The 228549-nt window shown below is 68.0% G+C and carries 212 protein-coding genes, 2 tRNA genes and 2 pseudogenes (2 of these 216 cut by a window edge); 139 read left to right on the forward strand and 77 right to left on the reverse strand.

Translation table 11 applies throughout. The annotated features are described in order from the left end of the window. Positions 1-320, forward strand: the end of a protein-coding gene (locus tag ACIG5A_RS11420) for an ABC transporter permease (protein WP_397240596.1). 403 nt of this gene lie to the left of the window's left edge; 320 of the gene's 723 nt are visible here — the last part of the coding sequence; its start codon lies beyond the left edge, outside the window; it ends in the stop codon at positions 318-320. Between the two features lie 20 nt (positions 321-340). Here ACIG5A_RS11420 and ACIG5A_RS11425 read toward each other — a convergent pair whose 3' ends face one another. The 7 genes from ACIG5A_RS11425 to ligD form a co-directional block, all read right to left on the reverse strand. Next, a complete protein-coding gene (locus ACIG5A_RS11425) occupies positions 341-1105 on the reverse strand; it encodes a MerR family transcriptional regulator (RefSeq protein WP_397240069.1) in 765 nt (254 codons plus the stop codon). Between the two features lie 117 nt (positions 1106-1222). Continuing rightward, positions 1223-2728 (reverse strand): flavin-containing monooxygenase, encoded by a 1506-nt coding sequence (locus ACIG5A_RS11430; protein WP_397240070.1) that lies wholly within the window; start codon positions 2726-2728, stop codon positions 1223-1225. Between the two features lie 5 nt (positions 2729-2733). Further along, the gene (locus tag ACIG5A_RS11435; RefSeq protein WP_397240597.1) at positions 2734-3654 is read right to left on the reverse strand and encodes a ferritin-like domain-containing protein; all 921 of its coding nucleotides are present in this window, start codon (positions 3652-3654) and stop codon (positions 2734-2736) included. A 7-nt stretch (positions 3655-3661) separates the two neighbouring features. After that, the gene (locus ACIG5A_RS11440; RefSeq protein ID WP_397240072.1) at positions 3662-4567 is read right to left on the reverse strand and encodes an SDR family NAD(P)-dependent oxidoreductase; all 906 of its coding nucleotides are present in this window, start codon (positions 4565-4567) and stop codon (positions 3662-3664) included. Position 4568: 1 nt separating this feature from the next. Then, on the reverse strand, positions 4569-5555 hold the full coding sequence (locus tag ACIG5A_RS11445; protein ID WP_397240073.1) for an alpha/beta hydrolase: 987 nt from the start codon (positions 5553-5555) through the stop codon (positions 4569-4571). Positions 5556-5766: 211 nt separating this feature from the next. Further along, the gene (locus ACIG5A_RS11450; RefSeq protein WP_397240074.1) at positions 5767-6723 is read right to left on the reverse strand and encodes a D-isomer specific 2-hydroxyacid dehydrogenase family protein; all 957 of its coding nucleotides are present in this window, start codon (positions 6721-6723) and stop codon (positions 5767-5769) included. Positions 6724-6977: 254 nt separating this feature from the next. Beyond that, a complete protein-coding gene (ligD, locus tag ACIG5A_RS11455; protein ID WP_397240075.1) occupies positions 6978-7937 on the reverse strand; it encodes a non-homologous end-joining DNA ligase in 960 nt (319 codons plus the stop codon). A gap of 111 nt (positions 7938-8048) precedes the next feature. Here ligD and ACIG5A_RS11460 point away from each other — a divergent pair, with 111 nt between their 5' ends. From ACIG5A_RS11460 to ACIG5A_RS11470, 3 genes are read left to right on the forward strand one after another with little or no spacing between them, the layout of a single operon-like run. Further along, positions 8049-8486, forward strand: a complete 438-nt coding sequence (locus tag ACIG5A_RS11460) for a MarR family winged helix-turn-helix transcriptional regulator (RefSeq protein WP_397240076.1) — start codon at positions 8049-8051, stop codon at positions 8484-8486. A gap of 15 nt (positions 8487-8501) precedes the next feature. Then, positions 8502-9080, forward strand: a complete 579-nt coding sequence (locus ACIG5A_RS11465) for a hydrolase (RefSeq protein WP_397240077.1) — start codon at positions 8502-8504, stop codon at positions 9078-9080. A gap of 58 nt (positions 9081-9138) precedes the next feature. Continuing rightward, positions 9139-9348, forward strand: coding sequence for a hypothetical protein (locus ACIG5A_RS11470; protein ID WP_397240078.1), 210 nt, complete (start codon positions 9139-9141; stop codon positions 9346-9348). Position 9349: 1 nt separating this feature from the next. On the opposite strand, the gene ACIG5A_RS11475 is transcribed toward ACIG5A_RS11470, so the two are convergent. Both ACIG5A_RS11475 and ACIG5A_RS11480 read right to left on the reverse strand, forming a co-directional pair. Continuing rightward, on the reverse strand, positions 9350-9790 hold the full coding sequence (locus ACIG5A_RS11475; RefSeq protein WP_397240079.1) for a nuclear transport factor 2 family protein: 441 nt from the start codon (positions 9788-9790) through the stop codon (positions 9350-9352). A gap of 327 nt (positions 9791-10117) precedes the next feature. Continuing rightward, a complete protein-coding gene (locus ACIG5A_RS11480) occupies positions 10118-12247 on the reverse strand; it encodes a RecQ family ATP-dependent DNA helicase (RefSeq protein WP_397240598.1) in 2130 nt (709 codons plus the stop codon). Between the two features lie 337 nt (positions 12248-12584). Here ACIG5A_RS11480 and ACIG5A_RS11485 point away from each other — a divergent pair, with 337 nt between their 5' ends. After that, positions 12585-13067, forward strand: a complete 483-nt coding sequence (locus tag ACIG5A_RS11485) for a hypothetical protein (RefSeq protein ID WP_397240080.1) — start codon at positions 12585-12587, stop codon at positions 13065-13067. Positions 13068-13152: 85 nt separating this feature from the next. On the opposite strand, the gene ACIG5A_RS11490 is transcribed toward ACIG5A_RS11485, so the two are convergent. The 3 genes from ACIG5A_RS11490 to ACIG5A_RS11500 form a co-directional block, all read right to left on the reverse strand. Then, on the reverse strand, positions 13153-14376 hold the full coding sequence (locus tag ACIG5A_RS11490) for an RtcB family protein (protein WP_397240081.1): 1224 nt from the start codon (positions 14374-14376) through the stop codon (positions 13153-13155). Between the two features lie 146 nt (positions 14377-14522). Continuing rightward, positions 14523-15605 carry an amidohydrolase family protein gene (locus tag ACIG5A_RS11495; protein WP_397240082.1) on the reverse strand — a complete coding sequence of 361 codons (1083 nt, stop codon included), beginning with the start codon at positions 15603-15605 and terminating at the stop codon, positions 14523-14525. Between the two features lies 1 nt (position 15606). After that, positions 15607-16989 carry a glutamine synthetase gene (locus ACIG5A_RS11500; protein WP_397240083.1) on the reverse strand — a complete coding sequence of 461 codons (1383 nt, stop codon included), beginning with the start codon at positions 16987-16989 and terminating at the stop codon, positions 15607-15609. A gap of 126 nt (positions 16990-17115) precedes the next feature. On the opposite strand from ACIG5A_RS11500, the gene ACIG5A_RS11505 reads away from it, so the two are divergent. The 15 genes from ACIG5A_RS11505 (at position 17116) to ACIG5A_RS11575 (ending at position 34582) form a co-directional block, all read left to right on the forward strand. Then, a complete protein-coding gene (locus tag ACIG5A_RS11505; RefSeq protein WP_397240084.1) occupies positions 17116-18405 on the forward strand; it encodes a glutamate-5-semialdehyde dehydrogenase in 1290 nt (429 codons plus the stop codon). 31 nt (positions 18406-18436) lie between these two features. Beyond that, complete coding sequence (locus tag ACIG5A_RS11510; RefSeq protein ID WP_397240085.1) at positions 18437-19315, forward strand: AAA family ATPase; 879 nt, start codon at positions 18437-18439, stop codon at positions 19313-19315. 3 nt (positions 19316-19318) lie between these two features. After that, positions 19319-20740 carry a VWA domain-containing protein gene (locus ACIG5A_RS11515; protein ID WP_397240086.1) on the forward strand — a complete coding sequence of 474 codons (1422 nt, stop codon included), beginning with the start codon at positions 19319-19321 and terminating at the stop codon, positions 20738-20740. A gap of 10 nt (positions 20741-20750) precedes the next feature. Then, entirely contained in the window at positions 20751-21092 is a 342-nt protein-coding gene (locus ACIG5A_RS11520; RefSeq protein ID WP_397240087.1) for an MmcQ/YjbR family DNA-binding protein, read from the forward strand. A 75-nt stretch (positions 21093-21167) separates the two neighbouring features. Then, the gene (locus ACIG5A_RS11525; protein WP_397240088.1) at positions 21168-23018 is read left to right on the forward strand and encodes an HSP90 family protein; all 1851 of its coding nucleotides are present in this window, start codon (positions 21168-21170) and stop codon (positions 23016-23018) included. Positions 23019-23021: 3 nt separating this feature from the next. After that, on the forward strand, positions 23022-24977 hold the full coding sequence (locus ACIG5A_RS11530; protein WP_397240089.1) for a hypothetical protein: 1956 nt from the start codon (positions 23022-23024) through the stop codon (positions 24975-24977). Between the two features lie 80 nt (positions 24978-25057). Then, complete coding sequence (nadD, locus tag ACIG5A_RS11535) at positions 25058-25702, forward strand: nicotinate-nucleotide adenylyltransferase (RefSeq protein WP_397240090.1); 645 nt, start codon at positions 25058-25060, stop codon at positions 25700-25702. After that, positions 25699-26103 carry a ribosome silencing factor gene (rsfS, locus tag ACIG5A_RS11540; protein ID WP_397240091.1) on the forward strand — a complete coding sequence of 135 codons (405 nt, stop codon included), beginning with the start codon at positions 25699-25701 and terminating at the stop codon, positions 26101-26103. The genes nadD and rsfS overlap by 4 nt, the downstream gene beginning before the upstream one ends. Then, positions 26100-26759, forward strand: a complete 660-nt coding sequence (locus tag ACIG5A_RS11545) for a histidine phosphatase family protein (protein WP_397240092.1) — start codon at positions 26100-26102, stop codon at positions 26757-26759. The genes rsfS and ACIG5A_RS11545 overlap by 4 nt, the downstream gene beginning before the upstream one ends. A gap of 703 nt (positions 26760-27462) precedes the next feature. Then, positions 27463-28185 (forward strand): diglucosylglycerate octanoyltransferase, encoded by a 723-nt coding sequence (gene octT, locus ACIG5A_RS11550; RefSeq protein WP_397240599.1) that lies wholly within the window; start codon positions 27463-27465, stop codon positions 28183-28185. Between the two features lie 3 nt (positions 28186-28188). Continuing rightward, positions 28189-29031, forward strand: coding sequence for a DegV family protein (locus ACIG5A_RS11555; protein ID WP_397240093.1), 843 nt, complete (start codon positions 28189-28191; stop codon positions 29029-29031). Between the two features lie 781 nt (positions 29032-29812). After that, positions 29813-30865 (forward strand): helix-hairpin-helix domain-containing protein, encoded by a 1053-nt coding sequence (locus ACIG5A_RS11560; RefSeq protein ID WP_397240094.1) that lies wholly within the window; start codon positions 29813-29815, stop codon positions 30863-30865. Further along, entirely contained in the window at positions 30862-33387 is a 2526-nt protein-coding gene (locus ACIG5A_RS11565) for a ComEC/Rec2 family competence protein (RefSeq protein WP_397240095.1), read from the forward strand. Before ACIG5A_RS11560 ends, ACIG5A_RS11565 begins: the two co-directional genes overlap by 4 nt. A gap of 178 nt (positions 33388-33565) precedes the next feature. Further along, the gene (locus tag ACIG5A_RS11570; RefSeq protein WP_397240096.1) at positions 33566-34069 is read left to right on the forward strand and encodes a DinB family protein; all 504 of its coding nucleotides are present in this window, start codon (positions 33566-33568) and stop codon (positions 34067-34069) included. Positions 34070-34150: 81 nt separating this feature from the next. After that, positions 34151-34582, forward strand: a complete 432-nt coding sequence (locus tag ACIG5A_RS11575; RefSeq protein ID WP_397240600.1) for a MarR family winged helix-turn-helix transcriptional regulator — start codon at positions 34151-34153, stop codon at positions 34580-34582. 179 nt (positions 34583-34761) lie between these two features. Here ACIG5A_RS11575 and ACIG5A_RS11580 read toward each other — a convergent pair whose 3' ends face one another. Further along, positions 34762-35457, reverse strand: a complete 696-nt coding sequence (locus tag ACIG5A_RS11580) for an SDR family NAD(P)-dependent oxidoreductase (RefSeq protein ID WP_397240097.1) — start codon at positions 35455-35457, stop codon at positions 34762-34764. Positions 35458-35572: 115 nt separating this feature from the next. On the opposite strand from ACIG5A_RS11580, the gene ACIG5A_RS11585 reads away from it, so the two are divergent. From ACIG5A_RS11585 to ACIG5A_RS11595, 3 genes are all read left to right on the forward strand, one after another. Further along, the gene (locus tag ACIG5A_RS11585; RefSeq protein WP_397240098.1) at positions 35573-36181 is read left to right on the forward strand and encodes a TetR/AcrR family transcriptional regulator; all 609 of its coding nucleotides are present in this window, start codon (positions 35573-35575) and stop codon (positions 36179-36181) included. Positions 36182-36221: 40 nt separating this feature from the next. Continuing rightward, positions 36222-37193 (forward strand): DNA polymerase III subunit delta, encoded by a 972-nt coding sequence (gene holA, locus ACIG5A_RS11590; RefSeq protein ID WP_397240099.1) that lies wholly within the window; start codon positions 36222-36224, stop codon positions 37191-37193. Positions 37194-37258: 65 nt separating this feature from the next. Continuing rightward, positions 37259-38551 carry an LCP family protein gene (locus tag ACIG5A_RS11595; RefSeq protein ID WP_397240100.1) on the forward strand — a complete coding sequence of 431 codons (1293 nt, stop codon included), beginning with the start codon at positions 37259-37261 and terminating at the stop codon, positions 38549-38551. A 106-nt stretch (positions 38552-38657) separates the two neighbouring features. On the opposite strand, the gene ACIG5A_RS11600 is transcribed toward ACIG5A_RS11595, so the two are convergent. Both ACIG5A_RS11600 and ACIG5A_RS11605 read right to left on the reverse strand, forming a co-directional pair. After that, positions 38658-38915, reverse strand: coding sequence for an aldo/keto reductase (locus ACIG5A_RS11600; RefSeq protein ID WP_397240601.1), 258 nt, complete (start codon positions 38913-38915; stop codon positions 38658-38660). Between the two features lie 59 nt (positions 38916-38974). Next, positions 38975-39019: pseudogene (locus ACIG5A_RS11605) on the reverse strand (IS200/IS605 family transposase); the annotation flags it as partial. A 39-nt stretch (positions 39020-39058) separates the two neighbouring features. On the opposite strand from ACIG5A_RS11605, the gene ACIG5A_RS11610 reads away from it, so the two are divergent. Together ACIG5A_RS11610 and ACIG5A_RS11615 are read left to right on the forward strand one after the other, a co-directional pair. Continuing rightward, positions 39059-40207, forward strand: a complete 1149-nt coding sequence (locus ACIG5A_RS11610) for an RNA-guided endonuclease InsQ/TnpB family protein (RefSeq protein ID WP_397240101.1) — start codon at positions 39059-39061, stop codon at positions 40205-40207. A gap of 76 nt (positions 40208-40283) precedes the next feature. Next, positions 40284-40748 (forward strand): annotated as a pseudogene (locus tag ACIG5A_RS11615) (transcriptional regulator); the annotation flags it as partial. 17 nt (positions 40749-40765) lie between these two features. On the opposite strand, the gene ACIG5A_RS11620 reads toward ACIG5A_RS11615, so the two are convergent. Both ACIG5A_RS11620 and rpsT read right to left on the reverse strand, forming a co-directional pair. Continuing rightward, positions 40766-41029 carry a hypothetical protein gene (locus tag ACIG5A_RS11620; protein WP_397240102.1) on the reverse strand — a complete coding sequence of 88 codons (264 nt, stop codon included), beginning with the start codon at positions 41027-41029 and terminating at the stop codon, positions 40766-40768. 161 nt (positions 41030-41190) lie between these two features. After that, complete coding sequence (gene rpsT, locus ACIG5A_RS11625) at positions 41191-41451, reverse strand: 30S ribosomal protein S20 (protein WP_397240103.1); 261 nt, start codon at positions 41449-41451, stop codon at positions 41191-41193. Positions 41452-41873: 422 nt separating this feature from the next. Here rpsT and ACIG5A_RS11630 point away from each other — a divergent pair, with 422 nt between their 5' ends. The 4 genes from ACIG5A_RS11630 (at position 41874) to ACIG5A_RS11645 (ending at position 46305) form a co-directional block, all read left to right on the forward strand. Next, the gene (locus ACIG5A_RS11630) at positions 41874-43445 is read left to right on the forward strand and encodes a circularly permuted type 2 ATP-grasp protein (RefSeq protein WP_397240602.1); all 1572 of its coding nucleotides are present in this window, start codon (positions 41874-41876) and stop codon (positions 43443-43445) included. Then, entirely contained in the window at positions 43445-44419 is a 975-nt protein-coding gene (locus ACIG5A_RS11635) for an alpha-E domain-containing protein (RefSeq protein ID WP_397240104.1), read from the forward strand. The genes ACIG5A_RS11630 and ACIG5A_RS11635 overlap by 1 nt, the downstream gene beginning before the upstream one ends. Further along, positions 44416-45258 carry a transglutaminase domain-containing protein gene (locus ACIG5A_RS11640; RefSeq protein ID WP_397240105.1) on the forward strand — a complete coding sequence of 281 codons (843 nt, stop codon included), beginning with the start codon at positions 44416-44418 and terminating at the stop codon, positions 45256-45258. The genes ACIG5A_RS11635 and ACIG5A_RS11640 overlap by 4 nt, the downstream gene beginning before the upstream one ends. A gap of 258 nt (positions 45259-45516) precedes the next feature. Further along, positions 45517-46305: an aquaporin gene (locus ACIG5A_RS11645; protein ID WP_397240106.1), complete on the forward strand. Its 789-nt coding sequence runs from the start codon at positions 45517-45519 to the stop codon at positions 46303-46305. An 18-nt stretch (positions 46306-46323) separates the two neighbouring features. Here ACIG5A_RS11645 and ACIG5A_RS11650 read toward each other — a convergent pair whose 3' ends face one another. Further along, positions 46324-46875, reverse strand: a complete 552-nt coding sequence (locus tag ACIG5A_RS11650) for a type II toxin-antitoxin system PemK/MazF family toxin (protein WP_397240107.1) — start codon at positions 46873-46875, stop codon at positions 46324-46326. A gap of 174 nt (positions 46876-47049) precedes the next feature. Between ACIG5A_RS11650 and ACIG5A_RS11655 the strand changes: the two genes are divergently transcribed. Next, positions 47050-47730, forward strand: coding sequence for an MspA family porin (locus ACIG5A_RS11655; protein ID WP_397240108.1), 681 nt, complete (start codon positions 47050-47052; stop codon positions 47728-47730). 66 nt (positions 47731-47796) lie between these two features. Here the strand turns inward: ACIG5A_RS11655 and ACIG5A_RS11660 are convergent, their stop codons facing one another. From ACIG5A_RS11660 to ACIG5A_RS11715, 12 genes are all read right to left on the reverse strand, one after another. Continuing rightward, positions 47797-48666, reverse strand: a complete 870-nt coding sequence (locus ACIG5A_RS11660; RefSeq protein ID WP_397240109.1) for an alpha/beta hydrolase — start codon at positions 48664-48666, stop codon at positions 47797-47799. 2 nt (positions 48667-48668) lie between these two features. Further along, positions 48669-49631, reverse strand: a complete 963-nt coding sequence (locus ACIG5A_RS11665; RefSeq protein ID WP_397240110.1) for an aromatase/cyclase — start codon at positions 49629-49631, stop codon at positions 48669-48671. 24 nt (positions 49632-49655) lie between these two features. Continuing rightward, complete coding sequence (gene fabG / locus ACIG5A_RS11670) at positions 49656-50441, reverse strand: 3-oxoacyl-ACP reductase FabG (protein ID WP_397240111.1); 786 nt, start codon at positions 50439-50441, stop codon at positions 49656-49658. Continuing rightward, positions 50438-50701, reverse strand: a complete 264-nt coding sequence (locus ACIG5A_RS11675; RefSeq protein WP_397240112.1) for an acyl carrier protein — start codon at positions 50699-50701, stop codon at positions 50438-50440. The genes fabG and ACIG5A_RS11675 overlap by 4 nt, the downstream gene beginning before the upstream one ends. A gap of 104 nt (positions 50702-50805) precedes the next feature. After that, positions 50806-51258, reverse strand: coding sequence for a hypothetical protein (locus ACIG5A_RS11680; protein ID WP_397240113.1), 453 nt, complete (start codon positions 51256-51258; stop codon positions 50806-50808). Positions 51259-51354: 96 nt separating this feature from the next. Continuing rightward, on the reverse strand, positions 51355-52065 hold the full coding sequence (locus ACIG5A_RS11685; RefSeq protein ID WP_397240114.1) for a class I SAM-dependent methyltransferase: 711 nt from the start codon (positions 52063-52065) through the stop codon (positions 51355-51357). A 100-nt stretch (positions 52066-52165) separates the two neighbouring features. Then, positions 52166-52939: a class I SAM-dependent methyltransferase gene (locus tag ACIG5A_RS11690; protein ID WP_397240115.1), complete on the reverse strand. Its 774-nt coding sequence runs from the start codon at positions 52937-52939 to the stop codon at positions 52166-52168. A 72-nt stretch (positions 52940-53011) separates the two neighbouring features. Further along, complete coding sequence (locus tag ACIG5A_RS11695) at positions 53012-54040, reverse strand: aldo/keto reductase (protein WP_397240116.1); 1029 nt, start codon at positions 54038-54040, stop codon at positions 53012-53014. A gap of 4 nt (positions 54041-54044) precedes the next feature. Beyond that, on the reverse strand, positions 54045-54296 hold the full coding sequence (locus tag ACIG5A_RS11700) for a hypothetical protein (RefSeq protein ID WP_397240117.1): 252 nt from the start codon (positions 54294-54296) through the stop codon (positions 54045-54047). A gap of 101 nt (positions 54297-54397) precedes the next feature. Then, on the reverse strand, positions 54398-54976 hold the full coding sequence (locus ACIG5A_RS11705) for a dTDP-4-dehydrorhamnose 3,5-epimerase family protein (protein WP_397240118.1): 579 nt from the start codon (positions 54974-54976) through the stop codon (positions 54398-54400). A gap of 2 nt (positions 54977-54978) precedes the next feature. Continuing rightward, the gene (gene rfbA, locus ACIG5A_RS11710) at positions 54979-55851 is read right to left on the reverse strand and encodes a glucose-1-phosphate thymidylyltransferase RfbA (protein ID WP_397240119.1); all 873 of its coding nucleotides are present in this window, start codon (positions 55849-55851) and stop codon (positions 54979-54981) included. 14 nt (positions 55852-55865) lie between these two features. Continuing rightward, complete coding sequence (locus ACIG5A_RS11715) at positions 55866-57071, reverse strand: nucleotide disphospho-sugar-binding domain-containing protein (RefSeq protein ID WP_397240120.1); 1206 nt, start codon at positions 57069-57071, stop codon at positions 55866-55868. A gap of 193 nt (positions 57072-57264) precedes the next feature. Here ACIG5A_RS11715 and ACIG5A_RS11720 point away from each other — a divergent pair, with 193 nt between their 5' ends. Next, complete coding sequence (locus ACIG5A_RS11720; RefSeq protein WP_397240121.1) at positions 57265-58200, forward strand: NAD-dependent epimerase/dehydratase family protein; 936 nt, start codon at positions 57265-57267, stop codon at positions 58198-58200. On the opposite strand, the gene ACIG5A_RS11725 is transcribed toward ACIG5A_RS11720, so the two are convergent. Then, on the reverse strand, positions 58193-59125 hold the full coding sequence (locus tag ACIG5A_RS11725) for an NAD-dependent epimerase/dehydratase family protein (protein ID WP_397240123.1): 933 nt from the start codon (positions 59123-59125) through the stop codon (positions 58193-58195). The two genes, ACIG5A_RS11720 and ACIG5A_RS11725, sit on opposite strands and share 8 nt — an antisense overlap. Before the next feature lie 307 nt (positions 59126-59432). Here ACIG5A_RS11725 and ACIG5A_RS11730 point away from each other — a divergent pair, with 307 nt between their 5' ends. The 3 genes from ACIG5A_RS11730 to ACIG5A_RS11740 all read left to right on the forward strand — a co-directional run bounded on the left by ACIG5A_RS11730 (position 59433) and on the right by ACIG5A_RS11740 (position 62295). After that, entirely contained in the window at positions 59433-60212 is a 780-nt protein-coding gene (locus ACIG5A_RS11730) for a cyclase family protein (RefSeq protein WP_397240124.1), read from the forward strand. Continuing rightward, on the forward strand, positions 60209-61348 hold the full coding sequence (locus tag ACIG5A_RS11735; protein WP_397240125.1) for an acyltransferase family protein: 1140 nt from the start codon (positions 60209-60211) through the stop codon (positions 61346-61348). Before ACIG5A_RS11730 ends, ACIG5A_RS11735 begins: the two co-directional genes overlap by 4 nt. A 131-nt stretch (positions 61349-61479) precedes the next feature. After that, positions 61480-62295: an NAD(P)H-binding protein gene (locus tag ACIG5A_RS11740; protein WP_397240126.1), complete on the forward strand. Its 816-nt coding sequence runs from the start codon at positions 61480-61482 to the stop codon at positions 62293-62295. 76 nt (positions 62296-62371) lie between these two features. On the opposite strand, the gene ACIG5A_RS11745 is transcribed toward ACIG5A_RS11740, so the two are convergent. Then, entirely contained in the window at positions 62372-63202 is an 831-nt protein-coding gene (locus ACIG5A_RS11745) for a BTAD domain-containing putative transcriptional regulator (protein WP_397240127.1), read from the reverse strand. A 563-nt stretch (positions 63203-63765) separates the two neighbouring features. On the opposite strand from ACIG5A_RS11745, the gene ACIG5A_RS11750 reads away from it, so the two are divergent. From ACIG5A_RS11750 to ACIG5A_RS11815, 14 genes are all read left to right on the forward strand, one after another. Then, a complete protein-coding gene (locus ACIG5A_RS11750) occupies positions 63766-64566 on the forward strand; it encodes an NAD(P)H-binding protein (RefSeq protein ID WP_397240603.1) in 801 nt (266 codons plus the stop codon). A gap of 172 nt (positions 64567-64738) precedes the next feature. Continuing rightward, entirely contained in the window at positions 64739-65638 is a 900-nt protein-coding gene (locus ACIG5A_RS11755; protein ID WP_397240128.1) for an alpha/beta fold hydrolase, read from the forward strand. Between the two features lie 147 nt (positions 65639-65785). Then, a complete protein-coding gene (locus ACIG5A_RS11760; protein ID WP_397240129.1) occupies positions 65786-66229 on the forward strand; it encodes a nuclear transport factor 2 family protein in 444 nt (147 codons plus the stop codon). Positions 66230-66305: 76 nt separating this feature from the next. Beyond that, entirely contained in the window at positions 66306-67034 is a 729-nt protein-coding gene (locus ACIG5A_RS11765) for an SDR family NAD(P)-dependent oxidoreductase (RefSeq protein ID WP_397240130.1), read from the forward strand. A gap of 75 nt (positions 67035-67109) precedes the next feature. Further along, positions 67110-67463, forward strand: coding sequence for an antibiotic biosynthesis monooxygenase family protein (locus tag ACIG5A_RS11770; RefSeq protein ID WP_397240131.1), 354 nt, complete (start codon positions 67110-67112; stop codon positions 67461-67463). Between the two features lie 33 nt (positions 67464-67496). Then, a complete protein-coding gene (locus ACIG5A_RS11775) occupies positions 67497-68753 on the forward strand; it encodes a beta-ketoacyl-[acyl-carrier-protein] synthase family protein (RefSeq protein WP_397240132.1) in 1257 nt (418 codons plus the stop codon). Then, complete coding sequence (locus tag ACIG5A_RS11780) at positions 68750-70000, forward strand: ketosynthase chain-length factor (protein ID WP_397240133.1); 1251 nt, start codon at positions 68750-68752, stop codon at positions 69998-70000. The genes ACIG5A_RS11775 and ACIG5A_RS11780 overlap by 4 nt, the downstream gene beginning before the upstream one ends. Before the next feature lie 52 nt (positions 70001-70052). Next, positions 70053-71060: a hypothetical protein gene (locus ACIG5A_RS11785; RefSeq protein ID WP_397240134.1), complete on the forward strand. Its 1008-nt coding sequence runs from the start codon at positions 70053-70055 to the stop codon at positions 71058-71060. Between the two features lie 16 nt (positions 71061-71076). Continuing rightward, the gene (locus ACIG5A_RS11790) at positions 71077-72339 is read left to right on the forward strand and encodes an activator-dependent family glycosyltransferase (RefSeq protein ID WP_397240135.1); all 1263 of its coding nucleotides are present in this window, start codon (positions 71077-71079) and stop codon (positions 72337-72339) included. Positions 72340-72389: 50 nt separating this feature from the next. Then, entirely contained in the window at positions 72390-72707 is a 318-nt protein-coding gene (locus ACIG5A_RS11795) for a muconolactone Delta-isomerase family protein (protein ID WP_397240136.1), read from the forward strand. Continuing rightward, positions 72704-73864, forward strand: a complete 1161-nt coding sequence (locus ACIG5A_RS11800) for a class I SAM-dependent methyltransferase (RefSeq protein WP_397240137.1) — start codon at positions 72704-72706, stop codon at positions 73862-73864. Before ACIG5A_RS11795 ends, ACIG5A_RS11800 begins: the two co-directional genes overlap by 4 nt. A 17-nt stretch (positions 73865-73881) precedes the next feature. After that, positions 73882-75042 carry an aromatic ring-hydroxylating dioxygenase subunit alpha gene (locus ACIG5A_RS11805; RefSeq protein WP_397240138.1) on the forward strand — a complete coding sequence of 387 codons (1161 nt, stop codon included), beginning with the start codon at positions 73882-73884 and terminating at the stop codon, positions 75040-75042. Positions 75043-75045: 3 nt separating this feature from the next. Continuing rightward, positions 75046-76239, forward strand: coding sequence for a cytochrome P450 (locus tag ACIG5A_RS11810; protein WP_397240139.1), 1194 nt, complete (start codon positions 75046-75048; stop codon positions 76237-76239). After that, positions 76236-77732, forward strand: a complete 1497-nt coding sequence (locus ACIG5A_RS11815) for an FAD-binding oxidoreductase (RefSeq protein WP_397240140.1) — start codon at positions 76236-76238, stop codon at positions 77730-77732. The genes ACIG5A_RS11810 and ACIG5A_RS11815 overlap by 4 nt, the downstream gene beginning before the upstream one ends. 45 nt (positions 77733-77777) lie before the next feature. On the opposite strand, the gene ACIG5A_RS11820 is transcribed toward ACIG5A_RS11815, so the two are convergent. Further along, a complete protein-coding gene (locus ACIG5A_RS11820; protein WP_397240141.1) occupies positions 77778-78335 on the reverse strand; it encodes an SWIM zinc finger family protein in 558 nt (185 codons plus the stop codon). After that, positions 78335-80218: a DEAD/DEAH box helicase gene (locus tag ACIG5A_RS11825; RefSeq protein WP_397240142.1), complete on the reverse strand. Its 1884-nt coding sequence runs from the start codon at positions 80216-80218 to the stop codon at positions 78335-78337. The genes ACIG5A_RS11820 and ACIG5A_RS11825 overlap by 1 nt, the downstream gene beginning before the upstream one ends. Positions 80219-80369: 151 nt before the next feature. Here ACIG5A_RS11825 and ACIG5A_RS11830 point away from each other — a divergent pair, with 151 nt between their 5' ends. After that, positions 80370-80840 carry a MarR family winged helix-turn-helix transcriptional regulator gene (locus tag ACIG5A_RS11830; protein WP_397240143.1) on the forward strand — a complete coding sequence of 157 codons (471 nt, stop codon included), beginning with the start codon at positions 80370-80372 and terminating at the stop codon, positions 80838-80840. Positions 80841-80847: 7 nt separating this feature from the next. Here the strand turns inward: ACIG5A_RS11830 and ACIG5A_RS11835 are convergent, their stop codons facing one another. Next, entirely contained in the window at positions 80848-83556 is a 2709-nt protein-coding gene (locus tag ACIG5A_RS11835) for a family 78 glycoside hydrolase catalytic domain (RefSeq protein ID WP_397240144.1), read from the reverse strand. A gap of 152 nt (positions 83557-83708) precedes the next feature. Here ACIG5A_RS11835 and ACIG5A_RS11840 point away from each other — a divergent pair, with 152 nt between their 5' ends. Beyond that, the gene (locus ACIG5A_RS11840; RefSeq protein ID WP_397240145.1) at positions 83709-84929 is read left to right on the forward strand and encodes a methyltransferase domain-containing protein; all 1221 of its coding nucleotides are present in this window, start codon (positions 83709-83711) and stop codon (positions 84927-84929) included. Between the two features lie 37 nt (positions 84930-84966). Here the strand turns inward: ACIG5A_RS11840 and ACIG5A_RS11845 are convergent, their stop codons facing one another. Continuing rightward, the gene (locus ACIG5A_RS11845) at positions 84967-85893 is read right to left on the reverse strand and encodes an NAD-dependent epimerase/dehydratase family protein (RefSeq protein ID WP_397240146.1); all 927 of its coding nucleotides are present in this window, start codon (positions 85891-85893) and stop codon (positions 84967-84969) included. A gap of 145 nt (positions 85894-86038) precedes the next feature. On the opposite strand from ACIG5A_RS11845, the gene ACIG5A_RS11850 reads away from it, so the two are divergent. Beyond that, complete coding sequence (locus tag ACIG5A_RS11850) at positions 86039-87148, forward strand: DegT/DnrJ/EryC1/StrS family aminotransferase (protein ID WP_397240147.1); 1110 nt, start codon at positions 86039-86041, stop codon at positions 87146-87148. A 55-nt stretch (positions 87149-87203) separates the two neighbouring features. Here ACIG5A_RS11850 and ACIG5A_RS11855 read toward each other — a convergent pair whose 3' ends face one another. Continuing rightward, a complete protein-coding gene (locus tag ACIG5A_RS11855) occupies positions 87204-88688 on the reverse strand; it encodes an MFS transporter (protein WP_397240148.1) in 1485 nt (494 codons plus the stop codon). Between the two features lie 360 nt (positions 88689-89048). On the opposite strand from ACIG5A_RS11855, the gene ACIG5A_RS11860 reads away from it, so the two are divergent. The 3 genes from ACIG5A_RS11860 to ACIG5A_RS11870 are packed head-to-tail and all read left to right on the forward strand — an operon-like array spanning position 89049 to position 92018. Further along, complete coding sequence (locus ACIG5A_RS11860; protein ID WP_397240149.1) at positions 89049-89975, forward strand: hypothetical protein; 927 nt, start codon at positions 89049-89051, stop codon at positions 89973-89975. A gap of 38 nt (positions 89976-90013) precedes the next feature. Beyond that, the gene (locus ACIG5A_RS11865; RefSeq protein WP_397240150.1) at positions 90014-91300 is read left to right on the forward strand and encodes an activator-dependent family glycosyltransferase; all 1287 of its coding nucleotides are present in this window, start codon (positions 90014-90016) and stop codon (positions 91298-91300) included. Position 91301: 1 nt separating this feature from the next. Further along, the gene (locus ACIG5A_RS11870) at positions 91302-92018 is read left to right on the forward strand and encodes a class I SAM-dependent methyltransferase (protein ID WP_397240151.1); all 717 of its coding nucleotides are present in this window, start codon (positions 91302-91304) and stop codon (positions 92016-92018) included. Positions 92019-92066: 48 nt separating this feature from the next. On the opposite strand, the gene ACIG5A_RS11875 is transcribed toward ACIG5A_RS11870, so the two are convergent. After that, complete coding sequence (locus ACIG5A_RS11875; RefSeq protein WP_397240152.1) at positions 92067-92660, reverse strand: dTDP-4-dehydrorhamnose 3,5-epimerase family protein; 594 nt, start codon at positions 92658-92660, stop codon at positions 92067-92069. Continuing rightward, complete coding sequence (locus ACIG5A_RS11880; RefSeq protein ID WP_397240153.1) at positions 92657-94135, reverse strand: NDP-hexose 2,3-dehydratase family protein; 1479 nt, start codon at positions 94133-94135, stop codon at positions 92657-92659. Before ACIG5A_RS11880 ends, ACIG5A_RS11875 begins: the two co-directional genes overlap by 4 nt. A 237-nt stretch (positions 94136-94372) precedes the next feature. On the opposite strand from ACIG5A_RS11880, the gene lepA reads away from it, so the two are divergent. Together lepA and ACIG5A_RS11890 are read left to right on the forward strand one after the other, a co-directional pair. Then, positions 94373-96220 carry a translation elongation factor 4 gene (lepA, locus tag ACIG5A_RS11885; protein ID WP_397240154.1) on the forward strand — a complete coding sequence of 616 codons (1848 nt, stop codon included), beginning with the start codon at positions 94373-94375 and terminating at the stop codon, positions 96218-96220. 105 nt (positions 96221-96325) lie between these two features. Beyond that, positions 96326-96892: a Uma2 family endonuclease gene (locus ACIG5A_RS11890; protein WP_397240155.1), complete on the forward strand. Its 567-nt coding sequence runs from the start codon at positions 96326-96328 to the stop codon at positions 96890-96892. A gap of 75 nt (positions 96893-96967) precedes the next feature. On the opposite strand, the gene ACIG5A_RS11895 is transcribed toward ACIG5A_RS11890, so the two are convergent. The 3 genes from ACIG5A_RS11895 to ACIG5A_RS11905 form a co-directional block, all read right to left on the reverse strand. Then, complete coding sequence (locus ACIG5A_RS11895) at positions 96968-97285, reverse strand: hypothetical protein (protein ID WP_397240156.1); 318 nt, start codon at positions 97283-97285, stop codon at positions 96968-96970. Between the two features lie 128 nt (positions 97286-97413). Next, positions 97414-98703, reverse strand: coding sequence for a sensor histidine kinase (locus ACIG5A_RS11900; protein ID WP_397240157.1), 1290 nt, complete (start codon positions 98701-98703; stop codon positions 97414-97416). Beyond that, positions 98700-99392: a response regulator transcription factor gene (locus ACIG5A_RS11905; protein ID WP_397240158.1), complete on the reverse strand. Its 693-nt coding sequence runs from the start codon at positions 99390-99392 to the stop codon at positions 98700-98702. The genes ACIG5A_RS11900 and ACIG5A_RS11905 overlap by 4 nt, the downstream gene beginning before the upstream one ends. 361 nt (positions 99393-99753) lie before the next feature. On the opposite strand from ACIG5A_RS11905, the gene ACIG5A_RS11910 reads away from it, so the two are divergent. Further along, on the forward strand, positions 99754-102006 hold the full coding sequence (locus ACIG5A_RS11910; protein WP_397240159.1) for a hypothetical protein: 2253 nt from the start codon (positions 99754-99756) through the stop codon (positions 102004-102006). Between the two features lie 69 nt (positions 102007-102075). Continuing rightward, positions 102076-103881 (forward strand): dynamin family protein, encoded by a 1806-nt coding sequence (locus tag ACIG5A_RS11915; RefSeq protein ID WP_397240160.1) that lies wholly within the window; start codon positions 102076-102078, stop codon positions 103879-103881. A 7-nt stretch (positions 103882-103888) separates the two neighbouring features. Here the strand turns inward: ACIG5A_RS11915 and ACIG5A_RS11920 are convergent, their stop codons facing one another. After that, a complete protein-coding gene (locus tag ACIG5A_RS11920) occupies positions 103889-105892 on the reverse strand; it encodes a glycoside hydrolase family 15 protein (protein WP_397240161.1) in 2004 nt (667 codons plus the stop codon). 82 nt (positions 105893-105974) lie between these two features. On the opposite strand from ACIG5A_RS11920, the gene ACIG5A_RS11925 reads away from it, so the two are divergent. Continuing rightward, positions 105975-106232 (forward strand): hypothetical protein, encoded by a 258-nt coding sequence (locus ACIG5A_RS11925; protein ID WP_397240162.1) that lies wholly within the window; start codon positions 105975-105977, stop codon positions 106230-106232. A 77-nt stretch (positions 106233-106309) separates the two neighbouring features. Here ACIG5A_RS11925 and ACIG5A_RS11930 read toward each other — a convergent pair whose 3' ends face one another. Next, on the reverse strand, positions 106310-107377 hold the full coding sequence (locus tag ACIG5A_RS11930) for a M48 family metallopeptidase (RefSeq protein ID WP_397240163.1): 1068 nt from the start codon (positions 107375-107377) through the stop codon (positions 106310-106312). 106 nt (positions 107378-107483) lie between these two features. On the opposite strand from ACIG5A_RS11930, the gene ACIG5A_RS11935 reads away from it, so the two are divergent. From ACIG5A_RS11935 to ACIG5A_RS11975, 9 genes are all read left to right on the forward strand, one after another. Continuing rightward, positions 107484-107573: an Ms4533A family Cys-rich leader peptide gene (locus ACIG5A_RS11935; protein ID WP_309546086.1), complete on the forward strand. Its 90-nt coding sequence runs from the start codon at positions 107484-107486 to the stop codon at positions 107571-107573. A gap of 203 nt (positions 107574-107776) precedes the next feature. Beyond that, entirely contained in the window at positions 107777-108823 is a 1047-nt protein-coding gene (locus tag ACIG5A_RS11940) for a sulfate ABC transporter substrate-binding protein (protein ID WP_397240164.1), read from the forward strand. 81 nt (positions 108824-108904) lie between these two features. Continuing rightward, positions 108905-109705: a sulfate ABC transporter permease subunit CysT gene (gene cysT, locus ACIG5A_RS11945; RefSeq protein ID WP_397240604.1), complete on the forward strand. Its 801-nt coding sequence runs from the start codon at positions 108905-108907 to the stop codon at positions 109703-109705. Beyond that, positions 109702-110508, forward strand: a complete 807-nt coding sequence (gene cysW / locus ACIG5A_RS11950; RefSeq protein WP_397240165.1) for a sulfate ABC transporter permease subunit CysW — start codon at positions 109702-109704, stop codon at positions 110506-110508. Before cysT ends, cysW begins: the two co-directional genes overlap by 4 nt. Continuing rightward, entirely contained in the window at positions 110505-111500 is a 996-nt protein-coding gene (locus tag ACIG5A_RS11955; RefSeq protein ID WP_397240166.1) for a sulfate/molybdate ABC transporter ATP-binding protein, read from the forward strand. Before cysW ends, ACIG5A_RS11955 begins: the two co-directional genes overlap by 4 nt. 419 nt (positions 111501-111919) lie before the next feature. After that, positions 111920-112543 (forward strand): hypothetical protein, encoded by a 624-nt coding sequence (locus ACIG5A_RS11960; RefSeq protein ID WP_397240167.1) that lies wholly within the window; start codon positions 111920-111922, stop codon positions 112541-112543. Between the two features lie 462 nt (positions 112544-113005). Further along, positions 113006-114175, forward strand: a complete 1170-nt coding sequence (locus ACIG5A_RS11965) for an Hsp70 family protein (RefSeq protein ID WP_397240168.1) — start codon at positions 113006-113008, stop codon at positions 114173-114175. 150 nt (positions 114176-114325) lie between these two features. Then, positions 114326-115330, forward strand: coding sequence for a diiron oxygenase (locus ACIG5A_RS11970; protein ID WP_397240605.1), 1005 nt, complete (start codon positions 114326-114328; stop codon positions 115328-115330). 5 nt (positions 115331-115335) lie between these two features. Continuing rightward, positions 115336-116919, forward strand: coding sequence for an FAD-dependent oxidoreductase (locus ACIG5A_RS11975; protein ID WP_397240169.1), 1584 nt, complete (start codon positions 115336-115338; stop codon positions 116917-116919). Between the two features lie 355 nt (positions 116920-117274). Here ACIG5A_RS11975 and ACIG5A_RS11980 read toward each other — a convergent pair whose 3' ends face one another. After that, positions 117275-118036 carry an SDR family NAD(P)-dependent oxidoreductase gene (locus tag ACIG5A_RS11980; RefSeq protein WP_397240170.1) on the reverse strand — a complete coding sequence of 254 codons (762 nt, stop codon included), beginning with the start codon at positions 118034-118036 and terminating at the stop codon, positions 117275-117277. A 556-nt stretch (positions 118037-118592) separates the two neighbouring features. On the opposite strand from ACIG5A_RS11980, the gene ACIG5A_RS11985 reads away from it, so the two are divergent. Continuing rightward, positions 118593-120662 (forward strand): Hsp70 family protein, encoded by a 2070-nt coding sequence (locus tag ACIG5A_RS11985; RefSeq protein ID WP_397240171.1) that lies wholly within the window; start codon positions 118593-118595, stop codon positions 120660-120662. A 459-nt stretch (positions 120663-121121) separates the two neighbouring features. On the opposite strand, the gene ACIG5A_RS11990 is transcribed toward ACIG5A_RS11985, so the two are convergent. Further along, a complete protein-coding gene (locus tag ACIG5A_RS11990; RefSeq protein ID WP_397240172.1) occupies positions 121122-122063 on the reverse strand; it encodes a threonine/serine dehydratase in 942 nt (313 codons plus the stop codon). Between the two features lie 486 nt (positions 122064-122549). Between ACIG5A_RS11990 and ACIG5A_RS11995 the strand changes: the two genes are divergently transcribed. The 3 genes from ACIG5A_RS11995 (at position 122550) to ACIG5A_RS12005 (ending at position 125247) form a co-directional block, all read left to right on the forward strand. Then, positions 122550-123227, forward strand: coding sequence for a TetR/AcrR family transcriptional regulator (locus ACIG5A_RS11995; protein WP_397240173.1), 678 nt, complete (start codon positions 122550-122552; stop codon positions 123225-123227). Positions 123228-123281: 54 nt separating this feature from the next. Next, positions 123282-124079 (forward strand): HAD hydrolase family protein, encoded by a 798-nt coding sequence (locus tag ACIG5A_RS12000; protein ID WP_397240174.1) that lies wholly within the window; start codon positions 123282-123284, stop codon positions 124077-124079. A gap of 295 nt (positions 124080-124374) precedes the next feature. After that, positions 124375-125247 (forward strand): cyclopropane mycolic acid synthase family methyltransferase, encoded by an 873-nt coding sequence (locus ACIG5A_RS12005; protein WP_397240175.1) that lies wholly within the window; start codon positions 124375-124377, stop codon positions 125245-125247. 1 nt (position 125248) lies between these two features. Here the strand turns inward: ACIG5A_RS12005 and ACIG5A_RS12010 are convergent, their stop codons facing one another. From ACIG5A_RS12010 to ACIG5A_RS12020, 3 genes are all read right to left on the reverse strand, one after another. Beyond that, positions 125249-126049 (reverse strand): anti-sigma factor domain-containing protein, encoded by an 801-nt coding sequence (locus ACIG5A_RS12010; RefSeq protein ID WP_397240176.1) that lies wholly within the window; start codon positions 126047-126049, stop codon positions 125249-125251. After that, positions 126046-126636: an ECF RNA polymerase sigma factor SigK gene (gene sigK / locus ACIG5A_RS12015; RefSeq protein WP_397240177.1), complete on the reverse strand. Its 591-nt coding sequence runs from the start codon at positions 126634-126636 to the stop codon at positions 126046-126048. The genes ACIG5A_RS12010 and sigK overlap by 4 nt, the downstream gene beginning before the upstream one ends. A 295-nt stretch (positions 126637-126931) precedes the next feature. Continuing rightward, positions 126932-127342 (reverse strand): VOC family protein, encoded by a 411-nt coding sequence (locus ACIG5A_RS12020; RefSeq protein ID WP_397240178.1) that lies wholly within the window; start codon positions 127340-127342, stop codon positions 126932-126934. A 94-nt stretch (positions 127343-127436) separates the two neighbouring features. Here ACIG5A_RS12020 and ACIG5A_RS12025 point away from each other — a divergent pair, with 94 nt between their 5' ends. Next, positions 127437-128381 carry a helix-turn-helix transcriptional regulator gene (locus tag ACIG5A_RS12025; protein WP_397240179.1) on the forward strand — a complete coding sequence of 315 codons (945 nt, stop codon included), beginning with the start codon at positions 127437-127439 and terminating at the stop codon, positions 128379-128381. A 41-nt stretch (positions 128382-128422) separates the two neighbouring features. Here ACIG5A_RS12025 and ACIG5A_RS12030 read toward each other — a convergent pair whose 3' ends face one another. Together ACIG5A_RS12030 and ACIG5A_RS12035 are read right to left on the reverse strand one after the other, a co-directional pair. After that, positions 128423-129109, reverse strand: a complete 687-nt coding sequence (locus tag ACIG5A_RS12030; protein WP_397240180.1) for an SGNH/GDSL hydrolase family protein — start codon at positions 129107-129109, stop codon at positions 128423-128425. A 70-nt stretch (positions 129110-129179) separates the two neighbouring features. Then, positions 129180-130598, reverse strand: a complete 1419-nt coding sequence (locus ACIG5A_RS12035; protein ID WP_397240181.1) for an MFS transporter — start codon at positions 130596-130598, stop codon at positions 129180-129182. A gap of 108 nt (positions 130599-130706) precedes the next feature. Here ACIG5A_RS12035 and ACIG5A_RS12040 point away from each other — a divergent pair, with 108 nt between their 5' ends. Next, the gene (locus ACIG5A_RS12040; protein ID WP_397240182.1) at positions 130707-131330 is read left to right on the forward strand and encodes a TetR/AcrR family transcriptional regulator; all 624 of its coding nucleotides are present in this window, start codon (positions 130707-130709) and stop codon (positions 131328-131330) included. 111 nt (positions 131331-131441) lie between these two features. On the opposite strand, the gene ACIG5A_RS12045 is transcribed toward ACIG5A_RS12040, so the two are convergent. Together ACIG5A_RS12045 and ACIG5A_RS12050 are read right to left on the reverse strand one after the other, a co-directional pair. Beyond that, positions 131442-132452 (reverse strand): hypothetical protein, encoded by a 1011-nt coding sequence (locus ACIG5A_RS12045; protein ID WP_397240183.1) that lies wholly within the window; start codon positions 132450-132452, stop codon positions 131442-131444. Between the two features lie 318 nt (positions 132453-132770). After that, positions 132771-133652, reverse strand: a complete 882-nt coding sequence (locus tag ACIG5A_RS12050; RefSeq protein WP_397240184.1) for a LysR family transcriptional regulator — start codon at positions 133650-133652, stop codon at positions 132771-132773. A 70-nt stretch (positions 133653-133722) separates the two neighbouring features. Between ACIG5A_RS12050 and dapA the strand changes: the two genes are divergently transcribed. Then, positions 133723-134652, forward strand: coding sequence for a 4-hydroxy-tetrahydrodipicolinate synthase (dapA, locus tag ACIG5A_RS12055; RefSeq protein WP_397240185.1), 930 nt, complete (start codon positions 133723-133725; stop codon positions 134650-134652). 534 nt (positions 134653-135186) lie between these two features. Here dapA and ACIG5A_RS12060 read toward each other — a convergent pair. The 6 genes from ACIG5A_RS12060 to ACIG5A_RS12085 form a co-directional block, all read right to left on the reverse strand. Then, positions 135187-136035: a sirohydrochlorin chelatase gene (locus ACIG5A_RS12060; protein ID WP_397240606.1), complete on the reverse strand. Its 849-nt coding sequence runs from the start codon at positions 136033-136035 to the stop codon at positions 135187-135189. Between the two features lie 58 nt (positions 136036-136093). Beyond that, the gene (locus tag ACIG5A_RS12065) at positions 136094-137410 is read right to left on the reverse strand and encodes a sulfate adenylyltransferase subunit 1 (protein ID WP_397240186.1); all 1317 of its coding nucleotides are present in this window, start codon (positions 137408-137410) and stop codon (positions 136094-136096) included. Position 137411: 1 nt separating this feature from the next. Continuing rightward, the gene (cysD, locus tag ACIG5A_RS12070) at positions 137412-138392 is read right to left on the reverse strand and encodes a sulfate adenylyltransferase subunit CysD (protein ID WP_397240187.1); all 981 of its coding nucleotides are present in this window, start codon (positions 138390-138392) and stop codon (positions 137412-137414) included. Continuing rightward, positions 138371-139090 carry a phosphoadenylyl-sulfate reductase gene (locus ACIG5A_RS12075; RefSeq protein ID WP_397240188.1) on the reverse strand — a complete coding sequence of 240 codons (720 nt, stop codon included), beginning with the start codon at positions 139088-139090 and terminating at the stop codon, positions 138371-138373. Before ACIG5A_RS12075 ends, cysD begins: the two co-directional genes overlap by 22 nt. 28 nt (positions 139091-139118) lie before the next feature. Continuing rightward, positions 139119-140924: a nitrite/sulfite reductase gene (locus tag ACIG5A_RS12080; RefSeq protein ID WP_397240189.1), complete on the reverse strand. Its 1806-nt coding sequence runs from the start codon at positions 140922-140924 to the stop codon at positions 139119-139121. A 138-nt stretch (positions 140925-141062) separates the two neighbouring features. After that, entirely contained in the window at positions 141063-141164 is a 102-nt protein-coding gene (locus ACIG5A_RS12085) for an Ms4527A family Cys-rich leader peptide (protein WP_397240190.1), read from the reverse strand. Between the two features lie 203 nt (positions 141165-141367). Between ACIG5A_RS12085 and ACIG5A_RS12090 the strand changes: the two genes are divergently transcribed. The 3 genes from ACIG5A_RS12090 to ACIG5A_RS12100 all read left to right on the forward strand — a co-directional run bounded on the left by ACIG5A_RS12090 (position 141368) and on the right by ACIG5A_RS12100 (position 143539). Then, a complete protein-coding gene (locus ACIG5A_RS12090) occupies positions 141368-141784 on the forward strand; it encodes an SgcJ/EcaC family oxidoreductase (protein ID WP_397240191.1) in 417 nt (138 codons plus the stop codon). Between the two features lie 123 nt (positions 141785-141907). Beyond that, positions 141908-143092 (forward strand): radical SAM family heme chaperone HemW, encoded by a 1185-nt coding sequence (hemW, locus tag ACIG5A_RS12095; RefSeq protein WP_397240607.1) that lies wholly within the window; start codon positions 141908-141910, stop codon positions 143090-143092. A 111-nt stretch (positions 143093-143203) separates the two neighbouring features. Beyond that, positions 143204-143539: a hypothetical protein gene (locus tag ACIG5A_RS12100; protein WP_397240192.1), complete on the forward strand. Its 336-nt coding sequence runs from the start codon at positions 143204-143206 to the stop codon at positions 143537-143539. On the opposite strand, the gene ACIG5A_RS12105 is transcribed toward ACIG5A_RS12100, so the two are convergent. Further along, the gene (locus ACIG5A_RS12105) at positions 143536-144498 is read right to left on the reverse strand and encodes a helix-turn-helix domain-containing protein (RefSeq protein ID WP_397240193.1); all 963 of its coding nucleotides are present in this window, start codon (positions 144496-144498) and stop codon (positions 143536-143538) included. The two genes, ACIG5A_RS12100 and ACIG5A_RS12105, sit on opposite strands and share 4 nt — an antisense overlap. A gap of 171 nt (positions 144499-144669) precedes the next feature. On the opposite strand from ACIG5A_RS12105, the gene ACIG5A_RS12110 reads away from it, so the two are divergent. The 8 genes from ACIG5A_RS12110 to ACIG5A_RS12145 all read left to right on the forward strand — a co-directional run bounded on the left by ACIG5A_RS12110 (position 144670) and on the right by ACIG5A_RS12145 (position 152699). Beyond that, on the forward strand, positions 144670-145488 hold the full coding sequence (locus ACIG5A_RS12110) for an alpha/beta hydrolase (protein WP_397240194.1): 819 nt from the start codon (positions 144670-144672) through the stop codon (positions 145486-145488). Between the two features lie 17 nt (positions 145489-145505). After that, the gene (locus ACIG5A_RS12115) at positions 145506-146327 is read left to right on the forward strand and encodes an alpha/beta fold hydrolase (RefSeq protein WP_397240195.1); all 822 of its coding nucleotides are present in this window, start codon (positions 145506-145508) and stop codon (positions 146325-146327) included. Between the two features lie 137 nt (positions 146328-146464). Next, complete coding sequence (locus ACIG5A_RS12120) at positions 146465-147766, forward strand: MFS transporter (RefSeq protein ID WP_397240196.1); 1302 nt, start codon at positions 146465-146467, stop codon at positions 147764-147766. 86 nt (positions 147767-147852) lie between these two features. Continuing rightward, complete coding sequence (locus ACIG5A_RS12125; RefSeq protein ID WP_397240197.1) at positions 147853-148698, forward strand: helix-turn-helix transcriptional regulator; 846 nt, start codon at positions 147853-147855, stop codon at positions 148696-148698. A 69-nt stretch (positions 148699-148767) separates the two neighbouring features. Further along, positions 148768-149526, forward strand: coding sequence for a glucose 1-dehydrogenase (locus ACIG5A_RS12130; protein WP_397240198.1), 759 nt, complete (start codon positions 148768-148770; stop codon positions 149524-149526). Between the two features lie 107 nt (positions 149527-149633). Further along, on the forward strand, positions 149634-150665 hold the full coding sequence (gene hrcA, locus ACIG5A_RS12135; RefSeq protein WP_397240199.1) for a heat-inducible transcriptional repressor HrcA: 1032 nt from the start codon (positions 149634-149636) through the stop codon (positions 150663-150665). Positions 150666-150793: 128 nt separating this feature from the next. Beyond that, positions 150794-151951, forward strand: a complete 1158-nt coding sequence (gene dnaJ, locus ACIG5A_RS12140) for a molecular chaperone DnaJ (protein ID WP_397240200.1) — start codon at positions 150794-150796, stop codon at positions 151949-151951. A gap of 4 nt (positions 151952-151955) precedes the next feature. Beyond that, a complete protein-coding gene (locus ACIG5A_RS12145) occupies positions 151956-152699 on the forward strand; it encodes a 16S rRNA (uracil(1498)-N(3))-methyltransferase (protein ID WP_397240201.1) in 744 nt (247 codons plus the stop codon). 1 nt (position 152700) lies between these two features. Here ACIG5A_RS12145 and ACIG5A_RS12150 read toward each other — a convergent pair whose 3' ends face one another. Both ACIG5A_RS12150 and ACIG5A_RS12155 read right to left on the reverse strand, forming a co-directional pair. Continuing rightward, positions 152701-153042 carry a hypothetical protein gene (locus tag ACIG5A_RS12150; RefSeq protein WP_397240202.1) on the reverse strand — a complete coding sequence of 114 codons (342 nt, stop codon included), beginning with the start codon at positions 153040-153042 and terminating at the stop codon, positions 152701-152703. A 76-nt stretch (positions 153043-153118) separates the two neighbouring features. Beyond that, positions 153119-154342 (reverse strand): MFS transporter, encoded by a 1224-nt coding sequence (locus tag ACIG5A_RS12155; RefSeq protein ID WP_397240203.1) that lies wholly within the window; start codon positions 154340-154342, stop codon positions 153119-153121. 116 nt (positions 154343-154458) lie between these two features. Between ACIG5A_RS12155 and ACIG5A_RS12160 the strand changes: the two genes are divergently transcribed. The 14 genes from ACIG5A_RS12160 (at position 154459) to ACIG5A_RS12225 (ending at position 172798) form a co-directional block, all read left to right on the forward strand. Continuing rightward, positions 154459-155361, forward strand: coding sequence for a LysR family transcriptional regulator (locus ACIG5A_RS12160; protein WP_397240204.1), 903 nt, complete (start codon positions 154459-154461; stop codon positions 155359-155361). 236 nt (positions 155362-155597) lie between these two features. Continuing rightward, positions 155598-156656, forward strand: a complete 1059-nt coding sequence (locus ACIG5A_RS12165; protein WP_397240608.1) for a PhoH family protein — start codon at positions 155598-155600, stop codon at positions 156654-156656. A 31-nt stretch (positions 156657-156687) separates the two neighbouring features. Beyond that, positions 156688-157236 (forward strand): rRNA maturation RNase YbeY, encoded by a 549-nt coding sequence (ybeY, locus tag ACIG5A_RS12170; RefSeq protein ID WP_397240205.1) that lies wholly within the window; start codon positions 156688-156690, stop codon positions 157234-157236. Further along, complete coding sequence (locus ACIG5A_RS12175; protein ID WP_397240206.1) at positions 157233-158597, forward strand: hemolysin family protein; 1365 nt, start codon at positions 157233-157235, stop codon at positions 158595-158597. Before ybeY ends, ACIG5A_RS12175 begins: the two co-directional genes overlap by 4 nt. Continuing rightward, positions 158590-158943 carry a cytidine deaminase gene (locus ACIG5A_RS12180; protein ID WP_397240207.1) on the forward strand — a complete coding sequence of 118 codons (354 nt, stop codon included), beginning with the start codon at positions 158590-158592 and terminating at the stop codon, positions 158941-158943. The genes ACIG5A_RS12175 and ACIG5A_RS12180 overlap by 8 nt, the downstream gene beginning before the upstream one ends. Then, positions 158936-159835 carry a GTPase Era gene (gene era, locus ACIG5A_RS12185; RefSeq protein ID WP_397240208.1) on the forward strand — a complete coding sequence of 300 codons (900 nt, stop codon included), beginning with the start codon at positions 158936-158938 and terminating at the stop codon, positions 159833-159835. The genes ACIG5A_RS12180 and era overlap by 8 nt, the downstream gene beginning before the upstream one ends. 181 nt (positions 159836-160016) lie before the next feature. Continuing rightward, on the forward strand, positions 160017-161498 hold the full coding sequence (locus tag ACIG5A_RS12190) for a serine/threonine-protein kinase (RefSeq protein ID WP_397240209.1): 1482 nt from the start codon (positions 160017-160019) through the stop codon (positions 161496-161498). A 16-nt stretch (positions 161499-161514) separates the two neighbouring features. Beyond that, on the forward strand, positions 161515-162774 hold the full coding sequence (locus ACIG5A_RS12195; protein ID WP_397240210.1) for a hypothetical protein: 1260 nt from the start codon (positions 161515-161517) through the stop codon (positions 162772-162774). After that, positions 162771-164294: a serine/threonine-protein kinase gene (locus tag ACIG5A_RS12200; RefSeq protein ID WP_397240211.1), complete on the forward strand. Its 1524-nt coding sequence runs from the start codon at positions 162771-162773 to the stop codon at positions 164292-164294. The genes ACIG5A_RS12195 and ACIG5A_RS12200 overlap by 4 nt, the downstream gene beginning before the upstream one ends. Before the next feature lie 26 nt (positions 164295-164320). Further along, a complete protein-coding gene (locus ACIG5A_RS12205) occupies positions 164321-165796 on the forward strand; it encodes a serine/threonine-protein kinase (protein WP_397240212.1) in 1476 nt (491 codons plus the stop codon). Beyond that, positions 165783-167042 (forward strand): hypothetical protein, encoded by a 1260-nt coding sequence (locus tag ACIG5A_RS12210; protein WP_397240213.1) that lies wholly within the window; start codon positions 165783-165785, stop codon positions 167040-167042. The genes ACIG5A_RS12205 and ACIG5A_RS12210 overlap by 14 nt, the downstream gene beginning before the upstream one ends. Beyond that, entirely contained in the window at positions 167039-168277 is a 1239-nt protein-coding gene (locus ACIG5A_RS12215; RefSeq protein WP_397240214.1) for a hypothetical protein, read from the forward strand. The genes ACIG5A_RS12210 and ACIG5A_RS12215 overlap by 4 nt, the downstream gene beginning before the upstream one ends. A 5-nt stretch (positions 168278-168282) precedes the next feature. Then, on the forward strand, positions 168283-169824 hold the full coding sequence (locus tag ACIG5A_RS12220) for a serine/threonine-protein kinase (RefSeq protein ID WP_397240215.1): 1542 nt from the start codon (positions 168283-168285) through the stop codon (positions 169822-169824). 106 nt (positions 169825-169930) lie between these two features. Continuing rightward, entirely contained in the window at positions 169931-172798 is a 2868-nt protein-coding gene (locus ACIG5A_RS12225) for an ABC transporter substrate-binding protein (protein ID WP_397240216.1), read from the forward strand. Here the strand turns inward: ACIG5A_RS12225 and ACIG5A_RS12230 are convergent, their stop codons facing one another. After that, positions 172799-174208: an amidase gene (locus ACIG5A_RS12230; RefSeq protein WP_397240217.1), complete on the reverse strand. Its 1410-nt coding sequence runs from the start codon at positions 174206-174208 to the stop codon at positions 172799-172801. It abuts the gene before it with no gap. A 175-nt stretch (positions 174209-174383) separates the two neighbouring features. Between ACIG5A_RS12230 and ACIG5A_RS12235 the strand changes: the two genes are divergently transcribed. The 19 genes from ACIG5A_RS12235 (at position 174384) to ACIG5A_RS12325 (ending at position 195912) form a co-directional block, all read left to right on the forward strand. Then, positions 174384-175250 (forward strand): alpha/beta fold hydrolase, encoded by an 867-nt coding sequence (locus ACIG5A_RS12235; RefSeq protein ID WP_397240218.1) that lies wholly within the window; start codon positions 174384-174386, stop codon positions 175248-175250. Beyond that, positions 175237-175845: a TetR/AcrR family transcriptional regulator gene (locus tag ACIG5A_RS12240; protein WP_397240219.1), complete on the forward strand. Its 609-nt coding sequence runs from the start codon at positions 175237-175239 to the stop codon at positions 175843-175845. Before ACIG5A_RS12235 ends, ACIG5A_RS12240 begins: the two co-directional genes overlap by 14 nt. A gap of 441 nt (positions 175846-176286) precedes the next feature. After that, positions 176287-178443 carry an AMP-binding protein gene (locus ACIG5A_RS12245; protein WP_397240609.1) on the forward strand — a complete coding sequence of 719 codons (2157 nt, stop codon included), beginning with the start codon at positions 176287-176289 and terminating at the stop codon, positions 178441-178443. 4 nt (positions 178444-178447) lie between these two features. After that, positions 178448-179491, forward strand: a complete 1044-nt coding sequence (locus ACIG5A_RS12250) for a 3-oxoacyl-[acyl-carrier-protein] synthase III C-terminal domain-containing protein (protein ID WP_397240220.1) — start codon at positions 178448-178450, stop codon at positions 179489-179491. Between the two features lie 11 nt (positions 179492-179502). Continuing rightward, positions 179503-182124 carry an aminotransferase class III-fold pyridoxal phosphate-dependent enzyme gene (locus tag ACIG5A_RS12255; RefSeq protein WP_397240221.1) on the forward strand — a complete coding sequence of 874 codons (2622 nt, stop codon included), beginning with the start codon at positions 179503-179505 and terminating at the stop codon, positions 182122-182124. A 58-nt stretch (positions 182125-182182) separates the two neighbouring features. Beyond that, positions 182183-183283, forward strand: a complete 1101-nt coding sequence (locus tag ACIG5A_RS12260) for an acyl-CoA dehydrogenase (protein WP_397240222.1) — start codon at positions 182183-182185, stop codon at positions 183281-183283. A 33-nt stretch (positions 183284-183316) separates the two neighbouring features. Beyond that, positions 183317-184795, forward strand: coding sequence for an FAD/NAD(P)-binding protein (locus ACIG5A_RS12265; protein WP_397240223.1), 1479 nt, complete (start codon positions 183317-183319; stop codon positions 184793-184795). Then, a complete protein-coding gene (locus ACIG5A_RS12270) occupies positions 184792-186357 on the forward strand; it encodes a DHA2 family efflux MFS transporter permease subunit (protein ID WP_397240224.1) in 1566 nt (521 codons plus the stop codon). Before ACIG5A_RS12265 ends, ACIG5A_RS12270 begins: the two co-directional genes overlap by 4 nt. 30 nt (positions 186358-186387) lie before the next feature. Then, positions 186388-187482 carry a DUF3419 family protein gene (locus ACIG5A_RS12275; RefSeq protein WP_397240225.1) on the forward strand — a complete coding sequence of 365 codons (1095 nt, stop codon included), beginning with the start codon at positions 186388-186390 and terminating at the stop codon, positions 187480-187482. A gap of 29 nt (positions 187483-187511) precedes the next feature. Continuing rightward, positions 187512-187868 (forward strand): hypothetical protein, encoded by a 357-nt coding sequence (locus ACIG5A_RS12280; protein ID WP_397240226.1) that lies wholly within the window; start codon positions 187512-187514, stop codon positions 187866-187868. 19 nt (positions 187869-187887) lie between these two features. Further along, entirely contained in the window at positions 187888-188817 is a 930-nt protein-coding gene (locus ACIG5A_RS12285; RefSeq protein ID WP_397240227.1) for an SGNH/GDSL hydrolase family protein, read from the forward strand. Between the two features lie 3 nt (positions 188818-188820). After that, positions 188821-190068 carry an acyltransferase family protein gene (locus ACIG5A_RS12290; protein WP_397240228.1) on the forward strand — a complete coding sequence of 416 codons (1248 nt, stop codon included), beginning with the start codon at positions 188821-188823 and terminating at the stop codon, positions 190066-190068. Between the two features lie 44 nt (positions 190069-190112). Further along, entirely contained in the window at positions 190113-190979 is an 867-nt protein-coding gene (locus ACIG5A_RS12295) for an alpha/beta fold hydrolase (RefSeq protein WP_397240229.1), read from the forward strand. Then, entirely contained in the window at positions 190966-191595 is a 630-nt protein-coding gene (locus ACIG5A_RS12300; protein WP_397240230.1) for a TetR/AcrR family transcriptional regulator, read from the forward strand. Before ACIG5A_RS12295 ends, ACIG5A_RS12300 begins: the two co-directional genes overlap by 14 nt. A 42-nt stretch (positions 191596-191637) precedes the next feature. After that, the gene (recO, locus tag ACIG5A_RS12305; protein ID WP_397240231.1) at positions 191638-192402 is read left to right on the forward strand and encodes a DNA repair protein RecO; all 765 of its coding nucleotides are present in this window, start codon (positions 191638-191640) and stop codon (positions 192400-192402) included. 90 nt (positions 192403-192492) lie between these two features. Beyond that, positions 192493-193320 carry an isoprenyl transferase gene (locus ACIG5A_RS12310; protein ID WP_397240232.1) on the forward strand — a complete coding sequence of 276 codons (828 nt, stop codon included), beginning with the start codon at positions 192493-192495 and terminating at the stop codon, positions 193318-193320. Further along, positions 193317-193748 (forward strand): YbjN domain-containing protein, encoded by a 432-nt coding sequence (locus ACIG5A_RS12315; RefSeq protein WP_397240233.1) that lies wholly within the window; start codon positions 193317-193319, stop codon positions 193746-193748. The genes ACIG5A_RS12310 and ACIG5A_RS12315 overlap by 4 nt, the downstream gene beginning before the upstream one ends. Positions 193749-194112: 364 nt before the next feature. After that, positions 194113-195294, forward strand: coding sequence for a sensor histidine kinase (locus ACIG5A_RS12320; RefSeq protein ID WP_397240234.1), 1182 nt, complete (start codon positions 194113-194115; stop codon positions 195292-195294). A 12-nt stretch (positions 195295-195306) separates the two neighbouring features. Continuing rightward, a complete protein-coding gene (locus ACIG5A_RS12325) occupies positions 195307-195912 on the forward strand; it encodes a response regulator (RefSeq protein WP_397240235.1) in 606 nt (201 codons plus the stop codon). Between the two features lie 58 nt (positions 195913-195970). Here the strand turns inward: ACIG5A_RS12325 and ACIG5A_RS12330 are convergent, their stop codons facing one another. Next, complete coding sequence (locus ACIG5A_RS12330) at positions 195971-196585, reverse strand: TetR/AcrR family transcriptional regulator (RefSeq protein WP_397240236.1); 615 nt, start codon at positions 196583-196585, stop codon at positions 195971-195973. Between the two features lie 101 nt (positions 196586-196686). On the opposite strand from ACIG5A_RS12330, the gene ACIG5A_RS12335 reads away from it, so the two are divergent. Then, positions 196687-197664 (forward strand): hypothetical protein, encoded by a 978-nt coding sequence (locus tag ACIG5A_RS12335; RefSeq protein WP_397240237.1) that lies wholly within the window; start codon positions 196687-196689, stop codon positions 197662-197664. A gap of 79 nt (positions 197665-197743) precedes the next feature. Here ACIG5A_RS12335 and ACIG5A_RS12340 read toward each other — a convergent pair whose 3' ends face one another. The 4 genes from ACIG5A_RS12340 to ACIG5A_RS12355 form a co-directional block, all read right to left on the reverse strand. Beyond that, positions 197744-198676, reverse strand: a complete 933-nt coding sequence (locus tag ACIG5A_RS12340) for a hypothetical protein (protein ID WP_397240238.1) — start codon at positions 198674-198676, stop codon at positions 197744-197746. 88 nt (positions 198677-198764) lie between these two features. Beyond that, the gene (locus tag ACIG5A_RS12345; RefSeq protein WP_397240239.1) at positions 198765-199214 is read right to left on the reverse strand and encodes a Fur family transcriptional regulator; all 450 of its coding nucleotides are present in this window, start codon (positions 199212-199214) and stop codon (positions 198765-198767) included. Between the two features lie 3 nt (positions 199215-199217). Continuing rightward, positions 199218-199565 carry an ArsR/SmtB family transcription factor gene (locus ACIG5A_RS12350; RefSeq protein WP_397240240.1) on the reverse strand — a complete coding sequence of 116 codons (348 nt, stop codon included), beginning with the start codon at positions 199563-199565 and terminating at the stop codon, positions 199218-199220. Between the two features lie 79 nt (positions 199566-199644). Continuing rightward, positions 199645-200601, reverse strand: a complete 957-nt coding sequence (locus tag ACIG5A_RS12355; RefSeq protein WP_397240241.1) for a hypothetical protein — start codon at positions 200599-200601, stop codon at positions 199645-199647. Between the two features lie 289 nt (positions 200602-200890). On the opposite strand from ACIG5A_RS12355, the gene ACIG5A_RS12360 reads away from it, so the two are divergent. Then, positions 200891-202282 carry a glycine--tRNA ligase gene (locus ACIG5A_RS12360; RefSeq protein ID WP_397240242.1) on the forward strand — a complete coding sequence of 464 codons (1392 nt, stop codon included), beginning with the start codon at positions 200891-200893 and terminating at the stop codon, positions 202280-202282. Positions 202283-202331: 49 nt separating this feature from the next. Here ACIG5A_RS12360 and ACIG5A_RS12365 read toward each other — a convergent pair whose 3' ends face one another. Continuing rightward, the gene (locus ACIG5A_RS12365) at positions 202332-202736 is read right to left on the reverse strand and encodes a DUF1707 domain-containing protein (protein WP_397240243.1); all 405 of its coding nucleotides are present in this window, start codon (positions 202734-202736) and stop codon (positions 202332-202334) included. A gap of 103 nt (positions 202737-202839) precedes the next feature. On the opposite strand from ACIG5A_RS12365, the gene ACIG5A_RS12370 reads away from it, so the two are divergent. Next, positions 202840-203760: an NADP-dependent oxidoreductase gene (locus tag ACIG5A_RS12370; protein WP_397240244.1), complete on the forward strand. Its 921-nt coding sequence runs from the start codon at positions 202840-202842 to the stop codon at positions 203758-203760. A gap of 80 nt (positions 203761-203840) precedes the next feature. Here ACIG5A_RS12370 and ACIG5A_RS12375 read toward each other — a convergent pair whose 3' ends face one another. Further along, positions 203841-204458, reverse strand: coding sequence for a TenA family protein (locus tag ACIG5A_RS12375; protein ID WP_397240245.1), 618 nt, complete (start codon positions 204456-204458; stop codon positions 203841-203843). Between the two features lie 167 nt (positions 204459-204625). Between ACIG5A_RS12375 and ACIG5A_RS12380 the strand changes: the two genes are divergently transcribed. Then, positions 204626-205909 (forward strand): acyltransferase, encoded by a 1284-nt coding sequence (locus ACIG5A_RS12380; protein WP_397240246.1) that lies wholly within the window; start codon positions 204626-204628, stop codon positions 205907-205909. A gap of 87 nt (positions 205910-205996) precedes the next feature. Further along, positions 205997-207448, forward strand: a complete 1452-nt coding sequence (locus ACIG5A_RS12385) for a molybdopterin-dependent oxidoreductase (protein WP_397240247.1) — start codon at positions 205997-205999, stop codon at positions 207446-207448. Positions 207449-207486: 38 nt separating this feature from the next. On the opposite strand, the gene ACIG5A_RS12390 is transcribed toward ACIG5A_RS12385, so the two are convergent. Further along, positions 207487-208302: a MerR family transcriptional regulator gene (locus ACIG5A_RS12390; protein ID WP_397240248.1), complete on the reverse strand. Its 816-nt coding sequence runs from the start codon at positions 208300-208302 to the stop codon at positions 207487-207489. Between the two features lie 48 nt (positions 208303-208350). Then, positions 208351-210333 (reverse strand): TPM domain-containing protein, encoded by a 1983-nt coding sequence (locus ACIG5A_RS12395; protein ID WP_397240249.1) that lies wholly within the window; start codon positions 210331-210333, stop codon positions 208351-208353. Here ACIG5A_RS12395 and ACIG5A_RS12400 point away from each other — a divergent pair. Beyond that, the gene (locus tag ACIG5A_RS12400; protein WP_397240250.1) at positions 210316-211041 is read left to right on the forward strand and encodes an MBL fold metallo-hydrolase; all 726 of its coding nucleotides are present in this window, start codon (positions 210316-210318) and stop codon (positions 211039-211041) included. The two genes, ACIG5A_RS12395 and ACIG5A_RS12400, sit on opposite strands and share 18 nt — an antisense overlap. A gap of 58 nt (positions 211042-211099) precedes the next feature. On the opposite strand, the gene ACIG5A_RS12405 is transcribed toward ACIG5A_RS12400, so the two are convergent. Continuing rightward, positions 211100-211978, reverse strand: coding sequence for an NAD(P)-dependent oxidoreductase (locus ACIG5A_RS12405; protein WP_397240251.1), 879 nt, complete (start codon positions 211976-211978; stop codon positions 211100-211102). 218 nt (positions 211979-212196) lie between these two features. Between ACIG5A_RS12405 and ACIG5A_RS12410 the strand changes: the two genes are divergently transcribed. From ACIG5A_RS12410 to dnaG, 5 genes are all read left to right on the forward strand, one after another. Further along, entirely contained in the window at positions 212197-212883 is a 687-nt protein-coding gene (locus tag ACIG5A_RS12410) for a YdcF family protein (RefSeq protein ID WP_397240252.1), read from the forward strand. Between the two features lie 6 nt (positions 212884-212889). After that, positions 212890-214155 (forward strand): deoxyguanosinetriphosphate triphosphohydrolase, encoded by a 1266-nt coding sequence (locus ACIG5A_RS12415; protein ID WP_397240253.1) that lies wholly within the window; start codon positions 212890-212892, stop codon positions 214153-214155. A 988-nt stretch (positions 214156-215143) separates the two neighbouring features. Then, positions 215144-215986 (forward strand): ParA family protein, encoded by an 843-nt coding sequence (locus ACIG5A_RS12420; protein WP_397240610.1) that lies wholly within the window; start codon positions 215144-215146, stop codon positions 215984-215986. Continuing rightward, positions 215974-216402 carry a hypothetical protein gene (locus tag ACIG5A_RS12425; protein WP_397240254.1) on the forward strand — a complete coding sequence of 143 codons (429 nt, stop codon included), beginning with the start codon at positions 215974-215976 and terminating at the stop codon, positions 216400-216402. The genes ACIG5A_RS12420 and ACIG5A_RS12425 overlap by 13 nt, the downstream gene beginning before the upstream one ends. Before the next feature lie 54 nt (positions 216403-216456). Continuing rightward, on the forward strand, positions 216457-218376 hold the full coding sequence (gene dnaG, locus ACIG5A_RS12430; protein ID WP_397240255.1) for a DNA primase: 1920 nt from the start codon (positions 216457-216459) through the stop codon (positions 218374-218376). A gap of 27 nt (positions 218377-218403) precedes the next feature. Here the strand turns inward: dnaG and ACIG5A_RS12435 are convergent, their stop codons facing one another. Next, positions 218404-218649: a hypothetical protein gene (locus ACIG5A_RS12435; RefSeq protein WP_397240256.1), complete on the reverse strand. Its 246-nt coding sequence runs from the start codon at positions 218647-218649 to the stop codon at positions 218404-218406. A gap of 100 nt (positions 218650-218749) precedes the next feature. On the opposite strand from ACIG5A_RS12435, the gene ACIG5A_RS12440 reads away from it, so the two are divergent. From ACIG5A_RS12440 to ACIG5A_RS12450, 3 genes are all read left to right on the forward strand, one after another. Next, a tRNA-Asn gene (locus ACIG5A_RS12440) sits at positions 218750-218818 on the forward strand. A 187-nt stretch (positions 218819-219005) separates the two neighbouring features. After that, a tRNA-Asn gene (locus ACIG5A_RS12445) sits at positions 219006-219078 on the forward strand. Positions 219079-219546: 468 nt separating this feature from the next. Further along, the gene (locus tag ACIG5A_RS12450) at positions 219547-221034 is read left to right on the forward strand and encodes an ATP-binding protein (protein ID WP_397240257.1); all 1488 of its coding nucleotides are present in this window, start codon (positions 219547-219549) and stop codon (positions 221032-221034) included. Between the two features lie 5 nt (positions 221035-221039). Here ACIG5A_RS12450 and ACIG5A_RS12455 read toward each other — a convergent pair whose 3' ends face one another. Next, positions 221040-221180, reverse strand: coding sequence for a hypothetical protein (locus ACIG5A_RS12455; RefSeq protein WP_397240258.1), 141 nt, complete (start codon positions 221178-221180; stop codon positions 221040-221042). Between the two features lie 946 nt (positions 221181-222126). Here ACIG5A_RS12455 and ACIG5A_RS12460 point away from each other — a divergent pair. Beyond that, positions 222127-222465, forward strand: coding sequence for a hypothetical protein (locus tag ACIG5A_RS12460; RefSeq protein WP_397240259.1), 339 nt, complete (start codon positions 222127-222129; stop codon positions 222463-222465). Positions 222466-222497: 32 nt separating this feature from the next. Here the strand turns inward: ACIG5A_RS12460 and ACIG5A_RS12465 are convergent, their stop codons facing one another. Then, entirely contained in the window at positions 222498-223712 is a 1215-nt protein-coding gene (locus ACIG5A_RS12465; protein WP_397240260.1) for a cation:proton antiporter, read from the reverse strand. Positions 223713-223994: 282 nt separating this feature from the next. On the opposite strand from ACIG5A_RS12465, the gene ACIG5A_RS12470 reads away from it, so the two are divergent. From ACIG5A_RS12470 to ACIG5A_RS12490, 5 genes are all read left to right on the forward strand, one after another. After that, positions 223995-224324 carry a hypothetical protein gene (locus ACIG5A_RS12470; RefSeq protein ID WP_397240261.1) on the forward strand — a complete coding sequence of 110 codons (330 nt, stop codon included), beginning with the start codon at positions 223995-223997 and terminating at the stop codon, positions 224322-224324. Then, positions 224321-225160, forward strand: coding sequence for a hypothetical protein (locus ACIG5A_RS12475; protein ID WP_397240262.1), 840 nt, complete (start codon positions 224321-224323; stop codon positions 225158-225160). The genes ACIG5A_RS12470 and ACIG5A_RS12475 overlap by 4 nt, the downstream gene beginning before the upstream one ends. Further along, positions 225160-225876: a hypothetical protein gene (locus tag ACIG5A_RS12480; RefSeq protein WP_397240263.1), complete on the forward strand. Its 717-nt coding sequence runs from the start codon at positions 225160-225162 to the stop codon at positions 225874-225876. The genes ACIG5A_RS12475 and ACIG5A_RS12480 overlap by 1 nt, the downstream gene beginning before the upstream one ends. A gap of 322 nt (positions 225877-226198) precedes the next feature. Then, positions 226199-226768 (forward strand): hypothetical protein, encoded by a 570-nt coding sequence (locus tag ACIG5A_RS12485; RefSeq protein WP_397240264.1) that lies wholly within the window; start codon positions 226199-226201, stop codon positions 226766-226768. Then, complete coding sequence (locus ACIG5A_RS12490) at positions 226765-227934, forward strand: JmjC domain-containing protein (protein ID WP_397240265.1); 1170 nt, start codon at positions 226765-226767, stop codon at positions 227932-227934. The genes ACIG5A_RS12485 and ACIG5A_RS12490 overlap by 4 nt, the downstream gene beginning before the upstream one ends. Positions 227935-227997: 63 nt before the next feature. Here the strand turns inward: ACIG5A_RS12490 and ACIG5A_RS12495 are convergent, their stop codons facing one another. Next, a protein-coding gene (locus tag ACIG5A_RS12495; protein WP_397240266.1) for a cellulase family glycosylhydrolase crosses the window boundary here: on the reverse strand, positions 227998-228549 show its 3' portion. Its footprint extends 954 nt past the window's final position; only the last 552 of its 1506 coding nucleotides appear in the window; its start codon lies off the right edge, out of view — the gene reads right to left on this strand; the stop codon is at positions 227998-228000.

The following is a 228549-nucleotide window of genomic DNA, read 5'->3' on the forward strand; positions in this document are numbered from 1 at the left end:
TGATGTTCGTACACGCGATCATCTGGATTGCCGTCGCGCTCGGGCTGTTGGCCCGAAACCCCGAGGCGGCAGGAGGATTCACCTACGCCATCATGTTCATCCCCTACATCAGCAGCGCTTTCGTGCCCACGGCCACCATGCCGTCATGGCTGCGCGGATTCGCCGAGCATCAGCCTGCGACACCCGTGGTCGAGACGATCAGGGGATTGCTCACCGGCGGCGGAGCCGGGGAGCCTGGTGTCGCGGTGCTGTGGTGCCTCGGTCTCACGGTCGCCGGGTACGGCTGTGCCGCAGTACTTTTCGAGCGCTATCGGCGCTGAGGTGGTCGGCGGGAGAACGCTTACTCGGGCGACGTCCGGGACCGGTTGCGTTCGCGCTCGGCGGCGGTGGCGAGATAGTCGCCGAGTTCGCGTTGCAGGGTGAGGTCGAGTGAGCGGGCGAGCGTGGCATGCACCGAGGCCACGGCGAGTTCGCGCATTTTGTTGAGCATCGTTGTGGTGTCGGCGATTTCGCCGTTGGTCTCGGGGAGCCAGCCCGGCCCGTGCTCCTCGACGATGTGCTGTTTGGCGGCGGTGATCATGATGTGGGTGATGTCATCGATCCGGTCCGCCACCTTGGCGTAGATCTCGATGAGCGTGCGCAGTTCGAGGCCGTACTCGTGCAGCTCGGCGAACGAGGTGAGCAGCGCGGTATCGGTGAACACCACCGTATCGCCCTCGACGCGGACCAGTTTCATGTCCTGCAGGCGGTCGACCAGCTCGTCGGCCTCGGTGCCGAGAATGGTGCCGATCAGCTCGCGCGGCACCTCGAAGGTTTCGTCCTTGGCCCAGGCCGCGGTCACCGCGTGCTGCAGGCCGAGCACCTCGGTGAGGTCCTTGCCGGTCTCCCAGCTGGTGATGAAGTCGCCGATATGCGCGGTGGTGAAGCCGCGCTGCAGCAGCGCGTCGATCAGTCGCAGCCGTTCCAGGTGCGCGTCGTCGTAGATGCTCGCACGACCGTCCTTGCCGATGGGCGGCGGCAGGAGCCCGCGCTCCTGATAGGCGCGGACGTTGCGGGTGGTGGTGCCCGCGGCGCGCGCGAGGTCGTCGATGCGATATTCCGGCATCGTCACCTCCCTCGCCCTGCACGGAACCGGTCGGCCGACGGCCGAACACCACGGTCGTTCGAACGACCGAGTCTAACGTTCGGGCCGCCGGCCGCCGTCATCTCAGCACCGCGCCATCTACGACACCGCCGCGATCCGCGGTTTCGGCGCGCCCGCCGCCACCGGGACGGCCGTGTAGTCGTCCAGGTTCACCGTGCGCAGCTGATGCACGTACTGCGTGGCGAAGCCGGGGTACATGGTCGCGTTGAAGCCGTCCTCGGTGAGATACCAGCTGCGGCAGCCCGAGTTCCAGGTGGTGCCGGTGAGCCTGCGCTGCATCGTCGCGTTGTAGCTGTCCTGCCGGTCGCGGCGCACGTCGAGCATGCGCAGGTCGCGGTCGAGGATGGTGCCGATGGCCCGCGTCAGATAGTCGATCTGGGCTTCCATGTACACCAGCGCCGAATTGTGCCCCGGTCCGGAATTCGGTCCGAATGTCAGGAACAGATTCGGATACCCGGACACCGCGACGCTCTTGTAGGCGAATGCCCCGCGCGCCCATTCCTCCGCGAGCACCCGGCCGTCGCGGCCGATGACCGGAATCGGCGTGCCGGTCTTGGATACGTCGAACCCGGTCGCGAACACGATGCAATCCGCTTGGTGCTCAACACCTTCCGCCGTTCGGATGCCCTGTGGGGCGATCCGGGCGATGGGCCAGGTGATCAGCTTGCAGTTCTCGCGCTGCAGCGCGGGGTAGTAGTCGTCGGTCATCAGCAGCCGCTTGCAGCCCGCACGGAACTCCGGGGTGAGCTGGCGGCGCAGCCACGGATCCTTCACCTGACGGCGCAGCTGCGCCCGCCCGACGAGTTCGACGACCCTGGTCAGCGGCGTATTCCAGACGACGCCGAGCGCCACCGACTCGTGCCCGTAGAACCAGGCGCGCCTGGCCAGCGATTCGGCCGCGGGCACCCGGCGATACAGCTCCTTGGTCAGCGGGCTGGTGCGCCGATTGACCCGGGGCAGTACCCATCCCGGCGTGCGCTGGAACACCTTGACCGAGGCCGCCCTGTCGACGAGTTCCGGAATGATCTGCACCGCGCTGGCTCCGGTGCCGACGACCGCGACCCGCTTGCCGGTGAAGTCGTAGTCGTGATCCCAACGGGCACTGTGGATCTTGTGTCCCTCGAAGGTTTCGATACCGCGGATGTCGGGGAAGCCGGCATTGGCCAGCGGCCCGGAGGCGAGGACAACGGTGCGGGCCCGCAGACGGTCCGCACGGCCATCGATGGCGATCTCCCATTCGCCCGCCGGTTCGTCGAACTCCAGGCCGGTCACGGTGTGCCCGAACCGGAAATGCGGTCCGAGCCCGAACTCCGCGGTCATCGCTTCGATGTAGCCGAGGATCTCGTTGCTGCCCGAATAGGTGTGCGACCAGTCCGGATTCGGCGCGAAGCTGTAGGAGTACAGCCGCGACGGAATATCGCACGCCGCGCCGGGATAGGTGTTGTCGCGCCAGGTGCCGCCGATCGCGGTCCCGCGCTCTAGGATCACGAAATCGCGAATCCCCTTCTGCTTCAATCTGATCGCGGCGCCGATGCCCGCGAATCCGCCGCCGATGATGGCGACGGCGAGTGTCTTGTCGGTCATATCGTTCACGCCGCCGGCTCGTAGGTGACTTCCTTGACCCAGGTCGGGTCCTTGCGCAGCAGACCCTGCGGCACCCTCGCGGTGATCTTCACCAGCGCGTCGGCGAGCAGATGGTAGGGGTGGCCGCGGTTGATCACCCAGCCGCCGTGCATCTTCACGATCTGATACATCGGCAGCCTGCGCGCGAATTCGCTGCGCTCACCGACATTCGCGTAGCGCTTGAGCGCGGTGTACAGCTTCTCCTCGTCGACGCCCATCGCCACGATGTTGTCGCGCATCTTGTTCAGCAGCGGCACATAGCTCAGCACGCCGATGAGGAACGACGGCTTCACCCAACCGCCGACCAGATCGGTGGCCAGCTTGCGCAGCTGTGCGTGACCGAGCACATCCATCACCGCGAAATCCACGGCCAGATGCCGGGATTCGTCGGCGTTGATCCGCTTGAACGCCTCCTGGCAGACCGGATCCTCGATCTCGTCGACGATGAACTTGATCAGCGCGCCGTCCAGCGCCACCTCCAGCATCGGAATCACCGTGCCGAGGAACGACATCGACATGTCGTCGGAGTACTTGTCGAGGAAGTCGATGACCAGTTTGACGTTCACATTGGGCTGCGGGATCTCGTCACCGTCGAGCATGCCCCAGCGGCGCATCAGCGCCAGTTCGGCATTGGCGTGCTTCTGCTCCTCGGCATGGAAATAGCGGTAGATCTCACGCAGGGTCTCGGTGGGCGCCTTCTTCGCCATGGCGGCGAAACCGCGCGCGCCCACGTTCTCGATCCACATCAGATCGGCCATGAACGGCTTGAGCTTGGCGTGCAGTTCGGGCGTGATCGTCTCCGCACCCGGTGCGTCCCAATCGATATCGGCCAGCGCCCACTGCCGGTCCTTGATCTTGCGGAGCATATCGTCGAAATCCATCTGGATGGCCATGTCAGACCCCTGTCTTGTCGGTGACCGATGAGCGGTCGGAGCTGGTCGAATCCTCTTGGGGCAGTAGCCGATCCAAAAGTCCGAGGGCGTAGGTGTACTGGGCAGGGAAGTAGCGCTTGAGCCGCCAGACGATATGCGCGTCCAGCTGCGGCAGCACATACAGCTGGCCGCGATCGTGGGCGTCGAGCGTGGTCGCGGCGACGCGGTCGGGGGAGAAGCCGGTCAACCGCATCAGCGTGTCGGCGAGCCTCATCGACTGCTGGGTGATGCGGCCGTCGCGGGCCACATTGGTCTTGACGAAGGTGGGGCACAGCACCGTCACCGCGACGCCGGTACCGCTCATCTCCGCGGCCATGGTCTCCGACAGCGACATCACCGCGGCCTTGGACACGTTGTAGGCGGCCATCGATGGCGCCGCCGCGAAACCGGCGGCCGACGCGACATTGATGATGCCGCCCTGCCGTGCGGCCCGCAGCTGCGGTGCGAAGATCTCGCAGCCGTGCACCACGCCCCACAGGTTGATGCCGAGTGCCCAGTCCCAGTCGTCGAAACCGATCTCGCCCACGTGTTTTCCGCCAATGCCGACGCCCGCGTTGTTGACCACCAGGGTCACCGGGCGGTCGAAGATCGAATCGGCGAAGCGGGCAAGGATTTCCACGTCCTCGCGGCGCGCGACATCGCAGCGGAACGCGTGCGCGGCGCCCGGATGCCGGCGTTCGATGAGCGCGACGGTCGCGTCGGCGCGTGCCTCGCTGATATCGGCGCAGATCACCTCCCCGCCGCGCGCGGCGATCTCCAGTGCGAACGCACGCCCGATGCCGCTGCCCGCACCGGTCACCACCGCTCGCGCGCCGTGCGAGCGTCGTGGTCGAATGCCAAGTGGCAGTAGCTTTTCCAGTCCGAACATGTCAGCTCACCTTCTCCGTGACCCTGGTGGAAGCCAGCGCGGCGCGCAGGAATTCGGCCGTGCGATCGAGTGCCATGCCGGCCTCGGGGACCACCATGGGCAGCGCCTGGAAGACGTGCATCTGGCCGGGCCAGACCTCCAGTTCGCAGCGGCCACCCGCGGCGCGCACCATGGCGTGCAGGTGCCTGGCGTCCGCGCTCAGCATCTCGGCGCCGCCGACCTGCACCAGGATCGGCGGGAGGTCCGTGCCCTGCGGGATCGAAAGACGCAGGCGCGGCGCGTCTTCGGGGAGGCCGCGGGTGTACTGCCGCGGCAGCCGGGCGGCGGCCCGCGCGGAGATGACCGGATCCGGCCTGCGCCGTTCCCGTTCGGCGGCGAGGCCGAGGGTGAGGTCGAGCAGCGGGGAGAACATGGTGACGGCGGCGGGCTGTGGGTATCCGCGGCGGCTGTTCTGGATCAGCAGGTCGAGCGCGAGGTGTCCGCCCGCCGAATCGCAGCCGATCACCAGATCGTCTGCGGCGTATCCGTTGTCGAGCAGCCACTGATACCCCGCCTCGACATCGTCGGCGGCGGCGGGGAATCGGTGCTCCGGCGCGAGCCGGTAGTCGGTGAGGAAGACCGGCAGTCCGGTCTTGCGCGACAGCTGCGTGGCGAGCCCGCGATGGGTGCGTGCCGAGCAGAGCACGTAACCGCTGCCGTGGATGTAGTAGATCGCCTGCTTACCGAATTCGACGCCGGGCGCCCGCACCCATTCCCCGCGCACGGCGCCGGAACGAACCCGGCTGACGGTGCTGCCCCGCACGGGCGGCCCGCCCGCCGCCATGATCGTCGCGATGAGCCTGCGGGAGAACCACACGCCCGGCCCGTTCATCGGAATCGCGCAGTTCAACGGCCGCAGGCCGAGCCGAGTCGCCGTCGAGGCGAGCTGAGCCCGCACCGAAGGCGCGGTGGGAACGCCGGGGACCGAGGTCCTCGTTGACCTTGTCATGTCCCCAGAATCATCGACGAATGTGCCATTTGTCAATGGCACATTTATTGCAGGCTGGTTGCGCTCCGAGCCGTGAACGCCGAACGCGGCCCGCGGCGTGGGTGCCGGGGCCGCGTGGTCGGGTCGGAGTTCGTCGAACGCAGTCGAATGGCCGTGCGACACGCCGTGGCCAGGGGCCTTTCGACTGCGCTCGACGGTACGTATGCCGGTGTCAGTAGCCGCGGTCGAGGTCGATGGGGGCGATCAGGTCGCGGCCCTGGACGAAGCGGGTGACGTTCTCGCTGACGTGGTCGGCGAACGCCGCGAGACGCAGCTGCGGCGGGTTCGAATCATGCGGCGTGACAATGGCATTCGGCAGCACCCAGAGCGGGTGACCGTCGGGGAGCGGCTCGGGATCGGTGACGTCGAGCCCGGCGCCACCGATGGCGCCGGAGGCCAGCGCGGCGACCAGGGCATCGGTATCGATGAGGCTGCCGCGGGCGATGTTGATCACCCAGGAGGTCGGCTTGAGCCTGGACAGTTCGTCCGCGCCGATGAGGTGGCGGGTGGCCGGGGTGGCGGGCGCGGCGACGATGACGTGATCGGTGTGCGCCCACACCTTGCCGAGCTGATCGGCGGCGATGGTTTCGATGGTTTCGGGGATGCCGGGGCCGGTGACCGGGCGCCCGGTGCGATTGACCGCGATGACGTGCGCGCCGAGCGGAACGAGCATGGGAATCAGCGCGCGCCCGATACCGCCCGCGCCGACGATGGTGACCGTCTTGCCGCGCAGGGTGCTGACGTGCGGGTAGAAGTCCCGCTGTCGCCAGCTGCCCGCGCGCAGATGTTCCGGCAGGTAGCGCACACCCGCGAGCAGCAGCATCAATGCGTGCTCGGCCACATTGGCCGCGAAAGCGCCTGCGGCGGAGGTGAATCGAACATTCGGATGACGCGCGAAGATTCCGGCGGTGAACCAGTCCTCGACACCGGCGGCGTGCAGTTGCACCCACTCGATCGAGTCGGGCAGCTCCATCGGGAACTCACCGGGCGCGCCCGCCCAGATCAGCGCCCTGGCATCGGCCAGATCGGCCACCGTCGCACCACCTTCGACGACCGCCTTCTCCAGCAGCGCGGGCGGCGGCGTGGCCGGGCCGATCGCCACCGGGACGGCAACCTCGGGTCGGCTCATGGAAAGGACCTCCTTCGGGCGGTGCAACCGGTGGTGTTCGCGACAACAGGGCGAGGCGACCGTCCGCAGTGAAGGTGCCCAGATCGACGCTAGCATCGCCCGCCGATGTGAGTTGCGGCTCCACCGCCCGCCCTATCCGGCATCGCCGGTCGCCGATCGACCGTCCGCGACAGAGACGCGCGTCATGACCAGCGGCATCTCCGCCGCCGCGTACCGAAATCGCCTGCGGTTCAGGGCAATCCCCTCCCGAACCGCTAGTCGTCGTCCTCCGGTAGGTCCTCGATGCGATCGCGCTCCGCCCATGCGATCAGCGGTTCGAGCGAGAACACCGCGGTGTCGATATCCGCATGCAGGTCACCGAGGGCGGCGTAGCGCGCGGGCACGGTGGACATGGTGAAGTCGCGCGGATCGATATCGGGGATCTCGTCCCAGCCGATGGGGGTGGACACGGTGGCCGCGGGAACGCCGCGCACGGAGTAGGCGGCCGCGATGGTGTGGTCGCGCGCGTTCTGGTTGTAGTCGACGAAGAGCAGTTTCGGATCGCGGTCCTTGCGCCACCAGGTGGTGGTGACATCGTCGGGCGCGCGGCGCTGCACCTCGTTGGCGAAGGCGAGTGCGGCGCGGCGCACATCGGTGAAACCCCATTCGGGGGCGATGCGCACATAAATGTGAATTCCCTTGCCGCCGGACGTTTTCGGCCACCCGACGGCGCCGAGATCGTCGAGCGCCTCACGCACGACGCCCGCCACCCGCTGCACCCGCGACCACGGGCAGTCCGGCATCGGGTCGAGGTCGATGCGCCATTCGTCGGGGCGCTCGGTGTCGGCGGCGCGCGAGTTCCACGGATGGAACTCCACCGTCGACATCTGCACCGCCCAGATCACGTCGGCGAGTTCGCCGACGCACAGCTCGTCCGCGTGCCTGCCGTAGCGCGGGAAGAACACGCGCACCGTGGGAATCCAGTCGGGCGCACCCGCGGGTAGTCGTTTCTGATGGACCTTGTCGCCCGCGAGTCCCTTCGGGAAGCGGTGCAGCATGCACGGCCGGTCGCGCAGCGCGTTGACGATCCCGTCGCCGACGCTGAGGTAGTACTGCACCAGGTCGAGCTTGGTCGCGCCGGTTGCCGGAAAGTAGATCCGGTCCGGATTGGAGATGCGGACGGTGCGGTCGCCGACGTCGAGTTCGATCGCGGGCGACGCGGACTTGCTGGCCACCCGTCCGACGATAACGGGTCGTCCGGTCTGTCGCCGGGATCTCGAGAGTATTCAGCTCAAACTGTGCAGTTAAAACTGGACAGTTGAGACTGAAGGATTTATCGTTGTTCCATGGCCGAGATCTCCGAATCCGCGGTTCGCGCCGCGAACGAGGTGCGGGTGGTCTTCAGCAGGCTGCGGCGCAGACTGCGGGAGCTGGACGCCGATGACGACATCACCCCCTCGCAGGCGGCGGTGCTGAGCCGCCTCGACAAGGATGGGCCCGCCTCGACCAGCGATCTCGCTGCCGCGGAACGGGTACGGCCGCAATCGATGGCGGTGACCGTCGCGGCATTGGAGCGCGCCGAATTCGTCCAGCGCAGGCCCGATCCCACCGACGGGCGCAGACAGTTGATCTCGCTCACCGCGACGGGACATCACCGCGTACTGGGGGATCGAGCGGCACGTCAGGAATGGCTGGCGCGCACGCTGCAGGATCGCTGCACGGAAGCGCAGCGCCGCACCATCATCGAGGCGCTCACGCTGCTGGACGACATCACGCAAGACTGAGAGTAAGGACCCTCCATGACCGTGACCACCCTCGACGAGCGCACCGCGCTCGTCGTCATCGACCTGCAGCACGGCATCGTCGCCGCGCCGCGGGTACCCCATTCCGCCGCGGCCGTTGTCGCGAACTCCGCCGCCCTGGCGCACGCCTTCCGTGCGCACGGTCTGCCGGTCATCCTGGTGCGGGTCTCGTTCGCCATCGATGGTGCCGACCAGGCCAAGGGGCGCAACGAATTTCCGTCGCTGCCCGGCACGCCGCCCGAGGGCTGGGATCGGATCATCGATGATCTGCTCGGCCACCCGGAGGACATCCACGTCACCAAACGCAACTGGGGCGCCTTCTACGGCACCGACCTCGATCTGCAACTGCGCCGCCGTGCCGTCACCCAGATCGTGCTCACCGGTATCGCCACCAGTATCGGCGTCGAATCCACCGCTCGCGCCGCCCACGAACACGGCTACCACGTCACCCTGGCCACCGACGCGATGACCGACGCCGACGCCGCCTCGCATGAGCACAGCGTCGCCAAGATCTTTCCCCGCCTCGGCGAGACCGGAACCACCGCCGAGATACTCGAACTGCTCGCGACGAGATAGTTCTTCGCTGCTCGCGAACGCAGGCGACGCCGGGGCGGTAGGCGCGCACACTGGCGCTATGAAGCGAAATCCGTTCCGCGCCCTGCTGCGGCGGCTGCGCCCGAAGGTCGCCGCAGGTAACAGCGGGCGCTCACCCGGCCCGGACGCCGGTGGCGCCGCGGGCGTCCGCGAGCCGCGCCGCCCGCTGCCCCCGGACAACCTGCTGCACGCGGCGGAGGAAATTCCGCCGGACCCGCGGAAAGTCGACCTGCCCGACGCCCGTCAGTGACTCAGGAGGTCGCCGGCCCGGCGAAGGCCTGCGCCACCGCGAGGCTGTCCTCGTAGACGTGATGCCGGGTGATGAGGCCGTTCTCGACGGTGAGGTGCAGGGCGAATCGAGATCGGTACGCTCGGCCGGTGGACCGGGCCGTCTGCCGGATCTCGCCGAGTACGACAGCGTGCGGCCCATCCACCAGGATGGACTCGATGACCGTCCCGACTTCCTCCGGGACATGGTGGCGCGCGAGCTGGTCGAAGTGGGCGGCCGCGTCGGCGCGGGTGACCCGGTGCCGAATCCAAGGCGTCTCGGCGCGCCCGTGCTCGTCCTCGGGCCAGTTCAGCTTCCAATCGCCTTGTTCGGCATACATTTCCGCGATCAGCCCGGGGTCCCCCTTCGCGATCCGCCCCAAGAGTTCTTCCACTACGGCACGAGTCGTTGTCGGTGTGGTCATGGATCCCATCCTCTGATCATCGAGCGCCGAACGCCATTACCCCTCAGGTAAAGGCGCTGCCTGCGGTTCGAAGGCGCATGCGCGAGTAGGTGATTCGGACCGCATCGCCGTCATACCGGCGACCTGCGGTGATGCGGCAGTGCCGGATGGAGGTTGGGTGTCCTGCGTTCGAGAACCATGACGGCGGTGCGATATTCGTCACCGGCGATCCCCACGGCCGACAGCCCGCGGACAGTGCCGACCCGATCGCCGACGGTAGTCAGGCTTCGTGCCACTCGGTGGTGCGGGTGAGCTGGTTCGGGCGAGCACCGAGGACTATCGGCGGGATCAGGTGACGGAGGCGAGGGCGAAGGGGAGTACCGCGTCGGCGCCCGCGGTGCGCAGGGCGTTGGCGGCCAGCGTCAAGGTCCAGCCGGTGTCGGTGAGGGTGTCCACCAGCAGGATCGGGCCGTCGACGGCGGTGAGGTCGGGGAGTTTCCAGGAGTCGAAGAGGCCTGCCACGCGGTGTGCGGAGTTGGCGGCGGAGACCGGCGGGCGATCCGGGCGGGTGTGCAGGGTGCCGAGGTTGTCCAGACGGCCGATTTGGGCGAGGCGGGCGGCCAGGCTCGCGGTGAGCTGGGGGTAGCGCGGCGATTCGAGGGCGAGGACCGAGGTCGGGCGAGCGGCCCAATCCCAGTCGCGCAGTACGGCGATGCAGGCATCGAAGACCGCGTCGGGGACCGGGATATCGGGGCCGTCGAGCAGGCCGCGCAGGCGCTGCCCCCAGCCGAGGTCGGTCAGGCGGCCGAGCACGCGACCGGTCTCGGGGCCGCCGGTGATCTTGCCGGACAGCGGAACTCCGAGCTTCGCCATGCCGGTCGGCCACTGTTTGCGCGGCGCGAGGTCGAGGCCGGGCCGGTCGAGGCGGGCGCGCGTCGCGGCGACGGCGGCGACGTCCACCGTGACATCGGGACGGGTGCCGGTGCAATTGTCGCAGCGACCGCAGCCTGGCGAATCCGCCTCGGCGCCGGGCAAACCGGGATCGTCGAGCTGGCGGCGCAGGAACTCCATCCGGCAGGCGGTGGTGGACTGGTAGTCGATCATGGCCTGCTGCTCGACCTCACGAGCGGCCGACAGGCGCTCGTAGCGTTCGGCGTCGTAGGTCCACGGTTCACCGGTGGACAGCCAGCCGCCGCGCACCCGGCGCACCGCGCCGTCGACGTCGAGCACCTTCAGCACCATCTCCAGCCGGGAGCGGTTCAGTTCGACCAGCGGCTCCAGCGCCGCGGTCGACAGCGCGCGGTCGGTATCGAGCGCGTCGAGGACCGCGCGCACGATGTGCTCGCGTGGAAAGGCAACGGAGGCAAAGTAACTCCAGATCCGCTGATCCTCCGGACCCGGCAGCAGCACCACCTCGGCACGCTCGGTGCCGCGGCCGGCACGGCCGACCTGCTGGTAGTAGGCGATGGGCGAGGACGGCGCGCCGACGTGCACCACGAAACCGAGATCCGCCTTGTCGAATCCCATACCGAGCGCCGAGGTCGCGATCAGCGCCTTCACCTCGTTGTTCAGCAGCGCCGATTCCAGGGCCTCGCGCTCGGCCGGATCGGATTGGCCGGTGTAGGCGGCGACGGTGTGGCCGTGCGAATTCAGCACATCGGCCAGATCGTTGGCGGCGGCGACGGTGAGCGTGTAGACGATGCCGGAACCGGGCAGCCGGTGCAGCTGACCGCTGAGCCACGCGGTGCGTTCCACCGCGTCGTCGAAGCGCACCACCGACAGGTGCAGCGATTCACGATCCAGCGTGCCGCGCAGCACGAGCGTATCGGTGCCGATCTGGGTGGCGACATCGGTGACCACCCGGTCGTTGGCCGTCGCGGTGGTGGCGAGCACCGGCACGCCGGATCCGAGATCGGCGATGAGGGTGCGGATGCGGCGGTAGTCCGGCCGGAAGTCGTGGCCCCAGTCGGAGACGCAGTGCGCCTCATCGATGACCACCAGGCCCGCGTCCGCGGCGAGCTTCGGCAGCACCTGATCGCGGAAGTCGGGATTGTTCAACCGTTCCGGGCTGACCAGCAGCACGTCGATATCGCCCGCAGCCACCCCGGCGTGGATATCGTCCCACTCGGTCATATTGCCCGAATTGATGGTTGCCGCGACGACACCGGCTCGCTGTGCGGCCGCGACCTGGTTGCGCATCAGCGCGAGCAGCGGCGAGACGATCACCGTCGGGCCGCGGCCCTCGGCGCGCAGCAACTTGGCCGCGATGAAGTAGACCGCCGACTTACCCCAGCCGGTGCGCTGCACCACCAGCGCCCGGCGGCGGTGTACGACCAGTGCCTCGATCGCGGTCCACTGATCTTCGCGCAGCCTCGCCTGTGGTCCGGCGAGCTCACGCAGTAGCTGCTCGGCGCGTTCGCGCAGCTCGTGCGTTGCCGGTTCGAGGGTGGTGCCGCTGGCTGTCGTCACCCGGACCATAGTGCCCGACGCCACCGACAACGCGTGCCGCAGCTCATCGATCCTGGTGCCATCCGCCGCCGACATGCCTGGCTGCCGTGATCGATCACCGGGTGCGTCGACGATCGCCGCATCGTGAAGGTCTCACCGCATGCCCGCGCCGCGGTACACGCGATCAGTCGCACCGCGACGCCGCCCGACACACCGGGGTGTGGTTTCTGATAGCTAGGCGTGTCGGTGATCGGGGCATGGATTCGGTGCCTGCTCGAGTCATGCCATTCACCGCGAATTGCCATTGCGCGACGGACAATAGGGCGAGCAAGATCCCCGCACCCGGGATCGCTCAGGGAGGACGACCATGTCGAGCAACTATCAGCCGCCCGCGGAGTGGTCACCGCCCGGTGCCCAGTTCCGCAGCGGCAGCACCGTGGGGCGCACCCTGTCCAGCACCGTGTTCGCGCTGGTGGTGGCGCCGATCGGAATCGGGCTCGCCGCCAACGGCGCCGCGGACACCAGGGAGTGGATCGTCCTCGGTGACGAGACGGCGCGCTGGGGTTCGACGTTCCAGATCATCGGCGGCGCCGTGCTGTTGTTCCTGGTGGCGACGCTGGCCGCGCATTCACCCGTCAGCACCGTCATCGCCGGACTGGTCTGGGGTCTGCTCCCCGGGCTCGCGCAGGTGTTCTTCCCCGACGACATCTGGCGGACCATCCAGAACACGCCCGCGCTGTCGAACGGGCTCAAGCTCGCACTGCACGCCTGGGTGAACAACGGTTTCGCGCTGATCACCGGCATGCTGCTGCTCGGCGCCGGTATCGCCGCCGGGCTGCGGCGCCGCTGAATCATCCGGCGCGGCGCGGCTTCGGTACAGGCCTGCGCCGGTCGTTCCGGCAGGGAATGCGCCTACCTGCCGGAACGACGCCGGCTCAGCCCTTGACGCAGAGCACCTGACGCAGCGTCGCGACGATATCGACCAGATCGGCCTGCGCCGCGATCACCTGGTCGATGTCCTTGTACGCGGCCGGGATCTCGTCGACCACACCCGCGTCCTTGCGTGATTCGACGCCCTCGGTCTGCGCGATGAGATCCGCGACGGTGAACTGCTTCTTGGCCGCGGTACGGCTCATCCGGCGGCCCGCGCCGTGCGAGGCCGACTGGTACGACTCCGGATTTCCCTTGCCGCGCACCACATACGAGCGGGTGCCCATCGAGCCCGGAATCAACCCGAGATCGCCCTCGCCCGCGCGGATGGCGCCCTTGCGGGTCACCAGCATCGGCATGCCGTCGATCACCTCTTCCGCCACATAGTTGTGGTGGCAGGAGATCGGCTTGTCGAAACGCACCGGGCGCTCGGCGAATTCGTCACGCACGGCGCGGCAGACCAGCGCGAGCATCACCGCGCGGTTGCGCGCCGCGTATTCCTGCGCCCAGGTGAGATCGCGGCGGTAGGCATCCATTTCCGGTGTGCCGGAGAGGAATACGGCCAGATTGCGATCGACCAGGGCGCCGTTGTGCGACAGCGCCCGCGCGACCTTCATGTGGCGCTCGGCGAGTTCCTTGCCGATATTGCGGCTGCCGGAATGCAGCAGGATCCAGACGGCGTCGTGCTCGTCGAGGCATACCTCGATGAAGTGGTTGCCGCCGCCGAGCGAGCCCATCTGCTTGTGCGCCTTGCCTTCCAGCGCCTGCACCTCGGGGGTCAGCGAGGTGAACGAGTCCCAGAAGCGGTCCCAGCCACGATTGTGCAGCGCGGCCTCGCCGTGCGAGGCCGCGAATTCGGCGCCGAGCTTGCCGACGTCGACCGCGTCCTTGTGCGCTTGGAAGCCGACGGGCACCGCCGCCTCGATGCGCGAACGTAGCGAGTGCAGGTTGTCCGGCAGGTCGGCGGCGGTCAGGTCGGTCTTGACGCTCTCCATGCCGCAGCCGATATCCACGCCGACCGCGGCGGGAGCGACGGCATCCTTCATCGCGATCACCGAGCCGACCGTGGCGCCGATACCGAGGTGCACGTCCGGCATGACGCGCACGCCGTGGACCCATTCGAGCCGGGCGATATTGCGCAGTTGCTGCAGCACAGCCGCGTCCATCTCGTGCTCGTGGGCCCACATCAACGTCCGCGCACGGGTGCCGTGCAACTCGACGGGAAACATCGGAGTCGTCCTTACATATCGGTGATCAGGTCTCTCCACGGTAGGTATCGGCGCGCCGGTGCGCACTCGAATAAATACGGGTAACCGCAGCGCCGGGCACCGGCTGTTGATCTACGCGCTGTGTCGGGCACGCGGAAGTGCGGAGCTCAGATCTGGTAGGCGCGCTCCGCGTTGCCGTTGGCGAGGGCGGTGATCAACTGCTCGGCGTCGGCGCCGGTGATCACGTCCTCGGCGATCCATTCGTCGAGCAGCTTCCCGAGCCCGTTGCGCCACAGCCTGGCGCCGAGGTAGTGCAGTTCCGGCAGGCCATAGCCGTCGGAGGAGTACAGCAGCGACCGGAACGGCACCAGCTCAAGCGTTTCGGCGAGCACCGCCGAAGTGCGGTGTCCCACATAGGGAATGGTCAGCCCGAGATCCATCCGCACATGTGGGAAGGCATGGGTGAGATAGGCGGCCTTGCGGTGAAAAGGCCAGCAGTGCAACAACATCACCGTGAGACCCGTCTGCGCTGTCGCGCGCAGGAAGTCGGTGAGCAGCAGCGGATCCGCGCGCTGCAGCCGCAGGTCGGCATCGCCGAAGCCGGTGTGGACCTGCAGCGGCAGTCCGAGTTCGGCGCCGATGCGCGCACCGACCCCGACCAGCCAGCCGAGTAGGTGCTTATCGGTGAGGCGCCGGCTCGGCAGCACCGCGGCGGGCGGCGCGTCGACGAGCGGGAAGTCGAGGCCGCACCGGTAGGCGACGATCGTCTTCAGGCCGACCGCGTACCGCGCGCGATCGCGCAGTGCCGCCTCGATCTGGTCGAACACCGTGGTGAGCGCGTCGATATCGTCGAAAAGCGTGGCGGGCGTTCCGCTCTCGGCGATGACCCGCTCCGCGACGTGTTCCAGCCGCACGATCTCCCGCACCGTGCCGCCGGTCAGCTCGGCGAGATTGTCGGTGCCGTACCCGGAATCCACGAACCAGCGCGTCGTCCCGGTCGCGCGCAGCAGCCGGGCGGAGACCTCCCGCCAGCCGAGTTCGGCTCGGCGGGTGAGGTATTCGTCGGGGGCGACGTGCGGCGGCAGGTCGAGTATCGGTGCGCACCAGCGCCGCACCGCCAGGCCGACCGACGAGTCGAAGCTGCCGCGCGGCCCTTCGCCGAGCAGTTCCTCGAAGCCGGGACGGTCCAGATCCGCGGCGACGACGCCGTGGCAGTGGTGATCGGTCAGCGGCACACCGTCGGTGAGCACCTCAGAACCGCCACCGGGTCAGCTCGATGAGCTCGCTCGGCGTTGCCTCCCGGTATCTTTCGGCCTCGGCGCGGCGCACGGTGAGCAGCGCGTCGTGCATCTCCTGCCCCATCGCCTCGGCGAGCACCGCCGACTTCTCGAACTGCTCGGCCGCCTCCGACGGCGAGGTCGGCAGCCTGCGCACCCCGGACAGCATCAGCTGCTCGGCGTCGAAGTGGCTCGGATCGCCGCTGATACCGGCGGGCAGCCGCAAATCCTCTGCGACACCGGCCAATCCGGCCGCGATCACCGAGCCGACGATCAGATAGGGGTTCCCGGTCGCGTCGAAGCATTTGACCTCGGCGTTGGCCGCCCACGGCTCGGTGCCGTGCACGCCGGTGACGAAACGCAGTGCCGCCTCCCTGGCTTCGTGGCCCCAGCACTGCCAGACGCCCGCCCAGCGCGACGGTTCCAAGCGCAGGAAGCTCGCGGGATTGCCCGCGCCGACCGCGATCAGCGCGGGCAGTTCGCGGAGCACCCCGGCCAGGAACGCCTCGCCCGGTCGGCGCATGCCGTGCGGTCCGTCCCCGCCCGCGAAGAGCGGCCCGTCGTCGTCGTGCACCGACAGGTGAAGGTGCCCACCGGATCCCGCGCCGTCGGGCTCGATACTCGGCGCGAGCGTGGCGCGCCAGCCGTAGCGGCTGCTCATCTGGCGAATGGTGTGCCGGACCAGTACCGCGTCGTCGGCGGCCGCGACCGGATCGTTCGGCGCGACGGACACCTCGAGCTGCGATGTCGCGTATTCGGGGTGGAACTGGTGTACCTCGATGTGCTGACGGGTCAGCGTCTCGACGAGATCCCTTGCGTAGTCGGCGATCTGGCCGAGCCGGATGATGCCGTAGCCGGGGCCGTGCACCACCGGGACGAAATCGGGTTCGTCGGCGCCGAGCGCCCATTCGTGCTCGAACGCCATCGACAGCCGCAGCCCCTGCCGCGCCGCCGCCTCGGCCTGCCGCGCCGCGAACGCACGCTGGCAGGCGACGAAACGCGCGCCGTCCTGGGTGTACTTGTCCGCAGGCGCCCACGCCCAGCCGGGCTGGCAGGACAGTTCGGTCAGCCGGGACAGATCGGGCACCAGCCGCAGATCGCCGTCCGGACCGCCGAGATAGCGCCCGACGGCGACGAGGTCGTCGAAGGTGAAGGTCTCGAAACACGGCGAAACCCCGACGCCGAAGCGCGCCGCATCGGCCAGCCTGGCCGCGGGCACCGTCTTCACCCTGGTGATTCCGGCGTTGTCCACGAAAGACAACGCCACCATCTGCGCATCCATCCGTTGCTGTGCGGTCAATCGACCGAGCGCGCCGATGCCCGCGTCGGCAGGTATCCGATCCGGCGTACTGGACATGATCACCACGATAGAGGCACACACCCGTCGCGGTGCCCTGTTACGAGTTTCACTGTGCCGCTGCGCTTCGCCGTGCCCGGGCGGCGCGGTCGAACCGGTTGCAGAACGGGTCAGTACGCTAGACCCATGACGGTAGGAACCACGTCTGAGTCGGATGCGCGCAAGGCCGCTGGCCTGGATATTCGTGAAGCGGTGCACGACGCGGCGCGCAAGGCCAGGGTCGCCTCGCGCACGCTCGCCCAGCTGACGACGGCGCAGAAGAACGACGCGCTGCACGCGGCCGCCGACGCGCTGCTCGCCGCGGCCGGGGACGTGCTCGCCGCGAACGCGCAGGACATCGCGAACGCGCAGGCCGCTGGCACCGAGGAGTCGCTGCTCGACCGGCTGCGGCTGACCGAGGCGCGCATCGACGGCATCGCCTCCGGGCTGCGCCAGGTCGCCGGTCTGCCGGATCCGGTCGGTGTGGTCGACCGCGGTTCGACGCTGCCCAACGGCCTGGAGATCCGTCAGGTCCGCGTGCCGCTCGGCGTGGTCGGCATGGTGTACGAAGCGCGGCCGAACGTCACCGTCGACGCGTTCGGCCTCGCGCTCAAGTCGGGCAATGCCGCGCTGCTCCGCGGGTCGTCGTCGGCCGCCCACTCCAATGCCGCGCTGGTCGCCGTGCTGCGGGAAGCGCTTGCCGCGCAGGGCATTCCGGCCGACGCGGTCCAGCTGCTGCCCAGCGAGGACCGGTCGAGCGTGACCCACCTGATCCAGGCGCGCGGCCTGGTCGACGTGGTGATCCCGCGTGGCGGCGCAGGCCTGATCAACGCCGTGGTCCGCGACGCCCAGGTGCCGACCATCGAGACCGGCACCGGCAACTGCCATGTCTACGTGCACGCCGCCGCCGATCTGGACATGGCCGAGCAGATCCTGATCAACGCCAAGACCAGGCGCCCGAGCGTGTGCAACGCCGCCGAGACGGTGCTGATCGATGACGCGATCGCCACCACCGCGGTGCCGCGGCTGATCGAGGCGCTGGAGCGGCACGGCGTCACCGTGCACGGCGACCTGCCCGGGCTCGTGCCCGCCGACGACAAGGACTGGGGCGAGGAGTACCTCACCCTGGATATCGCGCTGAAGGTCGTCGCCGATCTGGACGCGGCCGTCGAGCACATCAACACCTGGGGCACCGGGCACACCGAGGCCATCGTCACCGGCGAACTCGCCGCGGCGCGCGAGTTCACCAGCCGGGTCGACGCGGCCGCGGTAATGGTCAACGCCTCGACCGCGTTCACCGACGGCGAGCAGTTCGGCTTCGGCGCCGAAATCGGCATCTCCACCCAGAAGCTGCACGCCCGCGGCCCGATGGCGCTGCCGGAGCTGACCTCGACCAAGTGGATCGTCTGGGGCGACGGTCAGATCCGTCCGGTCTGATCCGGATTGCTGGAAGGAAGAAGGACACCACGTGGCTGAGAACGCAGTGCAGGAGCCGATCTTCACCTCGGTCGACGATGTGATCGACCGGCTGGCCACCACCGGCTACCTGGCCGACAAGGCCACGGCCACCTCGGTGTTCCTGGCCGACCGGCTCGGCAAGCCACTGCTGATCGAGGGCCCGGCCGGTGTCGGCAAGACCGAACTGGCCCGCGCGGTGGCCCAGACCGCGGGCGCCGAGCTGGTGCGGTTGCAGTGCTATGAGGGTGTCGACGAGGCGCGCGCACTCTACGAGTGGAATCACGCCAAGCAGATCCTGCGCATCCAGGCGTCGAGCGAAAACGATTGGGAAGAAACCAAAGCCGACGTTTTCACCGAGGAGTTCCTGCTCTCGCGCCCGCTGCTGACCGCGATCCGGCGCACCGATCCGACCGTGCTGCTGATCGACGAGACCGACAAGGCCGACGTCGAGATCGAGGGGCTGCTGCTCGAGGTGCTGAGCGATTTCGCGGTCACGGTGCCCGAACTGGGCACCATCACCGCGAGCCGCAAGCCGTTCGTCGTACTCACCTCGAACGCGACCCGCGAGCTGTCCGAGGCGCTCAAGCGCCGCTGCCTCTACCTGCATCTCGACTTCCCGGACGAGGAACTCGAGCGCCGTATCCTGGCCAGCCGGGTGCCCGAGCTATCCGCCGCGGTCGCGGCGCAGCTGGTGCGGATCGTGCACGTGCTGCGCGGGATGCAGCTGAAGAAGCTGCCCTCGGTAGCCGAATCCATCGACTGGGGCCGCACACTGCTCGCCCTCGGCCTGCACGACCTGGACGAGACCACGGTGCGCGCCACCCTCGGGGTGGTGCTCAAACATCAGAGCGATCACCAGCGCGCGCTGGCCGAGCTGAAGCTGGCCTGAGCCATGGCGGGATCGGCGTCGACGGAAACGGAATTCGAGGCGCCGCAAGGGATTCCGGGACATCTCGTCGGCTTCGTCGAAGCGCTGCGCGCACGCGGCATCCCGGTGGGGCCGTCGGAAACGGTGGACGCGGGCCGCGTGCTGACCGTCTTGGACCTGATGGACCGCGAGGTGGTGCGCGAGGGTCTGGCGTGCGCGCTGCTGCGCCGCACCACCCATCGCACCACCTTCGACAACCTGTTCGACCTGTGGTTCCCCGCGGCGCTCGGCCAGCGCAGCGGTGCGTTCGACGAGGTGGAGATCCCGCGCAAACCCTCCGGCGAGGTCGATATCCAGGCGTTGCGCGAACTGCTCGCCGAGCTGCTGGCACAAGAAGATTCGGCGCAGCGGCTGGAGATGCTCGTCGCGCAGATGGTGGAACAGCTCGGCCAGTACCAATCCTCGCGCGGCCCTTCGTTTTCGGCGTACCAAGCGCTGAAAGATGTACAGCCGCAAACACTGCTGGCCAAGATACTGGCCGGACTGGCCGCCGGGCCCGACACCGGCGGGTTCGACACCGAGATCGCGCGCCGCACCGCCCGGGGACGGATCGATCGGTTCCGCGCGAGCATCGAGGCGGAGACGCGCAGGCGGGTCGCCGAGAAGATCGGCCGCGAGCGGGTCGCGAGCTATGCCGTCGCGCGGCAGGCGGAGGAGGTCGACTTCCTGCGCGCCTCGGAATCGGAGCTGGCCGAGATGCGGCGCGGCACCCAGCGGCTGGCCCGTATTCTCGCGTCACGACTGGCGGTGCGGCGCAAGCATTCCCGGCGCGGTGAGATCGATCTGCGGCGCACGCTGCGCAAGTCCATGTCCACCGGTGGTGTCCCGATCGACCTGGTGAACCGCAAGCCGCGGCCCGGTCGTCCGGAACTCGTCCTGCTGTGCGATATCTCGGGTTCGGTCGCTGGTTTCAGCAACTTCACCCTGCTGCTGGTCAACGCGTTGCGCGAACAGTTCTCCCGCGTCCGCATTTTCGCGTTCGTCGACCGGGTGGACGAGGTCACCCGATTCTTCGATCCGAACACCCAGCTGGACAAATCGATGAACCGGATCTTCACCGAGGCGAATGTGGTTGGCGCCGACGGGCATTCCGACTACGGCAGCGCGCTGGCCGGATTCGTCAGGGACTTTCCCGACGCTGTCACCAGCCGCAGCTCGCTGCTGATCCTCGGTGACGCGCGCACCAACTACCGCGACCCGCAACTGAACGCGCTGCGCGCACTGGTGCGCACCGCCAAGCACGCGCACTGGCTCAACCCGGAGATGCAACGGAACTGGGGTACCGGCGATTCCGCCGCCGACAAGTACCAGCAGGTGATCGAGATGCACGAATGCCGATCGGCCAAACAGCTGACCACCGTGGTGTCCCGGCTGCTGCCGGTGTGAGGAGGCGACGATGGATTTCCCGCAGTTGCTGACGTATTGCCTGGCGAAACCCGGTGCCTGGCAGGATGAACCGTGGGAGGGCGATATCGTCGCCAAGGTCGGCGACAAGATCTTCGCATTCCTCGGTGGCACCTCGATCGGTCTCAAATGCGGCCGGACTCGCGAGGAGGCAGACGAACTCGTGCGGGTTCATCCCGGCGAGGTGACCGCATCGGCCTACATCGGCCGGTACGGCTGGAACTCCATCGAACTCGGCGGCAAGATCACCGTCGACGAGCTGTGCGAGCTCATCGACCAGTCCTACGACGCCGTGGTGAGCAAGCTGCCGAAGTCGAAGCGCCCGACGGGCTGATCGTTAACATCCGGCGGGTTCCCGCGATCAGCTTTCGTTAAGCGAACGATAGGGACGAGCGGGGACCATCCCTGCATGGTGAACACGAGGTCGCACGGTGCCGGGTCCATAGGGGAGAGCTATTCGTTTCAGGTCGATCTGCGTGGCATCGTCGATCTGCTGTCGCACCACCTGTATTCGAGTCCGCGCGTCTATGTTCGCGAACTGCTGCAGAACGCCGTGGATGCCGTCACCGCGCGCGGGCAGCTCGATGCGCAGGCGCCCACCGCGATTCGCATCGATATCGACGCCGGCGGGCTCCGAATAGCCGACCCCGGCATCGGGCTCACCGAGGCCGACGTGCACCGCTTCCTCGCCACCATCGGCCGCTCGTCCAAGCGCGACGATATCGAGGGCGCCCGGCGAGAGTTCCTCGGGCAGTTCGGCATCGGGCTGCTCGCCTGTTTCACCGTGGCCGAGACCATCCGGGTGGTCACCCGGTCGGCCATCGATCCGGCGGCCGCCCCGGTGGAATGGCTCGCCGCCGCCGACGGCACCTACACGCTGCGCGTGGTCGACCACGAGACTCATCCCGAGCCGGGCACCACGGTGTGGCTCACGCCGCGGATCGGCGCGGAATCGTGGTTCGCGCCGGAGCGGGTGCGCGAACTCGTGCGTGACTTCGGTTCGCTGCTGCCGTACGAGGTGACGGTGCGCGCCGACGGCGAAAGCTACTGTGCCACCGACGGTGTCCCGATCTGGCGCCGCGCGTACGCCGCGCCGGTCGAGCGCAGGGCCGCGCTGCTCGCATACGGCGAGCGGGTACTCGGTTTCGCACCGCTCGATGTCATCGAGCTCGACGCCGAACTCGCGGGCGTCAACGGTGTCGCGTATGTGCTGTCGCAGCCGGGCAATCCCGCCGAGAGCAGCGCGCACCGGGTCTATCTCAAGGGCATGCTGCTCGGCGACGCCGTCCGCGGACTGCTGCCGGACTGGGCGTTTTTCGTGCGCTGCGTGATCGACACCGATACGCTGCGCCCGACCGCGTCGCGCGAGGGACTGTACGAGGACGAGCGCCTCGCCATCGTCCGCGATGTACTCGGTGAGCGGGTGCGCCACTGGCTCACCGAGATCGCCGCCGAACAGCCGGACCGGCTGGCCGCGTTCCTGTCCGTGCACTCGCTCGGTGTGAAGGCGATGGCCAGGCATTCGCTCGAGATGTTACGCATCATGCTGCCGCATCTGCTGTTCGAGACCACCGACGGCCGGGTACCGCTCACCGAGTTCGCCCGCACCCATCGGACCGTGCGGGTCACCGCGACGGTGGAGGAGTTCCGGCAGGTCGCCGCGACCGCCGCGGCACAGGGCATCGGCGTGGTCAACGGCGGCTACACCTATGACCGCGAGCTGGTCGGGTTGCTGCCGCAGGTGCTGCCCGGTGTGGTGGTGCAGGACATGGACGCGGACACGATCGCCGCGGCGCTCGACATCGTCGACCCGGCGGACGAACTCGCGCTCGCCCCGGTGCTCGCGATCGCGCGCGCGGCACTCGATCCGCTGGCCTGCGATGTGATTCTGCGTGCGTTCCACCCGGTTTCGGTGCCCGCGCTGTACCTGGACGGCCGCGCCGCCCGCAACGAGCGCACCAGGGCGGAGACCGCCGCGGAGGCGGACGAACTGTGGACCGAGATACTCGGCGCGCTGGCGGCCGTGACACCGCGCGCGCAACTCGTCCTCAACTACCACAGTCCGGTGGTGCGCAGGCTGCGGGCGATCGACGATCCGGCCTTCCTGAAGACGGCCATGGAATCGCTGTACGGCCAGGCGCTGCTGATGACCCACCGCCCGCTGCGGCCTGCCGATACCGCCCTGCTCAACCGCGCCTTCGGCGAATTCCTCAGCTGGGCAACGCAACGCGCCGCGAATGACGGCGAAGGAGCCGAATAACTCATGGACACCACGCAGATTCACGCCGCGCTGTGGGAGAGCCGCGCGCTGCCGCGCGGCCGGATGCAGGTCGAGCGGCTCGAGATACTGGCCGCCGCCGCGAAATCCGCATCGGATCGGGCACTGGAGGGGGAAGTGCTGTTGCAGCTGGCGCAGGCGTACACCTATGCGGGCGAGCGCGATCTGGCGCCGGTCACCTACGGCAGGCTGCTGCGGATCTACGACGAATTCCCCAGTGAGCTCGGCCCGTTCACCCATTCGATCCACTGGTACCTGAAGTGGATGACCTGGGGGCTGATCGACAATCCCGCCGTCGCGTTGCCGACCGTGTACCGCTGGCTCGACGAACTGGAAAACCGGTACCGCCAGCGCGGTTACAGTCCGCGCCCGGTGCTCACCTTGCGCGCCGAACTGGCGCGCAAGCTCGACGATCAGGCCACCTCCTCGGCCCTGCTCGCGGCGGCGATGGCGGCGCCGCGCGACAGCATGTCCGACTGCGATGCCTGCGAGCGCAACGAATGGGGTTCGAGCAGCGCCTATTTCGGTGAGGACGAGGCCGCGCTGGCGCATTGGCGGCCGGTCATCGACGGTGAGCGCAGCTGCGCGGAGGAGCCGCACCGGGTACTGGCGCAGGCGTTGCTGCCGCTGGTGCGCACCGGCCGCCTCGCCGAGGCGCGCAGCGCGCATCTCACCGGCTACTCGCTGGTCAGGCATATGCCGGACCTGCGGCACTCGGTCGGCATGCACATCGAGTTCTGCGCGCTGACCGGCAACGAGGCGCGCGGGCTGGAGATACTCGCCGAACACGCGTCCTGGCTCACCGAGCCCGGTGCGGACGCGTCGAGCAGATTGTCGTTCGTCACCGGCGTCTGCGTGCTGCTGCGCAGGTTGGTGACCCTCGAGCTCGGTACCGTCGGCGTCGGTACCGGAACCGTGGATTCGACACTGGCGGAATTGGATTCGGAGATCGCCGAGCTGTCCGCCCGCTATGACGCGCGCAACGGCAACACCGCCGTCAGCTCCAGGGTGGCCCGCAGGCTGACGCAGCGGCCGCTGCTCGACCGGTTGCCGCTCGGCATGCGCGGGAAGCTGCCGCGGTCCGCGCGCATTCCGGTCGCCGCGGCGCACGTCGCCGTCGAGGACGCCGCCGACTTCGCGGCCGAGGCACGCAGGCTCGCCGAACTGGCGACCGCGCGGCTGTCCGACGATCCCGGCGTCGCCGAGGCCCAGCTGCGGGAGGCGCTGCAGTTCGGCGCGGGCGTGCTGCCCGCCGAACATGTCGCGCGGTTGAGTTCCCAGCTGGTCACCGCCGTCGCCGGTCAGCCGGGACGCGATCTCGAACTGGCCGACGCCGCGCTCAACGCCGCCGCTCGCTGGGAAGGCATCTCCGAACCCGATGTGGTGCACCACACCGTGGTGGCGGCTCGTGCGCTGCACCGTGCCGGACGGCACGGCGAGGCCGCGGTGCTGTTCGAACAGGCGCTGGCGGACAACGTGATTCCGTATCCGAGGGCCGAACTCGCGCTGGTACGCGGGCAATTCGGCGATTCGCTGCAGCGGCTCGGCCGGAATCAGGACGCCGCGAAGCAATTCGCCGAGGCCGCCCGCCTGGTGCAGCACGATGCCGACCGCAGGGAACTGCACGCCGAGCTCGCCTGGTCGGCGGCGGGCGCGCTGGAGGGCTGCGGCCAGGAGGAGCAGGCGCTGGCCGCCTATCTGCGGGCGGCCGAGCTGTGGGACCTGCTCGGCATGATCCGGCCGCGGGCCAAATGCCTGCGCTCCGCGGCGTGGCTGCAGTTGTGGAACGGCGGTCCCGCGCTCGACACCATGCGCGAGTTGCTCGCGGAGCTGCGCGCATTGGCGCTGACCGCGCCCTCGCTCGATATCAGCAACGAGATCGCGAACACCCGCGACCAGATGGTGCAGATGCTGGCGGAGGACGTCGGCGACGCGGAGTAAGGCCGTTTACGTACTGGACGGTGTGCTGAAGCGGGGTGTGCGGGCGGTCGTCGGCAGTTGACCAACTAAGCTCGGCAGTCATGCACGAGTCAGGTCGGCGTCGACGCAAACTGGGGGTGATGGGTGGCACATTCGACCCCATCCATCACGGTCACCTGGTCGCCGCCAGCGAGGTCGCCAACCGGTTCGAGCTGGACGAGGTGATCTTCGTCCCGACCGGACTGCCCTGGCAGAAGGCGGACAAACAGGTCAGCCCCGCCGAGGATCGCTACCTGATGACGGTGATCGCGACCGCCTCCAACCCGCGGTTCTCGGTCAGCCGGGTGGATATCGACCGGGGCGGGGACACCCACACCGTCGACACCCTGCGCGAGATGCGGATCCAGTATCCGGACGCCGAACTGTACTTCATCACCGGAGCGGATGCGCTGGCCAACATCCTGACATGGCAGGATTGGGCCGAACTGTTCGAACTGGCGAAGTTCGTCGGAGTGAGCCGTCCGGGGTACGAGCTGAACACCGATCATCTCGAGGAACATCTGCGTGGACTTCCCGCCGATGCGGTGACCATGGTCGAGATCCCGGCGCTGGCCATCTCGTCGAGCGAATGCCGTCGACGCGCCGCCGAGAATCGGCCGGTGTGGTACCTCGTCCCGGATGGCGTGGTGCAGTACATATCGAAGCGGCACCTATACGTGACCGCGGATCGGAAGGTTACTGAATGAGCGCGTCGGTCGAGTCGGTCGAGATTGCGCAGGTCGCGGCGCGGGCTGCCGACGAGAAACTGGCCTCGGACGTGGTGGTGCTCGATGTGTCCGAGCAACTGGTCATCACCGACTGCTTCGTCATCGCCTCCGCCCCCAACGAGCGCCAGGTCAACGCCATCGTCGACAACGTCGAGGAGAAGCTACGCGAGGCCGGGCACAAGCCGGTGCGGCGCGAGGGGACCCGCGAGGGCCGATGGGCGCTGCTCGACTACGTCGACGTGGTGGTGCACATCCAGCACAACGACGAGCGCAACTTCTACGCGCTGGAGCGGCTGTGGAAGGACTGCCCGGTGGTGCCCGTCGACGGCATCGGTGACCCGCGCCAGCTGACCGGCACGGTGCAGGACGACGCCGAGTGAGAAAGCACGCCGGTGTGCGCACGCTGATTCTGTTGCGGCACGGGCAGACCGAATGGAACGCGGTCGATCGGATGCAGGGCCAGATCGACACCGATCTCACCGAACTCGGCAGGCGGCAGGCGAAAGAAGCCGCGCGGGAACTGGTTTCGCGCAATGCCATCGCCATCGTCTCCTCGGATCTGCGCCGCGCCTACGACACCGCGGTCGCACTGTCCGACCACACCTCCCTACCCGTGGTGCGCGATCCCCGGCTGCGGGAAACCAACCTCGGCGATTGGGAGGGGTTGACCCATGTGGACGTCGACGCCGACTATCCGGGCGCGCGGGTGGCCTGGCGGCTGGACGCGGAATACACCCCGCCCGGCGGCGAGAGCAAACTCGAGGTCGGCGCGCGGTCGCTGCCGGTCGTCCAAGAGTTGTACGCCGACCGGCAGGATTGGCCTGGCCGGACTATCATCCTGGTGGCGCACGGCGGGCTGATCGCCGCCCTCACGGCCGCGCTACTGGATCTGCCGCCACGCAACTGGCCTGTCCTCGGTGGACTGGCCAACACCAGCTGGGTGCAGCTCAGCAGCCACGGCCCGAGCATCGATCATCCCGGCTGGCGCCTGGACGTATGGAATGCAGCGGCGAAGGTGGCCCCGGATGTCCTCTGAAGAGCCGATTCGGCAGGTGCCCGACGAGTTGTTCCGTCAGGTCACCGCGAAGCCGGAACGCTCTATCCCCGACGCGCTATTCGGCCCGGCGCCCGCGCCGGACCCCGTAGCGGAAACGGCCGCGCCGACCGGCGAGCCGGACGCTGTCGCGCCGGGCGGCGCGGGATTCGGCGCGGTGACCGGTGGATCCGAATCCGCCGCCGGCGAATCGACTACTGCGATAGCTGGACTCGCTGAGCGCACCGGGAACCCCGCGGCCGATGGTGAGGGTTCGGATGTGGACGTGGCGGGAGCTGATCCGGGCGCCGCATCCACCGACCCCGGCGGGGGCGCCGGGGTCGTGTCCACGCCCGGATATGCGCGGTCCGCCGAAACGGCAGCCGATGATGCTGCTGCGGCGACGAATGAGCCGGGTACTGCTGCTGAAGGATTCGCGGGATCGGCCGGTGCCACGGTGCCCGGCGACGCTGGATTCGCGCCTGCGCCCGGGCAATCGGGTGAAGCGGCGTCGATTGGTTCTGCGGGAGTACCGAATACCGGTGCTTCGGAATCCGCGGCCGAATTCGGCGCCGTGGTCGGCGGTTCCGCGACTTCGGCGGAATCGGGTGATGCGGTCGGCGGCATCGTCGAGCGGACCGATGAGGCTGCCGCGCCTGCCCCCGGCGGTGGCTCGGGTGTGGTTGCCGAGGCGGCCGATACGGTGGTGGACGAGGCGAAGCCCGCGCGACCGGTGCTGCTGGTGATCGCCGATTCGCTGTCTTATTTCGGGCCCAAAGGTGGTCTGCCCGCTGATGATCCGCGGATCTGGCCGAATCTGGTCGGGGCGGAACTCGATTGGGAGGTGGAGCTGGTCGGCCGGATCGGCTGGACCTGCCGCGATGCCTACTGGGCGCTGATCGGCGACCCGCGCGTGTGGGCGGCCGTGCCGCGCGCCGGTGCGGTGGTGTTCGCCGTCGGCGGGATGGACACGCTGCCCTCGCCGCTGCCGACCGCGCTGCGCGAGCTGATCCGGTACGTGCGGCCGCCGGTGCTGCGCAGGGGCGTGCGCGCCACCTACAACTGGCTGCAGCCGAAACTGTCGAAACTCGGCCGCCCCGTTGCGCTTCCGCCGAAGGTGAGCATCGATTACCTGGAACAGTCGCGTGACGCGCTCGCCCAGCTGCGCCCCGATCTGCCGGTGGTCGCGGTGCTGCCGTCCGTGCACGACTGCGCCGCCTACGGCCGGGTGCATTCCGGTCGGCCGCGCGCGGTCGAGGCGTTGCGGGCGTGGTCGGCGCGGACCTCGGTCCCACTGGTCGACCTCGGAGAAGCGGTGCGCGACAATATCTTCTCCGGTGAGGCCAACCCGGACGGCATCCACTGGGGCTGGGCCGGGCATGCCGCGGTGGCCAATGCGATGGTGAAGACGTTGCAGGAGGTTCGGTAGTCCGTGGCCGTAGTGGTCGTCACCGATTCGTCCGCGAGCGTCCCCACCGCACTGGTCGACGAACTGGGCATTTCCGTTGTGCCGCTGCATGTCCTGGTGGGTGACCGGGCGATCCGCGAGGGCATCGACCCGATCGACATCGACTACGCCGCCGACACCGTGACCACCTCGGCCGCCTCGCCCGGTGAACTGCGTGCCGCCTACGAATCGGCGCTGGCGCGCAGCGCGGGCGATGGCGTTGTGGCCGTGCATCTCTCGCGTCAGCTGTCCGGCACCTGGGAGGCGGGCAGGCAGGCGGTGCGCGATATGGACGCCGCCGACCGGGTGCGGCTCGTCGATTCGCTCGGCGCGGGTCTGGCCACCGGATTGCCGACGCTCGCCGCCGCTCGCCGGGCCAGGGATGGCTCGCCACTGGACATCGTCTACGACACCGCCGTCGCCGCCTCGAGCCGGGCTCGCACTTTTATCCTGGTCAACCGCACCGAGCAGCTGCGCCGCGGTGGCCGTTTGAGCAGTGCCGCAGCCTTTTTCGGCAGTGAGCTCGTCACCAAACCGCTGCTGCAGATCGTCGAGGGCCGTCTCGAACTGCGCGAGAAGGTCCGCACCCGCTCCAAGGCGTACGCCAAACTCGTTGCCGCCGCGGTCGATGCGGCGGGCGAGGACGGCGCCGCGGTGGCCGTCCAGCATCTCGGCGCGGAGGAAGTGGCCAATACCGTTGCCACCCAACTCCGCAACCTGATTCCCGGCATCCGGGAACTCATCGTCACCGAATTCGGGCCCACCCTCGGTATTCACCTCGGAGTCGGTGCCGTCGGCGTGCTCGTCGTGCCGGGCGGTTGTTGCTGACCTGGCTCTTCGGTGAGCTGTCGGCCCGACCGCCTGCCTGCACACCACCGACCTCCCGCCTCGGCGCAACACCACTTCTACGTCTCCCGCGGCTTCATGTCCGTCCGCGTCACCACCACCAACGGCCAGCGAACCCGCCAACTACTTGTCCACAGGCCTCCGCTTATCCACAGACTTTCTGAATCCCCTGCTCGGCCCCGATCTTCGCCGCCGGATGCCCACTACCGTCGCCGCCATGTCACGACACGACGAGCGCGAGCGAACCCGCAGACGCCTTGGCGCCCTCAACGCCCGAGTCGCCGCAACCAGAACCCGGCAAACCGAACTCCGCACCGGCCTGCGCCCGGCTGAGCCGGTACGGCCAACGCGCGAGCTACCCAGCCGGACTCGCGCATCGAAGGTCGCCCGAGCCGTCGGCCTCAGCCGTCCACACCCTCTGCTCCGCTCACCAGAACCGGCACAGCGACATTTGTGGCGGCAGGCAAAGGAACAGAAGTTCGACAGAAGCGACAAGGCGGAAGACTCGGAGGCGGCGGGTAAGGGGGCCGCGCCCGCGACATCGTCGAGCGCACGGCCACTGCTCGACGGTGCACCCCCGGTGCGGCAGGCACGCACGGGTGCATTGTGGCGGAGCCGGCGCGATGGCGTGCGGGGCGATGAGGAGCCGGACGATGCCGCGGCAGTCTCGAGTGGGCAAGCGTGGCTGGACGGCAAACCGCCTGTGCGGCGGGCGCATTCGGGGGCGCTGTGGTCGAGCCGGCGCGGCAATGCGGAGGGTTCCATGGTGTCGGGCGAGCAGGTCGGCGCCGTGAATCCGGCGGGTGAAAGGAAGGGTGCCGTGGCCGCGTCGAGTGGGCAGATTTGCCTCGACGACGGACCCGAGGCGTCGCGGGTGAGCACGGAGAATGCCGGAGAGCCGGGGGCGGTGGGGCGGGCGGGGCAGTGGGATCTCGATGAACTTTCGGCGGATCCGGGGGATGCCGACGGGGCCATCGGTGCGGCGGAGGGGAGCGACACCGAGAGCGCTGTGCGCGAGGACAGCGGTGGGATCGGCGGGGTGCGGGCGCCGAGTTGGCTCGAGGAGCCGGGCGGTAGGCGGGGGCGGTGGGTGGATCGGGTTGTGCCGGAACGGTTTCTGGGGGCTCGGCTCGATCCTGGGCGGCGGGGTGTGCTGACGTTGGCGGTGGCCGGTCTGGTGGCGGTGGTCGCGACGGCGGGTGTGGTGCTGTGGGAGCGGCCGGTCGCGCGGTCCGTGCCGGTGCCCGCGGTGCGCACGGCGACGGCGGTCAGTGCCCGGCCCTCGGGGGCCGGTTCCGCGCCGAGTGCGGCGCCCGGTGCGGTGCCTGGCACACCGGAGAGCGCGAGTACCGAATTGGTGGTCAGCGTGGTGGGTTTGGTGTGGCGGGTCGGGCTGGTCCGCCTGCCGTCCGGGTCGCGGGTGGCGGATGCGATCACCGCGGCCGGCGGCGTGCAGGACGGTGCGGATCTGTCCGGACTGAATATGGCGCAGCGCCTGCAGGACGGTGACCAAGTGCTGGTCGGCCCGCACGGTCCGAACGCGGGCCCACCACAGCTGGGCAGTACGACGATCAACGCCGGCGGGCATCCATCGCCGAATTCCGCTCCGGCGCAACGCCCCGGCGCCCGTATCAACCTCAACACCGCGACGGAGGCCGAACTCGACACGCTCCCCGGCGTCGGCCCGGTCACCGCCCGCGCCATCATCACCTGGCGCACCACCAACGGCCGCTTCACCGACATCACCCAGCTGGGCGACATCGACGGCATCGGCCCGGCCCGCCTCGCCCGCCTCCGCGACCTGGTGACCGTATGACCGCGGTGGATGGGGTGGGGGATGTGGATCGGCGGGCCTCGGCGGAGGAGCAGCCAGGGGTGCTGGATGCGCGGTTGCTGCCCGCGATGCTGTGTTGTTGGGGCGCGACGATTGCCGCGGTGACGGCTGGGTGGGTGGCGGGGGTGGTGCTGGCGGCCGGGCTGGTCGTGCTCGCCATCGGGTTGTGGGTGTTGTTGCTGTGGTCGATGGCGCATCGGCGGGAGCGGTGGCGCGGGGTGGCGGTGGTGGCATTGGCCGCGGTGTTGCTGGGGGCGGGGTTCGCGGTGGCGGCGGCCTGGCGAGAGTATCGGGTGCAGACTCATCCACTGCGGTCGACGGCCGGTGCGACGTCGGTGATGGTGGTCGCGACGCCGGTGAGCGATCCGAAACCGGTGCGGTCCAGTGGATTCGGCGATCAGCGGTGGGTGGTGCGCGGAAACCTGCGGGAGTATCGCCGGGGCGCGAGCGTGGTGCGTACCGGTGGTGCGGTGGTGATCCTGGCGTCGGGGGAGGGGTGGGCGCGGCTGTCGCCGGGGCAGGCGGTGGAGTTTCGGGCACGGGCGGAACAACCGCCGCACCGGGATCTGACGGTGGTGATGCTGCGGGCGCAGGGTCCGCCGGTCGTGGTCGGCTCGTTGCCGTGGTGGCAACGGGTCGCCGGAACTGTGCGCACCGCCCTGGCAGGGGCGAGTTCGCGCGCGCTGTCGGCGGATTCGGCGGGGCTGCTGCCCGCGCTAGTCGTCGGCGACACCTTCGCGCTGCCCGAGCATGTGCGCGAGGATTTCGAAATCGCTGGGCTGGAACACCTTTGCGTGGTGAGCGGCGCCAACTTCACCATTCTGCTGACGGCCGTGCTCTTCGTGGTGCGGCTGCTGACCCTCGGCCCGCGCGCCGCGGCAGCTGTCGCGGCCGCCGCTTTGCTGATGTTCGTGATCGTGGCCCGCCCGGATCCCAGTGTGCTTCGCGCCGCGGCGATGGGCGCGATCACCTTGCTGGCCTTGGTCACCGGACGCCGCAAGCAGGCACTGCCCGCGCTGTGCGCGGCGATCATCGCACTGCTCGCGCTGTGGCCGGAGCTGGCGGTGCGCGCCGGATTCGCGCTGTCGGCCATCGCGACCGGCGGATTGATCCTGCTGGCGCCGAGTTGGGCGGACTGGCTGCGCGCCCGCGGCTGGCGGCGCGTCCCGGCCGAGATCGTCGCGGTCTCCGCCGCGGCGTTCGTGGTGACCACGCCGCTGATGATCGCCCTCACCGGTCGCGTCAGCATGGTCGCGATCCTCGCGAACTGCTTGGTGGAGCCGGTGATCGCGCCCATCACGGTCCTCGGCGCCACCGGTGCGGTGCTGTCCTGCCTGTGGCCACCGCTCGCCGACGTGGTGCTGCGTTGTGCGGCGCCGCCACTGTGGTGGCTACTGTCGGTCGCCGAACATGCCGCGGCCGTACCGGGTGCGGAGCTGACGGTGCCCGGCGGCGCCCTCAGCGGCATCACCGCGTGCGCCGTGTTCGTCGCGATCATCCTCGCCCTGCGCTGCCGCCTGGTGCGCAGAGTGGCCGTGGTCGTCGCCGTCGCGGTGGCGGCGGTACTGATTCCGATCCGGATCTGGCACCCCGGCTGGCCACCCGGCGACTGGGTCCTGGCCGCCTGCGCTGTCGGCCAGGGCGATGCCCTCGCACTCTCCCTGGGCAACGGCGCCGCCGTGGTCATCGATGTCGGCCCACACCCCCGCCCCATCGACACCTGCCTGACCCGCCTCGGCATCACCACCATCCCCCTCCTGATCCTGACCCACCCCCACGCCGACCACATCGGCGGTCTGCCCGGAGCCCTTCAGAACCGCCACGTCTCCGCACTCGCCGTCGCCCCCAACGAATTGGACGGCCTCTCCGCTCAGCCCCGGCTCGCCACAGGAGTTCAGGGGGAGTCGGTCGAGAGCAGGGGACGGGTAGCCGACGAGCGTGGGGAGGCGCCTAGAGGAGGGCGTGAACCTGTTGATGGCATCGAGCAGGTGGTGGAAGTCGCTGCCGCGGAGAAGGTTCCGCTGATCGAGTTGTCGGAGGGGCAGGTGCTTGCCTTCGCCGCGGTCGAATTGACGGTGCTGGCGCCCGCGGCACGCTCCGCTCGCCTGACGCGTCCGCCGGGGACCGATGGTGCGAACGACCGGTCGATCGTCATCGCGGCCACCACCTCGGCGGGCCGGATCCTGCTCACCGGCGATATCGAGGCCCCGGCTCAGCAATCCCTGCTGCGTTCGGGCGCCGAGCTCCGAGCCGACATCCTCAAGGTCCCGCACCACGGATCCCGAACCACCACAAAGGAATTCCTCACCGCGGTCCGCCCCCGCCTGGCCCTCGTCACGGTCGGCGCCGACAACACCTTCGGCCACCCCCACCCCGCCCTCCTCGCCGAACTCTCCGCCCTCGGCGCCACCGTAGCCCGTACCGACGAACAAGGCGACATACTCGTGATGGGCGCAGGCCCGACCCTGCGCACCCTGCACGCACGGCCCCCGAACTCCAGCTAGCACAACAGCTCGCCCGGTCCGCTCGCCCAATGTGCAACTACGGCAGCGACTATCGAGTAGCGCCGACCTGACTGCGCACTCGCCGACCGATCGGGACGGACACCGGCCGTCAACCGAGCTGAGTCGTGGCGATCACCATGCGGGTCACCGCGAGCGTGTGGTCCACTACCGTGGCCCTGTGACTCCTTGTGCGGAATGCGGTTTCGACTACGACGAGGCCCTCGTCCCGACCGCGACGTCGACCATCCGCGACTATGCCGCGCAGTACGCGGCACTGCTCACCACCGCCGACCCGGCCGCTCTGCGTACCCGGACCGCGCCGGATATCTGGTCCGGCCTCGAGTACGCCTGCCATATGCGCGATGTTCTGCTGGTGCAGCGGGAACGGCTGCTCGCCGCCCGCCGCGCCGAGATCCCGCCGACGGCCGAGCCGATGGGCCGTGACGAACGGGTGGAGCACGACGGCTACGCCGCACAGCACCCCGATGATGTCGCCCGCCAGCTCACCGACGCGGCAATGCTTTTCACCCACGCTTTCGACCGTCTCGGCCCGGATGACCAGCGCCGCGAGCTCGTCTACAGCTATCCCGAGCCCGCCCATCGGTCGTTGCGCTGGCTGGCATTGCACACCGTGCACGAGTTGCGTCACCACCTGCTCGACATACGCGGCCAGGGCTTCTGACCTGTGGTCGATCCTGGCTGGTCCAGGCGAGGTCAAATTGGTTGGCTGCGCCAACCATGTAGGGTGGCTGTCGTGGAGGAGATGCCCGCACGCCTGACCACGAAGCCGAGTTGGCTGCTCACTCAGCTGGCGGTACACGCCCATCGGCTGGCGTCCGATGGCTTCGGTGCGGTGGGCGCGCGCGGGTACCACTACCGGATACTGGCCGCGCTGGACGAATTCGGGGTGGCCAGCCAGGCCGAACTCGGCCGCCGCACCAATATGGACCGCAGCGATGTGGTGGCCGCGATCAATCAACTCGCCGAGCAGGGCTATGTCGAGCGAACCCCCGACCCGGGCGACCGCCGGCGCAACATGGTGAGCCTCACCGAGGCGGGGAATCGGCAACTGCGACAGCTGGATCGAACACTCGACAAGGTGCAGGACGACCTACTCGAACCCCTTTCCGCCGAGGACCGGCAAACCCTGACCCGCCTCCTCGCCCAACTGCTCGTCCATCACCACCGAGGATGAGGAGACCGCGCGCAAGCCTCGGCCGCACCCGGATTCGCGAGGATTGATCCCGCGGCTCACCCGATTGCGGCGCGGCCGTACCCATTTCGCCCTGCGATGCCGATGGTCGGCCCGGTGAGCGTGCGCTCAGGTAGGCGCTTCTCGACAGTTGCCGCCATAGTTGCGCATTGAGCGGGCGTTCACCAGGGCACGGTCTTGCCGTGGCGGTCCAGGAATTGCAGTCCGGGCGCGCCCGCTTGTGCTTCGAGGACATCGACGACGGCCGGGATGCTCTCTTCGGGTAGGAGGGGTGCGTCGGGGCCGCCGAGCCGGGTCTGGTTGTGGCCGGGGTCGATGAGGAGTTTGGTGTGGCCGTCGGCGGCGTAGCGGGTGGCGTAGCTGCGCATCAACTGGTTGAGGGCGGCCTTGCTCGCCTTGTACAGCTCGAAGCCGTCCTCGGTGTTCCGCGAGATGCTGCCCTGTTCGGAGGACATGATCGCGACGGTGCCGCCGGGAGCGACGAGATCGCGCAGCGCCTCGACGGTGCGCAGCGGGCTCGCGGCGTTGGTGATCATCACCTCGGTGAACATGTCGGTCGGGACCGCGGCGATCGGCAGGTTGCCGCGATCGATCGCGGCGTTGACGAAGAGCAGGTCGAGCCGGCGGCCGTCCAGGCGTTCGCGTAGCGCGGCCAACTGTTCGGAGCTCGTCATCTCCAGTGATTCGATCTCCAGTCGCCCTTGGGACGCATCGGCATGCGCCTGCAGTTCCCCGCCGCTCCGGCGCGTGGTGGCGATGACGTGCCAGCCGCGTCGTATGAGCTCGCTGGCGAGTACGAGGCCGAGCCCTCGGGAGGCTCCGATGACGAGGGCTCGGCGGTGGGGTGTGGCGGACACGGTCACTCCTTCGCGGTGCGGAAGATCCAGGCCCTCAATCTAGACTGGACGTTGCGTATAGACAAGACGTCGCGTCTACACAAATCCGTGACCGCGCTGACGTATCGTGTCCCGCATGCCCGCCGCGAGCCCTCGACCCCCACGGACGCACTCCGGCAACCGGCGCGACGAGGCCGCGCGCCTCGCCGTACTGCACGCCGCGGACGACCTGCTTGCCGAGCACGGCTTCGGCGCGCTGACCGTCGAGGCGATCGCGCGCCGGGCGGGCGTCGCCAAGCAGACGATCTACCGCTGGTGGCCGTCGAAGGTCGAGATCCTGCTCGACACGCTCATCGAGGACAGCGAAAAGCGGCTACCCATTCCGGCGGAGCAGCCGACGGCGGAAAGTATCCGCGGCTACCTGCGCGCCTTCGCCCGATTCCTCACCCGCGATCCGGCGGGCAAGGTCATGCTGGCGCTCATCGCCCAAGCCCAACATGATCCCGCCACGGCCGAGAGCTTCCAGCAGCGCTACCTCGGCCCGCGCCGCGACAGAGAACGCGACATGCTCACCCGCGCGATCGACGCGGGCGAGATCGCACCGCGGCTCGGCCCCGACGCCACGATGGACGCCCTCGTCGGCCCGCTCGTCTACTGCGCCCTGACCGGGTCGGCAATTCCCCGCGGACTTATCGGCGCCCTTGTCGACGACCTACTCAGGCCGCGCTCGATCGCGTCGGCGTGAGGGCGCGGGGCTGTCGGTGGGGGGACGTAGGATCGGGCGGGTGACGGAGCGGATCGCGGCGGTGCACCTCGTGCTGGGGGAAGAAGAGCTGTTGATCGAACGGGCGATCGCGGGGATCGTCGGGGAGGTCAGGGCCGTGGCGCCGGATCCGGAGGCCGTGCCGGTGGATCGGCTGCGGGCGGGTGATGCCAGTACCGCGGAGCTCGCCGAGCTGTTGAGCCCGTCGCTGTTCGCCGAGGATCGGGTGATCGTGCTCGAATCCGCCGCGGAGGCGGGGAAGGACGCGGTGTCGGTGATCACCGAGGCCGCCACGGATCCGCCCGAGGGTGTGGTGCTCGTCGTGCTGCATTCCGGCGGCGGCCGGGCCAAGGCGCTGGCCCCGGCATTGCAGAAGGCGGGCGCGCAGGTGCACAACTGCGCCAAGCTCACCAAGGCGACCGAGCGGGTCGAGTTCGTGCGCGGTGAATTCCGCACCGCCGGGGTGCGGGTGGCGGGCGAGGTCGTGCAGGTGCTGCTGGAAACGATCGGCTCGGATCTGCGCGAGCTGGCCGCGGCCGCCTCGCAGCTGGCCTCGGACACCGGCGGCAAGATCGATGTGGCGGCCGTGCGCCGCTACTACTCCGGTAAGGCGGAGGTCTCCGGCTTCGACGTCGCGGAACTGGCCGTCGCGGGCGACCGCCCCGGCGCGATGGAGGCGCTGCGCTGGGCGAACGATCGCGGCGTGCCGCACGTGCTGCTGGCCGACGCGCTCGCCGACTCGGTGCACACTATCGCCAGGGTCGGCTCGGCCGGGCGCGGTGACCCGTTCAAACTGGCCTCCGATCTGGGCATGCCGCCGTGGAAGGTGAAGAAGGCCCAGGCCCAGGCGCGCGGCTGGACGCCTGCCACCATCGGGTCCGCTCTGCAGGTGGTCGCGGCGCTCAACGCCGACGTCAAGGGCGGCGCCGCGGATGCGAGCTACGCGCTGGAGTACGCGCTGACGCGCATCCTCGACCTGCACGCAGCGGGCTGACCAGGAGATATCCATCACTCGGGCCGCCATGAGCCCTGTTCGTCCAGGCAAACTGGACGTTAGTTATGGACGAGCAAACCGTGCCGGGCTTCCGGGTCGAGGATCTCCAGCGTGCCCGCAGGCGGCACGCTCGTCGGGCGCGCGGTGCGCATCGCCGCCGCGCACAGCGTCGCGTGGGGCGCATCGCCGCGAAGGTGGTGGCCGCGGGCTTGTCCCTCGCGGTGCTCGCCGGCACCGCCATCGGCTGGGCGACGGCGGGCAGTTTCGACAGCGGCTTCGGCAGGTCGGGCGCGCTCGGCGACGACGCGCCGCATTCGCTCGACGGCGATATGAACATCCTGCTGATCGGCCTGGACACCCGGCGCGATCAGGACGGCAACGAGCTGCCGCAGGAGGTGCTGTCCCAGCTGCACGCGGGCGATGGCGACAACGGCGGCTACAACGCCAACACGCTGATCCTGGTGCATATCCCGAAGGATATGAAAAAGATTGTCGCGGTATCGATTCCGCGCGACGACTACGTCAAGGTATCCGGCATCCCCGGCTACACCGACGCCAAGATCAAGGAAGCCTACGGCCTGAAGAAGGCCGCGGTGCAGGACCAGCTGATCAACAAGGGTGTCACCGATCGGAAGACGCTCGAGCGCGAGGGCCGCGAGGCTGGCCGCGCCTCCGTCATCCAGGCCGTGCGCGACCTGACGGGCGTGCCGATCGACCGCTTCGCCGAGATCACCCTCGGCGGTTTCTACGACCTGTCCAAAGCACTCGGCGGCGTCGAGGTGTGCCTGAAGCATCCGGTGCAGGATCTCGAATACTCCGGCGCGGACTTCCCGGCGGGCCGCCAGCGGCTCGACCCGGCCCAGTCGCTCGCCTTCGTGCGGCAGCGGCACGGCCTGGAGAACGGCGATCTCGATCGCACCCATCGCCAGCAGGCGTTCCTCACCTCGGTGGCCAACGATCTGAAGAGTTCGGGCACGCTCACCGATATGGGCAAGCTGTCCGCGCTGATGACGGTCGCGCACCGCAATATCGTGCTGTCCAACGGCTGGAACGCCACCGACTTCCTGCGCACCCTCGGTTCGGCCGACAGCCCCACCGTCGAATTCCGCACGCTGCCGGTACTGCGCTACGACGTCGTCGACGGCCAGGACGTGAACATCGTCGACCCGGCCGCGATCAAGCGCGAGGTCCGCGCCGCCTTCGGCACCCCGAGCCCCTCCGATATCCCGCTGCCGCCTGCCGATACCCAGGTGCGCGACCAGATTTCGGCGGCGGACGGAACCACCACTCCCGCACCGGATTCCGGAAAGCCGGTGGACACCACCATCAACGGCGACACCATCCCCTGCGTGAACTGACACGCGAGGGGTGACCTCCAGCCCCTCTTCTCCGTCCGCTGGAGGTCACCCGCGGCCGTCGCGGGCCGAGACTGAAATAGTATGCGCGACAGCCGATTACGGCGACTCAGCGCCTGCCTTCGATCTTCAGGTCACCGAAGGTGACGCTCTGGGTCATCGCCCTGCCGAGGAATTCGTGCGGGAACCCGAGATCGATGCTGCTCGCCTGCGCCAGCCGCGCGAGGTGCTGATCGTCGAACTCGACCTCCAGTGCGCCGAGATTGTCCTCGAGCTGAGCGGGCGTGCGCGCGCCGATGATCGGCGAGGTGATGCCGCGCTGCCGCAGCGCCCATGCCAGCGCCACCTGCGAGGGCGTCCTACCCAGTTGTGCGGGACGTTCACCAGCAGGTGCACGTGGTTGGCCTCGTCATTGAGTTCGATCAGTTCACAGTCGAAGTCCTGACACACCGCCCGCATGATCTCCTCCATGCGGGTCAGGTGTCGGTCGGCGAAAGTACGCTGTGAATTGTGCAGCTCCGGTACAACTTCCGCGTCTACCCGACGCCGGGCCAGCAGGTTGGGCTGGCTCGTGCGTTCGGGTGTGCGCGGGTGGTGTTCAACGACGGGTTGGCCGCACGCAAGACGGCGTTCGAGCAGGGCTTGCCGCCTATCCCGGACGCGGAGTTGTCGAAACGGTTGACGTTGGTGAAGAAGACCCCGGAACGCGCCTGGCTCAGCGAGGTGTCGTCAGTGGTGTTGCAGCAAGCGTTAGCCGACCTGAACACTGCCTACCGCAACTTCTTTCAATCGGTCACTGGAAAGCGTCGAGGTGCTCGGATCGCGCTGCCGCGGTTGCGGTCCCGTAAGGACTCCCGACAGTCGATTCGGTTCACCCGCAACGCGCGCTTCGCGGTAACAACCGGCCGGAAGCTGCGGTTGCCGAAGATCGGGGAGTTGAAGATTGCCTGGTCGCGGGAGTTGCCGAGCGCACCGTCGTCAGTGACGATCACCAAAGATTCGGCGGGCCGGTATTTCGCGTCGTTCGTGGTCGTGACCAGCGATCAGGCGTTGCCGCCAACCGATGCCGAGGTGGGTATCGACTTGGGGTTGGCGACGTTCGCGGTCTTGTCCGATGGCAAGACGATCGCCTCGCCGAGGTTCCTGCGCCAGGCCGAACGGAAGCTCCGCAAGGCGCAGAAAGCGTTGTCTCGCAAGGACAAGGGCGGCAAGAACCGGGCCAAAGCCCGCGTGCGTGTCGCGAAGGCGCATGCGAAAGTAGCCGACACACGCCGCGACTGGGCGCACAAGCAGTCCACGACGATCATCCGCGACAACCAAGCGGTATACGTCGAGGACCTGTGCGTCAAGGGTTTGGCGCGTACCCGGTTGGCGAAATCGGTCCACGACGCCGGGTGGGGCATGTTCACGCGGATGCTGGAGGAGAAAGCCGCCCGGTACGGGCGATACTTCGCCAGGGTCGACCGCTGGTTCCCCTCCACCCGGCTGTGCTCGGTGTGCGGGGCGATCAGCGACGAGAAACCGCTGCATGTGCGGGAGTGGACCTGTACCTGCGGGGCTGTCTGCGACCGTGATCTGAACGCGGCAGTCAACATCCTCGCGGCCGGACGGGCCGAGAGGTTAAACGCCTGCGGAGGGGCTGTCAGCCTTCCCGCTTAATGGGGAAGCGAGCCCCTGTGAAACAGGAACCCACCAAGAGCACCCGTGAGGGCGCTGGCAGGAATCTCCGCCCTTTGGGCGGAGAGGACGTCAAGACATCCTCGCCTGGAATCGGGAGATGGCCAGGTTGATTCTCGACTTCGGCGAATTGCCCGCGCGGCAGCGCAACACCATGTGGCTGTGCCTGATGCATCCGGCGCTGCGCGATTTCTACGGTGACCGCGAGCGGATCATCCGGGAGGGCATCGCCGATCTGCGCGCGGCGTGGGCGGCGCATCCGGACGATCAGGAGCTCGCGGAGATGGTCGACGACTACTGCGCGCGTAGCCGCGAGTTCGCCGGTGCGTGGGCGCAGCACGACGTGAAGGTGCACGGTCGCGGCCGCAAACCGCTCCGGCATCCCGTGGTGGGGCCGCTGGCGGTGAACTACGAGGTGCTGATGCCGATGCAGGATCCCGATCAGCGGCTGATCATCTATCGGGCCGCGGACCCGGATTCCCAGGCGGCGCTGGACCGCCTGGCCGACTCCGACGAGTCGTGATCCGGACCGCGGGCGTCTTACTCCCCGGCTAGGACCGCGCGCAGCACGGCGTCCTCATCGTCGTCCTCGTCGGACTCCTCGTAGCGGCCGTCCCATTCCTCGTAGACCGGGACCTCTTCGTCGCGGGTGACGATCCACTCGAGGGAGTACCCACCGTCATCGTCGATGGGGACCATGACGTTTTCGATCTTCAAGCCGAAGCCGAGGATTTCGGCGGCGCGGATGACGTCCGGCAGATCCTCGGATCGCACCACGGTCTGATTGGCGTACACGGTAACCATGCGCCGCATCGTAACTGGCTCCCATGACAAGTGGGGCGGCGATCCGAAATCCCCCTTACGCTCGAGTAATAGCCAACGCGTACGACAAAAGCCGCCGTGGTCTTCGAGGCCACGGCGGCTGCGTCTAGACGTTGTCGAGGTAGCGGGGGCTACCTAACTATTCAGAGCTTGTTGAGAGCCAGCGACAGCGCCGACTTCTTGTTGGCGGCCTGGTTGGCGTGGATGACGCCCTTCGAGGCGGCCTTGTCCAGCTTGCGGCTGGCGGACTGCAGGAAGGCGGCGGCCTTGTCCTTGTCGCCGGCCGAGAGCGCCTCGCGAACCTTGCGGATCTCGGTGCGCAGCGCGGACTTGACCGACTGGTTGCGCACGCGCGCCGCCTCGTTGGTACGGATCCGCTTCATCTGGGACTTGATGTTGGCCACGCCTATATCCTCTGATTCCTGTTCGCTGAGTGGTCTGTGCTGACGAAAAGTTCGTGAGCATGCGTCGCACCCGGAAATAGGGGTAACGCGATGCCGAAGATCGAGGTTACCAGCACGCGCCCGTCACATGAAATCGGCGCCCGTCCAGCGGCCTTCACCGGCTCGCGATCCAGGTCACAACCGACCGGGCAGTGTGGCGCGCGACCGGAGTGATGCGAGAAATTTACCTGTGACTCACGCGACATCACCGCTGCGTGTTGCACGATTTCTGCATGACTTCCGCGTCGCCGCCGCGCCCGGCCTCCCCGACAGCGCAGGAACGGGCGCGGGCGAACGGGCATCCGCTCAGCAACAGTAAATCGGCCCAGGAGGGACTGTTCGACGGCTATCGGCCCGGCCGGTACGCGCAGGCGTTCGACGAGATGTTCGACGGCACGGACAAGGTCAGGCAGCCGTATAAAGGCATCTACTCCGCGCTGGCCCCGATCGATGTCGCGGACCTGACGGCGCGCTCGGACGCGCTCGACCGCGCGTTCATCGATCAGGGCATCACCTTCTCGCTGTCGGGTAAGGAGCGCCCCTTCCCGCTCGATCTGGTGCCGCGGGTGATCGCGGCGGCGGAGTGGGGCAAGCTCGAGCGCGGTATCAAGCAGCGGATGATTGCGCTGGAACTGTTCCTCGCCGATGTCTACGGCGAGCAGAACATCCTGCGTGAGGAGGTGATTCCGAAGCGGCTGGTCACCTCGTGTGAGCATTTCCACCGGGAGGCCGCTGGGCTGGTGCCGCCGAACGGGGTGCGTATCCACGTCGCGGGCATCGACCTCATCCGCGACGAACGCGGGGATTTCCGGGTGCTGGAAGACAATCTGCGCTCCCCGTCCGGCGTCTCCTATGTAATGGAGAACCGCCGCACGATGGCGCGGGTGTTCCCGGATCTGTTCTCCTCGCACCGGGTACGCGCGGTCGGCGACTACCCGAGTCATCTGTCGGCGGCGCTGCGTGCGTCCGCCGCGCCCAATGCGGCGGACCCGACGGTGGTTGTGCTCACCCCCGGCGTCTACAACTCGGCATACTTCGAGCATTCGCTGCTGGCCAGGCAGATGGGCGTGGAGCTGGTCGAGGGCCGCGATCTGTTCTGCCGCGACAATGTCGTCTACATGCGAACGACGGCGGGCGAACGCCAGGTCGACGTGATCTACCGCCGCATCGACGACACCTTCCTCGATCCGATGCATTTCCGGCCGAATTCGGTGCTCGGCGTCGCCGGACTGCTCAACGCGGCCCGCGCGGGCAATGTGGTGATCTCCAGCGCGGTGGGCAACGGCGTCGGCGACGACAAGCTGATCTACACCTACGTGCCGGCGATCATCGAGTACTACCTCAACGAGAAACCGGTGCTGCCCAACGTCGACACCTACCGCTGCTGGCTCGACGACGAGCGCGAAGAGGTGCTCGACCGGGTCGGCGAGCTGGTGATCAAGCCGGTGGAGGGGTCAGGGGGCTACGGCATCGTCATCGGGCCGGACGCGAGTCCGCGTGAGCTGGAGGTTATTCGGCGCAAGGTGCGGGCGGATCCGCGCGGCTGGGTCGCGCAGCCGGTGGTGCAGTTGTCCACGGTGCCGACGAAGATCGGCGACGAACTGGTGCCGCGCCACGTCGATCTGCGGCCGTTCGCGGTGAACAACGGCGACGACATCTGGGTGCTGCCCGGCGGATTGACCAGGGTGGCACTGCCGGAAGGCTCGCTGGTGGTGAATTCCAGCCAGGGCGGCGGCAGCAAGGACACCTGGGTACTGGCCGGGCGTGCCTCGCCGGCCGAGCGCGAACTGGCGGGCGCGGAGCTGGTGAGCGATCCGCCGCAGGCGCGGTCGCGGGAGGTGGGGCGGGAATTGACCGCGAGCCAGGCGAATCAGCAACAGCAGCAACAGCAGCAAGAGCAGCGGCAAGGTCAGCAGCAACAACAACAGCAGCAACAGGGCCGGGTGATGCGCTGATGCTGGCCCGCAACGCCGAATCGCTGTACTGGATCGGGCGCTACGTGGAGCGGGCCGACGCCACCGCGCGCATCCTGGATGTCGCTGTGCACCAACTGCTCGAGGATGCGACCGTCGACCCCGACCGCACCTCCCGGGTGCTGCTGCGGGTGCTCGGTATCGAACCGCCCGAGGGCGAGCTGGACGTCTGGTCCGTGACCGATCTGGTGGCCTTCAGCCACGAACACGGCGGCTCGATCATCGACTCCATCGCCAAGGCGCGCGAAAATGCCAGGGGCGCACGCGAAGTCACCTCCAGCGAGATGTGGGAGTGCCTCAACGCCACCTACAACGGGCTGGCCGCCGCGGAGCGGGCCGCGCGCGCACTCGGCCCGCACGAGTTCTTCCACTACATCAAGGACCGGGCGGCGATGTTCGCCGGACTGTCGGATTCCACGCTCAGCCGCGACGACGGCTACCGCTTCCTGCTGCTCGGACGCGCCATCGAACGCGTGGACATGACGGTGCGCCTGCTGCTTTCGCGCGCGGGGGATCGCACGTCGTCGCCCGCCTGGGTGACCGTGCTGCGCTCGGCGGGTGCGCACGACACCTATCTGCGCACCCATCGCGGTGCGCTCGACGCCAACCTGGTCGCCGAATTCATCCTGCTCGACCGGCTTTTCCCGCGCTCGGTCTTCCATTCGGTGCGGGTTGCCGAGACCTGCCTCGCCGAATTGGATCAGCAGCCGAGCAGCAGGGTCGGCGCGCGGACCGAGGCGCAGCGGCTGCTCGGCCGGGCCCGTAGCGAACTCGAATTCCTCGCGCCGGGAGCGCTTTTGGAGGACCTGCAGAATCGGTTGCTCTCGTTGCAGCAGACCTGCCGTGAGGTCAGCGAGGCGGTCGCGCTGCAGTATTTCCATGCGGCGCCGTGGGTGGCGTGGACCGATCTGCACAGCGGTAACGGCACCATCGCGCAGGTCGAGGGGGAGGTATGAGCTGGCGGATTCGGGTGGTGCACACCACCGGATATGTCTACGACGCACCGGTCACCCGCTCGTTCAACGAGGCCAGGCTCACCCCGCGCGCCGACAGCAGGCAGAACGTCATCCTCAACCGGGTCGAGACGGTGCCGTCGACCCGTTCCTACCGCTACACCGACTACTGGGGCACCGCGGTCACCGCCTTCGATCTGCATGCGCCGCATACCGAATTGGAGGTCACCGGCTCGTCGGTGGTGGAGACCGAGCCGTTCGCCGGGCCGGGCGAGGCATGCGACTGGGACGAGTTACGCGGTGCGCAGACCGCGGACCGCTTCGACGAAATGCTCGCGCCCACCGCGTATGTGCCGCCGGATCGCAAGCTCGCCGCGATTGCGCGGCAGCAGGCGAAGGGGATGTCGCCCGCGCAAGCCGTTGTCGCGGTATCGCAATGGGTGCACGACGAGATGGACTACCTGGCGGGCACCACCTCCGTGCACACCTCGGCGGTACAGGCCTTCGCCGAACATCAAGGGGTGTGCCAGGACTACGCGCACCTGACGCTGGTGCTGTTGCGCAGCATGGGAATTCCCAGCCGGTACGTCTCGGGCTATCTGCACCCGAATCCGTCGGCCGAGATCGGGGCCACCGTGGCGGGCCAGTCGCACGCCTGGATCGAGGCGTGGACCGGGCTGTGGTGGGGCTACGACCCGACCAACAACATCGCCATCAACGAACAGCACGTATCGGTCGGCGTCGGGCGCGATTACGCCGACGTCCCGCCGCTGAAGGGCATCTTCTCCGGCGGCGGCTCGACCGATCTCGAGGTTGTCGTAGAGATCACCCGCCTGGCGTAGACACACCGCCGAAATCGTTGTGGGAGCCATGCCGGTCGCGTAGCGTTCGCGATGGTCAGCACGTGGTGCGATTGGCCTGTTGCGGACTCGTCGCTAGTACACCTGGATCACCTTTTGTCACCGGGACAACTGATTTCGTAAGCACATGGGTAACTCATCGGGGACGCCCAAAACTCGGCCAGGTACCCCACCGCCGGTCGCCAGCGCGACGATCGCGGCACCGAGTCTGGCCTGAATACTCGGAGAGGCGGGGCAGCTATGTCTCCCACGGCTCAGGAAGTTGTCGAGGAAGCGGGCGAGTTCGCACCCATCCCCGACGGGAAGAAATGGGCGGCCGAGGCGTTCGGCACGTTCGTTCTGGTGATCGGCGGCGTCGGCACCGCGGTGCTGGCCGGTCAGCGGGTCGGCGGGCTCGGCGTGGCGCTGGCGTTCGGGCTCACGCTGATGTTCCTGGTCTACTCGATCGGGCCGATCTCCGGCTGCCACGTCAACCCCGCGGTCACCGTCGGGCAGCTGCTGCTCGGCCGGATCTCGGCGATCACCGCGGCGGGCTATGTCATCGCCCAGCTGATCGGCGGCTTCCTGGCCGGTCTCGTGCTGTTCGCGATCGCGAAGAACCTGCCCTCCTACGATCGCGCGGTCAACGGGCTCGCCGCCAACGGCTGGGGTGCGCACAGCCCGGCGGCCGAGACCGGCCCGCTCGGTCAGGTGGTGATCCAGGACGGGTACGGCCTGGCGGCCACGATCATCGTCGAGATCATGCTGACCGCGCTGCTGGTTTTCGTGGTGCTCGCCTCCACCGATCAGATCTCCGATGTCCCGCTGGCCGGTCTGTCGATCGGCGCTACCCTCGCCGTCATCTACCTGGTCGCGATCCCGGTGGACAACGCCTCGGTCAACCCGGCCCGCAGCCTCGCCGTCGCGCCCTATCAGGACGGCGCGATGGCCCAGGTCTGGGCGTTCGTGGTGTTCCCGCTGGTCGGCGGCGTGCTCGGATCCCTGGTCTACGGGCTGCTTTTCGGGCGCTCCCGCAACATGCTCTCCTGACTTCGGCGCAGGGCGGGCTCAGTGCCAGGCGTATTCGGCGCATAGCCGATGCGCGACGAGGTCGAAGGTCTTGCGCGCCAGGATCGCGCCCTCGCGGCGGATGCCCGCCTCCGGGACGTCGAGCACGCGGTCCAGCCGGACCCAGCTCGGCCTGCCGTCGTGGTCCCACGGGCCGCTGCCGATGCCGATCCAGTCGCGGTCATGGGCGCGTTCGGGATTCGACGAGAGCATCAGGCCGAGCAGTGTCCTGCGGTCGCGCCCGACCACGAGCACCGGGCGGTCTTTGCCGTTGGACGGATCCTCCTCGTAGGGCACCCACGTCCAGACGATCTCGCCGGGATCGGCGCGGCCGTCCAGTTGCGGGGCGTAGACGATCTGCCTGGCCCGCTCGCCGGTCGGGACCGGTGTCGACGCGGTCGGGCGCACCGCGACCCCGGCCGCTTTGCGCTGCGTCAACGTCCCCACCAGCTTCTCGACCAGCCGAGGTCCCTGCTGCCGGACGATCTTGGGACCCTGTTCCTTGGCAATGAGACCTAGCTGCTTGCCGAGTGAGTTCCAGCTTCTCGCCATCTTCGGAGCTTAACCGCGCGAGCCCGCCTTCTCATCTCGCCGCCATCGCGCAGCCGTGCGCGGTGCTGTTCGAAGGTGCGATCGCGCTATGTGCCGCCGGGCGGCGAAATGGCTAGGCTTTTCGGCAAATGCTCTTGCCGCTCAAAGGTTTTCAATTCTCAAGGAGTCATATCCATGTCTCTGTCGATGGATGCCGTGAAGGCAGCCGCTCTCGGCATCGCCGTTACCGGGGCACTCGGCTTGTGCTCGGCCACCACCGCACACGCGGATACCTATGTGCCACTGCCCGGTGGCCAGGTTATCCGGGCGTTATCCGACGGCACTGTCGTAACTGTGCGGCTCGTCGATGAATCCGCCACGATAAGCCCGTCGATGGGCGCCACACCCCTTCATCGAAACGCCTGGGTATCCGGGCGCGTGCTAGTCGAGACCTCGGGTCCGGGCGCGGAATCGGGTGGATTCATTTATCCCGGATACACCGTTGGTTGCCAGGTGAACATCGCGGGCGGCGGTGCGAAAGGCAGTGCCGAGGGCGGCCTCGACTGGAGTGACGGTCAGAACACCAGGCCCACGGCCGGGGCCGCCACGGGCGCGAACCTGTCGCTCGGGCCGGGGCAGTCCCAGTCGTTCTTCATTCTCGACCAGGAGTCTCCCGACCTCTTCGGCAACGAACATCATTACAAGTCCAACCCGTTCCAGGGGAACAGTGGCTCGGTGACCTGGAGCGACTCGACGATCGGTCTCAGCGGCTGCGGCGGCTACGCCCAGGCGCGCACCTTCGCCGCCGTCGAGGTGTTCACCCCGAATGTCACCGCCTGGGTCGTTATCTGGGGCCAACCGTTCAGCATCGGCTGACAGCTGTGGCCGGCATCCCCGGTGGGGATGCCGGCCACAGGAAACCATCGAGCCGGCACCGTGCGGTCAGTTCATATTTCGCCGTGCCAGGCATTCTTCGAAGAAGCCGAGCGACCGCAGGTGATATGACCGCGCGGCCCAGCCGAGGCTGATGTTGTGCCCAGCATCGGGCTGGCGATCGACGAGAACGGCTGGTGCACTTCGAAAAGCGCTACGCAGTTCGCGCACCGACTCGGCGTCGTGCCGCCATATTGCCTCATATTCGGCAAATGTGACGCGAATGGGGACGGCAATTCTCGATGCGACGGCAGCGAATGTCGTTGTCCAGTCGAATGCTTCGGCACGCTCGCCGGGCGGTTCCGGGCCGAGCATGGCCGCGCCGGAGCGAAATGTGCCCGGCGGGTACAGCCGCAACGCGCCCCAGTGCATACGCACTGTATCCGGTTTCGGGGTGCTGGCGAAATGCGCGGCCCACCCCGAGATATCGAGGCCGAGCACCTCGGAGCCTGCTGGATCGGCGGCCATGGTCATCGCCACCGCGCTACCGAAGGAGTGTCCGAGCAGGAAGATCCCCTGTCCCATCTCATGATCCGCGCGGAAGTTCCGCAGTGCGATGGCAATGGTGTGCGCTTGCCGCGAAATCGACTGTCCGCCGGGGAACTCCGGTGTGGATCCGTGGTACCCCGGACGGTCGATCGCCAGCATCGTGTATCCCAGCCGCGCACCGAGAGCCAGTAAAGACACATCGGGGTGCGCGCGGCCGTCGAAGTAGTGCGCACCGGTGCCCGCGCCGTGCAGTGCCACGACCACCGCGCGCGGATTCTCCGCCGCGCACAGCAGTGCCGAGAGAGTGAGTTCGCCTGCGGCCAAATCGATCCGGCGGACTTCGGGGACCGCACCGACGGCGACATCGCTGCCGAAACCGTGGGTAGCCATGATCACTCGGCAGCGTGTGCGCTTGCCCGATCTTCGGCGTACGCCTTGGCGAGCTCGAGGGTGGCACTGCTGTTGGTGCTCAGGGCATTTCGCACATAGTCTCGCGCATCGGCCGTGGTCGCGGTGTCGCCGAGGATCGAGGCGATATTGTCGGTGTTCAACACCACGGTATGTTGCGACGTCGCGCGAACCCCGCCATCGATCGCGGTGAAGGTCCACTCGCCCGTGTGCAGCGCAAGTAATTTCGGCAGGGTGACCTGCTTGTACACGATCCGCTCCCCGGGAAACACCACCCGATACGACATCGTGCGATGGGTCGACCCATCCTTGGCCCTGGTATCCATTTCGAGGGTCTGCACCCCCTGCTCGGTGTGCTCGAATCGGACCGATGCTACGTGGGGGAGCCGTTCGACCCATCGATCCGCTTCGTTCACGAAGTCGTACACATCATCGGCACGTCCACGCACCAGGACCGAATCCTCGAAGGAGAAGGTCGATTCCGTTGCGGCGACGACCGATTCGATATTCGCGCGCAACGCGGCCAGTTCCACCCGGGAATTGCGGTCGACCGCGGCATCGATCCACGCCAAGCTGTCCGGATCATCGTCGACAGCGCGATAGCCGTGCAGCAATCGCACCCTGGACGTGTCCGCCGACTCCGGCTCGATGATCCACTCCCCGCGCATCGCGGCCACCGGAGGCGCCGAAACCTCCTGCTGGAAGCGGATCCGAAACAGGTCGGGGTCCAAGGTGCGCCGCGACACCCAGCTCTTCGGCTCGCCGTTCGCGGTGGCCCAGATCCGGATGCGTTCCTCCCGATCGCCGGTGCTGACCTGGTCGACGTGGATGGTCGGCGGGAATATACGCGGCCAGTTCTCGACCTCCGCGATCAACCGGTAGACGACGGCGGCGGGCGCCGCGATCGTGATCTCATGCTCACATTCGCGCTGATCGGCAGTGGACATGATCACCTCCTTGGTGGATGGATATCAGAAGTTGCCGAGGCCGCCGCAGACATTGAGCGCCTGGGAAGTGATGGAGGCGGCCACATCGGAGACCAGATAGCCGACCAGCCCCGCGACCTCGTCGGGTGTCGAATACCTGCCGAGCGGAATCTTCGACTGGAACCGGGTCAGAATTTCTTCCTCGGTGGTGTCGTACGCGGCGGCGTAGCCCTGCCGAACTCGTTGTGCCATCGGTGTTTCCACATAGCCGGGGCAGACGGCGTTGACCGTGATGCCGGTCGGAGCCAGCTCGTTGCCGAGCGCCTTGGTGAAGCCGACCACTCCGTGTTTCGAGGCCGAATACGGCGCGCCGAGGACGACGCCCTGTTTGCCCGCCGTTGACGCGATATTGACGATCCGCCCCCATGGTTTGTCCCGCATACCGCCGGTGGTCAGCACCTCCCTGGTCATCCGGAATACGCTGTGCAGGTTGGTATCCATGACGTCGAACCACAGTTCATCGGTCACGTCGGCGGTGACACCGCCGCCGCTACGGCCGGCATTGTTCACCAGAATGTCGACAGCGCCGAAGCGGGTAACCGCGGCGGTGACGAATTCGCGCACCGAGGCACTGGATCGGACATCGAGTTCGGTGCCGTCGGCGGGCAGATCCCGTTCCCGCATGGCTTTCACCGTCTGTGTGACGGACTCCGCGGTGCGCGCCCCGATGAACACCCGATGTCCTTGGCGCGCAAGCTGATCCGCAACCGCGAGGCCGATGCCGCTGGTCGCCCCGGTGATGAGTGCGACACGTTCGTTCGTCGTGCTCATGCCGCCCTCCCCGCCGCGATGAGGTTGTTGACGGCGTCGACGAAAGACTGCGGTGTCGTCGAGCCGGTCAGCACCGAATCATCCAGGGAAATCCCGAATTCGCGTTCGATACGACCGCCCGCCTCCAACAGCGCGAGCGAGTCGTAGCCGAGATCCTCGAACTCCCGGCCACTATCGGAGACGAAATCGGCACCGTCGCCGCCGACGGCGGCGAGCATGATGCCTTGGAAGTCCTCCAATGTGAGATGTGTGTCGGCCATGGACGATACCTTTCCTGGAGAACTTGCTCGGACAGCGAATTCCGTTGTCCCGGTGGGCGATGTTGCGTGTGGTTGTGGTTTGCTCACGACGTCGTCACATCCGTTCACTCACAGGCCGGATGGGTCTGACCGGTCCTGGTCGCGATGACCGAGGACTGCACCGTCTTCACCGGTTTGCCATCGGGATCGGTGACGTCGGTGCGGCCGAAGCTGGTGAACCTGTCCCGGTGTTGGCTGGCCGTGTGGTGCACGGTCACGTAGGCGACCAACGTGCCGTCCGGCAGATTCACGTCGTGGGTGAGCGCGTAGGTGAACTGGTTCGGCCCGGCTCGATGCCAGGTACCGGTACCACTCCCGCTGGCCTCGCCGGGGCGGCCGAAGGTCAGGCAGACCTTGCCCGCCCCGGTGAACTGGAAGGTGGCCTCGTGCGGCGGGTCCTGGCCCGCCGTCACTTGGCCCTGCCATGTGCCGATCGGCAAGAACTCGATGGGTGCCGCCTGCGCGGGCACCGCGGTGGCGGCCAGCACCCCGAGGAGCAGCATCAGTGTTCTGGTCATGCCGCTGATCCTGGGCGCACCCGCTCGTGTCGTACTAGAGATCCTCTGAAGACCGTCTGAACTCCACGAGTTGTGGCTCTCGGACCGGCTTATCGGTCAGACGCGATCGGCTTCCAGCACCCAGATCGGCAGTTGCATGCACCGCTCGTCGTCGAGTTCCGGCCGGAAGCCGCTCTCCGCGAAGGATGCCAGCATGGGCTCGGACGCCACGGCCGCCAGGCTACCGAGGCGCAGGGTGTTGATCGACCACGTCGGCGCGGCAAACGTGCTGCGCAACGTGTTCTCGTCGATCGCATACGGTGCAAAGGCCCCGCTGAATTCGCCTTTGGCGAAGGTGAATTGGATGAGGCGCGCCCCTGGCCGTGTCGCTCGTAACAACGCGGCGACATGCTGCTGCCGCTGCTCCGGTGCGAGGCAGTGGAACAGCGCGCTGCTGACGATCGTGTCGAACCGGTCTTCATATCCGGCGAGTTCGGTGGCGTCGGCGACAGCGAACGACACCGCGACTCGCTCGGCCACCGCTCGCGCGCTGGCCTTCTCGATGACCGTCGGCGAGAGGTCCAGCCCGGTCACCCGATATCCGCGGGTCGCCAGAAATATGGCGGAATCGCCTGGCCCGCAACCGATGTCGAGCACCTCGCCCCGAATGCGACCGGCACTCTCGGACCTGACCAGTTCGGGTTGTGGCCGGCCGATCTCCCAGGGCAGCCGTTCCATCGCGGCGGCGCCCGGCATGAGCGTGTGCTCCTGATAGCTCTGTTCGAAATCGACCATCGATGGATAGATCTCTGGAACTGCGTCAGTCATTTTGATCTCCCCTATCGCAGCGCGTGGGTATTTCTAGGCCACTCAGCCTACCGGCAAGCGGAGGGGGAGGCTCCGCTCTGCGATTGTCTTCCCGAAATCCTCAGTCGCCCCACTGCAGGTAGATGACGGGCTGCTCACGGTGCGGGAGCTGCCGCAGCACCATCCGGTCGAGGCCGAAAGTCTCACGGAGAGCGGCGGTTACGCCAGGCCACCTGGGATGCCCGAGTTCGTCGAAGGCGATAATGCTGCCCCTGGCGAGGTGCGGACGGATCGCTTGGAGCAGTTCGCGAGTCGGCTCGTAGAGGTCGAGATCGAAGAAGGCCATCCCGATGACCGTCTCCGGGTTCTCCGCCAGATACCGCGGGACCGTTTCCCGGACGTCCCCCTGAATCACGAAGGTGCGCTGGACATGTGACACCGAGTCGCCTGACTCGTGCGCGGCCAGCACTTCGCGCAGATGGTCTACTTCGTGGTCGGGGACGGCGAATCTGCCGACGGCCGCGCTCGGGCTCACCTGGTCGATGTCGGCGAGGTCAGGAAATCCGGTGAAGGTGTCGAAACCGATGATCCGGCGGAAGGAGTTGTACGGTTCGTACAGGCTGCGCAGTGCGGAAAGAATGGCGAGATGGCGCCCGTGCAGGACGCCGAATTCCATGATCACGCCGGGGATCTCGGTGAGCATGCGGTACAGCGCGTCCATGGTCAGCAGATCGGCGAGCTGATGGCGCCGCAGATACACCGGTAGATTGTCGATCAGATACTGGGGTGGCATGGGCGTCTCTTGCAGCAGCTTGGTGAGCCGCTCACGCACCTCCTTTTCCAGTGGCGACTCGTGCGGCAGATGCCGCGGATTCTTGTACTGGGCCTCGGTCATTCGGGTTCCCTTTTCTCGGTGTACAGCCCGCACCCTGGACAGGGCGGGCGCGCGATGCGGCAGCGATGCGGATCAGGAAATCCATGCTTCGGGAGCGGGTCCGCCCCGGCCCATGGGCGGGAACAAGGCGTCGAGACCGGCGAGCTCCGACACGGACAGGGATACCTCCAGCGCTTCGATCGCGCCGTCGACATGTGCTGTTGTTCGAGGCCCGATGACCGCGGCGGTGACCTCGGAGTGGGAAAGCACCCACGCGAGCCCGACCTGTGCAGGGTCACGGCCGATCTCGTCGCAGAACCGCTCGTACTCCACGATGCTGTCGCGCCGGTCGTTCAATGCGGCGAGTGCACGGCCCTGCGCCGACTTGACCGCGGTCCCCTCGGCCAGCTTGCGGACCGCGCCGCCGAGCAGCCCGCCATGCAGCGGCGACCAGGCGAGCACAGCGATGCCATAGGCCCGCGCCGCGGGGAGTATCTCCGTTTCGGCGAACCGCGTCGTCAGGTTGTATATGCACTGCTCGGAAACCAGTCCTAGGAAGTGACGGTTCCGGGCGGACTCCTGTGCCGCCGCGAGGTTCCAGCCTGCGAAGTTGGAGGAGCCGACGTAACGGACCTTGCCCTGGCTGACCAGCTGTTCCATGGCCTGCCACACCTCTTCCCAGCCGACTGTGCGGTCTATTCGGTGCATTTGGTACAGGTCGATCCAGTCGGTACGCATCCGCCGTAGCGACGCCTCGCACGCGGTGATGATGTGCCGGGCGGACAGGCCCCGGTCGTTGAGCCCCGATCCCATCTCGTTGCCGACTTTGGTGGCCAGCACGACCTCGTCCCGTCGCGCGGGTTTCGCCAGCAGCCAACGCCCGATGACTTCCTCGGTGTAACCCTTGTGTACGCGCCAGCCGTACTGGTTCGCGGTGTCGAAGAGGTTGATGCCGTTGGCCAGTGCGTAGTCCATGAGCCGGTGGGCCTCCGGCTCGTCCACTCGCCCACCGAAGTTCACCGTGCCGAGGGCGAGGCGGCTGACCTTCAGACCGGTACGCCCTAGCTGCGTGTAGAACCGGTCGTGGTCCACCCGCGGTGACCGATCGGCTCGACCTGACATTCGACTACCCCGCGCTTCTGAGTGATTTCTCCAGTGCCCGCCAGGTCCTGCGTTCGGACGCGGACAAACAGCGGCCATTGCGCTGAATTGCCTGGCCGGCGATCTCGCGACGCCGGTGGTTCACCTCGACCATCGACGCATCGATGTGATAACCCCAGCCTATTGCGTAGATACCGGGAGTCAGATGAATCGCGAGCCTGAGGAATGTCCGCAAGGCGCGGCGAAGACCTTCTGATCGCTCAGGGCGGTTGGTCATGATCCCGAATTGTGGAGGTCGAGCCTTGAATCTCAGTTGAGCCGCACTCCAGCGAAATGCCCGGTGCCGCACACGCGACAGGTGTGCGGCACGGTGTCCGGTCATCCGATATCACGACGGGGAGCGTCCAAGTCTCGCAGACGGGGCGCCGCGACGTCCTTGGGTGAACGGAGGAGGTGCAAAGGCTGTCCGTCGCGACCGGTGGCAGGCCACACGATACCGATGTCCGGGTCGAAAGCGTCGACCTCATGGTCGAATTCGGGACTGTATTCCAGTGAGCACAGATAGATGACCGTCGAGTTGTCCGCAAGCGACAGCAACGCATGGCCGAGCCCCTCGGAGAGGAAGACCCAGCGCCGATCCACATCGTCGATGATCACGCTGTCCCACGCGCCGAAGGTCGGCGACCCTGGCCGCAGATCCACGACCACGTCGACGAACGCGCCGCTCGCGCAGGTCACGTATTTTGCCTGCCCGGGCGGATTCTCGGTGTAATGGATGCCGCGCAGCACGCCCGCGGCCGAGGTCGAGCTGTTGATCTGCAGCAAGTCGAGCGGCCGCCCGACCGCCTTCTCGAACTCCGAGGCCTTGAACATCTCGGCGAAGGTGCCGCGCTCGTCGCCGCGCATGGCCGGGGTGAATTCCCACGCCCCCGGTACCGCCAGCTCCCGAATCCGCATATTCACCAATCCCGTCCGCGTTCCAGTAGTTCCAGCAGGTACTGGCCGTATCCCGAGCGCACCAGCGGTTCGGCCAGCCGGCACAGCTGCTCGTCGTCGATGAAGCCCATCCGCCAGGCGACCTCCTCGGGCACGCTGATCTTCAGGCCCTGCCGCTCCTCTATGGTGCGGACATAGTTGGCCGCGTCCAGCAACGAGTCGAAGGTGCCGGTGTCCAGCCATGCGGTGCCGCGAGCGAGCACATCCACCTGTAGCCGGCGCTGTTCCAGATAGGTCCGGTTGATGTCGGTGATCTCGTATTCACCGCGGGCCGAGGGCCGCAGGCCACGCGCGATCTCGACCACGTCGTTGTCGTAGAAGTACAGACCTGGGATGGCGTAGTTGGAGCGGGGCAGCTTGGGCTTCTCCTCGATGGATACGGCCCGGCCGTCGGCGAATTCGATCACGCCGTACGCGGTCGGATCCGACACCCAGTACGCGAACACCGCAGCTCCGTCCAGACTGTGGAATCGGCGCAGCCGGGTACCCAGCTCCGGACCGTGAAAGATGTTGTCGCCCAGCACCAACGCGGTCGAATCGGCACCGATGTGATCGGCGCCGAGAACGAACGCTCGGGCCAACCCGTCCGGCTCCCGCTGGACCTCGTAACCGATGTTCAATCCGTACTGCGAACCGTCACCCAGCAACCGCCGGAACGCTCCGGCATCGTCCGGCGTCGTGATCACCAGAATTTCCCGGATGCCTGCCAACATCAATGTCGACAGCGGGTAGTACACCATCGGCTTGTCGTACACCGGGACGAGCTGCTTGCTCACCCCGCGTGTGATCGGATGCAGCCGCGAACCGGCTCCACCCGCCAGGATTATGCCTTTCACTGCCAGCCTCTCCGTCAGCTCGGGTGCCCGGCGTGCACCCGCGCGCCGACCAGTCGTTCCAGTTGCTCGACCACCTCGAACGGTGTCGGCCGCGCCAGTATGTCGGCACGCAGTTCGCTTGCGGCAGTGCGGAATTCGGTCTCGAACAGCCGCTGCACGGCAGCGTCGATATCGCTGTCGGTGATGTCGGCGCCCGGGAGATTCAGCCCCGCTCCGCTGTCGCGCACCCGGTGGCCGTGGAAGACCTCATCCGGCATATGGGAGATGACCAGTTGCGGCACGCCGTTGACGAGCGCGGTCAGCACACTGCCCGCACCGCCCCCGTCGACGAGCACCGAGCAGGTCGATGCGAGCGCGTGCAGCGGAACCGGGCCGAGGTGGACCACATTGTCCGGTACCTTGTCGAACAGCTTGCGCTGATCATCGGTGACGGCGACGGCGAGTTCGACATCTCGGTGGGCGAGGGCGGCGACCACCCGTGGCGCGAGCACCATGTGGTCGAAGCCGAGGGCGGTCTTCGATGTGCCCCAGGTGATTCCGATCCGAGGCCGCCGCGGTGGCGCCAGCAGCCATGGCTGTAGCACGGTCGGGCCGTTGTAGGGGATGAATCGGATCGGGCTGCGGGTCCGGCCGTCGGCAATCTGCAACCGTGCGGGTGCGGGATCGAGGGTGACCGTGCCATTTACTCCGATTCGCGTCACGCCATAGGGCGCCGCGAGCTCGCCGACGATCTCTTGTTCGAACTCCTCGATGGGCGCGGTGAAGTCGATACTCCACAGGTGCCGGACGGCGGGTATGTCGAGCAACGTGCCGATCAATGGGCCGACCAGTCCGGTAGGTTCGAATACGACCAGATCGGGGCGCCAACGCTCGGCGAAAGCGACCGCGTCGGCGGCCTGCGCTCGGGCTGCGGCCGCCGCGAGCCCGAATCCGATGATCTGCCGCTGCTTGGCCTGCTCGGCGGCGACCGCCGGATCGGCGCTCGGCACCTGTGGTTCGGGTTTCCAAGCGCGCCGGGCGAATTCGGTGCGCAGCACCTCGAAGGAGTCGAAGTCCGGGCCCGCGCCCAGCGCGGGAAGTCCGGCACCGACGATGGCCGGCACCATGTTCGGGTTGCTCACCACCACGACGTCGTGGCCGCGAGCGCGCAACGCCCAGCCCAGCGGCACCATCGGGCGCAGATGGCCGGGGATGTCCCACGTTGCGATCAGGACGCGCATCTTCGTCTCCATCCACAGATTCGCCGCCGGGTTTCGCCGGCCGACGAGAGTCGTGTGCACAGCGTCCAGCGGCGCGCTCGAATATCGCTCCAGCAGCGGTCGGCGAATACGGCAGGGCACATCGAGGGACGCTGGATTCGCGCTCCGGTCGTTCTCGACCCGCGACGGCGAGCATCGTTGTACAGCAACCAGAGTGGAGGATGACTTGTCGCGGACGGCGGTGCTGATCGGCGGCAGCGGATATCTCGGTGGCGGGATCGGCCGGACGCTGGCCGCGCAGGGTTTCGCTGTGGTGCCGGTCGGCCGGGCCGAGTTCGACATCCTGGCCAGGCCGGTCGCGAAACTGACCGAGCTGCTCGCGGGCGCCGATCTCGTGGTCAACGCGGCCGGTGCGTGGTGGCAGGTCGGTGACCAGGAGATGGTGGCGGCGAATGTCGTTCTGGTTCAACGTCTCGTGGACGCGATCGATGCGCTGGTGCGGCAGGTGCCGCTGGTGCACATCGGCTCCGCGTACGAGTACGGGGTCGCACAGGTCGACGGGAGTCACAGCGTGGACGAGTCAACCCCGCCGCAACCGGAATCCGCCTATGGCCGCGCCAAACTCGCCGCCACCGAATGCCTGACCAGGTGGGGCGGTCGAGGCGTGGTGTTGCGCTGCTCGACGGTAGTGGGGGCAGGGGCGCCCCGCACAAGCCTGTTCGGCTCGGTGGCACATCGGCTCGCCGATCTCGCCGCACGCCCGGCCACCGCACCCGTTCTCGAACTGCCGACGCTGCGTGGCACCGTCGATGTGCTCGACCTGCGTGATCTCGCGGCGGCGGTGCTCGCGGCCGATCGCTGGCTGTCGAGCGAGCGCGCGCCCGGCGTCGACATCGTCAACATCGCCTCGGGTAATCCGGTCCGAGTCGACCGTGCCGTGCACCGGTTGATCGAGCTCAGCGCGCTCCCGGTGCGAGTAGTCACCACCGAGGGGACGGAGTCGTCGCGGGCGTCCACCGCCGGAGCGCCGGGGATCCGCATCGAGAAGGCGGCCCGGCGGCTCGGCTGGTCACCGCGTTTCGACCTCGATGACGCGCTGTATGCGCTCTGGCGCTACACAAGTGAAGCCCGAAGCCGGCCGGCTAGATAGGTGATACGAGTGTGCTCCAGTAGTCGCGCAATGCTTGGTCTACGTCGCGGGTGACCCGCCAACCGAGTGCCTGCTCGGCGGTATCGGTGGCCACTTCCAGCCAGCTCGCGTTGGCCCCCAGTGCGCTGGGGGCGGTCGCCGATTCGACGACATCGGCGGGCACCGCGCTGATCGTGACCAGCCGGTCGACCAACTGCCGCACTGAAACCGCTTGCCCGCGACCGATATTCACCACGGTGTGCAGGGGCCGCGACTGCGCCGCGGCGAGTACCGCGTCGCCGAGGTCGCGTACGTCGATGAAATCGCGGTAGGCGGCAAGCGACGACAGTTCGATACGCGCTCGGCCTGCGCGGTGACCTGCGAGTATCGAGCCGACCCTGCCGATCAGGGTGCCGGGGTGCACGCCGGGGCCGATGCTGTTGGTCACGCGTAGTACGACGCCGTCCACCGCGCCATGCGCTATGGCCGCCTGAACCACCATGGTGGCCGCCAATTTCATTCGACCATAAAGAGATTCGGGCTGGGTCGGCGCCGATTCGTCGACCTGACCGGAGGTGGGCAGTGGGCCGTACTCCAGCACGCTGCCCAGGTGCACGTAACGTGTGCGCAGATCGGGGTGGGCTGCCAGCGCGGCGAGCGTGGTTTCGGTGAGGGTGACGAGCGAGTGATACATGCGGCGTTCATCCAGGCCCCAGTACGAACCTGCCGCGTTCACCACCACGGCGGGCCGGTATCGCCGCAGCAGATCGGTCAGCGGTCGAGGGTCGTCGGTGCCGAGGTCGAGCGAGACGTGTTCGGCGCCATTCGGACTCATTGCGCGCGACACCGATATGGTCCGATAGCCGCTGTTTCGCAACGACGCGACAATATGCGTGCCGACGAAACCCGTGCCGCCGAGCACCAGGGCGGTGTCTCGTTCAATCATCGCGACCCTTGAAAAGCCTTCCGCTGTACCGGAATTTCGACCTGTGCCGCTTTCCCCATGAGCACAGTGTCGGACCAGGTATTCGAGAACCACTAGGACGCGGATAGAAGCGGAGGGACGGTGCGACCGCTGACCGAGCAAGCTACCGAACTACGCGCGCGCCCAGTCGGTTCTCCCGAACCTCCAGCGAAGTTCTAGGGCCCCGGACCACCCTCAGTGATGGATCACCGTCCAGGGAGGAAATCTGCACCGTGCCTACGCGGGGCGCGCGGACCTTGCGACGGACCCGAACCGTCTAGGAGCGCGGATGCACATCATCGACCTGTCCATGCCGGTGGACAGCGAACAGTACGAACCCGACCCGGTGGAGCACACCGTGCTCACCCCGGCGGAGGGCGCTCGGCACATGAGCGAGGAAATGGCCGAGCACTTCGGGCTCGGCTTCGACGTGGACGACCTGCCCGACGGCGAGTTCCTTTCGCTGGACCGACTGAGCCTGACCACCCACACAGGCACGCACGTGGACGCCCCGTCGCACTACGGGACGCGGGCGTCCTACCGGGACGGCGGTCCCCGGCACATCGATGAGATGCCGCTGGACTGGTTCCACCGTCCCGGCATCGTGCTCGACCTGACCGACGCGCCGACCGGCGCCGTCGGCAAGGAGGTGCTGGAGCGGGAGTTCGCACGGATCGGCAGGCTGCCCGAGCCGATGGATATCGTGCTGCTGCATACCGGCGCGCAGCGACACCAAGGCACACCGAAGTATTTCACCGACTTCGCCGGGCTGGACGGGGCAGCAACGAACCACCTGTTGGACCTGGGGGTGAAGGTGATCGGTACGGACGCGTTCAGCCTCGACGCACCGTTCACCGACATCATCGCGCGGTACCGGCAGACCAGGGACCGGTCGGTGCTGTGGCCCGCACACTTCGCCGGTCGCGACCGGGAGTACTGCCAGGTGGAGCGGATGGCGAACCTGGAACTCCTGCCGTCGCACGGGTTCACCGTCGTGTGCTTCCCGATCAAAGTGGCGCGGGCCGGGGCGGGTTGGGCCAGAGCCGTTGCGCTGGTGGACGAGCCGTGAACCGGGCCGAGATTCCGGTGCGGCGGATGACACGGCTGCCGTCGTTGACCGGCCTGCGCTGGATCGCCGCGCTGCTGGTGTTCACCACGCACGCTGCGTATCAACCCGGTCTGTTGCCTCCTGGCGGCGCCTCCGAGGTGTTCATGCGCCTGGTGAAGATGGGCGGCTATATCGGAGTCGGCTTCTTCTTCGTGCTCAGCGGATTCGTGCTCACCTGGTCGGCGCGCGAGGACGACAGCGCGAGACGGTTCTGGCGGCGGCGGTTCTTCAAGATCTACCCGAACCATTTCACCGCGTTCCTGCTCGCGGTCGTACTGATGCTGCTGACCGGACGGGAGATCGTCGGCTGGGTGCAGCAACTCCTGTTGGTGCACGCCTGGTGGCCGGACCTCGACGTGGCCTTCGGCGTCAACGACGTCAGCTGGTCGCTGGCGGTGGAGGCGCTGTTCTATCTGTCGTTTCCCGTGCTGATCGTGCTGGTACGCAAGATCAGGCCGGGCTGGCTGTGGTGGTGGGCGGGCGGGATCATGGCCGCGGTCTTGCTGATGCCCGTGATAGCCAAGTTGTTGCCATCGGAGCCGCAGGTGTGGTGGGAACCTGTGCCACAGTACGAGTACTGGTTCGTGTACGTGTTCCCGCCGGTCCGCGCGTTGGACTTCGTGCTCGGCATGGTGATGGCGCGGATTGTCATGGTGGGCAGGTGGCCGAGGGTGCGGGCGCTGTGGGCGGGACTGGCATTCGTCGCCGGGTACGTGGCGGCGTCGTTCCTGCCGACCACGTTCGCGATCGTGGCGGCCACCATCGTGCCGTTGGCGTTCCTCATCCCCGCGGCGGCCACCGCCGACGTCGAGGGCAGGCCCTCGTGGCTCGCCAGCCGCCCGATGGTCTGGTTGGGTGACATCTCGTTCGCGTTCTATCTGTTGCACGAGCTGCTCCTGTACAACATGTACCGGGTCTACGGCACCGAATTTCAACCGACCCTCCCGCAATCGATCGGGCTGTGGGCGCTGGGTCTCGGCGGGACGGTCCTCTTGGCGTGGGGGATGCACAGGCTCGTGGAGCTCCCGATGCAGCGCCGGTTCTCCAGTCCGCGCAAGCGGATCACGCCACGGGAGCCGAGGCCGGCGCCGTCCTGATCGGCTCCTGAAAGTTTCTATGTGCGAACGGCTCCCGAGCTTGGTTAGAGTGTCCGAGAGAGCTGGCAAGGAGTTAATCGGAGACGTATTCGCTTTCGTATCAAGGACATTGGAGAACTGTGAGGATTCTCGTGACAGGTGCCACCGGTACGGTCGGCCGCAACGTTGTCGAGCTGCTGATGATCAGCGGGGTCGAGGTCCGGGCGCTGACCCGGCGCCCGGAGAGCACTGATCTACCCGCGGCGACGGAGGTTGTCGTCGGCGATCTGGCGAAGCCCGAGGGCCTGACCGGTGTGTTCGACGGCGTCGACCGGCTTTACTTGATCGCGGCGGGTGAGCGGCCCGAGCAGGTCGTCGACGCCGCCAAGCAGGCAGGCGTGCGGCGGGTGGTCACCCTCTCCTGTTCCGGCGCGGGCCTCGAGAACAATCCGGGCGGCGAGGCCGACCGTGCGTCAGAGTTGGTAGTGGAGAGGTCCGGCCTGGAGTGGACCCACGTGCGTCCGGGTATGTTCGCGAGCAATCTGCTGGAGTGGGCCGCGTGCATCAAGGACACGGGCATCGTGCGCCTGCCGTACGACAATGCCCGGCAGTCTCCCGTGGATGAGCTGGACGTGGCCGCCGTCGCCGTGGCCGCCTTGCTGGACGACGCACATGTGAACAAGGTCTACCCGCTGTCCGGCCCGGAGGCGCTGACCAAGAGCGAGCAGTTCGCCGCGATCGCCAAGGCCATCGGCAGGGATGTGCGCGTCGAGGAGATCACCCCGGAGCAGTGGCGCGAGGAAGGCAGCGAGCAATTCCCCGGGTCCGTGATGGACCGGTTGCTGGCCTGCTGGGAGAGCGCGCTCGTCAACCCCGAGCCCGTCCTTCCCGGCGTTGAGCAGGTCCTCGGCCGGCCGGCGCGCTCGCTGGCGGAGTGGGCGGACCTGCACTCCGATGACTTCTGTTGAGCCCGAGTGGGGTTGTGGGCGGGGCTGTCCACAACCCCACTCGGACAACAATCCGGCAGGGAGTGACCGACGTGGTTCACCGCACCTTGGCCGCTGCGCCGGCCAGCATGGCGGGGCGGGTGGTGAGGGTGAGGATATGAGCGTCGTCGTCGACACCGAGGATCGCCGAGTGGAGTTCCTGCAGGCCGCGTTCCGGGTCGAGCCCCAGTTCGTTGACCAGGGTGATACGCAAGCGGTGGAACACCTCCAACGCCTGTGCGCGCCGCCCGCTCAGATACAGCGCGCGCATATATTGCGCGTGCAGCCGTTCGTTGAGGGGGTGTTCCGCGCACAGCGCGGCGAGCCGGGACAGGACTTCCCGATAGCGACCCAGGCGAAGTTCGCCGTCGAGCATGTACTCGATCGTGACAAGCCTGGACTCGGACAGTTGGAGTGCCTTGGATTCCAGCACCCGCCCTGCGGCGATGTCGACCATTGCGGGCCCGCGCCACGTGCGCAGAGCGGCGTCCAGGTCGGCGATGCCCTGTTGGTCGTTTCCGTTGGCCAGCGCGGCCAGTCCGGAATCGACCAGAGCCTCGTAGCGATGCATATCGAGCGCATCCGGTTCAATGTGCAGCAAGTACCCGCCGGGACGGGTGATCAGGATGTTCTTGGCGACCTCCGTTGCGGACAGGCCGGTTATCCCTACGAAATACTTGCGCAAGTTGAGCACGTAGGTCTGTAGCGTTGTGAGCCCGCTCGCCGGCGGCATTTCATCCCACAGGTCGGTGATCAGTGAAGACACCGGTACCACCTGATCTGAGTGAACTAGGAGCATCGCCAATACGGTCCGTAGTTTAGGAGCACTTGGGACGTTCGATTTCCCTTGATGCTCCACCGTAAGTGGGCCGAGCACGCCAAATTCCATAATTCCCCCTACGCGGCGGTACCCTTTGGCGGCACCTAGCCTTGAGAGTTGGGGACGGGTGATCCCCATGGATCTTCGAGTTCCCTGGACCAAAGTTCCGGCCGGTACTTTCTGACGCTATACCGATTTGCCTGGATTCGTCAACGGATCACGTTGATGTCGAGCTGGCTTGTGCCCGTGGATATCTGGGTCTTGACTGGCCGAAAAATTCTGATCATAGTTGGGTCCGTCGAGACAGGTTGCGGTACAGGCAAATAGGCTCAACGAGTGGTGGCGGTTGCACCGAAAGCGTTGGGCGCCAGCGAATTCCAGACACCGTACAACGGCGCCGATCGTGCGGGCGCCCGCATTGTGATCGGTTGCGGCTCAGTAGATTTGGGTGTAGAGGCCGACTTCGCCGAACGCGGGGCCGGATCCATTCGAGTCGCCTCCGCGACGCCGCGCTGCCGCCCATGGCGCACCGCGTTGCCGATTCGGCGGTCGAGCGCTGTAGGGCAGTGCCGAACACCGCACTCCGGGTTTCTATGTGCGCGACCACCCATTGGCGGGATAGCTTGGGGGGTATGAAGATTCTCGTAACCGGTGCCACCGGAAATATCGGCCGCATGGTCGTGAACCACCTTGTGGATCTGGGGGCCGATAATGTTCGCGCCCTGTCGAACCACCCGGAACGCACCGCGTTCCCGCCCGAGGTCGAGGTAGTCAAGGGTTACCTGAAGCGGCCGTCCTCGCTGCCCGCCGCCTTCGAGGGCATCGACCGGATGTATCTCGCACCGTCTCTCGAAACCGTCACCGAGGTCGTCGATTTGGCGCGCCAGGCGGGGATCGAGCACATTGTCGATCTTTCCGGCGACGAAAACACCAACTGGCATCCCATCGCGCAGGCGGTCGACAAATCGGGTGTCGGCTGGACTCACCTGTGGACGGGCGAATTCATGGAGAATGCCACCGACTGGGCGGAGGAGATTCGCGCGACAGGTGAAGTGCGAGAACCATACCCGAGCTCCGGGAACGCCCCCATCGCCATGGACGATATCGCTCGTGTCGCCGCGACGGTTCTGCTCGGCAGCGGACACCTCGGCATGACCTACAACCTCACCGGCCCCGAAACCATCACCAGGGCGGAGCGCCTCCAGCACCTGGCCAAGGCGATCGGCCGCGATCTGACATTCGTGACCGTCCCACCCGAGGAGCTCATCGCGCTGCTCGAGCCGGCGATGGGCGACTACGCGGGGTATTTCGTCAACGGCCTCGCCGCAAGGGTCGATAGTCCGCAGGTCGCGACCAGCACCGTGGCCGACCTCACCGGCCATGCCACCACATTCGCCACCTGGGCCGCCGCGAACGCCGACCTGTTCCGCTGATCGATCAGTCGGCGCGCGGTGCCGCGAGGATCGGTTCGATGGCCTCGCGGATCGGAACAGGCGATCGGGGGGCCCTTCGAACCGACCCTGTGGCCGGGTGCGGCAACGGGGATCAGGGACACATGACGACTTCAGCTGAATCGAGTCTCCTCGGAAAGGAAGCGTGAATTCCATGTCAGAACATGTTGTCTCCACCGCTGATCTCCAGCTGTGGACCGAAGATTTCGGCGATCCCGGCGATCCCCCGCTCCTGCTGCTCGGCGCGCACAGCTCGCGGGGCTGGCCCGACGAGTTCGTGGAGGGTCTCGCGGCGAGGGGCCTGCACGTCATCCGGTACGACCACCGGGATACCGGGCGGACGGTTTCCCTGGATGCCGATCAGGACCAGTACACCTTCTATGAACTTGCCGCCGATGCGATAGCGGTGTTGGACGGTTGGGGCATCGAACGGGTCCACCTGGTCTGTTTCGCGCTGGGCGCTGCGACCGGGCAGCTCATCGCCGTCGACTATCCCGACCGGCTCCGCAGCCTGACCATGACCGGCGCGGCCGCGCTGAGCGTGGACTTCTTCAACAGCTGCGACTGTGCCTACAGTGGAAAGCCGACCCCGAGCGGGTTGCCCGCGCCGCGCCGCGAGGTTCTCGACCTGATCATGACACCGCCGATACTCGACGACGTCGACGCCGAACTGGACCGACGGGTCGCCTTGGCGCGGGCGCTGTCCGGCTCCGTGTCGCGGTTCGACCCGGCCGAGTTCCGGCGCTGGGAGGAGCGGGAGATCGCGCACTCCGGCATAGCGGGACTGAACCAGCCGAAGATCACCGAAAGCGCCGACCTCACCAGCCGCGGCGGCGAACTGGCGAACATCGACACACCAACGCTGGTGATCCAGGGACCGCTGGACCCGGTCCACCAGCCGCCGCACAGCGCGTACCTCGCCGAGTCGATCCCGGGAGCTCGGCTCCTCGAAATCCCTGGCCTCGGCCACACCTTCCCGACTGCCGTGCATCCCGCACTGGTCGACGCGATCGCCGGGCACGTCCGGCGCGCTGAAATGGTCGCCAGCGTCTGATCGCACATCGAAAGGACCCGCGTCCCGGACTGGGGCGCGGGTCCTTTTCGGCGTGGGGGGCACACACCGGCACGAGGGCTTCTCCAGTGGACTTCGACCGGATGCCGCCAGGTTGGAGGGGATAGTCCAGTCGAGAGGCGGTAGGTCGTGAGTGCAGTGGTACGGGAGAAGACATATGAGGAGATCTGCGCCGAGGTGGGGAGCTTCTACGCCCGGCACGTCCAATTGATGGACGAGGGGCATGCCGAGGAGGCCGCTGCCACCTTCACCGAGGAGGGCACCATGGTCTCCCCGCCCAAGATCGCGACACCGATCGTCGGGCGGGCGGCGCTGGCGGCCGGCCTGCGGGCCAATGCCGACCAGTTGGCCGCCGACGGCATTCGGTACCGGCGGTGCTACAGCACGATTCTGGTCGAGGTGCGAGAAGACGGATCGGTATTCGCCCGGTCCTACGTGCAGGTCATCAAGACCGAGCGAGGCAAGGGGTCGCACCTGCACGCCATGTGCGTGTGCGAGGACGTGCTCGTACGCACGGGTGGCGAATTGAAGGTTGCCGAACGGGTGGTCACGCGGGACGACGAATCTATCTGACCGCCATTCGATCTCGACCGCGTTGCGAGCGGGCGTGCCTAACTTCGGGGCTATGACCTCGAGGCAAAGACGCGGTGTGATCATCACCGGCGGTGGGACCGGAATCGGACGGGCGCTTGCCCGTAGCTACGCCGAGGAGCACGAAGTGCTCGTCGTGGGGCGGACGGAGTCCGCCCTGCACGAAACAGCCGCAGGGCACGACAACATCCACGTGCTCGCGGCGGATATCACCGATCACGGTTCCGCCGAACTCGTTGTCAAGACCGCACAGCGTGCGCTCGGCCGGGTCGATGTCCTGGTCAACAACGCGGCGACGGCGGTTCCCGCCCCGCTCGCAGACGTCGAAGCGGCCTCTGCCGAGAGTCAGGTAGCGGTCAATCTCCTGGCGCCTATCTTTCTCACCCAGGCAGCGCTCGACGCGCTCGCCGAAACCCGGGGCGCCGTACTGAACATCAGCAGCTCCGGGGCGTCCGGCGGGCGCGCATGGCCGGGGTTCTCCGTTTACGGGGCCACGAAGGTCGCCCTGGAGTTTCTCACCAGGACCTGGTCCGTCGAACTGGCGCCGAGAGGGATTCGGGTCGTGGCGATCGCGGCCGGTGTCGTGGAGTCCGGAATGGGCGTCCGCATGGGGTCCACGCCGGAGGAATACCGCGCATTCCTTGCCGATATCGCGACCCGAACGCCTGCCGGTCGCGTGGGGCAGCCTGAAGAGCTCGCCTGGTGGGCGCGGCAGTTGACCGCGCCCGCGGCAGAGTTCGCCACCGGCTCGGTCGTCGTCGTTGACGGGGGTTTGAGCCTGTTGTGAGTCGAGATTTTAGCCGGGTGCGAGGCGCTCGGCGCACCGTTGGTGGCACATGGAAACGATCTTAGGAGCAGCACGATGACAGCTTCGGCCCAGGACGCCAAGGACCGCTACGACGCCACCGACAAGGGTGTCGTGACGTTCGTCAACACCTTCACCGTGACCGGCGACCCGCAGGATTTCGAGCGGGTGTTCGCCGACATCTCGGAGTTCATGGCCGCACAGCCGGGTTTCCTCCAGTTCACCTTGTCGAAGCACGTGGACTCCTCGCGTGCCGACGAGTACGTGAACATCGCGTTGTGGACCGACGTCCAGTCATGGAAGGACGCCATCGCCGCACCCGGTTTCGCCGACCATGCCAAGGAGATCCGGGCGCGAGCGACCAACGTCGCCAATCTTTACGAGCCGAGGCTGGAGTTCGTCAAGGCATAAGGCAGGCCCGCAACCGTTAAGGATGTCTGAAAGATGAAACGTCGTGTCGTCATGACCGGCATCGGGGTCGTCGCGCCCGGTGGCACCGGTGCCAAGCCGTTCTGGGATCTGTTGTCGTCCGGCCGCACCGCGACGCGGCGGATCACGTCCTTCGACGCGGGGCGGTTCCGATCGCAGGTGGCTGCCGAGTGCGATTTCGATCCGGTGGCCGAAGGTCTTACCCCGCAACAGATCCGGCGGATGGATCGGGCCGCGCAGCTGGCCGTGGTCAGCGCGCGTGAGTGCCTGACCGACAGCGGTGTCGACCAAGCCACGCTCGACCCGGCCCGCACCGGTGTGGTGGTCGGCAGCGCCGTCGGCTGCACGATGGGTCTGGAACAGGAGTACGTGGTGGTGTCCGACGGTGGGCAGCACTGGAACGTCGATGAGGCCTACGCGGTCGGGCACCTGTACAACCACTTCGTGCCCAGTTCCCTGGCGACCGAGGTGGCCTGGGAACTTGGCGCGGAGGGCCCGGTGTCCACGGTGTCCACGGGCTGCACCTCCGGGCTGGACTCGGTGGGGCACGCGGTCGAGCTGATCGCCGAGGGCTCGGCCGACGTGGTGGTAGGCGGCGCCACCGACGCGCCGATCTCGCCGATCACCCTGGCCTGCTTCGACGCGATAAAGGCCACCACGCCACGCAATGACGACCCGGAGCACGCGTCCCGGCCGTTCGACCGCACCCGCAACGGATTCGTACTCGGCGAAGGCTCGGCGATGTTCGTGTTCGAGGAGTACGAACACGCCCGCCGCCGTGGTGCGCAGATCTATGCCGAAGTCGCCGGGTACGCCTCGCGCTGCAACGCGTACCACATGACCGGACTGCGGCCCGACGGTGCGGAGATGGCCGAGGCGATCCGGGCGGCCATGGGCCAGGCCATGGTGAACGCCGAGGATGTGGACTACATCAACGCGCACGGCTCCGGCACGGTGCAGAACGATCGGCATGAAACGGCCGCGTTCAAGCGCAGCCTCGGGGAGCATGCGTACCGTGTGCCGGTCAGCTCCATCAAATCGATGGTCGGTCACTCGCTGGGCGCCATCGGCTCGCTGGAGATCGCCGCGTGTGCGCTGGCGATCCGCGACGGCCTGGTGCCGCCCACGGCGAACCTGCACGAGCCGGACCCGGACTGCGATCTGGACTATGTGCCGCTGACCGCCCGTGAAGTGCCGATCGACACGGTGCTGACCGTAGGCAGCGGCTTCGGCGGCTTTCAGAGCGCCATGATCTTGAGAAAAGTCGGATGAGGACGGTCATCACCGGCATGGGCGTGATCGCCCCGACCGGTATGGACGCTGCACAGCATTGGGCGAATACCCTTGCGGGGCAGCGAAAGATCGGGCGGATCACGGCGTTCGACCCCTCCGGCTACTCGGCCACCCTGGCCGGGGAGGTCACCGGATTCACTGCCGCGGACCATCTGCCCGGCCGACTGCTGCCGCAGACCGATCGGATGACGCAGCTGTCGCTGGTCGCCGCCGATCACGCGCTGGCCGACTCGGCGGTGGAGGGCTCGGTCCGCACCGGATTCGATATCGGCGTGGTGACGGCGAGCTCGGCCGGCGGCTTCGAATTCGGTCACCGCGAGCTGGACAAGCTCTGGCGCAAGGGTCCGCAGCACGTCAGCGCCTACCAGTCGTTCGCCTGGTTCTATGCGGTGAACACCGGCCAGATATCCATCCGGCACGGTATGCGCGGTCCCGGCGGCGTGCTGGTTACCGGGCAAGCGGGCGGGCTGGACGCGCTGGCCCTGGCTCGGCGGCGGGTGCGTGCGGGGCAGCCGGCCATGGTGTGCGGGGCCGTGGACGGGTCACCCTCTCCCTGGGGCTGGGTTGCCCAGCTCACCAATGGCCGGATCAGTACCTCTGCCGACCCGGCGCGCGCCTACCTGCCGTTCGACGTCGCTGCCTCCGGCTACGTGCCAGGAGACGGCGGGGCATTGTTCGTCATGGAGTCGGCGGACGCCGCGAAAGAGCGCGGCGTGGAGTCCTGGTACGGCGAGGTGGCGGGCTACGCGGCCACTTTCGATCCGCCACCGGGCTCGGGGCGGCGATCCACGCTGCGCCGCGCTATCGAGGGCGCACTGGCGGACGCCGGGCTCGAACCCGCCGAAGTGGACGTCGTGTTCGCCGATGCGGCGGGCACGCCGGAACTGGACCGGGTAGAGGCCGACGCGCTGCGCGCGGTCTTCGGTCCGTACGGGGTTCCGGTCACCGCGCCCAAGACCATGACCGGCCGGCTCAGCAGCGGCGGCGCGGCGCTCGATGTCGCCACCGCGCTGCTGGCGATGCGCCACGGCCATATCCCTGCCACTGCTGGTGTCACCGATCCGGTCCCCGAGTACGAACTGGACCTGGTGACCGAGACCAGGACGCTGCCGTTGTCGGTGGCGCTGGTCGTGGCGCGCGGCCACGGCGGTTTCAATGCGGCGATGGTCCTGACCGAGCAGGGCCACAGCGGTATCCGACAAACCACTGAGAAGGAGGCGGCATGAAGCAGATGCCGATCGCCCTGGTCAACGGCACGCTGATCACTCTGGCCTCGACATGACCCGGACGGACACGGATCTGGGCAGGCGGTTGCTGACCGAGCGCGGGATGCAGTTCCTGTTCGCGCACGGAGGTGACCCGTACGCCGTGATGCTGCGCGCCGAGGATGAGGACACCCCGGCGCTGACCGACAGGATCAAGGAACGGGGGCCGGTCTACCGCAGCCGACCCGGTGCCTGGGTTGTCAGCGATCCGGAACTCGCCGAGCGAGTTCTCACCGATCCGCGCCTCGGCACCGAGCTGCCGCCCGAGCATGTGCTGGCGGGTGTGGACCCTTTCCCCGCGACCGGCTGGACCGTGTCGGCCCCCACCGGGGGCGTGGTGCTCGACGGGCTCGGCTCCCGGTTCGACCTGGTGCACGGCGTACTGCGTCCGGCGGTGGCAGGGCTGGCCGCGGAGGTGCTGACGGTGCCGGGCTCGGACCTGGCCGCGTACACCGGGTACGCCGTTGCGGCTGGCCCGGCGGTGGACGCGGTGCTCTGCGCGCCCCGACTGGCAGATGCCCGTGCGGTCATCGCCGCCTGTGCCGGCTTGCGGACACTCGTACCGGACAGCGCGCTACCGCTGTCCGTCCTCGGCGTGGAACTCACGGCAACGCTCGCCGCCGAGGCGGCGCACGTGCTGTTGGCCGATCCCGCACGCTGGCAGGCACTGTCCGCCGATCCGGTGGCGGCCGGCGCAATTCTGGACGGCGTGCTCGCCGCGCACCCGCCGATGCGGCTCGACCGCAGGGTGGCCCGCGAGGACCTGCGGCTGGGTGCGGAACGGATCGCGGCGGGCGAAGAGGTCGTTGTGCACATCGGCGCGGCCGGGATCGGCCTGCGCGGCGTGCCACGGATCGCGGCGTTCATCCGTGGCGCGGCGGCAACAGTGCTGGCCGCCGCGGCGGTCCGCTTTCCCCGGCTGCGCCTCGACGGCGAGGCGGTGCGCCGGCTGCGTGCGCCGGTGACGGGGGCGTTGGTCCGCCTGCCTGTCGCCGACTCGAATTCCATGACCACCCACTGACGAGGAGCTGCTCGCAATGCGTGTACTCATGACGTCCCTGGCGGTAGAAGCGCACTTCAACGGGACCGTGCCGCTGGCGTGGGCGCTGCGCGCGGCCGGGCACGAGGTGCGCTTCGCCAGCCAGCCCGCGCTCACCAGGGCGATCACCCAGGCCGGGCTGACCGCCGTCCCGGTCGGCGCCGACCACACCCACCATGCGATCGTGCGCGACCTGGGGGACGAGCTCACCGGCTTCTACCGCGATATCGACTTCACCGGCGAGCTCGGCGGCCCGCGCGATCGCAAGGCCGCCAACTCCCTGCTCACCGCCACGTTCTATGCCCAAGCCAACAACGACTCCATGGTGGACGACCTGGTCGCCTACGCCCGCTGGTGGCAGCCGGACCTGGTGATCTGGGAGCCGTTCTCCTTCGCAGGCGGGGTCGCCGCCCGCGCGTGCGGCACCGTAGGCGCCCGGTTGCTGTGGGGGCCGGACCTTTTCGGCCGGATGCGAGATGGGTTCCGTGCGGACATCGCCGCGTTGCCGCCGGAGCGGCGCGACGACGCCCTCGAGGAGTGGCTGACCTGGACCCTGGCTCGACACGGCCTCGACTACGACGAGCGGGTCGTCACCGGGCACTTCACCATCGACCAGATGCCCGAGGGCGTGCGGCTGCCCAGCCGGCACGAGTCCGTGCCGATGCGCTACGTGCCTTACAACGGCTTGTCCGAGGTGCCGGGTTGGCTGCGGGAAACCCCTGCTCGGCCCCGAATCTGCCTGACACTGGGCATTACCTCGCGGGATATGGCCTACCCGAACCTGATTTCGCCGGCCGAACTCTTCGACGCGGTCGCGGACTTGGACGTGGAGATCGTGGCCACGCTCAACGAAGCCCAGGTGGCCGAGATCGGCAAGGTACCCGACAACACTCGGGTGGTGGATTTCGTGCCGCTGCACGCCTTGATGCCCACCTGCGCGGCGATCATCCATCACGGCGGCGCGGGGACCTGGTCCACCGCGGCCGTGTACGGCGTTCCGCAGCTGGTGGTCGCGGGCATGTGGGACAACGTCTACCGCGCCGAACGGCTCAGCGATCTGGGCGCGGGCCTGTACTTGCCGCCGCACGAGCTGACCGGAAGCCGGCTGCGGGACGGTGTGGTGCGGCTACTCGGCGAGCACGCGTTCCGCGCCGGGGCGCAGGCCCTGCGGGACCGGATGCTCGCCGAGCCGAGCCCCGGCGAGGTGGTGGGAACCCTGGTCGACGCCGCCGCTCGCCGCCGCGCCGAGCTGACGCGTTAGCCGCCTTCCGAAACCCGAAACCTCAGTACACAGAACCGAAGGAGCGATTCATGGCGTTGTTCGCCGTCCTGGCCACGCAGGCCCCGGCCCCAGGGGAGGCGAAGGAGTTCCGAGAGCGTCTCGGCGAGGGCTTCGCCTACACGCGGGCCTTGGTGGAGAAGGGAATCATCCTGCACAGCTGGATCCGCGTCGGTGCGTCCGGTGGGCTCAACATCTACGACGTGGCCTCCCACGAGGAGTTGCTGCGGGTGCTGTACGACAACCCGGTCAGCCCGCACCTGAAGTTCGAGGTGATCCCGCTTGCCCGTCCCGACGCCTTCGGTGAGCTGGCGATCTGGAACAAGCAGACGGCGAAGGAGCAGTCGTGAGCGCGCTGCTGGATCGTCTGCTGCGCGCGGGCACGGCGTCGGACGCGGACATCTCCTTACTGGTCAAGGAGGAGGGCGTGGACGCGGTGCTCGCCGCCCTGGTCGACGAGGTGCTGTTCCGTGCCTCGGTGCCGACCAACCCGGAGCAGGTGGACATCGCACTGGATGTCACGGACGACACCGAGACTCGCCGCGTCGTATTCCATTGCGTCGGTGGCCAGCGCATCACGAGGCTGGACGGCGAAGCGCCGGTGGAGATCTGCCGCGAGCTGGGCATGTCGCTGACACACTTGGTCCGCCGCGTCTACGGCAGGCCTGACCAGCGCCGCACCGGGGATTTCAGCGACGTCTTCCTGCCGGCCCGGCCCGAGGATCTATCTCGATTGCCCGGCTTGGTCCGCTCGACCAGCCTGGCTTCCGGCGCACTGATGACCGGCCTGACCATCCCTCGCGACGAGCTGGGCGCATTGTGCTCGTCGTCCGGTTCGGACAAGTGGGCCAGCTTCCACTGGTACACCGGGCACTACGAACGGGAGTTCGCCCCGTACCGCGACGAGCCGGTCCGCATCCTGGAGATCGGTATCGGCGGTTTCGACGGCGACCTGGGTGGCGGCTCGCTGCGGATGTGGAAGCGGTACTTCCCTCGGGGCCAGGTGTTCGGCATCGACCTGTTCGACAAGTCCGCGCTGAACGAGCCGCGGCAGACCGCACTGGTCTGCGACCAGAGCGACCCGGAGGCACTGACCGCGCTGGCGCGGGAGTACGGACCGTTCGACATCGTCATCGACGACGGCAGCCACGAGAACCGGCATGTGCGTATCTCTTTCGACGCCCTGTTCCCCCATGTGAAGCCGGGCGGGCTCTACGTCATCGAAGACATGCAGACCGCCTACATCCCCCGCATGGGCGGCACCGAGGGCCCGTCGGCGGGCCCCGGCACTTCCATCGGCCTGATCAAGCGGCTGGTGGACGACCTGCACTACCACGAACACACCCCCGGCGGCGCACCGACGGTGACCCAGCGGGACGTGGTCGGCGTGCGGGCGTACCGCAACATCGCCTTCGTGGAGAAGGGCACCAACGGCGAGGTCGGTATCCCGCCGTGGATGGACGACGCGGCGTGGGCGGCGCTCGGCGCAATCCCACCCACCGAGTGACCCGCAAGGAGACCGCAATGACCACCACAACCACCACCCGAACCGGCCCGACGCCCGACCAGTCGGCAGCCGAACTGCTGGCCGCCGTCCGCGCCTACGCCGCGCCCAACCCGCCCGCGATGAGCCTGCCGCCGCAGATGTTCACCTCGCCGGAGGTGTATGAGCTGGAGCGGGCGCAGATCTTCCATCGCTCCTGGATCATGGTCGCGCACACCGCGCAGTTGGCCGCGCCCGGCGACTACGTGGCGCTGTCCATCGCCGGCGAACCGGTGGCGATCACGCGAGGCGAGGACGGGCAGCTGCACGGCATGTCACCGGTGTGCCGCCACCGCGCGATGCCGCTGGTGGCGCCGGGCGAGGGCACGGTCAAGGACTTCACCTGCTCCTACCACCTCTGGCGCTACAACCTGGACGGTTCGCTGCGCGCGGCCACCCATATGCGCGACAACCCCGACTTCGACCCGGCCACCTGCCGCCTGCCCGGTTTCGCGGTGCGTGAGTGGCACGGCCTGGTGTTCGTCAACCTCGACGCCGATGCCCGCTCGTTCGAACCGGATCTGGCCGTCGCCGACACCGAGATGACCAATTACCGGCTCGACGACATGGTCCAGGTGAACTACTGGACCGAGGAGTGGGCCTGTAACTGGAAGGTCGCGGTCGAGAACGGGTACGAGAACTACCACGCCATCGGCTTCCACCCGGAGACGGTGCGCCCGCTGATGACCGGCGGCATCGACATGACCGTGTACCAGGACTCCGAGTGGGTGACTCGGCTGCTCAGCGGTGCGGGCACCCCGTTCGAGGCGCAGCACCTGCCGCTCACCGAGGCCGAGCGTTCCATCATGTACAGCTTCCGGATCTTCCCCGGCGGCGCGGTGGCGACCTTCGGCGAGACCATCGCCTGGATCAGCATCATCCCGCTGTCGCTGGACCGCACCCAGGTCCGGGGCGGCACGCTGGTGCCGCGCCAGGTGCTCGAGTTCGTGGACATCGAGGTGATGCGCAAGGAGGTCGAATCGATCACCAGCGTCATCAACGCCGAGGACCGGACCGGCCTGGAGGCGGTGCAGCGCACGCTCGGCTCCCGCTTTCTGCAGCAGGGCCATCTGAGTCCCAAAGAGCCTGGCGTGCTGGCGTTCTACCGCAAGCTCGCGCTCGCACTCACCAAGGAGGCCTGACCCATGGGCGGTCCGCACATTCCCCCGAAGCTGCGCGCGATGATGGACGACTACGCGCACCGCCGCGTGCACGAGCCGGTCCGGTTCGAGGAGTCGACCGGCCGCTGGGAGGTGCTTCGCTACGCCGACGGGCTGCGGGTGATCTCCGACTCGGAGATCTTCTCCAGCGACCTCAGCGAGTTCATTCCGGATACCGAGGAACTGCGTGCCTTCCGGAAAGGCAACTTCCAGGCGATGGACGAGCCTCGGCACCGGGAGCTGCGCGGACTGGTCAGCCAGGGGTTCACGCCCAAATTCGTCCAGAGTCTGGTGCCGAGGGTCGAGAAGGTCGCGGCCGAACTGCTCGACGCGGTGACCGAGGGCGGCAGGGAGCGGGTCGACATCGTGGCCGAGGTGGCGGCCCCGCTGCCGGTGATCGTCATCGCCGAGGTGGTCGGCCTGCCGGTGTCCGATCGGCACCTGTTCCGCAAGTGGGCGGACGCACTGCTCGTCGACAACGGCGCGGATGGGCTGTTCAGCGAGGAGAGCGTGGCCGCGATGAGCCCGTTCATCCGGGAGATGAACGAGTATCTGCTCAGCCACGTCGATACCTACCGCCGCTCCGCTAAGGAGGGGCTGATCCGCGATCTGCTCGATGCGGAGCTGGACGGTCGCAAGCTGGACGATATCGAGATCATCGGGTTCCTCGCGCTGCTGCTGATCGCCGGGCACCTCACGACGAGCACCGTGCTCACGAACGCGCTGCTGTGCCTGGACGAGAATCCGGGTCTGATCAAGCAGTTGCGGGCCGAGCCCGCGCTGCTCGGCCCGGCGATCGAGGAGGTCATGCGCTACCGGTCACCGCTGGTGTGGGTGGACCGTCGCACACTCGATGACGTCGAGCTGGGCGGCCTGCGGATTCCGAAGGGCTCGATGGTCAGCGCGTCGCTGGTTTCGACGATGCGCGACGAGGCCGAATTCGCCGAACCGGACCTGTTCGACATCCATCGCAAGCAGGCTCGGCATCTGGCATTCGGCAAGGGCATCCACTTCTGTCTCGGCGCGCCGCTGGCCCGTCAGGAGGTGCGGATCGCGCTGACCGGCATGCTCGAGCGGTTCGAGGACTTCCGGGTGGCCGAGGACGAGGAGATCGTGTTCCACGACCCCAAAGACTTCAATGGCACCAAGAAGCTCCCGATGGACCTGGTGCGCCGATGACCGGCATGCTCGATCGCACCGCCATCACCCCCGAGGACCCCCGGTACGCCGAGGTGACGACGGCGGCCAACGGCCGCTTCCGCTGCACGCCGCGCATCGTCCACGTGCCCGCGACGCCCGGGGACGTGGTGGCGGCGGTGCAGGCGGCGGCCGACGCCGGCGCGCGATTGGCGATCCGCAGCGGAGGGCACTGCCTGGAGGACTTCGTCGACTCGGCGGAAACCGAAGTGCTGCTGGACCTTTCGCGGCTGAACCGGGTGGATTACGACGCCCGGATGCGGGCGTTCGCCATCGAGCCGGGCGCGCTGCTCGGTGAGGTCTACCGCGGTTTGCTCAAGGGCTGGGGCGTCACTATCCCGGCCGGGCTGGAGTACTCGGTCGGCGCGGGCGGGCATATCCTCGGCGGCGGCTACGGCCCGTTGACCCGCGCACACGGGTGCGTCGTCGATCACCTGTACGCGGTCGAGGTCGTCACCGTGAATGCGGCGGGAACGGCCGGTCTCGTCGTCGCCACCCGCGACCCGGCCGACCCGCACCACGACCTCTGGTGGGCGCACACCGGTTGCGGCGGTGGGAATTTCGGTGTGGTCACCAAGTACTGGATGCGTGCCCCGGACGCCGCGGGCGACGATCCGGCGGTGCTGCTGCCACGACCGCCCGCCGAGGTACTGGACGCCCTGACGTACTGGTCGTGGTCGGATCTGACACCGGAGTCCTTTCGTCGCCTGGTGGCCAACCATGGCCGATGGCACGAGCGGCACAGTGCGCCGGGCATTCCGGAGAATGCGCTGTTCTCCATCCTCACGATGCTGCGCGCCCAGACGAATACCATCGCTCTGCTCACCCAGGTGGATGCGACCTCCGACGGCGCCGAGGAGATGCTGTCGGACTATCTCGACGCGCTCAATGAAGGTGTTGGTATCCACTACCGCCACGACGTGCAGAAGCGACCGTGGCTGCGGTCGATGCTGTGGCCACGGATGCGCGGCGACGTCTATGGACAGCGGGCGAAGTGCAAGGCGGCCTACCTGCGGCGACGGTACACCGACGAGCAGATCGACGTCATCTACCGCTACCTGACGGACGACGCGTACGACAACCCGACCGCCGGGGTCATCCTCGCCGCGTACGGTGGGCAAGCGTCGGCGGTGGCACCCGATGCCACCGCCACCGCGCAGCGTGACTCGGTACTGAAGGCTTTCTATCTGAACAATTGGACCGACCCGACCGGGGAAGACAAGCACATCGCCTGGATCCGGTCGTTTTATCGCGATCTGTACGCGGACAGCGGCGGTGTCCCGGACCTGAACGGGCAGGCGGACGGGTCGTATATCAACTACCCGGACACCGACCTGGCCGATCCGAGCTGGAACAAGTCGGGATCGGCCTGGTACGACCTGTACTACAAGGACAACTACCCACGCCTGCAACGGGTCAAGGCCGCATACGACCCGACCGGTTTCTTCAGGCACGGGCTCGGCATCACGGCGTGACGCCAGGCCCGGCCGCCCCGGCACGGGGCGGCCGGGCCTGCTCGATCAGCCGTAGAAGGTCCCAGGATCCAGATCGGTCAGCGGAATCCAATCCGGGTCGGCGCATTCGGCCGCCGCGGCGCTGTCCATCCGCAACTCCACCGCCAGCCGCGGTCGCTCGTCCACCCGCATCGACAGCGCGTACAGGGTGGCCAGGATATGCGCGCACGGCCGCTTGCGGGTGCGGCAGTCGCAGGTCGCGACCTGCTCGCCCACCGGAACGGTGAAGGCGATGCCCGCGGCGGTGAAGTCGGCCTCCAGGCCGTCCGGCAGGTCGCCGACGGCCAGCCCCGGGTTGACCGCCAGTGATTTGGCGATCAGCCGTTCGGCGTCCTTCTTGGTCTCCTCCGACCACGGTGGCAGCTCGATCCGGACACTGAACTGGTCGCTCGACGCGACGACCTTCGCGGTGACCACACCGACCTCGGTGGTCAGCGTGGCGCAGTGATTGCGGGCGAGGCTACGCGCCTTGGGCAACAGCGGGTTGGGGCCGGAGGCAGCGGTGGTCTCGACGGTGCGGGTCCAGGAACGCCCCCAGGGGGTGGCGCCGAATTCGGGTGGCATCAGGAAATCGCTCCCAGGTCGAGATCGAGGACGGCGTGCAGTTCCTCATCGGACATCTTGGCGAGTGCGGCCTCGGTGTCGCCGCCGACGACGACATCGGCGAAACCACGCTTGGTGTCGTGCATCTGCGCGATGTGGTCCTCGATCGTGCCGCCGGAGACCATCGTGTACACGTTGAGCGTGCGCTGCTGGCCGATGCGGTGGGCACGGTCGGTGGCCTGCTCCTCGACGGCCGGATTCCACCAGCGGTCGTAGTGCATCACATGCGCGGCGCGGGTCAGATTGAGTCCGAACCCGGCCGCGCGCAGACTCAGCAGCAGTACCGGAGGTGAGTCGTCATCCTCTTGGAACGCGCGGACCATCTCGTCGCGCTTGTCGCCGGAGAGCCCGCCGTGCAGGAACGGCACCGGGCCGGTGCCCAGCGTTTCGCCGAGTGAAGCCGACAGCAGTTCGCCCATGGTGCGGTACTGGGTGAACACCAGGGCGCGGTCACCGTCGTCGACGATTTCGGACAGCATTTCGGTGGCGCGGTCGAATTTGCCGGATCGGGAGGGGCCCGCCGGGCCGTCGCCGAGGTATTGCGCAGGATGATTGCAGATCTGTTTGAGCGCGGTCAGCAGCGCCAGCACCCGGCCGCTGCGGCCGATGCCACCGCCGAGGCCCTCGTTGAACGCCCGGTCGACGGCCTCGCGGTACAACCGCACCTGCTCGTCGGTGAGGGTGCAGATCATCGAGGTGTACTGCTTGGGCGGCAGCTCGGCGGCGACCAGTGCCTTGGTGCGGCGCAACATGTGCGGGCGCACCAGGGCATTGAGCGAGGCGGCGGCGGGTGCGGAGCGGCGCTGTTCGATCGGCGCGACGAACCGCTGCCGGAACCGTGCCCGCGTGCCGAGCAGTCCCGGGTTGGTCACGTGGAAGAGCGACCATAGCTCGTCGAGCCGGTTCTCCACCGGGGTGCCGGTCATCGCGATCCGCACGGTCGCGTTCAGCCGTGCGGCGGCGCGGCTGACCTGCGCGTCCGGATTCTTGATCTGCTGGGCCTCGTCCAGCACGACGATGTCCCAGTCGGTGTCGATCAGCGGCTTGTCGCTACGCAGCACCGGGTAGCTGGTGATGACGACGGTGCCGGGCTCCCACTGCTCGGGCAGGCCGCGGTTGCTGCCGTGGTAGCGCAGCACCGGGGTGGTAGGGGCGAAGCGCGTGAGTTCGCGCCGCCAGTTGCCGATCAGCGAGGTCGGGCAGATCACCAGGTGCGGGCGTTCGGATCGTCGGATGGCCAGCAGGCAGATGGCCTGGAGTGTCTTGCCGAGGCCCATCTCGTCGGCCAGGACGCCGCCGGTGCCGAGTTCGGGGCGGGAGTTGAGCCAGGCCACGCCGTGCACCTGGTAGGGGCGCAGTTGAGCGTCCACTGCCGTGCCGGCCAGGGTGGCGGTGGTGTTCGCCGCCCGGCGGAACTGGGTCAGCAGCGCTGCCGGGGCGGCTACCCCCGTACCCTCCTGATTCGTCACGGCGTGTGCGGCAGCGGGCATCCGGGCGGCGAGATCAGCGAAGTCGGCGTCCTTGGCCTCGCTGTCGCCGTCCAGCAGCCGGGCGGCCTCCTGCCAGTTCTTGATCGACTTGCCGACCTCGGCCCGCCGGTCCAGTGCGATCAGGGCGGCCACCGCCTCGTTCAGGTCGATGAGCCGGACGTCCCGTTCGGCGGCGACGACCGACCCGCCCTCGGGTGCTGCCAGCGAACAGGTCGCCGTCCGACCGATGGGCAGGCCGTGTTCGCGCACGGTCTCGTCCAGGTCGTCGGGCCCCCACCAGGCAAAGGCATTCTCGGCGGGAATGAATGTGGCCTGCAGGCGGGAAACTTGCGTTCGTCCAGACAGTAGGACCAACTCCTTGGTTATCCTGCGGTCGCAAATGACCTTGCGTGGGTAACTGCCACTCGCTGTGTTATTGCGTAACGGTGATATTGTGTAATGGAAACACTGCACATCGTGAAAGTTGTGCGACGCAAGGATACTTCAACGGATCGGGTCGTGTCACATGACTATGGGCCAGCAGGTCAAACCGCAGGTCGGCGCCTTGCTCGAGCTGCTGCCGGACTGGATTCAGCAGTTGATTCGGATCAACAGCCTGATCGCGGCCCAGATGGGCGTGGTCATGACCGACTTCCACTGTCTGCACGTACTCCAGCAGGGTGGGCCGACCACACCCGGTGCGCTGGCCGCCCGCGTCGGCCTCACGGCGGGTTCGGCCACGCGCATGGTCGACCGGCTGGAGGCGGCGGGCTGCGTCACCCGCGCGCCCGATCCCAAGGACCGGCGCAAGGTTGTCGTCGTGCCAACCCCCGAAGGTCTGGAACGAGCCAATTCCTACTACGCGAGCCTGACCACCCGGACCCACCAGGACCTGGCCGATTTCACGGAGGAGGAATTGCGGGTGCTGATCCGGTTCGTCGAGCGGAGCCTGGCCAGTGCTGTCGAGGAGGCCGACCGGTTGAACGCGGGTTCGTGACGAGCGTTCATTTCTGCGCGAATGTCCATGCCCCGGATCCTGTTCTGTAGGTGGCGGACTTTTCGTCCCGGTCGATCAGTCGCGTTTCATCGGAAGCGGTGATTTCCGCATCCTCTTGCAGGAGGGGCACAACGACGGTGGCGGTGCTGTTCGCGGGAACGACGACTTCCAGCGTCACCGCGGTGCCGTCGCGGTGCCAGCGGCTGACGATCTCTCCGCGTACGGTCCGTACGGTCGCGTTCACCGTCGTGAGCGAACCGACGATGGCGGGGGCGATGCGGATCTTGTCGAAGGCGACCGCGTCGAGGTCCTGGTGAATTCCCCCGAGGCCATGGATGAACCACGAGGTCAAGCCGCCGAGGATATTCAGATCCGCCACGCCTTCGCGGCCGTTCCAATCCCAGCTCTCCGGTAGTGCGGTGGCACCGCGCTCGAGCCAGTATCCGTAGCTGGGGTAGCTGGTTTGGAGGGCGACGTCGTGGAGAACGTCGTGACGGCCCGCGTCGATGAGGACGCGGACGATCGCGGGTAGTCCGATCATCCCGGTGTTGAGGTGGTTTCCGGATTCCCTGATGCTCTCGACGAGAGTGGCGAGCACCTGGGTACGCAATTCCGGTGGCGGCGCGCCTATTTCGAGGGCGAGGGCGGTGGCCGTCTGCGCTCCCCGTAGATACGTGGTGGTCGCCGGGTCGAAGAATCGCCGGTGGTACGTGGTGGCGATCGCCTCGGCCTTGCCGCGGTACTCGAGCGCGTCGTCGAGGTGGCCCAGGGCCCGCGCGATACCGGCCATGGCGGTGGCGATCTTCCAATACCCCCATGCCACAGTTATTTCGGGCGGAGTGAAGTGGGCGTTGTCCGGGTCGAACGGATGTTGCCAGTGCTGGCCCGGGTACATCCAATCGCCGAAGTAACCTTCCGTGATGTCACCACCTGGGTACAGCCCGTCCTGCTCACGCGATCGCAGCAGCCGGAAGTACTGCCGCATACCCGGATAGTGGCGTCGTAGCGACGCGGTGTCACCGTAGCGGCGGTAGTTCTCCTCGGCTTGGACGATCGGTGCTCCGCTCCAATTGATATCGCCGACATACCAGAAATCGGTGGGATCGGGGACGATGCCGGACAGGTTGCCGTCCGCGCGTTGCGCATCGAAGACGTCACGCAGCAGCGCTTGGTTGTAGGCGGCGAAGTCGTAGCGGTGGACACCGCTGAGCGCCATACCGCGGTCGGCCTGCCATCCGGCCTTCTCACGGTTGGGATCGGTGGGCATTGTCGGCGCGATCATGGCGCTTCGCATACTGCGATCGGCGATTCGGTCCATGGCGTTCAGAAGTGGGTTGGAGCAGTCGAATTCGGCGGTGGTACCGGCCGCGGCGCGCACCGCGATTCCGGTCACGCTCGACAGGTGCGGCGGGGTGGGCAGTCCGCGAATTTCGAGGTACCGAAATCCGTGGTAGCTGAAGCGCGGATGCCACGACTCGACCCCGCCACCCGCCAGCGTGTAGTGATCGGCGACAACGACATTCGGCACCCATCCGACCATGCCGTTCTGGCTGACCCGGCCGTTGTCGAGATACCAGCCCGGAAACAGCGCGATACGCGTCCCGGCGGGTCCTTCGACTTCGATCTGCGGCCATCCGACGAAGGACGTGCCGAAATCGAAAACGTACGTCCCAGGTTCGGGTTCGGTCATCTCGACCGCGGGTAGCCGTTCGGCCTCGACGACGGCGGGTTCGAATTGCGCGCTGAGCACCGCGGGGAAGTCGGCGGCGACGACGGCGGATCGCCACTCCGAGTGGTCACCATCGGGCCCGTCCCAGCCGGATTGCCAGCGGCGGGCGTCGTAATCCTCGCCGCCGTAATAGCCCGAGAAGTCGAGGGGCCCATCGTCGACCCGCCAGGTGGTGTCGCTGCACACCTGCTGGACCGTCCCGTTGTCGTAGCGAATCTCCAACTGGGCGACCACCTTCGGCTCGCCGGACAGCCGGATCGTCTCCCCGCCGCCGGCGAAACCGTTCTTCCAGGTCACCGACTCCCAGTAGCGGCCTTCCCGTTCGGGCACATCGAAGAAGCCGCTACCGACCAAAAGCCCTACGACGTTGTCTCCGGTCCGCAGGTGTTCGGCGACATCGTAGGTCTTGTACAGTGCGCGTTTTCGATAGTCCGTGACGCTCGGTACGAGAACGTCCGCGCCGACCTTGCGGCCGTTGAGCCGCGGTTCGTACAGGCCGAGCCCCGATACGTACAGTCGCGCCTGCTCGATCCGCGATTCCGGCGGCACGGTGAAGCGCCGGGCGAATATCGGCAGCGGCCCGCCGTTCAGTGGCGCGGCGCCGGTGATCCATTCCGCCGTCCAATCGGACGGCTCGAGCAGGCCCATCTCCCAGCGGGCGACCGGACTCCATGCCGACGCGTTGTCACCGCCGGTCCACACCCGGACCTGCCAGAACACCTGCTCACGGGAGGACAGCGGCCGACCGCCGTAGCCGACGTCCACCTGCCGACCCGACGCGATCGTGCCGGAATCCCACAGGTCCGGCGTGTCCAGCGCGAGGAGTTGCGGTGTCGAGGCGGCCCTGACCTGGTATGCCGATTGCACGACGGCCCGGCCGGCCGAGCGCAGTCGCCAACCCAGCGCAGGTGTCCGGTCGTCTATCCCGCGCGGCTCCGCGAGATAGTTCACAGTCAGGCCCATGACCACGACTTCGGAGCTTTCCATACAGGCTTTTCCCCCAGATCGGAACTGGCCGCGTAACGGGCCGGGAAAACGAATTCGGACAACTGCTACGTTAATGCACGAGATTGTTTCGCGTTGAGGTGCTCTAGCGAGATTCGAGCGTTCTTCGCCCGCGCGTGGATACGGTTCGAAACATGGTCGAATGTCGAATCTGTGGCGAAGTGGTCAACGAGTTCATTGACTTCGGGCGACAGCCGCTGTCCGATGCTTTCAGGGCTCCGGACCAGGGTGGGGAGGAGTTCTTCTATCGTCTTGCGGTCGGCCGATGCGAGTCGTGCGCTATGGTCCAATTGCTCGAGGAGGTGCCGAGGACGAAGATGTTCCACACCGATTATCCGTATTTCTCCTCGGGTTCGTCGGTGATGCGTGAACATTTCGAGAATGCCGCTGATCGATTCCTGGAAAATGAGCTGACCGGAGCTGATCCGTTCATTGTGGAAATCGGCAGCAACGACGGAATCATGCTTCGCACGATCGCGAAGGCGGGTGTGCGGCATCTCGGTGTCGAGCCCTCGGGCCGGGTCGCGGACCACGCCCGAGCGCAGGGCGTCAACGTGCTCACCGAATTCTTCGAGGCGAGCACCGCGGCCTCGGTGCGCGCTGAATACGGCCCGGCCGACGTCGTCTACGCGGCCAACACGTTCTGCCACATCCCGTACGTCGACTCGATCTTCGCGGGGCTGGACGCGCTGCTCACCCCTGGCGGAGTATTCGTGTTCGAGGACCCGTACCTCGGCGAGATCGTCGAGCGCACCTCGTTCGACCAGATCTACGACGAGCACTTCTACTTCTTCAGCGCTACCTCCGTGCACGCCATGGCCCAGCGGTTCGGCTTCGACCTGGTGGATGTCGAACGGCTGATGGTGCACGGCGGCGAAGTTCGCTACACCCTGGCTCGCGCCGGCGCCCGCGTGCCGACCCCGGCAGTCGCCGACCTGCTGGCCGAGGAGTCGGCGCGTGGCTTGCACAACCCTGCCGTCCTCGACGCGTTCGCCGCCGCGGTCGGAGTCGTCCGCACCGATCTGATCGCGTTGCTGCACAAGCTGAAGGCCGAGGGCGCTACCGTCGTCGGGTACGGTGCCACAGCCAAGAGCGCCACCGTCACCAACTACTGCGGCATCACCCCGGACCTGGTGAGCTACGTCTGCGATACCACCCCCGCCAAGCAGCACAAGGTGACCCCCGGTGCGCACCTGCCGGTGCGGCCCGCCGAAGCATTCGCGGAGTCCTACCCGGACTACGCATTGCTGTTCGCGTGGAATCACGCGCAGGAGATCATGGCCAAGGAAGCCGGCTTCAGTGCCGCAGGCGGCAAGTGGATCCTTTACACCCCGAATGTCCGCATTGTCGGCTGACGGCGAGTCCGCCGGTCACGGTCGAGTGGGCGGTCCGCTACCGGGCCGCCCACATATCCCGCAGGGACTCCTGCAGTGACCACCGGGGTTTCCAGTCGAGCACTTCGGCGGCCTTGCGTATATCGGCCTGCAACCACGACCCACCGTAGCTGTGGACCCCGCCGGCGGTGTCTTCCACCACCGACAGCGGGGACCCGGCTTCTCGAACGAAGGTCTCCACGAATTCGCGCATCGGCACCGCCCGGCCGCTGCCGATATTGACCACTCCCGTCACGCCTGGCCGCTGTGCGGCGGCCACCGCGGCGCGCGCCAGGTCTCGTACATCCAGCCAATCTCGATGCGCATCGGCGATCGGCAGCCGCACCGTGCCTGCCGCGAGTAGTGCCATCAGCTTCCCCGGCAGGCTCGCACGCGACGGGTCCGGCCCGCACACGTTCACCGCGCGCAGCACCATGCCGTCCACCGCGCCGGTTCGCGCGGCGTCGAGCACAGCCCGTGAACCGGCGAGTTTCGTACGCGCATAAGCGGATTCGGGCGCGCACGGCATGCTCTCGCCGACCGGCGTGCCGAAGGCGACGGGTGCGTACTCGTGCATCGTGCCGATGTGCACCAACCGCACCGGCCGCGGCTGCGTCCGTATCGCTTGCAGTACCTGTTCGACCAGAGAAACGTTGGCCCGCACCAGTTCCGTCTCGGTGCGGTCCCACCCGTCGGTCGCGTTCGCGGCGTCGGTCGCGTTGACCACGAGGTCGGCCGACTCCTCGTGCAACAGCGCCGCTGTTGTGGCGGCGGGCGCAGTGGCCAGGTCGAGCGAGGCGAACCGATCGCAACGCAGTCCCTCGGTGCGGTTGCGGGCCACCGCCACCACGCGCATACCGTGCTCGGCCAGCGCCGCGCACAGGCGCTTGCCGACCCAGCCCGTGCCGCCCAGCACCACCGCTGTCCTGATCTCGTTGTGTGCCAACGGTTTTCTCCTCCCGCCGATCTCAGGCTAGAGGCGGTGTCAAGCGGCCGGTACCGGAATGGCGTTTCAGCGAAGGCTCCAGCCAGGTTCGAGTTGCCGTTGGTAGACCCGAGAGTGAATCGACCCGACTGCAGAGGACTGACCCTTGGCTACCCTGGTGTGGGACTATCTCTCGGAATACGACCGCGAGCGCGATGACATTCTCGCCGCCGTGGACAAGGTCTTCCGCTCCGGCCAGCTCGTGTTCGGCGAGAGCACCCGCTCGTTCGAGCACGAATTCGCCGCTTATCACGGACTGCGGCACGCGGTAGGCGTTGACAACGGCACCAACGCGATCAAGCTGGGCCTGCAGGCCCTGGGGATCGGCCCCGGCGATGAGGTGATCACGGTGTCCAACACCGCAGCGCCGACGGTCGTGGCCATCGACGCCCTCAACGCGACTCCGGTGTTCGTCGACATCCGCGCCGAGGACTATCTGATGGACACCTCGCAGGTGGCCGCGGCGATCACCGAGCGCACCAGATGCATTGTGCCGGTGCATCTGTACGGTCAGTGCGTCGAAATGGCGCCGCTGCGGCGGTTGGCGGCCGAGCACGGACTCAGGATCCTGGAGGACTGCGCACAGTCGCACGGCGCTCGACACCGCGGGCGAACGGCGGGCACCATGAGCGACGCGAGCGCGTTCTCCTTCTATCCCACCAAGGTTCTCGGCGCGTACGGCGATGGCGGCGCCGTCGTCACGGACGAGGAGGAGGTCGATCGGCGGTTGCGTCGGCTGCGGTACTACGGGATGGCAGAGCAGTACTACGTGGTCGAGACCCCGGGGCACAACAGCCGGCTGGACGAGGTACACGCGGAGATCCTGCGCCGCAAGCTCGGCAGGCTCGATGAGTACATCGCGGGCCGTCGCGCTGTCGCGGCGCGCTACGCCGAGGGTTTGGCGGACACCGACCTCGGTCTCCCCGCGCTGGCCGAAGGCAACGACCATGTGTACTACTTGTACGTGGTCCGCCACCCGCGTCGCGACGAGATCCTGAAAGCCCTGCTGGACTACGACATCCGGCTGAACGTCAGCTATCGCTGGCCGGTGCACACCATGTCCGGCTTCGCGAAACTGGGCTACGCCGAGGGGGCGCTGCCGGTAACCGAAGCGCTGGCGGACGAGATCTTCTCGCTCCCGATGTACCCTTCGCTGCCGCTGGACGTGCAGGACAAGGTGATCGACGCGCTGCGTGAGATTCTCGCCCGCTTCTGAGCGGGAGGCCCGGCGCCACGCCCACCGGGAGTGCGGGCGTGGCGCCGGGGCGGTATCAGGCTGGGGTCGATGCGGTGGTCGGGGCAGAGGTGGGAGTGGTCCTCCTGATGAAGAGACTGGTCACGGCCACGCCGACAGCCAGGATCGCCGCCGTGACGAAACCGGGGGACATGCTCTCGGTGAGCACGTAGTAATCGGTCTGGTCACCGGGTACATCGGCGGGCGCCGTGATCCCCTTGGCGGCAGTGGTGAGCACCGTGACGAGAATGGCCAGCACGAAGGGCCCGCCCAGTTGCAGCATGGTGTTGTAGGTGCTCGACGCGGAGCCGTAGCTGTCCGACTCGACGCCGGCGCCCGCCATCTCGGTGGCCGGGATGAGGGTGGCCGCCATGCCGACGCCGGTCAGTGCCAGCGGGCCGAAAATTGTGCCCCAGTAACCGCTGTCGAGTGAGAGCGTGGTGAGCCACAGGTAGCCCGCGATGAGCATCAGCGCGCCGATGAAGGTCATCCACCGCTCGCCGATCTTCTGCATCAGCCCGATGACCAGGGTGGAACTGATCACCAGGGCGAAACCGGTTGTCAGGAACGCGAATCCGGTCAGCAGCGCGCTGAAGCCGAGCGGCCCCTGCATGAACATGGTCAGATAGAACGACTCACCGATCATCGTGCCGGTCACCAGTACGGCCGAGATGTAGGCGGTGACGCGGTTGCGGTCGCGGAACAGCGACAGCGGCATGATCGGTTGCGAGGCTCGCCGTTCCACCATCGTGAAGATGATGAACATCGCCGCGCCCAGCAGGATCGGCAGCCATACCGACACTGTCGACCAGCCCGACTCGCCGGCGTGCGAGAGTCCGTAGACCAGCAGGGCCACACCGAGCGCTGAGGTCAGCGCACCCGCGATGTCGAACTTGCCGCGTATCCGAGACTGCTCGGTGATGTAGAGCGGCGCGAGGATGAACACGGCGATGCCGACCGGAACGTTGACGAACATGACCCAGCGCCACGACAGGCCGGTGGACAGCACACCGCCCAGGAGCAGACCGACGACCGCGCCGGAGCTGGACGCTGCCGCCGAGGTGGCGATTGCCTTGGTGCGCTCGGGCCCCGCGGGGAACAGGCTCAGGATCAGCGCCAGGCAGTTCGGCATGCACAAGGCCGCGCCCATGCCCTGCAGCGCGCGGCAGGCCAGGAACCACCAGTCATACATCGCGAACCCGCCGGCCAGCGAGGCGAGGGTGAACAGCGCGATGCCGACCAGGAATACCCTGCGCCGGCCGAAGGTGTCACCGAGCCTGCCGCCCAGCAGCATCAGGCCACCCAGCGCCAAGCCGTAGGCGTTGACCACCCACGCGAGTCCGGTTTCGCTGTAACCCAGGTCCTTCCCGATCGAGGGCAGCGCCACGGTCACGATCATCAGGTCGATGGTGAGCATGAGTTGCACCACGACGATGATCGCGAGCGCGGTGCCCGTGCGCCCGGCCGGTTGTGCTCCGCCGGGCTCCTTTCCCAGACTTACCGGAGTGACGTCCAAAGACATTATTTCCCCATTCCTTCTCCGCGAAAGACAGCGACGTTGCAGAGGGTACGAGCTTCTTCGCGGCGGTGCACATGAGTCGTCGAATTGACAACGCCGAAAAAATGTATCCCAGAATGACAAGCATCGTGTGGCTCAATCGGATTATCCCATTTAAATGCCTGGTAGAAGGGCGTATTCTGTACTGGTTGTAATTGTCGCTCCGTATTTTTCAGCTACCTTGGCTTCGATATCTCCGAGTGCGCCTCTATGTGGTTTCAACCAGTTCTGGAGGACGCCGCGTTAGCGTCCGAGCGAATCGGAAATGACGCTCGGGAGAGAGAGGTCGGAGTGGACGGTGGGCTACGGCGGCGGTTGCAGCTCGTGCGTGGGCTGCAATGGATGCGGGCCGCGGAGGGAGATCCACTGGCCGCGCTGCTGCGCGGTCATCCGACGGACGCGCGGTCGGTGATCACGGATCCGGTCTCCCGCAGTTCGACCGGAACGGTGCTGGTCGGCGGCGCGTCGGCGGCGAGGCTGCTCGAGGTCGGCACCGGGCTCGCCGACTGGCGCCCGACGGGTACCCGGGTGATGGCGGTCGCGGCCGAGGACATCGAGCCGGCCGACCCGGAGGACGTCGCCGCGCTGGCCGGCGTATCGGCGTCACCGGTGGCCGGTGTACCCGACGAGCTGACCGACCTGGTGCCCGCGGCGGAGCTGTTGTGCGCCAAGGCATACGCGGACCTGCTCGGTGCCGAACCGGACAGCCTGCTCGGCGCGACCCCCGTGCTCGACAACCTCCTGTGCCCGCAGGAGACAGCGGTCACCGAGCGCATGCTCGCCGCGGTCGACGACCTGCGGGCCGCTCTGTGCGCCCGCACTCCCGCGCTCTTCCTCGCCGTGGTCGCACCGCGGCTCACCGCCGACCTGGTCACCCGCGCGGCCGCCGTGCTGCTCGCGGACGGCCGGTGGCCGGACGTCGAAGGGGCGGTAGAGCGGACCCGTGCCGTGTACCCGCCCGTGCGGCTGCATCTGACGACCACAACCGCGGATCTGACGGTTGCCGGGGAGGTGATTCCCGGCAGCAGTCAGGTGGCAGTCCTTACCAGCGCCGCCGCGCTGCCGCGGCTGCTCGACCTGCCGCTGGTGTATGCGACCGCCGAAGCTGTCCTGGCCGCGATCGCCCTGCGCCACCCGCGCCTGGTGTCCGCGGGTGCCCCGCTGGATCGCCCGCACGCTCCGGCCACCGGTGGTCTGGCCCATCTGCCAGTCGCGTCCTTGCGCACCGAGTTCCTGCTGGTGCGGTCGTAAACGGCGGATTCGACGCCCATCAGAGAGTTGGTATCGGTATGAAGGTCGTTCTGACCTGTTTCGCAGCGCCCACCCACTTCTACTCCATGGTTCCGCTGGCCTGGGCTCTGCGTGCTGCCGGGCACGAAGTCCGGGTCGTCAGCCAGGCGGCGATGGCGCCGACCATCACCGGCGCGGGGCTCACCGCCGTCACGGCGGGGGCCGCCGAGTGGTACGGCGACCAGCACGCGCCGGACCTGCTCAATGCGATATTCCCCGGCTGCCTCGATCAGGTGCGCGATTTCGACTACGCAAGCACCGACACATGGACGCACACCGGGCTGCTCGCTCTGGAGCACATGGCGAGTTCGGCGATGTTCGCCACCATGAACGACGACCAGATGGTGGACGACATGGTGGCGTTTGCGCGGGACTGGCGGCCCGACCTGGTCATCTCGGAGACCTATACCTTCGCCGGGAGTATCGCCGCCCGCTTGGTCGGCGCCGCGTACGCCCGTTTCACCTGGGGTCCGGATGTCGCCCTGCGGGCCAGGCAGGCCCTCCTGCGCATGTCGGCGGAGCTGCCCGCGTGCCACCGCGAGGACCCGACCGCGGAGTGGCTGTCGAACACCCTCGGTCGTCACGGGTCGTTCTTCGACGAGAAGGTGATCACCGGTCAGTTCACCGTGGACGTCACTCCGCCTGGCATGAGGCTGGACACCGGGCTGCATTACGAGTCCATGCGCTACGTCCCTTACAACGGCCCGGCGGTCGTGCCGGACTGGTTGCACACGTCGGCCGAGCGCCGCCGCGTCTGTCTGACCCTGGGCGTGACCGACCGCTCGCATGGGCAAATCGACCACCTGGACGCCGTGCTCGGAGCATTGAGCCCAGTCGAGCTGTTCGACGCGGTGGCCGACTTGGACTGCGAGGTGATCGCCACCCTGGACCCGGAGCGACTGTCGATCCCCGTGCCGGACAACGTGCGCGCTGTCGGCTTCGTCCCGCTCAGCGATCTGCTGCCGACCTGTTCGGCCGTCGTTCACCATGGCGGTAGCGGCACCCGGTCCACGGCAGAGGTGCACGGTGTGCCGCAGCTGATGGTCGCGGAGGGCTGGGACGTCGTCCGCGGCCGAGGCATCGAGGCGGCAGGCGCGGGTCTGTGCGTCCCGGTGGAGGAACTCACCGCGGAAATTCTGCGCGACAAGCTCTGCGCACTGCTGAAGGATCCGTCATTCGCCGAGGCCGCGCGGCGATTGCGGGACGAGATCCACACCTTGCCGACGCCCGCCGCGCTGGTACCCAGGCTGGAAGCGCTGGTCGACGCCTATCGAGAGGAACGCTGAGATGTACGAGGACGAGTTCGCCGACATCTACGACCGTATCCACACGCACCGTGGCAAGGACTACGCAGGTGAGGCCAAGCTGATCGCCGAGCTCGTTCGTGCCCGCAACCCCGAGGCCGCGGCCGTGCTCGACGTCGCGTGCGGGACCGGCAGCCACCTGCGTCACCTGGTCGCGGACTTCCCGGACGCCGCGGGCCTGGAACAGTCACCGGAAATGATCACAGTGGCCGCGCGGCGTACCCCCGAGATCACCATTCACCAGGGCGATATGCGGAACTTCGAGCTCGGGCGCACGTTCGACGTCATCACGCTGATGTTCAGCAGCATCGGCTATGTGGACGACTACCCCGATCTCGTGCGGACGCTGGCCGCGCTGGGCAGGCACCTCGCCCCGGGCGGCGTGGTGGTGATCGAACCCTGGGTATTCCCAGACACTTTCACTCCCGACTATCTGGCCACCGATCTGGTTCGGGACGACGAAGGCGCGGTGACCCGCTTCTCCCACTCGGTGCGGGAAGGGGACGCGGTCGTGATGAGCGTGCAGTACCTGATCGCCACGCCGGAGCAGGGCATCCGCCACCTCACCGACCGGCATCGGCTGGCGCTGTTCACTCGTGAGCAGTACCTCGCGGCGTTCGCGGCGGCCGGATGCCCGGCGGAGTTCGTGCGGCCGGAGCCGTTCGGCCGGGGTCTGTTCCTCGGTGTGAAGGAGCGTTGAACCGAGCATCGGTGCGCGGACGGGGCTCGCCCGGTCCGCGCACCGTGGTCAGGTCAGCGCGTTCTCGAGCGCGAGGCAGTCCGCGTACCGGGGAAGCAGATCGCGTTCCAGCGCCGCTGCCAGGGTGGGGGCGGCGGTGTCGCGCTCGGACAGCACCAGGGCCGCGGGCAGATCCAGACCGAGGGCCGGGTCGCGCGGGTCGAGTGCGCGCTCCCGTTCCGGGAGATAGCCGCCGGAGAGCAGGTACGTCATGACCGTATCGTCTTCCAGCGCGAGGAACGCATGGGCGACACCGATCGGTAGATACAGCCCGCGTTCGGCGCTCCCGTCCAGCTCGAGCACCTCGTGTGCGCCGAAGGTGGGGGAGCCGACCCGGACGTCCCAGACGATGTCGAGGCAGCGGCCGTGCGCGCACCACACATACTTCGCCCGGCCGGGCGGCGGCATCGTGTAGTGCACGCCCCGGAATACACCCTGTCGTGAACGGCTCATCGCCCCCTGCGCCACCGGAAACAGGGGATGGCCGAGCTCGGCGGCCAAGACCTCGGTATCCAACGGGGTAGCGAAGCCGCCTCGGTCGTCGCCGAAACTCGGGGTCTCGAACTCCAGCGCACCGGCGACGCTCAGCCTGCGGGCCTTCATCGGGGGGACCGGATGGTCAGGCTGTGCAGGCAGGCCACCAGCGTGCGGGCCTGCACATTGACATAGTGGCTGTGCCGCAACAGGTCTACCAGCTGATGCACGGGCATCCAGCGGAAGTCCGGATGGTCGTGCCTGCTGTCGCGTTCGACCTCGATCACCGCGTAGGTGTTGCGCGAGTGGTAGAACCGGCCGCCCTCCTCGGACAGCAGCGTGCGATAGCGGACCTGCCCGGGCCGCGCGGACAGCACCTCGTCCACGAACCTCGGCCTGGCGGCGCGCGGCAGATGCCGGTAGTTGTCGGGAGTGCACTGCACCGTCGGCGCCAGCTCGACCACATCGAGATAGCCGGGTTCCGCGCGGGCGTGGACCAGCGCGTGCAGCACGCCGTGCACGCGAGCCACCAGGAACGCCACCAGGCCGGTGCCCCTGGCCGCGATCATCGGCTGGCTCCAGCCGGACACCTCCCGCGTCCGCGTCCGTACCTCGACGCCGATCACATCGAAGAACCGCCCGCTCAGGTGCGAGATCGCACCGTCGACCCGATGCCAGTCGGGCACCGCGGCCAGCGGAACCTCCCGGGTGGCGACCTCGGTGCGGGTGCGCACGTCGGTGATCCAGCTGAGCACCTCGGCCATACTGTGCAAGCTGCCCTGTTCGGCGTCACATGAGGCCAGCAGCGCCGCGTGGAACTCGCCGCGCGGCGGGCGCACCGCCTCCCGCAGCGCCGGACCGGCGAAGGACAGGCAGGCCAGTACGGTGCGGGCATCCATGTTGATCAGGTCCTCGACGGCGAGCAGCCGGTGCACCTGGCCGAGCGTCAGCCAGTGGAAGCCGGGCAGAACCGGCACGTCCTCGGTCACTTCGACCACCATGTTGCGGTTCCGCTTCTGCCGGAACCACGCACCCTGTTCGGACTGCCGCACATCCGCGAGTACGCGGTGCCGCGCGGTGTCGCGAAAGATGTCCAGGTAGGGGACGGTGGAGCCGCCGTGCACGCGCGTGTAGTTCGACCGGGTGGCCTGCACGGTCGGCGAAAGCTGCAACCCCAGCGCGTTACCCGGTTCGACCTTGCCCTGCATCAGCAGGTGGAGCACGCCATCGAACTCCTTGACCAGGATGCCGAGGACCCCGACCTCGGGCTGGTTGATGATCGGCTGGCTCCAGGTCGACACCGGCGCCCCCGTCAGATGTACCTCCAGGCCGCCGACGGCGAAGAAACGGCCGCTGTCGTGGGTGATGTCGCCGGTGTCCGGGTCGGTATGCCAGGCGGCCAGGTCGTCCAGCGACACCCGGCGCACCGCCATGGTGGCTCGCGCGTGGCAGTCGTCGAACCACTGCCGGAACGCGCCGAGGTCACCGAGCGGCCCGGCCGGGTCGGCGCCTGCCATGGCCGACACCGCCAACCGGCGCGGCGTGTCCGCGTCCGGACCCACGGACAGCGGCGCGGTCGGTTCCGTGGTGGTGTGGTGCGCCACATCAAACTCCCTGCTCCGCCGGATCGATCGGCCGGCCCGATGCGGGCGGGCCCGGCCCCACATTGCCGCACTCGACTAAAGGGCTGGTTCGGAAGACACTCGAATTTCGGTGGGGCCGCGTGGAACTCGCTGTCCGCGGCCGCGATCGCGACCCTCGGCGTCCGACCTGCGGTCGGTGCTCGCCCGGACTCATGGGATCATGGACAACGCCGAATCCTCTTTCCGACCAGGAGCCACGTGCCTAGCTTCGCCGACACGACGTTCACCGATCCGTCCAGGATCCGGAACTTCTGCATCATCGCGCATATCGACCACGGCAAGTCGACGCTGGCCGACCGCATGCTGCAGCTCACCGGTGTGGTCGAGGAGCGGGCGATGCGCGCCCAGTACCTGGACCGGATGGATATCGAGCGCGAGCGCGGCATCACCATCAAAGCCCAGAACGTGCGGTTGCCGTGGAAAGTCGACGACACCGAGTACGTGCTGCACATGATCGATACCCCCGGCCACGTCGACTTCACCTACGAGGTGTCGCGTGCGCTGGAAGCCTGTGAGGGCGCGATTCTGCTGGTCGACGCCGCGCAGGGCATCGAGGCGCAGACGCTGGCGAACCTATACCTGGCGATGGAGCGGGACCTGACCATCATCCCGGTCCTGAACAAGATCGACCTGCCCGCCGCGGATCCGGACCGCTACGCCGCCGAGATCGCGCACATCGTCGGCTGCGAGCCGGAGGACGTGCTGCGCGTCTCGGGTAAGACCGGTGTCGGCGTCGCGGAACTGCTGGACAAGGTGATCGCGGAGGTCCCGCCGCCCGTCGGCGCCGCCGACGCACCCGCGCGCGCCCTGATCTTCGACTCGGTCTACGACACCTACCGCGGCGTGGTCACCTACGTGCGTGTGGTCGACGGCAAGCTGACCCCGCGCCAGAAGATCAAGATGATGTCCACCGGCGCGCAGCACGAGCTGCTGGAGATCGGCATCGTCTCCCCGGAGCCGAAACCCACCCAGGGCCTCGGCGTCGGTGAGGTCGGCTATCTGATCACCGGCGTGAAGGACGTGCGCCAGTCCAAGGTCGGTGACACGGTCACCACCGCCCGCGACGGCGCCGCCGAGGCGCTGGCGGGCTACCAGGAGCCGCGGCCGATGGTCTACTCGGGTCTCTACCCGGTCGACGGCTCGGACTACCCGAATCTGCGTGACGCACTGGACAAGCTGCAGCTCAACGACGCCGCGCTGACCTACGTCCCGGAGACCTCGGTCGCGCTCGGCTTCGGATTCCGTTGTGGCTTCCTCGGTCTGCTGCACATGGAGATCACCCGCGAGCGGCTGGAGCGCGAGTTCGGCCTCGATCTGATCTCCACCGCGCCCAACGTGATCTACCGCGTGGAGATGGAGGACGGCAAGGAGTACACCGTCACCAACCCCTCGTACTGGCCGGAAGGCAAGGTGCGCCAGGCTTTCGAGCCGGTCACCAAGTGCACCGTCATCGCGCCGAGCGAGTTCATCGGCACCATCATGGAGCTGTGCCAGGCCCGGCGCGGTGAGCTGCTCGGCATGGATTACCTGTCCGAGACCCGGGTGGAGATGCGCTACATGCTCCCGATGGCCGAGATCATCTTCGACTTCTTCGATTCGCTGAAGTCGCGTACCCGCGGCTATGCCAGCCTCGATTACGAAGAGGCGGGCGAGCAGGCTTCGGCGCTGGTGAAGGTGGACATCCTGCTTCAGGGTGAGGCCGTGGACGCGTTCAGTGCCATCGTGCACAAGGACGCCGCGCAGCCCTACGGCAACAAGATGACCACCAAACTGCGCGAGCTCATCCCGCGCCAGCAGTTCGAGGTGCCCATCCAGGCCGCCATCGGCTCGAAGATCATCGCCCGCGAGAACATCCGCGCCATCCGCAAGGACGTGCTCGCCAAGTGCTACGGCGGCGACATCAGCCGCAAGCGCAAACTGCTGGAGAAGCAGAAGGAGGGCAAGAAGCGGATGAAGACCATCGGTCGCGTCGACGTCCCTCAGGAAGCCTTCGTCGCCGCGCTGTCCTCGGACGCGTCGTCCGACAAGCCGAAGGGGCAGAAGTAGTTCGCCGGTCATGCACCGCTCGGCGGACTACGGGATAATGCCTTGTAGTTGAACACTTATGAGGCATGATCCCGTGTCATGCGGAGCGGGACCGAGGAGGCGGAAATGGCCACACTGCCGTACGGAGCGGAGTACGCTCCCGGCGGGCTGACCGTCGACGACGTTCGAGCGGGATACGACCCAGGATTCCGGTACGAGCTCGAGGATGGGGTAGCCGTGATGATGGCGTCGGCGTCGACGTGGCACAACCGTGTGCTGCGCCGCCTCACCGTCGCTATGGAGACGGCTTGCCCGCCGGATCTGTCGGTCGAGATGGAGCAGGCTGTCGAGATCACCCGCGATTTCGCGCCTGAACCGGACATCACGGTCATCGATGCGTCGGCAGCTCGGCCTGAAGAGAATGTCTATCCGAAATCTGTTGTGCATCTGGCTGTCGAGATCGTCTCGCCCGGCACACAACGCAAGGATCGTGTCAGGCGCCCGCTGGACTACGCCGAGGCAGGCATTCCGTTGTACTGGCGGATCGAGTCGGAAGACGGTGAACCGGTTGTGTATGCCTACCGACTCGACGGTGCTACCGGCGCCTATGTGTCGACGGATGTGCATCGAGGCCACTTGCGGACCTCTGAGCCATTCCCGATGGACATCTCCTTGAAGGACCTCGGACGCTGAGCTGGTCTGCCGGTCGATAGACCAGTACTCGGCCGAGTCCGGACTCGGCCGAGTACTGGCGCATCACAGGGGGATTCAGGCGCTGGCGCTGCTGCCCGTATCGAAGCCCGCGCTGCTGCCTGTGCTGCTGCCCGTGCCGGGGAGGAACGGGTGGGCGGGGGAGATCCGCTGGGCCGGAACGTGATCCGGGTAGGTGGGGCCGATCAGGGTCACTGTGTCGCCCGGGCCGGGGGTGAAGTCCGGGGCGTGGGTGGTGACGGTGCCGTTGTTCGGCGTGACGATCGGGTCGGCGGAGGCGAGGCTCGCGCCCGCCAGGACGGCGGCGCCCGCGACGGCGGTTCCGGCGATTATCGCGGCGAGCCTGGCCTTGCTACGTCCGATACGTGCGGTCATGAGATTCTCCTGTTCGATCGTGCCGTCCCGGGTGGGCGACGTGATCGAAGGTAGGAGCGAGATCTTCAGCGACCGTTGAGCAATCGTTAGAGGTTTCTGAAACCTCTACGCGCCGAGTGAGTTTCGCCTCAATCCGGCGCGTGCGCGCGGATGCGCACGTGCAGGCGGGTGCCGCCGAGCGGGCTCGGTTCGAGTGTGGCGGTGCCGGAATGCAGTTCGGCCTGCTGGCGGATCAGGGCGAGCCCGAGGCCGGACCCGGGGGAGCCGGGGCGTTTGGCGAAGCGGTCGAAGGCGGTCGCGCGCAGTTCGTCGGGTATCCCGGCACCGTCGTCGTCGATGTGGATGTCGACCGCGTTCTCCGGGCCGGGATCGGCTGTGACGGTGACGGTTTCGGCGTTACCGTGCTGGATGGCGTTGGCGACGGCATTGGTGACGATCAGCATGAGGCCGCCGGGCAGACCGGTGATGGGGGTCGGCGTGCACGCGGTGAGCTCGATGCGCACCTTCGGGTGACGGCGCTTGGCGTCGTGTACCGCCCGATCGAGGGTTTCGCAGAGCTCGAACTCCTCGAAGGCGTCGGATTCGGTGAGATCGCCGACGGCCAGGCGTTCCAGATCGGTGAGGGTGGTCTCGATCTGGCGTTCGGTGATCAGCACGTCGGACAGGATCGCGCCGCGCTGATCGGCCGGAATGTCCTTGGTGGCAAGGACTTGCAGATCGGTGCGCAGCGAGGTGAGCGGTGTGCGCAGTTCGTGCGCGCAGACGGCGGCGAAATCCCGGGCGCTGGCCAGCGCCCGGTTGGTCGCGGTGTGCGCGGCCTCCAGCCGCGACAGCATCCGGGTGATGGCGTCGGAGAGCTCCTCGGCCTCGCGGGCGCCGCGGCCGGACAGCGGTGGCAGCTTCTCCAGTGTGTCGATGCCGTGGGTGGCGGTGGCGAGCCTGCGCAGCGGTCGCGCGGCATAGCCGGCCAGGAACCAGCCGAGCACCGCGGCGAGCAGCACACCGGCGATGCCGATGCCGACGCCGATGAACTGACTGCGTCGAATGGCGGCGTCGACCCGGTCGCGGTCCGGCTGCAGCGCGACGACCACGCCGGGCAATCCTTCGACGGTGGCCAGCGACTCATCGCCGGAGGTGGTCGCGGTCGCCGGGCCGCGCGTGGCCGGAGCCTGTGTCTGCCCCGGTGCCTTCTCCGCCGCGTACGGTGCGTCGGTCTGCGGCGAAATCGCCGGTGCCGGAACAACTCCGGCGGGTGCGGCGACACTGACCCCGATCGAGGACACCGTATCGTCGAACTGCCGCTCGCCCGTCGTGCCGAGCAGCGCGGTGTAGGTGATGCCGAGGGTGAGCGCGACAAGCGCCGCCACCGCCCCGGAGACCAGGGCGACGCGGGCGCGCAGCGAGGGTGACCTTTTCATGGTTGTTCCCGTAGGACGAAGCCGACGCCGCGCACGGTGTGCACCACCCGCGGCGCGGCGTGTATCTCCAGCTTGCGGCGCAGGTAGGAGACGAAGACGTCGACCACATTGGTGTCGGTGGCGAAGTCGTAACCCCATACCGCGGACAGGATCTGCTCGCGGCCGAGCACGATGCCCATGTTCTCGGCCAGCAGTGCGAGCACCTCGAATTCGCGCTTGGTCAACTCGACCGCCTCGCCCGCCACCAGCACCCGGTGCCCGGCCAGGTCGACCTGCACCTGACCGACCCGGATGACCTCGCCCGCCCGCTCCGGCACCGCCGCCCTGCGGCGCAGCAGCGCGTGCAGCCGGGCGACGAGCTCGCCGAGGTCGAACGGTTTGGTGAGATAGTCGTCGGCGCCGCGCTCGAGCGCGGCGATGCGATCGCTGACGGCGCTGCGCGCGCTGAGCACACAGATCGGGATGTCGTTGCCCATCGCGCGCAGTGCGGTGACCACGCCGACGCCGTCGAGCTGCGGCATGTTGACGTCGAGCACCATCGCGTCCGGCGCGGTGCTGCGGACCATACCGAGCGCCTCCGCGCCGTCGCTCGCGGTGACCACCTCGAAGTCGGAGAGTTCGAGCCCGCGGCGCAGCGAGGCGAGCACGCGAACCTCGTCGTCCACGACCAAGATCCGGTGTCCGGTCATGATGCCAACCCTAGTGCTCCCTACGACGCTCACCGGCCAGGTTGTCTGGCGCTACTGACGGTAGCGGGCGGAACTTCAGTGTCTGTTGAGCAATTGTTAGAGAAGTCTGTGTTCTTGCCGGTGCACCGGTTATCAACTTGCGCGCGGCACCGTCCGGCAGGAAAGGTGGTGGCCGACAGGACACTGCTGAGTGGGCGTCCAGTCCGGAACCCTGCAGAAACTAGGGCTTCCGTTCTGTATTCCCGGATGGCAGGGTTTCCAGAGGATGTGACAGCCGAGATTTCCCGAAATATCGTTAGGTGATCTTCACCCGGTCGACCCGGCGTGTGAGGATGCTGGATTGGCGAGAGTGGAGCTTCTGATGACGCGTGACCTGCCCTTCGAAGATGGTGAGGACATCGATACGGGCGATCGCGCGGGCGACACCGCCTATCGGGTGGCCAACGGCGTCGCGCGTGTCGCGCGCGCGGGCGCGTACGTCACCGGCGGCGCCCTCGTCGCCAGCAATGCCGGCGGCACACCGTCGCATCCCGGTTCCTCCCGGCTCGACAGCTGGAGCACCGGCTGGGCAGGCAACGGCGATCCCGAGCCCAACACGCCGAGCCCGGTGGTCACCTTCCCGGACCCGGCCCCCGATACCTCACCGGCCCCGCATTCCTCGGCGCCGCAGCAGGTGACGCACGGCGCCAACCCCGGCCTCGGCCTGCCCGGCCACGCCGTCGGTTCCGGCGCCGCGAGCCTGCCGCTGCCCGGTTTCAACGGCACCGATGCCGGTATCCCGATGCCGGGCGCCCACGGTGACCCCGGCATACTCTCGGTGCCCAGCCTCGGCGTCCCGAGCATGCCGACGCACACCGGCACTCCCGGTTCCGGTGGCATCGGCTTGCCCGACACCTCGCACGGCGGCCACTCCGGCGGCATCGGCTTCCCGGATGCGAACATCGGTCTGCCGGGTGGCGTCGGCATTCCGGGCATCCCCAAATTCGGCGACACCGGCGACATCGACGCGCCAGGCGGCTTCGGCCTGCCCGGCCACGGACTCGGCCAGGCGGGCCACGGCTTCGGCCTGCCCGGCACCAGCGGATTCGTCGCGCCGGGGCTGAATCCGGTCGCACCGGGCACGCCGGTCGACGACTCCGCCGCCAACCACCTCTTCGACGGGATCGGCAACGGCGCGGGTCAGGGCATCTTCCTCGGCACCCAGCTCACCGTCGACGCGGGTATCGGCCCGAACGGCGTGTACGTGCACACCGATCTGAAGGTGGACTTCGCGGTCGGCAACGTCGGCAATCAGCTCGACAATTTCTCCGACCTGCTCAACAGCGGTGTGCAGTTGCCAGGCAACGCCGCGCGGAACGGGCTGGATCAGCACAACTCGCAGAGCGGCCTTGGGACACAGAGCAATTCGGGTCTGGGCAGTGGCTCGGGTCTCGGCACCGCCGGCCCGTCCGGCATTGCCGCGCCGCAGCCCGCCGCGCTGCCGACCCCCGCGGCTCCCGCACCGCAGCCGCTGTCCGCCGTCGCGCCCGCGGTGGTACCGGTCGTTCCGGTCGTCGCACCGCCCGCCCCGGTCACCCATGCCGCGCAGCCGGTGGTGGCCACGCCGCTGCAGACCACCATCCAGCCGGACGTGGCGACCACGCCGGTGGCGAATGTGTTCCAGGCGCCCGCGGGTCCTTCGCCGCTGACGGCCCCGGCCGCCGCGGTCCCCGCGCTGTTCGACAACGCCCGCCCCACCCCGGCGAAGCCGACCACGGTGGTCGACACACACGTCACCGATCCGGGGACCAAGCCGGGACAGGTGGTGACGCCGAGCACGCAGCCGCACATCCCGACTCCCGTTCCGGTGACAGGGCAGCCGTCCACCGCCGTCCCGACACCGCCCGTGACCCCGCCCACCGTGCCGGATGTCACCAAGCCCGGTATCCCCGGCACCACTCTGCCGAAGCCGGGCACCACCACCGGCCAGGACGGGAACGTCACCAAGACGCCGCCCACCACCGGCAATCCGGGCACCGGAACCCCGAGCACCGGCACCGCGCCGTCCACCCTGCCCGGGACCGACGACGACCTGCCGAGCACGGGCAGCCCGGTAACCGGCAACCCGACCACCGGTGATCACTCCGCGCCGAGCACGGGTAGCCCGAGCGTGCCGAGTACCGGCAACTCCGCGCCGACCACCAACCCGAGCGTGCCGACGCGGGACATCCCGACCGCGACGGACCCGACCAATTCGATTCCCGACCAGACGCACGGCGGCGGCGTGACCCAGCAGCCGCCGGTGACGCAGGCGCCGGTGACCCAGCCGCCCGTGGTCGACACGAATCCGGGTGGCGTGCACGCGCCGGTCACCCCGCCGCCGACCCACTACGTCCCGCCGCCGACCGGCCCGGACTACTACCCCAAGCCGGGCCGTCCGATCGCCGACGACCGTCCGGTGTATCAGGATTCGGCACATGTGGTCCCGGTGGCCCAGTACGTCCCGCTCGCCGAGGATCACGCCGGGCTCGCGGCCATGTCGAACGACGGCCTGTCCGGTGGTCTGCTGCCGGATCAGTCCTTCGCGGGGGCGCACCACGCCGAGCCGGGTCTGCTGGATTCCTCGCTGCTGTAGCCCGGCGGCCCGAATGTGCCGTCGCGGAGTGTTTGTCATGTGAATTGTGAACCAGGGTAAGGAGGAGGGTTGTCTGCCGCAGCCGGGCTGAAGGCCGCGACGGTGAAACATCCGGACGCGATGGCACCGGTCATCCGACTTCTCGACGAACTGCGGGAGCTGACCCGATCCGCCGGCCGGGACGATCTCGGCGGCCGTCTGAGCATGGTCCGGGCCAGGGTGAGCGATCCACGGGTGCGCCTCGTTGTGGTCGGTGACCCCAAGAACGGCATGAGCACCCTGGTGAACAGCCTGGTCGGGGCCGAGGTCAGTGCCACCGACAGTGCGCTGAGCGCACCGGTGATCGTCGAGTACGGACCCGAGCCGACCGCGACGCTGGTGCGCACCACCGGTTCCGGGCGCACCGAGCGTCAGTCGGTGGATCCGCTCGATCCGGCGCCAGCGCTGAACGCCGAAGGCGTGATCCGCGCCGAATTCACCGAGCCGAGCGCGCTGCTCGCCGACGGCATCGTGCTGATGGACGCGCCGGGCGGGCACACCGAGGACAACACCACCTGGTCGATGATCGCCGCCGCGGACGCCGTGCTCTACGTCGCGGCCGCGGGCACCGAGCTGACCACGGAGCAGATCGGGTATCTGCAGCGCATCCAGCAGATCTGCCCGACCGTCATCTGCGTGCTCAACATGATCGACATCTACCCGCAGTGGTCCCATGTCCAGCAGCGCAACCGCGATCTGCTCGACGCGTCCGGCATGGGTTTCGCGGTCGCGCCGGTTTCCGCGCTGCTGCACCGCCAGGCCGCGTCGGCGGGCAACTACCAGCGCGATGTCGAATCCGGTGTGCCCCAGCTCATCGATCACCTGCGCGACTACGTGGTGGCCCGTGCCGATACGGTCGCACTGGACGCGGCGGTGCGCGATATCCGCCTCGTCATCGACCATCTGGCACTCGGGCTGCGCAGTGAGGCCGAGGCACTGCGCGATCCGCGGCGGCGTGCCGAGATCACCGCGGCGCTGTCCTCGGCACGCGCCGAGGCCGATCAGCTACGCCAGCGCACAGCGAACTGGCAGGTGACGCTGATGGACGGCAGCACGGAGCTGATGGCCGACATCGAACACGATCTGCGCCACCGGCTACGCAGCCTGGTCCGCGATGCCGAGACCGAGATCGGCAAGACCGATCCGGCGCGGCGATGGAAGGATTTCGGCGCCGACCTCGACGCGCGCATCGCCGAGGCGGTGGAAGAGAACTTCGTGATGGCGCACTACCGCTCGGTGGAGCTGTGCGAGCAGGTGGCCGCGCGCTTCCCGGCCGATCACCGCACCCCGCCGCTGCCGGATCTGCGGCTGAACAATCCGGGGGAGGCGCTGGAGCCGGTGCAGCCGCTCGAACCGCTGGAGAGCGCGAAAGCCGGTGTGACGCAGCAGTTCCTGTCGGGTCTGCGCGGTTCCTACGGCGGCATCCTGATGGTCGGCCTCGCCACCAGCCTGATCGGCATGTCGCTGGTGAACTGGTATTCGGCGGGCGCGGGCGTGCTGCTCGGCGTCAACGCGCTGTGGGACGACCGCAAGAGCCGCAAGACGCGCCGCAGGGCCGAGGCCAAGGTCGCGGTCTCCCGGCTGATGGACGATGTGATCTTCCAGGTCGGCAAGGAATCGCGAAATCGCCTGCGCGCCATGCAGCGCGCGCTGCGCGATCACTTCACCGATATCGCCGCCGAGGTGGCCCGCGCGACCGACGAGGCGCTGCGCGGCGCCGAGGAGGCCTACGCCAAGTACGGCGACCACGGTAAGGACCGGGTCGCCGATCTCGACAGCAGGCTCGCCGCGCTGCATGCGTTGCGCGAGCGCGCCGATGCCTTGGCGCCGGTGTAATCCTTTCTCACACAGGGTGATTCGCTGGCGTGTGCGCGGGCCGGAACCGTCCGGCCCCGTTCGTCTGCTCGGCCCTGATCACGTGGGTGACCGCATTGATCAGGGCCAGGTGGGTGAACGCCTGCGGGAAGTTGCCGAGATGGCGGCCGCTGCGCGAATCGATCTCCTCCGCGTAGAGCCGTAGCGGGCTGGCGTAGCCGAGCAGCCGCTCGCACAGATGCCTGGCCCGTTGCAGCTCACCGATTTCCACAAGCGCCGACACCAGCCAGAACGAGCAGATCGTGAAAGTGCCTTCCGCGCCGGTCAATCCGTCGTCGGTGGTCTCGGTGCGGTAGCGCAGCACCAGGCCGTTCTCGGTGAGCAGATCGGCGATCGAGAGCACGGTGGCGCGCACGCGGTGGTCCTGCGGCGGCAGGAACCGGGTCAGCACCACGAGCAGCAGTGACGCGTCCAGGGTGTCGCCGCCGTAGGTCTGGGTGAACACGCCGTTCGCGTTCACCCCATGGGTCAGGATGTCGTCCTTGATCTCGTCGGCGATCGCGTACCACTCGGTGGCGCGCTCGTATTGGCCGTGGATCTCGGCCAGCTTCGCGCCGCGGTCGAGCGCCACCCAGCACTGCACCTTCGACGAGGTGAAATGCTGTGGCTCGCCGCGCACCTCCCAGATGCCGCGGTCGGGTTCGCGCCAGTGCGCGATAGCGGCGACCACCTGGCGCTCCAACAAGGGCCACAACGTTTCCGGCACCTGCTGGCGTGACTTCACGTGCAGATACACCGAATCGAGCATGGTGCCCCAGATATCGTGCTGATCCTGGTTGTAGGCGCCGTTGCCGATGCGCACCGGGCGTGCGCACTCGTAGCCCGTCAGATGGTCGAGCGCCGATTCGGTGATGGTGCGCTCGCCGCCGATACCGTAAAGCACCTGCAGCGCAACGGGTTCACCGTCGTCACCGGTGGTGGCGTCGTTGAGGAAGGCGAAGAAGTCGTCGGCCTCGCGATCGAGGCCGAGGGTGTACAGGCCCCACAGCGCGAAGCTGGAATCGCGCACCCAGGTGTAGCGGTAGTCCCAATTGCGTTCGCCGCCGGGGGTTTCCGGCAGCGAGGTGGTCGCCGCCGCCATCAGTGCGCCGGTCGGCGCGTACGTGAGGCCCTTGAGCGTCAGCGCGCTGCGCTGTAAGTAGTTGCGCCACGGGTGATCCGGGAAGTTGCCGAGGGTGATCCACTGCCGCCAGCACTCGGTGGTCATCCACATCTTCTGCGCCGCTTCCTCATAGGTGCGCGGCGCGGGCAACTCGGACCAGGTGAGCGCGACGAAGACCTCGTCGCCCTCCTTCATCCTGGTGCGCGCGCGTGCCTCCCTGCCTTCCAGCCCGAGGCGCAGGTCGGTGGTCAGTACCAGCGTCGGGCAGGTGCTCGCATCGCCGGTGCAGGTGGCGGTGGCCTCCTCGTAGACCTTGCCCGTGTACTCCCAGCGCGCGCCCGCCCGGTGGTAGTCGAAGGCCGGTTCGCAGCTCATCTCCAGCTCGACCGTGCCGTTCACGCATTTCACCGTGCGCAGCAGGATGTGCTCGGCGTCCCAGTCCTCCGGGGTGCGCCGGTGGGTGCGGCTGCGCTGATCGTTGTTGTGCCACGGGCCGAGCACCAGCGCGTCGCGCACGATGAGCCAGCCGGTCGCGGTCTGCCAGGTGGTCTCCAGGATCATGCCGCCGGGCAGGTAGCGGCGGGCGGCAGGCACGTTGACGCCGTACGGGCCGATCCGGAAATGCCCCGCGCTGCGGTCGAGTATCGCCCCGAAGACGCTCGCCGAATCCGGTCGCGGCACGCACATCCACTCGACCGCGCCGTTGCTGGCGATCAGGCAGCTCGTCTCGCAGTCGGACAGGAAGGCATAGTCGTCGATGGGCGGGAAGGCGGCGCGGTGGCCCATATCACCCAGCGGGCTGACCAACGGCAGGTCCGCGGGCTCGTCGAGCACGGCGGGATCGGTGGCGCCATCTTCGGAGTAGGCCATTCACCCATCTTCGGCCCGCCGCCGCCTGCCGTCCACCGAACGCGCGAGTGAACTCCGCTCGGTCGGCTACTAGGCTGGGAGGGTGCATCAGATCGCGGGTTGGTGGGATGGCGTAGAGCTGTGGGTCGCGGGATTGCCCTTTATCCCGCAGTTCCTTGTCGTGCTGGTCGGCATGGTTCCGGTCAGCTTCGCCATCGCCTTCGCGCTCGATCGGCTGTTGCGCGTCGTGATGCGGCTGCTCGGCCGCGATCACGCCGCTCAGCCGCCCGCGGAGCTGTTCATCCCCGATACGCTGCCCGCCGTCGAACCGCGGACCGTCGTGCAGAGCGGAGCGCGCTGATGCCTCGTTCACGCGTTCAGCTCGCCCTCATCGCCCTGATCGTCCTCGTCGTGCTCGCCTGGCTGATCAGCCGCTGATCAGGAGTTCTCGCTGTCGCCGCCGGTGCGCCAGTCGTTGAACCGCTTGCCGATCTTGGAGACCGCGTCGCCGACCTCCTGGCCGACGGTGTTCACCGCCGACCCGACGTCGCGGCCGAGGTTGCGCACCGTGCGGATCAGCGGATCCTCCGACTGGTCGAAATTCTGCTTGTAGGTGCGCGCGGCCTCCTTGATCTCGTCGCCGATCCTGGCGTGCTTGTCCTGGTCGCGGCGCGGGTAGTCGCCGCCGACGATCCGCCCGTACTCACCGGACTGGATCCAGCGGCGCAGCTCCGCGGCGCGCAGCACCGAGAACGGATGCGACTGCAATTCCAGGTTGAGCAGCTTCAGCACGCCGTCGCGCAGATCGCCGGAGCGCTCGTAGTCGTCGGCCTGCTCGAGGAAGGCACCGTGGTTCATCTCCTTGATCCAGGTGCCGCCCGCCGTCTTCATGTGCACCCGCACCGAGGCGTCCACGTCCTGGCCGCAGAGCAGCCCCGCGCGATCGCCGGACAGCTCCGATTTGCGGCTCCACTCCATCAGCGCGGCCACGATGGCGCGTAATGCCCAGCCGCCCACCGGCATCCAGCCGATATTCGCCGAGAGCTGCAGCAGATGCATCAGCATGGTGCGGTACACCGCGTGCCCGGACAGCGCGTGGCCGAGCTCGTGGCCGATGACGAAACGCAGCTCCTCGGTGTCCATCAGATCGATCAGGCCGGTGGTCAGCACGATGAACGGCCGGTCCATGCCGATGGTGAAGGCGTTCAGCCGCGGATCCTGCAGCACGAACATCTCGGGGGTGGTCTTGGCGTCGAGGATCTCGACGCAGTCCTGGCGCAGCTGGTGCAGCGAGCGGAACTGGCGCTCGTCCACCCGTACCGCGGTGGCCAGGTACAGCAGGCGGTGCTGACGCTCCTGCAGCAGGCCGGACAGCGTGCGCAGGATGGTGTCGAAACCGGCCAGCGAGCGCAGCGTCACCAGCGCGGTGCGGTCGGCCGGATGCTCCCAGGTGCGGGTGCTGATTCCGGGAAAACGGGTGCGGACCCGATCCGGGCTGGTAGTCATGGGATGAAACCCCCCTCTTTCTGCGACTCTGACCGCTTCGCGCGACCTGTAAGCAGTCGCCAGCGGCAATTCGGATTCGTATCGAGTGCTCTGCTACAGTCTGCCCGTGTCTTCGAGTGCCGTCCCGCAGGTCCGCCATGAACTGGCGTTGATCGCTGTCGGCAATCTCGCTGTCGCGGACATTCTCTGTCGCTGATCGGCGACCCGGGAAGTTCCGCGCGTCCTGCCTCGTAGACTGGCGTGCAACCTTTCGCAGATCTTCCCGACCACGGCGGCCATCGGCCGATAGTCGCGCCACTGCCGCACCAACCCCGGCGGCAGGTCTACCGATCAGCACAGTCTTATCCGTCGGCATCGCCGCTCCCGGCATCGACGGTCCGTACGAAAGGCACCACCCCCATGTCTCGCAACACCTGGCTCTCCTCGCGCCGTCGCCACGCCGCCGTCGCCCTCACCGCGCTCGCGGCGGTCGCTCTCACCGCGTGCGGCGGTGGAGCCAGTGACAGCACCAGCGACAGCGGCAACGACAAGAGCGGCGGCACCCTCAACCTGTACGGCTACGCGGTGCCCAAGCCCGGCTTCGACAAGGTGATTCCGGAGTTCAACAAGACCGAGAAGGGCAAGGGCGTTCAGATCCTCGGGTCCTACGGCGCCTCGGGTGACCAGTCGCGCAAGGTCAAGGACGGCGCCGAGGCCGATATCGTCAACTTCTCGGTCGAGCCCGACATCACCCGTCTCGTCGACGCGGGCCTGGTGGACGCGAGCTGGAATGCCGACGCCACCAAGGGCATTCCGTTCGGCTCGGTCGTCGCGATCGTGGTCCGCAAGGGCAACCCGAAGGGCATCAAGGACTGGGACGACCTGCTCAGGCCCGGCATCGAAGTGGTGACGCCCAACCCGTTCAGCTCGGGCTCGGCCAAGTGGAATCTGCTCGCGCCGTACGCGGCCAAGTCCGACGGCGGCAAGAACCCGCAGGCGGGCCTCGACTACCTGAGCCAGCTGATCTCCAAGGATCACGTGAAGGTACAGCCGAAGTCGGGCCGCGAGGCCACCGAGACCTTCCTGCAGGGCACCGGTGACGTGCTGCTCAGCTACGAGAACGAGGCGATCTTCTCCGAGCGCAACGGCGACAAGATCGAGCACTTCATCCCGCCGGCCACCTTCAAGATCGAGAACCCGGTCGCGGTGCTCAAGACGAGCAAGCACCCGGAGAAGGCCGCGGCCTTCCGCGACTTCCTGTTCACCACCGAGGGCCAGAAGGCTTGGGCCGCCGCCGGATTCCGCCCGGTCGATCCGAAGGTCGCCGCCGACTACGCCAAGGACTTCCCGACGCCGCAGAAGGTGTGGACGATCGCCGATCTCGGCGGCTGGAAGACCGTGGACAAGGAGCTGTTCGCCGCGAACACGGGCTCGGTCGCGGTGATCTACGACAAGGCCACCAAGTAAGCACAGGGATACTAGGTCACTGTGACAGACAGTAGTAACGCCGGGACCGGGACCGCTCCCGGTAAGCGCCCCTGGTCTTGGCTGCGCGTGACCGGTTCGGTCGGTCCGCTCGGTATCGCCACCGCGGTGCTGTGGCTCAGCATCATCGTGCTGCTGCCATTGGCCGCGCTCACCGTCACCTCCTTCGACGAGGGCTGGTCCGGCTTCTGGGAGGCGGTCACCGCGCCCGCCGCGCTCGACTCGCTGCGGGTCACCGTGTTCGTCTCGGTGATCGTCGCGGTGCTGAACGTGGTGATGGGCACGCTGATCGCCTGGGTGCTCGTCCGCGACGAATTTCCCGGCAAGTCGATCGTCAACGCGCTGATCGACCTGCCGTTCGCGCTGCCGACCATCGTGGCGAGCATCGTGCTGCTGTCGCTCTACGGCCCGCAGAGCCCGATCAATATCCACCTCAACGCCACTCAGCCCGGCCTGATCGTGGCGCTGGCGTTCGTGACGCTGCCGTTCGTGGTCCGCTCGGTGCAGCCGGTGCTCATCGAGGCCGACCGCGAGGTCGAGCAGGCCGCGCTCTCGCTCGGCGCGGACAACTGGACCACCTTCCGCCGCATCGTGCTGCCGACGCTCGGGCCCGCCGTGATCAGCGGCGGCGGCCTCGCCTTCGCAAGGGCCATCGGCGAATACGGTTCGGTGGTGCTGATCGGCGGCAACATTCCGCGCGAGACGCAGATGGCCTCGCAGTACATCCAGCAGCAGATCGAGATCGACCGGCCGATCAACGCGGCCGCGGTCTCGGTTGCGCTGCTGGCGATTTCGTTCGCGACGCTGCTCGTGCTCCGCCTGTTCGCCGAGCGAAGCATCCGCAAGGAGCAGGAGGCGCGATGAATCTGTCTTGGCCAACCCGTATTTCGCTGCGGGTAGTCGCCCTCGGGTACCTGTTCATCCTGCTGGTGCTGCCGCTGATCATCATCCTGTGGCGCACCTTCGAAAAGGGGATCGGCGCGTTCATCGATTCGATCACCACGCCGGCGGCCATCTCCGCGTTCCAGCTGTCGATGCTCATCGTGGCGATCGTGGTGCCGGTGAACGTGGTGTTCGGCGTCGTCACCGCGCTGGCGTTGGTGCGCGGAAACTTCCCCGGCCGCAACCTGGTTCAGGGCATCGTCGACCTGCCGTTCGCGGTGTCGCCGGTGGTGGTCGGCGTCTCGCTGATCCTGTTGTGGGGCAAGAACGGCTGGTTCGGCGGCGTCGAAAACTGGGGCTTCAAGGTAATTTTCGGACTGACCGGCATGGTGATCGCCACCATCTTCGTCACGCTGCCGTTCGTGGTGCGCGAGGTGGAACCGGTGCTGCACGAGATCGGTGACGATCAGGAGCAGGCCGCTGCCACGCTGGGTGCGTCGCGGTGGCAGACGTTCTGGCGCATCACTCTTCCCGCGATCCGCTGGGGCCTCGGCTACGGCATCGTGCTCACCGTCGCCCGCTCGCTCGGCGAATTCGGCGCGGTGATCATGGTCTCCTCGGCGCTGCCCGGTATCTCGCAGACCCTCACCCTGCTGGTGCACGGTCGATACATCAACGACCACAACACCTTCGGCGCCTACTCGGCGGCCACCCTGCTGATGGGCATCGCCCTCGTCACCCTGCTGTTGATGACCCTCCTCGAACGTAAGCGGGGCACGAAGTGATCACCGTAACCAACGCGAAGAAGAACTACGGCACCTTCGCCGCACTAGACGATGTCACCATCGACATCCCGTCCGGCGAGCTGACCGCGCTGCTCGGCCCCTCCGGGTCCGGCAAGTCGACGCTGCTGCGCTCGATCGCCGGGCTCGAATCGCTGGATTCCGGCATCGTCACCATCGCGGGCAACGACGTCACCCACGTGCCGCCGCAGAAGCGCGATATCGGCTTCGTCTTCCAGCACTACGCCGCGTTCAAGCACATGACCGTGCGCGACAATGTCGCGTTCGGCCTGAAGATCCGCAAGCGCCCCAAGGGCGAGATCAACAAGCGGGTCGACGAACTGCTCGGCATCGTCGGCCTCGACGGCTTCCAGCACCGCTATCCGGCGCAGCTGTCCGGCGGTCAGCGCCAGCGCATGGCGTTGGCCAGGGCGCTGGCCGTCGACCCGCAGGTGCTGCTGCTCGACGAGCCGTTCGGCGCACTGGATGCCAAGGTGCGCACCGATTTGCGGACCTGGCTGCGGCGGCTGCACGAGGAGGTGCACGTGACCACCGTGCTGGTCACCCACGATCAGGAGGAGGCGCTCGACGTCGCCGACCGGATCGCGGTGATGAACAAGGGCCGCATCGAGCAGATCGGCAGCCCGGAGGACGTCTACGACCGCCCGGCCAACGAATTCGTCATGTCCTTCCTCGGCGCGGTGGCCCGGCTGAACGGCCATCTGGTGCGGCCGCACGATATTCGCGTCGGGCGCGATCCGAGTATGGCGCTCGCCGCGCACGAGGGCACCGCGGAATCGGCCGGCGTCACCCGTGCCACGGTGGAACGCGTCGTCCATCTCGGATTCGAGGTGCGGGTCGAGCTGCGTAATGCCGCGACCGGTGATCTTTTCGCCGCGCAGGTGACGCGCGGTGATGCCGAGGCGCTGCGGTTGTCGGATGGGGAGACGGTATACGCGCGTGCCACGCGCATTCCCGAGCTGCCCGCCAACTAGCCGGTTACGGCGTAATACGGCTATTTCGCTGATTCGGAAAACTAATTCGCCGTGATGCTTGCATTCCCGGTCTGCTTAGTATTTTCCCAGCTAGATGGCATGATGCCGCATTGACCTCGGTTCGATGTGATCGGCGACACGCCGTAGTGAAATGAGCATATATCCGATTTACATGTGGTCGAATATGCCCCATGACAAACGAGTGAACCCGATGTTTTTCGGAAAGTGATCTCGTCGCGGCCCCTCGGGTGGCCCTGCCTCGACTCGCCGATTGTGGCGAGTCTCCCCAATAATTCGCCAGACCCTTTTCGCGTGCGCGGGGAAGGTGTGCGCTGAGTGGGGCGATGGCGCCTGTCCAGAATGCATGGAGAGCCATGTCGACACGAATACACGGTTTATTTTCTGCTGCCCTCTGCTGTGTGATCGTCGCTTTCTCCGCGAATTCGGCCGACGCCGCGGCGCCGGTATCCGACGAATGGATCGAGTTACCGGTGCCCCAGGTATCGGTCCAGGAGCGGACGCTCGAGGTGCCCGTCGTGGTGCCGAGGACCGCCGCTCCCGCCCCGGTCGCACCGCCGTTGCCGCCCGACCCCTACGCGGGCGTGACGATGGGCCACCTGCTGCCGATCGGCGTCGAGGGCTATCAGCAGCGGTTCGAGCCGAGCCCCGAACAGCTCGAAAATGCAAGGCGCATAGTGGAAATCGTGAAACAGCGGCGGATGCCCGCCTATGCGGCGGTGATCGCGCTCGCCACCGCGCTGCAGGAATCGACGCTGCGCAACATCACCGATCCGGTCGACCACGATTCGCTCGGCCTGTTCCAGCAGCGCCCGTCGGCCGGATGGGGCATGCCCGAGCAACTCACCGATCCGCACTACGCGACCACGATCTTCCTGGATGTGCTCGAGCGCAAGGCGCCGGACTACATGATCGTCCCGCTCTGGCAGGCCGCACAGGCCACGCAGAGTTCGGCGTTCCCGACGCTGTACGCGCAGTGGCAGGAGCAGGCGGCGCATATGGTGCTGGAGATCCTCACTCGCTGAGGGGTTGCCGATCTTGTGCTGGCTGTCGTGCCCGCGGCGGATCAAATCCGTCGCGGGCGCGGCGCGTCCTGCGTGTCGGTGTCGCCGCGGCGATCCTCCGCCGCGCGTGTCCGCATCCGGCGCGGCGTGGCGCCCGCTCGCGTACTGGACGGTTCTTAGTGCGTTGCGCGGCACCGGCTTAGGGGTTTGTTAGGGGGCGTTGCCGCACGTGGAGACGGGTAGGCGCGCCGTCGGAGCGGTTCGGCGAACAATGCGGGGCCGATACCGAACTTCGGCCTGCCGCAGGGGAATCCGGCAAATCGACACCCTACGCGGGCGGGCAAGCCAACGATCTTGTCCAGCAACGGGAATCGGCAGCGGCGGGGTGCGGACAATGTGGTGTCCGGTGGTTGGCAGGCGAGTCGCGGAGTGGTTGCGTGAACAGGGTTCGAAGCAAATCGGCTCGGCGATCGGTGGCTTGCGATGGCGGTTGGTCTGGGTTTGAGCATCGGCACGGTGAACACGGTTTCCGCTCTCGCGGAGGAGGGTTCGGCCAAGGCTCCGCCGGGGCGCCGCTGGGCCCAGCGCTCCCAGGCCATCACCCGCCGCACCACGCTGACCTTCGACAGCACCGGCCTGGCGCGGGTCGGCATGATTCCCCGGCACGGGCGCGCGATCACCGAATTCGCCGACCTCACTCAGCGTTCCATCGCGCAGGCGCGGGTCGGTCACCGGGCGCTCACGCAGGCCGATCTGGTCGCGATGGTCGCCGAATCGCTGATCGGGGAGGCGCTGCACGATCATCCGGCCTATGGCGATCACGGCACGGGAATCGGTGTAGCGCTGACGCATCCGGCGCGCTACGGCCCGGAACACGTGGCCGACCTCCGATCGGCGCTCGACGCGCTCGGCCTGGCCCACGTGGCACTGGTCGCCGAACCCATCGCGGCCGCCACCTGGCTCGAGGCCGAGCGCGGCCCGCTCATGCCCGGCCTGGCGCTGGTGTACGACCTCGGCGGGTCGAGCCTCGACATCACGCTGGTCCGGGTCGGCGCGGGCTGTCCGCTCAATCCGATCGTCGGGGAGCCGATGCGCTCGCCCGCGTTCGGCGGCCGTGCCTTCGGCGCGCTCGTCGCCCAGCACGCCGCGCGCGGACTGCCCGTGGCCTCGCTGTCCGGCTCGGTCGAGGGCACCACCGCCGATGAGCTGCGCACCCTGCATGTGCGTTCCTCGCTGCAACTGGTCTACCGCTGCCTGCGCGTCGCCGACGTCACCATGGCCGATGTGGATTGTGTACTCGTGGTCGGCGGTGCGGCGCGGCCGGTCGAGGTGGCGCAGGTGCTGGCCGGTGAACTGGCCCGCCCGGTGATCACCGCGCCCGATCCGGAGCGCACGATCGCCGACGGCGCCGCGATCATCGGCAGGCGCGCCGCCGCCGCGGCCGAGGAGGCGCTGCCGCGGCATCTCGGCCGTCGCCGCAACGGTGCGCATCGTCGTGCGGCGACCAGGGCCCTGGTGTTGTCACGCCGGACGAAACGCCGGTTGACCAGGGCCGCCCTCGCCGTCGGTCTTTCGGCCGGTGGCCTGGTGGTTTCGCTGGTGCTACCCGGTGATGTCGTGATCCAGGGCTTGTCGCAGTTCGGTCTGCGATAAAGGAGGCTTCCCGGCGGCGCTTGCGCTGGGTCCCGACCACCCCGCTCGAGCGCCGTCGGCGAAGCTGCGTGCTTGCGGTTGACGCAACTCCTCGTAAGTGTAACTATGGGATACAGGTAAATCGTCCCATGAGGAGAGGCAGTGACGACGATGTCCACAGCCGTGACGCCCGCCGTCGATCCCGATGTCGCGAAGGCCCAGGAGTACGCAGCCAAGTTGCTGCTGCTCTCGGAAGGTTCGATCAACAAGCACTTCGATCCCTTCGAAGATATCGACTGGGACAATCCGGACTTCGCCGTCGACGCGGGCGAGGAGCGCTGGATTCTGCCGCCCTCGGCGGACCCGCTCGGCCGCCACCCCTGGTACCTCGCGCTGACCGACGAGCAGAAGATCGCCGTCGGCAAATACCGCCAGGCCAATGTGGCCAAGGTCGGCCTGCAATTCGAATCCATCCTGATCAGCGGCATGGTGACGCATAACTTCGGGCTGCCCAACGGCTCGCCCGAGTTCCGCTACTGCTCCCACGAGATGATCGAGGAGCACAACCACACCCTGATGTTCCAGGAGATGGTCAACCGGATCGGCATCGACGTGCCGGGGATGGGCCCGCTGGTCCGCAAGTTCAAGTACCTCGGCGCCCCCGTGGCCGCGTGGTTCCCCAATCTGTTCTTCATGGCCGTGCTCGCCGGCGAGGAGCCGATCGACCACATCCAGAAGCAGATCCTGCGCTCCGGCGACGAGGTGCACCCGATCATGCTCGGCGTCATGGCGATTCACGTCGCCGAGGAGGCGCGCCACATCTCCTTCGCCCACGAGTTCCTGAAGAACCATGTGCCCGAGGCGAATCAGTTCAACAAGCTGGTGCTCTCGATCGCCATGCCGATCGTCATGTGGATTCTCGGCCGGTCCATCGCGACGCCGCCCAAGGCGTTCTTCCAGGAGTTCGACATCCCGGAGCAGGTGCGCAAGGAGCTGTTCTACGGGTCGAAGGAAGCCAAGCAGACCTTCAGCGACTACTTCGCCGACGTGCGCACCCTCGCCAAGGACATCGGGCTGATGAACCCGATCGCCAAGAACGTGTGGAAGCTGCTGAAGATCGACGGCCACAGCACCCGCTATCGCTCCGAGCCGCTGCGCGCGGGCAAGGCCGCGTAACCCGGATGCCCTACGTCGTCACCCAATCCTGTTGCAGCGACGCGTCCTGCGTGTACGCCTGCCCGGTCAACTGCATCCATCCCACGCCCGACGAGCCGGATTTCCGGACGGCGGAGATGCTGTACGTCGATCCGCAGGCGTGCGTCGACTGCGGCGCGTGCGCCTCGGCCTGCCCGGTCGATGCCATCACCTCGACGAAAAAGCTGACCGAGGAACAGAAGCCGTTCATCGAGATCAATGCGGCTTTCTACCGGCAGTCGCGCCCGCGGCCGCTGCTGGCGCGCCCGGTGCCCGCCGCCGCGATCGACACCGGGCGGCACGCGCTGCGGGTGGCGATCGTCGGATCGGGCCCCTCGGCCATGTACGCGGCCGACGAGCTGCTGACCCAGACCGGCGTTTCGGTGACGGTGTTCGACAAGCTGCCGGTGCCCTACGGCCTGGCCAGGCACGGGGTGGCGCCCGATCACGGCAAGACCAGGCAGGTGAGCAGGCTCTTCGACGTCATCGCGGACCAGCCCGGTTTCGGGTCGTACCTGAATGTCGAAGTGGGCAAGCATATTTCGCACGAGGAGCTGCTCGGGCACTTCCACGCGGTGCTCTATGCCGTCGGCGCCTCGTCGGACCGCAAGCTCGGCATCCCCGGTGAAGGGCTGGCGGGCAACGCCTCCGCCACCGACTTCGTCGCCTGGTACAACGGGCATCCCGATCATGCGGGCCGCACCTTCGACCTGTCGCAGCGGCGGGCGGTGATCGTCGGCAACGGCAATGTCGCCCTCGATGTGGCGCGCATTCTCACCAGCGATCCGGAAGCGCTGGCGCGCACCGATATCGCGCCGCACGCGCTGCGGGCGTTGCGGGACAGCAAGATCGAAGAGGTGGTCGTGCTCGGCCGCCGCAGTCCGGCCGAATCCGCCTTCACCGTGCCGGAATTCGTGGGGCTGCTCGGCGCCGACGTGGATATCGCCATCGAGGGCGAACTGCCCGAGATCGCCGGGGAACTGCCGTATCGGACCGAGCAGAAGCTGCGCCTGCTGCACAGCGTCGGCGACCGGCCGTTCGGTGCGCGCAGGCGCATCGTGTTCCGCTACCTGGCCGCGCCGACGGCCATCCTCGGCACGGACGAGGTGACCGGCGTCGAGATCGCGCGCAATACTCTCGGCACCGATGCGCAGGGCCGGATCACGGCCGTGCCCACCGGCGACACCGATCGGCTCGACGCCGGACTCGTCCTCACCTCGGTCGGCTACCGCGGGGTGGCGCTGCCCGGTCTCCCGTTCGACGACACGCGTGGCGTCATTCCCAACCTGGACGGCCGGGTACTGGAACAGGTGGGCGGCGCGGTCTTCCCCGGCACCTACGTGACGGGCTGGATCAAGCGTGGTCCCACCGGGTTCATCGGTACCAACAAGTCGTGCGCGCAGCAGACGGTCCAGCAGCTGGCCGACGACTTCAACGCGGGACGCCTGCCCGAACCGGCGGGCAGTGCAACCGATTTCGACCGCCTCGTACGTGAGCGGCGCCCCGCCGCCCGCCGCGGCGGTTCGGTCCTGCGTCCCAGCCCGCTGCGCCGCCTGCTCACCCGAGCTTGATTCAGCGGCCGCACACCTGCCGACTTCCCGTGTACCGATTCGGTACACGGGAAGTCGGCCAGATGGCCGGCTGTCGTGTATTCGTGCTCCGTGAGTGCGCGGGCCGGGGCTGCCCTCGGCGCCGACGATGCCGTCGGTGGTCGGTCCCGGTGCATCGTCGGTCGTGGTCCGAGCGTTTCCCCCCAATTCCGGGGACTTGTCGGTTTTGTTCGCGGACGGGACTATTGGTGGAGCTTTTCGACGCCATTCGGTGCCGGGTCTCGCGGAGGGGAAGGCCGAGCGGTTCGCTCGGCCTGAACGCCGACCCGGCACCGGAGCGTCTCAATTGTCAGAGCGTCTCATCGGGTAGCGCGTCTCACTGGGCGGTGAAGCCGCCGTCGATCGCCAGCGCCGCGCCGGTGATGAAGCTCGCCTCGTCGCTGAGCAGGTAGGCGCAGAACGACGCGATCTCCTCGGGCTTGCTGATCCGGCCGAGCGGATGCAGCGAGGCGATGGCCGCCTCACCCTCGGGCGTCGCACCCATCGAGTTGCGGAACGCCGGCGTATCGATCGCGCCGGCGACCAGCGCGTTCACCCGGATGCCCTGGGCGGCGGATTCCAGCGCGACCGCGCGGGTCAGCCCGACCACGCCGTGCTTGGCGGCCACATACGGTGCCACCGAACCCATGCCGACCACGCCGAGGTTGGACGCGTTGTTCAGGATCGCACCTCCGCCGGCGGCGACCATGGCCGGAACCTGGTGGCGCAGACCGTAATACACGCTGGTGAGGTTCAGTTCGATGTCGGCGCGCCAGCCCGCCTCCTCGATATCCTGCACCGGACCGAACGCGTTGACCGCGCCCGCGTTGTTGAAAGCCGCGTCCAGCCGCCCGAATTCGGTGAGCGCCGCCTGCGTCAGTGCCGCAACCTCGGCTTCGACCGTGACATCGGTCGGCACGAACAGCGCCCGCCCGCCCTCGGCGCGGATCTGCTCGGCGAGCTGATCGCCCGCCTCCTTGCCGCGGGCGCCGAGTACCACCGCGGCGCCTTCGGCCGCTACCCGCAAGGCCACCGCCCGGCCGACGCCAGAGGTGGCGCCGGTGATGAGGACGACCTTCGTTGCGAACCGTGTCGACATGATGTGCGTTTCCCTTCTCGTACTTGCTATTTCGCGTGCCGCCGGGGCCGATGCCGTCCGGCCGGGCCCCGTGTTGCGAGTTCCAGTCAAGCCGGGGGAGGAGGAGCGTGCTGGCGGGAAATGGACTCCGCGTTGATATGTCATGTCTAATGGCTCGGCGCGATGCCGCGAAGGAGTTGCATAGCTGTGGCAACGAACTGGTTACCGACCAGTCGGTGTGTCACGTAAGGGGTGGAAATTGAATTGAACCGAGCGGTCGGTGGGTGATGCCCGAATCGCTACGAAATAGCCGAATTTCGCTCGAGTCAAGGGTTTTCGAATCTGTCTAGGGCCCTGAACCGACCGTGCCGGTCGGTCTACCTGGCATTTCCCGAATGAGTTGCGGAGAGGGAAACGTTCCATATCGAATCGGTATCCGCCGGAGCGTCGAACAGTTAACCTGTGGGGGCTATTTGGAAAACGACCGCGGCCACATGGTGTGACTATGTGCTGGACGTGGTCACGGTGCGTTGACGGGATGGCAATGACGACAGGTCTGGGCTGCAGCATCGGCACAGTGAACTCCGTATCGGCTTCGGTTACCGGTGAGCGACCACGGCCATCGATGCGCACGCGCCGCACGGCAGTGACCTTCGACAGCATGGGCGGGGCGCGGATCGGCGGGATCCCCCAATTCACCATGGCCGTCACGGATTTCGCCGATCTCGCCAAGGATCCGGAGTCGGTGATCGTGTCGGGCAGGCTCTGGTCGCCGACGAATCTCCTCGCGGCCGTGGTGCACGGGATGATCGAAACGGGGGATTCGGCGGCGGGCGCGGCGGCCACCTATCCCGCCGTGTACTCCGACAAGCAGGTCTCGCTGCTGCGCCAAGCCCTCGACCTGTCCGGTGCCGGGCACGTCATGCTGGTGCCGGAGCCGGTGGCCGCCGCCGAATGGCTCGAGCACGAGCACGGGCCGCTCGAGACCGGATTCGTGCTGGTGTACGACCTCGGCGGGAGCAGCCTCGACGTCACCGTCGTGCGGGTCGGGCCCGACTGGGATCTGCACCCGATGGTCGGAAAACCCATGCGCTCCTACGATTTCGGTGGCAGACCGCTCGGCGCGCAGATCGCCAGATATGCCCGCGGCACCGGCGCGGCCTCGCTGACCTCGATCGTCGACGTCGACGATCTGCGCACCCAGCACGTGCGCGATTCACTCGAACTGGTGCGGGAATGCGTGCGGTCCGCCGGGCTCACCCTCTCGGATATCAGCCGCATCCTGCTGGTCGGCGGCGCCGCCCGGCCGCCGGAGGTGGCGCGCACCATCGCCGAACTCGGTCGCCCCGTACTGATTTCGGCCGATCCCGGCCATTCCGTCGCGGCGGGTGCGGCATTCCTCGCCGCCCGCACCATGGCGCCCACCGGTTCCGGCGACCGCTTCCGGCCGCCGCGGGTCGCGGTATTCTCCAGCGCCGCAGCGGTTTCCGCGCTGGCCGTCTCCGCCATGACGGTCTTCGGCGGTCCGGCCGATCCGGAGCTGACGCCGGTCATGGAGCGCTACCCCGGCGCCGAATCCGCCGCCGACGCACTCCTGTACGACGCCCGCGGCGATATCGTCACCGACCGCACCCTGCGCCTGCCCGCCTCGGAACTCGCCCAATACTTCTCCGGCAAGCCCGTCTACTCGGCCTACAGCCGCTTCATCACCCCCGCCGCCAGCTACACCCCGCTCGGCCCGACCCTCGCCGAATCCCGCGACGGCGGCCGCGGCCACAACTACGACAAATGCTGCAGCACAACCCAATACCCCGGCTACACCAACCCGGCCCAATTCACGAACCCGCTGCCCTTCCTCCGCCCCACCCCTCAGTCGCCCGCCGCCGCCCCGGCACCGGGCACTGGCACTGGCATCGGCACCCCACCATCCGCCCCCTCGGCCCCGCAGCCCAATCCCGCCCCGGCCCCGGGCACCCTCCCCGCGCCCGGCATCCCGCCCGCACCCGAACTGGTCACCACCCCAACAACTCCTGACATCAGCACCGGCGCCCAACCCGGATCCACCGGCGGCACCTCGACCCCCGCCCCGGGCAGCACCACACCAGGCACCACCTCCGACGGCACATCCACCAGCAGTCCATCGACGAGCGAGTCCACCACCGGCACCACCACGTCCGAATCCACCTCCACCGGAACAACATCCACCAGCACTACCAACTCCGGCGGCACTTCCTCCCCGGGAACAACCGCAGGAGACACCTCCGCCACCACTTCGTCCGGAGGAACCCCAGGCACCTCGTCCAGCACCTCTTCTGGCGGAGAATCGAACACCTCCTCGGGTACGTCCGCAGGCACAGCCTCCAGCACCTCGAGCGGCGCCTCTTCCGGCGCCTCCAACAGCGGTACCTCGTCGGGCGCTTCCAACAGCGGCGCCTCGTCGGGTGCCTCCAGCAGCGGCGCCTCGTCGGGCGCTTCCAACAGCGGCGCCTCGTCGAGTAGTTCAGGCAACTCCTCTTCCAGCGGTTCCGGCACCTCTTCCAGCAGTTCCGGCACCTCCTCCTCCTCCTCCTCCTCCTCCTCCGGCGGAACCTCATCAGGTGGCGCCTCGTCCGGCGGAGCGTCCTCCGGCGGCGCACGAAGCAAGTAACCCAGCCCCCGACCTCACCTCCCCGACTACTTCAGGCAACTCCTCTAGCAGCAGCTCAGGCGCCTCTTCCAGCAGCTCAGGCACCTCCGCCCCGGCGCTTCGTCCTCTGGCAACACGTCCTACGGCGGAATCCATCAGGAGGTGCCTCGTCCGGCGGAGCGTCCTCAGGCGGCGCACGAAGCAAGTAGTCCGCCACCAGTTCGGCGCACCAACCTCGCCGCCGTGCACCACTTTCCGCCGCCGCGCTAAGGACGCGCCGATACTTCCGCGCGTGGCGAGCAAAGTATCGCGCACCGCCGCCGATCCGCCCCGCACGTGCCACAACCTGAGGCAGTGCGCCGTTCGCGAGCCGCCATCTGACTACGCTCGACGAACGGTTCACGGTCGCTGGTGGCTGACGCCCCGCAGCGTGGTGTGCGGGGCGATGGTCGAGGTGTCGAGGGGAGCGTTCGGGGTGGGTTATTTGGTGAGGTCGGTGGGGTTGGTGTTGGCGCCGCAGAGGATTACGCAGGTTTTCTCGGTGGGGGTTGGGGTGTAGGTGGGGGAGAGGAGGGCGGCGTAGGCGGTGGCGGCGCCGTGTTCTACGGCGATTCGGCGGTGGTTCCAGAGGGTGTGGCGGGCGGTGGTGATGGTGTCGTCGGGGACGAGGATCGAACGGACGTCATAGTTTTGGGCGGCGTGCAGGGCCAGGCGGGTGGCACGGCGGGCGCCGAGTGAGTCGGCGGCGATCGAATCGACCGGGACGTCGACGATGTCGTCCGCCTCGATGGCGGCGTTGAGCGCGCGGCAGTTCGCCGGCTCGACGGCGATCACCCGGACGCCGTGGTGCTGAGCGACGGTGGCGATTCCGGCGAAGAGGCCACCGCCGCCGACCGCGACCACGACCGTATCGAGATCCGGTAGCGCACGGTGGATTTCGTCCATCAGCGTGCCTGCGCCCGCCGCGATCAGCGGGTGATCGTAGGCGTGCGACAGCAGCGCGCCGGATTCGGCGGCGTAGGCGTGGCTAGCGGCGAGCGCGTCGGCATACTCGGTGCCGACCAGTCGCACGTCCGCCCCGTAGCCGACCAGCCGGTCGACTTTCACCTTGGGTGCAGTGGTCGGCAGGAACACCGTCGCGTGCACTCCTCGTTGCTGCGCCGCCCATGCGCACGCCAATCCCGCGTTGCCGCCGGACGCGATGGTCACCCCGGCATCCGGCAGCGTCCCGTTCTCCTGATGGGCCAGAATGAAATTCTGCGCACCCCGCGCCTTGAACGACCCCGTGTGCTGCATGTACTCCAACGCCAGCCACACCTCACCCCCGAGGAACCCGCGATCCTCCGGCGCCACGGAAACCGGCCGAACATGCCCGGCAATCCGATCGGCCGCCGCCTTGACCTCGCCGTAACTCAGATCCATTGCGCTCCTCGATGTTCTGGTACTTCAAGTGGTCCCGGGTCGCCGTGGGTCGAGCGCCGTGGGTCGACGGCACACACGCCACGAGGTCGGCCGAGTGTCGTGCTGGAGACTCGGTGGTACTGCCGCGCTGTCCGCGATCGCGGCGGCGACCGGCCGGATCCCGCGGCCGCGCCTGTCTCGATGCGGCTCGGATCGCCTGTGCCCCTTGATATTCGAGTCCATCGGCCGATTTCGGCGTTGTTCGATGCGTTGCGGGCCGAGGGGGATGCCGGGTCGGGCCGCGCGCCGCCCGTCCGTGCTGTCCACGGTTGGAGTGACCGGCTGAATCCGATCGGCCGAGCTCGTTTCGCTGTGGCTCGGAGCCGTTGCCCTCCTCGCGCATGGTCGACCACGCGGCAGGTGCTGGTGGTGCGTGGCCTGCGGTTGATCCTGAGGTCTGTGGTGCTCGGATGCATCGTAGATACACCGTATCGTACGATGGATCCCATGCCTAGAAAGTCGGATGCGGTGGATCAGGCGACCCGGGAGCGGATCGCGCAGACCGCGCTGGCGATCATCGACGCGGAGGGTCCTGGGGCGCTGAGCTTTCGCACTGTCGCCGCGCACCTGGGGATTTCGCACGCCACCGTGCAGCGCCGGTGCGGGGATACGGCGGGACTGCTCGACCTGTGCGTCGATCACGTCGCGGCCGGGCTGCCCGATATCGCGCCGGGTGGTCCGTGGGCGGAGTCGACGGAAACCCGATTTCGTGGGCTGTACGAGGTGCTCATCGAGCACACCGGCCTCGCGGCGCTGCGCGGCGCGCGGCCGTGGCTCGGTCCGCGGATTCTGGAGCGGCTGTCCGAACCGCAGCTCGCCGACAATCTCGCCGCCGGGATGACCATCGATGAGGCCATCGTGGTCTACCGGCAGCTGTATCTGTTCACTCTCGGCGCGGCGAATTTCGTCGACCATCGCGACCCGATGACGGCCCGCCGCCGCACCCGCACTGCCTTGGCCGCCCTGGATCCCGACGAATTCCCGGTATTGACAGGACATCTCACCACCTTGGTGAACCATGTGGTCGACCATGAGGTGTACTACTCCGGCCTGCGCAGCCTCATCGCGTCCGCCGACCCGGGGCGTGCGGCTGGGCGGTCTCCAGGCGCCGCCGCCGTCGGCTAGCGGGTTCGTCGGCAACCGCGTGACGGCGATACCGTACCGGGGCACAATGGGCTGGTGGCAGTTCTAGGGGGCGGACCTCGGCTGATCGCGCTCGACGTGGATGGCACACTCCTGCAAACGGGATATCCGGTCAGCGAGCGAGTGGCCGATGCCGTGCGTGCCGCGGTCGCCGCGGGTGTGCATGTGGTCGTGACCACCGGGCGAACATTGTTGACGACGCGTCCGGTGCTGATCGAGCTCGGCCTGGTCGAAGGTCATGCGCTGTGCTCCAACGGCGCCGTGCACGTCGATATCGCGAAGGGCGAACCGGTGGCGGTGCACGCCTTCGATCCCGCGCCCGCGGTGAAGGCGCTGCGAAACCTCTTCCCGGAGATGATCTTCGCGGTGGAGAAGGTCGGCATCGGCACCTGGGCGACCGGCGCCAGCCCCGGCGAATTCTCCATCGGCGAGTACCTGCTCGTCGATCACGGCGCGCTGAGCAGCGAGCCGACGCCGCGGCTCAACGGCTGGTGGCCCGCGGGCACCCTGGACGAGATGCTGCGCCTGCTGCGCTGCCTGCGCATGCCGGGCGCGAGCTGGGTGCACGGCGAATTCGGTCCCTGGCTGACGGTGTCGCGCCAGGGTGTGACGAAGGGCTGGGCGCTGGAGCGCCTGCGCGCCGCGCTCGGTATCCCGCACGCCGCGACCCTGGCCATCGGTGACGGTTACAACGATCGCGAAATGCTGCGCTGGGCCGGGTATTCCGTCGCGATGGCGAACGCGCCGGGGCCGATCCTGCGCCTGGCCGACGAGGTCACCGGTGATGTGGCGGCCGACGGCGTCGCGACGGTTTTGGAGCGCTGGTTCGCCTGACCCGCGCACTGTCGCCGTAAACCGAAACGTACTGGTCGGATGACCTTGATGCGCTGTGGTCGCATGTCTTCTGGCGTGGCACACCGAGTCCGGTAAATCCGCAGGAGACCACGTTCCTGCACTATTGTGAACATCGATGTTCGCAGCTGATGTCAGGACCGTCGCCTGGCCGCATCGCCGCTGCGGAATCGTCGCGGTGCGCAGGCATGCCCACCGCAGGACCACCTGTTCATCGCCCCGTAGCCGCACAGCGCCCCGGGTCGACCACTCGATGGACTCGACGGAGGTAAGCGATATGAGCCGCGCGCCCTTCTACGCGGATGTGCAATCCCATTACGACCTGTCCGACGATTTCTTCGCACTGTTCCTCGATCCGACCCGCACCTACAGCTGCGCCTATTTCGAACGCGACGACTACACCCTCGAGCAGGCGCAGCTGGCGAAAATCGATCTCGCTCTGGGCAAATGCGACCTGCAGCCGGGCATGACGCTGCTCGATATCGGCTGCGGCTGGGGTTCGACGATGCTGCGCGCATTGCAGACCCACGACGTGAAGGTCATCGGGCTGACGCTCAGCAAGAATCAGCACGCCTACGTCCAGGGCCTGCTCGATGACGGCGGCTACGGCGATCGCGCCGAGGTCCGCCTGCAGGGCTGGGAGGAGTTCGACGGTATCGCCGACCGCATTGTCAGCATCGGCGCGTTCGAGCACTTCCGGCACGAGCGCTACACCGAATTCTTCGACTTCGCCTACGATGTGCTGCCCGCGAACGGGCGAATGTTGTTGCACAGCATAGTCGTCTACGGCCTGACCGAATTGCATGCGCGCAACATCCCGTTCGGCCGCGACGACATCGCCTTCTTCCGATTCGTGCGCGACAACATCTTCCCCGGCGGCCAATTACCGTTCCACAGCAGCAAATTCCCGCTCGGCATCCGCGAGTACGCGGAGCTCGCCGGATTCACCGTGGCCAGGATCCACCCGCTGCAACCGCACTACGCCAAGACACTCGATCACTGGGCCGCGGCGCTGAAGGCACGCCATCAGCGCGCCGCGGCACTGTGCGGCGAGCAGACCTACCAGACCTACATGCGCTATCTGACCGGCTGCGCCGACCACTTCCGGGCCGGTCATCTCGACGTCATGCAGTTCACCTGCGTGAAGTAGGTCAGCTCAGATCGATCTTCACCACGATCGGTGTGGTCGGTCCCGGTGAGCCGACATCGGGCTCGGCGGTGATCGCCAGCAGCCTGGTGTCGTCGGGTAGGTCGGCGACCAGCTCGGTGCGCTGGCCCGTGGTGCTCATCATGCCCGCGGACTGTGGCGTGCCGTCGCCGGGAATGATCCACAGCTGATAGCTGTGCGAATCATCCAGTACGGGAAGGCCGTTCGCCGACACCACCACCTTGCCGACGCTGTGCGACAGCACCGCCGAAGCCGAGCCGCCGCCCGCGACCACCACGCCGTCCCTGGTGGTCGCGTCGCGTGCGCGCCGCACCTGCTCCAGCGCGACCGAGGTGCCGGGGCCGGTGGGCGCCCGATCGAGCATCGCGAGCCCGGCGAACAGCGCGACCACCGCGGCCGCCGCGGCGGCGACCGCGATCCGGGTGGTCCACCAGCGGCGATCGTGTGGCGGATCCCGGTCGAATTCCAGCGCGGGCATCACGTCGGTGCGCCCGAGTGCGTCTAGCGCGGGCAGCAGGGCGGTCCGTTCGAGTGCGCCCGGCCGATCGGCGGGCAGCTGCCGATGCGACCGGATCTGTTCGAGCACACGCTCTTTCATGGCGGCCGCCGGAATCGGCGCCACCGCGGCGGCGAGCACCGCGGCCACCGAGCGCAGTCCGTCGACCTCGGCCAGGCAGGCCGGGCAGCCTGCGAGATGCCGCTCGAAGGCGGCGCGTTCGTCGAGGCCGAGCGCGTCGAGCACATAGGCGCCGGTGTGGCCGTGGATATCGGGCGATGTCGTCACGAGCGCACTCCCAAGCTCTCACGCAGGCGGTTGAGTCCATCGCGCATCCGGGTTTTGATCGTGCCGACGGGTTTGTCCAGCGCCTCGGACACCTCGCGGTAGGTGTAGCCGCCGTAGTAGGCCAGCACGATCGATCGGCGTTGCAGCTCGGTGAGGTCGTCCAGCGCCGCGCGGACCTGTTCGTGTTCCATTCTGTCGATGGCGGTTTCGACGACCTCGTCGAATGGGGCGGGCGCGGCCAGCTGCCCGGCCCGCTGGTCGCGCTCGGCGGCGGCGCGTTCGTAGCGCACCCGGTCCACCGCGCGGTGGTGCGCGATGGTCAGCGCCCAGGCCAGCACGCTGCCGCCGCGGTCGCCGAATTGTGCCGCCTTGAGCCAGATCTCGAGCAGCACCTCCTGCGCGACCTCTTCGGAGCGCGCGCGGTCGCGCAGCACCCGGGTGACGAGCCCGAGCACCGGTGCGGCAACGACGTCGTACAGCTCGGCGAAGGCCTGTTCGTCCCCCTCTGCGACGCGCCGGATGAGCGCCTCCGGCGTCGCGCCGAGTGCGGTAGAGGCGCCGTGTACTGCTCGGGCGCGGATCACCATACGGTTGTCCTTCCAAGCCTGACCAAGCCGGAGGCCGTCCGCGGGCGACGGCGAGTGTGCGCCAGATCATATGTTGGCCGTCACGCCGCAAAGATTCGGCTACCCCTTTTCGGCGTGTTCGGCTCGGACCAATCCGCCCGCGCCGCGGCTCCGACTTCCCTGTGACGCGGTGATCGTGCCAGGCGTGGCGCGATGATTCGCGCACGGTGTTGTGGCCGAGGCGACCGGCCGGAACACGCCGCGAGGCATGGCGCCGACGTATGAGTCCCGTCGGCGCCATGCCTTCGCCCATGTCCTACGCCGGTCCGGTTTCGGCAAGGATCTCCAGGTAGTGCGGGTTGGTCATGATGCCGAGGACATTGCCGAACGGATCGATCACCGACGCGGTGACGAACCCGGTGCCCGCGCCGCGCTCGGTGATGGGGTCGTACTCCTTGGCGCCCAGCGCGAGCAGCCGGTCGAAGGCGGCGTGGATGTCGTCGACGGCCCAGTTCAGGATCGCGCCGCCGGGTGCGTTGTGCGCGCCCGCCGGGGCGTACGCCCGATTGATGATGCCGAGTTCGGCCTGGTAGTCGCCGATGCGGAACTCGTAGTAGCCGCCGGGCACCGTGAAATACGGTGCGACGCCGAGCAGTTCGGTGTACCAGTCCTTCGCGGCCTCCACGTCGTCGGCGTAGTAGCTCACGGTGGCCATTCCTCGCAGCATTTCGGTGCTCCTTCTGTGTCTCTTGCCCTGTGTGATCCATGATTCCGGTTAAAGTGCGCACCGAATGAGCACTTTTTTCGGCAGAATCGTGTTCATGCGAGCGGACAGATTGGTGGCGACCCTGCTGCTGATGCAGACGCGCGGCCGGGTGACGGCCGCGGAGATCGCCGAGGAACTCGAGGTATCGATCGCCACCGCGCGCCGCGATCTCGAGGCGCTCTCGGCCGCCGGTGTGCCGGTGTACCCGCAGCCGGGACGTGGCGGCGGGTGGTCGCTGGTCGGCGGTGCGCGCACCGACCTGACCGGGCTGACCGCGGGGGAGGCGCGGGCGCTGTTCCTGTTGGCCGGACCGTCGGCGGGATCGGTGCCGGAGGCGAAGTCGGCGTTGCGAAAACTGGTGCGTGCCTTGCCGCAGACCTTCCGTAGCGATGCGCAGGCGGCGGCCGATGCGGTGGTGATCGATCCGGCCCGCTGGGGTGCGGTCGATCAGGAGTTGCCGCCGGTGGTGACCCTGTTGCAGCGGGCGGTGGTGCGGCGCACCAAGGTTCGGCTGCGGTATGCGGGTAAGGGCAGCGCCGTGAGCGAGCGGTTGATCGATCCGTGGGGGCTCGTCGACAAAGACGCGGTCTGGTATCTGATCGCGGGGACCGAGCGTGGTCAGCGGACCTTCCGTGTCGATCGGATCGAGGAGGCGATCGTCACCGACGAACCGGCCCATCGCCCAGCGGATTTCGACCTGAACGCGGCGTGGGAGCAGGTCGTCGCGGAGATGGAGGAACGCCGCGCCACCACCTCGGCGACAGTGCTCGTCACCGCTCATCTGCTGCCGGTGCTGCAGCATCAGCAAGGCCGCCACTGCATTCCGGACGGCATTGCCGAGGACGGCCGGGCGCGGGCGCGGATCACCGCGCCGACCCCGCGCATGATCGCCCAGCAGCTGGCCGGTTGGGGCTCCGACGTGGAAGTTGTCGCGCCACAGTCGGTTCGCGACGAGCTCGCGGCGATCGGCGCGGTACTGACGCAGCGCTATCGAGCCTGACCGGCATCGGGCCGCGTCCGGTGCGCGACCCGATGTCCCGGTCAGCGCTGGGTGTGGGCGGGGAGGTGACCGCTCAGCGCGCGCACCACCTCCGTCGCGACCACGGCGTGTCCGCTCATGGTGAAGTGAATGAGGTCGGCGCTCATCAGATCTGGGCGCAGGCGCAGCGGATGGTCCCAGAACTCCACCAGAATGGCGTCGTAGTCGGCGGCCACCGCGCGGATCACGTCATTGATCTCGGCCATCCGGTCGCGCATGGGCCGCATCGGCGCCATCCGCTCGACCTCCCACACATCGGCCAGGGTGAAGGTGGACAACTGCGCGCCGGTGCTGGCCAGCGCGGCGAACATCGCATCGAGATTGCCGCGCAGCAGTGTCATATCGCCGCCGGTGAGCAGGTCGTTGCCGCCGCATACGAGATGCACCAGGTCGGGCCGGAATTCGAGCGCGGCGGGCAGTTGCTCGGCGAGTACCTGCGCGCTCGTGGCCCCCATCCGACCGGTATTGCGGTAGGCCACACCGGGATTGGCCGCCGACAGGATCGCGGCGACCCGGTCCGCCCACCCGGCCGTCCGGTATCCGGGACTCGGATCGCCGATGCCCTGAGCGATGGAATCGCCCAGCACCGCGAACCGCCGCCAGGGTGCGCCGGTGAGCAATTGTCGCGCATCGGCGGTGGTCAGCAGCATCGGATCGTTGAACTCGGTACGGGTTTCGTTGTGTGTCATAGTGATTCCTGCCTCGCAGGGTGCTGTTTCTCGGTGAACCGACGCGGCCCCGGTGATGCGCACGCGTCACCTACTCCGCGGCGGACTGCTGTACGCCGGTCCGGCGTGCCGGAATGGCGATGAGCAGCGCCGCGGCGACGGCGATACCCGCGCACACCGCGAACACGGTGTGGAATGCGGTGAGCGCGTTGCCGGGGTTCGCGGCGAATACGGCCGCGAGTACCGCGATTCCGAGTGCGCCGCCGACCTGCCTGGCCGTCAGGTTCATCCCGATACCGGCCGCGAACTGTTGCGGCGGAAGTGAACTGGCGGCCGCGGTGCCGAGCACCGTGACCACGATGCCCACGCCGCCACCGCCGAGCAGTCCGGCCGGTATCCATGCCGACCACAGCGCCGGATCCGGGCCGAAGGTGTCGGTGCTCATCCACAGGCAGGTGGCCGCGTACATGAGCGCGCCGAGTACGCCGACCAGGCGCCGGGCGGTCGCCGAGGTCAGTCGGCCCGCGATCGTCGCGGTCACCATCGAGGACACCGCGCCGACGGTCAGCGCGGCCGCCGAGCCGAGCACCGAGTATCGCCAGATCGCGTCGAGGAACAGCGGACCCGAAAGCAGCCACGCGAACATCGTCGCGCCGAAGACGAACGAGGCCGCGTTGGCCAGCGCGTAGGGCCTGCTCCGCCAGAGCTCGACGGCGATCGCGGGATTGTGGTGGCGGGCCGAACGGGCAAGTGCGGCAACGAGTGCCAGCCCGCCGAGGATCAGCGCGGCGAGCGTGCCCGCCGAGGTCCAGCCCCAGCGCTGTCCCTCGGTGACGCCCGCGACCAGCGCGCCGAGGCCGAGCGCCACCGCGACGGTGCCGAGCGGGTCGGGCATCGCGCTGCCCGGCTGCCTGGTGTCGGGCACCGGAATGCGCAGGCCGGGCAGGATCAGCAGCAGCGCAACCGGAATGTTGATCATGAACACCGACCGCCAGCCGAAGACGTCGACCAGCGCGCCGCCGAGTGCCGGGCCGACTACGGCCGCGAAACCGCCTGCGGCGGACCATGCTCCGATCGCGGCGCCGATCTTCTCGCGCGGCGTCACCATGAGGACGAGGCCGAGCGCGGACGGCACCATCAGCGCCGCCGTCATGCCCTGCAGCAGCCGGCTCGCGATGAGCCAGTTCGCGCTCGGCGCGAGGCCGCACAGCAGCGAGGTCAGTGCGAAACCGGCGAGTGCGATGAGGAAGAGCCTGCGCCGCCCGAGCGTGTCGGCGAACCGTCCCGCCGGGGTGAGCAATGCCGCGAAGGCGACCGCATAACCGCTGACCACCCAGGTGAGCGTGGTGGTCGGGGTGCCGGGGTAGTCGCGGGCGATGGCGGGGAAGGCGATGTTGACCACGGACAGATCGAGGAAGGCGATGAAGGCGGCGCCGCAGGCGATGAGCAGCGTGCGGGTCGCCGCGGTGCGCGCCGGTGGGCTTTCGGGGCGCGCGGACACTTCGGTCATGGAGGGAGATCCTTTAGGCGAGGAGCAAACAAAACGCACGATCGTTCGTGCAATTAAAGTACGACCGACCGTTCGTATTTGCAAGACGAGAATGGAACAATGAGTGCCATGGCCGAGCCGACAATCGCTTCCGAGCAGCCGCAAGGCGCTGATCAACGCCTGATCAAGGGCGCGAAGGCGCGGGCGTCCATCGCCAGGCACGCCGCCGATGTCGCCTCCGTCGAGGGGTTGAACGGCGTCAGCATCGGCCGGTTGGCCACCGATCTCGGGATCAGCAAAAGCGGTATCGCCACCCTGTTCGGCAGCAAGGAGACGCTGCAGCTGGCCGCGGTCAAGGTGGCCCGTGAGGTGTTCATCGAGCAGGTGGTCGTCCCCGCCATGTCCGAGCCGCGGGGGATGGCGCGGCTGCGCGCGCTGATCGAGGGCTGGTTCGCCCACGTGACCGATCCGGTCTTCCCCGGCGGTTGCTTCCGGGTGGCCACCCTCGCCGAATTCGACAGCAGGCCGGGGCCGGTCCGCGATGCCATCGCCGAGGATCAGCGCGACTGGCTCGCGTTGCTGGCCAAGGAGATCGGGCGCGCTCAGGAACAGGGGCATCTCGGTGAGCGCGGCGCCGAGGTCATCGCGTTCGAGCTGGAAGCGGTGCTGAACGCGGCGAATACGGCGCGGCAGCTCGGCAATGACCAGGGGCTGGCGATGGCGCGCAGGATCGTGGACGATCTACTCGGGTGAAGCCCTCGGCGAGGTGGTCCGGGTGAACGAGAACAGCGGCCGCCCGCACGGGCGCCCGCTGTTCTCGGTATTCGGTGATGAGGTGCGAGCTGGATCGGCTCGCCTTCCGCGTTAGCTGGTCGGCAGGGTGAAGGCCGCGGTGCGGACCACGTCACCATGCTTGAAGTCCAGGAAGAGCCGGTAGGTTCCGGGGCCGGGGACCACGGTGTGGAAGGTGATGTCGGGTCCCGGTGCGGTGACGCCGTCGCCGGGCTCGCCGTTCGGGTGGACGTGCACGTAGGCGAGGTCGCCCGCGCGCAGCACCACCAGGTGGCCGAAGGCGGCCAGGTACGGCTGCAGGTCGGTGACCTCCGCGCCGTCCTTGCGCACGGTCAGCGTGATCATCTGTCCCTCGCCGGGAACCAGATCTCCTTGCAGCGCAACCTCGTAACCGTCGACCTCGGCCGCCCTGGCCGGTTCGGGCGTCGGTTGCGGCCGGTAGGCGCCCGCGATCGCGAGATCGGCGCCGAGGGTGATGGTGCGGCCGAGCGCGCGCGGCGCGATATCGGTGAACACTCGATATGCGCCCGCCGCAGGCAGATTCAGTCGCACCGACCAGGTGCCGTCGGCATCGCGCACCGGGTGCACATGCCAGAATCCGGTCAGCTCACGCTGCGCGACGATCAGATGCAGCTCCCGGTCGTGCAGCGGCTCGTACTCGGTGACCGCCTGCCCGTCCGGCCCGACGATCTGGAACCGGAAGTCGATCTCGCCCGCGTCGACGATGGACCGCTCCAGCGCCAGCGTGTATCCGTCCTGCGTAATCTGCAGCCCGCCAGGGACTCCCGCGTCGCCGTGGCCCGCGTGCGCGCCATGTCCGGCGTGCTCTCCCGCGGCCTGCGCTTCGTGTCCGGCGTGCGCCGAATGGTCGGCCTGCGCGCCGTGTCCGGCGTGGGCCGAATGATCTACCGCGGCATGAGCTCCGTGGCCCGCATGCTCCTCGCCGGCGGCCGGTGCGTGGTGTCCGGCGTGCGCCGAGTGATCCGCACCGGCGGCCGCGTGGTGCTCGTGCGCCGCATGCTTCCCGTGCTGGCCGGCGGCCTCATCGGCGGTGTTGTGCCCGGCGTGCGTGGTGGTGCTCATTGCTCGGCCTCCCTGACCTTGCTCCTCATCGTGACACCGAGAAAACTAATACCGGGTAGGGGTATCTGACAAGCCGGCGGCACTGTGAACTGGCTCACCCGCAGTTTCGCCCCCTGAAATGCGCAGAGGCCGTATAGAACGTTGCCTGGCAACCGTATTTCGATGGTGGAGCCGCTCGTACGCCCGCCCGCTATGCGGTGCATATGTGAGCGCGGAGTCGGTGTCGCCGCGTGGGTGACTCGTGCCGATCTGCCCGGTCGGTGAATCAGCTTGGTTCGCTACGTCTCTCGGCTCGGCTTCGTCGCGGCAGTGCGTTGGTCAGCGGGTGGCGGACAGGGCGGTGGCGGAGGTGTGGAGGGCGGTGCGGGCGGCGGCGATGGCGGGATGGGTCGCGGTGCCGCGGCGGTAGGCGAGGTGCGTGGTGCGGTGCGCGGGGAGGGGAGTGAGAACGACGTTGGGCGGGGGTGTGCGGGCGCCGAGTTCGGGGACGAGGGCTATGCCCTGGTTGGCGGCGACGAGGGCGAGGACGGTGCTGAAGTCGTCGGCGTGGTGGCGCACGCGGGGGGTGAATCCTGCTGCCTGGCATGCGCGTACGGTCATCGTGTGGCACAGCGTGCCCGGGGTGCTGAGGATCCACGGTGCGTTGCGGTGGGCGGGAAGTGGGTCGCCGGTCAGGGCGGCGAGGTAGATCGTTTCGCGCAGCAGCGGCTCGGTGTCCAGGGCCGGGTCCGGTTCGGCGGGCACGTAGTCGTATGCCTGAACCAGTGCGACGTCGAGTGTTTCGGCGCGCAACGCGGCGGGCGCGGTCGCCGGGTCGAGTTCGGTGACCATCAATTCCAGACCGGGATGGTCGCGGCTGAGCGCGACGAGGGTGGGGGACAGGATGGTTCGGACGGCAGTGGGGAAGGCGCCGATGCGCAGTGTGCCGGTGAGTGCGGCGCCCGCGGTGGCGAGATCGGCCGCGGCACGCTCCAGTGCCGCGAGGATGGTTTCGGTGTGTTCGACCAGGGTGAGCGCGGCGGCGGTGAGGGTTACCCTGCGGCCGGTCCGTTCCAGCAGCGGCACACCGGTTTCCCGCTCCAGCGCGGTCAACTGCTGGGATACCGCGGACGGTGTGTAGGACAGCGCTTCGGCGACGGCCGCGATCGTCCGGCGGTGGGCCAGTTCCCGGAGCAGGCGCAACTTACGCACATCGAGCATCAGCTCAGCTTAGGCTCAACGGAAGAAACGTGAAATAGACGTGAAGCTCTACAGCCGTCAAGGTGGGGTCATGACTCTCGAAGGCCTTTACGTTCCCCTGATTACGCCCTTCACCGACACCGGCGACCTCGACCCGGACGCGCTGGAAGGGCTGGCGCACTCGGTGCTCGACGACGGCGCAACCGGTCTTGTCGCCCTCGGCACCACCGCCGAGGCGGCGACCTTGACCGTCGACGAGCGCGGGCGGGTTCTCGACATCTGTGCCCACGTCTGCGAACAGCGCGGCGCACCGCTGATCGCGGGCGCCGGATCGAACTCGACGACCGACTCGATCGAGGCACTCACGGCCTTGGACCCGCGCGTCACCGCCGCGCTGACGGTCGTCCCGTACTACACCCGTCCGACGGAAGCCGGTGTGCTTGCCCATTTCAGGCACCTCGCCGCCGCCAGCCCGGTCCCGCTGATCGTCTACAACATTCCCTACCGCACCGCCCGCACCCTCGGCCTCGATACCTTGCGCGAACTCGCCGCCACACCCAACATCATCGGCTTCAAACATGCCGTAGGCGGCATCGACGACACCACCATCGCCCTGATGTCCACCGTCCCAACGGATGTCGCCGTCCTAGCAGGTGACGATCTGCACGTCGCACCCATGCTCGCTCTCGGCGCCCCCGGCGCCATCATCGCCTCGGCCAACCTCGCCACCGCCGCCTTCGCCACCCTCATCGAAACCTGGCGCACCGGCCCCCTCCGCGAAGCCCGCCCCCTCGGCCACCGCCTCGCCACCTTCTCCGCCACCCTCTTCGCCGAACCCAACCCGGTAGTCATCAAATCCGTCCTGGCCGCCCTGGGCCGCATCCCCACCCCCACCGTCCGCCTCCCCCTCCTCCCCGCAACCCCCACCGCAACCAACGCCGCCCTGGCCGCCCTCCCCACCGAACCCCTCCACCCCGCCGCACCCCACAACCGCCCGCCCGCCCTAGCCACAACCCCGTAGCCCACAGCGCACATCCAATCCCCGCCGACCACAGTCGAATTCGGTCCCATCCGGTGTGTCGCACAGCCATTCGACTGCGCTCGGCGCATACCCGAGCCGCCATTCCAGTGTGCTCGGCAGCAACCCGCGGCCTGCCCTCGAGCGCGCTGCCCTGAGCCCGTGCCGTGTCCAGCGCAGTCAGATAGCAGCCAAATCCGGTGTGTCGTGCGGCCATTCGACTGTGCTCGGCGGTTTGGTGTGCCGTCCGTTGGGCCGATGCTGTTGCCTGCCAGCGTTGTAACTCTGTGGTCGCCGATCGTGTAGGCGGCTTGATGGCCTGCCGCGCGGGACTATCGGCGGTGCGGCTCCGATTGCACTGCTCCCCGCTGGAAACCTTCGGCTGTGCGGTGGCGAGGGGTGCCACGTCGTTCGAGCCAATGCTGTTGTTTGCCAGTGCTGTAGCTCGGAGCTGATCGGATGGCCATGCAGGCGGCAACCCGGTTCGTTGGTGTGCGCTTCGTTGGCTGGGCTGCAAGGAGTGCGGCGGGGAGATGCTCAGGCCGAGAGGGGGAGGAGGGTGTTGACGGCGGTGTCGTAGCGGGCCAGGACTATTTCGGTGAGGGTGGGGTGGGGGCCGATTACGGGGGTGTGGGGGTGGTTCGGGGCGGCGGCGGCCAGGCGGTCGGTGAGCAGGCCGGGGGCCAGGAACCAGGGGGCGATGAGGATTTCGGTGGCGCCTCGGGCGCGGAGGCGGGAAATCGCTTCGGTGACGGTGGGTTCGGTGGTGGCGAAGCAGATTTCGGTGTGCCAGCCGGTGATCGCGGATAGGCGGCGGGCGACCTCGGCGGTTCGGGCGTTGGCGGCGGGGGAGGAGGAGCCGACCGCGGCTACGGCGATGCCGATGCGGTCGGCATGCGCGTGGGTCGTCTCGCCGAGGTCGGCGGCAGTGCAGAACTCGGTGCACGCCTGGGTGGAAGGCGAGTCGGGCTGTGCGGCAAGGGTTTCGGAAATGCGGTCGCGTAGGGCCGCGATCAGGCGGGGGTCGGGGCCGAGGACGTCGGCTTGGGTGAGGAGGAGCTGGGGATGGCGGGCACCGGCCGTGGCCAGCAGCTCAGGGAGGTCTACTCGGGCGTGGAAGGCGTTGCCGAGCAGGAGGGGAGCGACCACGGCGTGGGTGTGGCCCTGTGCGGCGACGGCATCCACGATCTGTTCGACCGAGGGGGTGTTGAGGTCGAGGAAGGCGAGGCGGACGTCGAGATCCGGTCGGGCGGCGGCGATATCGGCGACGACCGCCGACATCGTCGCCGCCGACCGCGGATCGCGGCTGCCGTGCGCGACGGCGATCAGCGCGGGCCGCGCCGCGACCGGAACATGTCGCGAAAGCCTTTCGAGCTCGGCCCACATGGAGCGGCCGCTCGGCAGCCGGGCCACCGAGACCGCGCCGTCGCCGAGCGGAGGCATGTCAGACCCCGACCTCGACCGCGGTGAGCACGTCACCGACGAGACCGGCGGCGAGGGTGTTGCCGCCCGCCGGATCGATGAGCAGGAAGCTGCCGGTGTACCGGTTGATGCGGTAGTCGTCGGCCGCGATCGGCTCCGCGACCCGGATCGAGATGCGGCCGATGTCGTTGAGCTCCAGTGATTCCGGCGCCGCCTCGGCGGTCAGGCGCTGTTCGTCGAACCGTTCGACGAGCCCGCCGACGATGGCCTGAGTGGTGCGGGTGCCGTGCTTGAGCAGCAGCCTGGCGCCCGCGCGCAGCGGCTTGTCGCCGAGCCAGCAGACGGTGGCGTCGAAGGTGTCGATCGGTTCGGGTGCGTCGGCCACCGAGGCGATGATGTCGCCGCGCGAGATGTCGACCTCGTCGGCCAGGATCAGCGTCACGCTGCGGCCGGTCTGCGCCACCGCGAGCTCACCGTCGGGAGTGTCGATGCGTTCGACGGTGGTGCGGATGCCGGAGGGCAGCACCACGACCTCGTCACCGGGGGCGACGGATCCGGCCGCGATCTGGCCCGCGTAGCCGCGGTAGTCCGGGTATTCGGTGGTACGCGGGCGGATCACGTACTGCACCGGAAAGCGCAGCCCGAGCGTGTGGGGGCTGTCGGCGTCGACCGGCACCGCCTCCAGGTGCTCGATCAGCGAGGGCCCGTCGTAGTACGGGGTGTTCGCCGAGCGCGACGCGATGTTGTCGCCGTGCAGCGCGGAGACCGGAATCTCCTGCACGTCTTCCGGCGCCCAGCCGAGAGTTGTGGTGAGCGTGCGGAATTCGGCCGAGATGTCGGCGAACACCTGCGCGGCGTCGTCGACCAGGTCGATCTTGTTCACGGCCAGCACCAGCTTCGGCACCCCGAGCAGCGCGAGCACCGCGGCGTGGCGGCGGGTCTGCTCGATGACGCCCTTGCGCACGTCGACGAGCAGGATCACCAGCTGCGCGGTGGACGCACCGGACACCGTGTTGCGGGTGTACTGCACGTGCCCGGGGGTGTCCGCGAGCACGAAAGACCGCTGGGGCGTCGCGAAGTAGCGGTAGGCGACATCAATGGTGATGCCCTGTTCCCGTTCCGCGCGCAGCCCGTCGACGAGCAGCGAAAGATCCGGTGTGGCAAGGCCCTTGTCGACGGACGCGCGGGTGACGGCGTCGATCTGGTCGGCCAGTACGGATTTCGTGTCGTAGAGCAGCCGTCCGACCAGGGTGGACTTGCCGTCGTCGACAGAACCGGCGGTGGCCAGCCTCAGTAGCTGTGTTGATGGCTCGCTCCGCAAGCTCCGCTCGGCAGACATATCAGAAATAACCCTCTCTTTTACGGTCTTCCATCGCGGCCTCGGACACTCGGTCGTCGCCGCGCGTAGCACCGCGTTCGGTCAGTCGGGACGCGGCGACCTCGGCGAGGATCGCCTCGTTGTCGGCCGCGTCGGAAAGGATGGCGCCGGTGGAGGATCCGTCGCCGACGGTGCGGTAGCGCACCGACAGCGTGCGCAGCTCTTCGCCGTCGCGCGGGCCGCCCCAGACGCCCGGCGTCATCCACATGCCGTCGCGCTGGTACACCGGGCGCTCGTGGGCGTAGTAGATGCTCGCCAGATCGACGTTCTCCCTGGCGATGTAGCGCCAGATGTCCAGCTCGGTCCAGTTGCTGAGCGGGAACACTCGCACATGCTCACCCGGTGCGTGCCTGCCGTTGTACAGGTTCCACAGTTCGGGCCGCTGCCGCTTCGGGTCCCACTGGCCGAAGGCGTTGCGCAGGGAGAAGATTCGCTCCTTGGCGCGCGAGCGTTCCTCGTCGCGGCGGCCACCGCCGAACACCGCGTCGAAGCGGTGCTCGGAGATGGCGTCCAGCAGCGGGACGGTCTGCAGCGGGTTGCGGATGCCGTCGGGCCGCTCGGTGAGCCGCCCGTCGGCCAGGTAGTCCTCGACCTTCGCGACGTGCAGCCGCAGGCCGTATCGCTCGACGATCTTGTCCCGGAACTCCAGCACCTCGGGCAGGTTGTGCCCGGTGTCCACGTGCAGCAGCGCGAACGGCAGCGGCGCGGGCCAGAAGGCCTTGAGCGCCAGGTGCAGCAGCACGGTGGAATCCTTGCCGCCGGAGAACAGGATCACCGGCCGCTCGAATTCGCCTGCCACCTCCCGGAATACATGAACCGACTCGGATTCCAGGGCGGCGAGCGTATCGAATTCGGAAACACCGAGGAAACGAGCGCCTGTATGTGCTGGTTCGTTCGCAAGCTCACTCACGAAGGTTTCGGTCATGATTGGTGCAACCCGCATTCGGTCTTGGCGAGGCCGGCCCAGCGGCCGCTTCGCGGATCGGATCCCGGCTCCGGCTTCCGTGTGCACGGAGCGCAGCCGATGGACGGATATCCCTCTTCCACCAGGGGATTGACGAGGATGCCGTGCTCTTCGATGTAGGCGTGCATCTCGTCGTCGGACCACGGCGCGATCGGGTTGATCTTCACCAGGCCGAAGGCTTCGTCGAAGGAGATCAGAGGCGCGTTGGCCCGTGTCGGGGCCTCCACCCGGCGGATGCCGGTCACCCAGGCGTTGTAGCCCGCGAGCGACTTCTGCAGCGGCACCACCTTGCGCAGCCGGCAGCATTCGCCGGGATCGCGTGCGAACAGATCCTTGCCGAGCAGCTGATCCTGTTCGGCCACCGTGGTTTCCGGCCGCACGTTGATCACGTTGACGCCGTAGACCGCCTCGACCGCGTCGCGCGTGCCGATGGTCTCGGCGAAGTGGTAGCCGGTGTCGAGGAACAGCACGTCGACGCCGGGGTGTACCTGCGCGGCGAGGTGCACGAGCACACCGTCCTGCATGTTCGACGCGACGATGTAGTTCGATCCGAAGTTCTCTTCGGTCCACCGCAGCAGCTCGGTCGCCGAGGCATCCGGGCCGAGCTCGGCCGCACCCTTCTCGGCCAGCGCCCGAAGTTCGCTCTCGCTCAGCTTCTGTACGAGTTCGGTTGTCACAGTTGATCTCCCGTCACACCAGACGTGCTCATCGCAGGTCGGCTTCCTCGGCGCGGACCGCCCACTGGGCGAACCGCTCGCCTTCGTTGCGGTGCTTGATGAAGTTGCGCACCACCCGCTCGATGAAATCGCCGAGTTCGTCGGTGGTGACCTTGTGCTGGCGCAACTTCCGGCCGAACGCGCTGTCGAAGCCGAGGCTGCCACCGAGGTGAACCTGGAAACCCTCCACGTGATTCCCGGAGCCGTCGTCGACGAGCTGGCCCTTGAACCCGATGTCGGCGATCTGCGAGCGCGCGCAGGAGTTCGGGCAGCCGTTGATGTTGATGGTGATCGGCACATCCAGCTGCGCGTTCAGATCGGCGAGCCGCTCTTCGAGTTCCGGCACGAGCACCTGTGAGCGCTTGCGGGTTTCGGCGAAGGACAGCTTGCAGAACTCGATACCGGAGCAGGCCATCAGGTTCCGCCGCCACAGCGACGGACGTCCTTGCAGGCCAAGGGTTTCCAGTTCGTCGATGAGCTGGTCGACCTTGTCGTCGGGCACGTCGAGCACGATCAGCTTCTGATACGGGGTGAACCGGATCCGGTCCGAGCCGATCCGCTCGACCGCGTCGGCGACCTTGGTCAGGATGGTGCCCGAGACGCGACCGGCGATGGGGGAGAAGCCGACCGCGTTGCGGCCGTTCTTCAGCTTCTGCACGCCGACGTGGTCGATCGGCTTGGTCGGCTGCTCCGGCGCGGGCCCGTCGATGAGCTTGCGCTTCAGGTATTCGTCCTCGAGCACCTGGCGGAACTTCTCGATGCCCCAGTCCTTGATCAGGAACTTCAGGCGCGCCTTGGTGCGCAGGCGGCGGTAGCCGTAGTCGCGGTACAGCGAGACGACGGCCTCCCACACATCCGGCACCTCGTCCAGCGGCACCCACACACCGACGCGCTGGGCCAGCATCGGGTTGGTGGACAGCCCGCCACCGACCCAGAGGTCGAGGCCGGGACCGTGCTCGGGATGTTCGACGCCGATGAAGGCGACGTCGTTGATCTCGTGCACCACGTCCTGCTGGCCCGAGATCGCGGTCTTGAACTTGCGCGGCAGGTTGGAGTACTCCTTCTTGCCGATGTAGCGGCGCACGATCTCATCGATCGCCGGTGTCGGGTCGATGATCTCGCCGAACGATTCGCCCGCGAGCGGGGAGCCGAGCACAACGCGCGGGCAGTCGCCGCACGCCTCGGTGGTCTTCAGCCCGACCGCCTCGATCCGCTTCCAGATCTCCGGGACGTTCTCCACCTCGATCCAGTGGTACTGCACGTTCTCCCGGTCGGACAGATCGGCGGTGTCACGGCCGAATTCGGTGGAGATCTGCCCGAGCGTGCGCAGCTGCTCGACCGTGAGCGCGCCCGCGTCGCAGCGGATGCGCATCATGAAGTACTTGGCCTCGAGGATGTCGATGTTCTCGTCGCCGGTCCAGCTGCCGTCGTAGCCCTGCTCGCGCTGGGTGTAGAGGCCCCACCAGCGGAACCGGCCGCGCAGATCACCCTTGTCGATGCTGTCGAAACCCTGCTTCGAGTAGATGTTCTCGATGCGGGCACGCACGTTGAGCGGGTTGTCGTCCTTCTTGGACTGCTCGTTCGGGTTCAGCGGTTCGCGGTACCCCAGCGCCCACTGGCCTTCGGCCTTGCGGCGCACGGGCTTACCGGTGCGCGCGCGAGGCGCGGCGGCGGGCGCCTCCGGGCGCGGGCGGTCCGGGCGGACGCGGCGCTCGGCGGCGGGACGTGGCTGATGGCCTGGCCGGGACTCGGGTGTCGGCTGATCGATCGGACCGGCGTCGGTGCTCGACGTCATGGGGTCGCTCCTGCGGGGTGGGGTGGTACATCCGTGCTGGAGGCGCGAGGGGCTGAACTCGCACCTGCGGTGTCAGCGGAGGAGATGTCGTCGAAATCGAGGAATCGCCGGGCAAACCCGGGAGAGGGCGCCGCTGAACTACCGGGAGAAACCGGGCAGACAACAGGCGCTACAGACGCGCTTGTAGTCGACGTGGCGACGTGCCACCAGTCGTACTCCCAAAGCGCGCATGAACCTCATTGTGCCACGTCAGCCCGGCCGTTCCGACCATAGGGCTGTATTTCCCCCAAATTCGGGGGAAATTCCCTGGACTGTGCCACCGATATGTGACTGCCGTCATAGTTCGCCGCGTGAATGCGGCGGGTGATGCGTCCGATTTGCCGGATGTGAACCGGCGCACTGTGGTTGACCTCGACCATCCTTCAGGTTTCACTATTGGTCTCATGACCGAAACCGCATACGCCCCCGTCGATGCCGACGCCGAACTCGAGGCCATCCGCCAGGTGGTCGCCACCGTCGCCCACGCGCAGAGCAACGAGCTGGTCGAGGAGTTCCTCGACCAGTTCCGCGCCGACGCGATCTGGACCACCGGCCACGGTAAGCGCCTGTTCGGCCGGGAGGCCATCGCTGAGTTCACCGCTCAGGTGTTGCCGGGCGCGACGCGTAATGGGAGCGCGACCTACGAGGTCGAGCACGTCCTGTTCATCCGGCCCGACGTGGCCGCGGTCAAACTGCGCCAGCGGTACTTCGACACCGCGGGCGAACTGTCCGGCGAAGGCAGTCCGATGTACGTGATGGCCAAGGAAAACGGCCGTTGGCTGCTCACCGCGAACCAGAACACCCCCGTACAGAACCACTGACGCACGCCTTCTGGCTTCCCGCACAGGTCATCGCCTGCGATTCGGTGTGCGGGAAACCGAAGGGTGTGCGGCGGCCCACAGTCGCGCGGCGGTCACACTGGATACGTGAGTTCACCTGCCGCGATCCCCGCCACCGCCGAGACGCCCGTGCTGCGCGATTTCGGCGGCGGGGCGTTCGGCATCTACGTGCACGTGCCGTTCTGTGCGACACGATGCGGTTACTGCGATTTCAACACCTACACCGCGGGTGAACTCGGCACCTCGGCCTCGCCGCAGTCGTGGCTCGACGGCCTGCGCGGCGAATTGGCAACGGCGGCAGCGGAATTCGGCAAACTTCCGAGTGAGACCCCGCTGGTGGACAGCGTCTTCGTCGGCGGTGGCACTCCGTCGCTGCTCGGCGGTGACGGCCTCGCCGACGTACTCGACGCGGTGCGCGCCGAATTCACCCTCGCGCCCGGCGCGGAGGTGACCACCGAATCGAATCCCGAATCCACCGCGCCCGCCTTCTTCGAACGCATCCGCGCGGCCGGGTTCACCCGGGTTTCGCTCGGCATGCAGTCGGCCGCCCAGCATGTGCTGGCGGTGCTCGACCGCACCCACACGCCGGGACGCGCGGTCGCCGCGGCCAGGGAGGCGCGCGCGGCGGGCTTCGAGCACGTGAACCTCGATCTGATCTACGGCACGCCGGGCGAACGCGACGAGGATCTCGACGCCAGCCTCGACGCCGTGCTCAGCGCGGGCGTCGACCATGTCTCGGCCTATTCGCTCATCGTCGAGGACGGCACCGCGCTGGCTCGCCGGGTGCGCCGCGGCGAACTGCCCGCACCCGACGACGACGTGCTCGCCGCGCGCTACGAGCGCATCGACGCCCGGCTCGCCGCCGCCGGACTCACCTGGTACGAGGTGTCGAACTGGGCGGCCGACGATTCGGCCGCGTGCAAACACAACCTGGGCTACTGGGACGGCGGCGACTGGCTCGGCGCCGGGCCCGGCGCGCACAGCCATGTCGGCGGCGTGCGCTGGTGGAACGTCAAACATCCGGCCCGCTACGCCGACCGCGTCGCCGCGGGCGGGCTGCCCGCCGCGGGCTGGGAGTCGCTGACCGACGCCGAGCGGCACACCGAGGCGGTCATGCTCGGCATCCGGTTGCGCACCGGCCTGCCCCTCGATGTCCTCGACGACAGCGAACGTGCCGCCGCCGCACGGATCGTCGCCGACGGCCTGCTCACCAGGGCGGGTGACCGGTTGGTGCTGACCGAACGCGGCAGGCTGCTCGCCGACGGCGTGGTGCGCGACCTGCTCGGGTGATTGCCGCAGGGGGCGTCGGACGGTTGCTGGAACGGGCGCGGATTTGCTGGGTAGTTCCATACGCATGCCGGGAGGGACACGCGTAGGCTGCGGGCAACCCCAAGGAGTCCCATGCCTCTCGACAGCCATCGTCGTCCCACTGAGAGCCGGGATCCAGCCGCTAGGTTGGGTACACCCGCATTCGCATCCGGCTACCAAAGGAACGACATCAATATCGCCGTCACAGACCTGACCGTATTGCAGGGCGCGGACGCGTCCCCGGCGCACGAGCCTGGTGAGTTCGCCGAAGCGCGTGCGGCCGAGAAGGCCGAAAACGCCAGGCAGAGCGCTATCGCCGCGCGAACGGTTGCCAGCCATGCGCAGAACGCGGCCGACTGCATGTCGCTACTGGCGATGCTCGGCCTCGACGCCATGGCGGGCAAGCGCGCCAAGGGCGATCACTTCTAGCGTTCGCCGTCGGCCAGCGCCGTTCGCCGCCAATCGCTCGGCGACATGCCGTACGCGGTGCGGAAGCGCCGGGCGAAGTGCGAGGGATCGCGAAAACCCCATCGGCGCGCGACCATCGCGATCGACCGGTTGCGGCTGCCGACCCGGGTCAGCTCGCCGCGCACACCGTCGAGGCGCTGGCTGATGATCCACTGCTCGAGGCTGAATTCGGCAGTGGCACAAAGCTTGTACAGGTAGCGCACCGATACGTTGTGCGCCGCGGCGATCTGCGCGGGCCCCAGATCGGGGTCGGCCAGGTGGCTGCGGACGTACGCGCGGATCTCGGTGAGCAGCACATCGGTCGGCACCACGGGCCGGGTGCCGCGCGCGTGCCCGGCCGAGGCGAGCAGCGCGCGCACCAATTCGATACAGGCACTGCCCAATTCGGGGGCGGCGGGGTCGGCGCTGAGCGCGTCGGCGTCGCGGGTCATCAGCAGGATGTGGTCGGCGACGAGCCGGTACAGCGGGCTCTCCCGCGGATCCGCCGCGGCACGGCGGATCACCTCCATCGGCAGGCCGAGCTGGTCGAGGGGGACATACAGGCAGGTCGAACCGCCGTCGCCGCACCAGCGAAAGTAGTAGGGGGAGTTGAGGTCGACCACGCGCAGCTCACCCGGCGGCAGGGTGTGCCGCACCTCGCCCTGCTGATGCGTACCGTCGGACAGCTGCTGCACCGCCACCGCGAGCACCGGCGCGGGGGAGCGTAGTGTCTGGTTGGCCGTGCGGATCAGTTGGATGCCCGAGGCACGCGCGCGAATGATGCTGGCATTGCCGAACTCCCACGCATCGATCCTGGCGTGCACGCGCTGGGGATTCTCGTGCAACACGTGGGAGGGCGCCGAGGCCTCCTGCATGGCGGTGGTCAGCGCGTCGGCGCGCTCGTGCGCCGCGATGGTGCCCGAATCGAACGCGATTGCCATAACGACCTCCGTCAGGCTTTGGGCGTTCCCTCCATGCTCGCACGATCCGCCCGCGCCGCGACGTGCATTGACAGTCGCATGACGTGCACGCAGGGTCCCGCCGACCGGCCGCGGCGGACCTACGCTCGGACCGGCGTCTTCGTTCGTTTCGGTTCGGCCAGAGGAGTTTTCGTGACGCACCCAGCCGCCCGCCCCGCCGTATTCATCCATGGCCTGTGGATGCACAGCAGTAGCTGGGCGCCGTGGGTCGAGCGGTTCGAACAGGCCGGCTACCAGGCGTTCGCGCCCGGCTGGCCCGGCGAGGGCGAGACGCCGGAGGCGACGAGGGCGAATCCAGCGGGCTTGCGCGATCGCGGGCTCGGCGAGGTCACCGATCACTACGCGACGTTCATCGCGGATCTGCCGATGCCGCCCATCGTGGTCGGTCACTCGTTCGGTGGCCTGATCGCGCAGAAACTGCTCGGCGCCGGATTCGCCAGCGCCTGCGTCGCCCTCGCGCCCGCACCGTTCAAGGGCGTCCTCGTCGTGCCGCCCGCGCAGGTGCGTAGCGTGCTGCCGATACTGAGCAAGCCGTGGCGGCGCGGCGGTCTCTGGTCGCACACCTCGGACAGCTACCACCGGTTCTTCGCCAACGGCATCGCCAGGGAAGAGTCGGATCGGTTGTACGCCCGGTTCGCCATTCCCGCGCCCGCACGCCCGGTGTTCCAAGCCGGGCTGGCCAATGTCACGCCGCGCAGCGAGGCGAGCGTGGACACCGAGAGCGACCGTGGGCCGCTGCTGATGGTGGCGGGCGGCCTCGACCGCCTGGTGCCGCAGGCGTCGGTGCGCGCCGCGTACGGAATTCAGCGCCGCAATCCCGGCATCACCGAACTGGTGCTGCTGCCCGATCGTTGCCACAGCCTGTCCGCCGATCACCGATGGCGCGAAATCGCCGACACCGCACTGGAATTCCTGGCGCGGAACAACCTCTCCGCGCAGGTCTTTTCGTAACCGGGAGGCGACACGCCATGCCGAGAATCACCACCACCGACGGCAGCCAGATCTACTACCGGGATTGGGGCGACGGCCGTCCGATCGTATTCAGCCATGGCTGGCCGCTCAGCGGCGACGCCTGGGACAACCAGCTGAACCTGGTGGCGAGCAATGGCTTTCGGGCCATCGCGCACGACCGGCGCGGCCACGGCCTTTCCTCGGACGTATGGCACGGCCACGATATGGACACCTACGCCGACGATCTCGCCGCGCTGATCGCCGAGCTGTCGCTGAACGACGCGATCCTGGTCGGCCATTCGACCGGCGGGGGTGAGGTCACCAGGTACCTGGCCAGGCACGGCACCGCCCATATCGCGAAAGCCGTTCTCCTCGGATCGGTTACGCCGCTCATGCTGCGCACCGAGGCGAATCCGGACGGTACGCCGCTCGAGACCTTCGACGCGATCCGCGCCGAGGTGCGCGCCGACCGGTCGCAGTTCTATCGGGACTTCAGCGCCGCGTTCTACGGCGCGAACCGCGACGGTGCGACCGTCTCCCGGGGCCTGCGCGACCACTTCTGGTTGCAGGGCATGCAGGTCGGGCTCAAAGCCGCGCTCGACTGTATTGCCGCGTTCTCCGAAACCGATTTCACCGCCGACCTGGCCACCATCGATATCCCGGTGCTGGTGGCGCACGGCGACGACGATCAGATCGTCCCGCTGGCCGCCTCCGCGCCGAGGACCGCGGCACTGCTGCCGAACGCGCAGCTGACGATCTATCCCGGTGCGCCGCACGGGCTATCCGGGGATTTCGAGCGGGCCTTCGACACCGACCTGCTGGACTTCATCAAGAGCTGATGGCCTTCGTGGCGGCGCCCGGCCGCCGCCACGGGACCGAGCGGTCGTATCGAGCCGAGCCCCTTGCGGTTCGATACGACCGCTACCGGTCGATCGGGGGGTTGACGAAAGGTGTGCCGGGGGATGAAAGTTCGCCAATGGTGTCAACCGATGTGTCCAGCGCCACGTTGCGCAAGGTCACTATTCGTCTCATGCCCTATCTCGGGCTGCTCTACTTCATCAACTATCTCGACCGGGTCAACATCGGCTTTGCCGCCCCCAGTGGCCTGAAAACCGATCTCGGGCTCACCGAGACCGCGTTCGGGTTCGCCTCCGGAGTCTTCTTCATCGGCTATCTGCTGCTCGAAGTGCCGAGCAATCTGGCGCTGCACAAATTCGGCGCGCGGCGCTGGATCGCCAGGATCATGATCAGCTGGGGCATCGTCGCGAGCCTGATGGCGTTCGTGCCCAATGGCACCGTGCTGTACATCGCCCGATTCGCGCTCGGCGTGGTCGAGGCGGGCTTCTTTCCCGGCATCCTGCTGTATCTGACCTACTGGTTCCCGCAGAAGCAGCGCGCCAAGTTCGTCGCGCTGTTCTTGCTCGCCATCCCGATCTCGACGGCGCTCGGCTCGACCATGTCCAGCCTGATCATCCAGTACGGCAACGGCGTATTCGGGCTCGCCGGTTGGCGTTTCATGTTCCTGGTCGAGGGGCTGCCCGCCATCCTGCTCGCCTTCGTCACCTGGTACTACCTCACCGACCGGCCCGAACAGGCGAGCTGGCTGACCCAGCCCGAAAAGGACTGGCTCATCGCCGAAATCGACGCCGAACGGGCCGCCGTCGAACAGGCCGAGCATTGGACGTTGCGCCGGGCGCTCACCAGTCCGCGGGTGCTCGGCCTCGCGCTCATCTACGGCGGCATCGTCTACGGCCTGTACGCGCTCGGCTTCTTCCTGCCGACCATCATCAAGGGGTTCGAACAGCAATACGGGACCCACTATTCGGTGATCGAACGCGGGCTCATCAACGCCATCCCCTATGTGTTCGGCGCGATCGTGATGGTGCTGTGGAGCAGGCACGGTGACCGCACGGGGGAGCGCAGCTGGCATGTCGCGCTGCCCGCGCTCGTCGGCGGCCTGGCGATTCCGGTGGCGCTGTACCTCGGCAACCCGTTCGCCGCGATGGTCGCGGTGACGGTCTGCGCGGTCGGTGTGCTCGCCGCGCTGCCCACCTTCTGGGCGCTGCCCGGCAGCTTCCTGTCCGGTGCGGCCGCGGCGGGCGGTATCGCGCTGATCAACTCCATCGGCAACATGAGCGGTTTCGCCGCGCCGTACGTCACCGGGTGGCTGAAGGATGTGACCGGCACGCAGCGCGCCGGTCTGTGGGTCGTCGGTTTCTGCATGGTCGGCTCGGCGCTCGGCGTGCTGATCCTGCGCAGGCGCACCGCCGCGCGCTGACGTGACGGCGCGGCGTCGTGGCGTCGTGGCGTCGTGCGGCGAGTATCGGATTCGTGCACGGCGCCACGCCGTTGTTACCGTGGCTCATGACCAGCGAATCCGCGCTGCGGCGCCGCGAACAGCTTCGTGACTTCCTGCGCACCCGGCGTGCGGGACTGGCACCCGGGGATGTCGGCCTGCCCGCGTCGACCAGGCGGCGCACGCCAGGGCTGCGGCGCGAAGAGGTCGCCGTGCTCGCCGGGGTCGGCGTCTCCTGGTACACCTGGCTCGAGCAGGGGCGCGACATCACGGTGTCGGTCGAGGTGCTCGATGCCGTCGCCCGCGCTCTGCTGCTGAACGACACGGAGCGGGCCTACCTGTATCTGCTTGCCGGACTGAACCCGCCACCCGTCGCCGCGCTGCCGCGCTCCGAGATCACTGCCGAGATCAGGCAGCTGATCGACGCGTGGGACCAACGGCCCGCGGTACTGCGCGACCGGTACTGGAATGTGCTGGCGTTCAACGACACCGCGCGCACGGTGTTCGGCTACGACGGCACCCCCAGCAACTGCCTGATCACCTACTTCACCAGTCCGCGCTATCGCGCCATGGCCGAGGTGTGGGAAGCGGCCGCCTCCGCCGTCGTCGCCGCTTATCGCGCCGACGCGGCGCACGCGCCCGCCGACCCCCAATTCCACCGGGTGGTACAGGATCTCGGCGCGACGAGCCCCGAATTCGCACGGCTGTGGGAACGGCACGAGGTCGGCGTCCCTGCCCAGGCCGTGAACGCGCTGCGCCATCCGGAGGCCGGTGAGCTGTTCTTCGACGCGACCACGCTGACGGTCGCCGACCACCCCGAATGGTCGCTGGTGCTGTACAACCCGAAGCCCGGCACCGAAACCGCCGTCCGGCTCGAGCGGCTCCAGCACATCCGCCTCGCCGCGCCCGCCTGAGGCTGGTGGTGCCACACCCCCCATAAGCGCGCACTGTATGTTTTCCGAGCCCGCCGAGAAGCTGAAGCCATGACGCAGAACAGATTCCACGGCAAGGTCGCGCTGATCACCGGAGGCACCAGCGGTATGGGGCTGGCCACCGCGCACCGGCTGGTCGCCGAGGGCGCACAGGTGGTGATCACCGGTCGTGACAAGACCCGGCTCGACGCCGCGGTCGCCGAACTCGGTGGCGGTGTACTCGGAATACCGGGCGACGCAGCGGATCTCGCCGATCTCGACACGCTCGCCGACGCCATCCGCCAGCGGTACGGGCGGCTCGATGTGGTGTTCGCCAACGCGGGCATCGGCTCGTTCCAGGCCATCGATGCGGTCACCGAGGCCGAATTCCACCGCGTGGTCGACAGCAACTTCACCTCGGTGTTCTTCACCATCCAGAAGATGCTGCCGCTGCTGGCCGACCAGGGGGCGATCGTGATCAACGCGTCGTTCGCGCTGCATCGCGGCCTGCCTGCCACGGCGCTGTACTCGGCGACCAAGGCGGCCGTGCACAACCTGACCCGAACCCTCGCAGCGGAATTGGCGCCCCGGCGGATCCGGGTCAACTCGGTGAGCCCCGGCTACACCGACACGCCCGCGTACCGCGCCGAGGCATCCCCCGAGGCCCAGGCCGCGGCCGCGTCGACCGTCCCGGCGGGCCGGGTGGGCACCTCCGGCGACGTGGCCGCCGCGGTCGCCTTCCTCGCTTCCGGCGAAGCGTCCTATGTCAACGGGCAGGACCTGGCCGTCGACGGCGGACTGACCTCAGCCATTCCGGCGGCGATGCTGTAGCCGCGACGCCGTGTGCGGGCGGGCGGTCGGCGCGGTGGCAACTAGACTGGACAGACGAACCGGGCCAGCACCGAGCGACCACGGGACGAAAGCGAGGAGGTGGGCCGATGTCGAGCACCGAGGATCGGCGCTTCGAGGTCCTGCGCGCGATCGTCGCGGATTACGTCGCGACCAAGGAGCCCATCGGCTCGAAAACCCTGGTGGAACGGCACAATCTCGGCGTATCCAGCGCGACCGTGCGCAACGATATGGCCGTGCTGGAGGCCGAGGGCTATATCACCCAGCCGCACACCAGCTCCGGGCGCATCCCGACCGACAAGGGCTACCGCCAGTTCGTCGACCGCATCTCCGAGGTGAAACCGCTCTCACCCGCGGAGCGCAGGGCGATCATGGAATTCCTGGAGTCCGGCGTCGATCTCGACGACGTGCTGCGCCGCGGCGTGCGGCTGCTCGCCCAGCTGACCCGCCAGGTCGCGGTCGTGCAGTACCCGACGGTGTCCGCGTCGACGGTGCGCCACCTCGAGGTGGTCGCGCTGAACCCGGCCCGGTTGCTGCTCGTGGTGATCACCGACACCGGCCGGGTCGATCAGCGCCTGGTCGATCTCGGCGCGGTCATCGATGACGACGATCTGGCCGCGCTGCGCGGCATGCTCGGCGGCGCCATGGACGGCAAGCGGCTCGCCGCGGCGTCGGCCGCCGTCGCCGAGCTACCCGAGCGGGCGCCGGTGCGGCTGAAGGATGTGCTGATCCGGGTCTCGACCGTGCTGGTCGAGACGCTGGTGGAGCATCCGGAGGAGCGCCTCGTGCTCGGCGGCACCGCCAATCTGACCCGCAACGCCGCCGATTTCGGCTTCCCCGGTTCGCTGCGCCAGGTGCTGGAAGCGCTGGAAGAACAGGTGATCGTGCTCAAGCTGCTCGCCGCCGCGCAGCAGCCGGGTACCGTGACGGTGCGCATCGGTGAGGAGACCCAGGTCGAGCAGATGCGGGGCACCTCGGTAGTGTCGACCGGCTACGGCGTGTCCGGTGCGGTGCTCGGCGGGATGGGTGTGCTCGGCCCGACCCGGATGGACTACCCAGGAACTATTGCCTCGGTCGCGGCCGTTGCGAGATATATCGGCGAGGTGCTCGCCGAACGTTGACGTCGGAAAGAGGCCATCGACGTCGCTGCTAGCCTTTAACCCCGGCCGGATAAAGTTGAGTGCATCCGACTAATGTTGTGCGGTCGGGGTGGTGCAGGCACTGGATGACCAAGGACTAGAGAACTCACGTGGCACGGGACTACTACGGACTGCTCGGCGTCGCCAAGAACGCGACCGACCAGGAGATCAAGCGCGCCTACCGCAAGCTGGCGCGTGAACTCCACCCGGATGTCAATCCGGATGAGTTGGCACAGGCGAAGTTCAAAGAGGTGTCGACCGCCTACGAGGTGCTGTCGGACCCGGAGAAGCGGCGCATCGTCGATCTCGGCGGCGACCCGCTGGAATCCGGCGGCGGCGGTGGTGGCGCCGGCTTCGGTGGCGCGGGCTTCGGCGGTCTCGGCGACGTGTTCGAGGCGTTCTTCGGCGGCATGAGCGGTGGCGGCGGGCAGCGCAAGCCGCGCGGCCGGGTGCAGCCCGGCGCCGATTCGCTGCTGCGGACCAGGCTCAGCCTGGCCGAATGCGCGGTCGGCGTGACCAAGCATCTGACCGTCGACACCGCCATCCTGTGCGATATCTGCGCGGGCGCGGGTACCAACGGCAACTCCAAGCCGGTGCGCTGCGAAACCTGTGGCGGCGCCGGTGAAGTCCAGTCGGTGCAGCGCTCGTTCCTCGGCCAGGTGCTGACCTCGCGTCCGTGCCCCACCTGCCGCGGTGCCGGTGAGACCATTCCCGATCCCTGCCACAAGTGCGGCGGCGACGGCCGGGTGCGTGCGCGCCGCGAGATCGCCGCGCCGATCCCTGCGGGTGTGGCCAACGGCATGCGGGTGCGCCTGGCCGCGCAGGGCGAGGTCGGCCCCGGCGGCGGGCACGCGGGCGATCTGTACGTGGAGATCGTCGAGCAGCCGCACGACGTGTTCGTCCGCGACGGCGACGATCTGCACTGCACCGTGCGCGTCCCGATGGTCGACGCGGCGCTCGGCACCACCGTCGTCATCGACACCATCCTGGACGGCCCGACCGAGCTCACCATCTCGCCGGGCACGCAGCCCGGCGAGGTATCGGTGCTGCGCGGTCACGGCATGCCGCGGCTGCGGTCCGGCGCGCGCGGCGATCTGCTCGCGCACCTGGACATCGTGGTGCCGACCAAACTCGACGGCAGGCAGACCGATCTGCTGCGCAAGTACAAGGGCATGCGCGAGCGCGACCGCGCCGAGGTGATGTCGACCCAGTCCGAGCACAACAGCGGCCTGTTCGCCCGGCTGCGCGCGTCGTTCAGCGGGCGCTGATCCGTTGGCCGCCACGGTCTTCTACCTCGACGACGTCCCCGAGGCGGGCAGTATCGCCGTGCTCGACGGCCCGGAGGGGCGCCACGCCGCGACGGTGCGCCGCATCCGGGTCGGCGAGCCGATCACGCTGTCCGACGGGCACGGCGTCGTCGCCGAATCGGAGGTCGTCGCGGCGCAGAAGGACCGGCTGGAGCTGACGGTGCTGAACCGGGCGGTGGCGCCACCGGTTTCGCCGCGCGTCACCGTCGTCCAGGCGCTGCCGAAGTCCGATCGGTCCGAGCTCGCGATCGAGCTGATGACCGAGGCGGGCGTGGACACGATCGTCCCGTGGCAGGCCGCCCGCTGCGTGGCCAACTGGGAAGGCAAGGCGGCCAAGGGGATCGAGAAGTGGCGCGCCGCGGCCAAACAGGCCGCGCGGCAATCGCGGCGCCCCTACATCCCGGTCGTCACGGACCTGCACCGCACGCGCACCGTGGTCGACCTGATCGCGGACGCCAAGGCCGATGGCGCGGTCGTCGCGGCACTGCACGAATCCGGCGCGGGCCGCTTCGTCGACCTGCCCTTCGCCGCGGCGCAGGAGATCATCCTGATCGTCGGCCCCGAAGGGGGACTGGACGATTCGGAGCTGTCCGCCTTCACCGAGGCGGGCGCCGACACCGTCCTGCTCGGCCCGACCGTCCTGCGCACCTCCACCGCCGCGGCCGTAGCCCTCGGCGCCCTCGGTGCCCTCACCGCCCGCTGGCGCTGAACTACCCTGCCGACGGCCCTGAGCCGTTCGGCGACCGGCCGCCCGCCGCTTGCGGTTGTTCGAACAGTGCGAAGGCCGCCTGCCCGGAATCGTCCTGACCGACGTCGAGGACCTTGTCGTCGAGGAATTCGGCGGCCTGCGCCGCCAGGAATACGCGCGCACCCTCGTCGGTGAAGAACACCTGGTCGCCGGAGGCGGGCGCGGTGGCGACGGCGAGTTCGAGTGCCTTGTCGCCCTCGGGCCCGTCGGCGGTGAAGATGCGCACGCCACCTTCCTCTAGCGCGCCGGAGGCGGCGGTGAGTTCGCGGACGGCTTCGGCTGCCGCTCGGGTCAATGCCAGCATGGGCCTGGTTCCTTTCTGGTTCGGTCAGTGCACAGGTCGCGGACTACCCGCGCTATCACCGCCCAAACCCGTGAGGTCAGACCGGAGCAGGCGAGAGCGACCCGGCGGGCGCGTCGCGGCGCACGCCGACGGCCAGCGCGGTGACGAGCGCCGTGGCGACGACGAGCAGGATTCCCACATACCCGGCCAGCGCCGCCCATCCGTGCCAGGCGTAGGCGATGCCCGCCGCGCCGCCGAAGATCGCGCTGCCCGCGTAGAAGGCGAACAGGTACAGCGAGGAGCCGGTGCCGCGGTTGGGCGCGATGGCGCCGATCCAGCTGCCCGCCACCGTGTGCGCGCCGAAAAAGCCCGCGGTGCACAGTAATTGGCCTAGCACGACGGTCGGCAGGAGGTCCGGCAGGCTGACGAGCAGCCCGAGCGCCATGGTGGCGACCGCCGCGGCGAGCACCCTGATGTGGCCGAGCCGGTCGGCCAGCCTGCCCGCCGTCGGCGAGGCCACGGTGCCCGCCAGATACAGCACGAACACCAGACCCGCGGTGGCCGAGGACAATCCGAACGGGCTGTGGATCAGGCGGTAGCCGAGGAAGTTGTACAGCGAGACGAAGCCGCCGACCAGGACGAAGGCGAGGCCGAACAGGGCGAGCAGCCTGCGGTGGCTCAGGTGGACGGCGAGTTCGCCACGCACCGAACGGATTCCGGCGGGCTGGGCGACGAATCGGCGCGAGGGCGGCAGCGTCCGCACGAACCAGATGGTGCACAGCGCCGCCGCGACCGCGACCGCGGCCTGCGCCCAGCGCCACGACACCGCGTCGAGGAGGAAGGCGGGCAGCAGCCGCCCCGCCAGCCCGCCGATCGAGTTGCCCGCGACGTAGATGCCCATCGCGGTGCCGAGCCCGGCCGCGCCGACCTCCTCGGCAAGGTAGGCCATCGACACCGCGGGAATGCCCGCCAGCGCCACACCCTGTACCGCGCGGCCCGCGAGCAGCACGTCCAAGGACGGGCTGAACGGCAGCAGCAGCCCGATCACCGCGGTGAGGATCGCCGATACCGTCATCACCCTGGTCCGGCCGATCCGGCCGGACAGCACCCCGATCGGCACGATGGTCAGCGCCAGGAACCCGGTGGTCAGCGAGACCGCGAGCGCCGCGCGTGCCGGTGTCGCGCCGAACGCCGCGGACAGGCTCGGCAGCAGCGCCTGCGCGCTGTACATGGACGCGAAGGTGGTCAGCCCGGCGGCGAACAGCGCTGTGGTGATGCGCTTTTCGTGAGCAGTGCGCCCTGGTGCGTCGATACTGCTCAACGTTTTCCTCCTGGCCTGATGGTGGGACGAATTCAGCCTCGGACACCGGCGCTTAGAAGTGAAATGCATAATGATCGACAAGTTGATGCGTCGAACGCATATAGCGAGGAGATCGGGTGCGCGGATCGGAGCTGGAGTGGTTCACGACACTCGCCGAATTGGAGCGGGTGAGCGCGGCCGCCGAACAACTGCATATCGCCCAGCCGACGTTGTCGCGGATGCTCGGCAGGCTGGAGCGCGACCTCGGCGTCGAATTGTTCGACCGGCGCGGAAAACGCATCGCGCTCAACGACTTCGGGCGGATCTACTACGAGCACGCCCGCCGCGCCATGGCCGAATTGAATGCGGCGGAACAGGCCATCGCCGATCGTGCGAATCCCGCCAAAGGTGTTGTGCGTCTTTCTTTTCTGCATTCCTTCGGTGGTGTGCTCGTCCCGCAGCTGATCAGTGGATTCCGGCGCGGTTCCGGTCGCGTCGCGTTCACGTTGCGGCAGGGCGCCGCCGAGGTGCTCACCAAACAGGTGCTCGACGGTGTCGCGGATCTGGCCATCGTCTCGCCGCGCCCGGTGGCCAAGGACATCGGCTGGCGGCCGTTGCTGCGGCAGTCGCTGGTGCTCGCGGTGCCGCTCGACCATCGGCTGGCCGGTGCGCGGCAGGTGTGCCTCGCCGATCTGGCCGACGCCGAATTCGTGACCATGCATCAGGGTTTCGGCATGCGCCGGATACTCGACGAGCTGGCCGCGGCGGCGGGATTCCGGCCGCGCATCGCCTTCGAATCCAGTGATACCGACACCGTCGCCGGGCTGGTCGCCGCCGGGCTCGGGGTCGCGGTGCTGCCGCTGGAGGATGCGATGCCGCCCAGCCTGGCGATTGTCGCGCTGACCGACGCGGGCGCGTCGCGCGAGGTCGGCTTGATCTGGTCGGCGACGGCGACGCCCTCGGACGCGGTGCGCCGATTCCGCGACTTCACCGAGCAGTGGGCGCGCAGGCGCAGCGACGAACGCGCGCTGCGCCGGTGAATCGCCCGCGGCGCCGCCGAATCATCGGAATCGCCGCTGTACTGGGAGATTGGGTGTAATGCCCGCGGGGAACTCCACCATTGCGCTGCCGAACAGTAGCCGCTTATTCACTGGGCGGTGTCGGTGGTCCGCGTTAAACTTTCATCAAACAAGCAGCTGTCGAGACCGGAAGCAGGCCATAGCCACTTTTGAGAACACAAGGCGAGATCGGCGACCCGACCACATCCGCGGCAGGTATCGGTGCTGACAACGGTTCGGGCCCCGCAGCGCGAACCGTGCGTTCCAGTATCGAACTCGCTCCCGAATCCGTGTTCCCGTTCCTCGGTTCGGCAGACCAGAATCTGCGTGAGCTCGAGCAGTTGTTGGACGCGGACATTCATGTCCGCGGCAACTCGGTCACCCTCACCGGCAAGGCGGCCGACGTCGCGCTGGCCGAGCGGGTGATCGAACAGCTCGTCGCGCTGACCGGTCGCAATCGAGTGGTGACCCCGGAGGCGGTGCGCCACACCGTATCGATGCTCACCGAGGGCTCCTCGGAGTCGCCGGCGGAGGTGCTGAGCCTGGACATCCTGTCCCGGCGCGGCAAGACCATCCGGCCCAAGACGCTGAACCAGAAGCGCTACGTCGACGCGATCGACGCGAACACCATCGTGTTCGGCATCGGTCCGGCCGGTACCGGCAAGACGTATCTGGCGATGGCCAAGGCCGTGCAGGCATTGCAGACCAAGCAGGTCAACCGGATCATCCTGACCCGCCCCGCGGTGGAGGCGGGCGAGCGGCTCGGCTTCCTGCCCGGCACGCTCAACGAGAAGATCGATCCGTACCTACGCCCGCTCTACGACGCGCTGCACGACATGATGGACCCGGAGGCGATCCCGAAGCTGATGGCCGCCGGCGTCATCGAGGTGGCGCCGCTGGCCTACATGCGCGGCCGCACGCTCAACGACTCGTTCATCATCCTGGACGAGGCGCAGAACACGACCGCCGAGCAGATGAAGATGTTCCTCACCCGCCTCGGTTTCGGCTCGAAGATCGTGGTGACCGGTGACGTCACCCAGGTCGACCTGCCGAACGGCGCGCGGTCGGGCCTGCGGGCGGCCACCGAGATCCTCACCGAGATCGATGACATCCATTTCGCCTACCTGACCAGCAGCGACGTGGTCCGGCATCGGCTGGTCTCCGATATCGTGGACGCCTACGACCGGTTCGAAGCCGATACCCGCCCGCAGGTCGGCCCGCACTATCCGGGTAACCGGGCACAGCGGCGCGCGGCGAACCGGGGCGACCGGCGGTAATTTCCCTGCCGGTGCCCACTACGATGTTCGGGTGAGTATCGAGATCGCCAACGAATCGGGTATCGACGTACCCGAAGAGGACCTGGTCAGTGTCGCGCGCTTCGTGATCGCCCGGATGGACGTGCACCCCGCCGCCGAGCTGTCCATGGTGCTCGTCGATCTCGACACCATGGCCGACCTGCACATGCGCTGGATGGACCTACCCGGCCCGACCGACGTCATGTCCTTCCCGATGGACGAGCTGGAGCCGGGCGGCCGCCCGGACAGCCCGGAGCCGGGCCCGTCCATGCTCGGCGACATCGTGCTGTGTCCCGAATTCGCCGCGGCCCAGGCGCGCAAGGCAGGCCATTCCCTCGACCACGAGCTCGCGCTGCTGACCGTGCACGGCGTGCTCCACCTGCTCGGCTACGACCACGCCGAGCCGGAGGAGGAGAAGGAGATGTTCGCGCTGCAGGCCAGGCTGCTCGAGGAGTGGTACGAGAGCCTGCGCGAGGAACAGCGGCGGGCCGAGCTCGCCGAACGCGATGCCAGGCTGCTCGGCAAGGCCGGCTTCACCACGCCTGGTGATTCGCCCGCGTGAATGAAGTGACGCTGATCGTGCTCGCGATCCTGCTCGTCCCGGTGGGCGGGGTCTTCGCGGCCATCGACTCGGCGCTCAACACCGTCTCGCCCGCGCGGGTCGACGATCTGGTGCGCGTGGACCGGCCAGGTGCGGTGCGGTTGAGCCGCGTCATCGCCGACCGGCCCCGCTACGTGAATCTCATGGTGCTGCTGCGCATTCTGTGCGAGATCACCGCGACCGTGCTGCTGGCCGCCGCGCTGATCACCATGCTGGAAGACGAGTGGGCGCTGCTGATCACCGCCATCGTGATGGTGCTCGTCGACTATGTGGTGATCGGCGTCGGCCCGCGCACCCTCGGCCGTCAGCACGCCTATTCGATCGCACTCGGCGCCGCGCTGCCGCTGCAGTTCATCGGCAGGCTGCTCGGCCCGGTGAGCAGGCTGCTCATCCTGATCGGTAACGCGATCACCCCCGGTAAGGGATTTCGCAACGGCCCCTTCGCTTCCGAGATCGAGCTGCGCGAGGTGGTCGACATGGCCCGCGAGCGCGGCGTGGTGGCCGACGACGAGCGCAGGATGATCCAGTCGGTCTTCGAACTCGGCGACACCGCGGCGCGCGCGGTGATGGTGCCGCGCACCGAAATGGTCTGGATCGAAGCGGACAAGACTGCCGCGCAGGCGATGTCGCTCGCCGTGCGCAGTGGGCACTCGCGTATTCCGGTGGTTGGTGAGAACGTCGACGACATCCTCGGCGTCGTCTATCTGAAAGACCTTGTCCCGTACGCGGATCGGCACAAGAAGGTGAAGGTGCGCGAGGTGATGCGCGCGGCCGTCTTCATGCCCGACTCCAAACCGCTCGACGATCTGCTCGACGAGATGCAGCGCAGGCGCAATCACATGGCGCTGCTCGTCGACGAATACGGCGGCATCGCGGGCCTGGTGACCATCGAGGACGTGCTGGAGGAGATCGTCGGCGAGATCGCCGACGAGTACGACACCGACGAGACGCCGCCCGTGCAGGATCTGGGCGACGGCCGCTACCGGGTCTCGGCCAGGCTGCCGGTGGAGGATCTCGGCGAGCTGTACGGCCTGGAGATCGAGGAGGAGGACGTCGACACCGTCGGCGGCCTGCTCGCGCACGAACTCGGCCGCGTGCCGCTGCCCGGCTCCAAGGTCACCGTGCACGGGCTGGTGCTGCGCGGTGAGGGCGGCGCGGACGCGCGCGGGCGGATGCGGGTGCACACCGTGGTGGTGCGCCGTGCCTCGGACAAGTTCGCCGACGCCGAGCAACCCGAGGACGACAGCGCGAAGGGCAACGGCCGCAAGTCACTTGGCGGCAAGCGCAAAGGCAATGCAACGGACGGAGAGACCGATGACTGAATTGGATGCCGAGGACAGCAAACTCGTGGTCCTGGCCCGCGGTGCGATGGGGCGCACCGGCGGTGCGAGCGGCGCCGCGATCCGCGACACCGACGGCAGGACCTACGCCGCGGGCGAGGTGAGCCTGGCGGCGCTGCGGCTGACCGCCCTGCAGGCCGCGGTGGCCGCCGCGATCTCCAGCGGCGCGGAAGGTTTCGAGGCGGCCGTAGTTGTCGGTGGCCGGTTCTCCGACTCGGGTGTCTCGGCGGTGCGTGAGGTGTCGGCCGAGACGCGGATCGTGTTCACCGACCGCGACGGCGGTGCGGTATTCGATATCGTCGACGACGCGGAGGTGCACGGTGGCTGAATTCCGTTCCGGTTTCGTCTGTTTCGTCGGCAGGCCGAATACCGGCAAGTCGACGCTGACCAACGCGCTGGTCGGGGCGAAGATCGCGATCACCTCCTCGCGCCCGCAGACCACCCGCCACACCATCCGCGGCATCGTGCACCGCGAGCACACCCAGCTCATACTGGTCGACACCCCCGGCCTGCACCGGCCGCGCACCCTGCTCGGCCAGCGTCTGAACGACCTTGTGCGCGATACGTATTCCGAGGTCGACGTGATCGCGATCTGCATACCGGCCGACGAGAAGATCGGGCCCGGCGACAAGTGGATCGTCTCGCAGATCAAGCAGATGGCGCCGAAGACCACCGTGCTCGGCGTGGTCACCAAGATCGATAAGGTGAGCCGCGATCAGGTGGCCCACCAGCTCATGGCCGTCTCCGAACTGCTCGGCCCGGACGCCGACGTGGTTCCGGTGTCCGCGGTGAAGGGTGAGCAGGTCGAGGTGCTCGTGGATGTCATCGCCTCGAAAATGCCGGAGGGCCCGGCCTTCTACCCCGACGGTGAGCTCACCGACGAGCCCGAGGAAACCCTCATGGCCGAGCTCATCCGCGAAGCCGCGCTGGAGGGCGTGCGCGACGAGCTGCCACATTCGCTGGCCGTCGTCATCGAGGAGGTGCTGCCGCGCGAAGAGAACGAAGACATGCTCGACGTGCACGCACTGCTCTACGTCGAACGCCCCAGCCAGAAAGCCATCATCATCGGCAAGGGCGGCGCCCGCCTCAAGGAGGTGGGCACCAACGCGCGCAAGCAGATCGAGCACATCCTCGGCGTCCGCATCTATCTGCACCTGCACGTCAAGGTCGCCAAGGACTGGCAGCGCGACCCGAAACAGCTGGGCAAACTGGGCTTCTGATTCGGTTTGCGCCGATCTGATCCGATTGGTGCCGAATAAACAACGCGAACATTCGGGGTGGCACCGGTGCTGACGCTTGCTATAGTTCGCGCTGTAGACGGCTGCCCGCCAAACGTTTGGTCGGCTGGGGTCGGGGTGTTGGTGTGGGTTTCCGTCTCGGTGGAGTTCGGGAGGAAACTCAGTGAGTGTCGTCGAAGGCATGGTCTTCGCCGGGTATCGGATCGAGCGACGACTTGGTTCCGGCGGCATGGGCTCGGTCTATCTGGCCGAGCATCCGCGATTGCCGCGTAAGGACGCGCTGAAGATCCTGTCCGAGGCGCACGCCTCCGATGGCGAATTCCGGGCTCGATTCCTGCGCGAAGCCGAAATCGCCGCGCGCCTGCATCATCCGAATCTGGTCGCGGTGCGGGACCGGGGCGAGGAAGACGGCAGGCTCTGGATCGCGATGCAGTACGTGAACGGCATCGATGTCGCCGAACTGATCCGGCGCGGCCCTGCCGTTCTCGATACCGCGCGGGCGGTGTGGATCGTCGGTGAGGCGGCGCGCGGTATCGACGCGATCCACCGTGCCGGGCTGCTGCACCGAGATGTGAAGCCCGCCAACATCCTCCTCTCCGAACATCCGGGTGGGCCGGATCGGGTGCTCGTCACCGATTTCGGCATCGCCCGTCCCGCGGACGATTCCACGACCATCGGCGACGCCGGTGGGATCACCGCGACCTTGGCCTATGCCGCGCCGGAGCAGATCCGTGGTGGCCCGCTGGATCAGCGTGCCGACGTCTACTCGTTGGGCTGCACGCTGTTCCAGATGCTCACCGGCTCGGTGCCGTTCCCCCGGGGTAACGCCGCGTCGATCATGTACGCGCACCTCAACGATCCGCCGCCCCGGCCTTCGTCGCTGAATCCCGGATTACCGCCCGGCTTCGACACGGTCATCGCGACAGCCCTGGACAAGCAGTCGCAGCGGCGCTATCCGAGTTGTGGCGCGCTGGCCGCGGCCGCTCAGGCGGCATTGGCCGCCGCGCCGCCCGTTGCCGCGGCAACGCCGCCCCGGCCGACAGCATCTCGGCGCGCCGGTCTGGTCCTCGGTACCGCTGCGCTGGCGGCCGTGCTCGCGCTGGCCGCCATCGTGGCGCTGGCGTGGTCCGATCGCGAGCACTCGGCGCGGCCACGCACCACGACCTCGGTACGGCCGCCGGATGCGCTGTCCAGCGACTGGGGTGCCTATGCGTATGCGGTTCAGCCGTTCTCCGCGTTGCTGCCGTATCACCCGTTCGGTTTCGGCTACCAGGACTTGGCTGTCTGCCGCGCGGAGAACGAACAGAAGGATTCGCTGTCGTTCGACGATCCGGTCCCGGTGGCCAAGCTGAAGTGCAACGGCGACCAGGATCCGATCGCGTTGCTGGATCTGGACTGCAATGCGGATCGTTCCGCGATGACACCGACGCCGATCGATCGGGTCGAGGGAGATGAGCGGTGGACCCGCCCTTCGGGTTCGGGATATCTGCGGTGGAGCAATTACACGACCGTCGGCCAGGAAACCTGGGGTCGGCTCGAGGTGTACTTCGATCAGCCGAACCGCAACTTCTGCAAATTGACGCTGCGGGGTGGCGCGAACGGTGCCGAGTTGCGTACCAGGTGGTGGCCCGATGCGCCACTGTGACAAGGAGGTTCGCACGGTGCTGCTCCGCTCGGTCATCGCGCTCGCGGTCGTCGCCACCGTGCTCGCGTTCACCTCTGGCTGTGCGCGCCAGGGCAATCCGCTACCGGCCACGGTCGATCTCGCTTCGCTCGATCTCGGCCCGTACTCCATCGAGCCGCTGGCCGAGCCGCGTAACAGCAGCGAAAAGTACGGGCGGATACTGGAATCGGCGCGGATGGCGGAGGTGATGGTCGACCCGGCCGAGGCGGATCCCGCGCTGACGCGTTGGCTCGGCGGGTCACCGGTGCCGACGCCGTCCAAGACCGCGGGAATGTTGGCCGAACCGGTCCAGGCCGTGCTCGCACGGCACGGAATGATCGCCGGATTCCGGGTCGGTGGAAGGGATTACGACGGTCCCGGCTATCCACCGGTCGGGACCATTCGCTTGTTGACCGCCCTGCTGCTGCGTTTTCCCGATGCCGACTCGGCGCGGCAGGCGGCCCAGGAGATCGATTCCGTCGACGCCGCGGTGAGTTCGGCCAATGTACCCGTCGAGATTCCGGGGTATCCGGCCGCGCGCGGTCATTGGCGGCCGACGGTGCCGACGCTGGCGGCGACGCTCGCGCACGAATCCTTCGTGATCACCGTGCTCATCGGGCATACCTCCCCGGACCTCGGCGTGCTGACGGGGGTGGCCGCCAAAGCGTTCGGCGCCCAGATGACGCGCTTGCGTGACTTCCGGCCGACACCCCGTGACCAGCTCGCCGCCCTGCCCCTCGATCAGGAGGGGATGCTGCGGCGAGTTCTGCCCGCGCGGCCGGGGGTGTGGCCGTATCCGGTGGTGTACGCGCTGACCATCGCGAAGAACGCCGGATGGGACTACACCACCTTCACCAACGGTTTTGTGTATGGCCCGCGAGCGCTCTACCTGCTGGGCGGCAGGGCGGAGGGAAGCCGGTCGCTGGATCAGTCGCGGGAGTTGGCCGGTGAGCTGTCGGTCGGGAGCGGGACCGGCAATCTGCGCAGGTTCGCGACCCCGGCGATCGCCCGCAAGAAGTTCGCGCTCGACGTGGCGGCTCCGACGGCGGAGGAAGGAAAGCGGGTGGTTGAGGCGCCGAAAAAGGTGCCGGAAGCATGGTGCACGGAATCGCTGACACTGGCCGCGGGTAGCCCGAGGTTCGGTTGCTTGCTCCTGTACGGCCGCTATATGGCGCTGGTGCGCGGCATCAGCTTGAAGGACACGCACCAGCAGGCGGCGGCACAGTACGGCCTGCTGGTGAATGCCGAGACCCGATGAACGACGCACTACTTCCCGGAACGGTTTTCGCGGGATATCCGATCGTGCGCATGCTCGGTCGCGGCGGTATGGGCACGGTCTATCTCGCACGCCACCCGCGGCTGCCGCGCCGGGACGCGCTCAAGGTGATGTCGGCCGAGCAAACCGCCGATCCCGCGTTCCGCGCCCGCTTCATCCGGGAGGCCGATCTCGCGGCGCGGCTCGATCATCCGAACATCGTCGCGGTGTACGACCGCGGGGTGGAGTACGGACGGCTATGGATCGCCATGCAATTCGTGGACGGTACCGATGCCGCCGAGCTGATTCGCCGATCGCCGGGCGGGGTGCCGTCCGAGCGTGCGGTGCACATCGTGCGCGGCGTGGCGCGCGGTTTGGACGAGGCGCATCGGGCCGGGATGCTGCACCGCGACGTCAAACCCGCGAACATCCTGATCGAACCGCAGCGCGACGAGCCGGAGCGAATCTACGTGACCGACTTCGGAATCGCGCGGACCACGGACGAATCCACTGTGCTCACCGAGACGGGTGCGGTACTCGCGACGCTGGCGTACGCGGCGCCGGAGCAATTGACCGGACGTGCCGTCGACCACCGGGCCGATATCTACGCGCTCGGCTGCACCCTCTACGAGTTGTTGACGGGGGCGAAGCCGTTCCACCGTGCCAGCGCGGCGGCTGTGCTCCAGGCCCAGATCAACGATCCGCCGCCGCGCGCATCGGCGGCGAATCCTCAACTCCCACCACAGATCGATCACGTGCTCACCCGTGCGCTGGCGAAGAACCCGGATCATCGCCAGCGCTCCTGCGGCGAGCTCGCCGCCGCGGCGGCGACGGCGCTCGGGCACGACCGGCACGCGTTCGGCGTCCACCCGGCAGCGCCGCGCAGGCGAGCCCGGGTAGTGGTCGGTGTGGCCGCACTGACGGCCGTCGTCGTCCTCGGCATCGTGAGCATCCTTGTGCTGAACCGTAATTCGGATCGTCGACCATCGACGTCGGTGACATCGGCAGTCGCGGCGCCCGGTACGCCGAGCACGACGGTCACCTCGCCGACAATCACCAGCGGTCAGCCGTCCTGGGGTAGCTACCTCGCGACGACCCGGCTGTTTCCCGGACTCATACCGGCGACTCCGACGGCGCGCGGCTACCAGGACATCGAATGCGACGTGGCCGACAAGGACTGGCGCCGGGTCGATGTGAACGCGCCGGTGGATCCCCAAGTGATCCGGTTGAGCTGCCGCGGCCGCAGCGATCCGGTGGCACAGCTGAAGATGCAATGCAACGTCAGTCGCGGTAGTCGCCCGCTGCTTCCGTTCGCCGATATGACGGTCGAGGGAGATCAGCGCTGGGAGCGGATTTCCGGCACCGGGAAGCTGATCTGGGGGCATCTGACCGGCGGCGACAAGCAGGGCGTCGCGCTGATCGGTTTCGACGACGGCTCGCGCAGTCACTGTCAGATCGTGGTCATCGGTGGCAGCTCAGGGCAGGAACTCTACGACCGCTGGTGGCGTGACGCGCCGCTGTAGCCGGCGGGGATCGGAAGGAAATCTCAATGGATGGCGTCGAAGGCTCGGTCTTCGCCGGGTATCGGATCGAGCGCAGACTCGGGGTCGGTGGCGTCGGGGCGGTGTTCCTGGTGCAGCATCCGCGGCTGCCGCGTAAGGATGCGCTCAAGATCCTGTCGGATACCCATCAGGGGGACGAGGAGTTCCGGGCCCGGTTTCTGCGCGAGGCGGAAGTGGCCGCGCGGCTGCAGCATCCGAATCTCGTCGCGGTCTGGGATCGGGGGGAGTACCAGGGCAGGCTCTGGATCGCCATGCAGTACATCGACGGTGGTGATGTGGCCGAGCTGCTACGCGGCGGCCCGCTCGGGGTATCTCGCGCGGTGCACATTCTCACCGAGGCCGCGCGCGGACTCGACGAGATCCACCGTGCCGGGCTGCTGCACCGCGATGTGAAACCGGCGAACATTCTCGTCGCGGGGCAGCCGGGACAGCCGGATCGGGTGCTGCTCACCGACTTCGGCATCGCGCGCGACGCGGACGATGCCACGACGCTCGGTGGGCCTGGCGTGGTCACCGCGACGCTGGCGTATGCCGCGCCGGAGCAGATCGGTGGCGAGGCGGTCGATCGGCGCACCGATGTCTATGCGCTCGGCGGCACGCTGTATCACCTGCTCACCGGTTCGGTGCCGTTCCCGAGGGAGAGCGCGGGATCGGTGATGTACGCGCATCTGCATGAGCCGCCGCCCGCGCCGTCCCGGGTGAATCCCGGCGTGCCGAGGGGATTCGACGCGGTGATCGCGACGGCGATGGCCAAGGATCCTGCGCAGCGTTATCCGAGCGGTGCGGCGCTGGCCGCGGCCGCGCACGCGGCGATGGCTGCCTCGGATTTCGTTGGTACCGAGGTGATTTCGGTGCGGCCCAGCGGACGGCGGCGGCGCGGGCTGCTCGTGGGCGGTGCGTTGCTCGCGGTCCTGCTCGTTGCCGCTGTCACGGTCGCGCTGATCGCCGGGAGCGGCCGGGACACACCGGCGGCGACGACGGCACAGCCCAAACCGCCCGCGGTCAACACCGGCGCTTGGGGCGCGTATGCCTATATCGCCCAGACGTTTCCGAAGCTGTTACCGCCGGTGCCCTTCAGCATCGGCTATCAGGACCTCACCGGTTGCGCACCCGACGATCGCGGCAAGGACCAGTCCTACGACACGTCCGCACCGGTCAGCAAGCTGTTCTGCGTCGGCAATCTGGATCCGGCGCAAACGGTGCTCATCGCCTGCAATGTGAACCGCTCACCCATCGTGCCCGAACGGCCGCCGCGCACGGTGGAGGGCGAGCAGCGCTGGAGCGGTCCGTCCGGCAGCGGACGCCTCAACTGGGGGAGCGACACCGGTGTCGACGGTAAACCTGCCGGTGTGCTCGAGGTCTATTTCGACGATCCGGGCAAGAACTTCTGTCGTATCCGAGTCGACGGCCCCGGGTCCGGGGTCGACCTGCGTGACATGTGGTGGATGAATGCGCCGTTGTGACAAGACCGTTGCCGCCCTCGCCGTCGCGGTGACGGCGCTGCTGACAGGCTGTGTGGCACAGGGGCGTCCGGTGCCGGAGCGACCGGATCTGGCCGCACTCGATGTCGGCGCGTACAGCGCAGAGCCGCTCGCGGAGCCGCGGGACGAGACCGAGTCCGACCGGGACAGGTACGGCAGGGTGCTGGAGTCGGCCAGGATGGGGGAGGCGATCGTCGACCCCGTCGACGTCGACCCCGCGCTGACCCATCCGATCAACGGGACCGGCGGTACCCCGCTGCCGACGCCGGCGAAGGTCACCGGATTCCTCGCGAATCCGGTGCGTAACACCCTCGAGGTCAACCGGATGCTCGCGGGATTCGCGGTCGGATTCGCCGACCGGGAATCCGGGCCGCGCGGGCCCGAGGTCGGCACGTCCCGCGTGCTGACGGTGTTCCTGCTGCGCTTTCCCGATGCCGAATCGGCGCAGCGGGCCGCGCGCGATATCGATGCCGTCGACACCGCCGTCAATCCGGCCAACGTGGCCGTCGCCGTGCCCGAATATCCTGCGGCACACGCGCATTGGCGGCCGAACGTGCCGACGCTCGCGGCCACGATCGCACACGAATCGTTCGTCGTCAGCGTGCTGGCGGGCCACACCTCGGCCGATTCGGCGATCCTGACCGGTATGGCGCGCAAGGCTTTCGACCTTCAGCTGGCGCGCCTGCGCGAATTCGTGGCCACCCCACGCGATCGGCTCGCCGCGCTGCCTCTCGACCCCGAAGGGATGGTCAGGCGGATGGCTCCGGAGGCGCCTGGGCGCTGGCCCTTTCCTGCGGTGGCTTTCATCGATAAGCAATTGGATGCGGGCTGGTCGGGTTTCGTGATCACGACGGGTGTGGTCTACGGACGCCGGGCCGCGGCGCTGGTGGTCGACCGCAGGCGGGACACGCCCTACGAGGCGTTCGCGTTCAACGGATTCAACGCGCTCGCACGGTACGCGGACGCGGGCATCGCGCGCCAGGCGTTCACCCGCGCACGGCAGACGGATGCGAAGACAACGGCGCTTCGGCCGGTCCAAGCGCCTTCGGTACCCGACGTCTACTGCATGGATGCTTTCGACACACCGCAGCCCGCGCTGGCCAGGTATTCCTGCCGCATCCTGTACGGGCGTTATGTCGCAACGATTTTCGGCCGCGATTCGCAGGACGTCCGGCAGCGGGCCGCGGTGCAGTACGGTCTGCTGGTACGAAACGAGCAGGAAATATGATCACCAGACCTCGCGCGTTCACCGCACTGCTCGCCGCGGCACTGACCGTGCTGACAGGTTGTGTGCTGCAAGGTAATCCGATACCGGCCAAGCCCGAGCTGTCGAAGCTCGACTTCGGCGCGTACCACGTCGACCCGCTCGTCGCGCCCACCAACAACAGCGAAGAGTACGGGCGGATACTGGAGTCCGTCCGGATGGGGGAGGCGATCATCAATCCCCGCGCCGCCGACCCCGCGCTGACCTTTCAGCTCGGCGGTGCGCGTGCGGTACCACTGCCCACCGCCGACAAGGTGGGGTTCCTGGCCGTATCGGTGCGCGCGGCCCTCGAAAAGCACGGGATGCTGGCCGGATTCGCCTCCGGCGGCGCCGACCAGGACATCGTGCGCACGTTGGCGGTGGGCAAGGCGCGCCTGCTGACGATCATGCTGCTGCGCTTTCCCGATGCCGAGGCGGCGCGTAACGCGGCGGCCGACATCGATGCCATCGATGCCGCGGTGAGTCAGGACAACGTACCGGTCACCATCGCGGAACACCCTGGCGCACGCGCTCATTGGCGTCCGGCGGTGCCGACGCTCGCCGCGACGCTCGCCCACGATTCGTTCGTGATCAGCCTGCTCGTCGGGCACCCGGCACCGGAGCTGCCCGCGCTGAGCGGGCTGGCGCAGCAGGCATTCGGCGCCCAAGTGGCCGCACTGCGCGATTTCACGCCGACGCCGCCGGGCAAACTGGCCGTGCTGCCGCTCGACCGCGACGGCATGCTGGCCAGGATGGTGCCGAAAGCTCCAGGGCAGTGGCCGTATCCGCGAGTGTGGGTGAACGGCGACGATAAGAACGCGGGCTGGCGCAACGTCATCGTGGCGATCGGCGTCGTATACGGCCCGCGCGCAGCGCAATTGCTCGGCGCGGGGACCGAGCTGAAGGACGATCCCAAAGGAATTCTCATGGCGCGCAGCAATGACGACTTCCTGCTCCGGCATCCCGACGTCGGCGTGGGGCGCAGGCAGTTCACCGACACCGCCGACGAACAGACCTTGCCCGGTCAGCGGGCCGCCGCCGTCCCCGCGGGCGTCCCCGATATCCGCTGCACGGAATCGCTTTCGGCGTCCAAGGGCGAGCTGCGATTCGGCTGTCACCTGTTGTACGGTCGCTACGAGGCCATCCTGTACGGGACCGACCTGAAGGAGACGCAGCAGCGGAGCTCGGCGCAGCTCGCGCTGCTGGTGAAGAGCGAGTAGGTCGAATGATGGACAGCCTGAACCCGGGGACCGTGTTCGCCGGGTATCTGATCGAGGGCGTCCTCGGCACCGGCGGCATGGGCACGGTCTACGCGGCGCGGCACCCGCGGCTGCCCCGACGGGATGCGCTGAAAGTGCTGCCCGCCAACCGGGGAGCGGACGCCGAGTTCCGCGCGAGGTTCATCAGGGAGGCCGAACTCGCCGCGCGGCTCGACCATCCGAACATCATCGCGGTGTACGACCGCGGCGTCACCGGCGACAGGCTCTGGATCGCCATGCAGTTCGTCGACGGCGCCGACGCCGCCGAACTGGTGCGCCGCTCGGGCGGCGGGCTGCCGCCGTATCGCGCCGTGCACATCGTCGGCGAGGCGGCTCGCGGTCTCGACGAGGCCCACCGGGCCGGGATGCTGCATCGCGACGTCAAACCGGCCAACCTGCTGCTGCGGTCCCGCGACGGTGAGCCGGACCGGGTCTGGGTGACGGATTTCGGGATAGCCAGGGCGGCGGGCGAAGCCACGGCGCTGACCGAGGTGGGGTCGGTCATGGGCACCCTCGCCTACGCGGCACCCGAGCAGCTCATGGCCGGTGTCGTCGACCACCGCGCCGATATCTACGCGCTCGGGTGCACCCTCTACGAATTGCTGACCGGCAGGAAACCCTATGTGCGCGCGACGGTCGCGGCGGTGATGCAGGCGCATCTGAGCGACCCGCCGCCGCGGGTGACGGCCGTCCATCCGGGTTTTCCTCCGGCCATCGACGAGGTGATCGCGCGGGCGCTGGCGAAGGATCCCGGCCGTCGCTATCCCTCGTGCGGTGCGCTCGCGTCGGCCGCGGCCGACGCGTTCGGTCTCGCCCCGGCGATACCGCAGCCGATCGAGGTGTCGCGGCCGCATCCGCTCGACAGCGCGCCGCCGCGCACGCGGGGGCGCCGGCTCGCCGTCGCCGTGGGTGCGCTGGCCGCGGTGGCGGCGGTCGCCGTCGCGAGTGCGGTTGTGCTGTCCGCGAATTCGAGTGACGGCCCGACCGCGGCGCCGACGGCCGCGCCGACCACCAAGACGAGTGGTCCCTCGGCCACCCCGGCCGACCCGGTGAACTGGGGCAACCACACCTTCGTGGCCAAGGTGTTTCCCGGTCTGCTGCCCGCCTCTCCCGGCGCGAGCGGTTATCAGGGCATGCGCTGCATCGCGATGGACCGCGACCGCAAGCAGGTCGATCTGAACGTGCCCCTGCAAGGGGTCGGTCACCTCAACTGCAATGGGAATCGTGCTCCCGCGGAGGTGGTTTCGGTGTTCTGCAATGTCAATCGGACGCCGACCAGGATCAGCCCGTTTCCGGATGTCCGTGTGGTCGGCGACCAACCGTGGGAGCGGCTGTCCGGCACCGGGCGGATAATCTGGGCCGACACCACGAATCCGGCCGGACAGCCGGCCGGCGTGCTCGAGGTGGCCTTCGACGATGTCGAGCGCAACTTCTGCTCGATCGCCATCTACGGCGGCAGCTCCGGACAGGACCTCTACGACCGCTGGTGGCGCGAGGCGCCGGTGTAGCCGCGTTCGCCTCTGGGCAAACTGGGCACCCGAGGGATATCCCAAGCGGTACAGTCCCGTTGAAGCACTAGTGTTTCACCGCTATTGATTCGAGGGGGCCATCGCGATGCCGCAATCGCAGACCGATGTGGGCAAGCTGTTCGAACTGCTCCGGACGCTGGTGGTACCCGACGAGCGTCCACGAGTGCTGCCGACCCTGCTCCGTCGCCTGCGCCCGCTGCCGCGCCCGATGACCTGCCTCGTGGTGACCGACCTCGCACAACCGTCGCCCCTGCCGGAGGTGCACGCCTGGCTCGGCACCGGCCGTGGCCGGGCCGCGCCGCGCGCACTGATCAACGTGGCCACGCTGGACCCGGACGCGATCGGGATCAGGACCAGGCCGTTCGCGGACTACCTGCTCGGCGGGGAGGAGGCGCCTGAGCACTGCCTGCCGATCCTCGAGAAGCTCAGCACGGCCCTGTCCTCGGACGACACCGCGATGGGGCCGATCCGGTTTCCGCGCTATCGCACGGCGGATTGGATCACCCGCCAGCATGTGATGGAAACCCAGTCCGATATCGCGGCCGCCGAACTGCGCAGGCGACTGCCCCGGCTGTTGCGGCGCGCGTCCTACGGCGAGCACGTCGGCTCGATGGGCGGGTTCCTCGGCGATACCGTCACCAAACTGCTGATCGCGGTGCTCTCGCTGTGGCCGGTGCTGCGGCTGTGGCTGTGGGTCGGCGGCGTGGTACCCGGGTTGTCCAGGGAGACACGGTGGTTCATGCACCAGCGGTATCTGGCGCCGGAGCTGTCGGACAGTTTCCTCGGCTTCGCGACCCGGCTCACCGATCCGCATCGGGAGCGGGAGAATTCCGAGCAGGTGGCCAAGCTGCTCGTGCACGCCTTCCTCGCCGATCTGCGCGACGCGTACCGGCGGCGGATCTGGAAACCGTCGAGCTGGCGGCGCACGGCCTATCCTGTGGCGCTGCTCGACAATGTCGAGGCCGATGGCCCCGGCGCCAACCTGCTGCGCTGGATCAACGAAATACGCAACGAGACAGGTGTTTTCGATCCGCTGGTGGTGTTCGCCCGGCTGAACTACCCGCCGTACGGCGAGCAGCAGCACGAGCTCGACACGCTGGTGGCGCACACCGAGCGGCCGCCGCTGCACGAACCGCACGGCGAACCGGAGCGCCCGGCGAACCCGGATCCACTGCTGCAGTGGCAGTACGACATCACCGATATGCGCCGCAATCGGTGGGCGTATGCCTGGCTGCTACTGATGCGACTACCCGGCGACGCACGGCTGTCCGCGCGCGACCGCGCCTATCTGGCCCACCCGCCCGCGCCGCCGCTGGCCGCGCGGCGCTGGTTCGTCGCGCTCGCGGTGCTGGTGCCGGTGCTCGCCCTGGTGGCGACCGCGCTGGTGTACATCCCGCCGCTGCGCGGCGAATCCTGTTCGCAGTGGCCGTGGGCCCATGGCATCGCGGTCGAGAAGATGGGCCGCGAATGCGTCGGCTACAGCGACAACGGCGACCTGGTGTTCTCCAGCGACGACGGCCTCATCGCGATGCAGCGAGAAGTGTTCGAGCAGAACAAGACCGCGAAACGCATCAAGGCGGAGAATCCGCGCAGGCAGCTGATCTCGCTGGTGTATTTCGCCGGGCTCACCTATATGGACAACACCCGGTATCCGCGCGGTGTGGTGGAGGAACTCGCGGGGTTGGCGGTGCGCCAGCGCAAGCACAATTCGATGCAGGAGCAGTCGGAACCGTTGCTGCGCATCATCGTCGCCAACGGCGGCTCCAATATGCAGTACGCGTCCGCGGTGGTGACGCGCCAGCTGAGCGGGCTGCTCCGGGCGGAACCCGGAATCCTGGGGGTCATCGGCCTGGACCGGAGCACCGAGAAAACCAAGGAGGCCATTGGCAAACTCGGTGTGCTCGGCGTGCCCGTCGTCTCGACTGTGCTGTCCGTCGCCGAGTTCGCCGAGGCGTCGCCGATGTATCTGTCGGCGACGCCGAGCAACAACGTGCAGGCGAGGCTGGTCGCGGATTACATTCAGGGCGCGCGTTTTCCGGAGAATACCGCGGAGGCCGGGCAGCCGCGCTACAACCGGGTGGTGGTCTACTACCCGACCATTCCCGACGACATCTACGTCAACACCTTGATCAGGGACGTGACGAGAGAGTTCGGCGAGCGGCAGATCCCGATGAGCACCTTCACCTGGGCCACGCAGGACATCCTGCGCAACGCGCCGAGGCCCTGCCGGACAAGCGGTTTCGATCGTCGTACACTGCTGTTCTTCGCAGGCCGCAGCGATGATTTCGGCGCGTTCGCCAAGGCTGTCACCGACGGCTGCAACACCGACGATCTGCCCTCTATCCTCGGCGGCGACACGGTCACCAGGTTGATCGCTGATCCGAATACCATCAATGCGCTGCCGCCGAGCCTGACCGTGCGTTATGTGGCCAAAGGCGCGCGGGTGATCCTCGGCGGCCGTCGCTGCGTGGACGGTGAGGCACAGGTCGGCTCCGAGTCCGACACAGTCGATTTCGAGAAGTTGTGCAACGGATTGCACGGGCTGGTGGAGAGCCTGGCCGCGGACCCCGCGGCGAAGAATCTTTACCATCCGAACTGGCCGGGTGATCGCACCGGTCTGGCCTACGACGTGGCGGGCGTTTTCGAACAGGCAGTGGCACAGGCGGCGATTCTGCGCCCGGGGGATGTGGGTGGCACCATGGATCGAACCGCAGTCGCGCTGACCATGCGCCGGGACTATCCCGGAGTGACCGGGCTGCTGCGGTTTTCGGGGCGTCAGGTCGCCGAGGACACCGGCATCGGCATCCTGGTCAGCGTCGGTGTCAAACAGGTGGACCAGCCACAGCGCTGCCTGCTGATGTCGCCGCGCGACGAGATCAGGGCGGGCCGCGGGCCGGACGGGTGCCCGGCGGGCGCCAAGAGCTTCACCGAGGACTGGGTGCCGCGGCCATGATCACCACCATGGCTCGGGCCGGTGCCGGTCCCAGCGCAGTTCCGATTCTAGTTGCGCGGCAACCGAAATCAGCAGCGGTTCGGCATCGGCCTGGCCCATCAGCTGGGCGCCGACCGGCAGCCCGCGCGCGGTGAAGCCGGCCGGGACGTTCACGCTCGGCCAGCCGAGCACGTTCCACGGCCACGCGTAGGGGCAGGCGGCGGTGATGAGGTTGTTCGTCGCGTTGACGCCGATGCCGTCGATCTCCTCTGCGCGCGGCGGCGGGGTCGCGGTGGTCGGCGCGAGTACCAGATCGAAGTCGTCGAAGAAGGTGCCGACGCGCCGGTGCAGCAGTGGTTCGGCCTGACGCGCCGCGAAAAGCGCGGGCCCGTCCAATATCCGGCCGAAGCGGACGTTGGCCAGGGTGCGCCCGTCCATCTCGGCGCCCGGCATCCGATCGCGCCATGCCCTGATCCCAGCCATCGATCGCGGCAGGAAGGACATGCCCATCAGCAGCCCGTAGTGCAGATCGGCGACGGTCACCGCGTGCCCGAGCCTGCGCAGCGTGGTCGCGATTCGCTGGACCGCGGTCGCCACCTCGGGATGGAGCCGAGTCCTGGTGGCGGTGAACGGGATACGCAGCGAGAGCGCGATGCGCAGGCGGCCCGGATCGCGGCCGATCGCCTCGGTGGCCGAGATCGGCGCCGGGGTGTGTTTGTCGCCGGGGTGCGGGCCCGCCGCGGTGTCGAGTAGCAGCGCGGCGTCGGCGACGGTGCGGGCGAGCGGGCCGTTCACGGTGAGGCCGTAGAAGGATTCGGATTCCGGCCAGGTGGAGATGCGGCCGCGCTGCGGTTTGATGCCGACCAGATTGGTCCACGAGGACGGGATGCGCACCGAGCCCGCGCCGTCGGAACCCAGTGCGGCGGGCACCAATCCGGCCGCGACGGCCGCGGCCGAGCCGCCGGAGGAACCGCCGGGGGTGTGCGCGCGATGCCATGGATTGCGGGTGTGCCCGAAGGCCGCGCCGCTGGTGAACGGCCACTGGCCGAGTTCGCAGGTGTTGGTTTTGCCGACGATCACCGCGCCCGCCGCGCGCAGCCGCCGGACCGCTTCGGCGTCTTCGGTTTTCGCGGCGAAGGCGCCGCCGCAGCCGAAAGCCGTAGGCTCGCCTGCGATATCGGTGTCGTCCTTGACCGCGATCGGCACGCCGAGCAGGGGCAGCCGCTCGCCTGCGGCCAGGCGCCGATCCGCTGCGGCGGCCTCGGTGAGCGCGTGCTCGCGGCGCACCACGCGGAAGGCGTTGAGCGTCGGCTGGCTGGCCTCGATCCGGTCGAGCGCGGCGCCGACGGCATCGGCCGAGCTGACCGCGCCCCGCGCGATCGCGGCCGCCAGATCGGCGAGGCCGAGTTCGGCCGCCTTGGATATCGGCATGTGAGCTCCGTCTCTCGCTGTGTGCTGTGCACCGTAGCGCGCGGTTTGGTCAATCGTCCATATCGATGTCGCTCGTGGACGGGAAGCGTGCCGCCCCAAGGGGATTCGAGTCATCCCATTTACATGCATACCGTATGTATGTAATGGTGGACGCATCCCGACCACAGGAGGAACCATGGCAACCAGCGCGGCACTCGGTCCGGCCACCGAGGTCGAACTGCCCGGCGGGCGCATCAGTTACCACGAGACAGGGGAGGGGGCGCCGGTCGTCTTCGTGCACGGCCTGCTGGTCAACGCCGATCTGTGGCGCAAGGTGGTGCCCGCCATCGCGAGCGCGGGCTACCGCTGTATCACCCCCGATTGGCCGCTGGGCTCGCACACCATCCCGATGCCCGGCGCCGATCTCACCCCGGCCGGCGTCGCCGACCTCGTCGCCGATTTCCTGGACCGGCTCGACCTGCGCGATGTCACCGTGGTCGCCAACGACACCGGCGGCGCCATCACCCAGATCCTGATGACCCGCAGGCCGTCGCGGCTCGGCCGGGTGGTGCTCGCCTCCGTCGACTCCTACGAGGGTTTCCTGCCGCAGCCGTTCGCCGCGCTCGGCTGGATCGCCCGCATTCCCGGCTCGATCCGGCCGCTGATCGCGCCGATGCGCATCCGCGCGCTGCAGCGGACCCCGCTGGGCTTCGGCCTGGTCGCCAAGCGGCCGGTGCCGCCCGAGATCGCCGACTCCTATCTACTGCCGAGCCGCCGGTCGGGCGCCATCCGAAAAGACCTGCGGCGCTTCCTGAAATCCGCACGCAACCACTACACGCTGGCGGCCGCGGCGCACTTCGCCGAGGTGAAAACGCCCGTGCTGCTCGCGTGGGCGAGTGAGGACAAGATCTTCCCGCGCTCCTACGCCGAACGCCTGGCCGGGGATTTGCCGGATGCCACCCTGCGGATGATCGACGACTCCTACACCTTCCTGCCCGAGGACCAGCCCGAGTTGCTCGCCGAGGCCATCGTGGAGTTCACTCGGCTGCATGGCACGCCGTAGTCAGGAGGATCGCTCCCGCACCACGAAAGCCGCGCTCGAACAGGCCGGTCGCCGGTTGTTCGCCGAGCGCGGCTTCGCCTCGACATCGGCCGAGGAACTCGTCACCGAGGCCGGCGTCACCCGTGGCGCGCTGCACCACCACTACGGCGACAAGCGCGGCCTGTTCCTGGTCGTGCTCGAACAGATCGAGATCGAGGTCACCGGCGAGATCGAGCGGGCCGTCGGCGCGACCGATCCCGACGACGCGATGGCGGGGATGGCGGTCGGCCTCGCGGTCTTCCTCGATAGCTGTCAGCGCCCCGAGGTGCTGCGCATCCTGCTCACCGATGCGCCGAGCGTGCTCGGCTGGCAGGCTTTCCGTGAATTCGAGGCCAGGCACGGCCTCGGCGTCACCATCGCCCAAATCGAGCGTGCTCGCGCCGCGGGCCTGATCGTCGAGGTTCCGGTCCCGGTGCTCGCGCAGATTCTGTTGAGCGCCATCACCGAAGCGAGCCTCATCGTCGCGCATGCCGACGACCCCGCGGTCGCCCGCGCCCAGGTCCAGCAGTCACTGCTGCTGTTGATCTCCGGCCTGATCAAGCAACCCGGCGCGTAGCCCGCCGTCGTTCACGACCGGGGGGCCGGTGGCCGCGGGGTGAATCCCGCATGAGTGTGCCTGTGACGCAGTGGAATCGGCGGCGGGCGCGGTTGTGAACCGTGACAACCGAGGAGCCGTCACGCCGGTTGGTATGTGATTTGCGTCACTGAATTACGGAGATTTGTTGGCCCTGTGACGAGCGGGGAGGTAAAAGGTAGTGAAATCGGACTGGTCGGTATTTCCATGAACTGGGGATACGCCATCGGGTCCGGGTTAGATCCCTTGAAATGCAAGACTCGCTACGAGTCTTGCATTTTAGCGGGCAATTAACATGGATGTCACATACGCGTATTTATGGTCTCGGCCGGTTGACGGTGCCCGACGGCCCCGTTAGTGTCGGCACTAGTTCCGCGCCTTAAGAACTCGTTAATTCGTGTCGCAGGCTTCAATGTCGAAGCGATGTCTCTGCGCAGAAGTCGTTACCCCTCATGCGGGACTTGGACTACGTTGAGGTGTTCAGTGTGTAATTCTTCAGTAAGTCCGCCATTGCCTTTTTCGGGTAATTCGGTAGACCTCCTTCGTACGCGGTCCGAAGATTGTGGAGAGCGCAGCGCATTCGTATTTCTCGACGAGGAGGGGCGCCGGTCCGATGCGCTCACCTACCGGGAGCTCGACCTGCGTGCCCGAGCCGTCGCACACCGCTTGACCGGCATAGTTGCCCCCGGGGAGCGGGCGCTGCTGCTGCATCCGCCCGGCCTCGACTACGTCGCCGCATACTTCGGCTGCCTGTACGCGGGCGTTATCGCGGTGCCGCTTTTTCCGCCGCAGCGAAATAAGGCCGAACACGTCGACGTGGTCGCTCGCGATTGTGCCGCGAGCGTTGTGCTGAGTGTGTCGAGCGTGACTTCCGCGATGGATTCACTCGACGACGCCTTATTCGTCAAAGGCTTGCCGCGCATTGCGACGGACACCGTTACTGTCTCGGACGCGACCGCGCGGGAAGTCGTTGAACAATTTGAAAAGAATTCGCGACCCGTTACCGAAGTGGCGTATCTGCAATACACTTCCGGCTCCACTTCCACGCCGAAGGGCGTCGTCATCACGCACGCGATGGTGTGGCAGCAGTGCGCGGAACTGGCCGCGGGCTGGGGCGTCGACGCCGATTCGACGGTGGTGTCCTGGCTGCCGCACTTCCACGATTTCGGCCAGGTGAGCAGCGTGCTGATGCCGGTTCAACTCGGCATCACGTCGGTGCTGATGGCGCCGTCCACCTTCGTGAAGAATCCGATCCGCTGGCTGGCCGCGGTCACCGAATACGGTGGCACCCACAGTGGTTCGCCGAACTTCGCCTTCGATCTGTGCGTCGACAACACCACCCCGGCCCAGCGCGAGCGGCTCGACCTGAGCAGCTGGCGGGTGGTGTCCAACGGGGCCGAGCCGGTGCGCACCGCGACGCTGGAGCGGTTCCGGCGGACCTTCGCCGAGCACGGCCTGTCGGCCACCGCGCTGACCCCCGGCTACGGGCTCGCCGAGGCCACACTCAAGGTCACCTCCGGAAATGGCGACCATGCCTACGTCACAGCGCGATTCGATGAAGCGGCGCTCGGCAGGCGCCGGGTGGAACTCGGCGACGGCCCGGCGAGCACCGAGCTCGTCGGCTGTGGCCGGCCGATCATGACCACCGAGATCGCCATCGTCGACCCGGACACCGCCGAGCGATGCGGCGATGATCAGCTGGGCGAGATCTGGGTCTGCGGGCCCATCGTCGCGCCGGGGTACTGGCGTCGGCCCGAGGAGAGCGAGCGCACCTTCCGCGCCCGCATCGCGGGTGCGGCCGACGATCGAACCTATTTGCGCACAGGCGATCTCGGCTTCGTGCACGACGGCGAGCTGTACATCTGCGGCCGGGTGAAGAACCTGATGATCGTCAACGGGGTGAACTACTACCTCGAGGATATCGAGGCCACCGTGGTGCGCGGCCACGACGCGCTGCGGGCGGGCGCGGTCATCGCGTTCTCGACCGAGTCCGACGGCCAGGAGAACCTGGTGCTCGTCGCCGAATATCGCGCCGAGGGCGAGCCGAGCGCCGAGGACCTGATCACCGTGGTGCACGACGCGGTCGCGCGCCGTCATGCCATCGCTCCGTCGGCGATCGTGCTCATCGCCGCGGGCACCATTCCACGCACGACCAGCGGCAAGTTGCGCCGCCAGCAGTGCAGGGCCGACTACCTGGCCGGCCTGCTCAACGAGATCTACCGCTGGGAGGGCCTGGTGACAATTTCGGAAACCGAACCGGTGCAGCGCAATTCGGCCGCACCGGGGATGCCGTCCATGGGTGATCTGGTGGCGCAGGGCCTGCGCACCCAGATCGCCGAGTGGATCGCGCAGCACATGGGGCCGGACGCGCCCCGGATGGACGGCACGCGCTCGCTCACCGAACTCGGGCTCGGATCGGTCGATCAGATGAATCTGCACGAGCGCCTGGAGACCTGGTCCGGCCGCCGGTTCCCGCCCGAGCTGATGTGGGACGCCGCGTCGATCGACGAGATGACCCGGCTGATCGCCGAGCAGCTGGTGCCCGCCACCGAGGCCACCCCCACCGAAGTAGGAGCGTAGCGAGATGAAGATCCGATCGGTGGTCGCGGGTCTGCCGTCGCGTGTCGTCACCAACGCCGACATCATCGACCTGATCGCGGCGCACAGCAGCGGCTACTTCGAGGGCGACCTGGACGCCGCACTGCGCAAGGTCGACTACTACCTGCGCTACGCCGGGTCGGACGAGCGGCGCTGGCTCGACGCGGGTGAGCGCCCCATCGACCTGCTCCGTACCGCCGCGAATTCCGCACTGGCGCAAGCGGATATGGTGGCGGACGAGATCGACCTGCTGATCTACACCGGCATCGGCCGCGGGTTCATCGAGCCGGGCGGCGCCTACCATTCGGCCGCCGCCATCGGCCTGCGCAACGCGCACTGCTTCGACATCATCGACGCGTGCATGAGCTGGACCAGGGCGGTGCAGGTCACCGAATCCCTGTTCCGCACCGGGCAATTCAGCAACGCGATGATCGTCAACGCGGAGTTCGGCCTGCGCGACGGCGGTGCGGTGTTCCCGCATCTGCTGCGCCTGCCGCACCTGGAGGCGCTCGAATCCACTTTCCCGGCGTACACGCTCGGTGAGGCCGCCACCGCGACCGTGCTCACCGCGCAGGACAACGCGCCGTGGGAGTTCCGCTTCGCCTCGCGGCCGGATCTGGCGCCGCTGTGCAACGTGACGATGGACGGGTACGAGGGCTTCTGCGATCCCTCGGACAAGCTGGCCAAGAACGGCGTCGGCATCTTCACCTCCTACGGCTTCGAGATGCACGAGGCGGGCGCCGGTGAGGCGCTCGCGGTGTTCGAGCGGCTCGATCCGCCGATCGAGGAGGTGGCCGCGCTGTTCACGCACGCGTCGAGCAAGCGCTACTGGCAGGGCATGGCCGACAAGGTCGGCCTCGGCTCGGCGATCCATCACGTCTACGACAAGACCGGCAATGTCGTGTCCGCCTCGGTGCCCGCCGCCATCGCCTCGGCCATGGCCGAGGGCAGGCTGCGCGACGGCGACCGCGCGGCCTGCTGGGTCGGCAGCGCCGGAATGTCCTTCGGCGCTTTCACTTTCGTCTGTTGAGGCCAACGACAATGCTGAAACATCTCGCCAAGGCGGCCACCTGTACCGCGCTCGGCGCCACGCAGTACTCCCTCGCCGCGGTGCGCGAGCGCGCGAGCAAGAGCCGCGAGCAGCGCCGCGCCGATGCGATCCTGGATTTCCTGATCAGGATGGGCCCGATCTACATCAAGATGGGCCAGATCGCGGCGACCCGCGCGGACCTGCTGCCGCCCGAATGGGTGAATACCCTTCGGGTGCTGCAGGACCAGACCCCGCACATGACGCGCGAGCAGTCGCGCCGGGCGATCGAGCGCGAACTCGGCGGCCCGCTGGAGCGGACCTTCCGCACCTTCGACCTGGAACCGGTGGCCAGCGCCTCGGTCGCCCAGGTGCACATCGCCGAGCTGCTCGACGGCCGCAAGGTCGCGGTGAAGCTGGTCAAGGACACGGTGCCGGAGCAGATCGACGAAAGCCTCGGCGCCATCGGCACACTGCTGAAGCTCGCCCATCGCGGCGTACCGAAGGTGCGGGAACTCGACCTGCCCAAGCGTTTCGACGAGGTCGCCAAACTGCTGCGCCCACAGGCGGATATGACCCACGAGGCCGCCCAGCAGCAGCGCATCTACGCGAACTTCAAGTCGCATCCGTACGTGAAGGTTCCCGCGGTGCTCCCCGAACTGATCAGCCGGCGGATGCTGGTGATGGAGTTCATGGACGGCATCCCCGGCAAGCACGCCGACAAGGTCGGCTTCCCGCGCGAGCGGCTGGCCCAGCGGCTGCAGGACGTCATCTACTCCATGCTGTACATGCACGGGCTCAGCCACGGCGACCCGCATCCCGGCAACATCATGTTCACCCCGGAGGGCGAGCTGATCCTGCTGGACTACGGCGTCACGGTGGAACTGAGCGAGGACGAGAAGTGGGGCCTTTCCTCGTTCTACTACGCATGCACCCGCAAGGAGTGGGAGGTCGCCAACGACCGCTTCACCCGCTACTTCGTGCTCGCCGGTGCGAAGCTGGAGCGCAACAGGGCCGAGTACGACGCCGAGATGGTCGAGGTGCTGCGCTACCACTTCGACATCAGCTCCAGTCAGTGGTCGACGGTCTCCTACTTCAACGACGTGAGCGCGGTACTGCGCCGATACGATTCGCAGTACACCACCAACTTCACCAAGGTGGAGCTGGTGTTCCTGTCCTGTGAGGGATTCGCCTCGCAGATCAACCCGGACATCGACATCTGGGCCAACGCGCGCAAGTTCACCGACCGCTACTCGCCGTATATGAACGCCGAGGTGGAGGCGCGCTTCGCGGCCGATTTCGCCGAGCAGATGCCGACCTCGCTCGAACTGCGCGACCGCGCGGCGGACGCACTCGTCGCGCCGACCCATATCGACAGGTACTTCTTCCCGAGCGGGTTCCCAGTGTTCGTCAAGGAGGCCGCGGGCGGCAGCGTGCGCGACTTCGACGGCAACGAATACATCGATCTCTCCGGCGGTTACGGTCCGCATCTGCTCGGCTACGCGCATCCGGAGATCAACGCCGCGATCGTGGCGGGCACCCAGCGCGGCCTGGTGAACGGCATCGGCAACGCCGCCGAGATCGAACTGGCCGAATTGCTCGTCGACGCCTTCCCCGCGGCCGACAAAGCGGTGCTGTGCAATTCGGGCACCGAGGCGATCCTGTTCGCCATCCGGATGTGCCGCGGTTACCGGCGGCGCAGCAAGGTCGCCAAGTTCGAGGGGCACTACCACGGGTTCTCGGATCAGGGCATGGTCAGCTCCTGGTTCCGCTTCTCCGGCGAGCGCAATCGCCCCGAGCCGGTGGCCGGTTCGCTCGGCGTCGATCCGGGCGCGGTCGACAACACGATGGTGCTGCAATACGGCGATATCGAAGGGCTGGCGCGGTTGCGCGCCGAGGCCGACGAACTCGCCTGCGTGATCCTGGAGCCGATGCCGACCTCGGTGGTCGCGCTGCGGCTGGAGTTCCTCACCGAATTGCGCGGGCTCTGCACCGAACTCGGCATTCCGCTGATCTTCGACGAGGTGGTGAGCGGGTTCCGGGTCGCATACGGCGGCGTGCAGGTGATGGCCGACATCCATCCCGACCTGACCTGCCTCGGCAAGGTGATCGGGGGCGGGCTGCCCTGCGGCGCGGTGGTCGGCAAGCACCATCTCATCGATATGGCCAAGAGCTCGCAGGATCCGTTCTACGACTACGAGAACAAGGTTTTCGCGGGCGGAACCCTCAGCGGCAACTCGCTCACCTGCACAGCGGGCCTGGCCGCGCTGCGCTATCTCGGTGCGCACCAGGAGATCTACCCGCGGCTGGCCGCGGAGACCGAGCGACTGGCCGCGGCGATGCGCGAGGCGACCGAGCAGCGCGAGATCGCCTGCCGGATCAACGCCCGCAATTCGATCTTCTCGCTGAACTTCAGCCACCGCGAAGCGGGTCTGTACCGGGAACGCATGGCGGGCAGCAACTTCAAGGCCACCATCGCGCTCGCCTACTACATGCGCAAGCACCAGGTGTACCTGCCCGAACTGCACAGCTTCCTGATCAGCGCCGCGCATTCCGTCGCGGATCTGGATCTGGTCGCGCACGCCTTCGAGAAGAGCCTCGACGAGATGCTCGCCGATCAGCTGTTCGTCACCTAGCCCGTCACTACCAAGGGGGGACACAAAGCTCGATTCATCGGAGGACGTAATGCGATTCATGGCAACCGAACACGAAACGGCGGAACGCTTCGTGCCAGGGCTCGACGCCCGGCTGCGCGAAGTACCGCTGGAGACACTGGAATCCACTGAGAGCCCGGGGCTTTCGATATTCCGCGAGGCAGGCGGTACCGGCCTGCTCATCGGCAAGGAGGCGGGCGGCCTCGGCGCGACCCTGCTCGAGGCCGCCCACATCCACCGGCTGCTCGGCAGCCGCTCGCCGTCGCTTGCCGTCGCGGTGAACATGCACTCGTGCACCGTCGCGGCCATCCCGCCGGGCCCGGCCGCCGAGGCGCTGCTCGGCATGGTCGCCCAGGGTGGGCTGTATCTGGCGTCGGCCTTCGCCGAGGGCGTGCCGAGCGCGAGCGTGATCGCGCCGAAGCTGCGCGGCGAGCGGATCGCGGGCGGCTGGCGGCTCAACGGCAGCAAGAAGCCGTGCAGCCTCGCCCGCTCGATGGACATCCTGACCGCGAGCGTGCTGCTGCGGCCGGACGGTGCGGAGACCGAAGAGCTCGCGCTCGCGGTGATCCCGGCCGCCGCGCCCGGTATCGAGGTGCGCCCGCTCGGCAACGGGCTGGTGTTCCCCGGCTCGGAGACCGAGGAGGTGGTGCTCACCGATGTCGAGATCGACGAGGATTCGGTGTCGTTCTTCGGCAACACCGAGAGCATGAACGCGGCACTGTCCGCGGCCTGGCTCACCTTCGAACTGCTGGTGTCGGCCTGCTACCTGGGCATGGCGAGCGGGCTGGTGCGGCGCGTGCTCGACGAGCGCCGCGGTTCGGCCGCCGATCGCATGCTGCTCGTCGGCGAGCTGGATACCGCGATGGCCGCCATCGAATCCGTCGCCACCGAAATCTCCAGCGGCACCGGCGAACCCGCGACCGTGGCCAGGGTGCTGCACCTGCGCTACTCGGTGCAGCGGACGGTCGAGCGCACCTCGGCCATCGCCACCGAACTGCTCGGCGGCGTCGCCTTCATGGTCGGTGCCAGTGCGCTGCTCTATACGGCATGCCGCGGCCTGGCCTTCCATCCGCCGTCGCGCCTCGGCATCGCCGAACCGCTGGATCGGTTCGTCGCGGGCGAGCCGCTCATCGTCACCTGAAACTCCCTCCGCGCGAACGAATTCGAGGTTCCCATGACAACCGACGCCGCGGCATCGGTCATCGTCCAGATCGGGCGGGGGCCGACCGGGACGGCGCTGGCCAGGCAGCTGCTCCCGGCGCTGCCCGCAGGCACCCGCTACATCGTGCTCGACCGCGACCCGGTCGCGCCGCACCTGGCGTTCGGCACCGAGGAGCCGACCCATCTGCTCAACACCAGGGCGGCGAAGTCGAGCCTGAATCTGGCCGATCCGGACGAGCTTTCGCGCTGGCTCACCGAAAACGCCGAGGGCGCCACGGATTCCGTGCCGGAGTTCCCGGCGCGCGCCCTGTTCGGCAGGTATGTGCGCGACATGTTCGACGTGGCGGTCAAGCAGGCCGCCGAGGCACGCGTTCAGGTCGACGTGCGCCAGGAGGAGGCCGTCCGGGTCGCGGCGGACGGCGGGCGCTGGCGGGTGAGCTGCGGCAGCGGGCGCAGTTTCGACGCCGATCAGGTGGTGATCTGCCCCGGCATGCTCACCCAATCCGAGCCGTATCCCGAACTCACCGGTCACCCAGGCTATTTCACCGATCCGTGGCGGCTGCCCGCGCTGCCCGCGGACGCCGGGGTCGCGGTGATCGGGACCAGGCTGACCGCGATCGACACCTTCCTGGCGCTGACCGCGCGCGGACACCGTGGCCCGGTGCGGCTGGTCTCGCGGTCCGGGCGGTTGCCCAGGCTGCGCGGCCCGGAAACGACCGCGCCGGTGCCGAATGTCGAGCGCTGCATGCGTGCCGCGGCCGACGCGGGCGTGCTGCGGCTCGCGGATTTCGGGCGTGCGCTGATGGCCGATATCGAGGCCGCCTCGGCGACGCCGCCGGACTGGTCCGAGGTCCGCGACTGCGGTCCGACCACGCGCGACATGCTCGCCGCCGAACTGGCCGAGGTCGCGGCCGGTGGCGAGCGCGGCTGGCAGCAGGTGGTCAACGGCGCCTCGCCGATGCTGCTGCCCGCGTGGCAGCTGCTCGCCGAAGCGGACCGTACCGAGTTCTTCGCCGAATGGCTCACCCCGCTGCTCGTCCACGGCGCGCCCATCCCGGTGGATACCGCGCGGCGGGTGCTCGCCGGGATGGACGCGGGCCTGCTCAGCGTGGACGGCGGGCTGCGCGAGGTGCGCTGGGCCGCCGATGTTTTCGAGGTGGTCACCGAGGCGGCGCGGTACGAGGCCGACGTGGTGATCAACGCGACGGGCGCCGGCACCGATGTGGCCGCGCTGCGCGCGGAGCCGCTGCTGGCGGACATGCTCGACGAGGGACTGCTCACGCCGCATCCGCACGGTGGGGTGCGCATCGACGTGAGCACGTTCGCCCCGCTGGACGCGGCGGGCATACCGGTGCGGGGGATTCATGTGGTCGGCGACCTGGCCCGCGGCGCGGTGCTCGTCACCAACGACGTGATCGCACTGTCATTCCAGGCCGTACTCGTCGCCACCGCGATGCGTGCGAATAGTGAAGCAGGGGTGCATATTTCATGACAACAACGACATCGCGGTCCCGGACCGGCGTGCTCGCCGTGCTGTGCCTGTGCGTCATCGCGATCTACATGGACGCGATGATCGTCAATCTGGCGCTGCCGAGCCTGGTGCGCGAGCTGGGATCGAGTACCACCGGGCTGCAATGGATCATCGATGCCTACGGCCTGACCTTCGCCGCGCTGGTGCTCGCGGCGGGCAGCCTCGGCGACCGGTTCGGCAGGCGCGGCACGCTGATCGCGGGCCTGGTGGTGTTCACGCTGGCCACCGGCGCGGGCGCACTGTGTACCAGCACCGGGCAGTTGATCGCGGCGCGCACGGTGATGGGTCTCGGTGCGGCACTGATCTATCCGTCGACGCTGTCGATCCTCACCAGCGTCTTCGTCGAGCGCAAGGAGCGCGCCGCCGCCATCGGCGTCTGGGGCGCGGTCTCCGGTATCGGCGTCGTGCTCGGCCCGATCCTGGGCGGCGTACTGCTCGAACACTTCTGGTGGGGCAGCGTTTTCGTGGTCGTGGTGCCGATCGGCCTGCTGTGCGTCGCGCTGACCGCGCTGCTGGTGCCGAACTCGCGTGACCCGCAGACGCCGGGACTCGACCTCCCCGGTCTCGTCCTGTCCACCGCGGCGATCGGGCTGCTGGTCTACACCATCATCGAGGCGCCGGAGCGCGGCTGGCTCGGCGGCGCGAGCCTGCTCGGATTCGCGGGCGCGGCAGTGCTTTTCGCCGCGCTGGTGTGGCGCGAGCTGAACACCGCGCATCCGATGCTCGATGTGCGGCTGTTCACCAACCTGCGCTTCTCCGCCGCCTGCGGCACCATCACCATCACGTTCTTCACGCTGAACGGCTTCACCTTCATGGTGACCCAGTACTTCCAGTTCCTGAAGGCCTACAGCCCGCTCGGCGCAGGCGTGCGGCTGATCCCGGTCGCGGTGGCCATCATCATCGGATCGGTGCTCGGCGGCAAACTCGTCATCCGCCTCGGCACCAGGACGGTGGTGACCACGGGCCTGGTGCTGATGGGCATCGCCTACGCCTGGTTCTCGATCGACGCCATCGAGACCGCCTACCCGATGATCGCGGCGCAGATGGTGGTGATCGGCCTCGGTATCGGCATGGTCGCGGTGCCTGCCACCGAATCCATCATGAGCGTGGTGCCCGCCGCCAAGGCCGGTATCGGGTCGGCGATGAACGACGCGACACGGCTTTTCGGCGGCACCCTCGGCATCGCGGTGGTCGGCAGCGTGCACCACTCGCTCTACACCGGCAAGCTCGGCGACGACGCCGTACCCGGCCTGCCCGCCGCGGTGCTCGAGCACAGCCGCGATTCCGTCGGCGCCGCACTGCAATCGGCCGCCGCCCTGGCCGCGCGCGGCCAAGGCCAGCTGGCCACGACGCTGCAGGACGTGGCGCAGCAGGCCTTCCTGCACGGCTTCCAGCTGGCCTGCCTGACGGTGACCGGCATCTGCGCGGTGGCCGCGCTCGTCGCCGGCGCGCTGCTGCCGAACCGGCCGCCGGCCACCGCACCGGAACCCGAAGCCGCGCAACCCGATACCGCGACCGCCTGACCGAGTACGACCCGAAGGGTGCTGGAAATCATGACAACTGCCGAGACCACCGAGCGCTGGGTGCTCTACAGCACCTGCGACGAGGACTCCCGGTCGGAGATGCGGGCGCTGGAGATCGCCGAGAGCGACCATGTGCTCGCGGTGACCGGGAGCGGCTGCCGCGCGCTGAGCCTGGTGGTGAACAATCCGCGCTCGGTGACCTCCATCGACAGCTCGGCCGGTCAGACCTATCTGCTCGAGCTGAAACTCGCGGCCATCCGGCACTTTTCGTACGACACGCTGCTCGCCTTCCTCGGCGTCGACGAATCGTCGCAGCGGTGGCGGCTGTTCGAGGAACTGACGCCGAAGCTGACCCCCGGCTGCGTCGCCTACTTCACCGAGTACCGCAGGGCGATCGAGAAGGGCGTCATCGCGCAGGGCCGCCACGAGCAGCTGTACGTGCGGGTGCTCGCGCCCACCATGAAGGTGCTCTACGGGTCGGCCATGCGCGAGCTGTTCAGCGCTCCCGATCTGGACCGTCAGCGGGTGATCTACCGCACCAAGATCGACGGCTGGCTGTGGCGGACCATGCTGCGCAACGGTTTCTCCGAGCGCGCGCTGAAGATGGTACTCAACGACGACTCCTACCGGGTGGTCACCGACGTGCAGGACTGCGGCGACTACGTGCTGGAGCGGGTGCATCACACCTTCACCAATCACCTTGCCAGGGACAACGACTGGGTCTCGTTCATGTTCCACGGCAAGTACCCGAATCGAGAAGTGCTGCCGCACTACCTGCTTCGCGACAATGTCGCGGCGATCAAGGCCGCATCGACCGAGGTGAACATCGTGCGCGCCGACCTGATGGACCGGCTGCGCGCACTGCCCGATCGCTCGATCGACAAGTTCTCCCTCTCCGACGTGACCAGCTGCATCGATCGAGAGCAGTTCGCCACCCTGATGAAGGAGGTGGTGCGCGTTGCGCGCAACGACGCGCGCATCGTGTACCGCAACTTCCTGTCCCGGCACCGGCCCTCGGCCGAAATGCTCGATGTGCTGCGCCGCGACGATGCGCTGTCCGAGCAGCTCTACCACGACGATTACGCGTTCGTCTACCAGTTCGAGATCTTCACCGTCGGCGCCTGAGCAGGGCGACCGGACAGGAGTAGTCACGTATGAACAAGACCAGGATCTCGGCCGCGCTCGCGGCGGCGGCGCTGTCCGCCGTCATGCTCGCGGCCTGCGGCGACAACCAGAGCTCGCCTGCGCCCGCCACCACGGCGCCCGCGGCGACGACCGTCACCGCCACCTCCTCCGAAGCGCCCAAGGCGCCGGTAACCACCACGGCCACAACGGAACTCGCGCCACCGCCACCCGCACCCGCACCCGCGCCGGAGCCGACGGCCGCGCCGCAGCCACCCGCGCCGCCGAAACCGGCGCCGCAGCCACCCGCTCCGCCCAAGCCCGAGCCCGCGAAACCCGAACCGCCGAAGCTGCCCGATCCCGGTTTCGAACCCAAGCCCGGCTACTGACCCATCCGATGAGGACCCCATGAGTAAATCCCTGCGCAACCGCGCGCTCGCGGCGGCCGCGCTGGCCGCCGCCGTGCTCCCGGCCGTCGCGACGCCGGCGACCGCCGCACCGGCCGGTGGCAAATCCGTTGTGGTGCTCGGTGATTCGTTCAGCGCGAACGGCGATATCGCCGCCGCGCTGGAGAACGCCTCGCCCAACGCCAAACCGGACTGCTCGCACAGCCCGACCTCGTGGCCGACCCAGCTCGCCGGGAAACTCGGTCTCGAGGGCACGGCCGATTTCGCCGACCTGTCCTGCCGCGGCGCCTCTTTGGTGAGCGGGCCGGGCTTCACCCTCGCGCATCAGGCCCGTAATGCCGACGCGGACGGTGCTTTCGGCCCCGCCACTAGAACCGTGCTCATCCAGTCCGGTCTCAACGACACCTGGGGCGAGAACTCGGTGCGGCTGCGTCAGACGCTGCTCAACTGCGTGCTCGACATCGTGCGCGGCTGCGGTCCCGAGGCGGCGGCCGAGGGGCGGGCCACCGACTGGCGCGGCATCACCGGCCAGCAGTACGCCGACCGGATCCGCCCGGTCGTGGAGTACGTGCGCTACTACGCGCCCAACGCGCGCATCGTGCTCGTCGGCTACCCGGAGATGAACCGGCCCGGCCAGCAGCAGTGGTGCATCGATGTGCTCGGCATCGGTTCCATCGTGCAGACCAGGGCGGGTTCGGCGATCGAGCTGTGGGACCGGATCGACGCGGCCCAGCGCGCGGCCGCCCAGCAGCTCGGCCTCGAATTCTTCGACGCCAAGGCGGTGACCGCCGGGCACGGCCTCTGCTCGCCGGAGCCGTGGCTGGCCGGGATCCTCGATCCGCGCAGTGAGCTGATGGGCACCCCGGTGCATCCGTCGGCGCACGGTGACGGCGTGGTCGCCGGCGCGCTACAGCGGATGATCGCGGGCTGATCCATGGTCGGGGTGGCATCGGCGGGGGAGCGGACGGACCTGCGCGACATCGATCGGCGCAGGCCCGCGCTGCCGTCGCTGACCGGCGCGCGGTGGTGGGCGGCGTTCGCGGTATTCCTGTTGCACGCCTTGGTTTTCCTGCCGGTGTACCCGTTCCAGAAGTCCGAACTGTTCCGTGCGATCCATCAGCTGGTGCCGATGCAGCTCGGCGCGGCGGGCGTGACGTTCTTCTTCGTGCTGTCCGGATTCATCATCTACTGGTCGTTCAAGCCGGGCAGTTCGGTGCCGCGGTTCTACTGGCGGCGGGTGCTGAAGATCTATCCGACGCATCTGATCGCCGCCGCGGTCTTCGTGCTCGCCGCGAGCGTGCCGCTGCACCGGCTGGTGCTCTGGGTGCCGAACGTGCTGCTCCTGCACACTTGGGTGCCCAAATGGACGACGGTCGGCGGGCTGAACGTGCCGAGCTGGTCGCTGTGCTCGGAGATACTGTTCTACTTCAGTTTTCCGCTGCTCGTCCCGCTGGTGCGCCGGATACCGGGCGAGCGGCTGTGGTGGTGGCTGACCGGGCTGTTCGTGCTGATTCTGTTGCTGCACACCGCGTACTACCTGTGGGTGCCGGGACCGAAGGGCATCGCGAACGCCTTCGCGCCGCGCCTGGTCCCCGGTGACAGCTCGCCGTTCTACGAACTGCACGCCTCGCAGGCATGGTTCCGCCAGGCGGATATCCCGGTGTCACCGGCCTATTGGCTGAGCTACGACTTCCCGCTGTCGCGGCTGCCCGAGTTCTTTCTCGGCGTGCTCGCCGCGCGGCTGGTGCTCGAGGGGCGCTGGCAGCTGACGCGGATCGCCTGGCCGCTCGCCGCGCTGGCCGCCGCCTACGCGCTGACCTGGGTGACGCCGGTCAACTACAAGATGTCGGCACTGCTCGTCGCGCCGATGACGGCGGTGGTCGCCACGCTGGCCGCGCGCGATCTTGCGGGGATGGGCGGGCTGAACGCCACCCCGCGCATGGTGTGGCTCGGCAACATCTCCTATGCCTTCTATCTGATCCAGTTCCCGGTGATGGTGCTGGTCACCCGATTCCTGATCGGCGGCAAGCAGTTCGGGTTCCTCGGCTGGCTCGGTTTCGCGGTGCTGAGCCTGGTCGCCTCGGTGGTCGCCGCGGCGGCGATCTACCACTGGGCCGACGATCCGCTGATGCGCAACTTCACCGGGCGGCGCACGACTTCCGCTGTGCCGCAACCGAAATGACCGCGAACCCCGCACACTGGTAGATACCGATCTCAGGAGGGCAGATGGAACTCAGTACTTCGCTCGGCACCCCGCACGATATCGATCTCCCCGGCGGCCGAATCCGCTACTACGACACCGGATCCGGCGCGCCGATCGTGTTCGTGCACGGGCTGCTCGTCAACGCGAACCTGTGGCGCAAGATGGTGCCGTCCATCGCCGCGGCCGGATACCGCTGCCTCAGCCCGGACTGGCCGCTCGGCGCGCATTCGATTCCGATGCCCGACGCGGATCTGACCGCGACCGGTATCGCGGACCTGATCGCGGCGTTCCTGGAGCGGCTCGACCTGACCGATGTGACCATCGTCGCCAACGACACCGGTGGTGCTATCACTCAGGTTCTGTTGTCCCGCAACCGCACTCGCATTGGGCGTGTGGTGCTCGCGTCGGTGGACTGCTACGACAGGTACCTGCCGCCGCCGTTCACCATCCTGCCGCCGGTCGCGCGGATTCCCGGTTCGCTGCGCCCGGTGACCGAAATGCTGCGCCTGCGGGCGCTGCAGAAGACGCCGCTGGTACTCGGCTGGGTCGCCAAACATCCGGTGCCGCACGACATCATCGACTCGTACCTGCTGCCCAGCCGCGAATCCGCGGCGATCAGGGCGGATCTGCGCCGGTTCCTGAAGACGGCGAACCGCGGGTACACGCTGGCGGCGGCGGAGCACTTCAAGGAGTTCGACCTGCCGATCCTGCTGGCGTGGGCCCGCGACGACAAGCTGTTCCCGATCCGCTACGCACAGCGTCTTGCCGACGAATTGCCCAATGCCACATTGCGATTCATCGAAGACTCGTATACCGCGAGTCCCGAGGATCAACCCGAGTTGCTCACCGAGCTGATTCTGGAGTTCACTCGAATGCATGCTGCGCCGTAGTCAAGAAGACCGATCCAGGGAAACCAGAAAAGTGCTGGAGCAGGCGGGCAGGCGGCTGTTCACCGAACACGGCTTCGCCGCCGTATCCGCCGAGGAGATCGTGGCCGCCGCGGGTGTCACCCGCGGCGCGCTGAACTATCAGTACGGCGACAAGCGCGGCCTGTTCCTCGCCGTGCTCGATCGGCTGGAACAGGACAACGCCGCCGAGATCGAGGCCGCGCTCGCCACCGCGCCGCAACCCACCGACCTGCTCGGCACCATGACGCTCGGCCTCGGCCTGTTCCTGAAGATCTGCCAGCGCCCCGAGATGGCACAGATCGGACTGTCCGACGCACCGTCGGTGCTCGGCTGGCAGGCGTGGCGCGAATTCGAGGCCCGCCACGGCCTCGCCCTGATCACCGCCCAGCTCGAGGCCGCCGTCGCGGGCGGCCTCGTCCTCGGCGCCCGCATCCCGGTCCTGGCCCAACTGCTGCTCAGCGCGGTCACCGAGGCGGGCATGATGGTCGCCAACGCCGCCGACCAGGACACCGCGCGTGCCGAGGCGGAGGAGGCGTTGCTGGTCCTGATCAAGGGCATCCTGGCGCCCGCGGGCGAACCCTCCGGCGCGGCGGGCTAGCGTCCGGCGGCCGATGTCGGGACGGCGTGGGAGGATGTCCCGGTGCGTTTGTATCGGGATGAGGCGGTCGTGGTTCGCCAGCACAAGCTGGGGGAAGCGGATCGTATCGTCACGCTGCTGACGCGGCAGCACGGATTGGTGCGCGCGGTGGCCAAGGGGGTCCGGCGGACCAAATCGAAATTCGGCGCGCGGCTCGAGCCGTTCTCCTATATCGATGTGCAACTACATCCGGGGCGGACGCTGGACGTCGTCACCCAGGTGCACACGGTGGAGGCGTTCGCCTCCGACATCATCGACGACTACGGGCGCTACACCACCGGATGCGCGGTACTGGAGACCGCCGAGCGACTGGCCGGTGAGGAGCGGGCGCCCGCGCCGCGACTGCACGCGCTGACCGCGAGCGCGCTGCGCGCGATCGCCGCCAAACAGCGGCCGCACGAACTGATCCTCGACGCATACCTGTTGCGCGCCATGGGTTTCGCGGGCTGGGCGCCCGCGCTGGACGAATGCGCGCGCTGCGCGACACCCGGCCCGCATCGGGCCTTCCACGTCGCCGCGGGCGGCGCGGTCTGCGTGCACTGCCGCCCGCCCGGCGCGGCCACACCCGCCGCCGGGGTCCTCGACCTGCTCATCGCGCTGCTCAAAGGTGAGTGGGAGTACGTCGAGGCCGTGCCCGATGCCGCGCGCAGGCAGGCCAGCGGGCTGGTCGCCGCGCATCTGCAGTGGCACCTCGAACGGCAACTGCGCACGCTGCCGCTGATCGAGCGTTCGCCCGCCCTGCGGCCCACCGCCGGTCGCGTCGGCTGAAGACCGCGGCCGCCGCAGGGTGTGCGTGGTTTGTGGAGGAGTTGTGAAAGTCCGTGGCCTCGTCTCGGCGGCGTCCGCGCATCGGGCAGGATGGAGGCCGTGATTCTCCGCCGTGACTCCGGGAACAGGTCGAACAGCGCGACGTCCGAGAGGCCCCGCACCGTTCGCCCGCCGTCGCCGCATCCCTCGGGGGCGCGGCCGCCGCAGCTGCCGCCGGAACTGGTGCCCAATCACGTCGCGCTGGTGATGGACGGCAACGGGCGCTGGGCGCAGGAGCGCGGACTACCGCGCACCGCGGGACACGAGCGCGGCGAAGCGGTGCTGATGGACACGGTCGAAGGCTGCATCGAAATCGGGGTGAAGTGGATTTCGGCCTACGCCTTCTCCACCGAGAACTGGCGGCGCAGCCCGGAGGAGGTGCGCTTCCTGATGGGATTCAACCGCGACGTCATCCGGCGCCGCCGCGACGAGATGAACGAGATGGGCGTGCGGGTGCGCTGGGCCGGGCGGCGACCGCGGCTGTGGCGCAGCGTGATCAACGAGCTCGAGGTCGCCGAGGAACTCACCAAGGACAACTCGGTGCTCACCCTCACCATGTGCGTCAACTACGGTGGGCGCGCCGAAATCGCCGACGCGGCAAGGGAAATCGCGCGCCGGGTGGCGGCGGGCGAGCTCGACCCGGAGAAGGTCACCGAGGCGACGGTTGCGCAGTACATGGACGAACCGGATATGCCCGACGTCGACCTGTTCCTGCGCCCGTCCGGCGAATTCCGCACCTCGAACTTCCTGCTGTGGCAGTCCGCGTACGCCGAATACGTCTTCCAGGACACCCTGTTCCCCGATTTCGACCGGCGCAATCTGTGGGACGCCTGCCTCGCGTACGCTGCGCGTGACCGCCGCTTCGGCGGCACCAAATGAACGGCGGCACGGATATGGACGCTGCGGTGACACCCGCCGAGGAACTCCAGGCACGCGCGGGCGCGAGCCTGTCGCTCTACGACGTCGTCGTCCGCGTCGACACCGACGGCTCGCTCGGCTTCGAATACGAGGGCGCGCTGTGCTCGCTGCGCGCGGTGAACCTCGCGCCCGGCCTGGACGTGCTCACCCTGACCTGCGTGCTGGCCTGGGACCGCCCGGTGAAACCGCAGCTGCACAAGCGAGTCGCCGAGCGCAACAACGAAGTTCAGTTCGGTTCGCTCACCGTCATCCGGCACGGCGATCTGGCCGACGTCATCATGCGCTACACCTTCCCCGGCGCGGGCCTCGACGATCAGGCGCTGGCCACCATGCTGCTACTGGTGCTCTCGGGTGCGGGCCGCGCCAGGCAGGGACTGCTCCTGCCGTGACAGATGTCATGGCGGGGTCATGACAGGCGTGCGGGGTGTGCTCGGTGCGCTTGCGTGATTGTTGAGTCATGACCTGTGCCTCGTCGTCACCGGTGCTGCCTTGCCGGTGCACCGGGCGACAACCCGCTGAACGGGAAGTGCCGTGGATGGCGGCGCGGGCTTCGGTAGCGTCGCTGTCCGTGATCGATCACTGCGAACCGAACCGGTGTCACGGGGGTGCTCTGCCCGTGCGCCGGGGGCCAGGACGGTGTGTCGTGGGCGTGACGTCCGGGTTCGCGGATCTCCGGTGTGCGGCCGTGGTGCTTGTCCATCGCGCATTCGATGTCGACCGGGTTGACCGGTCCGGAATGCGAGGCGGGCAGTCATGGGGGTGGTGACCTCTGGATTCGCCGATCTCCGGCGCGCGGCCGCCGCATTCGTCTACCGCGCATTCGGTATCGACCGGGTGGACGCGTCCGGTGTGCGGCGCGGGTGGTTCGGGGCGATCATGGCCGCCGCGTGGCTGGCCTACCTGATCGGGCCGATCATCGACCGATGGACCGGTGGCCAGGAACTGCGGGCGGCGCTGACGGCGCTGTGCGTGCTCGGTTTCGGCGCGTTGATCGTGGTGGCGTTCATCGTCTTCCGGCGACCCGATTGGGAGGATTTGGATGTGCCCGGCGCGCCCGACCGGCGGGTCTGGGTGCTGCTCGCGATCATGTCCGCGCTCAGCGTCGCCATCATCGCGCTCGTCGGTGTGGCGGGACTGCCGACCACCATCTACATCGCGGCGGTGGCGGTGTTCACGCTGCCGACGTGGCAATCCGGCTCCGTCGTCGCCGCGGTCGCCATCGGACTGGTGGTGCTTCCGCTGACCGTTCCCGGCTGGCAGGGCAGCGGGCTGCCGTTCTATCTCGCGTTCATCCCGGTGGTGATCTGGCTGTTCAGGGAGATAGGTATCCGCGGGAGCAGGCTGCAAGCGCTGGCCAGGCATCAGCGGACCGAGCTCGCCCTGGTCGAGGAGCGTAACCGGGTGGCCCGTGACGTGCACGATATCCTCGGCCACTCGCTGACCGTCATCACCGTGAAAACCGAACTGGCGCAACGGCTCATCGATATCGACATCGACCGCGCGCGGACCGAGCTCGCCGACGTCGAACGGTTGGCGCGCGAGGCGCTTGCCGGTGTCCGCGATACGGTGGGCGGCCTGCGCGAGGTGACGCTGCGCGGCGAACTCGCCAATGCCGCAAGCGCATTGGCCGCCGCCGATATCGCCGCCGAGCTACCGGACCCCGCCGAGCTGCCCGCCGACAGTGAACTGTTCGGCTGGGTGCTGCGCGAAGCGATCACGAATGTGGTGCGCCACAGCGCCGCCCGGCACTGCACGGTCATCGTCACCGCGACCACCATCGAGATCGCCGACGACGGCCGCGGCATGACGAAAGGCGCAGGTTCCGGACTGTCCGGGCTGCACGAACGAGTCAGAGCGGCCGGCGGCACGTTGACGCTGTCCGCGCCGGGAGGAGGCGGAGTTCGTGTTCTCGCTACTGTGCCCGGGACGAAGTAGGAGGGTGCGTAGATGATCCGGTTGCTGCTCGCCGATGACCAGGCGCTGGTGCGTGGTGCGCTGGCCGCGCTGCTCGGGCTGGAGACCGATCTCGAGGTGGTCGCCGAGGTCGGGCGCGGTGACGAGGTGCTCGACGCCGTCGCGCGCACCGAGCCGGATGTGGTGCTGCTCGACGTGGAAATGCCCGGCCTGGACGGGATCACGGTCGCCGGGCGACTGCACGCCGCACATCCGGACGTCCGCATCCTGATGGTCACCACCTTCGGCCGACCCGGCTACCTGCGCCGTGCGATCGACGCGGGCGCGAGCGGATTCGTCGTCAAGGACACTCCGGCACGCGAGCTCGCCGACGCGGTCCGTCGCGTCCAGATGGGCTTGCGTGTAGTCGATCCCGCGCTGGCCACCGAAACCCTCACCACCGGTACATCACCGCTGACCGCCAGGGAACGCGAAGTCCTCACCGCGGCCGCCGACGGTGCGACGGCAGGCACCATCGCCAAGCAGCTGCACCTCTCGGAAGGCACTGTCCGCAACCACCTTTCGTCGGCGATCGGTAAGACGGGCACCAGCACTCGCGCGGAAGCAGTGCGCGCCGCCGAACGCCTCGGCTGGCTCTGACGTCCGAACGCGCCAGCGAGGCACTCGCCGAGCCCGTGGACAGCCGCGAAAGTGTCCGCTAGGCAGGGTGCTTCGCGTGCTCGCCGTAGGGGATCAGGGTGCGGACGCCGCGGGCCAGGTCCTCGGCGGCGAGGTCGCCGATGATCAAGTGCTGCAAGAGGAATCCGGGCAGCAGGCCGACCAGCGCCGCGGCCACCGCGTCCAGATCGGCGTCGGCGGGGAGCCAGCCGACCTCGACCATGCGCTCCGCGTACGCACGCCAGCGGTCACGCATGGCGAGGATGGCTCCCTTGACGTACTGGCCCGCCTCGGGATTGACCAGGGCCAGCGCCCACGCCTGCGGGGCAAGCCGCACCCGGCCATCCGGTCCGCTGTTCGCGATCACCTCGTCGGCTATGACGGTGACGAGTTCGGCGGGTGTCGGCAGCCGATCGGCGTTGATCGCCGCGTCCATCTTGGCCCGCAGCTGCACCGTTGTCTGCGCGGCCAGCGCCGCGATCAGGTCGTTCTTGCTCTTGAAGTAGCGGTAGACCGCGCCGGCGGACAGGCCGGATTCGGCGAAGACGTCCTGCATGGAGGTCTCGTGGAAACCCTTGCGCGCGAAGCACAGTTGTGCGGCATCCAGGATCTGCTGCTTGCGGCGTTCCAGGTGTTCCTCGCTGACTCGTGGCATGACTCCAAAATAAAACGAATGACCGTTCTTGACAACACTTCGGGCTCGTGCGACGGTGAGGACGTCGAAAAAGAACGAACATTCGATTTACGGAGATGGACATGAACACCACGCAGCGGGCGCTCGCCGTCGGTATCGGAGCGGCCCTGCTCCAGGCACTGATGCTGATCGCATTCGCCTGGCCCGCAGCCAATATCGAGCCACGTGACCTGCCGATCGCGGTCACCGGACCACAGGCCGCCATGGTCGCCGACAAGCTGGCTCAGCACAGTCCCGGCGCCTTCGAGATCACCAACCCCGCCGACGAATCCGCCGCGCGCGCCGCCATCGAGGACCGAAAGGTGTACGGCGCCATCGTCACCGGCGACGGCGCGCCACGCGTGCTCACCGCCTCCGCGGCCAGTCCCGCTGTCGCACAACAGCTCACCGCCATCGCCCAGCAGTTGTCCGGCGCACCGGCCGCCCGCGTCGAGGACGTGGTCGCCGCCGACAGCGACGATCCGCGCGGCTCCGCCTTCGGCGCGATGGTGCTGCCGCTGGTGATGTCCGGCATCGCGGCGGGAGTCCTACTGAGCCTGCTGATTCCGGCTTCCGGCGCCAAGCTGGTCGGCCTCGCGGGCTTCGGCATCACCGGTGGCCTGCTCAGCATGGCGATCATCCAGGGCTGGATGTCCGTGGTGCCGGGCAACTACCTGGTGCTCGCCGCGGTCGCGGGCCTGGTCTCGGTCTCGGTGTCCGGCACGGTCGCGGGCCTGTCGAGCGCAATCGGCAAGGCGGGCATCGGCATCGCCGCCCTGACCATGCTCCTGATCGGCAACCCTTTCTCCGCCGCAACCTCGGCCCCGGAACTGCTGCCGCAGCCCTGGGGCGCCATCGGCCAGTACCTCCCGCCCGGCGCCGCGGCCTCGCTCCTGCGCTCCGTCGCCTTCTTCGACAACGCCGCCGCCACCAAACCCCTTGTCATCCTTCTGATCTGGGTGGCCGCCGCCCTGGCCCTCCTTGCCGTCGGCGCCCTCCGCAACCGTCCGACCCCGCCCGCCCCGGCCCCGGCGCGAACCCGGGAACTGGTCACCGCCTGACCTGCGCCACCCGGAAACCGAAGGCCACCAGCACCGCTCTGCCGGGGTGCTGGTGGCCTTCGCGGGTGTTTCGTGGTCGTCAGCCGACGGTGAACGGGAGGGTGGGGGCTTGGCCCTCGCCCTTTTTGGCATCGTAGGTCAGGGTGAACTGGCCGGTGCCGGGAGCGGGGACCAGGAAGACGGCGAAGTCCTTTGAGTTGTCGATGGTTTCGTTGCGGTCGAGCAGTTCGTTGATCGGGCCGCGGATGTCGGCGACCACGTGCTGCCCGTCGGGGGTCTGCACCGAGAAGTACTCGTAGAAGATGTTGGTGCCGCCCGCGGAGATGCCGGAGCCGCCGATGAACTTCACGTGCAGCGCCAGCTCGTACTTGCCGCGCTCGTTCTTGGTGTAGCTCGGAGTGAGTGTGGCACCGGTGATTTCGACGGTCGTCTGATCCTGCACCAGCTTGCCGGTGATGTTCAGCGTCTTGGGCTGCACCGTCTCCACCGCGGCCCCGGCCTTGACCGGAATCTTGGTCTGGTTGTCCGAAGCCTGCCCGTAGACCACGGTGAACTGGTCGAGCAGCCGCTCGGGATCGTTGACCTGCTTGAGCGAGGTGGTCACCGTTCCGGTGGCCGAACCCTTACCGGGCACGGTCGGATTGTCGAAGCCGGCCGAGGTATCGGCGGCGGTGCCGAACTGCAAATAGTTGTTGGCGGTGAGGGTTTTGTTCTCGGTCGTCAGGTTCTTGTAGGTGATATCGACGACCAGCTTGCCCCCGCCGCTTTCGCTCGGCACGATCGTCGCCTTGTCGACGGTGATCTCGAAGCCCTCGTACCAGCCGGTCTTGCCGACGGCGCGCACCGTCGCCTGACTGCCGGACTTGGGATTCTGCCCCGCCGCGCTGCTCGCGGCCGGGGCCGTCGATGACGCCGCGGGTACGGAGTCCTTGTCGTTGCATGCCGTCATGAACATCGTGGACAGACCGATCAGCGCCGTCGTGCCGATGGCGGTCATGAGTTTGGATCGCACGTTGCCTCCCAGAAGATTTGCTTTCCCCACTTGTGCGGATTCGCAGTGAAATCTTCGTGGCTCGGCGCGGTGTTAACCAGGGATCGGATCAGATCGCGGCACGGTCGGGCGTGGCGCGCCCGGCTCTGCCGCAATCGCGGCAGGTGCCGAAAACCTCCATCGTGTGGCTGACATCGGTGAAACCATGTTCGCCCGCAATGGATTCCGCCCACGCCTCGACGGTCGGCCCCTCGACCTCGACGGTGCGCCCGCAGTGCCTGCAGACCAAATGGTGATGGTGTCCGCTGGAACACTGGCGGTACACCGACTCGCCCGAATCGGTGCGCAGCACGTCGACCAGGCCCGCGTCGGCCAGCGATTGCAGCGTCCGGTAGACCGTGGTCAGCCCGATGCCCTCGCCGCGGCGGCGCAGTTCGTCGTGCAGTTCCTGGGCGGAACGGAATTCGTCGATGTCACCGAGCAGCGCGGCGATCGCGCTGCGCTGCCTCGTACTACGGACACCAACGGGTTTCGATGGAACAACCGTTTTGTCTGGCACGAATCACCCTTCCTCGGCATGCGCGACGGCATCGACGACGATATGCGCCAGGTGATCGTCGACGAGTTCGTAGAGCACCTCGCGGCCCGACCGTTCCCCGTGCACGACGCCCGCGGATTTGAGGATGCGCAGATGCTGGCTGACCAGCGGTTGGGTGACACCGAGCGCATCGACGAGCTCGTGCACGCAGCGCGGCGATTCCCGCAGCTGCAGCACGATGGCGATGCGGACGGGGGCCGCCAGGGCGCGCAACAGCTCGCCCGCGTCCTCCAGCACGGCGCGCGCGGGTACTTGCGCGGGCCCGGGGGACCGATACGGGTTGTGCGAATGGACGGGCGCCTCGGCGGTCATCGGAACCAACTCCTTATTGGAAAGCGATCCCATTTTGATATGCATAATTGCGCATGTCAAACCCGTCCTCGGCGCGTCGCTACAGACAGCCGTTCTCGGTGGGGATCGGGATGTCCGGGTTGAAGTAGTCCTCCTTGTTGCGGCTCGGGGGAGTCGGGGTGCGGTCCGGGTCGCTGTAGCTCGGGGCCATGAGGCCGAGCCGCGCCTGGGCGCAGTTGACGGCGTAGCGGTGGCCGCGGCCGGGCCCGAACCAGATGCCCGCCGATCCGGCGCGATACTTCGGGTCGTCGATCAGCCGGTATTCGAGTTCCTGGCGTGCGACGACCACGATGTCCATCGGCCCGCGCAGCCGCTTGGGATCGGCCACGTCGAAGGCGTAAGCGACGATGTAGTTCGTCCGGATCGTGAGCTCACCCTTGTCGTTGATGATCGGGGTCATCGAGCCTTTGATACGCGGCAGCACCGGCAGCAGGTGGAAACCGTCGGTGATCCACGGCCACAGCCAGTTCGTATCCGCTTCCTTGCCCGGCGCGAGCTTCTGGCGGATCATGTCGGCCTGGCCCGGCGCCAGCTGCGCGAGCACCGGTTCCGGATCGTGCTTCTCGAGTGCGACGGGATCCATGCGCGCGCTCAGGATCACCTGCTTGACCCGCCCCATGAACTCGCCGACCTGCTCGGCGGAGTAGGGGCCGACCGGCACCGCGGGCGGCGGCTCGATGCCCGCTTCGCCCTCGCGCCACATCGCCGCGGGCGTGCCGCCGTAGGGCCGGGTCAGGTCGACCTTCGCCGTCTCGTCGAGGGTCGGCGTCAGCGCGGAGGCCGATGCCGAATTATTCGGCGTACCGGCATCGAATCCGCCGCGGGCGAACCACACCGCCGTCGCCGCCGTGATCGCCACCAGCACGAGCACCAGCGGATTGGTGATCACCCGCCGGATCCGCCAGCGCCATGCCGCCCGCCGGTACCTGCGCTTGGCGCGCTTCTCCGCGTCGCGCGCCCAATCGTCGTCGAACAATCTGTCCGGAAACTCGTCCATCGTCCCCCGCAAAAACTGACTCACCGATGTTCTACATCAATCGTTCATCCTCGCAGCCGGTTGGGGGGCGTGCATCGGCGCGCGGGCCAAATCGGGGGCGGCCCGTCCTGCCAGTCGGCGCAGGCGGCGGCGCCACGTCGCGGCGGTCGGTCACCGGCCGGTCGTTGCCGCAGTAGTGCGGTGCAAATCCGCTGGACCCGAGCCGATAGTCTGGAGGCACTTGCTCGTAGTGGCTACAAGTCGTGTCGTCACTACACAATCCGACTCGCAGTGGATGGAGAACTCTCGCGTGGCACCCAAGTCGAAGGTGGACACCGTTGCCAACCTCGCCAAGCGCCGGGGTCTGGTGTACCCGTGCGGTGAGATCTACGGAGGCACCAAGTCGGCATGGGACTACGGTCCGCTCGGTGTCGAGCTCAAGGAGAACATCAAGAAGCAGTGGTGGCGCGCGATGGTCACCAGCCGCGAGGACGTCGTCGGCCTCGACTCGTCGGTGATCCTGCCGCGCCAGGTGTGGGTCGCCTCCGGCCACGTCGGCGTGTTCAACGACCCGCTGGTCGAATGCCTGAACTGCCACCACCGCCACCGGCAGGACCACCTGCAGGAGGCGTACGCGCTCAAGCACAAGATCGATGACCCGGACACGGTCACCATGGATCTCGTCGTCTGCCCCGACTGCGGCACCGTCGGCCAGTGGACCGAGCCGCGCGACTTCAACATGATGCTCAAGACCTACCTCGGCCCGATCGAATCCGAGGAGGGCCTGCACTACCTGCGCCCGGAAACCGCGCAGGGCATCTTCGTGAACTTCGCCAACGTGATGACCACCGCGCGCAAGAAGCCGCCGTTCGGTATCGCACAGATCGGCAAGAGCTTCCGCAACGAGATCACCCCGGGCAACTTCATCTTCCGCACCCGCGAGTTCGAGCAGATGGAGATGGAGTACTTCGTCAAGCCCGGCGAGGACGCGGAATGGCACAAGTACTGGATCGAGACCCGCTTCTCCTGGTACACCGACCTCGGCATCAACGCGGACAATCTGCGGCTCTACGAGCACCCGAAGGAAAAGCTGTCGCACTACTCGGCGGGCACCACCGATATCGAGTACCGCTTCGGCTTCCAGGGCAACGAGTGGGGTGAGCTCGAGGGCATCGCCAACCGCACCGACTACGACCTGAAGACGCATTCGGAGCATTCGGGCACCGACCTCAGCTACTTCGATCAGACCACCAACGAGCGCTACACGCCGTACGTCATCGAACCGGCGGCCGGCCTCACCCGTTCGCTGATGGCGTTCCTGGTCGACGCCTACGCCGAGGACGAGGCGCCGAATGCCAAGGGCGGCGTTGACACTCGCACCGTGCTGCGCCTGGACCGCAGGCTGGCGCCGGTCAAGGCGGCGGTACTCCCGTTGTCGCGCAACGCCGATCTGACGCCGAAGGCGAAAGACCTTGCGGCACAGCTGCGCCGGAACTGGAACGTGGAGTTCGACGACGCGGGCGCGATCGGCCGCCGCTACCGCCGCCAGGACGAGATCGGCACCCCGTTCTGCATCACCGTCGACTTCGACACGCTCGAGGATCAGGCGGTCACCATCCGTGAGCGCGATTCGATGACCCAGGAGCGGATCGCCCTGGACAAGGTCGAGGGCTACCTGGCCCAGCACCTCATCGGTTCTTGACCGGTTGGGATGATGCGGCTCGCGGATTGATGCGGGCCGCACAACTCGCTCAACGGCGTTCGGGCGGTGCGCTCGGCCGGCCGACGAGGACACCGATCGCGGTGGGAATGAGCAGGGCACAGCCCCACGGCACCGCCACCCAGAAGGGCCAGAAGTATCCGGCGCCGGTCGCCAGCCAGATGGTCAGGCACAGCACGTTGACCGCGGCCCACGGGATCCACATGATGACGACCCACTGCGGTACCCGCTTGTCCGGTACGCGCGAGCGGCCCCGCTGCGCGGGCAGATCCGACAGCAGCGGCGTCAGCTCACCGTAAGTCTTGGCCTGGTAGGCCAATTGCAGTCGCTGGTCGTATTCGTGCAGGGACAACCTGCCGTCGTCCATGGCCCTGCGTAGTTGTTCGACGATCTTCTCGCGATCCGCATCGGATGCGCGCAGCATGTCCTCACCCACGGTGTCAGCTTAAGTCGTCGGACCGCGGGTGAGCAGCCCCGCGAAATATTCGGCAGTGCCCGGCCGTTGTGTGCTCTAGGTCACCGAGCGGGAGGAAGCGGATATGGCAAGAGCGGTCAGGTTCGAGCGCTACGGGGGGATCGAGGAATTGCGAGTCGTCGAGGTACCGACGCCGACGGCGGGGCCGGGACAGGTGGTCGTCGAGGTGGTCGTGGCCGGAACCAATCCGGGGGAGGCCAAGGTTCGCGAGGGCATGTTCGCCGAGCGCTGGCCCGCCACCTTTCCCTCCGGCCAGGGTTCCGACTTCGCCGGGCGGATCGCGGAGGTCGGCGCCGGGGTCGAGAACTTCCAGGTCGGCGACGAGGTGCTCGGCTGGACCGATGAGCGGGCCGCCCAGACGACCCACGTCGCCGCGCCCGCGGGACAGGTGACGCCGAAACCGGCCGGGCTGTCCTGGGAGATCGCGGGCGGCCTGTGGGTCGCGGGCACCACCGCGGTCGGGGCGACCCGTGCGGTCGGGGTGAAGGCCGGTGAGACGGTCGCCGTGTCCGGCGCCGCAGGCGGGGTGGGTTCCATTGCGGTGCAACTGCTCCGGCGTGCGGGCGTGCGCGTCATCGGGATCGCGAGCGCGGGCACCCACGACTGGCTGCGATCCTTCGGCGTGATTCCGGTGGCCTACGGCGACGGGCTGATCGACCGGATCCGCGCGGCCGCGCCGGACGGTATCGATGCCTTCGTGGACACCTACGGCTTCGGATATGTCGAACTGGCACTGGAACTCGGCATCCCGGTGGACCGCATCGACACCATCAGGGACTGGGACGCCGCCGCGAAGTACGGCGTGCAGGTCGACGGCAATGCCGCGGGCAGCTCCGTCGAAGCACTGGCCGAACTCGCCGCCTCCGCCGCCGCGGGCGAACTGGAGATCCCCATCGCCGCGGTTTACCCGCTGGACAAGGTCCAAGAGGCCTACCGCGAACTCGAGCAGCAACACACCCACGGCAAAATAGTCCTGCGCCCCTAGGACTTTCGCCGAGCGCAGCCGAATGGCCGTGCGACACGCCGTTCTGGACGGCCATTCGACTGCGCTCGACGGAAGAAGCCTTAGCGGGGCACGTTCCAGAAGTCGAGTTCGTGGCGCATGCCCGCGAGGAAGAGGTGTTCGGCACGGGTGGGATCTCCGCCCGCCTCGTCGAGCATCTGGGCGCAGCGCCGGGTCAGGGCGGCGAAGCCGGGGTCGGCGTAGGTGTCGACCCAGCGGCGGTAGCGCGGATCGGCGGGTGGGTTCTTCGCCAGGATCGCGCCCAGCGTCGAATAGCCCCACATGCACGGGTACAGCGCGGCGAGACCGTCGGCGTAGGACGCGGCGGAGTCGAGCAGGAACGCCGTATACGCCTGGCACGGTGCGCCTTTCGTGGCGCCGTCGAGGTCGGCGCCGAATTCGGCGGCCAGCGAGCGGTGCAGCGACAGCTCCTCGTGATAGGTGGCGTGGGCCAGATCCACCAGATCGCCGAGGTGGGCCGCGGGCGCCTGCCAGGCCAGGCGGGTGAATACGCGCACGTAGTCGAGCAGGAACAGATAGTCCTGTTCGAGCCAGGAGCGGAACACCGGTTCGGGCAGCTCGCCGCTCGCGATGCCCGCCACCGTCGGATGGGCCAGTTGTTCGTCCACCAGGGGACGGCCGATTTCCTCCAGGCGTGCGGAAAGACTGGAAAGACTCACTGAACCGCCGCCTCGGGACGCGACCCCTTGTGCGTCGGGGGCGTGCGGTAGGCGGTTCGAGCGGGTTCACGCCAGGCTGCTGGATGCTCACTCATGGTGAGCAGTCTCTCGTACCCAGAACGGGTCTGGGATTGCGCCCCGGACGGTGTTGCCGCACGCTTGCGCATGTGTGGTGGCAAGAAAACGATGCGGTGCGCGATCTGGCACCGTCGGAGGAACGGTTCGTACGGCACGGGACCTACACGGGTCGCTCCGTTGTGATCGAGGGCACGGTCGATGAGGCGGCGCTCGGCGCGGCGTTCGACGCGCTGCAGCGCGAGTATCCGGTGGTGACCTGCCGGATCGGTGAGGACAGGCGGGGCAGGGGCCATCTGCTGCGTCCCGGCCGCGCCGTGATGGGCATGCAGACCGGCCACGGCGACGCGGAGACCATCCGAATCCCTTCCGGGCCCGCCGATCCCGGCACGCAGCTGGCGTATCTGGATGTGGTGTTCGCGGATTCGGGGCAGACGCGGCTGACGCTGTTCGTCCACCACGCCGTCGCGGACGCGGGCCACTGCGTCGCGCTGCTGAGCCGATTGTGGGAGCACTACACCGATTACGTCGAGACGGGCACGACAACCGTTGTGCCGCAGGGCCACCCGAAATCACTGGAGTGGTACTCGGCGGATCACGGCATCCTGCGCGGCGCGGTGTCGAGCTTCGAGGACGTCATCCGCCCGTTGCCGTCGACACCGGTCGTCCCGATCAGCAATGCCGCCGCTCCGGCCGCGCTGGTCCGCCCGCACCGCACGGTGCTCGACCGCGTGGCGACGGCGCGCATCGTCGACCTCGCCCGCCACCACGAAGTCACCGTCAACGGTCTGGTCACGGCCGCGCTACTACGCACCTTCGCCGCCGAAAAAGCCAATGCCGCAGGCGTTCCGGTCAATGTCGGCTGCCTATATCCGGTCGACATGCGCGCTCGTCTCGACCCGCCGGTGCCCGCCGCCGCAGGCACCAATATGGCGGGCCTCGCCTCCTTCTCCGCCGATATCGCGCCCACCGCCGATCGCATCGAGCTGGCCAGGCGGATCTCCGCGAAACTGCGCCACGATCTCGCCGAGGGCATCGTGCAGCAATCGGTACTGCACTTCCCCGACTTCTACGGCCCGCACCCGCTGCACTCGCTGGCCGGGCACGTCGCGATCACCAACACCGGCCGCGTCCCCGCCTTCCGCACCCCGCGGGGCATCACCCTCGCCGACTACGAGATCGTCTACCTCTCCGCCCATCCCAGGCCATCGACCGGACCCTCGGCCGCCGTCACCTTCCTCGTCTACACCTTCGACGGCCACCTCACCGTCGGCATCCTCGGCGCCGCCGCGGCACGGCTGCTCGGCTCGGTCGAGGCCGAGCTGGCGTCGCTGTCCACCGAATCGCTGGAAGTCGAAGGCCGCCGCTCGGCCTGACCAGGGTGAAACCGGCTGTGCCCTGCCCCTGTTCGTGGAGAATGCTGGGAGAGCAGCACGATCAGGGTGAAAGCGGGTGTGCCAACGGTGCGTACCAATCGGGACCAGAGACGACGCGGGGGACTCGGTGCGGCCGCGGTCGGCGTCGCGGCACTCGGGGTGGGCGAGGCGATCGCCGCGGCCTCGGGTGATTCGCTCATCGACACCATCGGGCGGGCGGTGACCGATATCGCGCCGGTGCCGGTGGTCGAGGCGGCGGTCGAAGCGGCGGGGCGCAACGACAAAGCGGTCACCCGGGCCATGATCGGTGTGGGCGTGGTCGCCTCGGCGCTCGGCCTGGGCGCGCTGCCCGATCGGGTGCGCACCGCGGCGGTCGCCGCGGCGGGCGCGGGCGGTGGTGCGCTGGCACTGCGGCAAGCGACGCGCTCGGGCACCGCGCTCGCGGGTGCGACCGCCGCGGCCGCGGTGCTCGATGCCGGGCTGCGGCGGCGGCCGCGCGGTCTGTTCGGCGCGCTGGTTTGGGCGGGCGCGGGGATCGGCCTGCTCGCCGCGGCACGGCGCGGCCAGCGGGAACAGGAGCGCAGGCAGCAGGAGCTGGTGCGCACCGTCGGGCCGATGGGCACGCTCGGCGTCGTACCCGAGGACGGTCTGGAGGACGAGCCAGGGCTCGCGCCCCTGGTCACCGCCAATCACCGGTTCTACGTCGCCGACGTGAACCTGCGTCCGCCACGCATCGATCCGAATCGCTGGCGACTAGCGGTGACCGGCATGGTGGCGCATCCGCTGCGCCTCTCGCTGGCCGAATTGGCCGATGACGCGGTCGAATTCGATGCCGTCATGGTGTGCGTGCACAATCGGCCCGGCGACGGGCGGGTCGGCAATGCCCGCTGGTTCGGCGTGCCGCTGGCGAATCTGCTGAAGCACGCGATTCCGGAGCCCGGCGCGACGCGCCTGGTGACGCGCGCCGTCGACGGCTACACCATCTCGCTGCCCGTCGAACCGCTGCGCTCCGGCGAGATGGCGGGCTACCTGGTGATCGGTATGAACGGCGAACCACTCGCTCCCGCACACGGTTTCCCGGCCCGCGTCTTCGTGCCCGGCCTCTACGGCCAGTACGCGGGCGCGAAATGGCTTGCCGAACTGCGGCTCACCGACGACAGCCACGTCGACTACTGGTGGCGGCGCGGCTGGCCGCCCGGCCCGCTGTGGATTCCGCCGCAGGCCCGCATCGATGTCGCCGCCCCCGGCCGTGGCGCCGCGGGCACCGCGACCATCGCCGGTGTGGCGTGGGCGCCGCCGCACGGCGTGGCGGCCGTGGAGGTGCGCATCGACGAAGGAGATTGGCTGCCCGCCGATCTCGGCGTCGAGCTGGCCGCCCAGTCCTGGCGGCGCTGGCGGCTGACGGTTCCGCTGGCCGCGGGCGAGTACACCGTCCAGGCGCGCACCACCAGCCGCTCCGGTGAGGTGCAGGACGGCGTCGACCATCCGCCGTTCCCGACCGGCCCTGGTGGATTCCACACCGTCACCCTTCGGGTCTGAGCCGGAATCCACTGGTGGCCAGTGGATTCCGGCGCCGTTCAGACTGCCGCGATCGGTTCCTGGAGTTCGGTGACCCACCCGGCGGGGTCCTCGGTGTATTCGAGGGTGACCTCGCGCGGCGCGCCGAGTGAGCGGTAGCCGTTGGCCTCGATCCAGCGGCCTAGCACCTGCACCGATTCCAGGACGTTGTCCATGCTGCCGTGATGGACCACGGTGGCCGCCTGGACGGCGGGCAGGTCGGTGACGGTGAAGTCCTGTGCCGCACCGGGTTCGACGGTGACCGGCATGGCCGCGTGCGCGAGGATCGACCCGTCGGGCCGCTCCTCGTAGTAGGCGATGCCGGGGCCGACGGGTGCGACGGCGGCGCGTTCGAGCCGCCCGCACAATTCGGCGAACAGCGGGCCGATCACCGGGCCGATCGACGTGTGCTCGAAATCGGCCGCGACACCGGTCAATTCGGCCACCCGCAGCGCGGGCACGGATTTGATCACCACATCCTGGTCGGGCATGGCGCCCTCCTTCTCGATGATGCGGAGCCTCGTTTCGACCTGGACCAGCCGCGCGCGGTCGCCCGCGATGCGCTGTTCCAATTCGGCGCGGCGCAGCGCGAGCATGCCGCGCAGTTCCGCGCCGCCCACCTTGTCGTCGAGGATCCGCCCCACCTGCTCCAGCGTGAAGCCGAGATCCTTCAGCGCGACAATGCGATTGAGCCTGCCGAGCTGGCCCGCCTCGTAGAAGCGGTAACCGCTGGCCGCGTCGACCCGGACCGGGCGAAGCAGCCCGATCGCGTCGTAGTGGCGCAGCATGCGGACCGATACCCGTCCGTGTCTGGCGAAGTCTCCGATACTGAACATGACGACTCCTGATCTACGGCCTCACACGGTGTCAGGGTCAAGCGCCGCTCAGAACCGCCCGCCCCGGCTGATCCGCCGCGAACCGTTCGAACCGCCGTAGGAGCCCGCGCTGTAGTCGTCGGACCTGCCCCTGACCGAACCGCCCGGCCGCGCCGCGCCGCTGAGGAAGCCGTCGATGAGGATGCCGCCGAGCACCGCGCCGGAGTGCGTCATGCCGGCCCGCTTGCCCTTCTCCCATTCGCGCACGCTGGCCTGCGCCGCCGCCAGCGCCTGTCCGGCCAGGTCGGCGGCCGACATCGCATTGGTCAGCGCCTTGTCCGGTTGTTCGGCGCCGAGCTGTTCGGCCGCCTCGAGATAGCGCTGCGCCTCCGACAGGCGGGTGCGCGCCTGCGCGTCGATACCGCCACGCCGGGTGGTGAGGTAGTCGGTGGCCGCGCGCACACGCGAGCGCGCATCGGTCAGCCCCTGGTCGTAGCGGCGGCGCAGGTCCTCGGCGGCCAGTTTGCGGTCGGTGGCGGCCGCGATGGCCCGGTCCAGTTCACCGTCGGCGGTGACGGCGCTGTGCCAGGCGCCGAGCGGATCGTTGGGTGCCGACGCCGTCGCGGTATCGAGTACGGCCTGCGCGGAGGTGGCGGCCGCGGCCAATTCCGCGCCGCCATAGGTGGCCAGATCGTGCGCGGCGGCGATATCGCCGCGCAGTTCCTCGAGCACCGCGGGCAGGCCGTCGCGCGCCTGCTGGATATTCGCGGCCGCGTTGTCGACGGCGTCGAGCAGGGTGCGCGCCTGTCCGAGCGCCGCCTCCGCCGATCGGATGGCGGCGACCGCGCCGCCCTGCTGCCCGACCGGCTCGGTCAGCGCCGCGCGCCCGGCGTCGATGTTCTGCTCGGCGAAGGTGATTCGCTCCCGCGCCATGCCGACGTTGTCGCGGATCGGCGCGAGCACGCTCGCCGGATGCGCCGCGGTGAGCCTGCCGAGCTCGGCCTCCGACGCGGGAGCGCGCCCGGTGAGGTCGACCAGGTCCTGGGTGAGCCCGTCCAGGCGGGTGGGGGCGTTGATGAGCAGGTTGCGCATCTCGTCGAATTCGGCCACTCGCGCGTCGAGTTCTCGGTCGGCCCGCCCGACGGTGCTCAGCAGAGCGATCAGCAGGGTGCGCTGCTGATCGGGGGTCTCCGGAATGTTGTCGTCGAGCTGTTGCCGGATCGAAAATGCCTTGGAGGCAGCGGCTTTCGCACTGTTCACGGCGGTGGTGAACGGTGTGGTCGCGGTGGCGCCGAATTCGCTCGTCGCCAGCTCCAGCTCCTCGATACTGGTGCGCAGCGCATTGTCGATCTCCACCAGCACTTCTCGCGATCGGATGTGCAGTGCCTCGAGCGGCAGCGCGGCCAATGCGGTGGTGTCCTCCGGATTCACCTGGCGGGCCATCGCCAGTTCATCCCTGCGGCGCAGGCGAGTTCGGACGCGGGTGAACACCACGAGCCCGATGATCAGCGCCGCGATCACGGCCGCAGTGACAAGTAGCGCGCGCAGGCTGATGCCGCCGCCGCGCAGATCGCGGTCCAGTCCCTCGGCGAGTGTCGCGCCCGCCTCGGCCCATTTGCTGTCCCGCAGTGCGGGTTCCACCTCCCTGGTGAGCAGGCCGTCGAGTTCGGGACCGGTGACACCGCTCGGTAAGTCGCCGTAGAACCAGTAGTCACGATCCTCGGTCGCGATGGCAAGCAACAGATCCCGGCCGCCGAAGCCGGATTTCTTCGCCGTCTGCTCGGCCCAGGCCTGCGGACCGAGACCGGCGAAATCGCGCACGTAGACGATCCACAGCCGCACCTGCTGGTCGGCGTACAGATCGTCCACCGCCGCCCGCACCCGGTCGAGCTGCGCCCGGTCGAGCGTATTCGCGCTGTCGACGACGTAGGTGTTCAGGCGAATGGGCTGCTCGGCGGTGGCCGCGGGTGCGCCGAAGAATGCGGCGCCTGCGACAACCGCGCAGATCGCCAGCGAGGCAGACCAGCGGACGAGATGTTTCAGCGGCGGCATGGCACGAATCTATCGCGATACGATCCCACGGTGATCACCATCGATCGTCCGTACACCGGCCATGTGTCCCCCGGATCCAATCCGCAGCAGCGCGATGTGCCCGGCGCCCGGATCGTGAAGATGTCGGTCGGCGGGATGGACAACAACTGTTATCTGGTGCAGTGCACCGCCACTGGGGCGGCGCTGCTGATCGACGCCGCCAACGAGGCGGAGCGGATCGTGGAGCTGATCGCCCAGGAGACCTCGGGACGGCTCGAGTTGATTGTCACCACCCATCAACATCCGGACCACTGGTGGGGGCTCAAAGACACCGCGGCGGGCACCGGCGCGCCGACCGCCGCCCATCCGCTGGACGCGGGACCGCTGCCGGTCCTGCCGGACCGGCTGCTCGACGACGGCGACACCGTCGTGATCGGTGACCTCACCTTCGAGGTCATCCACCTGAGCGGGCACACTCCCGGCTCGATCACCCTGGCCTTCGCCGACGGTGACGGCCGCACCCATCTGTTCACCGGCGACTCGCTGTTCCCGGGCGGTGTCGGCCGGACCACCGATCCGGCCGAATTCGACAGCCTGTACACCGGTGTGACCACCAAGATCTTCGACCGCTATCCGGACGACACCGCCGTCTACCCCGGCCACGGCGACGACACCACCCTCGGCGCGGAGCGCCCGCAGCTGCCGGAGTGGCGCGCCCGCGGTTGGTAGCGTCCGGCGCATCGTTCCGGTCGCTGAACGAGCTGGCCGAGCGACCAGGGACTATGCGTTAGACGGGCCGCGCCGGTGGATTGAGCGATTCGAACATGCGCGCGGCGGAGTCGGTGCCGTGGCCCGCGGCTACCTGGCGGTCGATCAAGTTGCGCACCGCGCCGATGACGTCCAAGTCGACGCCCGCGTCGCGGCTGGTTTCGACCACGGCGTCGACGCCGGCCTTGGTGAAGTTCAGGTCCTGGATCGGGTTGGTGTAGTCGCCTTTGTCGATGTCGGCGCCGAGGTACGGCATCGACCTCGTCATCGCGGTCAGCCACGCGGCGGCCCGGTGCCCGAAATCCTCGGCGGACATGCCGACCGAGCGCACCATGGCCGCACCGTGGTAGTAGCCGGCGAACATCACGTACATGCTCGCCAGCAGGCCGAAGTCGACGGCCGAGGCGTGTCCGGCGTCGTCGCCGAAGTACTCGGCCGCGCCGAGCAGCGCCAAAGTCGTTCGGTGCGTGTCGAAGACGTGCTCGGCGCCGCTGTAGAGCACCGTCGAGCCCTGACGCCCGATCATGCCGGGGGAGGCCATGATCCCGCCGTCGAGATAGTCGGCGCCGTGCGCGGCGGCCCAGGCCGCGAGCGCGCGTGCCTGGTCCGGGGTGGTGCTGGTCAGGTTGACCACGGTCCGTCCGGCCAGTTCGGTGGCGACCGGATCGAGCACGTCGTGGACGGAGGTGTGGTCGAACAGGCAGGTCACGAGCAGGTCACCGGCCCGGACCGCGTCGGCGACCGTCGCCGCGCGCTGCGCGCCCGCGGCGACCAGCTCGTTGTCCTTGCCCTGCGTGCGATTCCAGACGGTGGTCGGGTGGCCCGCGTTCAGGAAGGCCGCGGCCAGTGCGCGGCCCATCGCGCCGAGTCCGAGTACCGTCACTGCTGTCTGCGCCATTCGTGTGCACTCCTTGGTGGTCGAGATGCCCGCAGCAGCCCAGGATGGGGGCGGTGCGGGTGAGCGAATATCGGTGTGGCGCGCCGGAATTCATTGTTCTCACCCACCCTGATCAGGGCAAGTACCTACTAATTTGTTCAGTACCTACCTTTTTGTAAGTATCGGCTCGGTGGCCCGACTGATGTCGCCACGCGATAGCGACCTGGCAGACTTGGGGAGTGAATTCGGCACTCCAGCACCCCACGGCCCGGGAACCCGGCCTGTCGCGTGGGTTCGGCGCCGGACTCGCGCGCTGGCTGCGGCGGCTGATCACCGGCACGGTGCTGATGGGGCTGGTGCTCGTCGGCGGGACCGCGTTCCGGGTGTGGCAGGTCGCCCGCATCGACGACTACACCAAGGCCGACGCGATCGTCGTGCTCGGCGCCGCGCAGTATTCCGGAACGCCGTCCACGGTGTTCGGCGCGCGGCTCGACCAGGCGTACAAGCTGTTCCGCGCCGGCGTCGCCCCGAAGGTGATCACGGTGGGCGGCAAGCAGCCGGGGGACATCTACACCGAGGCCGCCTCCGGGAAGAACTACCTGCAGTCGCTCGGCGTGCCCAGCGACAAGATCCTCGCCGTGGAGACGGGTTCCGACACGCTGCGCAGTATCGAGGCCGTCGCCACCGCGATGGCGGCGCGCGATATGTCGTCCGCGGTGCTGGTCAGCGATCCGTGGCATTCGCTGCGCACCCGCACCATGGCCAGGGACGAAGGCTTGGAGGCGTGGACCGCGCCGACGCGCACCGGCCCCGCCGTCTACACCAGGGAATCGCAGGCGCACGGCATCGCGCGGGAGACCGGCGCGCTGCTCTGGTATCAGCTCACCCACTTCTCGGCCGACTTCAAATACACAGCGGGGCAGTGAGATTCGATGGCGCGTCACGGCTACACCGAACATGACACGGAGCGGATGGTCGTCGAGGGGGCCAAAACCGCCGGGCTGGGTGCGCCCGACGCCGAGGCGCGCACCGGGCACCGCACCGAATTCTCCAGAGACCGTGCGCGCGTACTGCATTCGGCGGCGCTGCGCCGCCTCGCCGACAAGACGCAGGTGATGGGCCCGCGCGACGGCGACACCCCGCGCACCAGGCTGACCCACTCCATCGAGGTCGCCCAGATCGGCCGCAGCATCGCCGACGGGCTCGGCAGCGACGCCGATCTCGTCGACCTGGCCGGGCTGGCGCACGACATCGGCCATCCGCCCTACGGGCACAACGGCGAGAAGGCGCTCGACACCTTCGCCGACGCCTACGGCGGATTCGAAGGCAACGCGCAGAACCTGCGCATCCTGACCCGCCTCGAACCCAAGGTGCTCGACACCGACGGCACCAGCGCCGGGCTCAACCTGACCCGTGCCTCGCTCGATGCCGCACTCAAATACCCTTGGGGCAGAACAGGTCCCGGTACCAAGTTCGGTGCCTACGATATCGACATCGACCGCCTCGACTGGGTGCGCAAGGGCGCGCCGGAGCGGCGCCAGAGCCTGGAATGCCAGATCATGGACTGGTCCGACGACGTCGCCTACTCGGTGCACGACGTGGAGGACGGCGTGATCGCGGGCCGGATCGACCTGCGCGCGCTCGCCGACCCGGCCGAGCAGGCGGCGCTGGCCGAACTCGGTCACCGGCAACACCGTTCGCTGTCCGTGGGCGATCTCGTTGCCGCGGCACAGCGGCTTTCGGAGCTGCCGGTGGTCGCCGCGGTCGCGGGTTACGACGGAACCTTCGCCAGTTCGGTGGCGCTGAAGCGACTCACCAGCGAACTCGTCGGCCGGTTCGCGACTGCCGCCATCACCGCCACCCGCGCGGTCGCCGGGCCGGATCCGCTGTCCCGCTACGCCGCCGACCTCGAGGTGCCGCCGGTGGTCGCCGCCGAGGTGGCCATGCTGAAGACCGTCGCGCTGCGCTACGTCATGTCCGACGAGGACCACAAACGCCGCCAGGCATCCCAGCGCGACCGCATCCAGGCCGTCGCCACCCGGCTGCTGGACGCCGCCCCGCGCGGACTGGACCCGCTGCTGCTGCCGTGGTGGGATGTGGCCCCCGACGACACCGCCCGTGTCCGTGTCGTCGTCGACCAGATCGCCTCCTACACCGAAAGCCGCCTGGAGCGCGTAGCTTTCGCACTCGGCGAGTAAACCAGCACCTCCCGCATCCGTCCCCGCGCCAGCAGATCCGGATCGCGCGCCGAGCGCAGTCGAATGGCCCTGCGACACACCGTACTCGGGGGCCATTCGACTGCGCTCGACGGATCCCGCTCGCGTGTGGCTCCTGATTACCGGGCACGTGCGGCGAATTCTGCAAGAGGTATCGGCCGGGCTCTGCTGATCACGAAGACAATGGCCGGTTCTGGCGTAGGCCGGTCAAGGGCATAGAGATGCGCGGGTGAGTGAGAGGTTCTCTACTCTGGGGTGTCTGCGCCGGAGTTGGTGGCGGTGTTCGGAAGGGGCTCGGGTGGATCTCGGGGGCGAAGCAGTGGTGCCGGATCAGGCCGGTGGTGGCCGGCTGGATGAATTCGACTGGTTGGGGCGCGATGCCGCACCGGAAGCCATGGCCGACGGTGGTGCCGGGAGCGGCGCGGCACCGATCGAACCAGAGCTCGTGTCGCGCAGCGACATTACGCGCGCCACAGTGCCTGAACCTGCGTCGCCGTCGGTGAGTACCGCTGAACGTCATGGGGGACCGGCCGAGCCCGTGCGGGCGACCCGGGGACGGCGCAGGCGCGAATCCACACCCGAAGCGGGGGAGTCGATTCCGGATACCGGTGGCGGTCGCCATTCGGCTCGCGTCGAGCCGGAGCCGCGGCAACCCGATGACGTCGCACCGGAGTGGATGCCGGAGCCGCCGCGGCGCAGCGCGCGGCGGACGCGCGCGCGGCCGGAACCGTCGCCGCGCGATGAGGTTGTGGCGGAGCGGATGCCGGAGCCGTCGCAGCGCGGCGCGGGAGGGGTGGCCGAACGGTCACCGCGCGATGTGGTTGTGCCGGAGCGGATGCCGGTACTCGGCAGCGATGCCGGACGGCACAGCGCGTCGCAACCGATCGAGCCGGAGCCGGTCGCGCACGCCGGCGCTGAGCCGGGCTACCTATCCACCGACAGCGCGGCTCCGGATGGTCAGCGGCCGTACGTGGTCGCGACGATCAATCTCAAAGGCGGCGTCGGCAAGACCACGACCACCGCGGCGCTTGCCGAGTTCCTCGCGGCGGAGTTCGGGCAGCGGGTGCTGCTGATCGACCTGGATCCGCAGACCAACCTCACCACCATGATGCTCGGTGAAAGGCGCTGGGGTGAGCTGGATTCCGCCGGTCAGACCCTGGCGGCCATCTTCCAGTCCGCGCTGACGGGGCGCGGGTTCGTCGACGCCGCGACGCTCGTGCAGCGCGGCGTCTCCGCCATTCCGGCGGTCAGGACGGTCGATCTGCTGGCGTCCTCGCTGAAACTCATCGCGCTCCAGGAAGAACTGGGCCGCCAGACCCACTTCGAGCCCACCGCCCTGCTCGCGCACGCGGTCGGCGAGCTGATCGCCGACTACGACTACGTGCTGATCGACTGCCCGCCCAACCTCGGCCTGATCACCCAGAACGGCCTGCGCATCGCCGACGGCTACCTGGTGCCGACCATCCCCGACATCATGTCCACCTACGGCATCGGCCCGGTCCAGGAACGCATCCGCCAGCTGGCGGCGGCCTGGGGGACCGACATCGTCGAGCTCGGCGTGGTCGTGACGAAATACCGGCGTGCCTCCTCGGTGCATCGCAGCACCCTCGACGATCTCAACCGCAACAAGTCGATCCCGATGCTCTTCCCGTCCTATATCCCCGAGTCGAACCAGATCGCGGCCGCGGCCGAGTACGCCGACTTCGGTACGCTGCGCCGGAAATACGGCGGCGGCGACCAGTTCACCGCCCTGCGCGAGTTCGCGCAGGACTTCCTCGCGACGACCAGGATCAGATTGGCATGGACTCGGTAGTGGACCACGAACTTTCGCTGAGCCGCCTCGCCGCGGCCGATCCGGCGCTCGCCGCGGCACTGTCCAGAGTTCTCGGCGTCGTCGCGGCCGAGGCGGCCAGGACCCCGCGATTCGCCGCGGCGCTGAAGCAGGCGCTGACGCTCGACGAGGCGCGTCCGGCGGCTCCCGCACCGCGCACCAGCACCCCGCGCGCCAAGGGTCTGTTCGATCCGTTCCCCGTCTTCGAGGTCTCCGGTGAGGCGGGTCTGCGCGCCAGGTTGCGCACCTTGTCGCCCGATCAGCTGAAGGACATCATCGCCGAACACGGCATGAACTACGACAAAGCGGCCATGCGCTGGAAGACCGCCGCCCGCCTCACCGACCGCATCGTCGAACGCGTGCAGACCCGCGCGGCCAAGGGCACGGTCCTTCGCTAATCGCTTGACCAGCCACTGGGCGAGCCGCGGCCGGACTGACATACACTCACTGCCGTGGCCGGACGACTCCCTGATCGCGATATCGCGGCGATACGCGAACGTGTCCGGATCGAAGATGTCGTGGGGGAGTACGTCGCGCTGAAACGCGCGGGCGCCGATTCCATGAAGGGTCTGTGCCCGTTCCACGACGAGAAGTCGCCCTCGTTCCATGTGCGCCCGCACCACGGGCTCTTCCACTGCTTCGGCTGCGGTGAGGGCGGCGACGTCTACAAGTTCCTGCAGAAGATCGAGCACGTCGGCTTCGTCGAAGCGGTCGAGCAGATGGCCGACCGGATCGGCTACCAGATCAACTACGAGGGCGGCGGCACCTCGGTGCAGCGCGATCGCGGCACCCGCTCCCGCCTGGTCGCGGCCAACGCCGCCGCGCACGAGTTCTACATGGCCAAGCTGCGCGAGCCGGAGGCCGAGGTCGCGCGCAAGTACCTGACCGATCGCAACTTCGACGGCGCCGCCGCCCAGCAGTTCGGCTGCGGCTACGCGCCCGACGGCTGGGACGCGCTCACCAAACATCTGCTGCGCAAGGGTTTCGACTTCAAGGAGCTCGAGGCGGCGGGCCTGTCCAAGCAGGGCAAGCGCGGCCCGATCGATCGGTTCCACCGCCGCCTGCTCTGGCCGATCCGCAACCTCGGCGGTGAGGTGATCGGCTTCGGCGCGCGCAAGCTCTTCGACGACGACACCATGCCGGGCAAGTACGTCAATACGCCGGAAACCGTGCTGTACAAGAAGTCTCAGGTGCTGTTCGGTCTCGATCACGCCAAGCGCGAGATCGCCAAGGCGCATCAGGCCGTGGTGGTCGAGGGCTACACCGACGTGATGGCCATGCACCTGGCCGGCGTGAAGACCGCCGTCGCCTCCTGTGGCACCGCGTTCGGCGACGAGCATCTCGCGATCCTGCGCCGCCTGCTCATGGACGACAACTTCTGGCGCGGCGAGATCATCTACACCTTCGACGGCGACGCGGCCGGGCAGGCCGCGGCGCTCAAGGCCTTCGGCGGCGATCAGCGGCTGGCCGGGCAGACCTACATCGCCATCGCGCCCGACGGCCAGGACCCGTGCGAACTACGGCAGCACTCCGGCGACGGCTCCGTGCGCGACCTGGTGGCGCGGCGAACACCGCTGTACGAGTTCGTGATTCGCGGTCAGCTCGCCGAACACAACCTGGACACCGCCGAGGGACAGGTCGAGGCGCTGCGCCGCGCCGTCCCGGTGGTCGCGCAGATCAAGGACAACGCGCTGCGCAAGGCGTACGCGACGAAGCTGGCGGGCTGGGTCGGCTGGGACGATATCCAGACCGTGGTCCGCCGGGTCGGCGAGGAGGCTCGACGCGCCCGCACCGGCGGCGCGCGGCCCACCGAAACCCGTACGGCCCCAGCCGAATCGAAGGTCGCCGAACATCCGGCGGCGCGCCCGAACCCGAACGATCCCGCGCTGCTGCCGCAGCGTCAGGTCCTCGTCGCGGCGCTGCAATACCCGGGCAACGCGGGCGCCGTCTTCGACGCGCTGGAACCCGAGGCCTTCCCCCACCCCGCCTACGCGGCCGTGCGCACCCTCATCGCCGAAGCAGGCGGCACCGCGGCCGGTCTGGGTGGCGCCGAATGGGTCAACGCCGTCGCCGACCGCACCGACGATCTGACGTTGCACGCCTTCATCTCCGAGCTCTCCGGCGAACCGCTGCCGGTGAAATCCGCCGACGACATCCCGCGCTTCATCACCGGCGTCCTCGCGCGCGTGCAGGAGGCATGGGTCGGCCGCCAGATCGCCGAACTCAAGTCGAAGCTGCAGCGGGTGTCGTCGACCGAACAGCCGGAGGCGTACTTCGCGCTGTTCGGCGATCTCGTCGCGCTGGAGCAGTACCGCAAGAGCCTGCTCACCCAAGCGATGGGCAACTCCGACGATTTCGCGACCGGGGCCTGAATCCGCGCGCGGCGCGCGCGTTCCGGTTCAGCGGCGCAGCTGATCCTGCGGCACCAGCACCGTGGTGCGCTCGTCCAGCGGCTCCATCGGTTCCAGCTGGGGCCGCGTACTGAGCTTGTCCGACAATTTCTGCCTGCCGATGAGCACGAGCTTGCGGGTCACCGGGCTTTCCGTCACGGCGCGCGTGGCCGCGCTGATCTGCTCATACCGAGCCCGCCCGGCCTTCGTGCCGAGCACGTAACCGGCCGCGACGCCGATGATCAACCGCAGCATCTCGATACGCTCCTCCCAGTTGCCAATTCGCGGCTCCCATCCTGCCCGACGCCCCGATCCCCTGTCGATCCGACCACCCCTTCCGCGCGCCGCCTCCTCGAACCCCATTGCTCGATCGGCAGAGCAGCCGACTGTTGATCGGCAGGTTTCTGGTTCGAATCCACTGGGGCCGCGGCGATCGGTCCCTGACCACCCACCCCAACCCCAACAGTCACCCCAGCCCCACCGCTCCCGCGTTCAGCCCCCAAGACAACGCGGACATTCCCGCAGGTAGAGCCGCGATTTGGGAAGCCGCCCGCCGATACGCTAAAGTTTCTCCTCGGCCCGGTAAGAACAAACCGAGCCACCCAGGATAGTCCCCTATAGCTCAATTGGCAGAGCAGCCGACTGTTAATCGGCAGGTTTCTGGTTCGAGTCCAGATGGGGGAGCATCGGAAAGCCTCCGACCAGCGTAGAGGATTACGCGGTCGGAGGCTTTCCGCGTTGTCGGGTCGAACGTCTGTGATCGGTTCATGGTCGCTGGGTCTTCTCATGTTCGGACGCGATGTGTCTATTCGCCGGTTGTTCCAGTGTGGCCTGTTGTCCACGTGCTGGTTTCGGGCAGCGTAGTGGCGGGCTGTGACGAGTAAGGTGTCGTCGAGTTGGGCGGCGTCTGCTTCGATGCTTGGTGAGACTCCATCCCTTCCCTGTTCGTGCGGGGATGTCCGGCTGCACCGGGTTTCCTTGCGTCGTCAGGCATTCCGCGGCTGGATGCGATCATGACGCCATGGCGCGGTCCTGTTATGTCGTGTCCGGGGATCGCCTGCGCAGTATCCACGGCGGCTGACCCGGATTGCCTCGAGTCCGCCCCGTCGGCCTTCCTGTAGAAGTGTACTTATTAGAAGTATGGTTATATCCATGGCGGATTTGGTGAAGCCGGACCGGGTGTTCGATCGCGACCGTGAGTGGGATGGGCTGGTGCGGTTTGCGACGTCGTCGAGTCCGGATGTGCGATTGGGGATCGTCAGCGGGCGGCGCCGACAGGGGAAGACGTTCTTGCTGGACGCGCTGGCCGATGCGATGGGTGGCTTCTTCTTCACCGCGACCGACGCGACCGAGGTCGAAGCGCTGGCGGGTTTCGGTGCCGCAGTAGCCGCGTACGGGGGTGGCGGTCGATACGCGTTCCGGGACTGGGACGAGGCGCTCGAGCGGCTGTTCGCGGTGGTCGGAGACGGGCTGGTGGTGATCGATGAGTTTCCGTATCTGACCAAGGCCAGTCCGTCGTTGCCGTCGGTGTTGCAGCGTGCGCTCGACCCGCGTGGTTATGCGCGCCAGGCGGGTTCGCGGGTGTTGCTGTGCGGTTCGGCGATGTCGGTGATGGGGCGCTTGCTGGGCGGCAGTGCGCCGTTGCGCGGCCGGGCGAGTTTGGAGTTGATAGTCAGGCCGCTCGACTATCGGGAGTCGGCTCGGTTCTGGGGGATCGACGATCCACGCCTGGCGGTGTTGGTGCATGCGATCGTTGGGGGGACGCCGGCGTATCGGCGAGAGTTCGTCGCGGGCGACGCGCCGGAATCGTTGGAGGACTTCGATTCCTGGGTACTGCGGACGGTGCTCAATCCGCAGGTGCCGTTGTTCCGGGAGGCGCGGTATCTGTTGGCGGAGGAGACCGAGATCCGGGATGTGGCGCTCTATCACGCGGTACTGGGTGCGATCGCCGGTGGGCACACGACGCGGGGCGGTATCGCGAACACCATCGGCCGCAGCTCGACCGATATCGGCCATCCGCTGTCGGTACTCGAGGATGCGCAATTGGTTGTTCGGGAGGCGGATCCGTTCAATCGGGGTAAGTCGGCGTATCGGGTGGCCGAGCCGCTGATCGTGTTCTACGAGGCGATCATGCGCCGGGAGTGGACCCGATTGGAGCGCGGGAATCCCGAAGCGGCATGGCGTAATTCGCGGGCGACGTTCCTGTCGCAGGTGGTGGGTCCGCATTTCGAGGGGATCTGCCGGGACTGGGCGATGTTGGTGGGGCCCGAAGTGTTCGGGGATCTGCCCGGTCAGGTGGCGGCCGCGACGATCAACGATCCGCAGGGCAAGAGCCAGATCCAGATCGACGTCGCGGTGCTGGCACCAGAGGAGACCGGACAACCGCGCCGGATCCTGTCGCTGGGTGAGGTCAAATGGGACCGCACCATGACCCTCGGGCATGTGGATCGCCTGAGCCGTGCGCGAGAACTGTTGTCGGCCAAGGGATATGACACAAGTCAAACCATTTTGACCTGCTACAGCGGGGCGGGATTCGACGAGAACCTCCTGGCTGTCGGCACTGGCCCCGGACAAATCCCGAAACAAGCCGACGGCCCGCTGCTGGTCGATCTGGACGCCATCTATTCCGAGATGCGGTGACAACCTCAGTTTCCGACCTCACGCGGGTCGGGGAGTCCGAGTTCGGGATACCCGGCGGCGCGTTTGCGCAGTGACGCGCCGATCACCGAGGAGAGCAGGTCGCGGTAGGCAACATCTACTGGCGATACGGTCCATGCGTGCTCCATCCGTCCATGTGCGGTTGGAGTTCTTCGTGGGTGCAGGATTCGACGCGAAGGATTGCCAATGGCCCGTTGATCGGGTCTGAGCGCTCGGCGTGCCGACGAATCCAGTCGGCCCACTCGTGCGCGGCTCGGGCGGCGGAAGCGTCCAGCCGTGTGGCCTGCGCATCGATCTCGTCGGTATATTCATGCATCGCCGCGCCTTGGTCGGCACCTGCCAACCCATCTCTACCGCTGCGGATGCAACTGCTTGGAGAATCCTTGCCGCGCGTGCGATTTGGGGCTTGGAGACGTACGCGCGTTTGTCTCTGAAGGCGACTACGGCGGGATGGGGGTCACGAATTTTTTGCGGTATTTCGAATGTCCTCGGTGATATCAGCGTCGCGAAGTCGGGTTCGAGGTAGACGGTGACGTCAAGGCTCGGGTCCATCCGGGTCGGCTCATGCGCGAGTCGCTGCCCTTCCGGCAATAGACCGTCCTCCGCCAAACAATCCGCGACCCCCGCGACTTCATGGGACTGGACATCCGTTGCCAGTTCCAAGCGCCCGCCCGCCGCGACGACGGCTTCCAACGTTCCGACGGCGCGATTTCGCCGCTCCTGTCGTTTGCGTTCGCTCTTGGCTCGCGCTTCTTGCTCGCGCTGTCGCTCTGCCTCGATACGTGCGGCGTGCTCTTTGAGGAGCTGTGTCCCCTTCGGGGTAATTGTCGCCGCCTATGCCTTGCCCTGTCCTGCGACCGGTACAAGCCCGCGATTGTCGATACCAGCGTTGGTCGCTGCTCCTCCACCCATATCCGTCGATCCTACTGTCGCGGTACGTTTCCGCTGGTGCAGTGGGGCGCCGGACTCGCTCCCTCCCCCGGACAGTCGTAACGACCTGGTATCGGCGATCGATGTGCAAATGACCTATCGGGAGGATTTCGTATGCGAAGGACGACAATCGCCGCTGGACGGGTGGCGATCGCCGCCGTGTCGGTTTTGGGTGTTTCCGCGGTGATCGGCTCCGGTACGGCCCAAGCCGCACCGCAAGACTGTGGCATCACGCGGGACCTGTTCAGCGCGACGGCTACCTGTCACGACACCGATGCGCCCGCTGGTCGGGAGTACGCCGTGATCGTCGAGTGCTTCGGCCTGCATGGAGTGCCGAACGCTTTCCCGCTCATGGCCATCGGCCCGTACCGGGCTTCGTGGGGCGGCTCATTCGGTCCGTCCGGCCAGGGCACGGCCTCCTGCTTGGGACCGCTCAGTGTCGGCACGGTCACCAATGCTTATGTGGCGGTATATCGCGACTGATCGGCGCGAGCAGTCCGGATCGGGAGCCGGGGTCAGTTGTCGCCGGGTGTGGGTGAGCGACGGCGGTGGAAGGCGCGGGTGGCGAGTGGCACGGTGATGCCGTGTAGGAGGACGCTGCCAAGGACTACGTAGAAGGTTGCGGTCAGGGCGATTTCGGCGTTGGTGTCGTCCAGGCGGTTGAAGGCGAGCAGGCCGAAGACGATCGAGGTGGTGCCGCGGGGGCCGAGCCAGCCGGCCAGCCATCGCTGGCGTGGAGGCAGCTCGGATCCGGTCAGGGACACCACGACCGGGAGCATTCGGACGACGGTGAGGACGGCGAGGGCGAAGACCAGCATCTGCCAGCCGAGGTCGGTGAACACCACCAGTACCGAGATCAGGCCGAAGGCGAACCACATGATGATGCCGAGGACGAAGCTGATGTCTTCGAGCAGGTCGAGTTGGCGTGCGTAGGTGGGGGATTCGCGGAAGTAGTGGTAGGCGATACCGGCGATGAAAGCGGCGACGAAGCCGTTGCCGCCGATGCCGGTGGCGACGGCGAAGGTCAGGATCGGGACGACCGTGAGTGCGATCCGTGCCGACTGCTCGCTCATGAGGTTTCGGCTTTCGGCGTGGTTGGCCGACCAGGCCAGCAAGGCGCCGAGGCCGATGCCGACCACAAGGGCTTTGAGCGCCGACGGGCCCGCGGTGCCGAGAGCTTCCAGCGGGCCCGCGGTGTCGCCGGAGTCGGCGACCAGGGCGAGGGCGAAGACGAAGATCGGTGAGACGATGCCGTCGTTGTAACCGCCCTCGACATTGAGGCTTTCGCGGACGCGATGCGGAATTCGCTTGTCCCGCACGATCCAAGAGGCCGGGGCGAAATCGATCGGCACAACGACGCAGGCGATCACCAGCAGTACCGCCCAGGACAGGCTGGGCAGCAGCCACCAGCCCGCCAGCATCGACGCGCCGAGGCTGAGTGGCAGCGCCAGCAGTAACAGCCGGATAGCCAGGCGTGGGGAACGCCCGAGGAGTCCGCCGGTCACCTCGGTGGCGTCGACGAACAGCAGCACGGCCAGGATGAGTTCGGCACCCTTGAGCGCGACTTCGGTATTGAGCGCGTCCGCCAGTGAGTCGCGCACGGTGAATCCGACCGCCACACCGGCGATCACCATCAGGATCGGCACCGAAACCAGCCACTGCTCGAACTTCACCGCGAGCAGTGACCACAGTGCGACGACGAGGCAGACCGTGATCAAAGACAGTGTCACCCGGTCATGCTCCCACAACACGGCCGGCTGTTCGCTGCACGATTGCCGTCCATCTGTTGTGTGCCGTGGGACTTCTGTCCGCTCAGGGCGTGACCTCCGCCACGGGGAGGCAATCTTCTTGCAAAGAGGTCCGTTTGGACCTTAATCTATTCCATATGGACCTTTTGGTAGGGAGTGTCGAGCACGGCGTCGCCGCGGACATGTCTCGGCCGCGATGTCCATAGGCGAGCGCGCGCCGAAATCAGGGCTCTACGAGCCGAACTCACACAATCAAGGAGAACGATGGCAGGCGGTGAAATCGGGCGGGTGACGCCCGTCTACCCGTTGAACCTCATCACCGGTGACGACTTCAAATGGTCGTACAAGTGGGATGGCGGGTTCCCGGACGGCTCGGAACTGTACTTGGAGTTCCTGAACGGTCCGGGCAACAAGGCGAAGGACAAGTGGCCGTTCGCCATCTCGGGGCCGTGGGCATCGCTGCGGGTCCAGTCGGACGTCTGCGATTCGATCACGCCGCAGACCGGGTACCGGCTCGTGTACCGCAATACGACGGTCGTGCCCTCGGATGAATCGGTAATTCAGTACGGAGCAGTGAAGAGGTGGGAGCCGTGACAGAGCTCGAAGGGGTCAGCCCCGTTGTGCCGCAGACGACGCCGTTCGACTACCCCTTCGGTGGCCTGCTCGTGCCCATGGCGGGTGTGAAGGGCGATCAGGGCGCCAAGGGCGATGTGGGGCCGAAGGGCGACAGCGTGACGGCCGTCCGGCGCAGCGGCGCCGCTCTGGTGTTCACCGTCGGCGCCGCCGAATTGCCGAACGTGCCACTGCCGGAAGTGGATTCGCTCGTTTCGTATCGCGACCAGGCCGCCGGCTCCGCGACCAACGCGGCCTACTCCGCGACGGACGCGAAGCGGTGGGCGGACGCCGCGGCGAGCGCGACGCTGCCGGACAACGGCGTCACCGCCGCGAAACTCTCCCCGGATGTCCGGGCGTCGCTGGCCAAGGCCGACAGCGCCAGCCCGGCCGGGCACACGCACACCATCGCGAACGTGACCGGCCTCGCCGCGGCTCTGGACGGCAAGGAAGCCGCGGGCGCGGCAGCGAACGTCGCAACGGCGTTGCGAGACGGTGTAAGTGGCGCGTTGGACACGTTGGCGAAGCTCGCGGCGGCCGTCGGAAACAGCCCGAACCATGCCGTGGAGACGGCGTCGGCGATCGCGGCGAAGTACACGAAGCCCGCGGCCGGTATTCCGTCCGGGGATATCGCCGATGGCGCGGTGTCGGGTGCGAAGATCGCGGATGGTGGCGTTGCGCTCGCCAAGCTGGCTACCGGCCGGGTCGCAGGCGCCGACAAGACCGGCGCGCGGTCGCTCACGGTGTGGGTCGGTACCGAGGCGGACTACCAGGCGATCACCGCCAAGGATCCGAACACCGTGTATCTGAGGTCCTGATGGCGATTTCACTCGGCGAATCAGCGGTCACCGCGGTTGCCTTCGGCGGCCAGGAGATTCAGGCCGTGAGCGTCGGCGCGGTCGATGTCTGGTCGGCAAGGCCGAGCTACACGCGGCGCGGTGGTGACAACTTCAACCGGGCCGATGGTGTCGTCGGCGGCCAGTGGAAGACGTTCGCGGATCAGACATGGGGCGGTGTGCAGGTCCGCGGCAATGCCGTGCAGTGGCTGAAGTCCGGCATCGGCACGCCCGACCTCTATCAGCCGGCGATCCACACCGCGGCGACGGCGACCACGGACGCCATGTTCGCGCGCGCGAAACTGGTTGCCGCGCCGACGAACTACCCGACCGGCGTGATCATCCGATCCAATCCGAGCCTCAATACCGGTGTCATCGCCTTGATTTCGGCGGGCAAGGTACAGGTCGCTCAGACAACCGGCCCGACATCGAGCAGTGTGACCCTCGTCGGCGCCACGGTCAACCGGAATCTCGCCGCGGGAGACACGATTACGTTGCTCGCGAACGGGACCCGCTACGCACTGTATGTCAACGACGAGCCGAAACCGATCTGGGTATGGGACGGTCCGCCATTGGCAGGCAACCGGCATGCCGGGCTGTACGTCCAGGGCGACAGCAGCGCCTACAGCGCGCCACTCGACGATTTCGAATTCGGCGACGTAACGGGCGTGGTACCACCGGCAGTCGCGAAGCCCTAGTAGGCGCAGCGTTGCCACGTTCTGTGGACCAACGGCCCACACCGGCTGACGCGTAGTACAAGGGGTGCCCCACCTGTCCACTCGGACTGGTGGGGCACCCTTGGATCCAACGGCGGACAGCACGTGTCCTACTACCGTGGTTCCGGAGTAGGTCCACCACCGTACGGTCGATTTGCCTTGTGTTGCCGCGACGCGCGGGAGCGTACCTATCAGCTCTTCCTGAAGGTGTGGGAACTGTTCCCCACTATTTCCCGAATAGGCCCGTGTCGCTCGGGAAGTTGGTCGACATAGCGTGTTGTCAGGCGCTGAGGGAAGGAAACTCATGGCCGTTATGGACAACCCGGAAGTCCCGCCCGCGATCCACATCCAGGTAGAGCAGGAGACCGGCCGGGACTACTCGGCACGGCCGATCGGTGAGCTCTCGGTGACGGTGTCCGCGGGACTCGGCGACGATTTCCTCCATCGTCCGGCATCGCTTGTCAGTGCCGGCCCCGATGTGCAGCAGGGCCGTGCGGCCGATGAGGAGTCCACTGCGTCGACAGGTCTCGTCGACGACTTCCTCAACAGGCCTGCGGTGCTCGTAGGCGCCAGCACCGTTGCTGGACAGGAGGACTCGACGATCTCGCCGGGTCTGGTCGACCAATTCGTCAATCGTCCGGCGATGCTGATCAACAACGTTCGGGATGCGGCGCAGGACTCGCGGACGAGCTACACCGAGCAGGGTGCGACGACTTCGGCGGGCCTTGTCGATGATTTCGTCGATCGTCCGGCGGGGCTCGTCCGTGCGGGCCGGGATGCTGAGCAAGACTCTACGGGGACTTCACCGGGCCTTGCCGATGAGTTCCTCAATCGCCCTGCGGCTCTTGTCTTTCACGCCAGGGATGACGCATGACCGCCGCGACGACCGGGTTCGGGTTCGACGACTGGTTCGCCCCGCTCGGGCTTGCCGAGTTCAATCGTGATGTGCTGGGCCGCCGGACGATGGTGACTGAGCCGCGCCAGGAGTTGGCCGATCGTGTCGGGCGGGCGCTCGGTGTCCGGTCCGCCGAGGATCTGTACGGCAAGCGGGTCAGGCAGGTTTCGGCGTGGTTCCCGCGCCTGGACGGCGCCATCAGCTCCGCGGTCATCCAGCCCGACACGGCGCGACGCTTCTACGAAGGCGGAACGACCCTGTTCTATCAGGAGGTCGCCGAGTTCGAGCCGTTCGCACGTGAGGCGGCCGAGGCGTTCGGAGTGTCCGCGAAATCGGCCAAGTGCCAAGTGTTTTGCAACCGACCCGGCGGGGTGACCGCAGTGCATTTCGATCCGATCGATGTGATCACGGTGCAGTTGAGCGGCCGCAAGACGTGGCGGGTGGCGCCGAACTCGTTCGCACCGGCTCCGCTCGAGGGCTGGTCGACGAAGGAGCCGGTTCCGCCGGTCATGCGCATCTATTCCGAGGGGCCGCGCCCGACCGAAATCCCCGCGGATGCGCGCGAATACATCCTCGAACCCGGTGCGGTGCTGCATGTTCCGCGCGGATACTGGCACGAGACCAGCTCCGACCAGGATTCGATCTCCATCCACATCCTGCTGATCCCCCCGCTGCGCCTCGACTTCCTGCTCGCTTCGCTCAGAAACGAACTGCTGCGTGAAAGCTATTGGCGGGAATCGGTTTACGATACGGACGGTGCGTGGTTGCCCGCCGCACGAGATTCCTTCGCCGCTGCCGTGGGCCGCATCGACACCGCAGATCTCGCTCGTCCGCTACTCGAAGACCTCCCGGTGCAGCCCGAGGCCACCTTCGTCCGTGCGGGCCAGGCCTGCCTCACGGTCGACGAGGCGGACGACGCAACCGCCCGAATATCTGTCACCGCCTTCGGTTTTCGCGAGACGAACACCTCGACGGCACGCATCGACTGCCGCCTGCTGCCGCCATGCCGATGGCTGAACGACCTTGCCACCGGCACCCGGCTGGATGTCGCCGACCTCCTGGCGGCATCCCCCGATCTATCGAAAGCTGACGCACAAGATCTCCTCGGCCTCTGCGAGCGAACACGACTCATCCGGCGCGCCTGATTGCGCCCCGATCGACTAACACGGCGGCTGCCAGCCGGATTCACGCCGCGATCAGGGGCTGGATCAGCCCGCTGACCCGCCGCTGAGTGGTCCGGTCGGCACCTTGGCTCCCGCTGATCCCGGGCGGTTGATGTAGACCGTGGTCGATGGGGAGCCGTCGGTTGTCACGGTGACTATCGGGGCTCCGGGGGCCGAGGTGATGGTGCCGCCTTCGACGCGGGCCTCGTAGCCGTTGGGGTAGTGCAGGTCGGAGACGTAGATTTCGGTCGGTTCGGGTTGCGGGCGTGGGGTGTACTGGTAGGCGAAATCGCCGTTGGTGGTGTCGAAGGTCATTCGGCCCGGGGTGCCCGCGGTGGCTCGGGGGTAGGTGCGGACGAGGTCGCGGCCGATGGCGCCGAGGAAGGGGTCGGGTTTGGGGGCGCCTTGGCCGAAAAGGGAGGCGTAGTGCCAGTATTGCCAGCCGATGAAGCGTTCGTCGGCGCGGGTGAGGGTGTTTCGCAGCACTGTCGCGTCACCGTCGCCGAATTCGGTGATGAGCGTGGGGATTCCGGTTCGTTTGGTGAACGAGTCGATGTTGCCCCAGGTCTTGTCCTGCTGGACCGGGCACGCGCCGCG

Origin of the sequence: Nocardia sp. NPDC052566 (assembly GCF_044547285.1) — a bacterium.
GTDB lineage: Bacteria > Actinomycetota > Actinomycetes > Mycobacteriales > Mycobacteriaceae > Nocardia.

Coding starts and splice junctions, on each gene's coding strand:
- ACIG5A_RS11770 (WP_397240131.1), top strand. CDS start 67,110: ATGACAGCTTCGGCCCAGGACGCCAAGGACCGCTACGACGCCACCGAC.
- ACIG5A_RS11475 (WP_397240079.1), bottom strand. CDS start 9,790: ATGACCACACCGACAACGACTCGTGCCGTAGTGGAAGAACTCTTGGGG.
- ACIG5A_RS12355 (WP_397240241.1), bottom strand. CDS start 200,601: ATGGACGAGTTTCCGGACAGATTGTTCGACGACGATTGGGCGCGCGAC.
- ACIG5A_RS12025 (WP_397240179.1), top strand. CDS start 127,437: ATGCGAGCGGACAGATTGGTGGCGACCCTGCTGCTGATGCAGACGCGC.
- ACIG5A_RS12415 (WP_397240253.1), top strand. CDS start 212,890: ATGGCGCGTCACGGCTACACCGAACATGACACGGAGCGGATGGTCGTC.
- ACIG5A_RS11485 (WP_397240080.1), top strand. CDS start 12,585: ATGTCGAGCAACTATCAGCCGCCCGCGGAGTGGTCACCGCCCGGTGCC.
- ACIG5A_RS11785 (WP_397240134.1), top strand. CDS start 70,053: ATGACCCGGACGGACACGGATCTGGGCAGGCGGTTGCTGACCGAGCGC.
- ACIG5A_RS11685 (WP_397240114.1), bottom strand. CDS start 52,065: ATGACTGACGCAGTTCCAGAGATCTATCCATCGATGGTCGATTTCGAA.
- ACIG5A_RS12065 (WP_397240186.1), bottom strand. CDS start 137,410: ATGTCTGCCGAGCGGAGCTTGCGGAGCGAGCCATCAACACAGCTACTG.
- ACIG5A_RS11810 (WP_397240139.1), top strand. CDS start 75,046: ATGGGCGGTCCGCACATTCCCCCGAAGCTGCGCGCGATGATGGACGAC.
- ACIG5A_RS11755 (WP_397240128.1), top strand. CDS start 64,739: ATGTCAGAACATGTTGTCTCCACCGCTGATCTCCAGCTGTGGACCGAA.
- ACIG5A_RS12050 (WP_397240184.1), bottom strand. CDS start 133,652: ATGCTCGATGTGCGTAAGTTGCGCCTGCTCCGGGAACTGGCCCACCGC.
- fabG (WP_397240111.1), bottom strand. CDS start 50,441: ATGAGCACGACGAACGAACGTGTCGCACTCATCACCGGGGCGACCAGC.
- ACIG5A_RS11990 (WP_397240172.1), bottom strand. CDS start 122,063: ATGGATCTGAGTTACGGCGAGGTCAAGGCGGCGGCCGATCGGATTGCC.
- ACIG5A_RS12115 (WP_397240195.1), top strand. CDS start 145,506: ATGCCGAGAATCACCACCACCGACGGCAGCCAGATCTACTACCGGGAT.
- ACIG5A_RS12220 (WP_397240215.1), top strand. CDS start 168,283: ATGATGGACAGCCTGAACCCGGGGACCGTGTTCGCCGGGTATCTGATC.
- ACIG5A_RS11840 (WP_397240145.1), top strand. CDS start 83,709: ATGGTCGAATGTCGAATCTGTGGCGAAGTGGTCAACGAGTTCATTGAC.
- ACIG5A_RS11425 (WP_397240069.1), bottom strand. CDS start 1,105: ATGCCGGAATATCGCATCGACGACCTCGCGCGCGCCGCGGGCACCACC.
- ACIG5A_RS11450 (WP_397240074.1), bottom strand. CDS start 6,723: ATGAGCCGACCCGAGGTTGCCGTCCCGGTGGCGATCGGCCCGGCCACG.
- ACIG5A_RS12320 (WP_397240234.1), top strand. CDS start 194,113: ATGGGGGTGGTGACCTCTGGATTCGCCGATCTCCGGCGCGCGGCCGCC.
- ACIG5A_RS11900 (WP_397240157.1), bottom strand. CDS start 98,703: ATGAAAAGGTCACCCTCGCTGCGCGCCCGCGTCGCCCTGGTCTCCGGG.
- ACIG5A_RS12255 (WP_397240221.1), top strand. CDS start 179,503: ATGCTGAAACATCTCGCCAAGGCGGCCACCTGTACCGCGCTCGGCGCC.
- ACIG5A_RS12235 (WP_397240218.1), top strand. CDS start 174,384: ATGGCAACCAGCGCGGCACTCGGTCCGGCCACCGAGGTCGAACTGCCC.
- ACIG5A_RS11520 (WP_397240087.1), top strand. CDS start 20,751: ATGGATTTCCCGCAGTTGCTGACGTATTGCCTGGCGAAACCCGGTGCC.
- ACIG5A_RS11665 (WP_397240110.1), bottom strand. CDS start 49,631: ATGTCCACTGCCGATCAGCGCGAATGTGAGCATGAGATCACGATCGCG.
- ACIG5A_RS11905 (WP_397240158.1), bottom strand. CDS start 99,392: ATGACCGGACACCGGATCTTGGTCGTGGACGACGAGGTTCGCGTGCTC.
- ACIG5A_RS12100 (WP_397240192.1), top strand. CDS start 143,204: ATGCCTCTCGACAGCCATCGTCGTCCCACTGAGAGCCGGGATCCAGCC.
- ACIG5A_RS12455 (WP_397240258.1), bottom strand. CDS start 221,180: ATGGAGCACGCATGGACCGTATCGCCAGTAGATGTTGCCTACCGCGAC.
- ACIG5A_RS12040 (WP_397240182.1), top strand. CDS start 130,707: ATGGCCGAGCCGACAATCGCTTCCGAGCAGCCGCAAGGCGCTGATCAA.
- ACIG5A_RS12005 (WP_397240175.1), top strand. CDS start 124,375: ATGAGCCGCGCGCCCTTCTACGCGGATGTGCAATCCCATTACGACCTG.
- ACIG5A_RS11980 (WP_397240170.1), bottom strand. CDS start 118,036: ATGTCGACACGGTTCGCAACGAAGGTCGTCCTCATCACCGGCGCCACC.
- cysD (WP_397240187.1), bottom strand. CDS start 138,392: ATGCGGGTTGCACCAATCATGACCGAAACCTTCGTGAGTGAGCTTGCG.
- ACIG5A_RS12425 (WP_397240254.1), top strand. CDS start 215,974: ATGGACTCGGTAGTGGACCACGAACTTTCGCTGAGCCGCCTCGCCGCG.
- ACIG5A_RS12330 (WP_397240236.1), bottom strand. CDS start 196,585: ATGCCACGAGTCAGCGAGGAACACCTGGAACGCCGCAAGCAGCAGATC.
- ACIG5A_RS11690 (WP_397240115.1), bottom strand. CDS start 52,939: ATGACCGAGGCCCAGTACAAGAATCCGCGGCATCTGCCGCACGAGTCG.
- ACIG5A_RS12035 (WP_397240181.1), bottom strand. CDS start 130,598: ATGACCGAAGTGTCCGCGCGCCCCGAAAGCCCACCGGCGCGCACCGCG.
- ACIG5A_RS11630 (WP_397240602.1), top strand. CDS start 41,874: ATGTTCGACGGCACGGACAAGGTCAGGCAGCCGTATAAAGGCATCTAC.
- ACIG5A_RS12490 (WP_397240265.1), top strand. CDS start 226,765: ATGACCGCCGCGACGACCGGGTTCGGGTTCGACGACTGGTTCGCCCCG.
- ACIG5A_RS12285 (WP_397240227.1), top strand. CDS start 187,888: ATGAGTAAATCCCTGCGCAACCGCGCGCTCGCGGCGGCCGCGCTGGCC.
- ACIG5A_RS11565 (WP_397240095.1), top strand. CDS start 30,862: ATGACCGCGGTGGATGGGGTGGGGGATGTGGATCGGCGGGCCTCGGCG.
- ACIG5A_RS12335 (WP_397240237.1), top strand. CDS start 196,687: ATGAACACCACGCAGCGGGCGCTCGCCGTCGGTATCGGAGCGGCCCTG.
- ACIG5A_RS11650 (WP_397240107.1), bottom strand. CDS start 46,875: ATGGCGAGAAGCTGGAACTCACTCGGCAAGCAGCTAGGTCTCATTGCC.
- rsfS (WP_397240091.1), top strand. CDS start 25,699: ATGAGCGCGTCGGTCGAGTCGGTCGAGATTGCGCAGGTCGCGGCGCGG.
- ACIG5A_RS12020 (WP_397240178.1), bottom strand. CDS start 127,342: ATGCTGCGAGGAATGGCCACCGTGAGCTACTACGCCGACGACGTGGAG.
- ACIG5A_RS12485 (WP_397240264.1), top strand. CDS start 226,199: ATGGCCGTTATGGACAACCCGGAAGTCCCGCCCGCGATCCACATCCAG.
- ACIG5A_RS12045 (WP_397240183.1), bottom strand. CDS start 132,452: ATGAGCACCACCACGCACGCCGGGCACAACACCGCCGATGAGGCCGCC.
- ACIG5A_RS11595 (WP_397240100.1), top strand. CDS start 37,259: ATGGACGAGCAAACCGTGCCGGGCTTCCGGGTCGAGGATCTCCAGCGT.
- ACIG5A_RS11575 (WP_397240600.1), top strand. CDS start 34,151: ATGCCCGCACGCCTGACCACGAAGCCGAGTTGGCTGCTCACTCAGCTG.
- ACIG5A_RS11525 (WP_397240088.1), top strand. CDS start 21,168: ATGGTGAACACGAGGTCGCACGGTGCCGGGTCCATAGGGGAGAGCTAT.
- ACIG5A_RS12250 (WP_397240220.1), top strand. CDS start 178,448: ATGAAGATCCGATCGGTGGTCGCGGGTCTGCCGTCGCGTGTCGTCACC.
- ACIG5A_RS11700 (WP_397240117.1), bottom strand. CDS start 54,296: ATGACCAACCGCCCTGAGCGATCAGAAGGTCTTCGCCGCGCCTTGCGG.
- ACIG5A_RS11920 (WP_397240161.1), bottom strand. CDS start 105,892: ATGGCCTACTCCGAAGATGGCGCCACCGATCCCGCCGTGCTCGACGAG.
- ACIG5A_RS11965 (WP_397240168.1), top strand. CDS start 113,006: ATGGCGGTTGGTCTGGGTTTGAGCATCGGCACGGTGAACACGGTTTCC.
- ACIG5A_RS11795 (WP_397240136.1), top strand. CDS start 72,390: ATGGCGTTGTTCGCCGTCCTGGCCACGCAGGCCCCGGCCCCAGGGGAG.
- ACIG5A_RS12215 (WP_397240214.1), top strand. CDS start 167,039: ATGATCACCAGACCTCGCGCGTTCACCGCACTGCTCGCCGCGGCACTG.
- ACIG5A_RS11775 (WP_397240132.1), top strand. CDS start 67,497: ATGAAACGTCGTGTCGTCATGACCGGCATCGGGGTCGTCGCGCCCGGT.
- ACIG5A_RS11745 (WP_397240127.1), bottom strand. CDS start 63,202: ATGGAATTTGGCGTGCTCGGCCCACTTACGGTGGAGCATCAAGGGAAA.
- ACIG5A_RS12310 (WP_397240232.1), top strand. CDS start 192,493: ATGGAGGCCGTGATTCTCCGCCGTGACTCCGGGAACAGGTCGAACAGC.
- ACIG5A_RS12180 (WP_397240207.1), top strand. CDS start 158,590: ATGACTGAATTGGATGCCGAGGACAGCAAACTCGTGGTCCTGGCCCGC.
- ACIG5A_RS11480 (WP_397240598.1), bottom strand. CDS start 12,247: ATGGTCCGGGTGACGACAGCCAGCGGCACCACCCTCGAACCGGCAACG.
- ACIG5A_RS11725 (WP_397240123.1), bottom strand. CDS start 59,125: ATGATTGAACGAGACACCGCCCTGGTGCTCGGCGGCACGGGTTTCGTC.
- ACIG5A_RS12280 (WP_397240226.1), top strand. CDS start 187,512: ATGAACAAGACCAGGATCTCGGCCGCGCTCGCGGCGGCGGCGCTGTCC.
- ACIG5A_RS12105 (WP_397240193.1), bottom strand. CDS start 144,498: ATGGCAATCGCGTTCGATTCGGGCACCATCGCGGCGCACGAGCGCGCC.
- cysW (WP_397240165.1), top strand. CDS start 109,702: ATGAATCTGTCTTGGCCAACCCGTATTTCGCTGCGGGTAGTCGCCCTC.
- ACIG5A_RS12405 (WP_397240251.1), bottom strand. CDS start 211,978: ATGGCGCAGACAGCAGTGACGGTACTCGGACTCGGCGCGATGGGCCGC.
- ACIG5A_RS12150 (WP_397240202.1), bottom strand. CDS start 153,042: ATGCTGGCATTGACCCGAGCGGCAGCCGAAGCCGTCCGCGAACTCACC.
- ACIG5A_RS12480 (WP_397240263.1), top strand. CDS start 225,160: ATGGCGATTTCACTCGGCGAATCAGCGGTCACCGCGGTTGCCTTCGGC.
- ACIG5A_RS11730 (WP_397240124.1), top strand. CDS start 59,433: ATGCACATCATCGACCTGTCCATGCCGGTGGACAGCGAACAGTACGAA.
- ACIG5A_RS12200 (WP_397240211.1), top strand. CDS start 162,771: ATGAACGACGCACTACTTCCCGGAACGGTTTTCGCGGGATATCCGATC.
- ACIG5A_RS11890 (WP_397240155.1), top strand. CDS start 96,326: ATGGCCACACTGCCGTACGGAGCGGAGTACGCTCCCGGCGGGCTGACC.
- ACIG5A_RS11910 (WP_397240159.1), top strand. CDS start 99,754: ATGACGCGTGACCTGCCCTTCGAAGATGGTGAGGACATCGATACGGGC.
- ACIG5A_RS12350 (WP_397240240.1), bottom strand. CDS start 199,565: ATGACCGCCGAGGCGCCCGTCCATTCGCACAACCCGTATCGGTCCCCC.
- ACIG5A_RS12230 (WP_397240217.1), bottom strand. CDS start 174,208: ATGCCGATATCCAAGGCGGCCGAACTCGGCCTCGCCGATCTGGCGGCC.
- ACIG5A_RS11805 (WP_397240138.1), top strand. CDS start 73,882: ATGACCACCACAACCACCACCCGAACCGGCCCGACGCCCGACCAGTCG.
- ACIG5A_RS11490 (WP_397240081.1), bottom strand. CDS start 14,376: ATGTTTCCCGTCGAGTTGCACGGCACCCGTGCGCGGACGTTGATGTGG.
- ACIG5A_RS11855 (WP_397240148.1), bottom strand. CDS start 88,688: ATGTCTTTGGACGTCACTCCGGTAAGTCTGGGAAAGGAGCCCGGCGGA.
- ACIG5A_RS11515 (WP_397240086.1), top strand. CDS start 19,319: ATGGCGGGATCGGCGTCGACGGAAACGGAATTCGAGGCGCCGCAAGGG.
- ACIG5A_RS11675 (WP_397240112.1), bottom strand. CDS start 50,701: ATGGCCGACACACATCTCACATTGGAGGACTTCCAAGGCATCATGCTC.
- ACIG5A_RS11715 (WP_397240120.1), bottom strand. CDS start 57,071: ATGCGCGTCCTGATCGCAACGTGGGACATCCCCGGCCATCTGCGCCCG.
- ACIG5A_RS12395 (WP_397240249.1), bottom strand. CDS start 210,333: ATGCCGCCGCTGAAACATCTCGTCCGCTGGTCTGCCTCGCTGGCGATC.
- ACIG5A_RS11750 (WP_397240603.1), top strand. CDS start 63,766: ATGAAGATTCTCGTAACCGGTGCCACCGGAAATATCGGCCGCATGGTC.
- ACIG5A_RS12080 (WP_397240189.1), bottom strand. CDS start 140,924: ATGACGTCGAGCACCGACGCCGGTCCGATCGATCAGCCGACACCCGAG.
- ACIG5A_RS12295 (WP_397240229.1), top strand. CDS start 190,113: ATGGAACTCAGTACTTCGCTCGGCACCCCGCACGATATCGATCTCCCC.
- ACIG5A_RS11815 (WP_397240140.1), top strand. CDS start 76,236: ATGACCGGCATGCTCGATCGCACCGCCATCACCCCCGAGGACCCCCGG.
- ACIG5A_RS12290 (WP_397240228.1), top strand. CDS start 188,821: ATGGTCGGGGTGGCATCGGCGGGGGAGCGGACGGACCTGCGCGACATC.
- ACIG5A_RS11820 (WP_397240141.1), bottom strand. CDS start 78,335: ATGCCACCCGAATTCGGCGCCACCCCCTGGGGGCGTTCCTGGACCCGC.
- ACIG5A_RS12240 (WP_397240219.1), top strand. CDS start 175,237: ATGGCACGCCGTAGTCAGGAGGATCGCTCCCGCACCACGAAAGCCGCG.
- sigK (WP_397240177.1), bottom strand. CDS start 126,636: ATGGTGATCCGCGCCCGAGCAGTACACGGCGCCTCTACCGCACTCGGC.
- hrcA (WP_397240199.1), top strand. CDS start 149,634: ATGTCGAGCACCGAGGATCGGCGCTTCGAGGTCCTGCGCGCGATCGTC.
- ACIG5A_RS11835 (WP_397240144.1), bottom strand. CDS start 83,556: ATGGAAAGCTCCGAAGTCGTGGTCATGGGCCTGACTGTGAACTATCTC.
- ACIG5A_RS12030 (WP_397240180.1), bottom strand. CDS start 129,109: ATGACACACAACGAAACCCGTACCGAGTTCAACGATCCGATGCTGCTG.
- ACIG5A_RS11460 (WP_397240076.1), top strand. CDS start 8,049: ATGGCCGAGATCTCCGAATCCGCGGTTCGCGCCGCGAACGAGGTGCGG.
- ACIG5A_RS11505 (WP_397240084.1), top strand. CDS start 17,116: ATGACGGTAGGAACCACGTCTGAGTCGGATGCGCGCAAGGCCGCTGGC.
- ACIG5A_RS11680 (WP_397240113.1), bottom strand. CDS start 51,258: ATGACCAGAACACTGATGCTGCTCCTCGGGGTGCTGGCCGCCACCGCG.
- ACIG5A_RS11895 (WP_397240156.1), bottom strand. CDS start 97,285: ATGACCGCACGTATCGGACGTAGCAAGGCCAGGCTCGCCGCGATAATC.
- ACIG5A_RS12085 (WP_397240190.1), bottom strand. CDS start 141,164: ATGAGGTTCATGCGCGCTTTGGGAGTACGACTGGTGGCACGTCGCCAC.
- ACIG5A_RS11530 (WP_397240089.1), top strand. CDS start 23,022: ATGGACACCACGCAGATTCACGCCGCGCTGTGGGAGAGCCGCGCGCTG.
- ACIG5A_RS12225 (WP_397240216.1), top strand. CDS start 169,931: ATGCCGCAATCGCAGACCGATGTGGGCAAGCTGTTCGAACTGCTCCGG.
- ACIG5A_RS11865 (WP_397240150.1), top strand. CDS start 90,014: ATGAAGGTCGTTCTGACCTGTTTCGCAGCGCCCACCCACTTCTACTCC.
- ACIG5A_RS12325 (WP_397240235.1), top strand. CDS start 195,307: ATGATCCGGTTGCTGCTCGCCGATGACCAGGCGCTGGTGCGTGGTGCG.
- ACIG5A_RS12390 (WP_397240248.1), bottom strand. CDS start 208,302: ATGTTCAGTATCGGAGACTTCGCCAGACACGGACGGGTATCGGTCCGC.
- ACIG5A_RS12435 (WP_397240256.1), bottom strand. CDS start 218,649: ATGCTGCGGTTGATCATCGGCGTCGCGGCCGGTTACGTGCTCGGCACG.
- ACIG5A_RS11645 (WP_397240106.1), top strand. CDS start 45,517: ATGTCTCCCACGGCTCAGGAAGTTGTCGAGGAAGCGGGCGAGTTCGCA.
- ACIG5A_RS12260 (WP_397240222.1), top strand. CDS start 182,183: ATGGCAACCGAACACGAAACGGCGGAACGCTTCGTGCCAGGGCTCGAC.
- ACIG5A_RS11660 (WP_397240109.1), bottom strand. CDS start 48,666: ATGGCTACCCACGGTTTCGGCAGCGATGTCGCCGTCGGTGCGGTCCCC.
- ACIG5A_RS12060 (WP_397240606.1), bottom strand. CDS start 136,035: ATGTGGGCCGAGCTCGAAAGGCTTTCGCGACATGTTCCGGTCGCGGCG.
- ACIG5A_RS12450 (WP_397240257.1), top strand. CDS start 219,547: ATGGCGGATTTGGTGAAGCCGGACCGGGTGTTCGATCGCGACCGTGAG.
- ACIG5A_RS11695 (WP_397240116.1), bottom strand. CDS start 54,040: ATGTCAGGTCGAGCCGATCGGTCACCGCGGGTGGACCACGACCGGTTC.
- ACIG5A_RS12210 (WP_397240213.1), top strand. CDS start 165,783: ATGCGCCGTTGTGACAAGACCGTTGCCGCCCTCGCCGTCGCGGTGACG.
- ACIG5A_RS11780 (WP_397240133.1), top strand. CDS start 68,750: ATGAGGACGGTCATCACCGGCATGGGCGTGATCGCCCCGACCGGTATG.
- ACIG5A_RS11705 (WP_397240118.1), bottom strand. CDS start 54,976: ATGCGGATTCGGGAGCTGGCGGTACCGGGGGCGTGGGAATTCACCCCG.
- ACIG5A_RS12265 (WP_397240223.1), top strand. CDS start 183,317: ATGACAACCGACGCCGCGGCATCGGTCATCGTCCAGATCGGGCGGGGG.
- ACIG5A_RS11830 (WP_397240143.1), top strand. CDS start 80,370: ATGACTATGGGCCAGCAGGTCAAACCGCAGGTCGGCGCCTTGCTCGAG.
- ACIG5A_RS11470 (WP_397240078.1), top strand. CDS start 9,139: ATGAAGCGAAATCCGTTCCGCGCCCTGCTGCGGCGGCTGCGCCCGAAG.
- ACIG5A_RS12205 (WP_397240212.1), top strand. CDS start 164,321: ATGGATGGCGTCGAAGGCTCGGTCTTCGCCGGGTATCGGATCGAGCGC.
- ACIG5A_RS12275 (WP_397240225.1), top strand. CDS start 186,388: ATGACAACTGCCGAGACCACCGAGCGCTGGGTGCTCTACAGCACCTGC.
- ACIG5A_RS12245 (WP_397240609.1), top strand. CDS start 176,287: ATGTCTCTGCGCAGAAGTCGTTACCCCTCATGCGGGACTTGGACTACG.
- ACIG5A_RS11445 (WP_397240073.1), bottom strand. CDS start 5,555: ATGACAAGGTCAACGAGGACCTCGGTCCCCGGCGTTCCCACCGCGCCT.
- ACIG5A_RS12125 (WP_397240197.1), top strand. CDS start 147,853: ATGACCAGCGAATCCGCGCTGCGGCGCCGCGAACAGCTTCGTGACTTC.
- ACIG5A_RS11940 (WP_397240164.1), top strand. CDS start 107,777: ATGTCTCGCAACACCTGGCTCTCCTCGCGCCGTCGCCACGCCGCCGTC.
- ACIG5A_RS11440 (WP_397240072.1), bottom strand. CDS start 4,567: ATGTTCGGACTGGAAAAGCTACTGCCACTTGGCATTCGACCACGACGC.
- ACIG5A_RS12120 (WP_397240196.1), top strand. CDS start 146,465: ATGGTGTCAACCGATGTGTCCAGCGCCACGTTGCGCAAGGTCACTATT.
- ACIG5A_RS12400 (WP_397240250.1), top strand. CDS start 210,316: ATGTTTCAGCGGCGGCATGGCACGAATCTATCGCGATACGATCCCACG.
- ACIG5A_RS11620 (WP_397240102.1), bottom strand. CDS start 41,029: ATGGTTACCGTGTACGCCAATCAGACCGTGGTGCGATCCGAGGATCTG.
- ACIG5A_RS11500 (WP_397240083.1), bottom strand. CDS start 16,989: ATGTCCAGTACGCCGGATCGGATACCTGCCGACGCGGGCATCGGCGCG.
- ACIG5A_RS12300 (WP_397240230.1), top strand. CDS start 190,966: ATGCTGCGCCGTAGTCAAGAAGACCGATCCAGGGAAACCAGAAAAGTG.
- ACIG5A_RS11790 (WP_397240135.1), top strand. CDS start 71,077: ATGCGTGTACTCATGACGTCCCTGGCGGTAGAAGCGCACTTCAACGGG.
- ACIG5A_RS11930 (WP_397240163.1), bottom strand. CDS start 107,377: ATGACTACCAGCCCGGATCGGGTCCGCACCCGTTTTCCCGGAATCAGC.
- ACIG5A_RS12470 (WP_397240261.1), top strand. CDS start 223,995: ATGGCAGGCGGTGAAATCGGGCGGGTGACGCCCGTCTACCCGTTGAAC.
- ACIG5A_RS11655 (WP_397240108.1), top strand. CDS start 47,050: ATGTCTCTGTCGATGGATGCCGTGAAGGCAGCCGCTCTCGGCATCGCC.
- ACIG5A_RS11975 (WP_397240169.1), top strand. CDS start 115,336: ATGCCCTACGTCGTCACCCAATCCTGTTGCAGCGACGCGTCCTGCGTG.
- nadD (WP_397240090.1), top strand. CDS start 25,058: ATGCACGAGTCAGGTCGGCGTCGACGCAAACTGGGGGTGATGGGTGGC.
- ACIG5A_RS12370 (WP_397240244.1), top strand. CDS start 202,840: ATGGCAAGAGCGGTCAGGTTCGAGCGCTACGGGGGGATCGAGGAATTG.
- ACIG5A_RS11585 (WP_397240098.1), top strand. CDS start 35,573: ATGCCCGCCGCGAGCCCTCGACCCCCACGGACGCACTCCGGCAACCGG.
- ACIG5A_RS11635 (WP_397240104.1), top strand. CDS start 43,445: ATGCTGGCCCGCAACGCCGAATCGCTGTACTGGATCGGGCGCTACGTG.
- ACIG5A_RS11995 (WP_397240173.1), top strand. CDS start 122,550: ATGCCTAGAAAGTCGGATGCGGTGGATCAGGCGACCCGGGAGCGGATC.
- ACIG5A_RS11465 (WP_397240077.1), top strand. CDS start 8,502: ATGACCGTGACCACCCTCGACGAGCGCACCGCGCTCGTCGTCATCGAC.
- dapA (WP_397240185.1), top strand. CDS start 133,723: ATGACTCTCGAAGGCCTTTACGTTCCCCTGATTACGCCCTTCACCGAC.
- ACIG5A_RS11870 (WP_397240151.1), top strand. CDS start 91,302: ATGTACGAGGACGAGTTCGCCGACATCTACGACCGTATCCACACGCAC.
- ACIG5A_RS12270 (WP_397240224.1), top strand. CDS start 184,792: ATGACAACAACGACATCGCGGTCCCGGACCGGCGTGCTCGCCGTGCTG.
- ACIG5A_RS11430 (WP_397240070.1), bottom strand. CDS start 2,728: ATGACCGACAAGACACTCGCCGTCGCCATCATCGGCGGCGGATTCGCG.
- ACIG5A_RS11875 (WP_397240152.1), bottom strand. CDS start 92,660: ATGAAGGCCCGCAGGCTGAGCGTCGCCGGTGCGCTGGAGTTCGAGACC.
- ACIG5A_RS12130 (WP_397240198.1), top strand. CDS start 148,768: ATGACGCAGAACAGATTCCACGGCAAGGTCGCGCTGATCACCGGAGGC.
- ACIG5A_RS11640 (WP_397240105.1), top strand. CDS start 44,416: ATGAGCTGGCGGATTCGGGTGGTGCACACCACCGGATATGTCTACGAC.
- ACIG5A_RS11560 (WP_397240094.1), top strand. CDS start 29,813: ATGGTGTCGGGCGAGCAGGTCGGCGCCGTGAATCCGGCGGGTGAAAGG.
- ACIG5A_RS12315 (WP_397240233.1), top strand. CDS start 193,317: ATGAACGGCGGCACGGATATGGACGCTGCGGTGACACCCGCCGAGGAA.
- ACIG5A_RS11970 (WP_397240605.1), top strand. CDS start 114,326: ATGTCCACAGCCGTGACGCCCGCCGTCGATCCCGATGTCGCGAAGGCC.
- ACIG5A_RS12090 (WP_397240191.1), top strand. CDS start 141,368: ATGACCGAAACCGCATACGCCCCCGTCGATGCCGACGCCGAACTCGAG.